General features: G+C 68.2%; 187 protein-coding genes, 4 tRNA genes and 1 pseudogene. 124 read left to right on the top strand and 68 right to left on the bottom strand.

The features are described from left to right. The 7 genes from ON20_RS16945 to truB form a co-directional block, all read left to right on the top strand. The coding region (locus ON20_RS16945; RefSeq protein WP_040836606.1) for a translation initiation factor IF-2 at window positions 1-709 on the top strand (709 nt) is incomplete at its 5' end. Window positions 710-825: 116 nt separating this feature from the next. Further along, a complete protein-coding gene (locus ON20_RS16940) occupies window positions 826-1116 on the top strand; it encodes a DUF503 domain-containing protein (RefSeq protein WP_040791209.1) in 291 nt (96 codons plus the stop codon). A 96-nt stretch (window positions 1117-1212) separates the two neighbouring features. After that, the gene (rbfA, locus tag ON20_RS16935; protein ID WP_040836605.1) at window positions 1213-1653 is read left to right on the top strand and encodes a 30S ribosome-binding factor RbfA; all 441 of its coding nucleotides are present in this window, start codon (window positions 1213-1215) and stop codon (window positions 1651-1653) included. Window positions 1654-1947: 294 nt separating this feature from the next. Beyond that, on the top strand, window positions 1948-3306 hold the full coding sequence (locus ON20_RS16930; RefSeq protein WP_040836704.1) for an MATE family efflux transporter: 1359 nt from the start codon (window positions 1948-1950) through the stop codon (window positions 3304-3306). A 43-nt stretch (window positions 3307-3349) separates the two neighbouring features. Then, complete coding sequence (locus ON20_RS16925; protein ID WP_040836694.1) at window positions 3350-4309, top strand: metallophosphoesterase family protein; 960 nt, start codon at window positions 3350-3352, stop codon at window positions 4307-4309. Window positions 4310-4331: 22 nt separating this feature from the next. Then, window positions 4332-5012, top strand: a complete 681-nt coding sequence (gene npt, locus ON20_RS16920; RefSeq protein WP_040836604.1) for a 4'-phosphopantetheinyl transferase Npt — start codon at window positions 4332-4334, stop codon at window positions 5010-5012. Beyond that, a complete protein-coding gene (gene truB, locus ON20_RS16915) occupies window positions 5012-5974 on the top strand; it encodes a tRNA pseudouridine(55) synthase TruB (protein WP_083864982.1) in 963 nt (320 codons plus the stop codon). The genes npt and truB overlap by 1 nt, the downstream gene beginning before the upstream one ends. 53 nt (window positions 5975-6027) lie before the next feature. On the opposite strand, the gene ON20_RS16910 is transcribed toward truB, so the two are convergent. Genes ON20_RS16910 through ON20_RS16900 form a run of 3 tightly spaced genes read right to left on the bottom strand, consistent with a single transcriptional unit; the run spans window position 6028 to window position 8301 of the window. Further along, complete coding sequence (locus tag ON20_RS16910) at window positions 6028-6705, bottom strand: GntR family transcriptional regulator (protein ID WP_040836603.1); 678 nt, start codon at window positions 6703-6705, stop codon at window positions 6028-6030. Further along, complete coding sequence (locus ON20_RS16905; protein WP_169332349.1) at window positions 6692-7552, bottom strand: maleate cis-trans isomerase family protein; 861 nt, start codon at window positions 7550-7552, stop codon at window positions 6692-6694. The genes ON20_RS16910 and ON20_RS16905 overlap by 14 nt, the downstream gene beginning before the upstream one ends. Before the next feature lie 29 nt (window positions 7553-7581). Continuing rightward, on the bottom strand, window positions 7582-8301 hold the full coding sequence (locus ON20_RS16900; protein ID WP_174361902.1) for a maleate cis-trans isomerase family protein: 720 nt from the start codon (window positions 8299-8301) through the stop codon (window positions 7582-7584). Between the two features lie 208 nt (window positions 8302-8509). Between ON20_RS16900 and ON20_RS16895 the strand changes: the two genes are divergently transcribed. Together ON20_RS16895 and ON20_RS16890 are read left to right on the top strand one after the other, a co-directional pair. Beyond that, a complete protein-coding gene (locus ON20_RS16895) occupies window positions 8510-9472 on the top strand; it encodes a D-2-hydroxyacid dehydrogenase (RefSeq protein ID WP_040836601.1) in 963 nt (320 codons plus the stop codon). A gap of 14 nt (window positions 9473-9486) precedes the next feature. Continuing rightward, window positions 9487-10893, top strand: coding sequence for an amidase (locus ON20_RS16890; protein WP_083864981.1), 1407 nt, complete (start codon window positions 9487-9489; stop codon window positions 10891-10893). Window positions 10894-11142: 249 nt separating this feature from the next. Here ON20_RS16890 and ON20_RS16885 read toward each other — a convergent pair whose 3' ends face one another. The 3 genes from ON20_RS16885 to ON20_RS16875 all read right to left on the bottom strand — a co-directional run bounded on the left by ON20_RS16885 (window position 11143) and on the right by ON20_RS16875 (window position 14336). Next, on the bottom strand, window positions 11143-11667 hold the full coding sequence (locus ON20_RS16885) for a DUF3830 family protein (RefSeq protein WP_051162633.1): 525 nt from the start codon (window positions 11665-11667) through the stop codon (window positions 11143-11145). A 69-nt stretch (window positions 11668-11736) separates the two neighbouring features. Beyond that, the gene (locus tag ON20_RS16880; RefSeq protein ID WP_040836599.1) at window positions 11737-12978 is read right to left on the bottom strand and encodes an aspartate aminotransferase family protein; all 1242 of its coding nucleotides are present in this window, start codon (window positions 12976-12978) and stop codon (window positions 11737-11739) included. Between the two features lie 674 nt (window positions 12979-13652). Continuing rightward, entirely contained in the window at window positions 13653-14336 is a 684-nt protein-coding gene (locus ON20_RS16875) for a metal-dependent transcriptional regulator (protein WP_040836598.1), read from the bottom strand. Window positions 14337-14543: 207 nt separating this feature from the next. On the opposite strand from ON20_RS16875, the gene ON20_RS16870 reads away from it, so the two are divergent. The 4 genes from ON20_RS16870 to ON20_RS16855 all read left to right on the top strand — a co-directional run bounded on the left by ON20_RS16870 (window position 14544) and on the right by ON20_RS16855 (window position 20295). Next, a complete protein-coding gene (locus ON20_RS16870) occupies window positions 14544-15506 on the top strand; it encodes a bifunctional riboflavin kinase/FAD synthetase (protein ID WP_051162631.1) in 963 nt (320 codons plus the stop codon). 168 nt (window positions 15507-15674) lie between these two features. Next, complete coding sequence (gene rpsO, locus ON20_RS16865) at window positions 15675-15944, top strand: 30S ribosomal protein S15 (protein ID WP_040836596.1); 270 nt, start codon at window positions 15675-15677, stop codon at window positions 15942-15944. 671 nt (window positions 15945-16615) lie between these two features. Then, the gene (locus tag ON20_RS16860; protein WP_040836595.1) at window positions 16616-18907 is read left to right on the top strand and encodes a polyribonucleotide nucleotidyltransferase; all 2292 of its coding nucleotides are present in this window, start codon (window positions 16616-16618) and stop codon (window positions 18905-18907) included. An 80-nt stretch (window positions 18908-18987) separates the two neighbouring features. Then, on the top strand, window positions 18988-20295 hold the full coding sequence (locus ON20_RS16855; RefSeq protein ID WP_040836685.1) for a M16 family metallopeptidase: 1308 nt from the start codon (window positions 18988-18990) through the stop codon (window positions 20293-20295). Between the two features lie 72 nt (window positions 20296-20367). On the opposite strand, the gene ON20_RS16850 is transcribed toward ON20_RS16855, so the two are convergent. After that, entirely contained in the window at window positions 20368-21312 is a 945-nt protein-coding gene (locus tag ON20_RS16850; RefSeq protein WP_040836594.1) for a glycoside hydrolase family 113 protein, read from the bottom strand. A gap of 75 nt (window positions 21313-21387) precedes the next feature. On the opposite strand from ON20_RS16850, the gene ON20_RS16845 reads away from it, so the two are divergent. Then, complete coding sequence (locus tag ON20_RS16845) at window positions 21388-21927, top strand: PadR family transcriptional regulator (protein WP_040836684.1); 540 nt, start codon at window positions 21388-21390, stop codon at window positions 21925-21927. A gap of 117 nt (window positions 21928-22044) precedes the next feature. On the opposite strand, the gene ON20_RS16840 is transcribed toward ON20_RS16845, so the two are convergent. Then, the gene (locus ON20_RS16840; protein WP_051162662.1) at window positions 22045-22413 is read right to left on the bottom strand and encodes an ArsR/SmtB family transcription factor; all 369 of its coding nucleotides are present in this window, start codon (window positions 22411-22413) and stop codon (window positions 22045-22047) included. Window positions 22414-22504: 91 nt separating this feature from the next. On the opposite strand from ON20_RS16840, the gene ON20_RS16835 reads away from it, so the two are divergent. Beyond that, window positions 22505-23725 carry an MFS transporter gene (locus tag ON20_RS16835; protein ID WP_040836682.1) on the top strand — a complete coding sequence of 407 codons (1221 nt, stop codon included), beginning with the start codon at window positions 22505-22507 and terminating at the stop codon, window positions 23723-23725. Between the two features lie 372 nt (window positions 23726-24097). Here the strand turns inward: ON20_RS16835 and ON20_RS34510 are convergent, their stop codons facing one another. Continuing rightward, the gene (locus ON20_RS34510) at window positions 24098-25291 is read right to left on the bottom strand and encodes a pyridoxal-phosphate dependent enzyme (protein WP_083864978.1); all 1194 of its coding nucleotides are present in this window, start codon (window positions 25289-25291) and stop codon (window positions 24098-24100) included. A gap of 491 nt (window positions 25292-25782) precedes the next feature. Here ON20_RS34510 and ON20_RS39925 point away from each other — a divergent pair, with 491 nt between their 5' ends. Then, entirely contained in the window at window positions 25783-25917 is a 135-nt protein-coding gene (locus ON20_RS39925; RefSeq protein WP_281032882.1) for a hypothetical protein, read from the top strand. A 185-nt stretch (window positions 25918-26102) separates the two neighbouring features. Here ON20_RS39925 and ON20_RS16820 read toward each other — a convergent pair whose 3' ends face one another. Next, window positions 26103-26498, bottom strand: a complete 396-nt coding sequence (locus ON20_RS16820) for a VOC family protein (protein WP_040836591.1) — start codon at window positions 26496-26498, stop codon at window positions 26103-26105. Window positions 26499-26708: 210 nt separating this feature from the next. On the opposite strand from ON20_RS16820, the gene ON20_RS16815 reads away from it, so the two are divergent. The 8 genes from ON20_RS16815 to ON20_RS16780 all read left to right on the top strand — a co-directional run bounded on the left by ON20_RS16815 (window position 26709) and on the right by ON20_RS16780 (window position 33471). Then, complete coding sequence (locus tag ON20_RS16815) at window positions 26709-27809, top strand: alcohol dehydrogenase catalytic domain-containing protein (RefSeq protein WP_040836681.1); 1101 nt, start codon at window positions 26709-26711, stop codon at window positions 27807-27809. Between the two features lie 121 nt (window positions 27810-27930). Beyond that, complete coding sequence (gene dapB, locus ON20_RS16810) at window positions 27931-28683, top strand: 4-hydroxy-tetrahydrodipicolinate reductase (RefSeq protein WP_174361901.1); 753 nt, start codon at window positions 27931-27933, stop codon at window positions 28681-28683. After that, window positions 28680-29192, top strand: a complete 513-nt coding sequence (locus ON20_RS16805) for a hypothetical protein (protein ID WP_051162624.1) — start codon at window positions 28680-28682, stop codon at window positions 29190-29192. The genes dapB and ON20_RS16805 overlap by 4 nt, the downstream gene beginning before the upstream one ends. Before the next feature lie 90 nt (window positions 29193-29282). Next, entirely contained in the window at window positions 29283-29582 is a 300-nt protein-coding gene (locus ON20_RS16800) for a DUF4168 domain-containing protein (RefSeq protein WP_040836589.1), read from the top strand. A 74-nt stretch (window positions 29583-29656) separates the two neighbouring features. After that, entirely contained in the window at window positions 29657-30109 is a 453-nt protein-coding gene (locus ON20_RS16795) for a flavodoxin family protein (RefSeq protein WP_040836588.1), read from the top strand. A 341-nt stretch (window positions 30110-30450) separates the two neighbouring features. Then, the gene (locus ON20_RS16790; protein WP_174361898.1) at window positions 30451-31149 is read left to right on the top strand and encodes a response regulator transcription factor; all 699 of its coding nucleotides are present in this window, start codon (window positions 30451-30453) and stop codon (window positions 31147-31149) included. Then, on the top strand, window positions 31146-32426 hold the full coding sequence (locus tag ON20_RS16785; RefSeq protein ID WP_051162622.1) for an ATP-binding protein: 1281 nt from the start codon (window positions 31146-31148) through the stop codon (window positions 32424-32426). The genes ON20_RS16790 and ON20_RS16785 overlap by 4 nt, the downstream gene beginning before the upstream one ends. After that, window positions 32419-33471, top strand: coding sequence for a DUF8320 family protein (locus ON20_RS16780; RefSeq protein WP_051162620.1), 1053 nt, complete (start codon window positions 32419-32421; stop codon window positions 33469-33471). The genes ON20_RS16785 and ON20_RS16780 overlap by 8 nt, the downstream gene beginning before the upstream one ends. A 19-nt stretch (window positions 33472-33490) precedes the next feature. Here the strand turns inward: ON20_RS16780 and ON20_RS16775 are convergent, their stop codons facing one another. Beyond that, window positions 33491-33979, bottom strand: a complete 489-nt coding sequence (locus tag ON20_RS16775) for a toxin-antitoxin system HicB family antitoxin (RefSeq protein ID WP_040836586.1) — start codon at window positions 33977-33979, stop codon at window positions 33491-33493. Between the two features lie 191 nt (window positions 33980-34170). Between ON20_RS16775 and dapA the strand changes: the two genes are divergently transcribed. Both dapA and ON20_RS16765 read left to right on the top strand, forming a co-directional pair. Further along, window positions 34171-35079 carry a 4-hydroxy-tetrahydrodipicolinate synthase gene (gene dapA, locus ON20_RS16770; RefSeq protein WP_040836585.1) on the top strand — a complete coding sequence of 303 codons (909 nt, stop codon included), beginning with the start codon at window positions 34171-34173 and terminating at the stop codon, window positions 35077-35079. Then, window positions 35076-37079 (top strand): ribonuclease J, encoded by a 2004-nt coding sequence (locus tag ON20_RS16765; protein WP_040836584.1) that lies wholly within the window; start codon window positions 35076-35078, stop codon window positions 37077-37079. The genes dapA and ON20_RS16765 overlap by 4 nt, the downstream gene beginning before the upstream one ends. Window positions 37080-37188: 109 nt before the next feature. On the opposite strand, the gene ON20_RS16760 is transcribed toward ON20_RS16765, so the two are convergent. Both ON20_RS16760 and ON20_RS16755 read right to left on the bottom strand, forming a co-directional pair. Further along, entirely contained in the window at window positions 37189-37749 is a 561-nt protein-coding gene (locus ON20_RS16760; RefSeq protein WP_040836583.1) for a WKL family lipoprotein, read from the bottom strand. A gap of 61 nt (window positions 37750-37810) precedes the next feature. Further along, on the bottom strand, window positions 37811-38206 hold the full coding sequence (locus tag ON20_RS16755) for a DUF4189 domain-containing protein (protein ID WP_040836582.1): 396 nt from the start codon (window positions 38204-38206) through the stop codon (window positions 37811-37813). Between the two features lie 134 nt (window positions 38207-38340). Between ON20_RS16755 and ON20_RS16750 the strand changes: the two genes are divergently transcribed. After that, window positions 38341-38964: a TIGR03085 family metal-binding protein gene (locus ON20_RS16750; protein WP_086009003.1), complete on the top strand. Its 624-nt coding sequence runs from the start codon at window positions 38341-38343 to the stop codon at window positions 38962-38964. Between the two features lie 139 nt (window positions 38965-39103). Here ON20_RS16750 and ON20_RS40285 read toward each other — a convergent pair whose 3' ends face one another. Further along, window positions 39104-39319: a hypothetical protein gene (locus tag ON20_RS40285; RefSeq protein ID WP_306306853.1), complete on the bottom strand. Its 216-nt coding sequence runs from the start codon at window positions 39317-39319 to the stop codon at window positions 39104-39106. Window positions 39320-39368: 49 nt separating this feature from the next. On the opposite strand from ON20_RS40285, the gene ON20_RS16740 reads away from it, so the two are divergent. Together ON20_RS16740 and ON20_RS16735 are read left to right on the top strand one after the other, a co-directional pair. Beyond that, the gene (locus ON20_RS16740) at window positions 39369-41768 is read left to right on the top strand and encodes a DNA translocase FtsK (protein ID WP_306306855.1); all 2400 of its coding nucleotides are present in this window, start codon (window positions 39369-39371) and stop codon (window positions 41766-41768) included. Window positions 41769-41917: 149 nt separating this feature from the next. Further along, window positions 41918-42937 carry a TerC family protein gene (locus ON20_RS16735; protein ID WP_040836579.1) on the top strand — a complete coding sequence of 340 codons (1020 nt, stop codon included), beginning with the start codon at window positions 41918-41920 and terminating at the stop codon, window positions 42935-42937. A gap of 55 nt (window positions 42938-42992) precedes the next feature. Here ON20_RS16735 and ON20_RS16730 read toward each other — a convergent pair whose 3' ends face one another. Continuing rightward, window positions 42993-43283 (bottom strand): YciI family protein, encoded by a 291-nt coding sequence (locus ON20_RS16730; protein ID WP_040836578.1) that lies wholly within the window; start codon window positions 43281-43283, stop codon window positions 42993-42995. Window positions 43284-43344: 61 nt separating this feature from the next. Then, complete coding sequence (locus tag ON20_RS16725) at window positions 43345-43887, bottom strand: amino-acid N-acetyltransferase (protein ID WP_051162661.1); 543 nt, start codon at window positions 43885-43887, stop codon at window positions 43345-43347. A 416-nt stretch (window positions 43888-44303) separates the two neighbouring features. On the opposite strand from ON20_RS16725, the gene pgsA (ON20_RS16720) reads away from it, so the two are divergent. The 14 genes from pgsA (ON20_RS16720) (at window position 44304) to recX (ending at window position 54546) form a co-directional block, all read left to right on the top strand. Next, window positions 44304-44960, top strand: a complete 657-nt coding sequence (pgsA, locus tag ON20_RS16720) for a CDP-diacylglycerol--glycerol-3-phosphate 3-phosphatidyltransferase (RefSeq protein WP_083864976.1) — start codon at window positions 44304-44306, stop codon at window positions 44958-44960. After that, window positions 44957-45487, top strand: coding sequence for a CinA family protein (locus ON20_RS16715; RefSeq protein WP_169332347.1), 531 nt, complete (start codon window positions 44957-44959; stop codon window positions 45485-45487). The genes pgsA (ON20_RS16720) and ON20_RS16715 overlap by 4 nt, the downstream gene beginning before the upstream one ends. 141 nt (window positions 45488-45628) lie before the next feature. Further along, entirely contained in the window at window positions 45629-46075 is a 447-nt protein-coding gene (locus tag ON20_RS16710) for a helix-turn-helix domain-containing protein (RefSeq protein ID WP_040836673.1), read from the top strand. Window positions 46076-46297: 222 nt separating this feature from the next. Then, the gene (pspA, locus tag ON20_RS16705) at window positions 46298-47131 is read left to right on the top strand and encodes a phage shock protein PspA (protein ID WP_040836576.1); all 834 of its coding nucleotides are present in this window, start codon (window positions 46298-46300) and stop codon (window positions 47129-47131) included. A gap of 31 nt (window positions 47132-47162) precedes the next feature. Further along, window positions 47163-48086, top strand: a complete 924-nt coding sequence (gene pspM / locus ON20_RS16700; RefSeq protein ID WP_174361897.1) for a phage shock envelope stress response protein PspM — start codon at window positions 47163-47165, stop codon at window positions 48084-48086. Between the two features lie 128 nt (window positions 48087-48214). Next, complete coding sequence (locus tag ON20_RS37390; RefSeq protein WP_040836574.1) at window positions 48215-48391, top strand: hypothetical protein; 177 nt, start codon at window positions 48215-48217, stop codon at window positions 48389-48391. Between the two features lie 67 nt (window positions 48392-48458). Continuing rightward, window positions 48459-49169 (top strand): PIG-L deacetylase family protein, encoded by a 711-nt coding sequence (locus tag ON20_RS16690; RefSeq protein ID WP_040836572.1) that lies wholly within the window; start codon window positions 48459-48461, stop codon window positions 49167-49169. Between the two features lie 30 nt (window positions 49170-49199). After that, window positions 49200-50363: a glycosyltransferase gene (locus ON20_RS16685; protein ID WP_040836569.1), complete on the top strand. Its 1164-nt coding sequence runs from the start codon at window positions 49200-49202 to the stop codon at window positions 50361-50363. Between the two features lie 94 nt (window positions 50364-50457). Beyond that, complete coding sequence (locus tag ON20_RS16680; protein ID WP_040836567.1) at window positions 50458-50652, top strand: DUF3046 domain-containing protein; 195 nt, start codon at window positions 50458-50460, stop codon at window positions 50650-50652. A gap of 120 nt (window positions 50653-50772) precedes the next feature. Continuing rightward, window positions 50773-51882: an RNA-guided endonuclease InsQ/TnpB family protein gene (locus tag ON20_RS16675; RefSeq protein ID WP_040836564.1), complete on the top strand. Its 1110-nt coding sequence runs from the start codon at window positions 50773-50775 to the stop codon at window positions 51880-51882. 115 nt (window positions 51883-51997) lie between these two features. Next, window positions 51998-52210: a hypothetical protein gene (locus ON20_RS16670; protein ID WP_051162619.1), complete on the top strand. Its 213-nt coding sequence runs from the start codon at window positions 51998-52000 to the stop codon at window positions 52208-52210. Between the two features lie 39 nt (window positions 52211-52249). Then, on the top strand, window positions 52250-52699 hold the full coding sequence (locus ON20_RS16665) for a nuclear transport factor 2 family protein (protein ID WP_040836562.1): 450 nt from the start codon (window positions 52250-52252) through the stop codon (window positions 52697-52699). A 130-nt stretch (window positions 52700-52829) separates the two neighbouring features. Beyond that, on the top strand, window positions 52830-53867 hold the full coding sequence (gene recA, locus ON20_RS16660; RefSeq protein WP_040836560.1) for a recombinase RecA: 1038 nt from the start codon (window positions 52830-52832) through the stop codon (window positions 53865-53867). A gap of 79 nt (window positions 53868-53946) precedes the next feature. Next, window positions 53947-54546 (top strand): recombination regulator RecX, encoded by a 600-nt coding sequence (gene recX, locus ON20_RS16655; RefSeq protein ID WP_083864983.1) that lies wholly within the window; start codon window positions 53947-53949, stop codon window positions 54544-54546. Window positions 54547-54570: 24 nt separating this feature from the next. Here recX and ON20_RS16650 read toward each other — a convergent pair whose 3' ends face one another. From ON20_RS16650 to ON20_RS16635, 4 genes are all read right to left on the bottom strand, one after another. Then, window positions 54571-55479, bottom strand: coding sequence for an amino acid ABC transporter permease (locus ON20_RS16650; protein WP_040836558.1), 909 nt, complete (start codon window positions 55477-55479; stop codon window positions 54571-54573). Continuing rightward, on the bottom strand, window positions 55476-56156 hold the full coding sequence (locus ON20_RS16645; RefSeq protein ID WP_040836668.1) for an amino acid ABC transporter permease: 681 nt from the start codon (window positions 56154-56156) through the stop codon (window positions 55476-55478). The genes ON20_RS16650 and ON20_RS16645 overlap by 4 nt, the downstream gene beginning before the upstream one ends. A gap of 88 nt (window positions 56157-56244) precedes the next feature. Next, window positions 56245-57081: a glutamate ABC transporter substrate-binding protein gene (locus ON20_RS16640; protein ID WP_040836556.1), complete on the bottom strand. Its 837-nt coding sequence runs from the start codon at window positions 57079-57081 to the stop codon at window positions 56245-56247. 48 nt (window positions 57082-57129) lie between these two features. Continuing rightward, entirely contained in the window at window positions 57130-57858 is a 729-nt protein-coding gene (locus ON20_RS16635; RefSeq protein ID WP_169332350.1) for an amino acid ABC transporter ATP-binding protein, read from the bottom strand. Window positions 57859-58190: 332 nt separating this feature from the next. On the opposite strand from ON20_RS16635, the gene miaB reads away from it, so the two are divergent. Next, entirely contained in the window at window positions 58191-59744 is a 1554-nt protein-coding gene (miaB, locus tag ON20_RS16630) for a tRNA (N6-isopentenyl adenosine(37)-C2)-methylthiotransferase MiaB (protein ID WP_051162655.1), read from the top strand. Further along, window positions 59741-60514, top strand: coding sequence for an Rv2732c family membrane protein (locus ON20_RS16625; RefSeq protein WP_438803418.1), 774 nt, complete (start codon window positions 59741-59743; stop codon window positions 60512-60514). Before miaB ends, ON20_RS16625 begins: the two co-directional genes overlap by 4 nt. 10 nt (window positions 60515-60524) lie before the next feature. Here ON20_RS16625 and ON20_RS16620 read toward each other — a convergent pair whose 3' ends face one another. Further along, complete coding sequence (locus ON20_RS16620) at window positions 60525-61952, bottom strand: DUF349 domain-containing protein (RefSeq protein ID WP_040836554.1); 1428 nt, start codon at window positions 61950-61952, stop codon at window positions 60525-60527. 371 nt (window positions 61953-62323) lie between these two features. On the opposite strand from ON20_RS16620, the gene ON20_RS16615 reads away from it, so the two are divergent. From ON20_RS16615 to ON20_RS16585, 7 genes are all read left to right on the top strand, one after another. Then, a complete protein-coding gene (locus ON20_RS16615; protein WP_438803417.1) occupies window positions 62324-63049 on the top strand; it encodes a class III extradiol ring-cleavage dioxygenase family protein in 726 nt (241 codons plus the stop codon). After that, entirely contained in the window at window positions 63046-64023 is a 978-nt protein-coding gene (gene miaA / locus ON20_RS16610) for a tRNA (adenosine(37)-N6)-dimethylallyltransferase MiaA (RefSeq protein ID WP_051162617.1), read from the top strand. Before ON20_RS16615 ends, miaA begins: the two co-directional genes overlap by 4 nt. Further along, window positions 64020-64853: a TrmH family RNA methyltransferase gene (locus ON20_RS16605; RefSeq protein WP_040836552.1), complete on the top strand. Its 834-nt coding sequence runs from the start codon at window positions 64020-64022 to the stop codon at window positions 64851-64853. The genes miaA and ON20_RS16605 overlap by 4 nt, the downstream gene beginning before the upstream one ends. 41 nt (window positions 64854-64894) lie before the next feature. After that, window positions 64895-65776 (top strand): diaminopimelate epimerase, encoded by an 882-nt coding sequence (gene dapF, locus ON20_RS16600; protein ID WP_040836661.1) that lies wholly within the window; start codon window positions 64895-64897, stop codon window positions 65774-65776. A gap of 111 nt (window positions 65777-65887) precedes the next feature. Next, window positions 65888-67369, top strand: a complete 1482-nt coding sequence (hflX, locus tag ON20_RS16595; RefSeq protein WP_040836551.1) for a GTPase HflX — start codon at window positions 65888-65890, stop codon at window positions 67367-67369. Window positions 67370-67480: 111 nt separating this feature from the next. Next, complete coding sequence (locus ON20_RS16590) at window positions 67481-68413, top strand: lysophospholipid acyltransferase family protein (protein ID WP_051162615.1); 933 nt, start codon at window positions 67481-67483, stop codon at window positions 68411-68413. Window positions 68414-68583: 170 nt separating this feature from the next. After that, window positions 68584-69729, top strand: coding sequence for an acyl-CoA dehydrogenase family protein (locus ON20_RS16585; RefSeq protein ID WP_040836550.1), 1146 nt, complete (start codon window positions 68584-68586; stop codon window positions 69727-69729). Between the two features lie 299 nt (window positions 69730-70028). Here the strand turns inward: ON20_RS16585 and ON20_RS16580 are convergent, their stop codons facing one another. Then, complete coding sequence (locus tag ON20_RS16580; protein WP_040836657.1) at window positions 70029-70466, bottom strand: NUDIX domain-containing protein; 438 nt, start codon at window positions 70464-70466, stop codon at window positions 70029-70031. A 458-nt stretch (window positions 70467-70924) separates the two neighbouring features. Here ON20_RS16580 and ON20_RS16575 point away from each other — a divergent pair, with 458 nt between their 5' ends. The 3 genes from ON20_RS16575 to ON20_RS38985 are packed head-to-tail and all read left to right on the top strand — an operon-like array spanning window position 70925 to window position 72502. Further along, the gene (locus ON20_RS16575; RefSeq protein ID WP_040836549.1) at window positions 70925-71317 is read left to right on the top strand and encodes a hypothetical protein; all 393 of its coding nucleotides are present in this window, start codon (window positions 70925-70927) and stop codon (window positions 71315-71317) included. Then, entirely contained in the window at window positions 71307-72107 is an 801-nt protein-coding gene (locus ON20_RS16570; protein ID WP_040836548.1) for a hypothetical protein, read from the top strand. Before ON20_RS16575 ends, ON20_RS16570 begins: the two co-directional genes overlap by 11 nt. Window positions 72108-72136: 29 nt before the next feature. Continuing rightward, window positions 72137-72502, top strand: a complete 366-nt coding sequence (locus tag ON20_RS38985) for a roadblock/LC7 domain-containing protein (protein ID WP_051162651.1) — start codon at window positions 72137-72139, stop codon at window positions 72500-72502. A 286-nt stretch (window positions 72503-72788) separates the two neighbouring features. On the opposite strand, the gene ON20_RS16560 is transcribed toward ON20_RS38985, so the two are convergent. Together ON20_RS16560 and ON20_RS16555 are read right to left on the bottom strand one after the other, a co-directional pair. Next, window positions 72789-73211 carry a hypothetical protein gene (locus ON20_RS16560; protein WP_040836547.1) on the bottom strand — a complete coding sequence of 141 codons (423 nt, stop codon included), beginning with the start codon at window positions 73209-73211 and terminating at the stop codon, window positions 72789-72791. Window positions 73212-73317: 106 nt separating this feature from the next. Beyond that, the gene (locus ON20_RS16555) at window positions 73318-74109 is read right to left on the bottom strand and encodes an SDR family oxidoreductase (protein ID WP_040836546.1); all 792 of its coding nucleotides are present in this window, start codon (window positions 74107-74109) and stop codon (window positions 73318-73320) included. Window positions 74110-74252: 143 nt separating this feature from the next. Here ON20_RS16555 and ON20_RS38975 point away from each other — a divergent pair, with 143 nt between their 5' ends. Further along, the gene (locus ON20_RS38975; protein ID WP_245547271.1) at window positions 74253-74555 is read left to right on the top strand and encodes a helix-turn-helix domain-containing protein; all 303 of its coding nucleotides are present in this window, start codon (window positions 74253-74255) and stop codon (window positions 74553-74555) included. Window positions 74556-74725: 170 nt separating this feature from the next. Continuing rightward, window positions 74726-75142 (top strand): hypothetical protein, encoded by a 417-nt coding sequence (locus ON20_RS38970; RefSeq protein ID WP_245547270.1) that lies wholly within the window; start codon window positions 74726-74728, stop codon window positions 75140-75142. Here the strand turns inward: ON20_RS38970 and ON20_RS16545 are convergent. Together ON20_RS16545 and lexA are read right to left on the bottom strand one after the other, a co-directional pair. Continuing rightward, window positions 75117-75797 carry a hypothetical protein gene (locus tag ON20_RS16545; RefSeq protein ID WP_051162613.1) on the bottom strand — a complete coding sequence of 227 codons (681 nt, stop codon included), beginning with the start codon at window positions 75795-75797 and terminating at the stop codon, window positions 75117-75119. The genes ON20_RS38970 and ON20_RS16545 overlap by 26 nt on opposite strands. A 14-nt stretch (window positions 75798-75811) precedes the next feature. Next, window positions 75812-76540 carry a transcriptional repressor LexA gene (lexA, locus tag ON20_RS16540; protein ID WP_245547269.1) on the bottom strand — a complete coding sequence of 243 codons (729 nt, stop codon included), beginning with the start codon at window positions 76538-76540 and terminating at the stop codon, window positions 75812-75814. Window positions 76541-77194: 654 nt separating this feature from the next. Here lexA and ON20_RS16535 point away from each other — a divergent pair. Together ON20_RS16535 and nrdR are read left to right on the top strand one after the other, a co-directional pair. Then, the gene (locus ON20_RS16535) at window positions 77195-77419 is read left to right on the top strand and encodes a hypothetical protein (RefSeq protein WP_040836544.1); all 225 of its coding nucleotides are present in this window, start codon (window positions 77195-77197) and stop codon (window positions 77417-77419) included. Window positions 77420-77682: 263 nt separating this feature from the next. Further along, window positions 77683-78153: a transcriptional regulator NrdR gene (gene nrdR / locus ON20_RS16530; protein WP_040836543.1), complete on the top strand. Its 471-nt coding sequence runs from the start codon at window positions 77683-77685 to the stop codon at window positions 78151-78153. 70 nt (window positions 78154-78223) lie between these two features. On the opposite strand, the gene hrpA is transcribed toward nrdR, so the two are convergent. Beyond that, window positions 78224-82459, bottom strand: a complete 4236-nt coding sequence (hrpA, locus tag ON20_RS16525) for an ATP-dependent RNA helicase HrpA (protein WP_040836542.1) — start codon at window positions 82457-82459, stop codon at window positions 78224-78226. 212 nt (window positions 82460-82671) lie between these two features. Between hrpA and ON20_RS16520 the strand changes: the two genes are divergently transcribed. Continuing rightward, window positions 82672-83337, top strand: coding sequence for a DUF5134 domain-containing protein (locus ON20_RS16520; RefSeq protein WP_157228869.1), 666 nt, complete (start codon window positions 82672-82674; stop codon window positions 83335-83337). A gap of 38 nt (window positions 83338-83375) precedes the next feature. Here ON20_RS16520 and ON20_RS16515 read toward each other — a convergent pair whose 3' ends face one another. Beyond that, on the bottom strand, window positions 83376-84050 hold the full coding sequence (locus ON20_RS16515; RefSeq protein ID WP_040836539.1) for a PhzF family phenazine biosynthesis protein: 675 nt from the start codon (window positions 84048-84050) through the stop codon (window positions 83376-83378). Between the two features lie 126 nt (window positions 84051-84176). Here ON20_RS16515 and ON20_RS16510 point away from each other — a divergent pair, with 126 nt between their 5' ends. Then, window positions 84177-85085 carry a hydrogen peroxide-inducible genes activator gene (locus ON20_RS16510; protein ID WP_040836538.1) on the top strand — a complete coding sequence of 303 codons (909 nt, stop codon included), beginning with the start codon at window positions 84177-84179 and terminating at the stop codon, window positions 85083-85085. On the opposite strand, the gene speD is transcribed toward ON20_RS16510, so the two are convergent. The 4 genes from speD to ON20_RS16490 form a co-directional block, all read right to left on the bottom strand. Further along, on the bottom strand, window positions 85082-86302 hold the full coding sequence (gene speD, locus ON20_RS16505; protein WP_040836652.1) for an adenosylmethionine decarboxylase: 1221 nt from the start codon (window positions 86300-86302) through the stop codon (window positions 85082-85084). The two genes, ON20_RS16510 and speD, sit on opposite strands and share 4 nt — an antisense overlap. Before the next feature lie 19 nt (window positions 86303-86321). Beyond that, window positions 86322-87425 carry a type III PLP-dependent enzyme gene (locus ON20_RS16500; RefSeq protein ID WP_040836537.1) on the bottom strand — a complete coding sequence of 368 codons (1104 nt, stop codon included), beginning with the start codon at window positions 87423-87425 and terminating at the stop codon, window positions 86322-86324. A 120-nt stretch (window positions 87426-87545) separates the two neighbouring features. Continuing rightward, window positions 87546-90020: a DEAD/DEAH box helicase gene (locus ON20_RS16495; protein ID WP_438803419.1), complete on the bottom strand. Its 2475-nt coding sequence runs from the start codon at window positions 90018-90020 to the stop codon at window positions 87546-87548. A gap of 156 nt (window positions 90021-90176) precedes the next feature. Beyond that, entirely contained in the window at window positions 90177-91142 is a 966-nt protein-coding gene (locus ON20_RS16490) for a PAC2 family protein (protein ID WP_040836535.1), read from the bottom strand. Between the two features lie 551 nt (window positions 91143-91693). Here ON20_RS16490 and ON20_RS16485 point away from each other — a divergent pair. Continuing rightward, window positions 91694-92920, top strand: a complete 1227-nt coding sequence (locus ON20_RS16485) for a DUF4192 domain-containing protein (RefSeq protein ID WP_157228868.1) — start codon at window positions 91694-91696, stop codon at window positions 92918-92920. 32 nt (window positions 92921-92952) lie between these two features. Here ON20_RS16485 and galE read toward each other — a convergent pair whose 3' ends face one another. Next, the gene (gene galE / locus ON20_RS16480) at window positions 92953-93933 is read right to left on the bottom strand and encodes a UDP-glucose 4-epimerase GalE (RefSeq protein ID WP_040836534.1); all 981 of its coding nucleotides are present in this window, start codon (window positions 93931-93933) and stop codon (window positions 92953-92955) included. A gap of 3 nt (window positions 93934-93936) precedes the next feature. Further along, the gene (locus ON20_RS16475) at window positions 93937-94623 is read right to left on the bottom strand and encodes an iron-dependent transcriptional repressor DtxR (RefSeq protein ID WP_040836533.1); all 687 of its coding nucleotides are present in this window, start codon (window positions 94621-94623) and stop codon (window positions 93937-93939) included. Between the two features lie 182 nt (window positions 94624-94805). On the opposite strand from ON20_RS16475, the gene ON20_RS16470 reads away from it, so the two are divergent. Continuing rightward, window positions 94806-96068 carry an acetoin utilization protein AcuC gene (locus ON20_RS16470; protein ID WP_051162610.1) on the top strand — a complete coding sequence of 421 codons (1263 nt, stop codon included), beginning with the start codon at window positions 94806-94808 and terminating at the stop codon, window positions 96066-96068. Then, the gene (locus ON20_RS16465) at window positions 96061-98736 is read left to right on the top strand and encodes a bifunctional acetate--CoA ligase family protein/GNAT family N-acetyltransferase (protein WP_040836532.1); all 2676 of its coding nucleotides are present in this window, start codon (window positions 96061-96063) and stop codon (window positions 98734-98736) included. Before ON20_RS16470 ends, ON20_RS16465 begins: the two co-directional genes overlap by 8 nt. Before the next feature lie 258 nt (window positions 98737-98994). Here the strand turns inward: ON20_RS16465 and ON20_RS16460 are convergent, their stop codons facing one another. The 5 genes and pseudogenes from ON20_RS16460 to ON20_RS16445 form a co-directional block, all read right to left on the bottom strand. Beyond that, window positions 98995-99963: a sigma-70 family RNA polymerase sigma factor gene (locus ON20_RS16460; RefSeq protein WP_040836531.1), complete on the bottom strand. Its 969-nt coding sequence runs from the start codon at window positions 99961-99963 to the stop codon at window positions 98995-98997. A 211-nt stretch (window positions 99964-100174) separates the two neighbouring features. Continuing rightward, window positions 100175-101686 (bottom strand): DUF7782 domain-containing protein, encoded by a 1512-nt coding sequence (locus ON20_RS16455; RefSeq protein ID WP_040836530.1) that lies wholly within the window; start codon window positions 101684-101686, stop codon window positions 100175-100177. 43 nt (window positions 101687-101729) lie between these two features. Then, window positions 101730-101927, bottom strand: coding sequence for a VOC family protein (locus tag ON20_RS38965; RefSeq protein ID WP_245547268.1), 198 nt, complete (start codon window positions 101925-101927; stop codon window positions 101730-101732). Between the two features lie 310 nt (window positions 101928-102237). Further along, window positions 102238-102321: pseudogene (locus tag ON20_RS38960) on the bottom strand (VOC family protein); the annotation flags it as partial. A gap of 275 nt (window positions 102322-102596) precedes the next feature. Then, complete coding sequence (locus tag ON20_RS16445) at window positions 102597-103040, bottom strand: DUF3099 domain-containing protein (RefSeq protein ID WP_083864972.1); 444 nt, start codon at window positions 103038-103040, stop codon at window positions 102597-102599. 80 nt (window positions 103041-103120) lie between these two features. On the opposite strand from ON20_RS16445, the gene ON20_RS16440 reads away from it, so the two are divergent. Further along, complete coding sequence (locus ON20_RS16440; protein WP_040836529.1) at window positions 103121-103354, top strand: DUF3039 domain-containing protein; 234 nt, start codon at window positions 103121-103123, stop codon at window positions 103352-103354. Window positions 103355-103482: 128 nt separating this feature from the next. On the opposite strand, the gene ON20_RS16435 is transcribed toward ON20_RS16440, so the two are convergent. Further along, window positions 103483-104673, bottom strand: a complete 1191-nt coding sequence (locus ON20_RS16435; RefSeq protein WP_083864970.1) for a YihY/virulence factor BrkB family protein — start codon at window positions 104671-104673, stop codon at window positions 103483-103485. 226 nt (window positions 104674-104899) lie between these two features. Between ON20_RS16435 and ON20_RS16430 the strand changes: the two genes are divergently transcribed. Further along, entirely contained in the window at window positions 104900-106594 is a 1695-nt protein-coding gene (locus ON20_RS16430) for a DEAD/DEAH box helicase (RefSeq protein WP_086009007.1), read from the top strand. A 337-nt stretch (window positions 106595-106931) separates the two neighbouring features. Here the strand turns inward: ON20_RS16430 and ON20_RS16425 are convergent, their stop codons facing one another. Beyond that, window positions 106932-107498, bottom strand: a complete 567-nt coding sequence (locus ON20_RS16425; protein ID WP_040836524.1) for an SWIM zinc finger-containing protein — start codon at window positions 107496-107498, stop codon at window positions 106932-106934. Further along, window positions 107498-109249 (bottom strand): DEAD/DEAH box helicase, encoded by a 1752-nt coding sequence (locus ON20_RS16420; protein WP_040836522.1) that lies wholly within the window; start codon window positions 109247-109249, stop codon window positions 107498-107500. Before ON20_RS16420 ends, ON20_RS16425 begins: the two co-directional genes overlap by 1 nt. Window positions 109250-109410: 161 nt before the next feature. On the opposite strand from ON20_RS16420, the gene ON20_RS16415 reads away from it, so the two are divergent. After that, window positions 109411-110151, top strand: a complete 741-nt coding sequence (locus tag ON20_RS16415) for a TetR/AcrR family transcriptional regulator (RefSeq protein WP_040836520.1) — start codon at window positions 109411-109413, stop codon at window positions 110149-110151. Window positions 110152-110246: 95 nt separating this feature from the next. Here ON20_RS16415 and ON20_RS38955 read toward each other — a convergent pair whose 3' ends face one another. Continuing rightward, complete coding sequence (locus ON20_RS38955; RefSeq protein WP_040791145.1) at window positions 110247-110441, bottom strand: DUF7455 domain-containing protein; 195 nt, start codon at window positions 110439-110441, stop codon at window positions 110247-110249. Between the two features lie 275 nt (window positions 110442-110716). Between ON20_RS38955 and ON20_RS16405 the strand changes: the two genes are divergently transcribed. The 3 genes from ON20_RS16405 (at window position 110717) to eutB (ending at window position 113137) form a co-directional block, all read left to right on the top strand. Beyond that, the gene (locus tag ON20_RS16405; protein WP_040836517.1) at window positions 110717-111076 is read left to right on the top strand and encodes a DUF952 domain-containing protein; all 360 of its coding nucleotides are present in this window, start codon (window positions 110717-110719) and stop codon (window positions 111074-111076) included. A 163-nt stretch (window positions 111077-111239) separates the two neighbouring features. Further along, window positions 111240-111713 (top strand): cation:proton antiporter regulatory subunit, encoded by a 474-nt coding sequence (locus ON20_RS16400; protein WP_040836516.1) that lies wholly within the window; start codon window positions 111240-111242, stop codon window positions 111711-111713. Between the two features lie 290 nt (window positions 111714-112003). Then, entirely contained in the window at window positions 112004-113137 is a 1134-nt protein-coding gene (eutB, locus tag ON20_RS16395; protein ID WP_083864968.1) for an ethanolamine ammonia-lyase subunit EutB, read from the top strand. Between the two features lie 90 nt (window positions 113138-113227). Here eutB and ON20_RS16390 read toward each other — a convergent pair whose 3' ends face one another. Together ON20_RS16390 and ppgK are read right to left on the bottom strand one after the other, a co-directional pair. Further along, a complete protein-coding gene (locus ON20_RS16390) occupies window positions 113228-114610 on the bottom strand; it encodes an RNA polymerase sigma factor (protein ID WP_040836644.1) in 1383 nt (460 codons plus the stop codon). Window positions 114611-114778: 168 nt separating this feature from the next. Then, window positions 114779-115537 (bottom strand): polyphosphate--glucose phosphotransferase, encoded by a 759-nt coding sequence (ppgK, locus tag ON20_RS16385; protein WP_040836515.1) that lies wholly within the window; start codon window positions 115535-115537, stop codon window positions 114779-114781. A 265-nt stretch (window positions 115538-115802) separates the two neighbouring features. Between ppgK and ON20_RS16380 the strand changes: the two genes are divergently transcribed. After that, on the top strand, window positions 115803-116702 hold the full coding sequence (locus tag ON20_RS16380) for an inositol monophosphatase family protein (RefSeq protein WP_086009006.1): 900 nt from the start codon (window positions 115803-115805) through the stop codon (window positions 116700-116702). 58 nt (window positions 116703-116760) lie between these two features. Here the strand turns inward: ON20_RS16380 and cei are convergent, their stop codons facing one another. After that, entirely contained in the window at window positions 116761-117441 is a 681-nt protein-coding gene (cei, locus tag ON20_RS16375) for an envelope integrity protein Cei (RefSeq protein WP_040836514.1), read from the bottom strand. Window positions 117442-117812: 371 nt separating this feature from the next. Between cei and ON20_RS16370 the strand changes: the two genes are divergently transcribed. Next, complete coding sequence (locus tag ON20_RS16370; protein ID WP_040836513.1) at window positions 117813-118115, top strand: DUF4193 domain-containing protein; 303 nt, start codon at window positions 117813-117815, stop codon at window positions 118113-118115. Window positions 118116-118127: 12 nt separating this feature from the next. Here ON20_RS16370 and ON20_RS16365 read toward each other — a convergent pair whose 3' ends face one another. Further along, window positions 118128-118643 carry a DUF3093 domain-containing protein gene (locus ON20_RS16365; protein WP_051162606.1) on the bottom strand — a complete coding sequence of 172 codons (516 nt, stop codon included), beginning with the start codon at window positions 118641-118643 and terminating at the stop codon, window positions 118128-118130. Window positions 118644-118695: 52 nt separating this feature from the next. Between ON20_RS16365 and dut the strand changes: the two genes are divergently transcribed. Together dut and ON20_RS16355 are read left to right on the top strand one after the other, a co-directional pair. Then, window positions 118696-119190 carry a dUTP diphosphatase gene (gene dut / locus ON20_RS16360; protein WP_040836512.1) on the top strand — a complete coding sequence of 165 codons (495 nt, stop codon included), beginning with the start codon at window positions 118696-118698 and terminating at the stop codon, window positions 119188-119190. A 4-nt stretch (window positions 119191-119194) separates the two neighbouring features. Continuing rightward, window positions 119195-120172 (top strand): DUF3710 domain-containing protein, encoded by a 978-nt coding sequence (locus ON20_RS16355; protein WP_040836511.1) that lies wholly within the window; start codon window positions 119195-119197, stop codon window positions 120170-120172. Window positions 120173-120214: 42 nt separating this feature from the next. Here the strand turns inward: ON20_RS16355 and ON20_RS16350 are convergent, their stop codons facing one another. Beyond that, complete coding sequence (locus tag ON20_RS16350) at window positions 120215-120979, bottom strand: alpha/beta fold hydrolase (protein WP_051162604.1); 765 nt, start codon at window positions 120977-120979, stop codon at window positions 120215-120217. 87 nt (window positions 120980-121066) lie between these two features. Here ON20_RS16350 and ON20_RS16345 point away from each other — a divergent pair, with 87 nt between their 5' ends. The 3 genes from ON20_RS16345 to shbA all read left to right on the top strand — a co-directional run bounded on the left by ON20_RS16345 (window position 121067) and on the right by shbA (window position 123195). After that, window positions 121067-121471, top strand: coding sequence for an OB-fold nucleic acid binding domain-containing protein (locus ON20_RS16345; protein ID WP_040836510.1), 405 nt, complete (start codon window positions 121067-121069; stop codon window positions 121469-121471). Between the two features lie 218 nt (window positions 121472-121689). After that, window positions 121690-122424: a DUF3159 domain-containing protein gene (locus tag ON20_RS16340; protein ID WP_040836509.1), complete on the top strand. Its 735-nt coding sequence runs from the start codon at window positions 121690-121692 to the stop codon at window positions 122422-122424. A gap of 120 nt (window positions 122425-122544) precedes the next feature. After that, a complete protein-coding gene (gene shbA, locus ON20_RS16335) occupies window positions 122545-123195 on the top strand; it encodes an RNA polymerase sigma factor ShbA (protein WP_083864966.1) in 651 nt (216 codons plus the stop codon). A gap of 35 nt (window positions 123196-123230) precedes the next feature. Here the strand turns inward: shbA and ON20_RS16330 are convergent, their stop codons facing one another. Beyond that, window positions 123231-123902, bottom strand: a complete 672-nt coding sequence (locus ON20_RS16330) for a potassium channel family protein (RefSeq protein ID WP_040836508.1) — start codon at window positions 123900-123902, stop codon at window positions 123231-123233. Then, window positions 123899-124570: a potassium channel family protein gene (locus ON20_RS16325; protein ID WP_040836507.1), complete on the bottom strand. Its 672-nt coding sequence runs from the start codon at window positions 124568-124570 to the stop codon at window positions 123899-123901. Before ON20_RS16325 ends, ON20_RS16330 begins: the two co-directional genes overlap by 4 nt. A 170-nt stretch (window positions 124571-124740) precedes the next feature. On the opposite strand from ON20_RS16325, the gene ON20_RS16320 reads away from it, so the two are divergent. Both ON20_RS16320 and ON20_RS16315 read left to right on the top strand, forming a co-directional pair. After that, complete coding sequence (locus ON20_RS16320) at window positions 124741-126738, top strand: APC family permease (RefSeq protein WP_040836506.1); 1998 nt, start codon at window positions 124741-124743, stop codon at window positions 126736-126738. Between the two features lie 25 nt (window positions 126739-126763). Beyond that, window positions 126764-128218, top strand: a complete 1455-nt coding sequence (locus tag ON20_RS16315) for a class I SAM-dependent RNA methyltransferase (protein WP_040836505.1) — start codon at window positions 126764-126766, stop codon at window positions 128216-128218. A 20-nt stretch (window positions 128219-128238) separates the two neighbouring features. On the opposite strand, the gene ON20_RS16310 is transcribed toward ON20_RS16315, so the two are convergent. Then, window positions 128239-128931, bottom strand: coding sequence for an SIMPL domain-containing protein (locus ON20_RS16310; RefSeq protein WP_040836503.1), 693 nt, complete (start codon window positions 128929-128931; stop codon window positions 128239-128241). A gap of 317 nt (window positions 128932-129248) precedes the next feature. Between ON20_RS16310 and dxs the strand changes: the two genes are divergently transcribed. Beyond that, window positions 129249-131153 carry a 1-deoxy-D-xylulose-5-phosphate synthase gene (gene dxs, locus ON20_RS16305; RefSeq protein ID WP_040836502.1) on the top strand — a complete coding sequence of 635 codons (1905 nt, stop codon included), beginning with the start codon at window positions 129249-129251 and terminating at the stop codon, window positions 131151-131153. 800 nt (window positions 131154-131953) lie between these two features. On the opposite strand, the gene ON20_RS16300 is transcribed toward dxs, so the two are convergent. Continuing rightward, window positions 131954-133264, bottom strand: a complete 1311-nt coding sequence (locus ON20_RS16300) for a ribonuclease D (RefSeq protein ID WP_040836501.1) — start codon at window positions 133262-133264, stop codon at window positions 131954-131956. Window positions 133265-133285: 21 nt separating this feature from the next. After that, window positions 133286-133924 (bottom strand): DUF3000 domain-containing protein, encoded by a 639-nt coding sequence (locus ON20_RS16295; RefSeq protein WP_040836636.1) that lies wholly within the window; start codon window positions 133922-133924, stop codon window positions 133286-133288. A 273-nt stretch (window positions 133925-134197) separates the two neighbouring features. Between ON20_RS16295 and hemE the strand changes: the two genes are divergently transcribed. The 3 genes from hemE to hemQ all read left to right on the top strand — a co-directional run bounded on the left by hemE (window position 134198) and on the right by hemQ (window position 137506). Then, window positions 134198-135253: a uroporphyrinogen decarboxylase gene (gene hemE, locus ON20_RS16290; RefSeq protein ID WP_040836500.1), complete on the top strand. Its 1056-nt coding sequence runs from the start codon at window positions 134198-134200 to the stop codon at window positions 135251-135253. A gap of 104 nt (window positions 135254-135357) precedes the next feature. Continuing rightward, complete coding sequence (locus tag ON20_RS16285; RefSeq protein WP_040836499.1) at window positions 135358-136707, top strand: protoporphyrinogen oxidase; 1350 nt, start codon at window positions 135358-135360, stop codon at window positions 136705-136707. Window positions 136708-136810: 103 nt separating this feature from the next. Continuing rightward, the gene (gene hemQ / locus ON20_RS16280) at window positions 136811-137506 is read left to right on the top strand and encodes a hydrogen peroxide-dependent heme synthase (protein WP_040836635.1); all 696 of its coding nucleotides are present in this window, start codon (window positions 136811-136813) and stop codon (window positions 137504-137506) included. 106 nt (window positions 137507-137612) lie between these two features. Here hemQ and msrB read toward each other — a convergent pair whose 3' ends face one another. The 4 genes from msrB to ON20_RS16260 all read right to left on the bottom strand — a co-directional run bounded on the left by msrB (window position 137613) and on the right by ON20_RS16260 (window position 141930). Continuing rightward, window positions 137613-138065: a peptide-methionine (R)-S-oxide reductase MsrB gene (gene msrB / locus ON20_RS16275; RefSeq protein WP_040836498.1), complete on the bottom strand. Its 453-nt coding sequence runs from the start codon at window positions 138063-138065 to the stop codon at window positions 137613-137615. Then, complete coding sequence (locus ON20_RS16270) at window positions 138062-139462, bottom strand: glycosyltransferase family 87 protein (protein WP_083864963.1); 1401 nt, start codon at window positions 139460-139462, stop codon at window positions 138062-138064. The genes msrB and ON20_RS16270 overlap by 4 nt, the downstream gene beginning before the upstream one ends. Window positions 139463-139561: 99 nt before the next feature. Further along, on the bottom strand, window positions 139562-141136 hold the full coding sequence (locus tag ON20_RS16265; RefSeq protein ID WP_051162603.1) for an alpha/beta hydrolase: 1575 nt from the start codon (window positions 141134-141136) through the stop codon (window positions 139562-139564). Window positions 141137-141168: 32 nt separating this feature from the next. Next, window positions 141169-141930, bottom strand: a complete 762-nt coding sequence (locus ON20_RS16260) for a pyrimidine reductase family protein (RefSeq protein ID WP_040836632.1) — start codon at window positions 141928-141930, stop codon at window positions 141169-141171. A 35-nt stretch (window positions 141931-141965) separates the two neighbouring features. Between ON20_RS16260 and zapE the strand changes: the two genes are divergently transcribed. Beyond that, window positions 141966-142982, top strand: a complete 1017-nt coding sequence (gene zapE, locus ON20_RS16255; RefSeq protein ID WP_040836497.1) for a cell division protein ZapE — start codon at window positions 141966-141968, stop codon at window positions 142980-142982. A 173-nt stretch (window positions 142983-143155) separates the two neighbouring features. Then, window positions 143156-143959 carry a tyrosine-protein phosphatase gene (locus ON20_RS16250; RefSeq protein ID WP_040836496.1) on the top strand — a complete coding sequence of 268 codons (804 nt, stop codon included), beginning with the start codon at window positions 143156-143158 and terminating at the stop codon, window positions 143957-143959. Window positions 143960-143977: 18 nt separating this feature from the next. Here ON20_RS16250 and ON20_RS16245 read toward each other — a convergent pair whose 3' ends face one another. Next, window positions 143978-144511, bottom strand: coding sequence for a GNAT family N-acetyltransferase (locus ON20_RS16245; RefSeq protein ID WP_040836495.1), 534 nt, complete (start codon window positions 144509-144511; stop codon window positions 143978-143980). 156 nt (window positions 144512-144667) lie between these two features. Between ON20_RS16245 and ON20_RS16240 the strand changes: the two genes are divergently transcribed. From ON20_RS16240 to ON20_RS16230, 3 genes are all read left to right on the top strand, one after another. Then, window positions 144668-146197 (top strand): flavin-containing monooxygenase, encoded by a 1530-nt coding sequence (locus ON20_RS16240; protein ID WP_040836494.1) that lies wholly within the window; start codon window positions 144668-144670, stop codon window positions 146195-146197. 7 nt (window positions 146198-146204) lie between these two features. Next, window positions 146205-147119 carry a LysR family transcriptional regulator gene (locus tag ON20_RS16235; protein ID WP_040836493.1) on the top strand — a complete coding sequence of 305 codons (915 nt, stop codon included), beginning with the start codon at window positions 146205-146207 and terminating at the stop codon, window positions 147117-147119. A gap of 185 nt (window positions 147120-147304) precedes the next feature. Then, entirely contained in the window at window positions 147305-148219 is a 915-nt protein-coding gene (locus ON20_RS16230; RefSeq protein ID WP_245547264.1) for a hypothetical protein, read from the top strand. On the opposite strand, the gene ON20_RS16225 is transcribed toward ON20_RS16230, so the two are convergent. The 4 genes from ON20_RS16225 to ON20_RS16210 form a co-directional block, all read right to left on the bottom strand. Beyond that, window positions 148191-149468 carry a sigma-70 family RNA polymerase sigma factor gene (locus ON20_RS16225; protein ID WP_245547263.1) on the bottom strand — a complete coding sequence of 426 codons (1278 nt, stop codon included), beginning with the start codon at window positions 149466-149468 and terminating at the stop codon, window positions 148191-148193. The genes ON20_RS16230 and ON20_RS16225 overlap by 29 nt on opposite strands. 324 nt (window positions 149469-149792) lie before the next feature. Beyond that, a tRNA-Val gene (locus tag ON20_RS16220) sits at window positions 149793-149867 on the bottom strand. Window position 149868: 1 nt separating this feature from the next. Continuing rightward, window positions 149869-149939, bottom strand: a tRNA-Cys gene (locus ON20_RS16215). Between the two features lie 43 nt (window positions 149940-149982). Then, window positions 149983-150055 (bottom strand) — tRNA-Gly (locus ON20_RS16210). A 353-nt stretch (window positions 150056-150408) separates the two neighbouring features. Here ON20_RS16210 and ON20_RS16205 point away from each other — a divergent pair. The 11 genes from ON20_RS16205 (at window position 150409) to pdxS (ending at window position 162861) form a co-directional block, all read left to right on the top strand. Next, window positions 150409-150480 (top strand) — tRNA-Val (locus ON20_RS16205). A 574-nt stretch (window positions 150481-151054) separates the two neighbouring features. After that, complete coding sequence (locus ON20_RS16200; protein ID WP_083864962.1) at window positions 151055-153334, top strand: SulP family inorganic anion transporter; 2280 nt, start codon at window positions 151055-151057, stop codon at window positions 153332-153334. A gap of 161 nt (window positions 153335-153495) precedes the next feature. Continuing rightward, window positions 153496-153936: a TIGR02611 family protein gene (locus ON20_RS16195; protein WP_040836492.1), complete on the top strand. Its 441-nt coding sequence runs from the start codon at window positions 153496-153498 to the stop codon at window positions 153934-153936. Next, window positions 153933-154595 (top strand): (2Fe-2S)-binding protein, encoded by a 663-nt coding sequence (locus ON20_RS16190; protein WP_051162601.1) that lies wholly within the window; start codon window positions 153933-153935, stop codon window positions 154593-154595. The genes ON20_RS16195 and ON20_RS16190 overlap by 4 nt, the downstream gene beginning before the upstream one ends. Before the next feature lie 277 nt (window positions 154596-154872). Beyond that, on the top strand, window positions 154873-156939 hold the full coding sequence (gene thrS, locus ON20_RS16185; protein ID WP_040836490.1) for a threonine--tRNA ligase: 2067 nt from the start codon (window positions 154873-154875) through the stop codon (window positions 156937-156939). A gap of 96 nt (window positions 156940-157035) precedes the next feature. Next, window positions 157036-157641: an ATP adenylyltransferase gene (locus ON20_RS16180; protein WP_086009002.1), complete on the top strand. Its 606-nt coding sequence runs from the start codon at window positions 157036-157038 to the stop codon at window positions 157639-157641. A 3-nt stretch (window positions 157642-157644) separates the two neighbouring features. Next, window positions 157645-158322 carry a phosphatidylinositol phosphate synthase gene (gene pgsA, locus ON20_RS16175; protein ID WP_040836489.1) on the top strand — a complete coding sequence of 226 codons (678 nt, stop codon included), beginning with the start codon at window positions 157645-157647 and terminating at the stop codon, window positions 158320-158322. Then, window positions 158319-159359 carry a phosphatidylinositol mannoside acyltransferase gene (locus ON20_RS16170; RefSeq protein WP_083864961.1) on the top strand — a complete coding sequence of 347 codons (1041 nt, stop codon included), beginning with the start codon at window positions 158319-158321 and terminating at the stop codon, window positions 159357-159359. The genes pgsA (ON20_RS16175) and ON20_RS16170 overlap by 4 nt, the downstream gene beginning before the upstream one ends. Beyond that, the gene (locus ON20_RS16165) at window positions 159356-160480 is read left to right on the top strand and encodes a glycosyltransferase family 4 protein (protein ID WP_040836488.1); all 1125 of its coding nucleotides are present in this window, start codon (window positions 159356-159358) and stop codon (window positions 160478-160480) included. The genes ON20_RS16170 and ON20_RS16165 overlap by 4 nt, the downstream gene beginning before the upstream one ends. Further along, window positions 160480-161523: an NUDIX hydrolase gene (locus ON20_RS16160; RefSeq protein WP_040836626.1), complete on the top strand. Its 1044-nt coding sequence runs from the start codon at window positions 160480-160482 to the stop codon at window positions 161521-161523. Before ON20_RS16165 ends, ON20_RS16160 begins: the two co-directional genes overlap by 1 nt. A gap of 417 nt (window positions 161524-161940) precedes the next feature. Continuing rightward, window positions 161941-162861, top strand: a complete 921-nt coding sequence (gene pdxS, locus ON20_RS16155; protein ID WP_040836486.1) for a pyridoxal 5'-phosphate synthase lyase subunit PdxS — start codon at window positions 161941-161943, stop codon at window positions 162859-162861. 90 nt (window positions 162862-162951) lie between these two features. Here pdxS and ON20_RS16150 read toward each other — a convergent pair whose 3' ends face one another. Beyond that, window positions 162952-163566 carry a nucleoside/nucleotide kinase family protein gene (locus ON20_RS16150; RefSeq protein WP_040836485.1) on the bottom strand — a complete coding sequence of 205 codons (615 nt, stop codon included), beginning with the start codon at window positions 163564-163566 and terminating at the stop codon, window positions 162952-162954. Between the two features lie 94 nt (window positions 163567-163660). Here ON20_RS16150 and ON20_RS16145 point away from each other — a divergent pair, with 94 nt between their 5' ends. The 3 genes from ON20_RS16145 (at window position 163661) to ON20_RS16135 (ending at window position 166029) form a co-directional block, all read left to right on the top strand. Continuing rightward, complete coding sequence (locus tag ON20_RS16145) at window positions 163661-164482, top strand: acyl-CoA thioesterase (protein ID WP_040836483.1); 822 nt, start codon at window positions 163661-163663, stop codon at window positions 164480-164482. A 149-nt stretch (window positions 164483-164631) separates the two neighbouring features. After that, window positions 164632-165234, top strand: a complete 603-nt coding sequence (gene pdxT, locus ON20_RS16140; RefSeq protein ID WP_040836625.1) for a pyridoxal 5'-phosphate synthase glutaminase subunit PdxT — start codon at window positions 164632-164634, stop codon at window positions 165232-165234. 42 nt (window positions 165235-165276) lie between these two features. Then, entirely contained in the window at window positions 165277-166029 is a 753-nt protein-coding gene (locus tag ON20_RS16135; RefSeq protein ID WP_040836482.1) for a YebC/PmpR family DNA-binding transcriptional regulator, read from the top strand. Between the two features lie 78 nt (window positions 166030-166107). Here the strand turns inward: ON20_RS16135 and ON20_RS16130 are convergent, their stop codons facing one another. The 3 genes from ON20_RS16130 to ON20_RS16120 all read right to left on the bottom strand — a co-directional run bounded on the left by ON20_RS16130 (window position 166108) and on the right by ON20_RS16120 (window position 167395). Next, on the bottom strand, window positions 166108-166608 hold the full coding sequence (locus tag ON20_RS16130; RefSeq protein ID WP_040836481.1) for an SRPBCC family protein: 501 nt from the start codon (window positions 166606-166608) through the stop codon (window positions 166108-166110). Further along, window positions 166605-167048 carry a metalloregulator ArsR/SmtB family transcription factor gene (locus tag ON20_RS16125; RefSeq protein WP_083864959.1) on the bottom strand — a complete coding sequence of 148 codons (444 nt, stop codon included), beginning with the start codon at window positions 167046-167048 and terminating at the stop codon, window positions 166605-166607. The genes ON20_RS16130 and ON20_RS16125 overlap by 4 nt, the downstream gene beginning before the upstream one ends. Before the next feature lie 140 nt (window positions 167049-167188). Continuing rightward, window positions 167189-167395 carry a DUF5988 family protein gene (locus ON20_RS16120; RefSeq protein ID WP_040836623.1) on the bottom strand — a complete coding sequence of 69 codons (207 nt, stop codon included), beginning with the start codon at window positions 167393-167395 and terminating at the stop codon, window positions 167189-167191. Between the two features lie 48 nt (window positions 167396-167443). Here ON20_RS16120 and ON20_RS16115 point away from each other — a divergent pair, with 48 nt between their 5' ends. The 4 genes from ON20_RS16115 to ruvB all read left to right on the top strand — a co-directional run bounded on the left by ON20_RS16115 (window position 167444) and on the right by ruvB (window position 170331). Then, window positions 167444-167956, top strand: coding sequence for an O-acetyl-ADP-ribose deacetylase (locus tag ON20_RS16115; RefSeq protein WP_174361895.1), 513 nt, complete (start codon window positions 167444-167446; stop codon window positions 167954-167956). Window positions 167957-168046: 90 nt separating this feature from the next. Further along, window positions 168047-168616 carry a crossover junction endodeoxyribonuclease RuvC gene (ruvC, locus tag ON20_RS16110; RefSeq protein WP_040836620.1) on the top strand — a complete coding sequence of 190 codons (570 nt, stop codon included), beginning with the start codon at window positions 168047-168049 and terminating at the stop codon, window positions 168614-168616. After that, the gene (gene ruvA, locus ON20_RS16105; RefSeq protein ID WP_040836480.1) at window positions 168613-169218 is read left to right on the top strand and encodes a Holliday junction branch migration protein RuvA; all 606 of its coding nucleotides are present in this window, start codon (window positions 168613-168615) and stop codon (window positions 169216-169218) included. Before ruvC ends, ruvA begins: the two co-directional genes overlap by 4 nt. A gap of 6 nt (window positions 169219-169224) precedes the next feature. Next, window positions 169225-170331 (top strand): Holliday junction branch migration DNA helicase RuvB, encoded by a 1107-nt coding sequence (ruvB, locus tag ON20_RS16100; protein ID WP_040836479.1) that lies wholly within the window; start codon window positions 169225-169227, stop codon window positions 170329-170331. A gap of 12 nt (window positions 170332-170343) precedes the next feature. Here the strand turns inward: ruvB and ON20_RS16095 are convergent, their stop codons facing one another. After that, window positions 170344-171009, bottom strand: coding sequence for a TetR/AcrR family transcriptional regulator (locus tag ON20_RS16095; protein WP_051162599.1), 666 nt, complete (start codon window positions 171007-171009; stop codon window positions 170344-170346). A 39-nt stretch (window positions 171010-171048) separates the two neighbouring features. On the opposite strand from ON20_RS16095, the gene ON20_RS16090 reads away from it, so the two are divergent. From ON20_RS16090 to ON20_RS16060, 8 genes are all read left to right on the top strand, one after another. Next, on the top strand, window positions 171049-172539 hold the full coding sequence (locus ON20_RS16090; protein ID WP_040836616.1) for a flavin-containing monooxygenase: 1491 nt from the start codon (window positions 171049-171051) through the stop codon (window positions 172537-172539). Window positions 172540-172761: 222 nt separating this feature from the next. After that, on the top strand, window positions 172762-173124 hold the full coding sequence (gene yajC, locus ON20_RS16085) for a preprotein translocase subunit YajC (RefSeq protein WP_040836478.1): 363 nt from the start codon (window positions 172762-172764) through the stop codon (window positions 173122-173124). Between the two features lie 5 nt (window positions 173125-173129). Further along, the gene (locus tag ON20_RS37960) at window positions 173130-173285 is read left to right on the top strand and encodes a hypothetical protein (protein ID WP_218002535.1); all 156 of its coding nucleotides are present in this window, start codon (window positions 173130-173132) and stop codon (window positions 173283-173285) included. Between the two features lie 13 nt (window positions 173286-173298). Beyond that, window positions 173299-175140, top strand: coding sequence for a protein translocase subunit SecD (secD, locus tag ON20_RS16080; protein ID WP_040836477.1), 1842 nt, complete (start codon window positions 173299-173301; stop codon window positions 175138-175140). Between the two features lie 5 nt (window positions 175141-175145). Further along, the gene (secF, locus tag ON20_RS16075) at window positions 175146-176360 is read left to right on the top strand and encodes a protein translocase subunit SecF (protein WP_040836476.1); all 1215 of its coding nucleotides are present in this window, start codon (window positions 175146-175148) and stop codon (window positions 176358-176360) included. Window positions 176361-176379: 19 nt separating this feature from the next. Continuing rightward, a complete protein-coding gene (locus tag ON20_RS16070; RefSeq protein ID WP_040836475.1) occupies window positions 176380-178092 on the top strand; it encodes an ABC transporter substrate-binding protein in 1713 nt (570 codons plus the stop codon). A gap of 36 nt (window positions 178093-178128) precedes the next feature. Then, window positions 178129-178701 carry an adenine phosphoribosyltransferase gene (locus tag ON20_RS16065; protein WP_051162637.1) on the top strand — a complete coding sequence of 191 codons (573 nt, stop codon included), beginning with the start codon at window positions 178129-178131 and terminating at the stop codon, window positions 178699-178701. 171 nt (window positions 178702-178872) lie between these two features. Then, on the top strand, window positions 178873-180510 hold the full coding sequence (locus ON20_RS16060) for an ABC-F family ATP-binding cassette domain-containing protein (protein ID WP_051162597.1): 1638 nt from the start codon (window positions 178873-178875) through the stop codon (window positions 180508-180510). A gap of 15 nt (window positions 180511-180525) precedes the next feature. Here ON20_RS16060 and ON20_RS16055 read toward each other — a convergent pair whose 3' ends face one another. Beyond that, window positions 180526-180891, bottom strand: coding sequence for an MmcQ/YjbR family DNA-binding protein (locus ON20_RS16055; RefSeq protein WP_040836473.1), 366 nt, complete (start codon window positions 180889-180891; stop codon window positions 180526-180528). Window positions 180892-181252: 361 nt separating this feature from the next. Here ON20_RS16055 and ON20_RS16050 point away from each other — a divergent pair, with 361 nt between their 5' ends. The 10 genes from ON20_RS16050 to ON20_RS16005 all read left to right on the top strand — a co-directional run. Next, window positions 181253-183658 carry a RelA/SpoT family protein gene (locus ON20_RS16050; RefSeq protein WP_040836471.1) on the top strand — a complete coding sequence of 802 codons (2406 nt, stop codon included), beginning with the start codon at window positions 181253-181255 and terminating at the stop codon, window positions 183656-183658. Between the two features lie 222 nt (window positions 183659-183880). Continuing rightward, entirely contained in the window at window positions 183881-185566 is a 1686-nt protein-coding gene (locus tag ON20_RS16045) for a cutinase family protein (protein WP_040836469.1), read from the top strand. A gap of 57 nt (window positions 185567-185623) precedes the next feature. Then, complete coding sequence (locus ON20_RS33180; protein ID WP_083864958.1) at window positions 185624-186568, top strand: DUF8176 domain-containing protein; 945 nt, start codon at window positions 185624-185626, stop codon at window positions 186566-186568. 14 nt (window positions 186569-186582) lie between these two features. Beyond that, entirely contained in the window at window positions 186583-187473 is an 891-nt protein-coding gene (locus ON20_RS16035; protein ID WP_040836467.1) for a MinD/ParA family ATP-binding protein, read from the top strand. Further along, on the top strand, window positions 187470-188126 hold the full coding sequence (locus tag ON20_RS16030) for a hypothetical protein (RefSeq protein WP_040836465.1): 657 nt from the start codon (window positions 187470-187472) through the stop codon (window positions 188124-188126). The genes ON20_RS16035 and ON20_RS16030 overlap by 4 nt, the downstream gene beginning before the upstream one ends. A gap of 168 nt (window positions 188127-188294) precedes the next feature. Then, the gene (locus ON20_RS16025) at window positions 188295-188591 is read left to right on the top strand and encodes a hypothetical protein (protein WP_040836463.1); all 297 of its coding nucleotides are present in this window, start codon (window positions 188295-188297) and stop codon (window positions 188589-188591) included. 7 nt (window positions 188592-188598) lie between these two features. Continuing rightward, window positions 188599-188868, top strand: a complete 270-nt coding sequence (locus ON20_RS16020) for a hypothetical protein (RefSeq protein WP_040836460.1) — start codon at window positions 188599-188601, stop codon at window positions 188866-188868. Window positions 188869-188974: 106 nt separating this feature from the next. After that, a complete protein-coding gene (locus tag ON20_RS16015) occupies window positions 188975-189616 on the top strand; it encodes a DUF8175 domain-containg protein (RefSeq protein WP_245547261.1) in 642 nt (213 codons plus the stop codon). Then, window positions 189613-190425, top strand: coding sequence for a DUF8175 domain-containg protein (locus ON20_RS16010; protein ID WP_040836458.1), 813 nt, complete (start codon window positions 189613-189615; stop codon window positions 190423-190425). The genes ON20_RS16015 and ON20_RS16010 overlap by 4 nt, the downstream gene beginning before the upstream one ends. Beyond that, window positions 190419-191798, top strand: a 1380-nt coding sequence (locus tag ON20_RS16005) for a hypothetical protein (RefSeq protein WP_245547260.1), incomplete at its 3' end; no start/stop codon positions are given. The genes ON20_RS16010 and ON20_RS16005, both read left to right, overlap by 7 nt.

Here is a 191798-nt window from a genome sequence, read left to right as displayed (position 1 = left end):
CGCCGACCGGCGCAACGCACGCAAGCGCAATGCCCTGGCCGCGCGCAGCCGCAAGCGGATCAGCCTCGAGGATCTGGATGCCGCGCTGAAGGAGACCAGCGAGCTGAACCTCATCCTCAAGGGCGACAACGCCGGTACCGTCGAGGCGCTGGAAGAGGCGCTGCTCGCCATCGAGGTCGACGACGAGGTGCGGCTGCGGGTCATCGACCGCGGCGTCGGTGGTGTCACGGAGACCAACGTCAACCTGGCGTCGGCATCGAACGCGATCATCATCGGGTTCAATGTCCGGGCCGAGGGCAAGGCCACCGAACTGGCCAACCGCGAAGGTGTGGACATCCGGTACTACTCGGTGATCTACCAGGCCATCGACGAGATCGAGAGCGCGCTCAAGGGCATGCTCAAGCCGATCTACGAAGAGGTCGAACTGGGTCGGGCCGAGATCCGGGCCATCTTCCGCTCGTCGAAGATCGGCAATATCGCCGGTTGCATGGTCACCTCGGGCACGGTCAAGCGCAACGCCAAGGCGCGCCTGCTCCGCGACAATGTGGTGGTAGCCGACTCGACGACGATCAACTCGCTGCGGCGAGAGAAGGACGATGTCACCGAAGTCCGCGAAGGCTTCGAATGCGGTATGACGCTGGCCTACTCCGATATCAAGGAGGGCGACGTCATCGAGGCCTACGAGTTGCGCGAGAAGCCGCGCGACTGAATCACGGCACGGCGGGGCCGGGCGGCGCGGTGGCGCGTCGTCCGGCCGCGGCATGCTCTTCGACCACGGTGCACGGGACGATGACGGATCCGTGCACCCACCGACCGGGAGGTTGTGTGTACCTCGGTGCACTCGAGTTCGACATTCTGCTCGGCGATGTGCACTCGCTGAAGGAGAAACGTTCGGTGATCCGGCCGGTATTGGCCGAACTCCAGCGTTTCGGTGTGAGCACCGCGGAAGCGGGCGAGCACGACCGCTACCGCCGCACCCTGCTGGCGGTGGCCATGGTCAGCGCCGGAATGGATCATCTGACCGCGGTGCTGGACAAATGTGAGCGGCATGTCGCCGCCCGTCCGGAGCTGGAATTGCTGGCGGTACGTCGCCGTGTCTTCGGCCCCGAGGACTGAGGCGCGGCGATCCGGTGCCCGCGCCGGTGACCCCGCGACGGGATCGTTCGCTCGGGCGAACCCGCCGCACGAACGAGAACTGAGGAAGGAGCGGCCATGGTTGACCAAGCCAGGGCACGCCGACTCGCCAAGCGGATCGCGTCCATCGTGGCAACCGCCATCGAGTACGAGGTGAAGGATCCGCGGCTGCGTTTCGTGACCGTCACCGACGCGAAGGTGACCGGTGACCTCCGGGAGGCCACCGTGTACTACACGGTGATGGGCGAAACCGTCGACGCCGAGCCCGATTACGACGGCGCCGCGGCCGGGCTGGCCAAGGCCAAGGGCGTGCTGCGGTCGAAGGTCGGCGCCGGCACCGGCGTCAAGTTCACCCCCACGCTGAGCTTCGTACTCGACACCGTGCCCGATGCCGCGCGTCAGATGGAGGATCTGCTGGCCAAGGCCAAAGCTGCCGACGACGCCGTCGCGCGGGTCGCTGCCAACGCCCGGTACGCGGGAGAGGCCGACCCGTACAAGAGCGACCACGAAGAGGAATAGAACCGACGCTACCGGCCGGCGCCCGGTAGCGTCGAATCCCCCCGACCGTATGATTTTCGGCCGGCGCCTACGTCGTTCACGGCCTGTGCGCCCCGGTCCGGCGGCCGAGCTCGGCCTCGAGGGGCTCGCGGGAACTCGGCATCGGGCATTCGCGTGACGGTGCCGTGAGGTCGAATCGTCGGCACCGGGGTGCGTGGGCTGTCGGCCGTGCGGGTCGGCGGTGGTGGAGGTTCGGTGAGCGAGTGCAAGATCGGCGGGCAGCCCGGTGCCCACCGCGACGACGACGATGTGGCGATGGTGACCGTACGGGGCACGCCCGCCGAAGGATCGCCGGTAATCGTCGACGCCGGCCCGCGGCGGATTCTCGAGTTGGCACTGCCGACCTTGGGCGTACTGGTGGCGGAGCCGATCTACCTGTTGTTCGATCTCGCGGTGGTCGGCCGTCTGGGTGCCCTGGCCTTGGCCGGGCTCGCCGTCGGCGGGTTGATCCTGGCACAGGTGAGTACGCAGCTGACCTTTCTGAGCTACGGCACCACCGCTCGTTCGGCGCGTCGGTACGGCGCCGGTGACCGTCCCGGCGCGGTAGCGGAGGGTGTGCAGGCGAGCTGGCTCGCGGTGGGGATCGGACTGGTGATCCTGATCGCGGTGCAACTCGCGGCGGCGCCACTGACCGGCGCTGTCGCCGGTGGGGGAGATATCGCGGCCGAGTCGTTGGGGTGGGTGCGGATCGCGTTGTTCGGGGTGCCGTTGATCCTGGTGTCGATGGCGGGCAACGGCTGGATGCGCGGTGTGCAGGAGGTGCGCCGTCCGCTGACGTACGCGGTGGCGGGCCTGCTGCTGTCGGCGCTGCTGTGTCCGACGCTGGTGCACGGATGGTTCGGGGCGCCGGCCATGGGGCTGCCGGGGTCGGCGGTGGCGAATCTCACCGGCCAGGCGGTGATGGCCGCGCTGTTCCTGGGCGCGTTGGCACGCGAGGGGGTGCCGTTCACGCCGCGCCCTTCGGTGATGCGTACACAGTTGGTGCTCGGCCGGGACCTGATCGTGCGCAATTTCACCTTCCAGGCCTGTTTCGTCTCCGCGGCGGCGGTCGCCGCTCGCTTCGGCGCCGCCTCGGTGGCGGCGCATCAGCTGGTTCTGCAGCTGTGGGACTTTCTCGCCCTGGCCCTGGACTCGCCGGCGATCGCGGCGCAGACCCTGGTCGGCGCCGCGTTGGGCGCGCGCGATGCCGCCGCGGCGCGGATGGTGGCCCTCCGGGTCACCGAATGGTCGCTGGCCTTCGCGCTGGTGCTGGCGGTGGTGTGCGCCGCGGGCACGGCGGTGATACCGCCGCTGTTCACCACCGACGCGGCGGTCCTGGACCGCATCGGGGCGGCGTGGTGGTTCTTCGTCGTCATGATCCCGGTGGTGGGGGTCGTCTTCGCCCTTGACGGAGTCCTGCTCGGTGCCGGTGACGCGGCCTATCTGCGCACCACCACCCTGGGGGCGGCGCTGCTCGGATTCCTGCCCGCCATCTGGCTGTCGCTGGTGTTCGAGTGGGGTATCGCAGGGATCTGGTGCGGGCTCATCGTCTTCATGCTGATGCGGCTGGCCGCGCTGTTCGGGCGGGCGCTGTCCGGGCGGTGGGCGCGGGTCGGTGCCGAGGTTCCGGCATGATGACTGTCGTGTACTGCCGAGTAGATCTACCGAGGTGGCCGTGGTGAGTCCCAAGCTGATGGCGGTGAGCGATATCCATGTCGGACATCAGGGAAATAAGCCGGTGGTCGAGGAGATCCGGCCGGATTCCCCGGAGGACTGGCTGATCGTGGCCGGTGATGTCGGCGAACGCAGCGACGATATCCGGTGGGCACTGGAACTGCTGCGCGGCCGGTTCGCCACCGTGATCTGGGTTCCCGGAAACCACGAACTGTGGACCACTTCCAAGGACCCGGTGCAGATGCGCGGCGCCGCCCGCTACGACTACCTGGTGTCGATGTGCCGGGATCTGGACGTGCTCACCCCGGAAGACCCGTTCCCGGTGTGGCGGGGCGCGGGTGCCGAACAATACGGTGGCGCCGTCACGCTGGCCCCGATGTTTTTGCTCTACGACTACACCTTCCGGCCCGAGGGCACCCGCACCAAGGCCGAAGCGCTGGCGCTGGCCCGGGAACGCAATGTGGTGGCCACCGACGAATTCCTGCTCTCACCCGACCCATACCTCACCCGCGACGCCTGGTGTGATGTCCGGCTGCAGGTGACCAAGCGCAAACTCGATGCCCTGGGGCCACAGACCCCGTTGGTGCTGATCAACCACTTCCCACTGATCCGCAAGCCCACCGATATGCTCTGGTATCCCGAGTTCGCGCTGTGGTGCGGGACGGAGCGCACCGCCGACTGGCATACCCGCTACAACGTGATCTGCGCGGTCTACGGCCATCTGCACATCCCGCGCACCACCTACTACGACGGTGTCCGCTTCGAGGAGGTCTCGCTCGGCTACCCCCGGGAATGGCAGCGTCGTGGCCTACCCGACAAACTGCTGCGCCAGATCCTGCCCGACCCCGACTACCGGCCGGGGGACCTCAACGACTGGGGCGGACATTTCAAGGTGACCCCGGAAATGGCGGCCGAGGCGGCCGAAATGCGGGCCAAGGCCCAGCGCAGGCGCGGTGCGCTGTGAAGGGCAGATAGGCTCGACGGCGATGATCGAGACAATCCTGCCCTCCGGCGTGGCCTCGGCCGAACTGCTCGACTACCCGGAGGATCTGAAGCCGCATCCCGCCGAGGAGCACCTGATCGCGAACTCGGTGGAGAAACGCCGCCGCGATTTCATCGGCGCCCGGTACTGTGCCCGGCAGGCGCTGGAACAGTTGGGGGAGCCGCAGGTCGCGATCGGCAAGGGGGAGCGCGGAGCACCCATCTGGCCGCGCGGTGTGGTCGGCAGTCTCACCCACTGCGACGGGTATCGGGCCGCGGCGCTGGCGCATCGGCTGCGCTATCGGTCGATCGGGATCGACGCCGAACCGCATGCCACACTGCCCGACGGAGTGCTCGACTCGGTGAGCCTGCCCGCGGAACGGGAATGGCTGTACGGCACCACTTCGACCGGTCTGCACCTGGACCGGTTGCTGTTCTGTGCCAAGGAGGCCACCTACAAGGCGTGGTTCCCGCTCACCGGCCGCTGGCTCGGTTTCGAGGACGCGCACATCACCTTCACCCTCGAAGCCGCCCCGTCCGGTGCGACCGCCGCCGGCTGTGGCATCTTCCGCTCGGAACTGTTGGTACCCGGGCAGACCACCGACGGAGGAACGCCGCTGACCTCGTTCGAGGGCCGTTGGCTGATCACCGACGGGCTCATCCTCACCGCGATCGTGCACGGCTGATGGGACAGTCGCGGATATCGCCCGCGGACACGTCGGCACGGGCGGCGCGTCCCCGCCCCCTCGGCCCGGACGGTTTGGGCGGTTTGCTCGTCATCGACAAGCCCGGCGGTATGACCAGCCACGATGTCGTTTCCCGGGCGCGGAAACTACTGCGCACCAAGAAAGTGGGCCATGCGGGCACCTTGGATCCGATGGCCACCGGCGTACTCGTGCTGGGCGTCGAACGTGCCACCAAGTTGCTCGGCCTGCTCACCCTCACCTCCAAGGCCTATACCGCCATCATCCGGCTGGGGCAGGCCACCACCACCGACGACGCCGAGGGCGAGATACTCGCCGAAGCATCGGCCGAGTCGGTGACCGATGCCGGTATCGCCACCGCGGTCGCGGCGCTCACCGGTGATATCCGGCAGGTGCCCGCCACCGTCAGCGCGATCAAGGTGGCCGGCGAACGCGCCTATGCCCGACACCGTGCCGGGGAGGAGGTGCGCCTGGAGGCGCGTCCGGTGACGGTCTCCCGATTCGACGTCCTCGCCCGACGCAATCCCCCCGATAACACCCTGGTGGATCTGGACGTGGTGGTCGAATGCTCCTCCGGCACCTACGTGCGCGCCCTGGCACGCGACCTCGGCGCCGCGCTGGGGGTCGGCGGTCATCTCACCGCGCTGCGCCGCACCCGGGTCGGTCCGTTCACCCTGGAACATGCCCGTACCCTCGACGAACTCGCCGAGGACCCGGCACTGAGCCTGGATATCGATACCGCGATACGGGTGGCCTTCGCACACCGGACGGTCGACGCCGCGGAGACCGAGTCGCTGCGCGACGGTCGGTGGTTGGAGCCGATCGGGATGGCGGGCGTCCATGCGGCGATCACCACCGACGGGCGGACCATCGCGCTTCTGGAGGAGAAGGGTTCCCGTGCCGCGCCGGTGATGGTGGTGCGTCCCCGGGGACTGGTCGACTGAGCCGGGGCAGCGGTCCGGCCTTCTCTGTCGGCGCCTGTCCCGTGCCGCTCGCCCTAATTGGTCTGGGCTTCGGCATAGCGGGAGCCGAGCCGCTGCACCGCATCGTCCATATGTTCTCGCAGCAGTGCGTGCGCCTGTTCGGCGCTGCCCGTGCCGATCGCCTCACGCAGTCGGACATGTTCCTGGGCCTGTTCGCTCAGGTCGTGGTAGGTGGTCTGGAGGGCGCCCAGGCACATCCGGGTCTCGATCAGCAGGGTGCGGGCCGCGCGCACGAGTCGCGGACTGCCCGCGCTCTGGACGAGCACCTCGTGGAACTGCTGATCGGCATCGGACACCCCGGCCGCGTCGCCGGCCTCGGCGCGGGCGAGCATCGCGGTGACGCTGGACGCCAGCGCCCGGTGGGCGATCTCTCGGCGGCCGTCCAGAATCAGGGCCAGGGCACCGCCCTCGATGGCGGTCCGTGCCCGGTAGATGTCGACGACATCGTCGGGGGCGAGGTCGATGACGAAGATGCCGCGATTGCGGATGGCGTGCAGCAGACCCTCGGAGACCAGCCGCTGCATGGCCTCTCGGACCGGTCCCCGCGAGACGCCGAAACGGGCCGCCAGATCCGCCTCACCCAGCTGCGTGCCAGGGGCGAGCGCGCCCCGCATGACCGCCTCACGCAGCCGGTCCGCGATCATCTCGGCGGTCGACTGCTGGTTGACCGGTTCGAAATCAATGACCGACATGGACATACCTTTCCGCGAACAGTGCGCCCAACGCCGGTGCGGTGCGCGCGATACCGGCCAGGCGCAATCCTTCCCAGATGGTCACCTGGTTGGCGGTGAGCACCGGTTTGCCCAACGCCTCCTCCAGGTCCGGGAGCACCGCGAGGGTGCGCATCGCAGTATCCGGGATCAACAGTGCCTCCGCGTCGGGGTGGTCGGCCGCGGCTGCCAAACCCAGCACCTGTTCCGGTAGCAGGGTTCCGACCTCGGCGGCGGTCGGGATACCCGAGCTCGACATCGAGACCACGGTGATCCCGGCGGCGGCGAGGAAATCGACGAACAGGCGCGCCACCTCGTCCGGGTAGCTGGCGGCCACGGCGACCTCGCGGACGCCGAGCGCGTGTGCGGCCGCGACGAATGCCCACGAGGTGCTGGACGCCGGCACGCCGGCCGCCGCCGCCAATCCCCCGACCTGAGCACGCGCGCCGTCCGGACCGTAGACGAAGCTGCCCGACGTGCACGCCCACACCACGGCCGCGGGCCGATGCGGGGTCAGCAGTTCGGCCCCTCGCCGCAGTTTTTCGGGACTGCCCAGGTCGAGCAGTTCCGCGACGGCGTGCAGATCCGTTCCGTAGATATGCGCCACCGGCAGTCGGATATCGAGGATCGCCTCCGCTCTCGGATAGTCGTCTTCGGCGGCGTGATCGGGGTAGACGAACCCGACTGTGTTCGATTGCGCCGCCTCCGGCGGCGCGGGTCGGTGCCCTTGTGGCCCCGGTTCTTCCCTTCCTCCGCGAATCCGCTGACGCGAATTCACTCCGGTCGGTCCAGAGCCGGGGCGGGCCCCGACGGGGTTCGGTTCGTCCATGGGACGGACTCCTTCCTCGAACCGACGGTTCAGAATACGTTGAGCAGCCATTTGCCGGGCCCCATCGTGGGCAGCTTCATCCGGCCGAGACAGGCCCACATGGTGAGTTGGTTGGCGGTGAGCACCGGTTTGCCCAGCGCCTGCTCGAGCGGTTCGATGATGTCGTAGGTGGGCAGATTGGTGCAGCTGACGAAGATGGCCTCGGCGGTGGGGTCATCGGCGGCGACGATGCGTTCGGCGATCGTCCGGTAGTTCACCTTCCAGATGCCTCCGCCCAGGCCCAGGTGATCGGAGCGCACCACCGTGCAACCGGCCTCGGCGAGGAAATCGTGCAGTTTGCCGGTGAGGATCTCGTCGTAGGGGGTGATGACCGAGATTCGGGTGAGGTTCAGATGCCGGACCACTTCGAGGAGGGCGCCGGATGTGGTTACCGCGTCCTGGGCCCCCACCCGGCAAATCGTCTCGCGCAGGGAACGCTCGTGCGCGATGCCCTTGATGAAACTGCCCGATGTGCACAGGTAGGCCACCACCTCGGGTTCGACATGCAGGACGTTGCGTGTGGCGGCGGTCAGATGTATCGGATCCGAGACCAGTTCGGCCATGGCCAGCGAGACCGGTACCGGCTCGTAGGGAGTGCGGGCCAGGTGCAGGCTCACCTCCAGTGGCGCCCACCGCCAGAGTTCACGCTCCAGCGCCAAGTCGAAGGGGGCGATGATGCCGATGCCCCGCTGCGCCACGGGGCCCTCCATATCGGGAAAGCTGAGATCCACTTCGGCCCCTCTCGCGCTCAGCCGGAAGACCTCCGAGTCGGTCGAGGCAGACGATCGGATTGTTGACAATCATATGATGTGATCTTACTGTGTCAATGTGAAAACGTCCGGCAAAGGTCACCGGTGAAACGGAGACCGGTGGAAACACGCGAAGAAGCCGGAAGTCACTAGGGAAACGAGCAACGCTGTGAAATCGGGCCCCATCGTCACCGTCGTCTACCGTGACCTGCCCGACCCCGCCCTGATGACCTCGGTGGAGGAGCGGGCCACGGTCCGCTACACCGAGGAGGACGGACTCGCCGAGGCGCTGCGCGGCGCGGATGTGCTGTTCGTGCATGACTTTCAGACCCGCGGCGTTCGCAACGCCTGGCCGTCCGCCGACCGGCTGCGCTGGTTGCATATGGCCGCCGCCGGCGTCGACACGGTGATGTTCCCGGAACTGCGGGACAGCGATGTGGTGGTCACCAACACCCGCGGTGTCTTCGACGGTGCCATCGCCGAATATGTGCTCGGGCAGATCCTCGTCTTCGCCAAGGACTTGGCCGAGTCGCTGCGGTTGCAGCAGCGGCACATCTGGCGGCACCGCGAATCCGAACGCGTCGCCGGCGCGACCGCGCTGATCGTCGGCACCGGATCCATCGGACGTACCATTGCCCGACTTCTGCGTGCCGCCGGTATGCAGATCCGCGCCGTCGGGCGCCGCCCCCGCGACAACGACCCCGATTTCGGTGTTGTGCGCACGGACCTGTACGCCGAGCTGCCCGCCGCCGATTATGTGATCGCCATCGCCCCGCTCACCGAATCGACCCGGCACATGTTCGACGCACGGGCCTTCGCCGCGATGAAACCGCATGCCCGGTTCGTCAATGTCGGTCGCGGTGAACTCGTGGTCACCGACGATCTGGTCGCGGCCCTGGGCAACGGAACGATCGCCGGCGCGGCGCTCGACGTGGCGGAGCCGGAACCACTACCGGCCGGGCATCCCCTGTGGGATCTGCCGAACGCGCATATCACACCCCATAACTCGGGCGATGCCTTCGGATGGCGCACCGAGATCGTCACCGCTTTCACCGCGAACTTCGACCGCTGGATGGCCGGTCTGCCGCTGGACAATGTCGTCGATAAGAAGCTGGGATATGTGCCCGGCTGAAGGAGGGCCCAGCCATGAGCCACCCCGTCCGCAATAGCCCCACCGACCCCGGCGCCATGACCGCTGTCGAACTGGTCTCGGCGTATGCGGCCGGTGCGCTTTCCCCTGTCGAGGCGACCGAAGCGGTGCTGTCGTCCATCGCGGAGCGCGACCCGGAACTCAACGCCTACTGTCTGGTCGACAACGAGCGGGCACTGGTGCAGGCCAAGGAATCCGAGGCCCGCTGGCAGTCCGGACACGCCCGTGGCCTGCTCGACGGGGTGCCGGTCTCCATCAAGGACGTCTTCCTGACCGAAGGCTGGCCTACCCGGCGCGGTTCCACCTGCATCGACCCGAGTGGTCCCTGGCAGGTGGACAGCCCTGTCGCAGCCCGGCTGCGAGAAGACGGAATGGTGCTGGTCGGCAAGACCACCACACCCGAGATCGCCTGGAAGGCGGTCACCGACAGCCCACTCACCGGGATAACCCGCAACCCCGCCGACCCGGCGACCACCGCTGGTGGTTCCTCCGGCGGCAGCGCCGCCGCGGTCGCCGCGGGGATGGGGCCGGTCTCGGTCGGCACCGACGGCGGGGGCAGCGTGCGTATACCGGCCGCGTTCTGCGGTGTCGTCGGATTCAAACCCACCCACGGGCGTATTCCCCTGTGGCCGGCCGGTCCGTTCGGCCCGCTCGCCCATGGGGGGCCGCTGACGCGCACGGTCGAGGACTCGGCCCTGCTGATGGATATCCTCGCGCTACCCGACCCACGCGACCCCACCACGCTCGCGCCCACGGTGGCCACCTTCCGCGGCCAGATCCAACGCGATGTGCGCGGCGTCACCGTCGCCTATTCACCGACCCTCGGCTATGCCGACGTCGATCCCGAGGTGGCGGAGGTCGTGGGCCGGGCGGTACGGGCACTGGACGACGCCGGCCTGCGAGTCGATTTCGCCGACCCCGGGTTCACCGATCCGCGCGTGGCCTTCGAGCTGTTGTGGGCGGCCGGCGCCGCGACCATGCTGGCGAAGTTTCCGCCCGATTCCCGCGACCGGGTCGATCCCGGACTGCGGCAGGTCTGGGAATACGGCGAAACCATCGGCGCCGTCGACTATCTCGATGCCCGCGCCGTCGCGACCGATCTCGGTATCACCATGGGTGCCTTCCATCTGGCGTTCGATCTGCTGATAACTCCCACCGTCCCCATCCCGGCCTTCGCCGCGGGCCACGACGTCCCCCCGGACAGCGGCCTGACCGGCTGGCCGCAGTGGACCCCCTTCACCTATCCCTTCAACCTCACCCAACAACCCGCCCTCGCCATCCCCGCCGGACGCACCTCCACCGGTATGCCGGTCGGCCTCCAGATCATCGGCCCCCGCCACTCCGACGACCTGGTCCTGGCCGTGGGCCGCTACGCCCAAACGGTCCTGGGCATCGACGCATAGCCCACAGCACCACCCGGAAGGACCGCCGAGAACCTTCCCGAACACCTCACAGTGGTAGTAAGAGCCCGGCATGCTCGCGCAGCAACGACGCGGAGGAAGGCAAAACCCGAGGTCATCAGAACCGCAAAGGGTTGCGGCCCGTCTCGCGTTTCAGTGCCCGAAGCGCATGTGCCGAAGGCGCGAGTCTCGGGCGCCGAAACGCGAGACCCGCCAGGGCCGCAACCCCGCCCGCGCGAACGCGCGGGCCATTCAACACAGCAACCCCGCGCCGCCGGAGGCGACGCCATTGGACACCGCGAGGGTTTCGCCCGCTACTCCGTGCAGCCACAGGGCGTTACACGCCGCCGCCATCTCCTCGAGTCCTTCCTCGATGGTGGCGAATACGCTGCCGGGAACCCAACCGAGGTCGCCGTTGATCAGCAGGTTGTTGCGGCCATAGAAGATCGCCAGGTCCGTGGCGCCCTGTTCGTGGTGGGCGGTGGATCCCGGTTCGTATCCGTAGGCAGGGTTGCCGATTTCCCAGGGCTCGAAATCGAACAGGCAGACATCCCCCGGGATCGGTGTGACGGTCGGGTTCTCCCGGCGCGGGGCGGCCCCGATGCGCGGGAGCAGTGTATACACCTCGTTGCGAGCGTATTTGGCGTGGAACGCGTCGCCTTCCAGGGGCAGCGCGTCCCATACCGCGTCGCAGGTGCGCGGCGCTTCGTCGTCGAGCAGTCGGGCCCGACAGCTCACCCCGGCCTTGGTGAGTGTGATCGTCATATAGCGAGCCATACTCCCTGCTTTCCGTTCGTATTCGACAGGTCGCGCGGCGACCGGCGAGGTCCTCGATGCCCGCTGTCGTCAGACATGGGCCAGGACATCTCTCCAGACGACCAGCGCGTCATCGATCTGTGCTTCGGACACGATCAGCGGCGGGATCATGCGGACCACGTTCATATACGCCCCGCAGGTCAACAGCAGGAGACCGTGTTCGGTCGCGCGCTGTTGGACGGCCGTGGCCGTCTCCTGGTCGGGTTCCCCGCCGGCCGTGCTGAATTCGGCGCCGACCAGCAGGCCGAGTCCACGGATATCGCCGATGGCCTTGTGGTCGATATTGCGCAGTCCGGCGAGTAGTTGGGCACCGCGTGCGGCGGCGTTCTCCACCAGCCGCTCCGATTCGATGACCTCGAGGGTAGCGATCGCCGCGGCGCAGGCCACGGGGTTTCCGCCGTAGGTGCCGCCCTGGGATCCGGGCCAGGCCTTGGCCATCAACTCGTGTGAGGCGGCGATACCGGACAGGGGGAATCCGCTGGCCAGTCCCTTGGCGATGGTGACGATATCGGGCCGGACGTCGAAATGCTGGTGGCCGAAGTACTTTCCCGTGCGGCCGAATCCGGTTTGGATCTCGTCGATCACCAGCAGGATGCCGTGACGGTCGGCGCGTTCCCGCAGACCTTGGAAGAACGTCCGGTTACCCGGTATGTAGCCGCCTTCACCGAGTACCGGTTCGACGATGAAGGCGGCCGTTTCCGCCGGGGAGGTGAGTGTGGCGAAGAGGTAGTCCAGTTCGCGCAGGGCGAAGGCGGTGGCCTCCTCTTCGGTCCAACCGTATCGATAGGCGGTGGGGAAGGGGGCCACATGTACACCGGCCATGAGCGGCGCGAAGCCGGCGGAGAACCGGGTGCCGGAGGTGGTCATGCTGGCGGCCGCGACGGTGCGACCGTGGAAGCCGCCGTGGAAGACGATGACATTGGGTCGTCCGGTGGCCTGGCGGGCGAGCCGCAGCGCCGCCTCCACCGCCTCGCTGCCCGAGTTGGCGAAGAACAGCGAGTTCAGGCCGGCGGGCAGCACCGTGCCCAAGCGCTCGGTGAGTTCGAGCAGCGGCCGATGTACGACCGTGGTGTACTGCCCGTGGATCAGGGCGGCGACCTGTGCTTGCGCGGCGGCTACCACGTGAGGATGGCAGTGGCCGGTGCCGGTCACCCCGATACCCGCGGTGAAGTCCAGGTATCGGCGGCCGTCGGTGCCGTACAGATAGCAGCCGGCGCCGTGGTCGACGGTTACCGGTGTGGCCTGTTTCAGAACCGGTGAAAGTTCGGTCATGGTGATCCGCCTCCCGACGCTCTGGTCGGTGATTGCCGTGGAATGCTGCCCGAATCTACCCCAGGCATTGTTTACTGTCGGATTGTTGACAATATGCATAGCACGGCGGACCTCTCGCGGGCAATGCCCGAGCACAGACCTGGGCGGAGCGGTAAGGTCCGCTTCGCTCCCGGCCATTCCCGCACGCCCCAGGATGGTCGGACTCGCGCGGGGATTGGACCGATCGAAGCGTTTCGCGGTGCGGGAAGAAACGACGAGGGCGAGAACAGGAGGCTGTGGGCTTCCACCTTTTCGGGCATCTCACCGCGGTGGTCGGGACCACCGCGTCTGGACCGCCCGCAGCGACGTCGTGCAACGCAGCGTGAAGGAAGGGAAGACCCCGGGTCACGAGGGCCCCGAAAGCGCCGCATCCGGCGGGCGCAATCGGACACAGCCCGCCCCGGGTTCGAACCGCCCGCAGCGACATCACGCAGCGGCAGCGCGCAGAAAGGCAAAACCCGGCTCACGAGACCACAAGGGTTGCGGCCCGTCTCGCGTTTCGGCGCCCGAAGCGCATGTGCCGAAGGCACGAGTCTCGGGCGCCGAAACGCGAGACCCGCCAGGGCCGCAACCCCGCCCGCGCGAACGCGCGGGCCATTCAACACAGCAACCCCGCGCCGCCGAAGGCGGCGCAATCAAACACGCAGCCAGATGGCTTCGGCGGCGATACTGCCCAGATCGGTAGGTGCCCTGTCGCGTCCGATACGCACGGCGATGGTGCCCGCGAAATCCCGGCGCTCCACCACCTCGATCGGGGTGTCCAACGCGATCCCCACAGAATCGAAGTAGCGCAGCATATCCGGATCGGCATCGGAGATCCGCGCGACCCGACCCGATTCCCCTGCGGCGAAATCGCTGAGCCGGCGGGCCGGTGGAGTGGGTACGGCGCCGTCGACGGAAGGGATGGGATCGCCGTGCGGGTCGCGATCGGGGAAACCGAGCTTGGCGTCGATCCGCGCCATCAACAGCTCGGAGACGGCGTGTTCGAGGATCTCCGCCTCGTCGTGGACCTCGTCCCAGCCGTAGCCGAGCTCGTTGACCAGAAATGTCTCCAACAGCCGATGCCGGCGCACCATGGCAACGGCGGCTCGCCGGCCGGCCTCGGTGAGCGTGATCGCCCCGTACCGGGCATGCTCCACCAGGCCCTGATCGGCCAGTTTGCGCACCGCCTCGGACACCGTGGACGCCGAGACGCCCATCCGCTCGGCCAACAGCTTGGTCGACACCTTCTCCTGCGACCACTCCTGGGCCGTCCAGATGATCTTCAGATAGTCCTGGACCACCGATGACAGCGGCGCGACCGCATTGGTGCCCGCCACGGGTTCTCCGGCATCGGCAAGTTCTCGTCGGGTGGCGATGTCTCGTTTACCGGGCACACTACGAGCTTAGGCAACCCGTACCCGTTTCACACATCCCACCGCCATGGCCCACCCTCCGGTTACCGGGGCGAAACCCAGTGCTCACCTCCGTCGTGCCGCTCGAGACCCGAATATTGTTCGAGCCCCGGTTTGCGTAGGCTTCGGTCCGTGCAGAGATGGCGAAGTCTCGACGATATGCCCGCGGACTGGGGTCGGTGTGTGCTCACGATCGGGGTGTTCGACGGTGTCCATCGGGGACATGCCCAACTGATCAGCCGGGCGGTGAAGTCCGCCGTCGCCCGTGGTGTTCCGGCGGTGCTGATGACCTTCGATCCGCATCCGATGGAGATGATCCGTCCCGGTTCGCATCCCGCGCAGCTGACCACCCTTACTCGGCGCGCGGAACTGGCCGAGGAACTCGGGATCGACGTGTTCTGCGTTATGCCGTTCACCCAGGAGTTCATGAAACTCACCCCCGCGAGCTATGTCCACGACCTGCTGGTGGAACGGCTGCACGTGGTCGAAGTGGTGGTGGGCGACAACTTCACCTTCGGCAAGAAGGCCGCCGGGACGGTGCAGACCATGCGGGAACTCGGCGCTCGCTTCGGTTTCGAGGTCGACTCGGTCACCCTGCTCGGCGAGCACGCGGTCACCTTCTCCTCCACCTATATCCGCGCCTGCGTGGACGCCGGTGACATGTCCGCGGCCGCCGAGGCACTCGGCCGTCCGCACCGGGTCGAAGGGGTGGTGGTGCGTGGCGACGGCCGCGGTCGAACCCTCGGCTACCCGACCGCCAATGTCGCCCCGCCGATGCATGCCGCCATTCCCGCCGACGGCGTGTACGCGGGCTGGTTCACCGTGCTCGACCCAGGCCCCATCATCGGTACCGTCACCCCGGGCGAGCCCGCCATGGCCGCGATCTCGGTGGGCACCAACCCGACCTTTTCCGGCCGGGCCCGGACGGTGGAGGCTTATGTCCTCGACGGGGAGGCCGACCTGTACGGCCAGCACGTCGCCGTGGATTTCGTCGAACGTCTGCGCGGGATGGACAAGTTCGATTCGTTGGATCAGCTCATCCAGGCCATGGACCGGGACGTGGTCGCGACCCGCCGGATCCTCGGCTCGTCCTGAGCTCCGCGGGGGTGTCGTTCGGTCCCCCGGCGCCGATCCGGTAAGGTGATCCGCCGGGTTTGCTGCGGTCCGCGGCGGCGGCCCACGGATCGACGTCGCGGGGTGCTATCGCCCGTCCACGCCGATCCGCACCAGGAGCGCGGAACTGGAAACAGGAGTGAATGCCCCATGGCGTTGACCACCGAGCAGAAGAAGACGATCCTCGCCGAATACGGTCTGCACGAGACGGACACCGGGTCCCCGGAGGCGCAGATCGCGCTGCTGTCCAAGCGGATCGCCGATATCACCGAACACCTCAAGAAGCACAAGCACGACCACCACACCCGCCACGGTCTGATGGCGCTGATCGGTCGTCGCAAGCGGCTCTCGAAGTACCTGCAGGAAAAGGACATCGAGCGCTACCGCTCCCTGATCGAACGCCTCGGGCTGCGTCGATAGGCCGCACCTCCGGCGCGGCGTGTTCGCGGCCCCCTTGTGTCTCGTGTTTCCGCCCCCGAGACTTGTGCCTTCGGCACGGCGCTTCGGGGGCGGAAACACGAGACGGGCCGCGAACGGGGTCGCGACGGCGCGACCCCCGACGGGGTGGGGGAGTGATCTTGCTTTTTGGGAGGCGGGGGAACAAGGGCCCGTGTGTCCGGGTCGGTGATTTCCGGCCGGGGTTGTAGGGGTCCCGGGGTGGGTAGAGCTTGGAGTGAGGCCGGTTCGGGGTGCCAGGTTTGTCGGGGAGGGGGCGGCGCCTACAATCGAGGCCGTCGACATTTTCGTGTGCGGGGGATGAGAACTCCGTATTCGTGAGATGTGACAACACAGCCGTAGGCACCCGCGCTCGTGGCGTCGGTCTTCGGTAGTGGCTTTTCGGCGAGACGGGACGTGCCGGAGAGCTTCGATCGATGACCGCCTCCGCGTCGCCGTATCCAAGGGGATGCGGCCGGGTGTGCGTATTGCGGCCGGACGGATATTCCGACGGCGGTGCTCGCGATCGTCGAGATCGCGCGATTTCCCCGGGTCCGTTGCCATGGCCGCGACACGTCCGTACCGGGTACGGCCGATGCAGCCGGACTGCGCCTGTCGGCGTGGGGTCCGGCGAGACGAGAGGTTGAGAGAAAGAAATGTCAGAGATCACTGAACGCCCGAAAACATCGGCCGTGGAGGTCGAGCCCGGTGTGTTCGAATCCGTCGCGCTGATCGACAACGGCAGCTTCGGGACACGTACCGTTCGCTTCGAGACCGGTCGACTGGCCCGCCAGGCCGCCGGGTCGGTCGTGGCCTACCTGGACGACGAAACCATGCTGCTGTCGGCGACCACCGCCGGTAAGCACCCCAAGGACCAGTTCGACTTCTTCCCGCTGACGGTCGACGTGGAGGAGCGGATGTACGCCGCGGGCCGGATTCCCGGCTCGTTCTTCCGCCGGGAGGGCCGTCCCTCCACCGACGCCATCCTCACCTGCCGGCTGATCGACCGCCCGCTGCGTCCGTCGTTCGTCGACGGCCTGCGCAACGAGGTCCAGGTCGTGGTGACCGTGCTGAGCCTGGATCCGAAAGACCTGTACGACGTTGTCGCGATCAACGCCGCCTCGGCGTCCACCCAGATCGCGGGCCTGCCGTTCTCCGGTCCGGTCGGCGGCGCGCGCGTCGCGCTGATCCACGACCCGGACACCGCGAGCGGCAACCAGTGGGTCGCCTTCCCGACCAGCGATCAGCTCGAGCGGGCCGTCTTCGACATGGTGGTGGCCGGCCGAGTGGTCGACAGCGGTGATGTCGCCATCATGATGGTCGAGGCCGAGGCCACCGAGCATGTCATCGAACTGGTCTCCGGTGGGGCCCAGGCGCCGACCGAGGCCGTGGTCGCCGAGGGGCTGGAGGCCGCCAAGCCGTTCATCGCCCGGCTGTGCAAGGCCCAGCAGGACCTGGCCGAACTGGCCGCCAAACCGACCGAGGAGTTCCCGCTCTTCCCGCCCTACGGCGACGACGTCTACCAGGCGGTGGAGGCCGCGGCCAAGGCCGAGTTGGGCGAGGCGCTGGGTATCGCCGGCAAACAGGAACGCGAGGAGAAGATCGACGAGGTCAAGCTCGCGGTGCTGGAGAAGCTCGCCGCGGACTTCGAGGGCCGGGAAAAGGAGCTCGGAGCGGCGTTCCGGTCGGTGACCAAGAAACTGGTGCGGCAGCGCATCCTCACCGACGGGTTCCGCATCGACGGTCGCGGTCTGGCCGATATCCGCGCGCTGTCGGCCGAGGTGGCCGTGGTGCCGCGGGCGCACGGTTCGGCGCTGTTCGAGCGCGGTGAAACCCAGATCCTGGGTGTCACCACTCTCGATATGGTCAAGATGGCCCAGCAGGTCGACTCGCTGAGCCCGGAGACCACCAAGCGCTATATGCATCACTACAACTTCCCGCCGTTCTCCACCGGCGAGACCGGCCGCGTCGGTTCGCCGAAGCGGCGGGAGATCGGGCACGGTGCGCTGGCCGAGCGGGCACTGATCCCGGTGCTGCCCAGCCAGGAGGAATTCCCGTACGCCATCCGGCAGGTTTCGGAGGCGCTCGGCTCCAACGGCTCCACCTCGATGGGGTCGGTCTGCGCCTCCACCCTGGCGCTGCTGAACGCCGGTGTGCCGCTGAAGGCGCCGGTCGCCGGTATCGCCATGGGCCTGGTGTCGGATACCGTCACCAATTCCGAGGGCGTGGAGGAGGTCCGCTACGTGGCGCTGACCGATATCCTCGGCGCCGAGGACGCCTTCGGTGATATGGACTTCAAGGTCGCCGGTACCCGCGAGTTCGTCACCGCTCTGCAGTTGGACACCAAACTCGACGGTATCCCCTCGAAGGTGCTGGCCGGCGCGCTGAGCCAGGCGCACGACGCCCGCACCACCATCCTGGATGTGATGGCCGAGGCCATCGCTTCCCCGGACGAGATGAGCCCGTACGCCCCGCGGGTCACCGCCATCAAGATTCCGGTCGACAAGATCGGTGAGGTGATCGGCCCCAAGGGCAAGGTGATCAACCAGATCACCGAGGAGACCGGCGCCAATATCTCCATCGAGGACGACGGCACCGTCTACATCGGCGCCACCGACGGCCCGTCCGCGCAGGCCGCGATCGACCAGGTCAACGCCATCGCCAACCCGCAGCTGCCCAAGGTGGGTGAACGTTTCCTGGGCACGGTCGTCAAGACCACCGCCTTCGGTGCGTTCGTCTCGCTGCTGCCGGGTCGCGACGGCCTGGTGCATATCTCCAAGCTGGGCAACGGCAAACGCGTCGCCAAGGTCGAGGACGTGGTGAACGTCGGCGACAAGCTGCGCGTGGAGATCGCCGATATCGACAACCGCGGCAAGATCTCGCTGGTGCCGATCGACGAAAACGCCGACGAGCCGGCCGCCGATGCGGACGCGGCCGGGACCGAGTAGTACTTGTTCGTGTGACCGAGCAGAACACGGCGGCCCCCCTGCGCCCCAGTGGTCAGGGGGGTTCGTCTTCCAAGTGGCGGATCAGCGAAACCGCCGGTATCGACACCGGAGTGCGGCGCACCGTCCTGCCCGGCGGTTTGCGGGTGGTGACCGAACATCTGCCGGGTGTGCGGTCGGCGTCCATCGGCGTCTGGGTCGGTGTCGGTTCCCGGGATGAGGGCCCGACCGTCGCGGGGGCGGCGCATTTCCTGGAACATCTGCTGTTCAAGGCCACTCCCACCCGTTCGGCATTGGATATCGCCGAGACGGTGGACGCGGTCGGTGGTGAGCTGAACGCCTTCACCGCCAAGGAGCAGACCTGCTACTACGCGCATGTCCTGGATGAGGATCTGCCGCTGGCGGTGGACCTGGTCAGCGATGTGGTGCTCAACGGCCTGTGCCGGCCCGCCGATGTGGACGTGGAACGGCAGGTGGTGTTGGAAGAGATCGCCATGCGCGACGACGATCCGGAAGACCTGGTCGGCGACTCGTTCCTGACCGCGTTGTTCGGTGACCATCCGATCGGTCGCCCGATCATCGGCTCTGTCGAATCTATCGAGGGAATGCGTGCCGGCCAGCTGCGCTCGTTCCACCAGCGCCGGTACACCCCCGAGCGGATGGTGGTCGCGGTGGCCGGAAATGTGGAGCACGACCACACCGTGGAACTGGTGCACCGCTCCTTCGCCGATCGGCTCGACCCGGTCGCCGAACCCGCGCCGCGCCGTGAGGGGCGATTCCGGCCGCGCACCCCGCCGCAGTTGACGTGGAGCCACCGCGACAGCGAACAGGCGCATCTGGTGTTCGGGGTGCGGGCGTTCGGCCGGCACGAGGGCGATCGCCGCTGGCCCCTGTCCGTGCTCAACACCGTGGTCGGCGGCGGGCTCAGCTCACGGCTGTTCCAGCGGGTGCGGGAAGAGCGCGGTCTCGCCTATTCGGTGTACTCCAGTGTGGACACCTTCGCCGACACCGGGGCGTTCTCGGTGTACATCGGCTGCCAGCCCGAGAATCTGGGCGAGGTGGCGGCGCTGGCCCGCGGGGTGTTGGAGGAAGTGGCCGCAGACGGTATCACCGACGCCGAATGCGCCCGTGCCAAGGGCTCGCTGCGCGGTGGCCTGGTGCTCGGGCTGGAGGATTCGGCGTCCCGGATGAACCGCATCGGCCGTAGCGAACTCAGCTACGGCAACCATCGCAGCGTCTCGGAGACCCTGGCCCGTATCGACGCGGTGAGCACCGACGAGGTCACCGCGACCGCCCGCACCCTGCTGACCCGGCCGTTCGCCGCCTCGGTGGCCGGCCCCTATCGCCGCACCCGCGACCTGCCCGCGGCGGTGCGGCGGTTGGTGAGCTGACCGGCTCGGTCCGGTGACGGCGCCCCATGGCGGAGTGCGGACGGGTTTCCGTGTGGGGACCGTATCCGGCGGTTATGGTGCGGAGCAGTCGGCGATGAGATCGCGGATGGCGTGAAATGCGGGTTTGGCGGTGTAGTCGTCGCGCAGGAGGCCGAAGCGGGCGGTCCATCCGGCGTCGCTGCGTCCGTCTCGCAGGCCGAAGAATTCATACGCCGATACCCCGACGCCGGTGTCGAGGGCCGCACGCGCCACGGTTTCCAGGACGATGCGCTGGGTCGCCTCGTTCCGTTCGGGGCCGGTCGGCCACCCGGTCTCGGTGATGTGAACGGGTGTGCTCTCGGGAACACCGACTTCCGTTGTGACCGCGCGGAAGCGCTCGAGCAGGAAAGCGACGGATCCGGCCAGTCGCTCGTGCGGGATGCGATGGAACACGTCGGGAAAGGCATCCAAGCCGATGTAGTCGAGGGTGGTGAGGAGTTCTGCACCCACAGCGTCGGCCATCCGCTCCCAGAAGGCCGGGTCGGCCATGCCTGCCGCGTTCACTCCGATTTCGATCTCGGTGCCGAGTCGCTCACGTTCGTCGATCGCGGCGGCAACGCCGGCCGCAACGGCGTCGAAACAACCCGGGCTGTCCCCGTCCTGTGGTGCCGGCATATCGAGTTCCTCGCCTACCTGGATTTTGCCGCCTCCCCATTCGGCGACGTCTCGTACGGCCTGCCGGACGAAATCGGCGAAACCGCTCGGGTCGGGCTTCGTGCTCTGATAGCAGACCACCAGGTCGATCAGACGTCCTTCTCCCGCATACAGCCCGGGATGGGTGGGGGTGGGTGAATTCCCCGGCCCCCGATGCACGCCCGGCCCGAAGTGCCGGTAACAGCGCACGTAGAACCGGGGCGCGTTGCCTTGGAGCTCACGGAGGGCGGCCACTGTGGCGGTGGGGTCTTCCGGTGGGCATTCGAGGGGTTGCAGGTCGACGAGGTCGGCGGCGACGACGCCAGGCCAAATCCCGAAAATCATGGCACCTTCCTGTGTAGCCGTATACGGCCAACCATACCCAATTGGCCGTATACGGCTACTGGGATAGGGTTGGGTGTGCCCAAGAACGCGCTCGACAACCCCTTGGTGCTGCCCATCCTCGGTCTCCTGGTCGAGCGGCCACGCCACGCGTATGCCGTGTTCAGTGAGCTCCGACGCCGTTATGACTACCTTCGGGTGCGCAATGCGACCGTCTATACGCTTCTCGACCGCTTAATGGGCGAACGATGGGTCGGCGCGGAGAATGACGACGATCGCGCCGCGCTCGCGGTAACCGACACGGGTGTGGCCGCGCTGGCCGAGCGGGTTCGTCGACAGCTCCGGAGCGCCGACCCGACGGGTGGTCCCGCATTCGTCACCGCGTTCGCGTACCTCGGCATCCTGCAGCCCACGGAAGCCGCCGCGGTCCTCGCGCAACGGGTTGCCCGTATCCGGGAAGAGATTCACCGACTCGAACACGTCATCGACGGGGTGGCCGAACCCGAGATTCATATGATCGAGGCCCATTACCTGCTGTCTCGTCTCCGCCACGATGTCGACTGGCTCGCGGGCGCGGTTCGCAGGATCGAGACGGGCGAACTCGGCTGGACTCGCTGATCGGGCGGTTCGGTTGCTTCGCCGTGGGCGGGGCGGTGAGGAACGCGGGTGATCGTCATTGCCGGCGCCGCGGGGCCGTGGTGTCATCGGCGTCATTGCCCGCGACGGTCGGTGGTATCACTCGCCGGGGGTGGGGAGATCGGCGGACGGGTCCGGTCGCCCTTTGTAGGCGCGGTTGGCCGCGGTGACCACGGAGCCCAGAAGTCCGGGCAGGGCCTGCTCGATATCGTCGGTACGCAGCCGCTGGCACGTCTGGCCATCGATAACGAGTCGCTCGATCACACCCGCCTCGCGCAGGATCTTGAAATGGTGGGTGGCCGTCGATTTGTTGATTGCGTCGTAGAGGGCCCCGCAGCGCACCGCGTCGCCCGCATTGCTCAGTCGGCGCACGATTTCCAGGCGCACCGGATCTTGGAGTGCGGCGAGCACGACCGGGAGCGCGGCCACCGGATGCTCGGTGTCCGAAGGCGTTGTAACTTGCGCCATGATCTGCCTCACTTGAGGTTTGATGGTCATCAAACCTGCGTTATGGTCGGTGCAGTTCGATCACTATCAAACCTACCTGATCGGGGTTTCGATGACGGCGACGGTGTACACCGCCGAACACAAGACTCAACCCTGGGCGTACGCGCTGGTGCTCGGGGCGACCGGCGTCGCGCTCGGGGTCTCCGGGGTCCCCGCTCCGCTGTACGGCCTCTACGAACAGGAATGGCATCTGTCGCCGTTGACCACCACGATCGTATTCGCGGTCTACGCCGTGGCCGCGCTGGGCGCGGTGCTGGTATCCGGCCGAATCTCCGATGTCGTCGGACGCAAACCGGTGCTGTTGGCCGCCTTCGGACTGATGATCGTCGGACTGGCGGTGTTCGTGCTGGCCGATACCGTGCCCATGCTGCTGGTCGCGCGAGCACTGCACGGTATGGCGGTGGGAGCCACCGTCGTCGCGGGCGCGGCGGCGCTGCTCGATCTGCGACCGCATGGCGGAGCGCGGTCGGGCCAGCTCAGTGGCGTCGCCTTCAATGTCGGAATGGCGGTGGCGATCGTGGGCTCGGCGCTGTTGGCGCAGTATGCGCCGCATCCGCTGCGCACGCCGTACGTGGTGATCAGCATCGTCTGCGTCCTGGTCACGGCCGGGGTGCTGGCGCTGCGCGAACCCCATGCGGCCCGGGTCGCCGGACGAATCCGGATCGCCAAACCGGCGGTTCCACATGAGATCCGGGCCGACTTCTGGTTCTCCGCCATCGGTGTGATGGCCGCCTGGTCGGTGCTCGGAGTACTCCTGTCGCTCTATCCCTCACTGGCCGCGCGGCAGACCGGTATCCACAACCTGGTCTTCGGCGGGGTGGTCGTCGCGACGACGGCATCGTCGGCGGCCTTGGCGCAGCTGTTCGCGACACGGATTCCGGCCCGGCGGGCCGCGGTGGTCGGCGATATCGGGATGGCGCTGGCCCTGGGCCTGACCGTGCCCGCGCTGGCCACGCACAACTGGCCCGCGGTGCTGCTCGTCGGTGTGCTGCTCGGGGCCACCTTCGGTCTCGGTTTCGGCGGTTCGCTGCGTCACCTGTCGGATGTCGTACCGCACGGGCGGCGCGGTGAGACCATGTCGGCGTACTACCTGCTCGCCTACACCTCGATGGCACTGCCCACCGTCCTGGCGGGCTGGGCCGCGACAACCTGGGGCCTCGGCACGGTCTTCCCCTGGTTCGTCGGCATCGTCGCCCTCGCCTGCCTCGCCGCCGCCGCCCTCGGTCTGCGCCGTCCGGCGGCACGGGGTGCCGAGCAGCGCACGGCGGCATGAACCCGACCGCCATGCGCCCTCGGTGAAACGGACCACTCCGGCCAACGCGCAAGTCTCGCGCCCGGAAGGCCTCACCACGCCTGCCCGGCCCCGACCACTACACAGCCGCGGCCGGAGGATCGGCGAAGCCGAAACGACGTTCTTCGTCGGTCTCTGCCCCATACGCACGGGTACATAGCCGAAAGCTCGACGGGGAGAGGTATTCCGCTCCCCGGCACGGGCCGGTGTGCCATTGGGACGCCGGCCCGTGCCGGCCGGCGCTTGACAGCCTGTCGGGCGGGCTCACATCTCAACGTCTCCGGCCACCACAAGGCGGCTGTTTCGAGTCCAGCTCACCACCGCTTCGCCGACCACGATCCTTGGACCTCGTCCTCATTTGTTTCCTCCTGTGATCAGTGTGGCCACATTGCTTCGCCTGAGATCGAATTCTCTACCGGTGATATCAGTGATGAGCCCACCGGAGCCGACCAGCGCCATGACGCCCATACCGCCTGCTCCTTCAACCGGCGTGCCCAGGTGCGCAGTGAGCAGCTCGGGACCGGCTCGTACACGTTCTTCGGGCACGAGTACCACACCGTCGACGTATTCTCGGATAACCGGCAGCAGATGTGGATCGACCTGGTCGACCCGCGCTCCGCCCGCGCTGGTTGTCGCCTTCACGAACACGGGCTCGTTACGTAACCACGACCGGGCAATTGTCGGAGCCTCTTCCGCACACGCCACGAGCACAGTCAGGTCTTTCTCCCGGATTGCTGCAGTCTCTTTCGCGAGGTGTGCAGCCGACGCTACTGTCCCTCCTGCGCCGTGGAGCAGAAGGGTGTCCGTATCCGGAGCCATTTCCAAGAGATCGTGAACCGCCGTGCCGAGCGCGGCCACCGAATCATAGTCCGATACATCCGCGATTAGTCCGCCCTCTTCCCGGGCCAGCCGAGTTCCGTACCCGAGCGCTTCGTTGTAGGTCTCTCCATATTCGACAATCCGAGCCCCTGTTGACTCGATTTTGGCGCGTTTTATCGCCTCCGCACTCTTTGGGATCACCACTACCAAAGGGACATCCAAACGCTTGCATTCGCGAGCGTAGGAGAGAGCGTGATTTCCGGACGATACGATGAAAGCTTTTTGACCGTCCAACAGTGACGCTTTTATTTCAGGAACTACGAGGAGCGCTGCGCGGTCTTTGATGGAATTAGAGCCCGGATGCAAGGATTCCAACCCGATATCCAATCGGCGAACTCCGGCCAGTTCATCCAGTTCGGATGAATGGAATACCGCAGGAATGAGTCTGCCGGGCTCGGTAGCGGCTGCTGCCCTTACTGCGCCCCACCGCTCCTCGGATGTCGGAGCGCGCAGCTTTTCCTCCGGAATCAAGGGCTTCCGAGGTCCGCGAGATTCGATGGGTTCCAAGAGGTTCCTGTGGCCTGCCCCGACGGCGGTGGTCCGATGGACCCCGTCGGAAACAGCGCGGATCTTCGCGTCGTAACCGTGTCTCACCCCCTCGACCATTCGCCGGAGACCCTTGCCCAGTTGTTCGGCAGCCTCGCAAAGCATCCTGATCGGATCGCTCATCCGAGCCCTGTCCCTGCCGGCGGTGCAGACCCGAGGTGAAGCGGCACGGTGTCGTGCTCGTGGCCGCTCCCTGGTGTTCGCGCTCCGGTTCCCCGAACCGGAACGGTCCCCAATGCATCCACCATCCTCGGCGATATGAGCCACCCGAAGTTCCGCAGTCTACGCAGTGCATAGGGGACCGTGCCGAAAACGCCTGTGTGGGCAATGGCCGCATATCGGCTCGGGGGCACCGAGATCCGGCGTGACCGGAACCGGCACCTACTCGGGGCGGTCGCGCGACTCGCAAAGCACCTGCTACAGCGCCTATGCCCACAGTGGCGCTTCCATACCCGGATCTCGGCGACCCGCGGCCGGATCAGCGCCGTGCCGGTGACCCGCGTCGGGAATCCGTTGCTCGATTGGCGGATCGTGTAGCGGTATGCCGGCGTGCTGGTTCGTCTTGGGCTGGTCACGCTGATGATTTCCGCCTTGGGCTGGTCACGCTGGTGATCATGGACGAGCGTGGACGTCCGAAGCGCTCGGCTGTGGTCACCGACGAAGGATACGAGGTTTTGGCAGGGTGGCGGCGGGAAACAGCGCAGGAATTGTCGAACGATCCGGCCGACGGCTTCGGCGAACGCCTGTAGCGTCTTCGGGATCACGACCCGGGCTCCAACCCGTTGCCATTGCCGGAACAACCCGTAGGTCGCCGGCCACGACCCCTACTGCGGCGGAATATCGCGCCAGGGGCGACCGACCCGGGTCCTCCATCCGATCGGGAGGCAACCGGGCCGTTCACGTTCGATGTCCGCTGGAAATACAGCGAAACGGACTACTCCGGCCAACCGCCGTAGGGGACGGTGATCAACTCCATGTAGTGGCCGCTGGGGTCGGGAAAGTAGACCCCTCGGCCACCGTCGTTGTGGTTGATCTCCCCCGGCCTTTGCCGGTGGGGATCGGCCCAATGGGCCAGTCCATCACGCCGGATCTTGGCGTAGGCCGCGTCGAATACGGCGTCCGAGACCAGGAAGGCGTAATGCTGGGGTTGGATTTCGGTGACATTCGGCGGCACCCTGGCGAAATCGAAGGTGACGCCGTTATCGGTGGCGACCGGGATGAAAGGACCCCATTCCGTTCCGACTCGTAGTCCGAGAATCTCCGCCCAGAATTCCGCGGACACCCGGTTTTCCCGACAGCCGACAATGGTGTGGTTGAACTGAACCGACAAAGGGATTTCTCCTCATATCGTGACGGTCCCGACCCCGGGCTCGGTACAAGGCGGCCAACGGGAGCACCGTTACGGATACCGAGGGTAACGGCCTCTGTACCGGCTGCCAACCCCCGTTTTCGCGACCCGGCGTTGGTGTCGACCATGTCCGGGAGGGGCCGCGAGCCCGGACCTCTGTCACCCGCCGCGGTCGCGGCCTACCGTGTGGGCATGAGAATTCGTGGTGCAGTCCTGGAACGGATCGCGGCGCCCGCGCCGTTCGCGGATTCGGAACCCATCACGGTCGGCGAGCTCGAACTCGCCGAACCCGGCCCGGGAGAACTGCTGATCCGGATCGAGGCGGCGGGAGTGTGCCATTCCGACCTGTCGGTGGTCGACGGTAACCGCGTCCGGCCGCTGCCCATGCTACTCGGCCACGAGGCCGCCGGACGGGTGGAACAGGTCGGCCCAGACACCGATCTGGCGGTCGGACAGCGGGTGGTGATGACCTTTCTGCCGCGCTGCGGGAACTGCGCGGGCTGCGCCTCGGACGGGCGGATGCCGTGTATCCCGGGCAGCGCCGCCAACAATGTCGGTGAGCTGATGGGCGGCGGTCGGCGGCTGCGGCGCGACGGTGTCGAGCTCCACCACCACCTGGGGGTATCGGCCTTCGCTACCCATGCGGTGGTGGACCGGCGCTCGGTGGTGCCGGTGGACGACGACGTGCCCCCGGAGGTCGCGGCCGTTCTCGGCTGCGCCGTCCTCACCGGCGGGGGAGCGCTGCTGAATTCGGCGAAACCCGCGAAAATGGACCGCGTCATGGTGGTCGGTCTGGGCGGGGTCGGGATGGCGGCGGTGCTGGTCGCGGTCGCACTCGGAGTGAAAGAGGTGATCGCCGTGGACATGGTGGCCGATAAGCTCGCCCTCGCCCGGGAACTCGGCGCCGACACCGCCTATACCCCGGCCGAACTCACCGAACAGGAAGTGCAGGCGGAGATCGTGGTCGAGGCGGCGGGGGCGGTGCGCGCCTTCGAGACCGCGGTCACCGCGACCGCACCCGGCGGTACCACCGTCACCGTGGGGCTACCGGCCCCCGACGCGCGGGCGAGTATCTCCCCCCTCGGGCTGGTCGCCCAGGGGCGCTCCATCATCGGCAGCTATCTGGGCTCGGCGGTCCCGTCGCGGGACATCCCCGAATACGTGCGGATGTGGCGCGCCGGCACGCTCCCGGTCGAGCGGCTGATCTCGGCGCATATCGGATTGGACGATATCAACGGGGCCATGGACGAACTCGCCGCCGGCCACGCACTCCGCCAGGTGATGTGCTTCTAGGTGCCGCCTGCCGGCGGTGCGAGATCATGCCGTTCGACCGGGAGTCGGTGCTCCGAGGCGAGATGGCCGAGCAGTAGGCTCGGGACGGTTGTCCGACGACGAGTAGGGAGTGGTGGACCAGGTGACGGCACCGATTCGGGTGGGTGTGCTGGGCGCGCGGGGGAAGGTCGGGACGGCGATCTGCGCGGCCGTCGACGCGGCAGACGATCTGGAGTTGGTCGCCGCCGTCGACAAGGGGGATCCGCTGAGCGGGTTCACCGAGACCGATACGCGGGTCGTGGTCGACTTCACCCACCCCGATGTGGTGATGGGCAATCTGAAGTTCCTGGTGGAACACGGTATTCACGCCGTGGTCGGCACCACCGGCTTCGACGCCGCCCGCCTCGACGAGGTACGCGGATGGCTGGCGGACAAACCCCAGGTCGGGGTGCTCATCGCGCCGAACTTCGCCATCGGCGCGGTGCTGTCCATGCGGTTCGCCCAACAGGCGGCGCGGTTCTTCGATTCGGTCGAGGTGATCGAACTGCACCACCCGAACAAGGCCGACGCCCCGTCGGGTACCGCCTACCGCACCGCCGGACTCGTCGCACAGGCCCGGGCACAGGCCGGGGTCGGGCGCAGCCCCGACGCCACCACCAGCGAATTGGACGGTGCCCGCGGCGCCGAGGTGGACGGGGTGCGAGTGCATTCCGTGCGGCTGGCCGGTCTGGTCGCGCACCAGGAGATCCTGTTCGGCACCCAAGGGGAAACCCTCACCATTCGGCACGACTCCATCGACCGCTCCTCCTTCGCGCCCGGTGTGCTGCTGGGGGTGCGGCAGATCGCGCGGCGGCCCGGGCTGACCGTCGGACTCGACCCGCTACTGGACCTGTGAGCACCCCCGCGCCCGACGGTTCCGCCTCCGGACCCGACCCGGGGGTCCTCCGGACTGTCGCCGTGATCGCGGTGCTGGTGCTGGTGCTGGTCTTCTACTTCCTGCTGCTCGGGCGCATCGCGATCGGTCTGCTCGTCTCCGGTGACGTGGCCGCGGTCGCCATCGGCGTCGGAGTGCTGATCCTGCCGCTGCTCGGCGTGTGGATGGTGACGGCCACCGTCCGCGCCGCCCTGGCACACCAACATCTGGCACGGCGTATCCACGCCGAAGGCCTGGAGTTGGATGTCTCGCCGCTGCCGCGCCGTCCGTCCGGGCGAATCGACCGCGCCGCCGCCGACGAGCTGTTTCTCACCGTGAAACAGGAATGGGAGGCCGACCCCGACAACTGGCGGGTCTCCTACCGGTTGGCCCGCGCCTACGACTACGCGGGCGACCGCGCCCGCGCCCGCGCGACCATGCGCCGAGCGGTGGAACTGGAAAAACGCGAGCGAGAGGGCGACCGTTCCTGACGGCTTCCCGGTCCGGCCCGACCGCCGTATCCGTTCCGTGGTCGGGATTGCCCACCGTGGCCTGCCGGGCAGGCCCTACAGTGATCCGGTATGACCGACTCGTTTACCGAAGCGCAGTTGATGCAATTCGTCCGGGCGACCCGTGGGATCACCGCCCTGGCACGGGAATACGATTCACGGATCGAGGCTGCCGCGGACGATCCGGACCGGTTGCGTCGCATCGGTGACGAATTCGCCGCCACTTCCGAGGGGATCATCCTGGCAGCCGGTCTCGACCAGCGAACCTACGACGAGATCGACGCCGAAACCCAACGCGACGGCGCGCTCTGGCAGCGCCTGCACGACCAGGTCACGGCGCCGGAGGATCCCGCCGTACCGGCCGACGGCTGACCCGCGGCACGGATACGTCGCCGCTGCGGTCCGCGACCGCCGCCCCGGCGGCCCCGCGGGTTACGCTCGTCGACGTGCCGCGACTGCTGATCGTCCATCACACGCCCTCTCCGCATATGCAGGAAATGTTCGAGGCGGTTCTCGCGGGCGCCACCGATCCCGAGATCGAGGGCATCGAAGTAGTGCGCCGGGCCGCGCTGGCGACGACGCCGAGCGATGCTCTCGACGCGGATGGGTTTCTGCTCGGGACGCCGGCGAATCTGGGGTACATGAGTGGGGCCCTGAAGGCGGCGTTCGACCTCCTGTATTACCCGTGCTTGGACTCGACACGTGGTCGACCGTATGGCCTCTACATTCACGGGAACGAGGGCACCGAGGGTGCGCAGCGCAGTGTCGAATCGGTGGTCACCGGGCTCGGCTGGGTCAAGGCGGCAGAACCGGTTGTGGTGATGGGCAAGCCGACGAAGGCCGACCTCGAGAGATGTTGGGAATTGGGGGCGACGGTGGCGGCCACGTTGATGCAGTGACCGGAACCGGCCGCCACCGTCGCGCCGCAACCGGTGGGCCGAGGAGTGTGCCCCGAATTTTGGTGGGTGGCCGCGGTATCGGTCGACAGGCATACTGCTTTGACGCCCTCCCTGGCCGGAAGACCAAGGATTCCTGCCGTGCCACTCACGCGGTACCTCGGTGGGTTCCTGCTCCGTGGTCTTGCCCGGCTTCCACGGGCGTTCGACGTCTCCGCCTACCCGGCGGCGACGCGTGCGGCGTCTCGAAGGTAGCCGGCTGCGCTAACCTCCGCCTGCGCGGAGGCTTGCGCGCTACGTTCGTTTGTCAACGCCGATGCGGGCGTGCGTAGAAGGGTGTCGAGGTGACAGATTGCGGCGAGAGCGTGGACAGGCCCCGGCGGATCGGGCTGATCGAGGACCACGAATCGGTCGCGATCGGATTGGCCGCCATGTTGGGGCCGCATTCGGATCTGGAGCTGGTGGCGACCGCGGGCACCGTCGCCGAACTGCTCGCCGATCCGGCCTGCCGCGGCGTCGACGGCGAACCGGATCTCGACCTGGCCGTACTCGACCTGCGGCTGTCCGACGGGTCCTCGCCCGAGGACAATGTGCGCACGCTGCGCGACAACGGCATCGAGGTGCTGGTCTTCACCGGAGCGGAGAACGCCTTCCTGGTGCGGTCGGCCGCACGGGCGGGGGTGCTCGGGGTGGTCCGCAAATCCGAGGACGTGCCCACGGTCGTGGCCGCGATGCGTCGGGCCGCCTCCGGCGAACAGGTGGTCACCACTGATTGGGCGGCCGCCATCGACGGTGATCCGCAACTGTCCAGCGTCGGCCTGAGCCCTCGGCAGGAAGAGGTGCTCACCCTGTACGCCTCCGGGGAGAAGGCGTCCCGGGTAGCGCGGCTGACCGGTCTGTCCGAACAGACCGTCAACGACTATCTGGGGCGGATCAGGCAGAAATACGCCGATGCCGGGCGTCCCGCGCCCACCAAGACCGATCTGTACAAACGGGCCGTGGAGGACGGTTGGCTACCGGTCCCCGAACACCGTCCGGAATGAGCGCGCCCACTGCCTCCGTCGTAGCGGTGGAGCCGGCGCCGACCCGGCCGGGTTCGCGGCGCCGGCGGTTCGGGCCGTTCGCATTGTCCGAGTCGTCCGACTACGGAAGCGCCGTCGATCGTATTCAGCGCCGCTTCGGTCTGGCCATCGGTGTGGGCGGATCGATCGCCGCCGTACTGGAGCTGCCCGAGATCCTGGCCCAGAGCAGTCGGGCGACCGTCGGCTGGTCCCTCGCCATCATGGTCCTGGCGTTCGGCCTGTTCCCGATACTCGCCGGGGTATCGGTGGTGGCGGGTCCCCGCGTGATCCGTGCGGTTTCGGGTACCGCGGCGGTCGGCTATCTGGCGTCCATGGCCCTGATCCTGATCGCCTATGCGCAGCCGTTGGCGGACCCTTCGGCGGTATGGGTGTACCGGCTGCTCGCCATCGGTGTCCTGGCGGCCGGTCTGTCCTGGCGGACCGCTCCCGCCATGGCCTATCTCGCCGCCGGCGCGATACTGGCCGCCATCGCGAATGTTCTCGTCGTGAACCGGTTGACGGTACCGGTCGTCACCGAGGGGTTCGCCCGGGCCGCCGGGCTGTGCGTGCTGTTTCTGTGGTGTCTGGTCTACGCCAAGGCGGCCGCGGTGCGGGTGGATCGGGAATCGGAGGTTGCGAGCAACCGGGCGGCCGCGGTGGCGGGTGCGGCGGCACGCGATCGCGAGCGGGCCCGGTTCGCGGCCCTGATCCACGACGGCGTGCTGTCGACACTGTTGGACGCCTCCCGGTCGGGCACCGAGTCACCGATTCTGCAGCGTCAGGCCGAACGCACCCTCGACCAGCTCGACGCCTGTCGGGACACCGAGGCCGGGCCCGACCGGTTGGATACCGAGGCGGTCGTGGGATTTCTGCGCTCGGCGGTGCACGAGGTGAACGGCGAGATAGGGTTCACCGCGTACCGGGCCGCCGGGAACGACGAGCTGCGGATGCCGGTGCGGGTGGCGAGCACTCTGGCGGCGGCGCTGGCCGAGGCCGCCCGTAACAGCGTGCGGCACGCCGACATTCCGGGTCGGACCGTATGTCGGACAGTGACCGTCACTGTCGGCGCGGGCGGTATCCGGGTGGTGTTCCGCGACGAGGGAGCGGGTTTCGACCAGAGCCGGGTACCGGCCGACCGGCTCGGTATCTCGGTGAGCATCCTCGGCCGGATGCGGCAGCTGTCCGGCGGTGCCGGCTTTGTGGAATCCACGCCGGGACAGGGCACCACGGTCACTCTGGTCTGGGGCAGCGATGGCTGAACGGGGCGAGGTCGCCGAGCGGCGGCGTGACGACGATATCGAGCTGCGAGACCTGTTCGGCCTGCGGGGACGGGCCGGATGGTTGTTCCTGGCGGTGCTGGAGCTGACCATCCTGCTGTATATGATCCGCAATTTCTCGGTGGGCGAGAATACTCCCTCGGCGGCGGCGGCGGTCGGGCTGGCGTTGCTGATGGTGGCCGGGGTGGTCGTCCTGCTGATACCGGGTGATCCGCTGCCGTGGCCCGCGACCTGCTATGTCGCCGGTGTCGGTCCGGTGGCGATAGCGTTGACCACCCCGGAGAAGGTGATCGGCGAGTCCGGGCAGACCTGGACGGTGTTCGCGGCCTCGTATGTGCTTGCCGTGCTGGTGCTGCGCAACCGGATGGGCGCCGCCTGGCTCGGGGTGGGCGGCGCCGCCACGGCGCTCGGGTTGCTCGCGACGTTCTCCACGGTGCCGGTCCGGTCGCTGGTCGCGTCCATCGTCCCGGTGGCCACGGTGGCCGGTGTCTCGGTGTGCGTGGTGATTCTGCGGCCCACCCAGCGGTCGCTGCGGCTGCTGCAGGAGGAAGCCGCACTGCGGGCCGCCGCCGAGGCCACCCTCGTGGCCGAGAGCGGGGAGCGCCTGCGCCAACTGGCCCGGCTGGACAAGGCCGCCCGGCCGATGCTCGAACGGATAGCCCGCGGTGCGGAGCTGGCCGCCGCCGAACGGGAGCAGTGTCGGCTGCTGGAGGCCGAACTGCGGGACGGGCTACGCGCGCCGCAACTGGTCACCGACCGGCTCAACGCCGCGGCCCGGTGCGCGCGGGCCCGTGGGGTGGAGGTGGTGCTGCTCGACGACGGCGGTTTCGCGGCGGTCTCGGACCAGGTGCGGCGGCGGGTGGTCGAGGCGGCCATCCGGGAACTGGACGCGGCCGAGGCGGGCTCGGTGACCGTACGGGTGTTGCCGGTGGGCCGGCGCATTGTGGCAACGGTACTGGCCGATACCGTCGATGCGGACCGCCGCACCGAGATCGACGCCACCGGGGCGGTGGTCGTCACCACGTGAGCGGCGGCCTCGGGCCGGGTTACGCCTGTTCGCCGTCGCGGAAGTCGTCCCGTGTGGGGGCCTGGTGGCTCTTGGACGCGCCGTAGCCGCGCATCTGTTCGCGCAATGCGCCCGAAACCGCCCCGGACAGCCAGGCGTTCAGCGACTGGCCGCTCTGCGCCGCGGCTTCTTCGGCGCGGGATTTCAGCTGTTCGACCAGTCGCAGCGTCACCCGGCTGATATCGCCGGTCATCTCCTCGAAGCTGGGCGGCTCGTCCGCACCGTGCGGATTCTTGTGCACATCGACGGTCGCCTCGGAGCCGGTGACCGAGACCCGCACCGTCCGGTCGCCGAGTTGTTCGGAAACCGTATCGGCCAGATCCGAGAGTGCCGACAGCAGGACCAGTCTGGCGGAGCTCTCCACCGCCGTGGCCAGTGCGGCCGCTGTCGCCTGGGTCTTCTCATCGCCCAGTGCGGCCGCCGCGATCAGGTCTTCGCGGAGGCGGGCGGTGTATCGAGTCAAATCCATGACATCAGTGTGACGTCATATATGGCGGCATGCAAGGATTGATTTGATGTCAGAAAGATGCCGTGGCTCCGGCCCGTCGGGGCCGCCATGGTGTCCCCGGGCGGTCCGAGACGAGAATTACCGGCTCCGGCGCGCCGGAACCCGGACGAGGGTGTCGATGGCGTGTCCCCGACCGGGTAGCCTTTTTGACCATGACGAACGGTGAATCGACGCCTCCGGTGTTGAGCGCGTCCGGCACGGTAGGTGTCGCGATGGTGACTCCCTTCGGGGTCGACGGGAAGCTCGACATCGATACCGGCGTCGCCCTGGCGAACCGTTTGGTCGACCGCGGTGTCGACCTGCTCGTGGTGTCCGGCACCACGGGTGAATCGCCGACCACCACCGAGTCGGAGAAGTCCGACCTGCTGCGCGCCCTGGTCTCCTCGGTGGGCACCCGGGCCACCGTGATCGCGGGCGCGGGCACCTACGACACCGCGCATTCCATCGAACTCGCGCGTAATGCCCAGCGTGCCGGCGCGCACGGTCTGTTGGTGGTGACGCCCTACTATTCGCGGCCGACCCAGGAGGGTCTGTTCGCGCATTTCACCGCGATCGCCGACGCCACCGACCTGCCGGTGACCCTCTACGACATCCCGCCGCGCTCGGTGGTGCCGATCGCCTTCGACACCATTCGCCGGCTCGCCGAACATCCGCGGATCGTCGCGGTTAAGGACGCCAAGGGCGATCTGAACGCCGGCGCCGCCCTGATCGATAGCACCGGCCTGGCCTTCTACTCGGGCGACGATATGTTGAACCTGCCCTGGCTCTCGGTCGGCGCGGTTGGGTTCATCAGTGTGATCGGGCATCTGGTGCCGGAGCGGCTGCGGGAACTGCTCGACGCCTACACCGCCGGCGAGGTGGTGCGCGCCCGAGAGATCAATGCCGGCCTGCTGCGGCTCAACGCCGCCATGGCCCGACTGGGGGGTGTGGCGATGACCAAGGGCGCACTGCGCCTGCTCGGTGTCGAGGTCGGCGAGCCTCGCCTTCCGCAGCTCATGCCGAGCACCGAACAGCTCGACGAACTGGCCGCGGATCTGGAAGCGGCCGGGGTGCTCGTATGACGGAACCAACCGGTCGTCGTCCCCGTCGCACCGCCCGCCGGGAAGCGGGGCCTGCCGCCCCCGCGCCGCAGCCGCCCGCCGCGGACCGAGAGCGGGCAGCGGTCGAAGCCGAGCCGACGGCACCCGCCGGCGGGGCGGAACCGCCCGCGGCGCAGTCGGTGTCCGCGGGTACGGAAGCGGCCGAGGCCCGACGCACGCAGGGACGTACCGCCAAACAGGAGAGCACCCGAGCGCAGTCGGACCGGGGCCGGCGCGGTCGCTCCCGGGCATCCGGGCGCGGCCGGTCCGAACAGGTCGTGGAAGAGAGCCCGGAGGCGGTCGCGCAGGATCGGCTCGGTATACCGCCGAAGGTGCCGCGCGGCGGCCTACGGGTATTCGCACTGGGCGGAATCGGCGAAATCGGTCGCAATATGACCGTTTTCGAGTACGACGGCAAACTGCTCATCGTCGACTGCGGGGTGCTCTTCCCGGAGGACCAGCAACCCGGTGTGGATCTGATCCTGCCCGATTTCCGGCCCATCGAGGACCGGATGGACGATGTCGCCGCCGTGGTGCTCACCCACGGGCACGAGGACCATATCGGCGCGGTGCCGTTCCTGCTGCGGCTGCGGCCGGATATCCCGGTGGTGGGCTCCAAGTTCACCCTCGCCCTGGTCGCCGCGAAATGCCGGGAGCACCGCCAGCATCCGAAACTGGTCCAAGTGGCCGAGGGACAGCGCACCGAGCACGGTCCGTTCGAGTGTGAGTACTTCGCCGTCAACCATTCGATCCCCGACGCCATCGCGGTCGCCATCCGCACTCGGGCCGGTCTGGTGCTGCACACCGGCGATATCAAACTCGATCAGCTGCCGCTGGACGGGCGACTCACCGACCTGGCCGGTTTCTCCCGGCTCGGCGACGAGGGTGTAGACCTGTTCCTGGTCGATTCCACCAATGCCGAGGTGCCCGGGTTCGTCACCCCGGAACGGGAGATCGGCGGGGTGCTCGACAGCGTGATCGGCAAGGCCCCCAACCGGGTGATCGTCGCGTCGTTCGCCAGTCATGTGCACCGCATCCAGCAGGTCGTGGACGTAGCGATGCGATACGGGCGGCGGGTGTGTTTCGTCGGCCGGTCGATGGTGCGGAATATGCAGATCGCGCAGGACCTGGGCTATCTGAGCGTGCCGGACGGTCTCGTCGTCGATCTGGACGTGGCCGCCACCCTGCCCGGGAACAAACTGGTGCTGATCTCCACCGGTTCCCAGGGCGAACCGCTGTCGGCGCTGTCGCGGATGTCGCGCGGCGATCACCGGCAGATCAATATCCGCCCCGACGATCTGGTGATCCTGGCCTCCTCGCTGATCCCGGGCAACGAGAACTTGGTCTTCGCGGTGGTCAACGGCCTGGCCCGGTTGGGTGCCACGGTGATCACGCAGCAGAGCGCCAAGGTGCACGTCTCCGGCCACGCCTCGGCAGGTGAGCTGCTGTACCTGTACAACGCCGTACGGCCCACCAACGCCATGCCCGTGCACGGGGAATGGCGGCATCTGCGTGCCAATGCGGCGCTCGCGGTGGCCACCGGCGTACCGGAGGAACGGGTGGTACTCGCCGAGGACGGCGTGGTGGTCGATCTGGTGGACGGAATCGCCACCATTGTGGGCCGGGTCCCCGTGGGGCACGTCTACGTCGACGGGCTGTCGGTCGGCGATGTGGGCGAGTCGACGCTATCGGATCGATTGGTATTGGGTGAGGGCGGTTTCATCGCCATCACCGTCGCCGTGGACGAGACCACCGGCAAGGCGGTGAGCGCTCCGGAGGTGAGCGGACGCGGTTTCTCCGACGACCCCACGGCGTTGGCCGAGGCCGCCGAACTGGTCGAGGCCGAACTGCTGCGGTTGGCCGGTGAGGGTGTCACCGAGACCCATCGCATTGCCCAGGGGGTGCGTCGTGTGGTGGGGCGGTGGGTGGCCGAGACCTATCGGCGTCGCCCGATGATCGTTCCGACCGTTATCGGTGTGTGATTCCTCGGGTCGGTCACCGGCCCCGAGGATCGGTCGTGGCCCCGTAGAACGACGAAACCGCCGGAAGGCTCGGTGCCCTCCGGCGGTTTCGTATCGGTTGCCCGTGATATTACTCGTCGGACTGGCAGGCGGCCGAGTCCAGCTGAGCGGACTTGACGATATTGCACGCGAACTTGTTCGCGATCTTCCACTGATCGCCCTCGGCGACGAAGTCGACGGAGGCGTTCTCCACCGGCTGACCGTCGATGGTGACCTCGGCGTCGGCCTTCAGCTTGCCGTCGGCGGGATCACCCACCTTGGTGATCTTCACCGTGACCTTGTTCTTCTTGGCGGCGTCGACGAGCTTGTCGACCAGCTGCGGATCCTGTTCGGCATCCTCGATCCAGGCCAGCTTCTCTTCTTCGCTGACCGATCCGTCGAGCGCCCGGTTGATCTTGTCGTTGAGCTCTTCCGGGCTGGGCTTGGGCAGGTTGGGCGGCGGGGTGGTGGACGGGGCGGCACCCTCTTCGGTGCCGTCGCTGCTCTTACCCGCTTCGAACCCACCGGCAGCCTGCGTCGCGGATGCGCCCGAATCGGACGAGCTGTCCTCCGAGGATGTGCACGCGGTGAAGGTGAGGGCGGCGGCGGCCATGGTTATGGCGGCCACGACCCGGAAAGGACGAATTTTCACGATTGTTCCCCTACGGAATAGTCACGGACCCGGCATCGGCCGGTCTGGTGGCGGAGCCTTCTTACAGCGAGTAGCCGGAGGTGCAGTTCCAGTGCTCGATGTAGGCGTCACCGTCCGGGTTGTTCGCCAGCGCCTCGGCCCGTGCGTCGGACCGGGTGGCGCCCGCGCCGTAGCTGTAGTAACGGGATGACACCGCCAGGGCGCCGCAGCCGTTGCGCCAGGAGACCTTGGCAATGCAGTCGTCGACACCGCATTCCGACACCGCGCGATCCTCGGCCGAGGAGTAGCTGGGGTAGTCATAGGAGTAGCCGTAACGCCCGGTCGACAGGGACACGGCGATGGCGCCGTAGTAGCTGCTCTGCGCATGCGCGGGTGTCACGGAGACTGCCAGCATCGAACCGATGGTGGCCACCAGAACGGCGGCAACGGTGAGAATCTTCTTCAATGGTGTTCCCATCTCTACTTTTTGGTCCACGACCCTATGGACCGCCTGACAAATTACAGAGCCGGCCACCGGAGAGCAACCGGTCGAATGCCCCGAAAGGTGCGGCCTACACCCCGCTGACCGGTTCCTCCGCTAGGTTCGGAGCGGTGAATATGGCCCAGCGTGAACGTCGCGCCCTTGTCGAGACGATGGAGACCGCCGGACCGGACGCGCCGACCCTATGCGGCGACTGGACGGTACGTGATCTCGCCGCGCATCTGGTGGTTCGGGAGCGCCGCCCCGACGCCGCTCCGGGAATTCTGTTGCGCCCGTTCGCCGGATATCTACGGCGGGTGCAGGACAAGACCGCACGGCGGCCGTTTGCCGAATTACTCGACCGGGTGCGCAACGGGCCACCCTGGTGGTCGCCGCTGCGTCCGGTGGACGCCGTCGTGAATCTGAGCGAGATGTTCGTCCATCACGAGGATGTGCGCCGCGCCCGACCGGAATGGGAGCCGCGGGAGCTGTCCGCCGAGGAGCAGCGGCGGCTGTGGCCGATGGTGCGTCGGGTGGCGTCGATGACCTACCGCAGATCCCCGGTACCGGTGGATCTGGTCACATCCGAGGGGGAGCGGACGCGCGTCGGCCCCAGGGCCGGGGACCCGGTGACCGTGACGGGGACACCCGCCGAACTGCTGTTGCACGCCTTCGGTCGGGACCGGGTCCGGATCGAGACAGCGGGTGATCCGGAGGCCGTGCGTGCGGTGCTGGGCCTGGACCGATCGGTGTGATCGGTCCGTCCGGCTCCGCTGCCGCGACCGCGATCCGGGCCGGATCGCGCCGGTATTCGATGACGGCGCATCGGATGTTCTCCGCCGGGTACGGCGGGCGGTACCAGTGTTGCGGATGGTCCCACCGAGGCAATTGCGGCTAGCCTGAGCCCATGGCAGGTAAGTCCCGCAGCACAACCACGACGGGTGCGCGGGCGGGATCGGCTCGGGGGCGCACGACCGCGGCACGTTCTCGTTCGGGCACCGCGCGCTCGGCCACTGCACGTTCGAATGCCTCCCGTTCGAATACTTCGCGTTCGAGTACTTCGCGTTCGGGCACCGCGCGCCCGGCCTCCGGCGCGCGTGGGCGGGCCACCGCACCGCGTCGGCCGGTCCGCCGGCAATCCGATACGGCGCCGGTGGCGGTGTTCGGCCGGGCGCTCGGCAGCGGTTGGACCGTGGTGGCGCGGGGGCTCGGCGCCACTGTCCGCGCCATCGGCAGAGCGGGCGAGATCGAACACGGCCACCGCCGTGACGGTATTGCGTTGGCGCTCATCGCGGCCGGCACCGTTATCGCGGCCGCGGTCTGGTTCTCGGCGGGCGGTCCGGTCGGGCGCTGGGTGGAGACCGCCATCCGCGCCATCACGGGTTCGGCCTCGGCGCTGCTGCCGTTCGTGCTGTCCGGAATCGCCGTGGTGCTCATGCGCACCGAACCCCGACCGGAGATCCGGCCCCGGCTGGTGCTGGGTGGTGTGCTGGTGGGACTGCCGCTGCTCGGACTGTGGCATATCGCCGACGGAGCGCCCAGCGACGCGGAAGGACGTTCGCAGGCCGCGGGTTTCGTGGGGTTCGTCATGGGCGGTCCCGTGACCGAGGGGCTCACCGCCTGGCTGTCCACCCCGATCCTGTTGTTGGCCACTCTTTTCGGCGCGCTGCTGCTCACCGGGACGACGGTCCGCGAGGTTCCACAGCGGCTGCGCGAATACTTCGGCACCGGCGGTGCGGATCCGGTGGACGGCGAATACGGCGATTACCGATCCGAATATGGTCCCCCCGACTATGGCCCGGATGGTTTCCCGGTGCACCGTCCGCGCTCGGGCCGTCGCGGTCGCAGCCCCGGTGAGAACTATCCGGCCGACGAATACGGTGGGGCCGATACCACGGGCGAGCCGCCGCTGCGCGACGCGAAACCGATTGCCGATGAATCCGTGCCGCCCATCGAGGCACCCCCCGAGCGGCCGAAGCGGGGGAAACGTGCGGCCGAGCCCGTCGATCAGACCCCGCTGCCGCTTCCGGAACCGGAGTTCGTCGCCGAGCGGGTCACCGAGGGCGGTTACACGCTGCCGCCGATGAAACTGCTCGTCGACGGAGACCCGCCCAAGAAGCGCAGTGCCGCGAACGAATCGATGATCGAGGCGATCACCGAGGTGTTGGTGCAGTTCAAGATCGACGCGGCGGTGACCGGATTCGTCCGGGGCCCGACGGTCACCCGATACGAGGTCGAACTCGGCCCCGGGGTGAAGGTCGAGAAGATCACCGCCCTGGCCCGCAATATCGCCTATGCCGTCGCCACCGAGAACGTGCGGCTGCTGGCCCCTATCCCTGGCAAGTCCGCGGTGGGTATCGAGGTGCCCAATTCCGATCGGGAACTGGTGCGCCTGGCGGATGTACTGAAGGCGCCCGCGACCCGCAACGACCACCATCCGCTGGTGATCGGGCTCGGCAAGAACATCGAGGGCGAGTTCGTCGCGGCCAATCTGGCGAAGATGCCGCATCTGTTGGTGGCCGGTTCCACTGGATCCGGTAAGTCGAGTTTCGTGAACTCGATGCTGGTTTCACTGCTGCAGCGGGCCACCCCGGACGAGGTCCGCATGATCCTGATCGATCCGAAGATGGTGGAACTGACCCCCTACGAGGGCATTCCGCATCTGATCACCCCCATCATCACCCAGCCGAAGAAGGCCGCGGCGGCGCTGGCCTGGCTGGTGGAGGAGATGGAGCAGCGCTATCAGGACATGCAGGCCACCCGGGTCCGGCATATCGACGACTTCAACCGGAAGGTCAAGTCCGGGGCCGTCACCACTCCGTTGGGCAGTGAACGGGTGTATCGCCCCTACCCGTACATTCTCGCCATCGTCGACGAACTGGCCGATCTGATGATGACCGCGCCGCGCGATGTCGAGGACGCCATCGTGCGGATCACCCAGAAGGCGCGAGCCGCGGGTATCCATCTGGTGCTGGCCACGCAGCGGCCGTCGGTGGACGTGGTCACCGGCCTGATCAAGACGAACGTCCCGTCTCGGTTGGCGTTCGCCACCTCCTCGCTCACCGATTCCCGTGTCATCCTGGACCAGCCCGGCGCCGAGAAGCTCATCGGCATGGGCGATGGTCTCTTCCTGCCCATGGGAGCGGGAAAGCCGACCCGGTTGCAGGGCGCGTTCATCAGCGACGAGGAGATCCAGGCCGTCGTCGAGTTCGCCAAGAACCAGGCCGAGCCCGAGTACACCGAAGGGGTCACGAGCGCCAAGGCGGGGGAGAAGAAGGACGTCGATCCCGATATCGGCGATGATCTGGACCTGTTCCTGCAGGCGGTGGAGCTGGTGGTCACCTCCCAGTTCGGGTCGACCTCGATGTTGCAGCGCAAACTGCGGGTCGGTTTCGCCAAGGCGGGTCGGTTGATGGATCTGATGGAGACCCGCGGGGTGGTGGGGCCCAGCGAGGGCTCGAAGGCCCGGGATGTATTGGTCAAACCGGACGAGCTCGACGGCCTGCTCTGGTCGATTCGCGGGGGCGGGGCCGACTCTCCGGAATCGGCCGAGGACTGATCGGTTTCCGAGCCGCTGGGGGTGGGGTTTGTCACACCGGTCCGCCCGCGGGTATGGAATCGTGACCGGCAAATGCCCCGCAATCCAATGGAAACAGACAAATCAGGCATGATGGCACCCATGACCGGTACTGCCGAACGGATCGCCGCATGCAGGTAACGACAGTGGTATGGGGGGTCACCATCCTGGTGATCCTCGGCTTGTTCGTCTTCGATTTCTTCGCCCATGTGCGCACCCCGCACGAACCGACCTTCCGGGAATCCGCGTTCTGGTCGGCGGTCTACATCGGGCTCGCCCTCGCCTTCGGTGGCCTGGTCGCCGTGAAGTGGGGCGGGGTCTACGCGGGGGAGTACTACGCGGGTTTCATCACCGAGAAAGCGCTCTCGGTCGACAACCTGTTCGTATTCCTGATCATTATGTCCACCTTCGCGGTGCCACGGGCATATCAGCAGAAAGTCCTGCTGATCGGCATCGTGATCGCACTGGTGATGCGCGGTGCGTTCATTGCCGTGGGCGCGGCCGCGATCAGCGCCTTCAGCTGGGTCTTCTACCTGTTCGGCATCTTCTTGATCTACACCGCCGCCAAACTCCTGAAAGAGAGCGGGCACGAGGTCGAACACGAACAGAAACGCGACAGCCGGATCGTCGCGCTGACCAAGCGCCTGGTACCGACCACCGAGCAGTTCCACGGCGACTCCCTCATCGCCCGGATCGGCGGTAAACGGGTGGTCACTCCCATGCTGTTGGCCCTGCTGGCGATCGGATTCACCGACCTGTTGTTCGCGCTGGACTCCATCCCGGCCATCTACGGTCTCACCGAACAGCCCTATCTGGTGTTCACCGCCAACGCCTTCGCGCTGATGGGCCTGCGCCAGCTGTACTTCCTCATCGGCGGCCTGCTCGACCGGTTGGTCTACCTGTCCTACGGGCTGGCCGCGATCCTCGCGTTCATCGGTGTGAAACTGATGCTGCACGCGCTGCACGAAAACAACCTGCCGTTCGTCAACGGTGGCGAACACGTGGCGGTACCGGAGATATCCACGGCCGTCTCGCTGTCGGTGATCGTCGGGATCCTGGTGGTCGCGACGGTGGCCAGCCTGTGGCGAACCGGCGGCAGGGCCCGACCGGTCGAGCCCGCGGATTCGGGGAGCGCGCCGCGCGAGCGGTGACCGGGATACGGCCGCTCCGGCCGGCGGGCCGTCGCGGCTCGCCGGCCGGGCATTCCTACCCGGCGTCGGTGAAGGCGCCGAGCGTCGGCTGCCATTCGACCACGCGGACCTCGTCGATCAGTTCGTGTCGTGCGAACGGATCCCGGGTCAGCAGCTCCTTCATCGCCGTATCATCGGCCGCGCGCAACAGCAGCAATGCGCCGGAACCGTCCGAATACGGGCCGCTGCTGAGCAGGACGCCGTCGGCGAGCAGGCCGGACAGCCAGCCGCGGTGGGCGGGGCGGTGGGTGTCGCGACCGGCGACGGTGGCGGCGGAATAGGTGTAGTGGACTGCGAAGATCGGCACGCGCCGAGCTTAACGATGCCGTCGGTCACACCGACACCCCCGGAATGGGTGCCGTCGAGCATTACAGGGTCAGCAGCATCCGGGTGTTGCCGAGGGTGTTCGGTTTCACATAACTCAGATCCAGGAATTCGGCGACGCCGGTGTCGTAGGAGCGACACATCTCCGCGTAGACCTCGGCGGTCACCGGAGTGCCGTCGAGCTCAACAAAACCGTGCCGGCCGAAGAACTCCACCTCGAAGGTGAGCACGAACAACCGCTGCAGCTCCAATTCCCGGGCCACTTCGACCAGCCGCCGCACGATGAGTTTGCCCACACCATGCCCCTTGACATCCGGATGGACAGCGACGGTGCGCACCTCGCCCAGATCGGCCCACAGCACGTGCAGGGCGCCGCAACCGACCACCCGCCCACCGTGTTCGGCGACCCAGAATTCCTGGACCGCCTCATACAGGTTGACCAGGTTCTTCTCCAGCAGGATCCGACCCGCGTAGATATCGACCAGCGCCTTGATCGAGGGGACGTCGGAGGTGCGCGCCCGCCGCACCGTTATATCGGTGCCCGGTGTCGCGGGCGCGTCGCCGAGCGAACCACTCCGTGGTCCCAGTGAGTTGACGTCCCCCCCGGCCTGAAGACCGGAGGTTCCTGCCGTGCCGCTCACGCGACACCTCGGTGGGCTCCTGTTTCACCGGCCGATGCCACAGTAGACCGTGGTCTTACCCAGCCTCCGCAGGCGTTTATCGTCTCCGCCCGCCCGGCGCCGACGAGGGCAGCGTACCCGAAGGTGGCCGGATGCGCTGACCCCCACGTGGACGTGGAGATCAGCGCGCTACATTCGCTGGTCATGGAGTGCACAGTAGTCTCACCTGCTACCGAGAGACGTACCCGCGCCTGCGTCGGCCGTACACGGACTGTCGGCGGTCGGGCTTCCGGCAGTGCCTATTAGGCTTGGGGTGTGCCGCACCCCCAGTCCTACCGCCCCATCCTCCGCGCAGGGCAGCGTGACTGGTCCGAGAGGCGGCCATGAGCGTGTACCCCGAGGAGATGGATCGCCGCCCGGCTCCCCCCGTGGCGGCGCGCCCCGGGCCGCTTCCGGCGCGGGCCGAGACCGCTGTTCCGCTGTGGAATATCGCGAATGTGCTGACCATGATGCGGATCGGCCTGGTGCCGTTGTTCGTATTCGCCTTGTTCGCCGGCGGCGGCCACCAGACCGGTTGGCGGATCACCGCCACCGTGCTGTTCGGACTCGCCGCCGTCACCGACCGTTTCGACGGGCAACTGGCGCGCAAGTACGGGCTGATCACCGATTTCGGCAAACTCGCCGATCCGATCGCGGACAAGGCGTTGATCGGGGCGGCGCTGATCGGACTGTCACTGCTGAGTGAGCTTCCCTGGTGGATGACCGTGGTGATCTGCGTCCGCGAGATCGGTGTGACGCTGCTGCGGCTGGCGGTGGCGCGCCACGGTGTGATCCCGGCCGGGCGCGGGGGGAAGCTGAAAACGCTGGTGCAGTCGCTGGCCATCGGGGTGCTGCTGCTCCCGCTCTCCGGGGGATTCCAGACAGCGGGAATGGCACTGATGTGGATCGCGTTGATACTCACGGCGGCCACCGGGTTGGACTATCTGGGCCAGGCCGCGCGGCTGTGGTCCGCCGGCTCCGGCCGATCGAGCGGCGCATGAGCGGTACCAGGGGGCCCACGACCGTGACCGATCCGCTGACCACCGACACCGACGCCGTCGCGCTGGTCGGTGCGCTGCGCGCGACGAACCAGACCGTCGCCACCGCGGAATCACTGACCGCCGGGCTCGTGGCCGCGACCATCGCGGGCGTGCCGGGCGCCAGCGCCGTGCTACGCGGTGGACTCGTGGTGTACGCCACGGACCTGAAACACAGCCTGGCCGGGGTGAGCGACGAGATACTCGCGGCCGAAGGACCGGTTGCAGCGAGTACCGCCGAACAGTTGGCAGTCGGGGCGCGTACCCGCTGCGCCGCGGACTGGGGACTCGCGCTGACCGGGGTGGCCGGACCGGACCCGCAGAACGGTATCGGCGCCGGCACGGTGTTCCTCGGGCTGGCCGGCCCGAGGCATACCGAGGTGATGCGGTTGAAACTGTCGGGCCACCGGTGGAATATCAGGTTCGACGCGACACGGACGGCGATACGGGAACTGTTGCGATGTGTACGCGGCGCCGCGGCCGCCGGGTGAACTTCCGGTGACCTCTCCTCCGCGCCCACACCACATATGGGAACCAACTCGCCCGATCCCACGTTGTGCCAGAAAGGACGGCGTGTGCCACGGCATGCTCCGCCGTACGGGCCGAGCGCCCACCGGGAGAAGGAGAACGCGATGACGCTGCTGCGAGAGGCCATCGGGGACAGTCTGCGGCGTGCTCGCCTCGCCCAGCGCCGGACCCTGCGGGAAGTGTCCACCTCGGCCCGGGTGAGCCTGGGGTATCTGTCGGAAGTGGAGCGGGGCCGCAAGGAGGCCTCCAGCGAACTGCTGGCGGCGATCTGCGAGGCATTGGATGTCCCGTTGTCCCGGGTGCTGTGGGATGTGAGCACGATCATCGCCGACAGCGGTACGCCCACGGCCGAGCGCGAGACCGTCGCGGCCCCCACGCCGGTTCCGGAGCCCGCCGCCAGGACCGGTCCCGATAGCGCCGCGTTGTCCGAGGCCGATACCGCATCCGCCGGGTCCGACGCACCCGTCGGCCGGCCGCAGATCGACGAGGACACCCGGATCGTCATCCCGGCGCCGAAGAACGAAACCCTGGTGCTGGTCAAGGTCGCCTAGGGGAAATCGGGGAAAGACCAGGGTCCGTGCCGATGCGCGCCGGGTGGGGGAACGGATAGATTCGTAGCGGGCGTCGGTTACGGGTTCACGATCCGGACGCGGTAACGCTCGGTCACCGGTACCGGGCGTCGAAATGGTGGAGGATAGGCATATACCGGGTGCGTGACGGTCGCGCACCGCACGTCGCGCAGGCGGCACAGCAGATGGAGGCGGGATCAACCGATGGCTAATCCGTTCGTCAAGGCCTGGAAATACCTGATGGCCCTTTTCGACGCCAAGGTCGAGGAGCACGCGGATCCGAAGGTCCAGATTCAGCAGGCTATCGAGGAAGCCCAACGCCAGCACCAGGCTCTGTCGCAGCAGGCGGCCTCGGTGATCGGCAACCAGCGTCAGCTGGAGATGAAACTGAACCGCCAGCTCGACGAGGTCGAGAAGCTCAACGCCAATGCCCGGCAGGCCGTACTGCTGGCCGATCAGGCCAACGCCGCGGGCGATGCCGAGAAGGCGATCCAGTACACCAACGCCGCCGAGGCGTTCGCCGCTCAGCTGGTCACGGCCGAGCAGGCCGTGGAGGACCTGAAGGTGCTGCACGACCAGTCGCTGCAGGCGGCCGCGCAGGCCAAGAAGGCGGTCGAACAGAACGCCATGCTGCTGCAGCAGAAGGTCGCCGAGCGCACCAAACTGCTCAGCCAGCTGGAGCAGGCCAAGATGCAGGAGCAGGTCAGCGCCTCGCTGCAGCAGATGGACAGCACCCTGTCCGCGCCGGGCAACGTGCCCAGCCTGGACGCGGTGCGGGACAAGATCGAGCGCCGCTACGCCAATGCGCTCGGCGCCGCCGAACTGGCGCAGAACTCGGTGCAGGGGCGGATGCTGGAAGTGCAGCAGGCCAGTGTTCAGATGGCCGGGCACAACCGGCTGGAGCAGATTCGGGCATCGATGCGCGGCGAGGCGCTGCCCGCCGGCGGCACCGGCCCCGCCCTCGATTCCGCCAAGGCCCAGGCCGAGCCGGCGCAGCCGCAGCCACAGATGAACAAGGGGCAGACCGCTCAGCAGTAGCGGTTCGGGGTTTCGGCAAGGAAGTACAGTCATGAGCGGTCGACGATCCCGCATCTCCCCGTCCGGGCCCCGCTATCCGATCCGACCCCGGCACGGGGTGGACCCGCAGCAGCCCGCCCTGCCGGATACCCTGCGCGAGGTGGGTGAGCACGCACTGGTGGCGGTCCGCCGCTGGGCCGATCCGCGGGAGCGTGAAATGCGGCGACGTCGCCGACTCCGCCGGCGCAGTGTGCGGCTCGGTACCGCCTCGGGTATCACCACCGTCGGCGCGGTCGGGTTGGCCGTCGTCTCCGCCCCCGCCTGGGTGGTCGTGCTTCTCGGCGGCGGTGCCGTCGCGCTGGTCACCGGCGCGGCGCTGAGCACCCGTCGATACCTGCGGATGCGCAGCATCCCACTGCCCCGTGCCGGATATATTCCGCGCAAACTGCCTCCGGGCCGGTCGGTCGCCCGCGCGCCGATGGAGCGGCTCGCGCGCGCCGAACGCGCGCTGCACGAGTTGGGCGGGCATATCGCGCGGTCCCGTCGGCTGCCGTCGGAGGAACTCGACGATATGTTGGCCACCGCGGGTTCCGGCGCCGCCGCGCTTCATGCGCTGGCCGCCGATATCGTGGCCATGGAACAGGCGGGTATCACCCTGGGTTCGATGGACTCGGAGACGGTCGGGGTGCTCGCCGAGCAGTTGCGGCACATCCTGTCCCGGTTGGAGGCCGGAATCGTCGAATACGAGCAGATTGTGGCCGCGGCCGGGCGGGTGCTCGCCATCCCGGAGATGACCGTGGTGCACCATGAATTCGACGTCGTCGTCGCCGATCTGCGCCACGCCGCCGACCGCATGGACGGCTGGGCCCAGGCGCTGACCGAGCTCGCCGACAAACCGTCGTATGCGGTGGGCGCTCCGCTGCCCTCGACGCTGCCGCTGCCGGAAAGCCCTCCGCGGTACGGACAGTTCCGCTGACCGTACCGGTCCTTCGTGGTTGTTCGGGGATAACCCTGATCTTCACCCCGATATTGGCTTTCACCTGGTGATTTCTCGGGCTCGGACTGTAATGCTCGAGGTGTAGCGCCACTTCTGGGAGGTACGAAATGCTGTGGAAGATCATCGGCGTGATCGCCGTGGTGTGGATCGCGCTGGCCGTCGTCGGCGCGCTGATCAAGGGACTGTTCCCGATCCTGGTGATCGGGGCGGTGGTGTTCGGGCTGTACCTGCTGTACAAGGCGGTGGCCGGTTCGGACAGTGACAGCACCGTGAGCAAACTCTGACCGCCCCGCGTCCCGAAACGGGTGGCGAAAAGACGTAATCGCTCGGGGCCCTGTGTTGAATGGCGATATGGAGCAGCTACCCGAGGACTGGTGGCGTGGTCTGGTGATCGTCGCGCACCCCGACGATATCGAGTACGGCGCGGCCGCGGCCGTCGCCCACTGGACGCGCCAGGGCAAGGACATCCGCTATGTGTTGGTGACCTCGGGTGAGGCCGGTATCGCGGGTATGGCACCCGCCGATGCCGGCCCGCTGCGGGAGGCCGAGGAAATCGCCGCGGCCGCGGTCGTCGGTGTCGCCGAGGTGGAATTCCTCGGCTACCCCGACGGGCGGGTGGAGGAAAGCCTGGCATTGCGCCGTGATCTGGCCGCGGCCATCCGCCGGCATCGCCCGGAGATGGTGGTGCTGTCCTATTTCGGTACCGCGTGGGCGAGCGGATTCGTCAACAGCGCCGATCACCGGGCGGTCGGCCGCGCGGGCCTGGACGCGGTATCGGATGCCGGCAATGAGTGGATCTTCCCGGAGATAGCCGATCTGCCGCCATGGACCGCGCGATGGGCGGCGGTGGTGGGCCCGACGGCCACGCACGCGGTGGATGTCACCGACACCATCGGACCGGCCGAGGCGTCCCTGGCCGAACACCGCCGCTATCTGGAGGCGTTGAGTCCGCGGCCGGCGGCCGAACAGGCGCGTGCCGTGGTGGAGATGACCACCGCCCCCAAGGACGGATTTCCCGCCGAACGCGCGGTGGGGTTCGAGCTGTTCCGGTTCCGCGGCTGAGTGCCGGGACGAGTGTGGCAGGCTGGGCGAATGCGAGTAGCCGTTGTCGCCGGTCCTGACCCGGGCCATGCGTTTCCCGCTATCGCGTTGTGCCTGCGCCTGCTGGCGGCGGGGGATGAGCCCGTACTGTTCACCGGACCCCGCTGGTTCGACGCCGCCCGCGCGGCCGGTATCGGGGTGCGCCGCCTCAAGGGTCTGGCGCCCCGTGCGGTCGATGACGATGCCGACGCCGGGCAGCGCATTCACGAACGCGCCGCTCATATCTCTACCGAGATTCTGCCCGAGTTGAGTGCCATGCTGCCGGAACTGGTGGTCTCGGATGTACTCACCGCGGGTGGGGGGATGGCGGCCGAACGGCTGGGCGTGCCCTGGGTGGAATTGTCGCCGCATCCGCTGTATCTGCCGTCGAAGGGGCTGCCGCCCATCGGAAGTGGTCTCGCGCCGGGGACCGGGCTGCGCGGCCGGTTACGCGACGGGGTACTGCGGGCCTTCACCGCCCGTGCCATCCGCGGGGGTGCCCGGCAACGTGAACGGGCCAGGCAGAGCGTGGGGTTGCCCGCGGCGGATCCCGGTCCGGCGGCCCGTTTGGTCGCCACACTGCCTGCCCTGGAGCTCCCGCGCCCGGACTGGCCGGGGGAGGCGCGTGTGGTGGGACCGCTGTTCTGGGAGCCCACCGACCGCGTCCTGGAACCGCCGCCCGGGGACGGGCCGCTGGTCATGGTGGCGCCGTCCACCGCGGACACCGGGGTGCGTGGAATGGTGGACACGGTGCTGACGGCACTCGACGGGGCCGGGGTGCGGGTGGTGATCTCCATGTTGGACGAGCCGCCTGCCGATCTGCCGCCGTGGGCGACGGCCGGCCTGGGCCGGCAGGACGAGTTGCTCCACCACGCCCGCGCGGTCGTCGGCGGTGGTGGCCACGGGCTGCTGGCGAAGGCCCTGTCGGCGGGTGTCCCGGTGGTGACCGTGCCCGGTGGCGGCGACCAGTGGGAACTGGCCAACCGTGCGGTGCGGCAGGGAAGCTCGCTGCTCGTGCGACCACTCGAGGCGGCGGCCCTGCGCGCCGCAGTGCTGCGGGTGGTGGCGGAGCCGGGGTTCACCGAGGCGGCGCGGCAGGCGGCCGCGGGGGCGCGGGAGGTCGCCGATCCCGTCGGGATCTGCCACCGGGTCCGTGGGACGGTTCGCACGCACTGAGGCCGGCCCAGGGTCCGTTTCGGTCACGCGGTCCTTCCGTCCCCGCCGGGCGGTACGTCCGGGCGGGCGTGAGCGGGGCGGGTATCGTGACACGGTGCGCTTGACCGAATTCCAGGAGCTGTTGCACACCGAGTTCGGGGTCGCCCGAGGCGACGCCCTGCTCACCGATCATGTCATCCAGTCGCTCGGCGGCAGAACGGGCGCCGCGGCGATCGAGGCGGGGGCGGATCCCCGCGATGTCTGGCGCGCGTTGTGCGCCGAATTCGACGTTCCGCGTTCGCGGTGGTGAACGTCGGCCGCCGCCGTGGCCGGTATCTCATCGGACGTTTGGCGTGGAGACCCGGCTGTTCACGGCCAGGAACAAACGCCATCCTCCCTCCTTACATATCGCAATGATATTGTGTGAGCCGTGGTAGGTAAGGTGGTGAAGCGGGCGTACAAGTTCCGCTGCTATCCGACCCTCGAACAGGCGGCGGAACTGAACCGCACGTTCGGATGTGTTCGCCTGGTGTGGAACAAGGCCTTGGATGAACGCACAAAGGCGTACATCACCGAGCAGCGCAAGACCACCTACGTGCAGGTGTCGGCCGCGCTGACCGCCTGGAAGAAGGCTGACGACCTGGCATTTCTGCGCGAGGTGTCGAGTGTCCCCCTTCAACAGACACTTCGACATCAGCAGGCTGCGTTCTCCAACTTCTTCGCCAAGCGTGCCCGCTACCCGAAATTCAAGTCGCGCAAGAAATCTCGCGCGAGCGCCGAGTACACGCGCTCCGGATTCTCCTGGCGCGATGGCAGACCGACGTTGGCGAAGATGTCCGAGCCGCTGGATATCCGCTGGTCTCGCCCCTTGCCCGACGGGGCCGAACCGTCGACGGTCACCGTGTCCCGTGATGCGGCCGGTCGCTGGTTCGTGTCCCTGCTCGTCGAGGAAACGATCCCCCCTGTGACCGAGACCGAGGCCGTGGTCGGTGTCGACGTCGGCCTGAGCGCCCTTGCCACCCTGTCGACCGGCGAGAAGGTCACCAACCCCCGCCACGAGCGCCGCGACCGGCGCAAACTGGCGAAGGCCCAGCGTGTTCTTTCCCGCAAGCAGAAGGGGTCGAACAATCGGGCCAAGGCCCGGCTCAGGGTGGCCCGTGTGTATGCGCGGATCACCGACCTGCGCACCGATTTCTTGCACAAGCTGTCCACGAGACTGATCCGCGAGAACCAAGCGATCGCCATCGAGGACCTCACGGTGGGCAACATGGTCACCAACCACTCGTTTGCCCGAGCGATCTCGGACGCGAGTTGGCGGCAGTTGCGCACCATGCTCGAATACAAGGCCGACTGGTACGGCCGTGAGCTGCTGGTGGTGGACCGATGGTTCCCCTCCAGCAAGATGTGCTCTGCCTGTGGGACGCTGCACGAGGCCCTGTCGTTGGGCGTTCGGCAGTGGCAGTGCCGGTGCGGCACGGTCCATGATCGTGACGTCAACGCCGCCGAAAACATCCTCGCTGCCGGGCTGGCAGAGAGGTAAAACGCCTGTGGAGTCGGCATAAGACCTCAAAGGAGTTCTCCTTTCGGGCGGCTGGCGATGAAGCAGGAATCCCGGTCCTTCAGGGCCTGGAGCAGTCAAGACCCTCGGCAACCTCGTGGTCCGGCCCCGATGTGGTCTGCTGATACCCGACTGGGCAACCGGCGGCAGCCTACAGCTGACCGGTTCGGCCACCGTCTCCTATACGGCCGAATCGTTCGGCGCGGGCGCGCAGGGCGGTGTGGAGTTCACCGTTGAACAGGTGGTCGAGCTGACCGCCGCTACCACGCTGCGGTGGGGGCCGCCGGAGCTGTCCCCCGCCAATCCCTGAGCCCGTGCCCTCGTATTCCGAACCGACAAGGAGTTTCCCATGCGACCGCCGCTACCCCCGTTCGACGCCGATACCGCGGCCGCCAAGGTACGTGCCGCGGAGAACGCCTGGAACACCCGTGATCCCGAACTGGTCGCCGCCGCCTATACGCCCGACTCGGTCTGGCGCAATCGCGGCGAGTTCTTCACCGGCCGGGCCGCGATCATCGACTTCCTCACTCGGAAATGGTCCGTCGAACTCGACTACGCCCTGCGCAAGGAGCTGTGGGCATTCTCCGGCAGTCGGATCGCCGTGCGTTTTCAGTACGAATGGCACGATGCCGCGGGGCAGTGGTGGCGCAGCTACGGCAACGAGCAGTGGGAGTTCGCGCCCGATGGGCTGATGGCGCGGCGAGAGGCCAGTATCGACGACGTCCGGATCGAGGCCGCGCAGCGTCGCATCTTCGGGGCGCGCGACGTCGCCGATACGACGGTGTTGCCGCAGTGGTAGCGGGCATCGGCGCGTCGCTTGACTCGAACACTTGTTCGTTTAGGCTTGGCCCGGAACTTGTCGGTGCCGCCCTCTAGTGTGGGCGCCAACCACAGCAGAGATGGACCACCCGGCGAAAAGGGGATCAGACATGGCACCACAGGCCTACGACCGCGACAAGGCGCTCGAACTCGCGCTTGCCCAGGTCGAGAAGAGTTTCGGCAAGGGCGCGGTGATGCGCCTGGGCGAGGAGGCCCGCCAGCCCGTCTCGGTCATTCCGACCGGTTCCATCGCGCTCGATGTGGCGCTGGGCATCGGCGGTCTGCCACGGGGCCGGGTCGTGGAGATCTACGGTCCGGAGTCCTCCGGTAAGACGACGGTCGCATTGCACGCGGTGGCCAATGCCCAGGCCGCAGGCGGAGTGGCCGCCTTCATCGATGCCGAGCACGCTCTCGACCCGGATTACGCCCGCAAACTCGGCGTCGACACCGACTCCCTGCTGGTCTCCCAGCCTGATACCGGCGAGCAGGCGCTGGAGATCGCGGATATGCTGGTCCGCTCCGGCGCCATCGACATCATCGTCATCGACTCTGTCGCAGCCCTGGTGCCTCGCGCCGAGATCGAGGGCGAGATGGGCGACAGCCACGTCGGTCTGCAGGCCCGCCTGATGAGTCAGGCCCTGCGCAAGATGACCAGCGCGCTGAACAATTCCGGTACCACCGCCATCTTCATCAACCAGTTGCGCGAGAAGATCGGGGTCATGTTCGGGTCTCCCGAGACGACCACCGGCGGTAAGGCGCTGAAGTTCTACGCGTCCGTCCGGCTCGATGTGCGGCGTATCGAGACACTGAAGGACGGCAGCGACGCGGTGGGCAACCGTACCCGGGTGAAGGTGGTGAAGAACAAGGTCAGCCCGCCGTTCAAGCAGGCCGAGTTCGATATCCTCTACGGTCACGGCATCTCCAAGGAGGGCTCGCTCATCGATATGGGTGTCGAGCACGGCTTCATTCGGAAATCCGGCTCCTGGTACACCTACGAGGGCGACCAGCTGGGGCAGGGTAAGGAGAATGCCCGCAAGTTCCTGCTGGAGAATGTCGACGTCCGCGACGAGATCGAGAAGAAGATCAAGGAGAAGCTGGGCATCGGCGCCGATGTGACCGCGACGGACGAGGTTCCCGCCGATTTCTGATCCGGTGAACGAGCGGCCGGTACCTCGGCCCGCCCGGTCCGATGCCGTGGCCGAGTTGCGGCGTCGGACGGCGGAAATCCTGGCGAGCACCGCCACCGACTCCCGGCCGGACGAGCCCGATCCGCAGCGGGCCCGTCCGGCCGGGGTTCCTTCGCCGACCGAGCCCGGGGGCGGGACCGTCGAACAGGCCAAGGAGGTCTGTCTGCGGTTGCTTGCCGTCCGCGCCCGCAGTCGCGCCGAACTGGCGCGGCGTTTGACGGACAAGGGGTTCGCGGCCGAGGTGAGCCAGCAGGCTCTCGACCGGCTCGGCGAGGTGGGGCTTGTCGACGACGCGGCGTTCGCCCGGCAGTGGGTGCGCTCCCGGCACGCCCATTCCGGCCGAGGGCGTCAGGCGCTCGCCCACGAGCTGCGGCGCAAGGGCGTATCCGCGGACGATGTGGTCCCCGCCCTCGACACCGTCACCGCCGAGGACGAACAGAGCCGGGCCGCTGAACTGGTCCGCCGCAAACTACGCACCATGGCGCCGGGGCTGGACCGGGACAAGAAGATACGTCGCCTGGTCGGCATGCTCGCCCGCCGCGGCTACGGACAGTCGGTGGCCTACGCGGTCGTCACGGCCGAGCTCGCCGCCACCGGTTTCGACGACTCCGTCCCGGAGGCCGGCCCCCCGCTCGATTGAACGTCTCGTATCGCGGGTCGGGCCTCAGGACTCGAGGACGATATCCACCCCGGGAGCTGCGTCGGTGATCACCGAGTCCGCGGCCACCACACCGGTGCCCTTGCGACGCCCGGTCCGCAGCCGGCGCTCCACCCGGGTGGCGATGCCGGACAGGGTGACGTTCAGGGTGATCATGATGACGGCGGCGACCATCAGCGCGGGAATGACATTGGGTTCACCGCCCACACCGAGGCCGCCCAACTGCAGGGCATTGCGGACCACCTCCTCGTAGGTGATCACATAGCCGAGCGCCGAGTCCTTCAGCGCGACCACCATCTGCGAGATGAGGGCCGGAAGCATGGCGGTGACCGCCTGCGGCAGCAGAATCAGCCGCATGAGCCGGCTCTTACGCATACCCAGCGCGGCCGCGGCCTCGGTCTGCCCTTTGGGCAGCGCCAGTATCCCGGCCCGTACGATTTCCGCGATCACCGAGCCGTTGTAGATCGTCAGCGCGGTCACCACCGCGCCCAACGCCAGATACTCCGATCGGAACACGTCGTATTCGGAATACAGCGCGAACAGGAAGAACATCAGGATCAGTACGGGAATGGCTCGGGCTATCTCCACGATCGTCCCGGCGAGCAACCGTACCCACCGATGATCCGACAGACGCGCGATACCGAAGACCGTGCCGAGCACCATTGCCAGCACAATGGACAGCGCCGCCGCCACGATGGTGCCGCGCAGACCCGGCAGCAGATAGGTCGTCCAGACGTCGCCATCGAGGAAGGGCTCCCATTTGGCGCGGGTGAACTGTCCCTGGTCGGAGAATCCGCGCACGATGTACCAGGCCGCGGCCGCGACCACCGCGATGACGATCAGCGAGTAGACGATATTGCGCACCCGGGCGATCGGCCCCGGCGCGTCGTAGAGAACCGAGGCCTTGCCGCTCACCGGGCCACCTCGAACCGTTTGGCGATATATCCGAACAGCAGACCGGTCGGCAGCGTCAGTACCACGAAGCCGAGCGCGAAGATGGCGCCGATGAGCAGCAGCGCGGCCTCGTTCTCGAGCATTTCGTTCATCAGGAACGACGCCTCGACGACGCCGATCGCCGAGGCGACGGTGGAGTTCTTCGTCAACGCGATGAGTACGCTGCCCAGCGGTGCGATCACTGCCCGGAATGCCTGCGGCAGCACGATCAGCCGCAGATTCTGGAGGAAACCCAACCCCAGGGAACGCCCGGCCTCGGACTGTCCCAGGGGCACGGTATTGATGCCCGCCCGCAGCGATTCGCACACGAACGCCGCCGTGTAGACGCTCAGCCCCACCGTGGCCCAACGGAAGTTGTTGTCCGCCAGCGAGTTCGGGCCTTCTGCCGCCAGGTTCAGGCGCAGGGTGGAATACAGGCCCAGTGAACAGAACACCAGGATGAGAGTGAGCGGGGTATTGCGGAACACCGCGACATAGGTGGCGCCCACCCAGCGTGCCACCGGCACGGGGGACACTCGCATACCGGCGACGACGGTGCCGATCACCAGGGCGCCGATCGCCGACAGCACGGTCAGTTGGATGGTCACCCAGAACGCCTCGCGCAGCTGGGTGTCGTACTCGGAGATCAAATCGAACACGGTGGGCGCACGCCTCCGTTCTGTGTGGTGGCCGGTACTCCGATCCGGGTGGTGACCGCACGGCACGGTCACCACCCGGTGCGTGGGATCAGTACCGGTCCACCTTCGGCGCCGGCGGGGTGGGGTAGTCCGCGGCCCGGCCGACCGACTCCTGGAATGCCTTCTCCCAGGCGCCTTCGTCGATCATTTCCTCGATCGCGTCGTTGATGCGGTCGCGGCTATCCCGATCGCCTTTCATCAGGCCGATCCCGTAGTTCTCGGTGGAGAAACGGTCACCGACCACCTTGTACTTGCCCGGTGACTGGGAGGCGTACCCGGCGAGGATGATGTCATCGGTGGTCACCGCGTCGACCGCGCCGCTGTTGAGGCCTTCCAGGCACAGCGAATAGGTGTCGTAGGCCTGCAGTTGGGTGTCGGGGAACTCCTTCTCGATCCGCTGCGCCGGAGTGGAGCCCTTCACCGAGCAGATGGTCTTGCCGGCGAGGGTGTTCGGTCCGGTGATATCGGTGTTTTCCGCTCGCACCAGCAGCTTCTGGCCCGCGACATAGTAGGGGCCGGCGAAGTCGACCTTCTCTTTGCGCTGATCGTTGATCGAATAGGTGGCGACGACGAAATCGACCTGACCGTTCTCGATCAGCGATTCGCGTTGTGCCGACGGGGCCTCCTTGAAGGTGATACCGTCCGGCTGCACGCCGAGCTTGGCCGCCACGTACTTGGCGACCTCGACATCGAAGCCGCTGAAGGAGCCGTTGGTATTGCGTTGTCCGAGACCGGGCTGATCGAATTTGATACCGATGGTGAGCCTGCCGTCCTGGGCGTGGTCCAAGGCGGACCGGTCATCCCCGCCACCGCAGGCCGCGGTGGCGGCGGCGACGCTCAGGGCCAGCGCCCCGATGGCGAGCCGGAGCGCGCGGTTGATCCTCATCGTGTTCCTTCCCTCATCTGTGATGGCGATATGCCATCGGCTGTGCCGTCAGTGGGCGAGTATCTTGCCGAGGAAGTCCTTGGCCCGCTCCGATGTCGGCGCAGTGAAGAACGTCTCCGGGTCGGTGTCCTCGACCACTCGGCCATCGGCCATGAACAGCACACGATTTCCGGCGCGCCGGGCGAAACCCATCTCGTGGGTGACCACCAGCATCGTCATCCCCTCCTTGGCCAGCGAGACCATGACGTCGAGCACTTCGTTGACCATTTCCGGGTCCAGTGCCGAGGTCGGCTCGTCGAACAACATCACCTTCGGATCCATCGCCAGCGCCCGTGCGATGGCGACGCGCTGCTGCTGACCGCCGGACAATTGTGCCGGGTACTTGTCCGCCTGGTCGGCGATACCGACACGTTCCAGCAGTTCCATCGCCCGGCGGCGCGCCTTGTCCTTTTTCGCCTTGCGGACCTTGATGGGGGCCAATGTGACATTGTCGACGATCGTCTTGTGCGCGAAGAGGTTGAACGACTGGAAAACCATGCCCACATCGGCGCGTAACGCGGCCAGCGCCCGCCCCTCGGCCGGCAGCGGCACCCCGTCGACACTGATCCGTCCGGAATCGATCGGTTCCAGCCGGTTGATGGTCCGGCACAGTGTCGATTTACCCGAGCCGGAGGGGCCGAGTACGATCACCACCTGACCACGCGGCACCGCGAGATCGATATCGCGCAGTACATGCAGTTTTCCGAAGTGTTTGTTCACGCCGCGCATCTCGATCATGGGCGGCGCAGCGGCGGCGCCGGGCGCGGCGCCCGTCTCGATGGCGTCGGTCATAAATGAGACCTTAGGCGGAAATCGTGGATTTTCTCGCCTTTCCGCGACACACCGAGGCACCGCGCCGAGATGACATATGCGCTTAACCTTATGATTATTTTCGCGTAACTCGATGACCGTTTTCGCGGGCGAGCGCTCGCCCCACGTCCATCGTTTGCCTGTTCCGCGGCGTGCGCACACACCCTGACGGGACACATCGGAGGCCGCCCATGGAGACCCGGCTCACGCGGACAGAACGCGCCGGAAAACGATTCGAGGGCGGCCCGTACCCTGGACGGGTGGATTCGATCGGACAGGTAACGCCCCCCACCTCCGCCGAAGGTGCCGGAGTGCGTAGTTACGAGGTCCGCACCTTCGGCTGCCAGATGAACGTGCACGATTCCGAACGCTTGTCCGGCCTGCTCGAGGATGCGGGCTATGTGAAGGCCGCGCCGGGCGCGACGGCCGATCTGGTGGTGTTCAACACCTGCGCGGTGCGGGAGAACGCCGACAACAAGCTCTACGGCACCCTCGGGCATCTCGCGCCGATCAAGGCGTCGAAACCCGGTATGCAGATCGCGGTCGGCGGATGCCTGGCCCAGAAAGATCGCGATGTCGTGGTCCGCAAGGCGCCGTGGGTCGATGTGGTGTTCGGCACCCACAACATCGGGTCGCTGCCCGTGCTGCTGGAACGCGCTCGCCACAACGACGAGGCACAGGTAGAGATCCTGGAGTCGCTGGAGGCGTTCCCATCGACACTGCCCGCCAAACGGGAGTCGGCCTATGCGGGCTGGGTCTCCATCTCCGTCGGCTGCAACAACACCTGCACCTTCTGCATCGTGCCGTCGCTGCGCGGCAAGGAAGTGGACCGGCGGCCCGGCGATGTGCTCGCCGAGGTCCAGGCGCTGGTCGACCAGGGAGTGCTCGAGGTGACCCTGCTCGGGCAGAACGTCAACTCCTACGGCGCCTCGTTCGTCGATCCGGACCAGCCGCGCGACCGCGGTGCCTTTGCCGAACTGCTGCGCGCGTGCGGGGGGATCGAGGGTTTGGAACGGGTGAGGTTCACCTCCCCGCATCCGGCCGAGTTCACCGATGATGTAATCGAGGCGATGGCCTGGACCCCCAATGTCTGCCCGCAGCTGCACATGCCGTTGCAGTCCGGTTCCGACCGAGTACTCAAGGCGATGCGCCGTTCTTACCGGCAAGCCCGCTACCTGCGCATTATCGAGAAGGTGCGGGCGGCGATGCCGCACGCGGCCATCACCACCGACATCATCGTCGGCTTCCCGGGCGAAACAGAGGAGGACTTCCGGCAAACCCTGGAGGTGGTGCGGCAGGCGCGGTTCACCAGCGCATTCACCTTCCAGTACTCGAAGCGCCCGGGTACCCCCGCCGCCGAGATGCCCGACCAGCTACCCAAAGAGGTGGTGCAGGAGCGCTTCGACCGGCTCATCGCGCTCCAGGAGGAGATCTCCCTCGACGCCAACCGCGCTCTGGTGGGGACCGAAGTGGAACTGCTGGTCACCGAGGGATCGGGCAGGAAGAACACCGCCACCGCCCGGATGAGCGGCCGGGCCCGCGACGGCCGACTGGTGCATTTCCGCCCCGATCCGACCATGAGGCCGATCCGTCCCGGCGATGTGGTGACCGTCGACGTCACCGCCGCCGCCCCGCATCACCTCATCGCCGACGCGCCGATTCGCACCCACCGGCGGACCCGAGCGGGCGACGCCCACGAACAGGGCATCACCCCCAGGACCGCGCCGATCGGTGTCGGTCTCGGACTGCCCCGAATCGGCCCCCCGGCTCCCGAGCCGGCCATCTCGGGATGTGCCTCCGGATGTGACGTATGAGCGAGCCGAACGACGGACCGGACCCGGCCGACCGCGGACCCGAGCCCGCCGACGAAGGACGCGGGATCGGCGACGAGGGCTCCCGGCGGGGTGAATCGGGAGACGAGGCGGCCGATGCCCGCGACACCGGCACGGACCCCGAGACGTCCACACCCGACAACGACTCAGCGGAAGGGAACGACGACGCCGTGAACCCCGTCGACACCACCGACGAATTCGAGCAGTTCCGTGACGATATCGATGCCGTCGAACGCCGGATCGCGGGCGAGATCGACCCCGGGGCGCGGGCACTGGTCGTGGCAGTGGCGGTTTTCGTCCTTCTGGTATCGCTGGTGCTGCCGCATTCGGGCAGTGCCCGCGGGTTCGATGTGCTGCTCGGTTCGACCGCCACCGCGACCGAGCACATCGGTCTGCCGTCGCGGATCTTCGTATGGTTCGTGGTGGTGTTCGGAATCGGCTTCTCGCTGCTGGCCCTGATGACCCGCCGCTGGGTCCTGGCCTGGATGGCGGTCGCCGGGTCGGCGATCGCCGGCGCGTTCGGGGTGTTCTCGATCTGGCATCGCCAGACACCGGGACTGGGCAACTATGTGGGCTCGGGCCCCGGTGTCGGTCTGGTGCTCGGCACTCTCGCCGTGATGGTGCTGACGTTCCACTGGGTGCGGGTCGTCTGGAGTCGTACCGCCCTCCAGCTCGCCGCCGAAGAGCAGCGGCGGATCGCCGCGGCCGAGGAAGAGGAACGTCAGCGGCGACGCCGGATGGGCGAGGACTGAACCGGCCGGCTCACCGGTTGCTGACCGCACCCTCGGCGGCCTCGGCCCATTCCCGCCACTGCCTGGCCTGCTCCCAGGCCTTCTCCGCGTCGCGGGTCCGGCCGGCGGCCTCGGCCTTGGCGGCCTGTTCCTCGAACTGGGTGACGCGCTCGCGGAACTGGGCCGCGCGGGCCAGTGCCTCCGGGTCGGTGCGTCGCCATTGCGCGTCCACCGCCTCACGCACCCGCTTCTCGATGGCGCGCAGCCTGCCTTCCAGATCGTGCATCCGCTCCCGCGGGACCTTGCCGATGGACTCCCAGTGTTCCTGAAGTTCACGCAGCAGGGTCCGGGCACCGTCCAGATCGGTGTCGGGATCGATATGCGGCGCGTACTGGCTCAGCAGCTCCTCCTTGGCGGCCGCGTTCTCCTCGAATTCGGCCTCGCGTTCCGACACCGCGGCATTGCGGGCGGCGAAGAACACGTCCTGGGCGCTCTTGAACCGACGCCACAACGCCTCGTCGGCCTCGCGCGGCGCGCGGCCGGCGTTCTTCCATTCGGTGAGCAGCTCACGGAATACCGCGGCCGTACCCGCCCAGTCGGTGGAATCGGACAGTTCCTCGGCGCGCAGGCACAGCTCTTCCTTGCGGGCCTTGGCCGCGGCGCGTTCCCGGTCGAGTTCGGCGAAGTGGGCACCGCGGCGCCGGTTGAACGCCTCCCGCGCCTTCGAGTAGCGCCGCCACAGGGCGTCGTCGACTTTGCGGTCCACCCCGCGGATGGTCTTCCACTCCTCGAGGATTTCCCGCAGTCGGTCGCCCGCGGCCTTCCATTGGGTGGATTCGGCGGCGATCTTCTCCGCCTCGGCCGCGAGCACCTCCTTGCGTTCGGTGTGTTCGTGGCGGGTGCGCTCTTTTTCCTCGCGCGCCTGGGCGGCGGCCTCGTCGGAGTGTTCGGCGATGGCGTGCAGGCGGGCGGCCAGGCCCTCGACATCGCCGACCACGGCGGCGGTGGGCAGCGATTCGGCGAGGGCGAGGGCGGCGGTCTTGGTCTTGCGCGCGTCGGTGCCGGCGGCCAGCCGGGCCTCGAGCAGGGCGACTTCGGTGGCCAGATCATCGAAGCGGCGTCCGAAATGGGCCAGCCCCTCGGCGGCGTCCCCGGCCTGCCAAGAGCCGACGACCCGCTCACCTTCGGAGGTCTTCAGCCATACCGTGCCGTCCTCGTCGACCCGGCCCCATCTGCTGGGGTCGGTGACGCTGGGCACGACCACGGCGTGCGGATGCTGGGCGGCCTGACCGGGGTTCACCGCGTGGGGCTTGGGGTGTGCGGCGCCGCTCTTTTTCGCGCTGCCGCGTTTCGTGGACCCACCGGGTTTGGTGTGGGCGGTTTCGCCGACCGGTTCGGTTCCGGACGGTCGCGGGGTGATGTCGGGGCCGGGTTTCGCGGTTCCGTTTCTGTCGCTCATTGCTCCTCGTCCCTGCCGCGCGTCACGGCTGCCTGGCTGCGCTGTAGCCCATTCCATTCAACCTGGTCCGGGCCCTGGAAACCACATTGTGCGCCCTGCTGCCGCGGGACCGTTCCCCGCGGATCCGGACCCACGATGACCTGGTCCGGATACTTCGAACACTAGCAATTGGGGTGCGGATTCCGGCAGAGACACTCGAAGGCCCAGGTACCGGTCGTGATACCGGGCGGGATAGCGCAGCGGTTACCGTTGACCTCGTGTTCTGTCTAGCGGCCCTGGTCCCCTCGCCGCCGATCCTGGTTTCCGAGCTGTGTGGCGGTTCTTCGCGTGCTCATGGTGAAGACCGGCAACCGGCATCGGACCGAACGTCGGTGCCGGATCCACGCGACGTGCAACTGGCGGAGTTGCGGACGGCGGTGTTGAGGGTCGGGCGGACGCTGGCGGCCGTGTCGTCGCGCTGGGCGGTCGTCGGCGTCGGGGATACGACTCGGATCATCGGTAGCGACGCGGTGGGCACGTTCCGCGGATTCGGTGTGGACGTACCCGTGGCGCTGTCGGGCCCGCGGCCCGTATCCGGCGGGGCGGGCATCCACGGCGCGACCCCGCCGGACCCCTGCCTGCCGTTGCCCGCGCTGATCGCCGGTTGGCTGCGTGGTGAGGTGGCGTCGGAGGCGGCCGCGCGGGTTCATCTCGTCGCGGCGGACACCCCCGCGGCCCGGTGCGCCGAACTCGGTGCCGAACTCCGGGCCGAACTCGACGCTCACGACGAGCAGTGTGCCGTGCTGGTGGTCGCCGACGGTGCCGCGACCCTGTCGACCGCCGCGCCCGGGTACTTCGATCCTGACGCGGGCCCGGTGCAGGACTGCCTCGACACCGCCCTGGCCACCGGTGACCGCACCGCGCTGATGGCGCTGGACCCGCGGCTGTGCGCCCGGCTCGCGGTATCCGGTCGCGCCGCCTACCAGGTGTTGGCCGGGCTGGTCGCCACCGATCCGGCCCCACCGGCGGTGGAGGGCCGATATCGGGGGGCGCCGTTCGGGGTCGGCTACCACGTGGGTATGTGGCGGCCCGCGACCGGCGGTGAGGTGGCCCGGTGAACGCACCCGTGCAGCCGGTCGCCGTCGTCGGCCCCACCGCCACCGGGAAATCGGAGCTGGCGCTGGACCTCGCCGAACGGCTCGGCGGAGAGATCGTGAATATCGACGCCATGCAGCTGTACCGCGGAATGGATATCGGCACCGCCAAACTGGCCCCGGCGCAGCGGCGCGGTATCCCGCACCATCAGCTGGACGTGCTCGAGGTCACCGATATGGCCACGGTGGCCGCCTATCAGGCCGCCGCCTCGGCGGATGTGGAGGCGATCATGGCCCGCGACCACGTCCCGGTGATTGTCGGCGGTTCGATGATGTACGTCCAGGCGCTGCTCGACCAGTGGGAGTTCCCGGCCACCGATCCACGGGTGCGGGCCCGCTGGGAGGCGGTGCTGGCCGAGCAGGGCGTCGCGGCGGTGCACGAGGCGCTGCGCCGCGCCGATCCCGCCGCCGCGGCGACCATCCTGCCCACCGATGGCCGGCGGATCGTGCGGGCGCTGGAAGTGGTGGAACTCACCGGGCGTCCGTTCGCGGCCTCGGCGCCCGTGATCGGCGAACCGCGCTGGGGAGCCGTCATCCTCGGCGTGGACCGGGAGACCGCCGAACTGGACGCGCGGATCGAGCGGCGGACCGCGGCCATGTTTGACAGCGGCCTGGTGGAGGAGGTGCGCGGCCTGGTCGAGCGGGGCCTGCGGGAGGGGCAGACCGCGCGTCGCGCCATCGGCTATGCCCAGGTCCTCGCCTACCTCGACGGTGAATACGACGTGGCCGAGGCCCGGGAGCGAACCCTGATCGGCACCCGCCGCTACGTGCGGCGGCAGCGCTCGTGGTTCCGCCGTGATCGACGGGTGCGCTGGCTCGACGGCGCCGACCCCGCGCTGACCGCGTCGGCGCTCGCCGTGCTCGACGACCCAGACCGGGACCGGACGGGCGCCGGTACCGGCCCGGCCCGCTCGGCGAACGAACGGACTCCGCGATGACCCGACAGATACGCTCCCGCACCGCCGCCTTCCAGGTCTGGCACGCCTACCGCGACAACCGCACCAAACGCCACCGCGACGGCCGATTCCTGATCCAGGGCGTGCGCCCGATCACCCAGACCCTCGCCCACGAGTGGCCGCTGGACACCCTGCTGTACCGGCTCGACGCTCCCGCACTGTCGAACTGGGCGCGCGACATCCTCGATACCTGCGATGTCCCGCGCGTGGGCCTGGCCCCGGAGTTGATGGCCGAGTTGGGGGAGAAGTCCGGCGGGGTGCCCGAACTGGTGGCCGTCGCCGTGACCCGATCGCTCGATCTCACCGAATTCGAGGCGGGCGAACCCGGTGAGCCTCCGCTGGTCGTGGTGTTCGATCGCCCCAATTCGCCGGGAAACCTCGGCACCGGAATCCGCTCCGCGGACGCCTTCGGAGCGGCCGCCGTGATCGTCACCGGGCACGGCGCCGACCACTACGATCCGCAGGCCGTCCGGGCCTCCACCGGTTCGCTGTTCGCGCTGCCGGTGTTGCGGACCGGGGGGCCGGCGCAGGTCTGCGAATTCCGTGATCGGCAGGTGCGCCGCGGTATCCCCACCCGCATCGTCGGCACCGATGAGCACGGCGCCCGCGCGATCTTCGATCACGATCTGACCGAGGCCACCATTCTGGTCATCGGCAACGAGACCAGCGGAATGAGCGCCGCCTGGACGGCGGCGTGCGACGATACCGTCCGCATCCCGATGGGCGGTACGGCGAGTTCGCTGGGCGCGCCGTCGGCGGCCGCCGTCGCCCTGTACGAAATTTCCCGGCAGCGTCGGACGTTCACCCGATAACCGACAGAGAGAGCGAGGACGTGCCCGAAACCGAGACGGCCATCGAATTCACCAAGGGCCACGGCACCCAGAACGATTTCGTGGTGCTCCCCGACCCCGAGGTCCGGTTGGAGTTGACCCCGGGGCGGATCGCCGCACTCTGCGATCGGCGCCGAGGGCTCGGCGCCGATGGTGTGCTGCGGGTCGCACGTGCCGGCGCGCTGCGCCGCGCGGGTGTGCTCACCGAGTACCCCGACGGGGTGGAGACGGACGACTGGTTCATGGACTACCGCAATGCCGACGGTTCGATCGCCGAGATGTGCGGTAACGGCGTGCGGGTGTTCGCGCACTACCTGGCGGCGAGCGGTATGGAAACCCGGGAGCGCTACCGCGTGGGCAGCCGGGCCGGCGCCCGCCCGGTCACCGTGCACTCGGGTGGCCCCGTGCACGGTGAGGTGACCGTCGACATGGGCCGGGTGCGGGTGCTCGGCGAGTCGACGGCCACGATCGCGGGCGGCAGCTATCCCGGTCTCGGTATCGACGTCGGCAACCCCCATCTGGCCTGCGTCGATGCCGGACTGTCGGCGGAGGCGCTGGGGAAACTCGATCTCACACGGGCGCCGGGCCATGATCTCGCCATGTTTCCGCGGGGCGTGAACGTCGAGATCGTTACCGCGCTCGACGACACCGGTGCGGTCGATATGCGGGTATTCGAGCGCGGCGTCGGAGAAACCCGGTCCTGCGGTACCGGAACCGTCGCCGCCGCGACCGCGGTGCTGGCCGCCGACGGCCTCGATACCGCGACGGGCTCCGGCGAGGTCACCGTGCGGGTGCCCGGTGGGCAGGTGCGCGTCGGCCTGGTCGGCGGCACGGCCTGGTTGCGCGGGCCGTCCGAGTTGGTCGCGGCCGGTCGGATCGCCGCCGACTGGTGGTCTTCGCACTGATTGTGACCATAAAACTCGGGTGCGGCGGCCAGGGTCGCGTGGCAGCATGGATGGTGTATGAGTAGATCCGAGAGCTTTACCTCGACCGGTTGGTCCGCCGAACCGGTCGAGATGACGCACGGCGTCGACGAGACGACCGAATTCGACGATACCGAGGCCGAGTACCAGGACCACCCCGGTATCCGCGACGACCGTTCGCCCACCACGGGCGAACTCCAGTTGGAGGACCGCAGCGCGCTGCGCCGTGTAGCCGGGCTCTCCACCGAACTCACCGATATCACCGAGGTCGAGTACCGGCAGCTGCGCCTGGAACGCGTCGTCCTGGTGGGGGTGTGGACCGAAGGCAGCGCCGCCCGCGCGGAGGCCAGTATGGTCGAGCTCGCGCGGCTGGCCGAAACCGCGGGCTCGGAGGTGCTCGAAGCGCTTATCCAGCGTCGCGACCGTCCGGACCCGGCCACCTATATCGGTTCCGGTAAGGCCGACGAACTGCGGGCGATGGTGTTGGCCTCCGGCGCGGATACCGTGATCTGTGACGGTGAGCTCACCCCCGCCCAGCTCACCGCGCTGGAGAAGGTCGTCAAGGTGAAGGTGATCGACCGCACCGCGTTGATCCTGGACATCTTCGCCCAGCACGCCACCTCCCGCGAGGGCAAGGCACAGGTCGCATTGGCGCAGATGGAATACATGCTGCCGCGGCTGCGCGGTTGGGGTGAGTCCATGTCCCGTCAGGCCGGTGGTCGGGCCGGCAGCAACGGTGGTGTGGGTCTGCGTGGCCCCGGTGAGACGAAGATCGAGACCGACCGCCGCCGCATCCGCGAGCGGATGGCCAAACTGCGCCGTGAGATCCGGGAGATGAAGACCGCCCGCGACACCATGCGGTCGCGCCGCACCTCGAGCGGGGTGCCCTCGGTTGCGATCGTGGGATACACCAACGCCGGCAAGTCGAGCCTCATGAACGTGCTCACCGGCTCCGGTGTGCTGGTGCAGGACGCCTTGTTCGCCACTCTGGACCCGACCACGCGGCGGGCCCGGCTCGAGGACGGGCGCGAGGTCGTGTTCACCGATACGGTCGGATTCGTGCGGCATCTGCCCACCCAATTGGTCGAGGCGTTCCGGTCTACCCTCGAGGAGGTCACCGACGCCGATCTGCTGCTGCATGTGGTCGATGGTTCCGACGCGCTGCCCACCGAACAGATCAAGGCGGTGCGCGAGGTGATCACCGATGTGATCCGGGAAGCGGGTGTGCCCGCGCCGCCGGAACTGCTGGTGGTCAATAAAACCGACGAGGTCACCCCGGTGGAGCTGACCCGGCTGCGGGCCCTGCTGCCCGACGCCGTGTTCGTCTCCGCGCACAAGTCCGTCGGTATCGACGAGCTGCGCGAGAGGTTGGACGAGGTCCTCGGCAAGCTGGATGTCGAAGTGAGTGTGCTGCTGCCCTATACCCGAGGCGATCTGCTGGCCCGTATCCACTCCGAAGGGCGGATTCTGAGTTCCGAACACGAGGAGAGCGGAACGCGAGTGCGAGCCCGGGTGCCGCATGCGCTTGCGGCGATCCTGGCCGAGTACGCGCACGCGGGCGTAGCGACATTGTAGTGACAACGTGACAGAGCGCGCATTGTAGCCTCTGTCACGTCGATCTGTCCGGTGTATCACTGTCGATTTTCATTCATTATGGACATAAATCGACAGCAGGAGGGATCTTTCATGGCGCACGACCGTCGCGATTCGGCCGACGCAGGGGTTCGGCAGCGCAACGACGTACCGGCAACCGGGGCCGGTGTCCTCACCGAGGAGCCTCCCACGGTGCTCAGCGATGGTGCGCCCCTGGACGTGACGCTCGACGAGAGCGATCTGCGGATCCTGGAGACGGTGCTGGCGCCGATCCGCGCCTGGACCAGCCCGCGTTTCTACGGACTGGAGAACATTCCCGACAGCGGCCCGGTGCTGTTGGTGGCGAACCACAATCTGCTGGGCGGCATCGACGCGCCGCTACTGCTGCCGGAGGTATACCGACAGCGGGGGAGGGTTATCCGGGGGCTGGCCGAACATGTGCTCATCGCCGTGCCGGGTGTGCGGCACGTATTGCACCGCTACGGCTCGGTGCGCGGCACCCGGGACAACTGCCGGGCGCTGCTGCGGCGCGGTGAGGCCGTGATCGTATTCCCCGGCGGCGGTCGGGAGGCGGTGCGCCGCAAGGGGGAGAAGTACCTGTTGCGCTGGGAAGGTCGTACCGGTTTCGCGCACATGGCGCTGGAGAGCGGAACCCCGATCGTGCCGGTGGCCATGATCGGTGTCGACGACGCCTACGACATCGTGCTGGACAAGGACGATATGGCCTGGCGTCCGCTGCGTCTGCTGGTCGAGGCGCTCGGAATCCCTCACGAACTCACGCCCCCGCTGGTGCGCGGTATCGGACCGACACCCATTCCGCGACCGGAACGGTTCTACTTCTCCGTGGGCCGGCCGATCGACCCCGAGCCGTGGCGGGATGCCGATATCGCGGAGGCGGCGGCCCAGCTCGCCGAGGTGGTGCGTAAATCGGTGGAGGAGGAGCTGCGGTTCCTGTTCGCCGAGCGGGACCGCGACCGGGGTCGGACCCTGATCGGGCGGCTGCGGGAACTGCTGCCTTTCCGGTGAGCCCATCCCACGTGGCAGGTGAATTGGCGCGGGTGCGCTCCGTAATGCCGATATGCCCGGAGAGCCTGCGGATTCCAGGAGTGAAGTAAACACAGATTCTCGTTCCGGGTACGGTGGATCACAACGACGGGCCGGTGTGGACCGGTTCGTGTGGTCACTAGGAGGTTGGTGTGGAGCGCACACTGTTCGAGCCCGAGCACGAGCTGTTCCGGGAGTCGTTCCGCAAGTTTCTCGATACGCACGTGGCGCCGAACCACGACCAGTGGGCCGAGCAGGGCATTGTCGACCGGGCCGCCTGGGTCGAAGCCGGTAAGCAGGGCTTCCTCGGCATGGCCGTACCCGAACAGTACGGCGGCGGCGGGGTGAAGGACTTCCGCTACAACGCGATTCTCACCGAGGAGACCGTGCGCGGCCGGTACTCCGGCCTCGGGTTCTCCCTGCACAACGATGTCATCGCTCCCTACCTGCTGGAACTGGCCAACGAGGAGCAGAAGCAGCGCTGGCTGCCCGAGTTCTGTTCCGGCGAGCTCATCACCGCCATCGCCATGACCGAACCCGGTACCGGTTCGGACCTGCAGGGCATCAAGACCCGCGCGGTGCGCGACGGTGACGACTGGGTGCTCAACGGGGCCAAGACCTTCATCACCAACGGGATCAACTCCGATATCGTCATCGTGGTCGCCCAGACCGATCCGGACGCCGGTGCGCTGGGCTTCAGCCTGCTCGTCGTCGAACGCGGTATGCCCGGTTTCGAACGGGGCCGCAACCTGGACAAGATCGGCCTCGAGGCGCAGGACACCGCCGAGCTCGGCTTCACCGACGTCCGGGTGCCCGCCGCCAACCTGTTGGGCGAAGAGGGCAAGGGCTTCATCCACCTGATGCAGAACCTGCCGCAGGAACGGCTGTCCATCGCGGTCATGGCCGCCGCGGCGATGGAGGGCTGCCTGGAGATGACCATCCAGTACGTTCGGGACCGCAAGGCCTTCGGCAAGCCGATCGGCGCCCAGCAGAACACCCGGTTCGTGCTGGCCGAACTGGCCACCAAGACCTCCGCGGTGCGGGTTTTCGTCGACCGCTGCATCAGCGAACTGAACGCCGGTACCCTCTCCGTCGAGGATGCCGCCATGGCCAAGTGGTGGAGCACCGAGGAGCAGCTCGACCTGATCAACCGCTGCCTGCAGCTGCACGGCGGCTACGGCTATATGCGGGAGTATCCAATCGCCCAGGCCTACCTGGACGCCCGGGTGCAGACCATCTACGGCGGCACTACCGAGATCATGAAGGAGATCATCGGGCGGTCGTTGAAACTGTCCTGATCAGCGGGGGTTTCGGGGTCCTGTGCAGGGCCCCTGTCCCGTCTGTGTCCCGTTCCGGGCGCGGGTTGGAAAATTGAAAGTACCCGTACCCCTTGGGATACGGGTACTTTCATTCCTCACTCTTCGGCTTCACCGGCGTGAGCGTGGGCCACAGCTTGGCGTGCGGTGTAGATCGCTGGATCGCGGGTGTAATCGGACCGCATCGCCGTGATCGCGTGCCCGAATTGCTCGATCGCACCGCCGTAGTCGCCCAGCGCGGCTCTGCCGTTGGTGTTGTTGCGGTCGCCACGGTTTCGAGTTCAATCGGCGCTTCGATAGACGCCGAATGTCTGTTTGACGGCTTCGGTGACCGGGGGTTCTTCGGTGAGGGCGGTCCAGGTATAGGAGTCGTGTTCGGTGAGCCGGATCGGTTCGGGAGCTGCGCATTCGACGGCGAAGTTGAATTGGCGGCTGTGTTTTCCGCTGCCGGAGCGGTAGTCGAAGCTGTCCAGGTAGCGGCCGATGCCGGTGACCTGGAGTCCGGTTTCTTCCTCGACCTCACGGGTGAGGGCTTGGTCGAGGTTTTCGCCGGGTTCGACTTTGCCGCTGGGAAGTTCCCAGATGCCGCCCATGAAGTCGTCTCCGGGACGGCGGAGGAGCAGGATGCGGCCGTCGTGTTCGACGACCGCGCCGACGACGAGTTGCTGGATGCCGTCACGTTCGGCTTCGGTGGTGAGGTCTTCGATAAGGGTCGGCATGCTGTTCATCCTTTCCGCTGGTGGCGTGGTGGATGACTTTTTCAATGGCCTTGGTTTTCTCGGTGATGCGGCGGGGAAGTTCGCGCGGATCGAGGTGGTCGGTGGGGTTGCAGTCGGCCAGGACCGGGATGACGCCCAGATGCAGGGGGGCGGACCGACCGATATGCGGGCACTGGGTGGGCTCGGCGGTGTGCCCGGGTGCCGGGCGGTGCGCCCCCGGCCGGAGGGGGCACCGAGCCGGCTCGACGTCCCAACTGTGCCATCGGTGACCGACAGTGAGAGGTCAACCGGTGCCGCAAATCGGTTGTGTCGCAATGGATCCTTCGGGTACCCGCCAGTAGGTTCCTTACAGGAACCGCCTGGGTAATCCACCTCCTCGTCCGTCCATTCGGCATTGATTGCCTCCTGCTAGTAGTGCCTCGGAAATCTGAAACACTCATAAACGAAACAGGGGCGCAGTGATCGGAATCGACGGATGTCTGGAACGCATCATGGGCATCCCGGGGGCGCGCAGCGTGACATTGGTGGACGGGGCCAGTGGGCTTGCGGTGGCCGGGGCGGGGCGACACGATCTGGTCGATCAGCATGAGGACGCGGCGACAACCACCGATGTGGTGCGGGCGGTGCTCGCCTGCCCGGCCCTGGCGACCGGCGGTGACAGTGACGACATCACCGAGATCATTGTCTGCGGCACCGGCGGATACCACCTGTTGAAGCTGGTCGACGGAGATTTCCACGGCCGCCTCTTCGTGCACGTGCTGTTCGACGAGGGCACCGGCAATCTGGCGATGGCGCGATTCCAGTTGCGCGGCATTCTCGGCGAACTGGCCGAGGACGGTTATGGGCGTTGAGCTCGCGGACGAACTGCGGCGGCTGGAGGACGAGAGAAGCACTGGCGTATTGCATGCGGGAGACGGGGTGTTTCACCTCGCCGAGGGTGTCATCGCATCCGCCGCCTGCCGGCGCACCCCCGGCCTCGACCGGCTGGTGGCCGAGGCCGGGGTCGTGAGCGCCGAGGACTGGCAGCGGGCCGGTTCCGGCGATCCGGCGCCGATACTGGAGCGGCCGCGGGTGGAAGCTCTGGCGCTGCTGTCGGTTTTCGACGCCGCCTACTTCCTGCTGGCCACCCCCGCGGTCCCGGAATTCCGGCCCGCGCCCCCACACTGGCTGGCCGCGGTGTGCCACGTCCGGCCCCGCGCGCTGATGCGTGAATGCGCGCGCCGCGGCGATCCTGAATCCGGGCCGTGGCCCGCGGAACTGGTCGACCGGGCCGCTGTCGTTCCGGTGCGCCGGGTCCGGCGGCGGCGTGTGGTGCTCACCGGAAGCCAGGCCGAAATACTGGCCGCGGCCGATACTCGCCGCAGTGTCAGCGGAATCGCCCGTGAGCTGGGCCGTACCGCTTACGGCTGCCTGGAGGCGGTACGGGATATGACCGTGGCCGGGCTGATCGAGCCGCCCACGGACGCGCCGGTGCCGGCCGTCGACACGTCGGTCACCGAACCGGAAGCGGTCGCCGAGTACGGCCTGCTACCGCAGCGGCGGGGCCGGCACGCCGCACCGGTTCCCGAGTCGGACGAGTGGGAGCCCGTGGACCGTGATCTGCTCGTTCGGCTCCGTGCGGCTCTGGAGGATCGCGAGTGACGGCGCGTAAGAATCTGTTCGGTGAATTGATGGGAAGGTTTACCAAGGTGCAGATGTCCGGACCCGAGCCGAACACGGTCGTGCTGGCAGAACTGAAAGGGCTGCGGGAACGCGTTCCGTGGTTGACCGGGACGCTGGTCGCGTCCAGTGACGGACTGCTCGTCGCGCATGACCTCCCCGCGCACATCGAGCCCACCGGTATGGCCGCCCTGGCCGCGGCTCAGCTGTCGCTGTCCCACCTCATCACACTCAGCGGCCAGTATCACCTCATCCGTCCCATGACCGGCCGCAAATCGAGGGGACTGTTCCTCTACCTCGCCCTCGACCGCGGCCGGGCAAACCTCGCGCTGGCCAGGCACCGCCTCCGCGGTATCGAGGAGGAACTCGAGTTCTGACCCTGACAGGTGGGTCCGCCCGGCGCGAGCCGCGGCGGACGTCCACCGATCCGGCGGCAGGCCCGCCCATCGGTACCGACAATCCCTGGACCACCACCTCTCGTCGCTCGCAGCCGGTCGCCCCGCTGTGCAAGACCGACCGCGAGGCCGAGCCAGGCCATCGCGGAGTGAGCATCCTGCTGGTGGAGTACGGGCCCGGTTCCATCGACGCGTGTTTGCTGTCGCCGGTCGCGTGGTCACATTCCTGTTCGGTACGGAGCGAGCCTCCTACCGGTCGGTCACCCGCTCATTCCGGCGGTTCCGGCTCTCGGATCTCGTCCGCCATGGACCCACCGGCGATATCCGCCTCGATACCCAACTCCTCTTCGTACTCGTCGGGAGCCGGGGGGATTTCGCCCGGACCGCCGGTGATCGATATGGCCTCGGATTCCGCCGCTCGGTGCTCCACCGCGGGATCCGGGATATCGGGTTGTTCCTCGTCCAGACGTTCCCCCAGCGGGCGGGGGTTGCGTTCCTCACGGGGGGTCATACCGTACTTGTCCACGCCGGACCAGTGTTCCGGCGGATCCATACCCTCATCGAGTGGATCGGTACGCAACCGATCCTCGTCCAGATCCTCGGCGCTGTTGAGGGCCGCCGCATCGGTTTCGGTGGTATCCGGCGCGCCGGTGTCCTGCGGCGGGTCCCACGTGTCCTGGGGCTCGGTCATGATGCTGCCTCCCTTCGCAGGGGTCGTTTTCCCGGGTTGGCCCGGCGCAAACAGCCCGTGCGCGGGTAGGCGGTCATATCGCCGTTCTCTTCCGCCGCCCGATGGCTCACAGATCGGGGATGGGGATATCGAGATTCGGGGCGATGAGACCACCGTCGGTTTCGATCACCTTGCCGGTGAGGTAGCCGCCCGCCGGAGAGGCGAGGAACACCGCGGTCGCGGCGATATCCTCCGGGTCACCGATCCGGCGCAGCGGTGTGGCCCGTTCCAACGTGGTGCGCATGGTGTCGTCGGCGGCCACCACTTCCAGCGAGGAGGTGAGGATGGAGCCCGGTGCGATGGCGTTCACCCGGATCCGCGGGCACAGGTCCATGGCGGCCAGCCGCGTGTAGTGGGCGAGCGCGGCCTTGGCCGTCCCGTAGGCGGCGAACGCGCGTCCGGGCAGGCGGCCCATCGTCGAGGTCACATTGATGACCGAACCGCCCCCGGCGGTCTCCAGCATCGTGGGGACGGCCGCCCGGACCAGGGCATGCGCATTGGCGACATTGAACGCGAAGGCGTGCGCCAGATCGTCCGGGGCGGTGTCCAGCAGGGGTTTCGGCAGGGCGCCGCCGACATTGTTCACCACGATGTCCAACCGGCCGAACTGTTCGGCCGCCGTCGCGGCCAGGGCGGCGGTGGCCTCGACATCGGCGAGATCCGCGACGACGATATGGGCGCGGCGGCCCGTCTCCCGTACTTGTTCGGCCACTTTCCGCAAATCCGCCTCTGTGCGGGCCGCGATGACGACATCGGCGCCCGCCTCGGCGAAACCCGTGGCGATGGCCGCGCCGAGACCGCGGCCGGCGCCCGTCACGATCGCGACCCGGTCGTCGAGCCGGAACCGGTCCAGAATCATGCGCACTCCTGCCGTTGTGACGACACGGCCGGCGCGAGCGGTCCCATCGCCCCTGCCATCGGTGTCGAATATTCGACTATCTTGCGACGAATAGTCGATGCAGTGTAGGACCGTCCCGGTCCGTCTTCAAGGGTGGAGGGCAGATGGCGCCTCCCTGGTCACCGCCCACCCGACGCGTGGTCGCGGTGGTCGAACTGATCGCGGAATCGGAACGTCCGCTGAGCGTTTCGGTGATCGCCGAACGTCTCTCGTTGGCCCGGGCGACCGTGACAGCCGTGCTCGGCGAACTGCGTGCGGCGCAGTGGGTGACCCGCGACGACCGATTGTGCTATCGCCCCGGGCCGGCGCTGACCCGGCTTTCCGCCCGGGGACCACCGGCCCCGGCGCGGCGGTTCGCGCCGAGCCGGCCGCCCTGGCGGAGGCCGCCGGTTGCGGGGCCACACTGAGTCGGATCGACCAGGGCCGGTTGACCGTTGTCGCCGAACACTATGCAAATGAACGGATCGTGCCCGGGCCGGCCGTGGGACAGACGATCCCACTGGCCTACCCGGCGGGTGCCGCCGTCATGCCGTAGCGCGGATCCGACGAGCGGACGCGGTGGCCGGCCTCGACGGATATGGACCGCCGCGCCGAGGAGTTGCTGAGATTCGTCACCGACCACGGTTTCGCCATGTTCCGCCCGGAAACCGACGATGCCGGACTCGTCGAACTGCTGACCGAACTGCTCGGTGCGGTGGGCGCCGAACTGCTACAGCCCGAACTCCGGGCGAGGGCGCTGCGACAGCCGGCCCGGCTCACCGCGCGGCCGTACACCGAAGCCGAGCTGAGCGCGGAGGCCGCGCTGCCCATCGCCTATATCTCCGCACCGCTCTTCGCCGATGGCGACGCGCCCTACGAAGTGCAGCTCGGGCTGCTGCGTTCGGCTGTCGGTCCCGCGGAGCGCGCGCGGTACATCGATACGGTACGCACAGGGGCGCAGGCGCTTTCGGTGGCCTTGCGAGCGTCGACTAGTGGTCGCGGAGGAGGTCGGTGACCGTGTTCGGGGTCCAGCGCCGGTCGGCGCCGGGGCGGGTGGCCAGATGGCCGGCGGTCTCGGGGACCGACCAGTGGTGGGTGTCCAGGAGTCCGGTCGCGATATGGCGCAGATAGGCGGGCGCCGGTGCGTTGCCCGGGAGATCGCGCCATCGCCAGGGGGCGGTGAAGGTGAGTACCGGTAGCCCGTCGCAGATGGCGGGGCATACCAGGGTTTCGTAGCGTCCGGGACCGAGCCGGGACCGGCCGGTGCGGATCGCCTCGGCGGGGTCGAGGTCGGTACCGGGATGTCGGTACATCTCTTGGGCGGCGATATCACTGAACTGGGCCAGGGTCAGCAGATAGGCTCGGACCCAGGTGGTGGCGGGGACATCCGGATCGTAGAAGGCCCGACCGCCGGTCCATACCGCGGATTCGGTGGCGAAATACAGCAGCCCGGGCAGTGCCAGGGGTATCGACCGCAGCGGGGTGGTGCCATCCCGACATCCGGGCGGCGGTCCCGGCCCATGACCGGCGGGCGTATTCGTTCCGCCGTCCGGCGCGCCGCCGAGGAGATAGCAGCGCAGCCGGTCCGGGTTCATATTCGAGCCGTAGGCGGCATACCAGACATGGTCGGATACCGCCGACGGTCGGGACGAGATCGCGATCGTCTCCATCGATCGCCCCCCGCTCAGACCTTGCGGATAACCGTGACGACCTTGCCGAGAATCCGCGCGTCGTTGCCCGGGATCGGTTCGAACAGCGGATTGTGCGGCATCAGCCAGATGTTCTTGCCACTGCGCTTGAACGTCTTCACAGTGGCCTCGCCGTCGAGCATGGCGGCGACGATATCGCCGTTGTCGGCGACGTTCTGCTGCCGGACCACGACCCAGTCGCCGTCGCAGATGGCGGCGTCCACCATGGATTCGCCGACGACCTTGAGCAGGAACAGCGAACCGTCACCGACCAGTGCCCGGGGCAGCGGGAACACGTCCTCCACGGCCTGTTCGGCCAGGATCGGGCCACCGGCGGCGATCCGCCCCAGGACCGGGACGAAGGTAGGGGTGGGGCGGGCGCCGTCGGTATCGGTGGTTCGTGCGGTATCGCCCCGTTCCTCGGCGGAGACCGCCGTCAGGGTGGTGACCGAGCGGACCGCCTCGTCCAGGCCGCGCACGTCGACCGCCCGGGGACGGTTGGGGTCACGGCGTAGATAGCCCTTGCGTTCCAGGGTGCGTAGTTGATGGGCGACCGAGGAGGTGGAGGTCAAACCCACGGCGTCGCCGATTTCCCGGATGCTCGGCGGGTAGCCTCGCACGCTCACAGAGGTGCGGATCACCTCGAGCACCTTGCGCTGACGCACGGTGAGATCGGGTTCGGTACCCGGCCCGCTCTCGTTACCCGTGTCGTCTGTTCGGCTCACCACAACCGCCTTTCTCATCGGTCTTCGGCTCGATAACACCGTGCCGCAGTGGATATCGTGCACCGAATCTAGCCGTCCGATGTCGAACTATCAAACACCTGTTCGAGATTCGCTCGGCGTTTCTACTGACATTGTCGCGCATGCGTGGTAGAAATCGAACACCAGTTCGTCGAACATGTGAGCGAATATCGGCGGCGGTGTGTCTCACCGGCACGGTGGGCGGCGGATGGACGGCCGCGGGACACATGTGACGGTGGGTGCGGACGGTAGTGGACGGTCGGTGCGGGACAACCACGGAGGTCTATCCGAATGAGCACGGCGATCAACGACAACAGCACCGGTACGAGGGAAGCCGTATCCGAATCCGGGCGACTCGGCGTGGTGCCGCCTGGGGATGCGGGTACCGGTCGCCGATTGTCGTCGCCGGCGTGCGACGCGGTACCGGGACGTGGGGTCTACCACCGACTCCACCACCCGGGCCCGACGGGTCGGACGGATCCCGGGGCGGCATATCCCGGCGTGGTGGCGGTGCGACGCACCGAATGCCGCCGGGGCGGTGTACCGCCGCACTCGGCGGTACACCGCCGTCGAGCCGCGTCACCCGCATCTTTACCGGGTCGGGCTGTCCTCCGGCGTTGTCCAGCGGCACGGGGGTTGCGTGGCACGACTCCGCGGCCTCCGCATCCGGCCGAGTACGTCGAGCGGGCGCAGGTCGGGTTCGCGGCACTGACGCTGACGGCGGTGTCGACCGCGCTGGCGGTGATCGCGTTGATCGCCATCGCGCATCTGCGCGCGGGACCTGTTGCCCCGCCGGCTCCGGAAACCGTGTCCACGGTGACCGAGACGTATTCGGAACCGGCGGGCAACGCGCAGCGCTAGCCCGGGAATACGGTCTCCCGTCGTGTCGGATCCGGGATGGCTCCGTGCGGTCGGCGACGGCCGATGCCGGACGCGGTCGGTGGAGTCGGGGTGAGTGTGCCCCTCGGCGAGGGTGCACCGGTATCCTCGAAGTGCTGACCACAGTGGCCGGTGGACCCACCGGCCGACCCGGTACCGGGTAGCATCCGGTACCCGCGCTCGCCGGACCCGCGCGACCGGCAACGGTCCGGCCGCGAGCGTTCGCATCGACGAAGGACCCCCGGATGCACTGCCCGTACTGCCGACACCCCGACTCCCGGGTCGTCGACTCGCGTGAGGCCGATGAGGGAGCGGCCATCCGCCGCAGACGCGCCTGCCCGGAATGTGGTCGTCGTTTCACCACGGTCGAGACCGCCATCCTCTCGGTGGTCAAACGCAGTGGGGTCACCGAACCGTTCAGCCGGGAGAAGGTCATCCGTGGGGTGCGCCGTGCCTGCCAGGGGCGCGAGGTCGACGACGACGCCCTGAACCTGCTCGCCCAGCAGGTCGAGGACACGGTGCGGGCGAAAGGATCGCCGGAAGTCCCCAGCCATGAGGTCGGGCTGGCCATTCTCGGCCCCCTGCGCGCCCTCGACGAGGTCGCCTACCTGCGTTTCGCCTCGGTGTATCGCTCGTTCACCTCGGCCGAGGATTTCGAACGCGAGATCCGGGACATGCGCCGGGCCCGTGCCGCCGCGGTGGGCGCCGGCGACTGAGTCCGGTATCGGGCCCGGTGGTCCATCCGCTCGTTCGGCGCTCCTGTCCGGGTTCGGCGCGGTCACCGCGCTAGCGGCGGATGGCGGCGATGGCCTTCTGAATCCGCTTGAGCGATATCGGATACGGAGTACCGAGTTGTTGGGCGAACAGGCCGACGCGCAGTTCCTCGATCATCCACCAGATCTCGGTCACCTCGCGGGCGTCGCGTCGCCGCTCGGGCAGTCGGGACAGCAACTGCTCGTAGGCGGCGAAGGCGGCATCGACCTCGGCCATGCCCTGCCGGTCCCGGTCCGCCGAACCCGGCAACGACTCCAGCCGGACCGCGGCGGCACGGAGATACCGGGGCAGTTCGCGCAGTCGCGTGTCACCCCATTCGGAGATGAAACCGGGGAACACCAGCTCGGCGAGCTGGGCGCGGACATCCTCGGCGATATCCCGCTCCCGGGTGTTCGACAGCATGGAGGTGACCCGATGCGCCTCGGCGAGAACCGGTACCGTCGCGCGCACCAGCCGGGTGACCGAGGTGGTGAGCTTCGGCCGCAGCGCCTCGACCAGTGCTGCGAACCGTTGTGGGCTGCGCACCGGCCCGCCCGCCGCGGCGACGAGTTCGTCGACGGCGGCGGCCCGGCAATCCTCCACCAGGGCCTCGAGCGAACCATACGGGTTCTGGCTCAACACCAGCCGGTCCGCCGGCGACAGCCCGGCCGTCACCGCCCGCACCGAGGTGGGAACTGCCCGCAGCACCAGAGCACGGGTCCCTGCCCGCATAGCGCGCGCCTGTTCGTTCGGTGAACTGAGCACCCGCACCGCCACCCCGTCGGCCTCCGGTACCAACGCCGGATACCCGGTGACGGTCTGGTCGCCGACCCGGCTGCGCACGGTTGGCTCCAGGGTGCCCAGCGATTCGCTGGTCCACAGCGGCGCAGGCGGGCGCTCGGCGCTCGCCGTCGCCCGCGACACCGACTGCGCGACCTCGGCGGACAGCCGGGTCCGCAATCGGGACAGGTCCTTGGCGGTGGCCACCACCTGTCCATCGGCACCGGTGGCGGCGAAGGTCATCCGCAGATGGTCGGGGAGAGCGGCCGGATCGAAATCACCCACAGCGATCGGCGCGGCACCCAGCCGGGTCAGTTCCCGGGCCAATCCGGTGCGCAGCGGTTCGGCACGCGGGGTGAGCGCGGCCAGCGCCGCGGCCGCGAAGTCCGGGGCCGGGACCACGGTGCGACGCAACTGCTTGGGTAGCGTTTTGATGAGCGCGGTCACCAACTCGTCCCGCATGCCGGGCACCAGCCAGTCGAACCCGACCGCACGGACATGCGATAGCTGCGCCACCGGGATGTGAACCGTCACACCGTCGTCGGCCTGCCCCGGTTCGAACTGGTAGGTCAGCGGGAAGGACAGTTCTCCCTGCCGCCAGGTGTCGGGGAAATCCGCCGGGTTCAGCCGGTCGGTGCCCGCGTTCACCACCGTCTCGGTGGTGAAGTCGAGCAGGGTGGGATCGGCTTGTTTCGCGGTCCGCCACCAGCTGTCGAAATGGCGGACGGAGACGATATCGGCGGGGATGCGGCGGTCGTAGAACTCGAACAGCACCTCGTCGTCGACGAGGATATCCCGTCGGCGGGCCCGGTGTTCCAGATCGGCGATATCGTCGAGCAGCGCGCGGTTGCGGTGGAAGAACTCGTGTCGCGTACGCCATTCACCCTGTACCAGGGCGTGCCGCAGGAACAGTTCCCGCGAGGTCTGCGGGTCGATCCGCCCGTAGTCGACGAGCCGCCCGGTCACCAGCGGAACGCCGTAGAGGGTGACCCGCTCATAGGCCCGGGCCGCGCCGCGTTTGGCCGACCAGTGCGGTTCGGAGTAGGTGCGCTTCACCAGGTCACCGGCGAGCCGTTCGGCCCATTCCGGTTCCACCCGGGCCGCGATCCGACCCCACAGCCGGGACGTCTCGACCAGTTCGGCCGCCATCACCCACCGAGGAGGCCTCTTCGCCAACGCCGATCCGGGGAAGACCATGAACTTGGCGTTGCGTGCCCCCAGGAATTCCCGGGATTCCGCCTCCCGGACCCCGATATGCGACAGCATCCCGGCCAGCAGTGATTGGTGGATGGCGGTGGCGTCCCACGGATCGGTCTCGACGCTCATCTCCTCGAGCGGGCGCGGTGCCGACCGCCGCGCACGGGTCCGTCCGTCGGTCGCCTCCACCCGTTCGGCTCGACTGTTTCGTCCGCGGCGGGATTTCTTGCCGGGGTCCGCGACGCCGGTCTCCTGTCCGTGAGCCGGCTCGTCGCGGCCGGGCTCGTCGCGGGCCGACCAGCCCATGCCTTTGGCTATGGTGCGCAGCTGACCGTGCAGGTCCTGCCATTCCCGAATCCTCAGATAGTGCAGGAATTCCTCGCGGCACATCCGCCGGAAACGGTTGGCCGACAGGGTGCGGCGCTGCCCGTTCAGGTACTCCCACAGCCGCAGATAGGCCAGGAAATCGGAGTTCTCGACCGCGAACCGGGCGTGTGCGGTGTCGGCGGCCTGCTGCTGGTCGGCGGGGCGTTCGCGCACATCCTGGATGGACAGCGCGGCCACGATGACCAGCACATCGGCCAGGCATCCGTTGCGGTGCGCCTCCACCAGCATCCGGGCCATCCGCGGGTCGACCGGCAGCCGGGCCATCTCGCGGCCGGTGGGGGTGAGTACCAGCCCGGTTTCAGCGTCGCGGCGCCGTCGCCGGGAGCCGGGCGTCGGGCCCGTGGGTTCGGTCCCGGCCGGTGTGCCGGTGTCCGCGGTGGATCCGATCTCGGCTCCCGGGGTGGCGGAGGAGGCGACCGCGTCGTGGCCGGACACGGCGGGTTGCTCGGTTGCCCGTCGGGCCAGTGCCCCCAGCTCCTCCAGCAGGGCGACACCGTCGCGAATCGCGCGCTGGTCGGGGGCCTCGACGAACGGGAAACTCTCGATATCGCCCAGGCCGAGCGCGGTCATCTGCAGGATGACCGCGGCCAGATTGGTGCGCAGGATCTCCGGATCGGTGAACACCGGACGCGATTCGAAATCGTCCTCCGAGTACAGCCGGATGCAGATACCGTCCGCGACGCGCCCGCAGCGTCCGGCCCGTTGCCGGGCCGAGGCCTGCGAAATCGGTTCGATGGGCAGCCGCTGCACCTTGGTGCGCATCGAGTATCGGGAGAGCCGGGCAGTTCCGGGATCGATCACATAGCGGATGCCCGGCACGGTGAGCGAGGTTTCGGCCACATTGGTTGCCAGAACCACCCGGCGTCCGGTGTGCGGGGTGAACACTCGGTGCTGTTCGGCCGCCGACAATCGCGCGTACAGCGGCAGGATCTCGGTGCGCGGCAGTTTCAGATCGGCGAGTGCGTCGGCGGTGTCGCGGATCTCGCGTTCCCCGGACAGGAATACCAGCACATCACCGTCGCCCTCGGTGAACAGTTCGACCACGGCGTCGCAGATGGCGTCCACCGGGTCGCGGTCCACCACCCGCTCCTCCTCGTCCTCCGAGTCGGCGGGTGGCAGCGGCAGCGCCAGCGGGCGGTAGCGGATCTCCACCGGATACGACCGGCCGGACACCTCGACGATCGGCGCCGGTGCGCCGGAGGCGTCGGCGAAATGCCGAGCGAACAGTTCCGGGTCGATGGTGGCCGAGGTGATGATCACCTTCAGATCGGGACGGCGCGGCAGCAACTGTTTCAGATAGCCGAGCAGGAAATCGATATTGAGACTGCGCTCATGGGCCTCGTCGATGATGATCGTGTCGTAGGCGCGCAGCAGCCGATCGCGTTGGATCTCGGCGAGCAGGATTCCATCGGTCATCAGCTTGACCAGGGTATGCTCGGCCGCCTGGTCGGTGAACCGCACGGTGTATCCGACGGCATCGCCCAGTTCGGTGCCGAGTTCTTCGGCGATCCGCTCGGCCACGGTTCGGGCGGCGAGCCGGCGCGGCTGGGTGTGGCCGATCATGCCACGGATACCGCGCCCCAGCTCCAGGCAGATCTTCGGGATCTGGGTGGTTTTGCCCGAACCCGTCTCGCCGGCCACGATCACCACCTGGTGCGCGGCGATGGTTTTGGCGATATCCGCGCGGCGTGCGGTGACCGGCAGGTGCTCGGGGTAGCCGATCTTCGGTACGGTCGCGCGGCGGTTGGCGATCCGTTGTTCGGCCGCCGCGATCTCGCTGTCGAGGCGTTCGTAGTCGCCGTCGCGGACCCGATCCAATTGCCGGCGCAGCCGGTGTTCGTCGCGGAGGGTGAGCGAGGCCAGTCGGGTGCGAAGCTCGCGCGAGCCGGCTGCTGTCCTGGTCATTGCGTCGACCAGCCTAGCGAAAGTGCTCATCCGGCCGGCGCGGTGGTAGGTGAGGCCACACCGTGGATCCGCCCGATCCGCTCGCCGAGCGCGGGTTGCGCGTGGGGTGGTCGGAAGTGCGGGACGCCGTGGAACCGAAACCGAGGCATCGGCCCCGGCCGGATGCGAGCATGGAGGACGGATCGCGGTGCTGTGGCGAGAGGTGTTGGGGCATGGTCGGATTCGTGGTGGGGCATGCGGTGCTGCGGTGGCTGGTCGCGGGAGCCTTCGTCGGTACGGCGGGGGTGGTGCTCATCGGGTTGCTGAATCCGCGGCCGGTGTCGGTCGACGACGGTGGGCCGTCCGACGGCCCGGTCGAGATCGAGACCGGGGTGGTCGGGTCCGCCGCGGCGGATCACGAATCCGATGCCGCCCACCTCCTCATGTGCGCCGTCATGCTCGCCATGGTGCTGTTTCCGACCCGGGTGAGCCCGCATGCGCTGCACGGTGTCCTACTCGCCATGACGGTGGTGTTCGGACTGCTGTTCGCGGACCGGATACTGCGGTGGTACCGCGAGGGCCGAGTGCGGTCCGTGGGATGGACGGCGGTGTTCGGCTATCACTTCGTGGGCGCGGCGGTGATGCTCTATGCGATGTCGGGGCATTCCGCGGCCGGGCATGCCGGGGGGCCGCCGGCCGGTGTGATGCTCGGGCTCGCGACGCTGTTCCTGGTCGACGCCGTCGTGGTAGTGGCCCCGATACCGGAGGGCGGTGTCCGGTGGCATCTGTCCGCGCATAGGGGAGACGGATCCGCGGTGGGGTGGCGCGCGGCTCGGCTACCCCATGTGGTGATGGACCTGGGCATGGCGTATATGCTGGTCGGGGCCGTATACGGCTGAGTATCGCGACAGGACCGTCACTGCCGGGTGTCGACGACTCATACGGTGACGGGCGATTCGGCCACGACGCGTCCCGCGAGGCGAACCCATCCGTCGGAGTTCCATTCGGTGAAGATCTGCGACCCCTGCCCCTGGGTGATCACCAGCCCCTGACGTAGCCGGGCGGTGAGCGCCACGGCGGCCGCGCCGGTCGCCTCGTCCTCGGCGATACCCATTGCGGGGGCGAACATCCGAGAGCGCAGAGCGCCGCGGTGTTCGTCGGCCCAGGTCCACACATAGTGCGCGCCTTCGTCGAAATCGTCCGGCGTGAACGCGGCCAACTCATCGGTGTCCGCGAGCTGGTGGAAGGTGAAATCAGGGGTCCAGGACGCCTGGGCGCCGATGCTGACGAGCCCGTGGGCGCTCTCCACCCGAACGAGTCCGGCGGGAAGATCCAGGGTCTGTACCGGTGATCCGCGTTCGGCCAGCCACCATGCCGTCCCCACGGAGGGGTGGCCGGCGAACGGCAGTTCGACGGTGGGGGTGTAGATCCGCACCCGGGCGGCGCCGTCGACGGGATCGTCTACGAAAACCGTTTCGCTGAAGCCGAGCCGGGTCGCCACGGCCTGTCGGTCGGGCACGGCCACCTCCTCGGCTCGGACGACTCCGAGTTCGTTGCCGAACCGGCCCGTGGCATCGGTGAAAACGCGCAACACTTCGGCCTGTGTGCCCATACCTGCCGAGAGTACCGGGCGGTGGTGCCGGGCCGGTGTGCCCCGGAACTGTCGCGTCGGTCCCATCCGGGTACGGATTCACACATCCCAAAAGTAAAAGTGATAAATATCACTATAGTGATAGGGGTGCCCGATCCGAATTATCAGCCCACCCTCTCGCAGCTGCGTGCTTTCGTAGCCATCGCCGAATACCGCCATTTCGGCACGGCCGCGGCACGCCTGCGTGTGAGCCAACCCACGCTATCGCAGGCGCTCGCGGCGTTGGAGAACGGGCTCGGGCTACAGCTGATCGAACGCAGTACCCGCCGCGTCCTGGTCACCGCCACCGGACGCCGGCTGCTACCCCAGGCGGTTTCCACCCTCGAGGCGGCCGATCGGTTCCTGGCCTCGGCCAACGGTGACGGTCTCGGCGCCGCCCTGCGGATGGGCATCATCCCGACCGTGGCTCCCTATGTGCTGCCGACGCTGTTGCCCGCCCTGCGGCGTCGGGTGCCCACACTGGTCCCGCAGATCGTCGAGGGTCGGACCGACCACCTGGTCGACGCCTTACGCACCGGCCTTCTGGACGTCGCTCTGGCGGCGCTGCCCATCGAAACCACGGGACTGATCGAAATCCCGCTCTACACCGAGGAATTCGTCCTGGTCACCCCCTCCGAACACGAGCTGGCCGGACGTGACGACATCAAACCCGCCGACCTGGATTCGTTGCCGTTGCTTCTCCTGGACGAGGGGCACTGCCTGCGCGAACAGGCCCTGGATATGTGCCGTGCCGCCGATGTACAGGCCGGGCCGGTCGGCGACACCCGGGCCGCCTCGCTGACCACGGTCGTGCAATGCGTGGCCGGCGGCCTGGGAGTCACGCTGATCCCGCAGATGGCCGTCGCGGTGGAGACCGGGCGGGCCGGCCTGGCCACCGCGCGGTTCGCCGACCCGGCACCGGGCCGCACCATCGGCCTGGCCTTCCGCGCCTCCACCGCGCGGGGCGACGACTACCGCTACCTCGCGGAGCTCATTCGCGCCCAGCAGCCGCTCTAGGACGGGGTCCGTGCCTCGGCGCGCAACGCGTAGGGCTCGATCGAGCCCCGGCGCAGAGCGGGGCCATCGATGGTTCGCGGCCGGTAGGGGAGGGTGGCGAGTCGGTCGACCATACCGGCCACCGGCTCGTCGATCCGCTCGACGAGCCCGAACAGGAACGACCATTCGTGCTCGTCACTGCCGTAGTGGACCACCGTCTCGAACTGCTCGTGGAAACGCTGCCAGGACCGCCGCAGTGTCTCGTTGCGCCACATGGTGGCGCATCCGGCCTGCGCGGCGAGCACGCCGCCCGGGGCGAGCAGGTCACGGCATCGCTGCAGGAACTCGGTTTCGTAGAGGCGGTTGTGCTGGGCTTGCTCGGGCCGTTCGTCGGGCAGGTCGATCACGATGACGTCATAGCGGTCGCCGTTCGAGGCGGCCCGGGCCAGAAAATCCCAACCATCGGCGAAATGCACCCGGATCGGGCCCGTGCCGGTGCTCGCCTCGGCGAGTTCGGCGGGAGTGTAGCCATAGGGCAGGTGCTCGGCGCACAGTTCGACCGCCGTGCGATCGATATCGACATGGTCGACCCGGTTGGCGCCCGCGGTGACCGCCATCCGGCTCGCCACCCCCTCGCCGGAGCCGATGATGAGCACATTGTCCAGCTTCTCGGCCAGGACGAACGCCGGCACCATCAAGGCTTCGTGATAGGTGAGCTGGGAGAACTCGGTGGATTGGCGGTCGTCGTCGGAGAACAGGGAAATGCCCTGGTCGGTGCGGCCGATCAGCAGATGCTGGTATTCGGTGCGAGTGTCGACCAACACCTCGGAGAGCTCCCAGGTACGTGTCAGCCCCGGACCGACCGGTTCCACCACTCGGTGTCCGGCCTTGCCGCGGCACACGGTGGAGATACGCACCCGCTCCGGCGCCAGTGCCGCGCGCAGGAATTCCGCCGCCTTGTCGGCGCCGTCACCCCTGGTGCCGCAGGTGAACACGTCGACGAAGATATCCCCGCTCTCGGGGTAGGTGTGGATCGAGGCATGTGATTCCGACAGCAGCGCGAGAATGGTCACGCCCTGCGGCTCGAACTGTTTGTGCACCATATCGCAGATCGTGACCCCGGCCGCGTCCAGTGACTCACGCAATGCGGTCTCGAGACGGGTGACATCGTTGCAGAGATCTGCGTCGACACCACCGAATTCGGCCAGTACATGCCGGCCGGTGAATTCCGCCGTCACTTCGCATACCTCCTCTCGCTCAGTGCCCCGGGACATGCACGGCCAGGGGCGGGAAACCGTTGAAGGACACCGACGAATAACTCGCCGTATACGCGCCGGTGTCGAGAATGCGGATCCGGTCGCCGGACCGCAGGGTGGTGGGCAGCAGAATGCGGGTGCGCTGGTAGAGCACATCGTCGCCGTCGCAGGTCGGCCCGGCCAGTACCACCTCGCCGACCGGGTCGCCGTCGCGGTCGGTGGCGAAACGGTAGGCGATGTATTCGTTCTCGGTTTCGGCCAGCCCGTTGTAGCGGCCGATATCGAGATATACCCAGCGTCGTCCGTCCGGCGCGGTCCGCACTCCGACGACCTCGGCATGGATGGTGCCGGCGGTGGCGACCAGCGCCCGTCCCGGCTCCAGCACCAGACCGGTCGTCGGGGGCAGGAATTCGTCCGCCGCGGCGGAGACCACCGCGGCGATCCGCTCCGTCGACGGCGCCGGATCGGCGTAGCCGATCGGCAGACCGCCGCCGATGTTGACGCATTCGACGCCGATTCCCTTGTCGTCCAGCGCCGCGACGATCTGCCCGGCCTGTTCGATCCCGGCTCGCCAGGCCCGCGGATCCAGCTGTTGGGAACCCACATGGAAATATGGCCCCACTACGGCCAGACCCAGATCCGCGGCACGGGCCAACAGCCGTGTCGACTCCTCGGGGGCGCAGCCGAACTTGCTGCCGAACGGCGTCCGCGACTGCGGCGCGTCGGCCAGGAACCGGCACTCCACCCGGGCTCCGGGCGCATGCTCGGCGATCCGCAGCAGATCGGCTTCGGTGTCGAACGCGAAACGGCGCACCCCCAGCGCGGCAGCACGGGCGATATCGGCGGCCTTCTTGATCGGGTTGCCGTAGCAGAGCCGCCGGGCGGACACTCCCGCCGCCAGGCACAGCTCGATCTCACCGACGGAGGCGATATCGAATTCCGCGCCTTCGGTATCCAGGGCGGTGACGACCTGGGGCAGCGGGCATGCCTTGACCGCGTACCGGACGACCGCCGGTCGACCCGTCGACAACAGGTCGGACGTGAGGGCGCGGTAGTTCGCGCGGACGCGTTCCGGGTCGATAACCAGATAGGGGGAATCGGGCATGGGCAGGTCTTTCCGTCGGGCAGCGGGGGAGAGAGTATCAGCGGCCCGACCTCGGAACCGAATCCGTGCCGGGCCCGCGGGACCGCCCCGCCATCCGTTCACCTCACCACCACCGGTGCTTCACCCGCCCACAACCGTGACCTCGTCGAACACGACCTCACCGGCCGCATCGGAGGCCGCGAGGTCGACGGTCGCCAGCAGCGCCCAACCGCGATCGCCCGCCAGGTCCTCGAGTGTCTGGCGCACTTCCCAGAAACCGGGTCTGGTCCGCACCTGGAACAAGTGCGGACCCCGGGCGTCCGGACCGGTTCCGATACTGCCGTACTCGGCGAAATAGGGGGCCAGATCGTGCTCCCAGTCCGGTCCCGGCCCCAGGTCGTCGAGTGCGTCCCACTGCCTGCGCGCGGCCAGTTCGATCCGGCGGAACATGGCGTTGCGCACCAGCACCCGAAAGGCGCGTTCATTGGCCGTGATCGGCCGGATGGTCTCCGCGCCGAAGGCGACCTGCTCGGCGTCGGTTTCCGCCCCCGCGCCGGTCAGCTGCTCCCATTCGTCGAGCAGGCTCGAATCCACCTGGCGTACCAGTTCCCCCAGCCATTCGGTGATGTCGTCGAGTTCTTCGGTGCGCGCCGACTCGGGCACGGTGCGTTTCAGCGCGCGGTAGGCGTCGGCGAGGTAGCGCAGCACCACGCCTTCCGAGCGGGCCAGCTCGTAATAGGAGACCAGCTCCGTGAACGTCATCGACCGCTCGATCATGTCGCGGACCACCGATTTCGGGGACGGAACGAACTCCGACAGCCACGGATGGCCGGTGCGGTAGGTCTCGTAGGCGCCCTCGATGAGTTCCGCCAGCGGTTTCGGCCAGGTGACCTCCTCCAGCAGCTCCATGCGTTCGTCGTAATCGATACCCTCGGCCTTCATCTCGGCCACGGCCTCGCCGCGCGCCTTGTGCTGCTGGGCCAGTAGCAGCTGTCGCGGATCCTCCAGCGTCGACTCGATGAGCGACACCACATCCAGGGCGTAGGCGGGGGATTCGCGGTCGAGCAGTTCCAACGCGGCCAGGGCGAACGGCGACAGCGGCTGGTCCAGCGCGAAATCCCGCTGCAGGTCGACGGTGAGCCGGGCCCGGCGGCCCTGGGCGTCCGGTTTCGGCAGCTGCTGTACCACACCGGAATCACGCAGCGCGCGGTAGAGGCGGACGGCGCGGAGAATATGCCGCCGCTGCGCCGGGCGCGGTTCGTGATTGTCCTCGAGCAGGTGCCGCATGGCGTCGAAACAGTTGCCGGGCCGGGCGATCACATTGAGCAGCATCGAGTTGGTCACCCGGAACCGCGACACCATCGGCTCCGGCGGCGCCGCCACCAACCGCTGGAAGGTCTCCTCGCTCCAGGACACGAAACCCTCGGGCGGTTTGCGCCGCTGGACCTTCTTGCGCTTCTTCGGGTCGTCGCCGGCCTTGGCCAGTAGTCGGGTGTTCTCCACCTCGTGTTCGGGCGCCTGCACCACCACCGTGCCCATGGTGTCGAAACCGGCACGCCCGGCACGGCCGGCGATCTGGTGGAATTCGCGTGCTTTGAGCCGGCGGGTGCGTACCCCGTCGAATTTGGTCAAACCGGTCAACAACACCGTGCGGATCGGGACGTTGATCCCGACGCCGAGGGTGTCGGTTCCGCAGACCACCTTCAGCAGGCCCTCTTGGGCGAGCCGTTCCACCAGACGCCGATACTTCGGCAGCATGCCCGCGTGGTGCACTCCGATACCGTGCCGAATCAGCCGAGACAGTGTTTTGCCGAAACCGGAAGAGAATCGGAACTCGCCCAAGGCCTCGGCAATGGCGTCCTTTTCGGCACGTCCGGCGAAATTGAGGCTGGTCAGTGCCTGCGCCCGTTCCAGGGCGGCGGCCTGGGTGAAATGCACGACATAGACCGGTGCCTGGTGGGTGGTCAGCAGTTCTTCGATGGTTTCGGTGATAGGGGTGCGGGCGTAGGAGAAGTTCAGCGGTACCGGACGCTGCGCGCCCGCCACCACCGCGGTGGTGCGGCCGGTACGTCGGCGCAGGTCCTCGGCGAAGAAATCGACCTCGCCGAGCGTGGCCGACATGAGCAGGAACTGGGCGCGCGGCAACTCCAACAGCGGTACCTGCCAGGCCCAGCCGCGGTCCGGGTCGGCGTAGAAGTGGAATTCGTCCATCACCACCTGGCCCACATCGGCGTCCGCGCCTTCGCGCAGCGCCACGTTGGCCAGGATCTCGGCGGTGGCGCAGATGATGGGGGCCTCGGGGTTGACGGCCGCGTCACCGGTCACCATTCCCACGCGTTCGGCACCGAACAGTTCGCACAGGGCGAAGAACTTCTCGCTCACCAGCGCCTTGATCGGCGCGGTGTAGTAGCTGCGCAGGCCCCGGGTCAGCGCGAACAGGTGCGCACCCACGGCGACCAGTGATTTCCCGGAGCCGGTCGGGGTGGCGAGGATGACATTGGAGTCCGACGCCAGCTCCAGCAGCGCCTCGTCCTGCGCGGGGTAGAGCGGCGTACCCTGACCGGTCGCCCATACCCCGAACGACTCGTACAGAGCATCGGCGTCGGTTCCCGGTATCTCGAGCAGCTCGGTCAGATCCACTCGACTCACCCTACGTCCTGGCCCCGCCGGGCCGCGGGCGCCTCGGCGCGTGCCGGATATCGCGTCGCCGGTCCGCACCACGACGCGGTCCCGGACGGTGGGAGCGCCCGGGGCCGAGAGGTCCTCGCCGCCTCAGCGCGGGTCGTCGTCACCCCGGAATCCGCCGGAATGGTCGTCGCCCTGGTAGCCGCCCTGTTCGGCCAGGAAGCGTTCGAATTCCGCCCCCAGTTCCTCGCCGCTGGGCAGATCGGCCTCGCCGACCAACAGGCCGGCCCGACGTTCCTGCGCCGAGACGAAGGTGTCGTACTGGCGTTCCAATGCCTGCACCACCGTCTCCACCTCGGGATTGCCCGCGATATGTTCGTTGACCTGTTCGCGTACCCGCGCCGCGGCCTCGCCGAGCGCGTTGAGCGGCAGCTGTAGCCCGGCGTTCTCGCCGACATGTTCGAGTAGCGTCTGCGCCGCCTCCGGATACGAGGTCTGGGCCAGGTAATGCGGGACATGCACGGAGAATCCGACGGATTCGTGTCCGTGCTGGGCCATCCGGTATTCCAGCAGCGTGGACGCACTGCCCGGCACCTGCAGTTCACCCGGCCAGGTCTGGCCGAACGGGATCAGATCCCGATTCGAGGAGTGGGCCGTCACCCCCAGCGGCCGGGTATGCGGGATCGCCATCGGTATGGCGCTGAGGCCGATACTGCGCCGCACTCCGAGCTGCTCGGCCAGCAATCGCACCGCGGTGGTGAACTTCTCCCAGCGCAGGTCCGGTTCGATACCGGCCAGCAGCAGGAACGGGGTTCCCGCGGTATCGCGCAACGCCCACAGATTCAGCTCGGGTTCGGCGTAATCGGAGAAATGATCGGTTTTGAACGTTATCAGCGGACGCCGCGAGCGATAGTCGAGCAGTTCGTCGACGTCGAACGAAGCGACCAGTTCGCTTTCCAGGCTCTCGCGCAGGTGGGTGGTGGCCAGTCGTACGGCGTGACCGGCATCGGTGTAGCCCTCCAGCCCGTGCACCAGGACCGGACCCGAGCCATCGGCGGACGACAGCTGCGGAGCGGGGAACTCCAGTTCGTACATTCGCGACTCGTAGTCCATCGCGTACTCCTTCCTACGCGGTTCGTCGGCCCGTCGGCGGCGGTCGGGTGGTGTCGGCACCCGCGGCCGCGCCTGAGCACGACGAACCAGAGTCCATTGTCCCCTATGCCGATGAACGGCCACGGTATGGTACGGACATCGGCCTTGTGTATTGGCAACAGCCGTCAGGGTTCCCGAATTCCCCTAGCGTAACCGGATGGTTGCCGATATGGTCGGCCGGTTTCCCGATGCCAGCGAGCGTGGGTTGTTTCTGCGGAGACTCCGTGCAGGTGGGGAGCCGGTAGCCGGCGTGGCGGCGGGGAAACGTCCCGGGGTTCGGCACAGTGGCGGGGTGGATGCAGCGGATTCCGGTCCACGGTTCCGGTCGGTGTGTTCGACCTCGCGGTGGAAGGGGCGGCTCTCCGCCGCTCACCCGCGATGGACCCGCTGTGGCCCGTTTCGCGGTGGTGCCCCCGGGCGGGTATCCACAGGCCGTGTGGATACTCCACAGCTTTTATTGCCCCCCAGGTCGTGATGGTTCGGTCCGTACTCCCCGCGCGCACGCTGGGTGCATGACTTCTTCCGTGCCCCGCGCTCGCTTCCACGATCCGTACCCCCGTCCCGGGGGTTCCGGGACCGTTCCGCGTATCCACCGACAGGCCGGGATCATCCGGTGCGCGGAGGACGGTAGCGACCTTCCCGAAACCTGGGCCACCCGGGCGGGGCCGATGCGGATCGGTGAACCGGGTGAGCTCATCGCCGCGATCCCGGCGATGCTGGGGTTCCGGCCGGAGCGGTCACTGGTACTCGCGGTGCTCTGCGCGGAGAACGGGGAACCCGGCGGCGCGGTGATCGATCTCGTGGTCCGATTCGATCTGGCGGAACAGGCACTCGGACGGCCCATCGATACGGCGACCACCGCGACGGCGGCAGCACGGGTATGCGCCCGCCCCGATGTGGTGGGGGTGCTGGCGGTGATCGTCGACGATCGTCCCCACGCCGCCGGACCGTCGGGTCGGGTGCCGCATCCGGTGCTCGCCGAATTGGAACGGCGGCTGGCGGTCCGTGGAGTGCCGGTACACGGTGCCTGGGCGGTCTCGGCCATCGAACCCGGTCGGTCCTGGCGCAGCGTAAAGGGCCCGAGGTGCCGAGGATCGGTACCGGATCCGGCGGCCTCGCCGGTGGCGCTGAGCCACGTTCTCGGCGGTCGCCCGATCCGGCGGGGCCGTACCGAACTGACCGCCCTGGTCGCCGTGGATGCCGAGCTGAGGGAGCGGGTGAGCGCGGAAATCTCCGGCGCCGCGGAGCGGGCGCGTGATCACTATGCCGCCGCGGCCCGCGGGGGCGACGCCCTCGGTTACAGCCGGCGCGCTCTGGAACAGGTGCTCTGGCAGGTCGCGAACGTGGACTCGGGAGCCCGGCTGTCGGCCCGGGAACTGGCGGATATCGCGGTGGCGCTGCGGGACCGGCGGGTACGCGACACCATGTTCGCGCTGGCCTCGACCGTGTACGCCGATGCCGCCGAGCGGCTGTGGATACACCTCACCCGGGCCGCATCCGATGGTGATCGGGCCGAATCCGCGGCACTGCTCGGCTATTTCGCCTATATCCGCGGCGACGGCCCGTTCGCGGGCATTGCCTTGGATATCGCCCTGGAGGCGGACTCCGACCATCCGATGGCGGTACTCCTACACACCGCGCTGGCCTCCGGTATGCGCCCGGAACGGCTGCGGGAACTGGTCCGCTGCGGCCGGGAGACCGCGGCCGATCTGGGAATCGAACTGGGGCCCGAACAATGATCCTTCGGTCGCGGTGGAGCGGAGCGGCGGTACTACCGGGCGCTGTGGGCGCGCGCGCCGAGACCTGTCAGGTATTGCCAGGCGTCGGCGACGATCTCGTCGAGATCGTTGTGCTTCGGCCGCCAGCCGAGTTCGGCGACGGCGCGGTCGCTCGACGCGATGAGCACCGCCGGATCGCCGGCTCGCCGCGGCGCGTCCACGGCATTGATGGGACGGCCGGTCACCCGCGCGCAGGCCGAGATCACCTCGCGCACCGAGAAACCCGTACCACTACCGAGATTGAACACACGGTGGACACCCGATTCGGCGCTGTCCAGGGCCAACAGATGCGCCTGGGCCAGATCCAGGATGTGGATGTAGTCGCGGATCGCCGTGCCGTCCGGGGTCGGCCAGTCGGTGCCGAAAACCGAGATGGCGCCCCGGTGCCCGGCGGCGACCTGCAGCACCAGCGGAATGAGATGGGTTTCCACCACTCGGTTCTCGCCGAGGCCGGCGTAGGCGCCGGCGACGTTGAAATAGCGCAGGCTGGTCGATGCCACACCGTATGCGACCGAATACGAGGTGATCGCATGGTCGATCGCCAACTTCGAGGCGCCGTACGGATTGGTCGGTCGGGTCGGCGCGTCCTCGGGAATGGGAACCTGCTCGGGTTCGCCGTATACCGCCGCGGTCGAGGAGAACACCAGGCGTCGGGTGTCCGTTTCCCGCATGGCGTCCAGCAGTTCGAGGGTCTTCACCACATTGCCGTGCCAGTACTTCTCCGGCTTTTGCACCGATTCGCCGACCAGCGACTGCGCCGCGAAATGCAGTACCCCGTCGTAGCGCTCGGCGCGCAGCAGCGCGGCCCCCTCCCGCGCCACATCACCCTCGATGAATCTCGCGCCCTCGGGCACACCGTCGGCATTGCCCGTCGACAGATCGTCGACGACCACCACCTCGTGCCCCTGCTCCAACAGCACATGCGCGCAGACTCCACCAACATAACCGGCTCCGCCGGTGACCAGAAGTTTCATCTGTCAGACCATCTTCACTTGGACGGCGTGGGCCATTTCCAGGGGCAGTTCGAAGCCCTCGTGGCCCGGGACCGTGATCACAACCGCCCCCGGCCTGCTCTCCACCGTAACCCTGGCATCGGGAACCACTCCCGCCTCGCGCAGCCGGCCGATGACCGCCGGATCGGTCTGGATGTGCTCCGCCAACCGGCGCACCACCACCGCGTTCGGCTGCCCCTGCGGCAACTCGGACAGGCGGACGAGCTTCTCCTCCTGCGGCGTGGGCGGCCTGATGCCCAATTCGTCCAGACCGGGAATGGGGTTGCCGTACGGGGAAGTGGTGGGGTGGTTGAGCACTTCGACGAGCCGGCGTTCGACTTCTTCGCTCATCACATGCTCCCACCGACACGCCTCGGCATGGACGTTCTGCCAGTCCAGGCCGATGATGTCGACGAGCAGGCGCTCGGCGAGCCGATGCTTGCGCATGACGGCCACGGCCATACTGCGGCCCTTATCGGTCAGTTCGAGATGCCGGTCGCCGGCGACCAGCAGCAGTCCGTCGCGCTCCATCCGTGCCACCGTCTGGCTCACGGTCGGCCCGCTCTGCTCGAGCCGCTCCGCGATCCGGGCGCGCAGGGGCACCACGCCCTCTTCTTCGAGGTCGTAGATGGTTCGGAGATACATCTCCGTGGTGTCGACCAGGTCCTTCACTATTACCCCTTCGTTGGCACGAATTCTACCCACGCGGCACCCTCTCCGGTTCGCGGAGCGTGTCGCGTTACACGTGGGAAATCTTGTCGGCGCGCGGCCTGCCGCCGCGTTCGCGTATATCTGTATTTCTACTGCATGACAACGTGCGACGGGGTCCCCACCTTCCCGCTAGCGTTGCGAGCATGGCCACCGCAGCATCCGACGCGATCCCTGCTTCCGAGCCCGGGAGCACTGTCGTGTGGACCGACCGCTTCCTGTCCTACACGTGGACGCCGGAGCATCCGATGAAACCGGCCCGGCTGCGGTACACGATGGAGCTGGCCCGCGACCTGGGCGTGCTGGACGGAGTCGAACTGCTGTCGGCCGGACCGGCCGGTACCGCCGACCTGCTGCGCATCCATACCGCCGACTACATCGACGCGGTACGGCATGTGACCGACGTACCCGACGTGGAGCCCCTCGCGGTCCCGCGATACGGGCTGGGCTCGGCGGACAATCCGGTCTTTCCCGGGATGCACGAGGCGGCCTCGGTGATCGTCGGCGGTACTCTCGCGGCGGCCGCGGCGATCGCCGAGGGGCGCAGCCGTCGAGCGGTGAGTATCGGCGGTGGTATGCATCACGCCATGCCGGGGTCGGCGTCGGGGTTCTGCGTGTACAACGACGTGGCGGTGGCCATATCGTGGCTGCTCGAGCAGGGATTCGATCGGATCGCCTACCTCGATGTCGACGTTCACCACGGTGACGGTGTGCAATACGCCTTCTACGACGATCCCCGTGTGCTGACGGTCTCGATTCACCAGCATCCGGCGACCCTGTGGCCCAATACCGGCTGGCCGGAGGAAACAGGCAGCGGTGCGGGGGTTGGGACCGCGATCAATCTGCCGGTGCTGCCCGGAACCGGGGATGCCCAGTGGCTGCGTGGTTTTCACGCGGTGGTGCCGAGCGCGGTCGCGGCGTTCCGGCCGCAGATAGTGATCAGCCAGTGCGGTGTGGACACCCACCGGGAGGATCCGCTGGCCGACCTGGAACTCAGCGTCGACTGTCAGCGGGCGGCATTCGTGGCCATGCGGGATCTCGCCGACCGGTATGCCGAGGGACGGTGGCTCGCGGTCGGCGGCGGTGGTTACGGCCTGGTACGCGTGGTACCGCGGGCCTGGACACATCTGCTGGCCACCGCCCTGGACCGTACGGTGGATCCGGCGACACCGATACCGCGGGCCTGGATCGATCTGGTGAGCGCGGAGATGCCACGGGCGCGTCCGCCGGAGACGATGGGGGACGGTGCCGATATCGTGTTCCGCCGATGGGACGGGCCCGGTGGTGCCGTCGACACCGGGAACGCACACTTCGATCGGGCCCAGCACGCCATCGACCGAGCGGTGCTGGCCACCCGTCGAGCCTGTTTCGGCGCGCTCGGCCTGGACCCGGAGGATCCCCGTGACTGATCTCGAGGACTCGGACACCGTCGTGCCGCCGCCTCCCCAGCACTGGTTCGCCGATGTGCTGGCCGCCGATGGCGGTGTGGTGCGGTTGCGGCCGATAACCCCCGACGACGCCGACGAACTGCAACGATTCCACACCGCGCTTTCCGAGCGTTCCCGCTACCTGCGCTACTTCGGACCGTATCCGCGGATCTTGCCCAAGGATCTGCACCACTCCACCCATGTCGACCATCGCGATCGGGTGGGGTTGGTGATCGTGCTGGGCGAGGCGATCATCGCCGTCGGCCGATACGAACTGATCGACCGTCCCGGGCCCCGGGCCGCCGAGGTGGCGTTCGTGGTGGCCGATGAACACCAGGGGCGGGGACTGGGGTCGATTCTGCTCGAACACCTGGCCGGCGCAGCCGCGGAGAACCTGATCGAGAAATTCGTCGCCGAGGTGCTGGCGGAGAACATGGTCATGGTCACCGTGTTCCGCGACGCCGGCTATCAGGTCGAGCGCAGCCGGGACGGCTCGGTCCTGCATCTGGAGTTCGCGATCGACCCCACCGAGGCCCTGTTGTCGGTGCGGGACGCGCGGGAACGCGCCTCGGAGGCGCGCAGTGTCGGAAACCTGCTCGCTCCCGGTTCGGTAGCGGTGATCGGGGCGACACCTGATGCGAGCCGGGTGGGCGGCGCGGTATTGGCCAATCTGCTGTCCGGGGTGTACTGCGGGCCGGTGTTCCCGGTGAATCCGAACCGACGCTCGGTGCGCGGTGTGCGTGCCTACGCGACGGTTCGCGAGATACCGGACGAGGTGGATCTGGCCGTGGTCGCGGTCCCCGCCGAGGCCATCGGCGCGGTCCTCGACGACTGTATGGCCAAGGGAGTCAAGGGATTGGTCGTGCTGACGGCCGGATTCGCCGAGTCCGGGGCGGCGGGTCGGGCGGCCGAAGCCGAATTGGTGGCCGCCGCCCGGGGCCACGGCATGCGGGTTGTGGGGCCCAGCGCGCTGGGTATAGCGAACACCGATCCGGTGGTGGGTCTGAACGCGACACTGGCGCCCGTGCTGCCGGGGCGCGGTCGGATCGGATTCTTCTGCCAGTCCGGACCGTTGGGGGTGGCGATTCTCGCGGAGGCGGCCGCGCGGAACCTGGGGCTGTCCACTTTTGTCTCTGCCGGCAACCGTGCCGATGTCTCCGGTAACGACCTGCTGCAGTACTGGGATACCGACCCGGATACGGACGTAATCCTGCTGTATCTGGAAAGTTTCGGAAATCCGCGCAAATTCTCCCGAATAGCGCGACGAGTGGCCCGGTCCAAACCCATTGTGGCAGTGAGTACCGGCCGGCTCACCGCGCGTGCCCAACCGGCCGGCGACCTGGACCGCTCGATCATGCGGGACCTGTTCGCCCAGGCCGGCATCGTGCAGGTGGACACCATCTCCGAGATGTTCGACTGCGCCGCCCTGCTGGGCTATCAGCCGCTACCGCGCGGGCCCCGGCCGGCGGTGGTGGGCAACAGCGCGGCATTGAACTGGTTGGCGGTCGACGCTGCCCGGAGCGAGGGACTGGTCGTGGAGGAGCCCGTGGACCTGGGTCCGGAGGCGACCCCGTCGGCCTACCGCGAAGCGGTGACCACGGCCCTGCGGGCCGACGATGTGGACGCGGTGATCGTGGTGTTCGCACCGCCGGTGCCGGTCCCGTCGACCGGATTCGCCGAAGCCATCCGCGCCGCGGAGGCGGCGGGCCCCGCCGCGGACAAACCGATATTGACGACGTTCGTCGCCGAAGAGGGCATCCCCGACCTGCTGACCGCGCGGGAAGCGCAGGGCTCGGCGGGCCGCAGGTCGATCCCCTCCTATCCCGATCCGGAACGGGCGGTACGGGCCCTGGCCCGGGTGTACCGCTACGCCGCATGGCGAAAGAAGCCGATGTCGCCGGTCACGGTGCGTCCCGAGGGTATCGACGCCGAGCACGCCGGGAAACTGGTGGCGCGGTGGATGGCCGGTGCGCCGGAGGGCCGGCGGCTTACGGATACGGAGACCGTGACCCTGCTCGACTGCTACGGCATATCGGTGGTGGAATTCCGGGCGGTGTGCGATGCCGAGGAGGCGGTGGCGGCCGCCGAGGAACTCGGATATCCGGTCGCGGCCAAGGCGGCCAGCGACAGCTGGCGGCGCCGGCCGGACCTGAGCTGGGTGCGGCTGGATCTGTGGCGGCCGGAAGCCGTCCGTCAGGCCTATCGTGATCTGACCGAACTGTGCGGGGATCCGCTGCTGCACATCCAACGGATGGCGACCAAGGGGGTCGGCTGTGTACTGAAGGTGCAGGACGACCCGGCCTTCGGTTCGGTGATCGAATTCGGTCTGTCCGGGTTGATCATCGAGTTACTCGGCGACCGTGCCTACCGCGCGCTTCCGCTGTCCCCGGACGAGGCCGCCGCTCTGATCGATGCGCCGCGTGCCGCGCCGCTGCTCAATGGGACTCCCGCTAGTCCGCGGGTCGACAAGAACGCCCTTATCGAGCTGGCGCAGCGGATATCGGCCATGTTCGACGATCTGCCGGAATTGCGGGAGCTGTCCTGCGAACCGGTCCTGGCCGCCCCGGACACCGCAGCGATCCTGTATGCGCGAGCCCGGATCGGCCCTCAGCCGAGTCGGTTCGACAACGGCCCGCGCCGTCTCGGGTAGCGGTCGGCATGCCATGTCTCGGAGAGCGCGTCGCCGCCCGGCTCGGACAGGAGTCGCTACGCCGCACGTCCACCTCGGAGAAGGGGCCGCGATCTGCCCGGACGGAGGCTGTCCGCCTCCGACCGGCTCGCCAGGACGGCCGTATCGTCGGAAAAACGCCGACCGGAACCGTGCGGTGATGAGGGGAGAACCGCACGGTTCCGGTCGGAGCGCAGTGACCCCGAGGGGCCACCGCGGTCGAGGTGGGTTCCGGATTGGTCAGCCGGCGTAGGCGCGCAGCCGGTCGGCGCGCTCACCCTTGCGGAGTTTGGCCATGACCTCACGTTCGATCTGACGCACCCGCTCGCGGGAGAGGCCGAAGAGTTTGCCGATCTGGTCGAGGGTGCGCGGCTGGCCATCATCGAGGCCGTAGCGCAGCCGGATGACCTGCTGTTCACGCTCGTCGAGGGTATTGAGCACGCTGCGCACATCGCGGTGCAGCAGGCCGGCGATGACGGCGCTCTCGGCCGAGGTGGCCTCGGAGTCCTCGATGAAATCGCCCAGCGGTGCCTCTTCGTCGTTGCCGACCGGCATATCCAGGCTCACCGGATCGCGGCTGTGGTCGAGCAGATCGGCGATCTTCTCCACCGGGATCCCCGATTCGGCGGCCAGTTCCTCGTCGGTGGCCTCGCGCCCGAGCTGCTGATGCAGTTCGCGCTTGATCCGCGCCAGCTTGTTGACCTGCTCCACCAGATGTACCGGGAGCCGGATGGTGCGGCTCTGATCGGCCATACCACGGGTGATGGCCTGGCGGATCCACCAGGTGGCATAGGTGGAGAACTTGAAGCCCTTGGTGTAGTCGAACTTCTCCATCGCGCGGATCAGACCCAGGTTGCCCTCCTGGATCAGGTCCAGCAGCGGCATACCGCGCCCGGTGTAGCGCTTGGCCAGTGAGACGACCAGACGCAGGTTGGCCTCCAGTAGATGCGAGCGCGCGATCTGGCCGTCCCGAACGACGGCGGCGAGATCACGCTTACGCACGGCCGACAGGCGCTTGCCGGTTTCCAACAGGTGCTGCGCGTAGAGGCCCGCCTCGATGCGCTTGGCCAGCTCTACCTCGTCGGCGGCCGTGAGCAGCGCGGTGCGGCCGATCCCATTGAGGTACACACGTACCAGATCGGCTGCGGGGCTCTGGGCGTCGAGGTCCGAATCGCTGGGGCGCACACGAGTTGTGGCGGGGCTTGTCATGACTTGCCTCCTGTCGGTGGTGTCTCACTCCGAACAACGGACCCGACATAGGGAAAGTTCCCTCAGCGGGCGCGGGTAAACCGCTCTGAGCTGCGGTTTTTACCGGCAGGTTCTGAGAAGTTCCTGAGAACGACGTTGTGGGGAGCCGGCGTTACCCGAACGTGACACCCGTCGGTCGGCGGCCAGGCCCCGAATCGTGTGGTCGGTGAGGTTATGCGGGCCGGATCAACCCGTGCCGTACCAACCCGGTAACCACCATGAGCGCATCGGTCGCGAAATCCTGCGGCACACTGTCCGATCCGTGGGCGAGCATCAGCAATTCGAGCAGTTCGTACAACGTCATCCCGTCCGGACGCATTCCTGCCAGCAGTGAGACCGTGGTCTCATCCACCTCGTGCCGCCAGCGCGGTCCATCGCCGCGATGCAGCCGCGTAACCTGCTGTGACCAGCCGTCGGGGCCGGGCAGATATACCCGTTCCAGGGCCGTCGCCGGTTCGACGCGATACCGGGCCGACCAGGCCAGGCCAGGGTCGGCGGTAACGGCCCGCAGCCAGGCCGACCGCTCGAAATAGGCGATCGCCTCGTCGCCGAGTGGATCGTCGAATCCGTGGGTGAGATCCTCGGCCAGTAGTTCGGTGGGGCCATCGATGACGCGTAGATAGACGAACCCGAATCCCACGCCGTCGACTCCGGCCTGTTCGAAGGCCGTCAGCCACTCGTCGGCGCGCCGGCCGGCGGCCTCGGTGCGCGGGTCCATTCCCGCATCGCGCAGCCAGGTGCCCACGTAGAGTGCCGGATCGGCGACATCACGCTGCACCACCCATGCGTCGATACCGCGGGCGGGTAGCCAGCTCGATACCCGTGCCCGCCAGTCCTCGCCGTTCCGATACACCCAGGACGCCAGCAGGGCCGCGGTTCCGCCGGGCGCGAGAAGCTCGGGCGCCCGGGAGATCACCAGCCCGCTCGCCCCGTCGAGCGCCAGACCCGAGTCCCGGTAGGTGTGCTCCACCCGGGCCGGGCCGACGACGAACGGCGGGTTGGCCACCAGTTGGTCGAAACGACGCCCGGCGACCGGTTCGAACCAAGAACCCGCCACCAGTTCCGGTTCGATCTCGTTGAGTGCGGCGGTCGCCTCCGCCAGCCACAGCGCCCGTGGATTGATATCGGTGGCGGTGATCCGATCGGCATAGGAGGCGGCGTGCACCGCCTGCACACCGCATCCGGTGCCCAGATCGAGCACCGAGCCCACCGGCCGTGTCGGTGTGGCGCGCAACAGCGACAGCGAGGCGTGCCCGACGCCGAGCACATGGTCGGTGGTCAGGGTTCGGCGGCGCATCGAATCGTCGAGGTCGGACAGGATCCAGCGGGTACCCGCGCCGACATCCAGCGGTCGCAGGTCCAGGGCCGCGCGGATATCCGTTCCGTCCCGCTCCAGCAGGTCCGCCGCGACCGCCGTGTCGAGATCGACCGGGGCCAGGGCCGCCGCGACCTGGTGGTCGGGCAGCGCGTCGCCGAGCAGCAGCAGCCGGATCAGCGTGCCCAGCTCACCCGCGGCCCGCGCGGCCCGCCGAACCGGTACGGGCTCCGATCGTCTCAGCGCGGCGTGGACCTCCGGCCCCAACGCCTCCAGTAGGGTGTCGGCGTCGTATCCCACCCGGGTGAGCGCGGCCCGCAGGTCCGGGCACAGGGCGGTGAGCAGGGAGCCGGTCGTGGTTCGGTTCATGGGCACGCGGCTACTCTGCCACCGCGACCGAGAAGACCCGGATTCAGCTCCCGCGCGGATCCCGGCCGGTCACGCAGTAGACGACAGCGGCCGGATCACGCATCACAATCCACCGCCCGAACCGTTGCACCACCGTCGCGCCGAGTGTTTCGTGCCAGGCCGCCGTGGCCCGCATATCGGACGAGGCGAAATCGACATGAGCGCCGGTGGGGCGGTCCGAACCGAGGCGCTGCAGCAGCAACTGGATCGACGTCCGGCGCGCGGAACGCGGGGGCCGGGTGAGTGGGGTCGGAGACCGCCGGTGTGAAACGGAAGGGCTGACCGGAGGGAGACCGCAGCACCGTGTGGTCGTCGTGGTCGACCCACGGTTCGGCGCCCAGGCCGAACGCCCGGCGTATGGCGGCGCCGATATCGTCCGCCTCGAAGCCGAGGTGGACACCACCCTGCCCGGCGACCGATCGCATCGTGACGGCCGGCACCGCGGACGAGGCCCCGGCGGGGAGCAGGGGGAGGAATCCGTCGCTCGCGCCGTGTTGCGGGGACGGGTGGGTTCCGGTGATCGCGGACCAGAACGCGACGCAGCGGTCGAACTGCTGTGCGGGGCGCTCGAGAAATGCCCAGAGTCGGCGAATCATCGTGTCTCCTCGGGCTCTGTCATAGGTGTGTTCGGCCGCCGCCGCACGCGACCGGTCCGACGACCCTCATCACCCGGCCGATCGAGCCGAATCGACGTATCACCGGATCATATGTGGCGGTCCGCCCCCATGAGGGAATGTATGAAGGCTTATACCCGCCGGTCGGAACATAAGTGGATTACTCGTACCCGGCCGGAACGTCCGCGAGGTATTCGTGCTCGGCCGGCACGGAACACCAGGGCATACGCAGGGCCGAAGCGGAGACGCGGGTACTCCTATTCGGACCGGCCCGGTCTCTTGGTCCCCTCGATGACATGGTGCGGGGTGGCTTCGATGGCGCGGCGCGGACGGTCCCAGCGGCTGGGTTCGTCCTTGCGACGCGGCGGCCGGTCGTTGGCGATGAGAACAGCGATCCAGGGCAGCGGGATGGACGCGAGGATGATCAGGATGGACAGTAGCGCGCTGCCGAACGCGCTGTAGGCGATCGCGGCGAGGACCAGGCACGGAATGCGAAAGGCCATGATGATGGTGTAGCGACGTACCCGAGCGCGGCGCTGGTCCTCCAGCGACGGCTCCGCTTCGGTGATCAGCACCGGATGTTTGTCGTCGTTGCCGGGGAAGTAGCCGCGTGACCGGCGCTGCCGGGAGGTTGCTGTCACATCCGGGCGTACATCGTCGGAGCTGTCGTCGGCGTTCGGAGCGTCGCCGTGCTGTTGCATACCTCGAGTCTCCCACTCTTGGGACCCGAGTGCATCCACCGAGGTCGGTTGTCGGTCGCTGATGCGGCATCATGGGAAGGGTGAGCACTGATACCCTTGTTCGCCCGGATACGACCACCGACGAGACGACGGGCGACGACACGCCGAAGTTCTTCCACTATGTGAAGAAGGACAAGATCGCGGAGAGCGCCGTCATGGGTACCCATGTGGTCGCGCTGTGTGGCGAGGTTTTCCCGGTGACGCGTTCGCCGAAGCCGGGTTCGCCGGTCTGCCCGGAGTGCAAGAAAGTCTACGAACAGCTGCGTAAGGACTGAGACCGCCGAAACGCCGGCTCCGCTGGTTGCCGCGGGCCGTGCCGCGCGGTGTCGCGGTGGACCGCCCGTGACCGGCGGGCAGTGAAGTATCGCCGCGGTCTCCGCTCGACCGCCCGTCTGTTACCGCGCTATCTCCGCGCCCGACCGCCCTCTCGGAGGACAGGGCGGATATCCTTCGGTTCGATCTCGTGATTTTCGGACCTCGTCGATCCTTCTTCGGTCGAAGTCCGTGCCGAGGCGGCCGACCGGGACGGATGAATGGGATGGTCCCGTCTGCCGGTGTCGCTGTTTTTCCGAAGTGCCGGGGGTGTCCGGTCTTCGTCGGTGTGCTCGGTATCGCCGGTGGCCGTGCCATCCTTACGGGCTTGCCGCTCGGCCCACCAGGTCTTCAGCTGTTCCATCCGGGTCGCCCGGGCGGGCCAGAACTCCTGGACGGCGGCATTGAACTCCGCGCCCAGGATAACGGCGAAGCCCAAGAAGAACGTGAACAGCAGGAAGGCGATCGGGGTCGCGAGCGCGCCGTAGCTGATACCGGTGCGGGTGACCCAGCCGAGATAACGCCGCAGCCCCTCGCTGGCCGCCAGGAAGAACACTGCCGCCAGCAACGCACCGCCGAACAGTCGGTGATAGGGCAGCGAACGGTGCAGGGCCAGTTTGTACAGCGCGGTCAGGCCCACGATCAGCAGCAGTCCCACCCCCGGGTAGTAGAACGCATCGATCAGCCGCAGCCCTGGTTCCCGCCAGCTGTCCGGCAGCACGTGGCCCACGAGCACCGGTCCCAGCGCGATGATCGGCAGGATGAACACCGCGGCCACCACGAACAGCACATACAGCAGCAGTGCGAAGATGCGCTGCCAGACCGGATGCCGAGCGTCCTGCTGTCCGTGCGCTTCCACTATGGCGTCGACGAAGGTGGCCATGGCCGACGATCCGGCCCACAGCGACATGACGAAACCGACCGAGACAAAGGCGGCCCGCCCGCGACCGAGCACATCGCGCACGGTCGGTTCGATGAGATCGGTGACGACGCTCCGACTGAACAGGTCACGGCTGAAGGTGATGATCTTCGATTCCACGATCTCCACCGTGTCCGGCCCGAACAGTCCACCGACGTAACCGAGGCTGCCGAGGACGCCGAGCAGTAGCGGGGCCAGTGACATCGTCTGCCAGAACGCGGCCGCCGCGGATTGGGCGAAGATCGAATCATTCCAGGATTTGACGGCAACGCGGGCGACGAGGCGAGCGCTTTGGATATAGAGACGCGCGCCCCGCGAGAGACCCCGCGGGGTCGTATCGGTATCGGGCCGTTTGCTGCACATGATGCCTCAAGCATCGCGCACTCGGATGGCCGATGTGGGACGGACTCGGTATCGGGGCGTGAACCACAGGTCGCCGCCCGGTTGTGACGCAGATCGCGTGCCACGAGTCGATGTGGCACCACACCGAAGCCGGCGGCTAGTGTTCTCTTCCGTGACTGTGTCGGACGGTGCCACTGCGAGAGAGGGAGTTTCGGGGGGAACGGCAGCGGGAGCGTCGGGCGCTCAACTGCGCGCCTGGCAGCGCCGAGCGCTCACGAAGTACCTGGCCACCAAGCCGCGCGACTTCCTGGCCGTGGCCACCCCGGGCGCGGGTAAGACCACCTTCGCGCTGCGGGTCGCCGCGGAATTGCTGGCCGACCGTACCGTGGACCAGGTCACCGTGGTCGCCCCCACCGAACATCTCAAACACCAGTGGGCACAGTCCGCGGCCCGAGTGGGGATCGCCCTCGATTCCCGCTTCTCCAACAGCACCGGCGGTACCTCGGGTGACTACCACGGCGTCGTGGTCACCTACGCGCAGGTCGCCGCCCACCCGTTCCGGCACCGGGTACGCACCGAGAACCGGCGCACCCTGGTGATCCTGGACGAGATCCACCACGCCGGCGACGCGAAGAGCTGGGGAGACGCCGCGGCCGAGGCGTTCGGCGACGCCACTCGCCGGCTGGCGCTGACCGGTACCCCCTTCCGCAGCGACGACAGCCAGATCCCCTTCATCACCTACGAACCGGACGAGGCCGGGCTCCCCCGCTCCCGCGCCGACCACACCTACGGCTATGCCGAGGCGCTCGCCGACGGGGTGGTGCGGCCGGTGGTGTTTCTCGCCTACTCCGGGGAGGCGCACTGGCGGGACAGCGCGGGCGAGGAATATTCGGCCCGCCTGGGCGAGCCGTTGAACGCGGAACAGACCGCGCGGGCCTGGCGGACGGCGCTCGACCCGAACGGCGACTGGATGTCGGCGGTGCTGCGGGCTGCCGATACCCGACTCGGGCAGCTGCGCACCGCCGGTATGCCCGACGCCGGCGGCCTGGTGATCGCCACCGATCAGGAACGTGCCCGCGCCTACGCCGAACTGCTGGAACACCTCACCGGCACCCCACCTGTGCTGGTGTTGTCCGACGATCCGACCTCGTCGAGCCGGATCGCCGAGTTCAGCGCCGGCACCCAGCCGTGGATGGTCGCGGTGCGCATGGTGTCCGAAGGCGTCGACGTGCCGCGCCTCGCGGTCGGCGTCTACGCCACCAGCGCCGCCACCCCGCTGTACTTCGCCCAGGCCATCGGTCGTTTCGTCCGCACCCGCCGACCCGGTGAGACCGCGAGTGTGTTCCTGCCGTCGGTGCCGGTGTTGCTCGATCTGGCCGCCCAGCTCGAGGTGCAGCGCGACCATGTCATCGGCAAACCGCACCGGGAGAAGAACGGCCTCGACGACGATCTGCTCACCCAGGCGAACAAACAGCAGGACGAACCGGGCCAGGACGACAAACCGTTCGTGGCACTGGCCGCCGACGCCGAACTCGACCGGGTGATCTACGACGGTTCCTCCTTCGGCACCGCGACCTTCGCCGGCAGCGAAGAGGAAGCCGACTACCTCGGCATCCCCGGCCTGCTCGACGCCGAGCAGATGCGCGCGCTGCTGCGCGAGCGCCAGGCCCGCCAGATCGCCGAACGCTCCAAGGCCGAGACCGCGGCGCCGGCCGATCCCGGATCGCGGATCGCGGCCTCGGCCGAACGCGTAGCCTCGGCGGATCGGCTGGGGGAGCTGCGCCGCGAACTCAACAGTCTGGTCGCCATGCATCACCACCGCACGGGGAAACCACACGGGGTGATCCATGGCGAACTGCGGCGTCAGTGCGGCGGCCCGCCGACCGCACTGGCCACGGCCGACCAACTGGGGGAGAGGATCGCCGCGTTGCGGCGAATGTAGCCCCGAGGGCGGCGGGTGCAGTCCCGCTGCCGCGAATACCGCGATGGACCCGGTCTGTTCCCATCGGCCATGTTCACCCGCTCCGGAAATGCCGGAGCGTTGGGAAGGCCGACTCCGTTGAGCCGAGAAGTGGTCGGTTCGCCGCGGGCGGTCCACCTGGCGCGATACGGGTCGTCCGGCCTTGCCGCCGTGTTCCCGTCGACGGCTCGGACCGCGGGGCCGGCGAAGCCAAGCGTTCCGGCCCCGCCGTCGACAGCGAAGCGAAGGGCCACCGGGCAGTTTCTCGCGGTGGCCCTGGTGCGCGCACACGGTCGATAGGCGCGGTGATGCGGCGCAATCACCGCGGCGGCAGGTCGAAGAAACCCGCGGGGTCGAGAGTGTTGACGGGCAGCCGATGGGAGACTTCGCCGGGGGTCGCCGCCGCGGCGGCGACCTCGGCCGGGGCGACGCCGTATCCCTGAACCTCCAGGGATATACGCGGGTTCTCGTCGACGCGCCGCGCCATCTCGTAGAAGGTGGCCAGGACGTGGACACAGCGCGGAGTGCGCGCCGAACAGGAACAGTCGGTGGCCGCGGGGACCGGAGTAGGATGCGCCCCCGCGGCGACGGCCGCGCGGTGCATATCGTCGGTGAGCACGATCGGCTTGGGCGGGAGGATCCCGGCCAGGGCCGTGAGCGCGTCCCGTGACAGCGGTGCGAACTCGATATGAGTGACCGAGGCCTGCCCGCCGCGGTGGATATGCGCGCGTACGATACGACCCTCGATATCCGCCCGAACCCCGTTGTTGCGGGCGATACTGCGTGCCCGCGGCAGGAGAGGGTCGGGGCGGTTCTGCCGTAGCGGCTCGGCCAGCCGCACCCAGTCCATGCCCCACGGCGTATAGCCGAATTCGTTGTCTGCCATCAGCCTTCCCGTTTGCGGCGCAGGATTTCGAGGAGCTGTTCGTCGTCGAGCCGGGCGAGTTCGGCGATACCGCCGGCATCGCCGAGATCGGTGAGCGCCGATTTGCGCCGCTGCATGGTCGCGATGTGCTCTTCGACCGTGGTGGCCGAGGTGAGCGTGGTGACGGTGACCGTACGGGTCTGTCCGATCCGGTGCGCCCGGTCGGTGGCCTGTGCCTCCACGGCGGGGTTCCACCAGCGGTCGAAGTGGATGACGTCGGCCGCGCGGGTGAGGGTGAGTCCGGTGCCGCCGGCGCGCAGGCTCAGGATCAGCACCGGTGGTCCGTTCTGGGCCTGGAACGATCGGATGATCTCGGCTCGTTCGGCCTGGGAGAGCCCGCCGTGGAAAAACGGCGCGGTAACGGCGAACTGTTCGGCCAGATACCGGACCAGTAGCTCGCCGGTACCGCGATATTGGGTGAAGACGAGCGTTGGTGCACTGGTTTCCAGATTGTTCGCGAGGATATCGGCGCACAGGTCGAACTTGCCCGACCGGCCGGCCAGGTCCGTCAGGTCGCCGGTGACGAGCCCGGGATGGTTGCATACCTGTTTGAGCACGGTGAGCGCCGCCAGCACCCGGGACTGCCGCTGCGCTCCCTCGCCGAAACCCTCGTCGGCGGCCCGCTCGAGTAGTTCGTCGTAGAGCCGCTGCTGCTCCGGGGTGAGATCGCAGAGCAGGTCGGTGTGGATCTTCGGCGGCAGCGAGGCGGCCACATGCGCCTTGCGGCGCGCCAACACCACCGGTTCGATGGCGTCACGCAGGCGCGCGGCCGCGGGAGCGGATCCCTCCTGGATGGGCCGGGCATAGCGGCGGCGGAACTGGGCACGGTGGCCGAACAGCCGGGGGGCGACCAGGTTGAGCAGTGCCCACAGTTCTTCGAGATGGTTCTCCACGGGGGTCCCGGTAAGCGCCACGGTCGCCGTCGCCCCGACCGCCCGGGCCGCCTTGGACACCTGGGTGCGCGGATTCTTCAATGCCTGCGCCTCGTCGAAGACGGCGGTGGCCCAGTCGGCCTCGGTGAGGTGTCCACCGTGCAGGCGCAGGACCGGGTATCCGGTGACGATCACGGTCCCCTTCTCCGCGGTGAGGTCGCCGCCACGCCAGGCGTGCGGCCGCAGGCCGGGAGCGAACCGCTCGATCTCGTGCACCCAGTTGCCGACCAGTGAGGTGGGGCACACCACCAGCTGCGGGCCGGTGTCCGCGCGGCCCAGGAGGAATCCGATGGCCTGGACGGTTTTGCCCAGTCCCATTTCGTCGGCGAGGATCGCGCCGCTGTGACGCGCTGTGGTCTCGCGTAGCCAGCCGATACCGCGCGCCTGGTAGGGGCGCAGTTCTGTCGTCAGGGTGTCACGGAGTTCGGTGGTGACGGCCGCGGTGTCGTGTAGGACGGCCATCGCGTGCGGGCCCGCGAGGATCGAGGTTCCGGCGGCGTCGGGTACCGCGTGCGCGGCGAGCGGTAGTGGCGCCCGTTCGCCGTCGAGGGCGCGGCGCCAGGCGTGGACCGAGGGGCCGGGGTCGTCGAGGGGAGCGACGGCGAATTCGGCGGGTTCCAGCAGGGCGCATTCGATATCGGTGACGGCGATGGTCGGCCCGTTCGCGGTGTCGGGACCGGAGCCGTGGGTCGGTATCGCCAGCTCGATGGTGGTGTCGACCCCGGTCGTGCGCGGTGGGCGCCCGGGGGCGAGGCCGGTCCATGTCCACAGCGCGAACATGTGCCGGTCCGGAAGGTAGGTGGCCTGGGTGGTGGGCAGCGTGCACCCCTAGAATCGTCGTGTAGCGTACGTAGTATCGGAACAACGTACACCGTACCGTCTTTGTTCCCCAGGGCCGGCGCATGACCGGCCCGATACCTCGCACAGCCGAAGGACTCCCGATGACCGACCCGACCGCCGAACGGGCGCACACCCTGTTACACCTGCTGTGGCGGCATGAACTACCGCCCCGCACCGGTGGTCGCGGGCCCAAACAGACGGTCAGCGTGGACGAGGTGGTGGCCGCCGCGATCGGATTGGCCGACCGCGACGGCTATGACAAGGTCTCGGTGCGCATGGTCGCGGCCGAACTCGGCCTGCGGCCGATGAGCCTGTACACCTATGTTCCGAGCAAGGACGCGCTCGCCGTACTCATGGTCGACGCCGTCGCCGACGAGGACGTGCCGATTCCGCCCGAACTGCCCGCCCGTGCCCGGCTGGCCGCGGTCGCGCGTCAGATCAGGGACGAACTGCTCGCCCACCCCTGGCTGCTCGAGATATCGCCGTGGCGGCTGGTGCTCGGACCGGGACGGATGCGGCGCTACGAGCGCCACCTGGCGGCCGTGGACGGGCTGGGGCTCAGCGATGTGCATATGGACCGGGTGATCGCGGTGCTGTCGGAATTCGCCACCGGCAATACCCGGATGGCTCTCGCCGCGGCGCGCGATGCCCGGGAGATATCGGATGCCCGCTGGTGGGAAGCGCACGGGCCGTTGCTGACCCGGCTCATGCCCGCCGACGAGTTTCCCCTGGCGGCCCGTGTCGGTGCCGCGGTCGGCGAGTTGTATCGGGCGCCCGGCGACCCGGACGGTGAGTTCGAGTACGGCCTGGACCGTCTGCTGGACGGCATCCTGGACGAATAAAGCCCGTGGCGGACGACCTGGAGGTCGTCCGCCACGGGCTTTATTCGGCTGTCTGTTCTGTTGTGCGATGTTGTTGTGTCGGACGCGAGGACGGGTCAGATCGCGGGAGCGGATTCCGTGTCGATCACGGCATCGAGCTCACGGAGCCGATCCATATGTTCGTTCGCGTGGTGCTGGCAGAAGAGCAACTCGCCACCTGCGGGCAGAACGGCACGCACACGAGCAGCCGCGCCGCAACGATCACAACGATCAACCGCGGTCAGTGGGGTGCTGGTCAGGGTTCCTGGCATGACTCCTCCGTCCTGGCTCCCGGCACACAAACCGTTCACCTGGTGTGGGGCCCGTGGTCACTCCGCGGGCTCGCTTCCGCTGCTTCCCAGCAGGGGTATGACTACTCTGTCAGACGTTCGGGACGGGGGCTTTGTTCCCCTCGGGGAAACAATGTGTTTTCCCTTACACGACCAGCGGTTTTCGCTTTCGGCGAAAACCTCCGGTCGGCTCGGGAAAACCGCTCGCAACACCCATACGAACAGGCCGATCCAAGTTGTCTACCGGGAGACTACCCGTGACCCCCGACACTCACACCCTGGTTCATCTGTGTACGGCCACAGAATGGCGAACCGCACAGGAGACCGGCGCGCATCGGCCGCCTTCCCTGACCACCGAGGGTTTCGTCCACCTGTCCGCGCCCTGGCAGCTTCACCTGCCCGCCAATCGGTTGTTCGCCGGTCGCCGCGATCTGGTGCTGCTGCGTCTGGACCCCACCCGCCTGGACGCCGCGGTGCGCTGGGAGCCGGGCGCACCGGGTGACGACCCGCACATGCGCTTCCCGCATCTGTACGGACCGTTGCCGGCCGCCGCGGTGATCGCGGTCGAGGACTATCGTCCCGGCCCGGACGGTGCGTTCGCGCCCCTATCCGACTGACCGTTGAAGGAGCCGGTGCCGCGGCCGTACCGGATCCTGCGAGGTCCAACCCGGACCACGGGGATCGCGGCCGGGTCGCGCTCGGCGAAATCCCCCGCTCACCACCGGAAATGTGTCGATCGGCCATACGGCGGAGGTGTTTGCCGGAGGCTAGGCTGGAGGCGTGAACGTCGATGTCACAGCACTACCCGGCATCGGGGTGCGGAAGGATTTCGAGATCCGCTCGGGTCGCCGAATCGGGGTCGTCGCGCATAGGGACGGCGATATCGACCTGATCGTCTCCAAGTCCGACGATCAGGATGCCTGCGCGGCGCAGATTCCCCTGGACAGTGACGAAGCCTCGGTCCTGGCGAACCTGCTGGGCGCGCCGCAATTGATCGCCCACCGGGAGGGTGATCTGCCCGGCATCGTCACCCGCCAGCTGCCCCTCGTCGACACCTCGCCCTACAGCGGCCGCACGCTGGGCGAGACCGCCATGCGAACGCGGACCTCGGCCTCCATCGTCGCGGTCATGCGGGCCGGTCAGGTGCATCCGTCGCCGGGCCCCGACTTCACCTTCGCCGCCGGTGATCTGCTCGTGGTGATCGGCACACCCGATGGATTGGATGCCGCGGTGAAGATCCTCGCGCACGGCTGACCCGGTGGCCGCGACCGCGCTCGCTCTCATGGAGCTGGGCGCGATCCTGTTCGTACCGGGTTTTCTCGCACGGGCCGCCGGCCGGACCGCCAGACCGGCGGACCATCGTGGCTGCCGTTCGGGTGCTCGGCATCCGGGCGCCCTTCCCGTTCGCCATCTGGTTCTTCTGCGCCTTCAGGCTGTACTTCGGTCGCTACAACCGCATGCGCCCGGTGGCCGGGTCGCGGACGAGGAGTCCGTGGTCCTCGCCCGAAGGCCGCGGTCCTCGCCCGAGCGGAAAGGGGTCTGGAATGACTCGTTACACCCAGCGGCTGGATGGTTCCGGCTACCGGTTCGACGGCCTGGTCGAACTGCCGGCCAAGGCCACCCCACGGCGTAGCGCTGACGAACTCGCCGGCTGCGCGGCGGCCACCGACGCCGAACGGGCGGCGGCGCAGTGGGCGCCGGCCGATGTGCCGCTGACGGAGTTTCTGGACGACCCCGTGGTTCCGTACGAAACCGACGAGATCACCCGGTTGATCATCGACACCCATGACCGAGCCGCGCTCGCGCGGACAGCCCACCTCACAGTGGGCGGACTGCGGGATTGGCTGCTCTCGGTCGCCGCCGGCGAGGATGGCACCGATCCCGCCGACACGCTCGGTGCCGTGGCCCCGGGGCTCACTCCGGAGATGGTCGCCGCCGTCGGCGAGATCATGCGCGACCCGGACCTCATCGCCGTCGCCCGGGCCACGCGTGTGCACGCGGCATTCCGCACCACCATCGGCACACCGGGAACGCTCGCCACCCGGCTGCAGCCCAACCATCCGACCGACGATCCGCGCGGAATCGCCGCGGCGGTGCCGGACGGGCTGCTGTTGGGCTGCGGTGACGCGGTTATCGGCATCAACCCGGTGACCGACTCCTCCCGGGCCACCGCCGATCTGCTCGAACTGCTCGACGAGGTCCGCACCCGCTTCGACATCCCGGCGCAGTCGTGTGTGCTGTCCCATGTGACCACCCTCGGTCTCATCGAGGCGGGTGCCCCGGTGGATGTGGTATTCCAGCCCGTCGCGGGGACCGAGAGCGCGAACGCGTCGTTCGGCGTGAACCTGGTGCTGGTGCTGATCGGGGAACGTCCGGGCCTCTCGGTGGCCGACAGCCTCGGTATCTATCTCACCCACCGTCCCCGGCCGGGACGCACCGATGCCGAGCGCAACTGCGTGTCCAATATCCATCCGCCCGACGGGCTCGGCTACGTATACGCCGCGGTGGTGGTGGCGGGCCTGATCGCCGGCGCCCGCCGGCTCGGGCGTTCCGGTGTGGACCTGAAGGACACCTCCCGCGACTCCCTACCGGAGCCGAACGTGATGCCGAAGCCCGTGTCCGGCAGTGCGGACCCGGAGCAGGGCCGGTCGGCTGCCGCCGAGTCGGACCGGCCGTAGTCGAGCCGGGTGCGAGCGCTTGCCGGAACGTCTCGGCCCCCGGAGGGTATCCGGGGGCCGAGACGGTGACGATATGCAATGACTGTGCCGTCAGTCCAGGTAGTCGCGCAGCACTTGTGAGCGGCTGGGGTGACGCAGCTTGCTCATGGTCTTGGACTCGATCTGGCGGATACGTTCGCGGGTGACGCCGTACACCTGACCGATCTCGTCGAGGGTGCGCGGCTGGCCGTCGGTGAGCCCGAACCGCAGCCGCACCACGCCCGCCTCACGCTCGGACAGCGTCTCCAACACCGACTGTAGCTGGTCCTGCAGCAGGGTGAAGCTCACCGCGTCGACCGCGACCACGGCCTCCGAATCCTCGATGAAATCGCCGAGCTGGCTGTCGCCCTCGTCGCCGATGGTCTGATCGAGGGAGATCGGCTCGCGCGCGTACTGCTGGATCTCGAGGACCTTCTCCGGCGTGATGTCCATTTCCTTGGCCAACTCCTCCGGGGTGGGCTCGCGGCCCAGGTCCTGGAGCAGCTCACGCTGGATACGGCCGAGCTTGTTGATCACCTCGACCATATGCACCGGGATGCGGATGGTGCGCGCCTGATCGGCCATGGCGCGGGTGATGGCCTGCCGGATCCACCAGGTGGCATAGGTGGAGAACTTGTAGCCCTTGGTGTAGTCGAACTTCTCCACCGCGCGGATCAGACCCAGGTTGCCCTCCTGGATGAGGTCCAGGAACGCCATACCGCGGCCGGTGTAGCGCTTGGCGAGGGAGACCACCAGGCGCAGGTTCGCCTCCAGCAGATGGTTCTTGGCGCGGTTGCCGTCGCGGATGATCCAGTTGTAGTCGCGGCGCACGGTCACCGGCAGCTTCTCGCCGGACTCGGTGAACTCGCGCATCTTCTCCGCCGCGTACAGGCCGGCCTCGATCCGTTTGGCGAGTTCCACCTCCTCCTCGGCGTTGAGCAGCGCGACCTTGCCGATCTGCTTGAGGTAGGCGCGCACCGAGTCGGCGGAGGCGGTGAGTTCGGCGTCCTTGCGTGCCTGCCGCAGCGCTTCGGACTCCTCCTCGTCCCAGACGAAATCACCGGAGGCCTTGTCCGCCGCGCTGGGCTCCGCGGCCGCCTCGTCGGCTTCTTCCTCGGCCTCCTCGGCGACATCCTCGACGAGGTCCTCGCCCTCGGCCGTGAGGTCGTCCTCGGACACCTCCAGATCGCCGAGATCCTCGAGGTCCAGCGACTCGTCGTCGAGTGGCTCATCGGTGGGTTCGCTGCCCGCCGCCTTCTTGGTGGTCGCCTTCTTCGCCGGGACCTTCTTGGCGGGGGCCTTCTTGGCGGCAGCCTTCTTCGCCGTCGCCTTCTTCGCCGCGGCCTTCTTGGCCGGCGCCTTCTTGGCGACGGTCTTGCGGGCCGGACGCGCGGGGACTTCTGTGGTGTCGGCGTCGGCCGATTCGGCTGTCTGACGGGTATTCGTGGCTACCACGTACGCCCTTTCGTGACGGTCTCGTGCGGCGTCACGCCAGAGTAGGTTTCCGGCGGAGCGGTCTGTCGGGTTACACCGGCCCTGCGCCGGTCGGGTCTCCGGCTCACCGCCGGGCAATTCCATTGTAACGATCCAATCAGTGTGCCTTTGTCCGCGTGGCGTGCAACTTCAGGGTGCGATTCCGGCGTCGATGGCCATGGCCGCGCCAACGATGCCTGCGGTGTTCCTCAGGACGGCGGGGATAACCGGTGTCCGGTTGGTCAGCCGAGGTATCCACTGGTCGGCGTCGCGACTGATTCCACCACCCGCGACGAAGACCGCCGGCCAGAACAGGTTTTCCAAGCCGATCAGCACGGTACTCACCCGCTGCGCCCATTCCGGGTAGGACAGGCCGTCGCGGTCCTTGATCGAGGCCGCGGCCCGGTGTTCGATCTCCGTTCCGCCCACCTCCAGGTGGCCGAGTTCGCTGTTGGGGACCAACGTGCCATTGTGCAGCAGCGCCGAACCGATTCCGGTCCCGAAGGTCAACAACAGCACCAGGCCGTCGAATTCCCGGGCCGCGCCATACCGGTCCTCGGCCAGGCCCGCGGCGTCGGCGTCGTTGAGTACGGTCACCCGGCGGTCGTCGAGGGCCTTGGTGAACAGGGTGCGGGCGTCGGTGCCGATCCAGGCCGGGTCCACATTGGCCGCGGTCCGCGCGGTTCCGTCGAGCACGACACACGGCAGGGTGATCCCGACCGGTCCATCCCAGCCCGCCCGGGCCACCAGCCGCGCCACCGTATCGGCCACCGCGTCGGGGGTCGCGGGCCGGGGGGTGGCGATCTTGATGCGTTCGTGCAGGAGTTCGCCCGTGGCCAGGTCCACCGCGGCGCCTTTGACGCCGCTCCCTCCGATATCGATACCGAATGCGTGCCCCCGACCGGACATGACGGTTCCCTCGTTCCCTGTGCAGGCTGATCTGGCTGGTATCCGCACGCCGCACCGGGCTCCGCGACGGCCGCCGGGCGCGAAGGGATGTCCGATCACGGCTGTACCCGCTCCGTGGCCTCGCTGCCCTGCACCGACCCGCCGTGATGCCGCCTTCGAGGGGCGGGCGCTCGGCCGCTGTGTGTCGTGCACGACAAGACTAATGTGCGCGCGCCGTGGCCCGGGCCGCAGGATCTGTGCTGCGATGGAATGCGTGTCGGAATCGATGACCCGTGCCAGTACCCGCGAGCCCGCTGCCGAACCCGTCCCCGCCGACGCGGTCGAACTGCGCCGGATCGCGGTGCGGCTGGCCGAAACCGCCGCCGCCCATGTACGGGCCCGCCGTCCCGAGGTGTTCGGGGAACCGGGTTCCGTCGCCGATGCGGTCCGCGCCAAGAGCACCCCGACCGACCCGGTGACCGTCGTGGATACCGAGACCGAGCAGCTCATCCGCGACGGACTGGCCCGACTGCGGCCGGCCGACCACATTCTCGGCGAGGAGGGCGGCGGGGACCTGGGCGCCGCCGGAGACGACGCGGTGGTCTGGGTGGTGGACCCGATCGATGGGACGGTGAACTTCCTCTACGGCATCCCCGCCTACGCGGTATCGGTCGCCGCCCTGCGCGGCGGACGGTCGGTGGCGGGCGCGGTCGTGGATGTCGCCGCGGCCGTGACCTACCGAGCGGCCCGCGGACTGGGCGCCCAACGGGTCGAACCGGATGGGAGTCTTGTCCCGCTGCGTTGCACCTCGGTGCGGTCGGTACGGATGGCCCTGGTTGCCACCGGTTTCGGTTACGGCGCCGGGCGCCGGGCCCGGCAGGCCGCCCTGGCCGCCGAACTGATGCCGCATATCCGCGATATCCGGCGGATCGGCGCCGCGGCGCTGGATCTGTGCATGGTCGCCGAGGGCCGGGTCGACGCCCACTACGAGCACGGCCTGAATCCGTGGGATTGGGCGGCGGGAGCGCTGATCGCCGCCGAAGCGGGGGCAATGCTGCGGCTGCCGCCCGCGGCCACTCCCGGCTCGACCGGCGCGTTGGTGGTGGCCGCGGCACCGGGTATCGGCACCGAACTGCTCGAAGTGTTCGACCGTCTGGGACTGAGCGAGCCGATCCCGGAGTCCTGAGGCCGGGATCGGCGGGCGCTGCCGCCCCGGCCGTCGGTGTCCGCCCCGGTCGTCGGAGTCAGCAGCGCGCGTGTCGCGCGGCGGCGAGCAGATCGGGATCGATCGCCGGGTTGGTGCCGGTCACCGGGTTCTTCAGCGACCGCAGCACCTCCGCGGCGTCGTTGTTCGGCCGCACGTCACCGCCGAACAGCGAGCCGAGGACGAGATCCACCGTGGTGTCCTCACGTTTGTCCTCGATCAGCTCTGCGCACGGCGCGGCCAGCTGCACGGCTGCGGCGGCCGGGCGGCCGTTCACTCCGTACCGGATCTGACCGGTGCACTCCAGATCGCCGTTGGCGTATATCGGATCGTTGCCGTACGGATCGCCGGGCACACTGCCGAAACCGAGGTCACCGAGCTGGGCGGCGACATGGGCGGCCTGGCCGCGCTGGTTGTTGGCGTTGAGCACGCGCACCTTCGTCTCGGCCAACGGGGCGGGTTCCACATCCTGGAGCCGGCTCGTGCCCACTCGCTGGCCGAGCAGGGGTTGGGGTTGGGCATCCGGGCCGGTCGCCGGGCTGGGCGAATTACAGCTCATCGCGGTATAGCTCTCGTCCGCGGTGGTGAGCGCCTTGACCCAGACGATGCCGCAGACCAGGACGAGTACCGCGAGCAAGATCAGCCACGGCCGCATTCGCCGGCGGATGAAGGGACGGCCCTGCTCGTCCGTCGCGCTGCCTTCGGTGATCAGTGAAACCACTCGCTCACTCTACGTAAATGTGTCCGTCGCGCATGCGATGCCCGCCCGGTGTATCGGAGCGTGCCGGTAACGGTGTCGATTGACCGTCGGTTACGACACTTCTGGGTTTCGGTTGCCCTTTTTGTCCCGCCGTCCGCTATTGTCTGGCCGCCCAGATCGAAACATCGGCGAGTAATACGGTGCTCGGTCGCGGGAACAAGCAGGGCATGTCGTGCGTTGACCGAACGCTATCGGGTACGGGATAGATGAATCCGTGCTGATAGAGGACCGGTGCGCGTGTGATGTGCACCACCGGCGGGGCGGCACGCGCGGTCGATGTCGGCGGCGCGGCCGATCCGGGATATACGGAGTAAGGACGAGGGGAATACGACATGGCAACCGACTATGACGCACCACGGCGGACCGACACCGACGATGTCTCGGAGGATTCGCTCGAAGAGTTGAAGGCTCGGCGTAACGAGGCCCAGTCCGCCGTCGTGGACGTCGACGAATCCGATACCGCGGAGTCGTTCGAACTCCCCGGTGCGGACCTGTCCGAAGAGGTCCTGACGGTCCGGGTGATCCCGAAGCAGGCGGATGAGTTCACCTGTTCCAGCTGCTTTCTGGTTCATCACCGCAGCAGGCTGGCCAGCGACAAGGGCGGGCAGATGATCTGCATGGACTGTGCGGCCTGAGCGGCCGGCAGGTTATTCCGCGCTCGGCAGACCGAGCGCGGCCAGGACCCGTGCGGGTCGGCGCGTACTGACCAACCAGTACGGCGTCGGGTCGTCGGGGTCGTCGAGTACCAACAGCACCATGGTGCCGACCCACGGCCGATGCTGCACGTACGCGGCGGGATCGAGTTGGCGGCCCAATGCCGCGCTCTTGGCCGTCGGCGCCACCGTGGTCGCTCGGGATACGAAGGTAACCGGCAGATGCGCCCGGTCCACTCGTAGCTCCGGCGTACCGGACGCATCCGGCGCCACTTCGACCCGGTGCCGGCTCAACCACAACAGCACCCAGACCGGGACCGGGAGCAGCAGGACATACGGCAGCCAGGCACGCAGACCAGGCGCCCCCATATGGATCTCGGCGGCGAGTAGACCGGTGACCGCGAAGGCCAACGGCCACCACCACCACGGCACCCACAGACGCTCGCTGTAGTGGGGTGTTTCCGGCTGGGCGCGGTGTTCGGCATCGGTGGGTCGAGGCTGGTCGGACACGACTCAACACTAAGCGACGAACGCCCGGTCGCTGCGCGTAGGCTGATCGGACGTGAGCGCACTTTCCCCCATTCCCCTGCTGCGGCTGGATCCCGGCATACCGATGCCGACGCGCGCCCATGACGGCGACGCGGGCGTGGATCTGTGCACCACCGAAGATGTCATCCTGGAACCGGGGGAGCGGGTGCTGGTCGGTACCGGTGTCGCCATCGCGCTGCCTATCGGCACCGTCGGGCTGGTGCATCCACGTTCGGGCCTGGCCGCCAAGACCGGTTTGTCGGTGGTGAACACGCCGGGAACCATCGATGCGGGGTATCGCGGTGAGATCAAGGTGTGCCTGATCAATCACGATCCACGCTCGCCGATCGAGTTGCGCCGCGGAGACCGTATTGCGCAGCTGCTGGTACAGCGGGTGGAGTTGGTGGATTTCGTCGAGGTCGACCGGCTCGACGAGTCCGCCCGAGGCGCCGGCGGATACGGCTCCAGCGGAGGCCACGCGAGTCTGGCCCACGGCGGCGCGGCGGATCCGCGTGGCAAGGAGGTATGACGGGATGTTCGGGCGACGCAAATCCGGCGGCAGACGCGGATCCGAGGCCGACTCCCGGTACGGGTCGGACGAGTACGCCGAGTACGAGGCGGGCTACGACGAGTACGACACCGGCGGATATCACCGGCGCGACTACGACGACGCGGGCGATTACACCGAAGGTTACGACGACACCGGGTACGTCGAGGCAGGCTATGGCGACCACGACCGGCCGCTGTACAACTACGACGACTACGACGACATCGACGAGGACGACGTCTACGATCCCGACACCGAACCACAGCGGCGCGGGCCCTACGACTACGACGATGTGGCCGATGTACTCGAGAAGATCGCCGATCAGCGCCTCGATCTGGGCTCGGTGATCCTTCCGGTGCCGCCGGGCGGACAGCTGCAGGTCGAGATGACCCCTCAGGGCACCCCACAGGCGGTACATCTGGCCACCGAACACGGCCGTATCACCGTGGCCGCCTACGCCGCGCCGAAATCCGGAGGGCAGTGGCGGACGGTGGCCGCCGACCTGGCGGAATCCCTGCGCAAGGAGGGGTCACGGGTATCCGTCGAGAAGGGGCCGTGGGGCCGGGAACTGTTCGCGAGCACCAATGACGCCGATCTGCGGTTCATCGGGGTCGACGGCTCCCGGTGGATGCTTCGCCTGGTGGCCGCCGGCCCGGCCGGTGCCGTCGATGCAGGCAGCCCATTGGTCGCGGCGGCGCGCGCCGTCCTGAACGAAACCGTCGTCCGGCGCGGCACCGATGCGCTTCCGGTCCGCGAACCGCTGCCGGTGGTGTTGCCGCAGGATCTCGCCGAGCAGTTGGCCGCCGCCCACCAGCAGCAGGTGCTGGCGGCGGCGCAGGCCGCGGCGGCGCAGGCCGCGGCAGCCCGGACGGTACCGCCGGGAGCGGTGCTGCCATCCCCGCAGTCCCAGCAACCGCGCCGCGGTGCCGAGGGCTCGGCGATGCAGCAGCTCCGCCGGAACTGAACCGAGCGATCGGTCGGAGCCGCGGTGCACCGGCACCTGGTGTCAGTGGCCGTCGGCACCGCCGGGGCCGAAGCTCCGCCGGTCGAAGGCGGCCAGCCCGGTGTGCCCCAGTACGGCCGGATCGGCGCCCAGCTCGTCGAGCGTGATTTCGATCAGTGTCGAGCGGGGCGCGCGGCGGGCCCATTCCCGGGCCACCGCGGCCGGATGCACCGGATCGTCGACGGCTGTGATCACCGCCATGGGAACGGGCAGCGTCTCCAGCTGTTCGGCATCCGGCCATTTGTACTGCGCCGCCTCCTCCAAGGCGGCGGGCAACAGCGGCCAGTGCGCCCGCCACGAACGGGTGAGCGCCTCGGCCAGCCAGCGCGGGCTGCCTGCCCGCATCCGTTCGACCACGGGTTCCAGGCCCTCGGCCCGCAGTTGCGCCGCGGTGGTGGCGGCACTGAGCGCGGCAGGGCAGTCGGCGGTATCCGGACCGGTCCACGCCGGGAGTGCGGCGATCACCCCGGTGGCGGCGTCGGGTCGGCGACCCGACCAGTCCAGCGCCACCGCGGCGCCCAGGGAGACACCCGCCGCCAGGACCGGTCCCCGCTCGGCGGCGGTGTCGAGAGCCGCGAGATAGCTGTCGACGACGGCGGACGAATCGGGCTCGACGGCGATGAATTCGATTCCGCGCGCTGCGCAGGCCGCCGCGAAGGACTGTCGGGCGAAATACGCGTCGGAGCCGCTGCCGGGCAGGGCGACGAGGACCGCCGGGAGTGGGGAATCGAACACCGGAGTGAGCGTAGCGGTGTCGGCCGGGCCCATCTACAGTGGCGGGTGCGGCCACAGCCGGGCCGTGGCAGGAAACCAGATGACGTGCGATCCACGCCATCGCTCACAGGAGAGCTAGCCATGTCTTCCTCGGCAGGAAGAAAAGCGGGCGGCAGTACCGCCTCCGGATATTTTCGCAGGCTCGGTCGCCGATTGACCGAGGATATCGATAGGCTCGACGCCGAGGAGTTGGCGGAAAAGGCCGATGCCTCGGGAGCATGCCGGGCCTCGGAATGCCGACGCGGTGAGGAGGCGACGATGCTGGGCAGGTTGCGCAGTGTCGAGGCCTGCTCCCGGTCCGCCGGTGCGAGCGTGCAGGCCGAGTTCTTCGACGGCACCGACGCCATCACCCTGGTGTGGATCGGTCGCAAACGTATACCCGGTATCGAAACGGGACGACGCATCCTCGTGCGCGGACGCGTGGGCGACCAAGACGGCCGTAAGGTGATCTACAACCCCTACTACGAACTGCGCGGAAACATCTGACCCGGCGAATGTAGCGCGCAAATCTCCGCGTTCGGACGGGAGGTCAGCGCATCTGGTACAGTCCAGGGCTGTCGCCGCCGGGCCGGCGGAGACGAAAAACGCCTGCGGAGCGGACGTAAGACTGTACAAGGCCAGCCCTTCCGGCTGACTGCGGTGAAACAGGAAACCCAACTCGCGAGGGTTGGAATCCCCTCTTCAAGGAGGGGAGGAGGTCAAATATGCCGGCGACCGATGAGAACGCCCCCACCCGCCCGCGGCACCGCCGGGCTGCGGACATTCCCTATTCCATATCTGATCGCGGCGCCGACGAGACCGGCGCGGGCGGGAGGCCGACCCTGCTGGAACAGCTGGGCGGTATCGCCGGCCTGATCTATTCGACGCTGCCGGTGGTGGTGTTCGTCCCGGTGAACGCCCTGGCCGGACTCACCGCGGCGCTCTGGTCGGCGCTGGGTGTGGCCGCCGTGGTCCTGGTGTGGCGGCTGCTGCGCCGCGAACCGGTGCAGCCGGCGATATCCGGTTTCTTCGGGGTCGGCATCTGTGCGTTCATCGCCTGGCGGATGGGGGAGGCCAAGGGGTTCTTCCTGTTCGGCATCTACACCAGTCTTGTATACGCCGCCGCCTTCGGGGTCTCGATTCTGGTGCGGTGGCCGCTGGTCGGGGTGGTGTGGGGGGTACTCAACGGGCACGGCACCGAATGGCGCGCCGAGCGGCGCGTGGTGCGGCTCTACGATGTCGCGACCCTGACCTGGGTGCTCGTCTTCGCTGCGCGCTACCTGGTACAGAACCATTTCTACGACACCGACAACACCGGTCTGCTGGCCGTGGCCCGAATCGCCATGGGTTGGCCGCTCACCGCGGTCGCGCTGGTGGTGACGGTATGGGCGGTTCGCCGTGCGGGGCATCTGCCCGCCCGGTCCGACCGTTCCGCACGCCCGGACATCAAGACCGCCTGACCGCCTCCGCAATCGGAGCGGGAGGGGTGTGGACGAACCCACCCTGAGGTACCTATTACGCGTCCCGCGTTCATCGGACGATCGGTAGTGCACGACGATCCGCCGAGAGGACGAGGGCCTGTGATTACCGAACGCCGACACGCGCCGCATCAGCCCACGGTCCCGGGTGCGCGCCGAGGACACGATGACACGGCCCGATCGGAGAGCCGGCGCATCTCGGTCGAACTGGAATCCCGGATCGATGCCGCCGCCGCGGGCGACGCGGCCGCGACCGGGGAGATCGTGTGCCTGATCAATCCGTTGGTGCAGCGCTACTGTCGCGCCCGAATGAGCAATACCGCCCATCTGCAGGTAACCGTCGACGATGTGGCGCAGGAGATTCTGTTGGCCACCGTGCAGGCCATTCCGCGCTACCGGGACCAGGGCAAATCATTTCTGGCCTTCGTGTACGGGATATCGGCCAACAAGGTCGCCGACGCCTTCCGCCACTCCCAGCAGAACCGGGTGTACCCCACTGCGAACGTGCCCGATATGCCGTCGCCGGCCGCCGGGCCCGAGGAGTGGACACTGGCCGCCGAACGCAGCAGTATCGCCGGAGAACTTCTGCGGACGTTGGCCCCGGCGCATCGCGAAGTGCTGGTGATGCGCCTCATCCTGGGCTGGACGGCGGCGCAGACCGCCGAGGCGATCGGCACCAGCCCCGGCGTGGTGCGGGTGATGCAGCACCGGGCCCTGAACAAACTGCGGGCCCGCGTGCGGGAGATCTCCTGAGCGGGTCTCCTCCGGTGCTCCCGGCCACATGCCGATCAGGGAGTGACGCCGTGCGGCGCGAGTGCCGACCGCAGCTCCTCCTCGGCCTCGGCCGAGGCGACGAAAAGTAGTTCGTCGTCGCCCTCGAACGGATCGTCGGGCTGCGGCACGATCACCCGCCCACCGCGCAGGATCGTCACCAGCGCGGTATCGCGGGGCAGCCGCAGACTGCGCACCGGTTTACCCGCCAGCACGGTATCCGGCGGGAGGGTGAGCTCGACCAGATTCGCCTGACCCTGCCGCAGTGTCATCAGCCGGACCAGATCGCCCACCGAGACCGCTTCCTCCACCAGCGAGGCCAGCAGCCGCGGCGTGGACACGGCGACATCCACACCCCAGGCGGAGTCGAACAGCCATTCGTTGCGCGGATCGTTGACCCGGGCCACCACCCGCCGCACCCCGAACTCGGTCTTGGCCAACAGGCTGTGCACCAGGTTGGCCTTGTCGTCACCGGTCGCCGCGATGACCACCTCGTAGTCCTGCAGGCCCGCGCCCTCGAGCAGTTCCAGTTCGCAGGCGTCGGCGTGTACCCAGATCGCTTCCGGGGCGGCCTCGGTGTCGATATGGTCGAGTCGCCGCTCCAGCAACATCACGCTGTGCCCCGCGCGCAGTAGTTCCCGGGCGATGGAGCGGCCGACCGCTCCGGCTCCGGCAATGGCCACCTTCATGTCCAGTCCTTGTCCGCAGGGGGGTTACCGGCCAGTGCGACCGCCTCGCCGACCGTGCCGGAGGCCGCGGCCACATAGACGGTGTCGTCGGCCTGGACGATGGTCTTGCCGTCGGGCAGCACACCCTGGCCGAACCGGATGATGAACGCCACCCGGGCGCCTGTGACGCGCTCGAGATCCTGCACGGTGCGGCCGTACCACTCCTCGTGCAGAACCAGTTGGGCGACCGCGACGGTCCCGGTGGGATCGCGCCAGGTGGTGGTACCCGCATCACCGAGCAGGGTGTGCAGGAAACGGTCGGTGGTCCAGGGCACGGTGGCGATGGTGGGGATACCGAGGCGTTCGTAGACCGCGGCACGTTTGGCGTCGTAGATACGTGCGACCACCCGCTGCACACCGAACGTCTCCCGCGCCACCCGTGCGGAGATGATGTTGGAGTTGTCACCGGAGGACACCGCCGCGAACGCGTCCGCCCGTTCGATACCGGCCCGGACCAGCACATCGCGGTCGAACCCCACGCCCAGTATCCGATGGCCGGAGAACTCCGAGCCCAGGCGGCGGAAGGCATCCCCGTCACGGTCGATCACGGCGACATCGTGACCCAGTCGGACCAGCGTGCGAGCCAGTGACGCTCCCACGCGCCCGCACCCCATGATCACTATGTGCACCGCGGATCCTCGCTCCTTCGACTCCGTGCGGCCGACCGGTTCGTCCGTCCGGGATCGAACCGTACCCGCAAACTCGCCCACCCCCGCGTTCCCCCTGTGATATGTGAGCAAACCCGGGAACCGGAGATGTCGCCGAACGGACGCCGACGACTCCGCCTATGCTCCCTCCAGTGTCGAAGTTGACGACCGCCACCAAGCGTCTGCTCTTGGGACGGCCATTCCGAAGTGACTCACTGGGCCACACTCTGTTGCCCAAGCGGATCGCGCTGCCGGTTTTCGCGTCCGATGCCATGTCGTCGGTCGCGTACGCCCCGGAGGAAATCTTCCTTGTCCTGTCGATGGCGGGCCTGGCCGGATACTCCTTCTCGCCGTGGATCGGCCTGATGGTGGCCGGGGTGCTCACCATCGTGGTGGCCAGCTATCGACAGAATGTGCACGCCTACCCGTCCGGCGGCGGCGATTTCGAGGTGGTCACCACCAATCTCGGCGGGAATGCCGGGCTGGTGGTGGGTAGTGCCCTTCTGGTGGACTATGTGCTGACCGTCGCGGTGTCCATCGCCTCGGCCGCCTCCACCATCGGCTCGGCGATACCCTTCGTCGCCGCGCACAAAGTGTTGTTCGCCGTGAGCGCCATCGCCGTGGTCACCGCCATGAACCTGCGCGGTATCCGGGAATCGGGCCGGACATTCGCTCTGCTGTCCTATGCGTTCATCACCGGTATGTTCGGCATGCTGATCTGGGGCCTGTTCCGGATTTTCGTACTGGGTCATGAGGTGCGCGCCGAATCCGCGGCGTTCGAACTGCGGGCACAGGAGGAACATCTGGCCGGCCTGGCCCTGATCTTCCTGCTGGCACGGGCGTTCTCCTCGGGATGCGCGGCGCTCACCGGCGTGGAGGCGATCAGCAACGGTGTGCCGGCATTCCGCAAACCCAAATCGCGCAATGCCGCGACCACGCTGCTGATGCTCGGCCTCATCGCCATCACGCTGTTTCTCGGCATGATCGTGCTGGCGCGGGAGATCCACGCGGTGATCGCCGAGCACCCGGAAACCCAATTGGTGGGTGCCCCCGAGGGATATCAGCAGAAAACCTTGATCGCCCAGATCGCGTACGCGGTATTCAGCGGCTTCCCGATCGGTTTCTATTTCGTGGCCGGGGTGACCGCGCTGATTCTGGTATTGGCCGCGAATACCGCGTTCAACGGTTTTCCGGTGCTCGGCTCGGTGCTGGCGCAGAGCCGGTTCCTGCCGCGTCAGCTGCACACCCGCGGCGACCGGCTCGCCTTCAGCAACGGCATCCTCTTCCTGGCCGCCGCCGCGATGGGGTTCGTGGTGGCCTTCGGCGCCGAGGTCACCCGGCTGATCCAGCTCTACATCATCGGTGTGTTCGTCTCGTTCACTCTCAGCCAGACCGGCATGCTGCGGCACTGGACCCGGCTGTTGCGCACCGAGAACGATCCCGCACAGCGCATGCACATGCTGCGCTCGCGGGTCATCAACGCGCTCGGCCTGCTGGCCACCGGAACCGTGCTGGTGATTGTGCTCGCGACGAAATTCTTCGCGGGCGCCTGGATCGCGATCCTCACCATGGCGGTGATTTTCGTGGTGATGAAAATGATCCACCACCACTACAATTCGGTGACCCGAGAACTGGACGAACACGAATGGGACGGGGTGCTGCCCAGCCGGACCCATTCCATTGTGCTGGTATCGCGGCTGCATCTGCCCACCCGTCGCGCCCTCGCCTACGCCCGGGCCACCCGCCCGGACACGTTGGAGGCGATTACGGTGAATGTCGACGAGGACGACACCAGGAAGCTGGTACGCGAATGGGAACGCAGCGATATCACTGTGCCGCTGAAAGTTGTCGAATCGCCGTACCGGGAGATCACCAAACCGGTACTGGACTATGTGAAACGGGTGCGCAAGAACGCCCCGCGCGATGTGGTGACCGTATTCATCCCCGAATACGTGGTCGGACACTGGTGGGAGCAGCTGCTGCACAACCAGAGCGCGCTGCGGTTGAAGGGCAGGCTGCTGTTCGAACCCGGGGTCATGGTAACCAGCGTGCCCTGGCAGCTGAGCTCCTCTACACGGGCCAGAGCCTATGGCGAGGGCGAGCCCAGCGCGCCCGGTGCGGTGCGCCGCGGATACGGGGACGGAGCATGACACGTCTCCGGATCGGAGGCGGTCGGTGAGCGACTGGCGCGGCCGGCTCCTGCCCGTGCGGCTCGGACCGCCCGGACACGGGGGATTCTGCGTTGCCCGGTACGAGGGCAGGGTGGTGTTCGTGCGGCACGGGTTACCCGGCGAACGGGTGCTGGCGCGGGTCACCGAGGACACCGGAGGCGCCTTCTGCCGCGCCGACGCCGTCGACATCCTCGACCCGTCCGCGGATCGAGTGCCCGCCACCTGCCCCGTGGCAGGGCCGGGTGGCGCCGGTTGTTGTGATTTCTCCCATGCCACACCCGCGGCCCAGCGCGCGCTGAAGGCATCGGTGGTGGCCGAGCAGCTCCGCCGAATCGCCGGGATCGACCGTGAGATCGACGTGGAGCCGATCACCGGCTTCGGTGACCGCACCGGCGGTTGGCGCACTCGTATCCGGCTCCCGGTGGATGCCGCCGGTCGCGCCGGAACGCACCGTTACCGCAGTACCGAGGTGATCGCCGACCTCCGCTGCCCCCAACCGGTACCCGGTGCGCTGGACGGTATCGCCGAGCGGCGGTGGACCCCCGGCGCCGACCTGGTGGTGGCGGTGGACGCCGAGGGGATCCGGCATATCGTCGAACTCGCCCCGGCGGATATCGATACCGGCGTACGACGGGGCCGGCGCGGTCACCGGGCGGATAGCACGGCCACCGTGCGGCGTCCGGGCGGCCGGACTTTCTCGGGTCCGCCGTCCGGCAAACGCACCGATGTTCCCCATACCCGAGCATCCGACGACCACCGGAGCGATCACGGCGGCGAGCCCCGCCCGTCGGATATCGCGGGATCCGATCGGCGCGGTGCGGAGCGCCGACGTGCCATGGCCCGCCGCGCCGCCACCCATACCCACCGGGAGGAATGGGTGCTCGGCGGCAGCGGCCGGGCGGTCGAATACGTCGCGGGGCGCCGCTGGGAGGTCTCGGCCACCGGTTTCTGGCAGGCGCATCGCGACGCGGCGCAATGCTATTCGGATGTGGTGGCCCAGTGGTCCGATCTCGCCGCCGGGGATCGGGCGTGGGATCTTTACAGCGGTGCCGGCGTATTCGCCGCCCGCCTGGCCGAACAGGTGGGACCGACCGGGTCGGTGCTGGCGGTCGAATCGGCTCCATCGGCTGTCGCCGACGGCGCCGCGGCCCTGCGCGACCTGCCCTGGCTGGACCTGCGCGCCCAACGTGTCGAACGCTGGGTAACCGAGCACACCGCCGGCCCGGCGCCTCGGGTGGTCGTTCTGGACCCACCCCGGGCGGGCGCCGGTAAAACGGTTGTCGGACCGCTCACCGCCGCCGGACCCGCCCGCATCGTCCATATCGGATGCGACCCCGCCGCCTTCGCCCGTGATCTGAGCCTCTACCGTGCCGCGGGCTATCACCCGACCGAACTACGCGCCTTCGACGCCTTCCCGGCCACCCACCACGTCGAATGCCTGGCGCTCCTGGAGCGTTGACGCCTCGAATCCGGCGCGCGTCAATCCAGTTGCCATGTGACGCGGACCGTGGCGGACAGTTCCCCCTCTCCCGGTTCCACCGGAACCGATGCGGACCCGCCGGGGGGCGCCGGGGCCGACAGGGCCCGGGCGACCGGGGTCACGGTCGGTGGGACGGAGGAGGTGTTCTCGGTGATCTCCAGCACGGGACCGAGCCGGCGGCCCGCGCGGTGGGCGTACTGCTCGGCCTTGGCGCGGGCGGTGTCCCAGGCGGCATCGCGGGCCCGGGCCAGCAGCGCCTCCTCGTCGGCGAAGGTGAAGGTGAGACCGCCGAGACGGACGTCGTCGCCGCCCGCGTCGACGCAGTGGGCGATGATCGCGGCCGGGCCGGGACGGGTGTCCTCGCTCCGTTCGCGCAGCGTGACGGTGAGCGCCGAACTCGCCACATACCCGGTGATCTTCGCCCCGCCGTCCTGCGACCACACCGTCTCCGTGCGCACCGACAGACCGGTGGTGCCGATATCGGCATCGGGTACGCCGTCGGAGCGCAATGCCGCGGTCACCGCCGCCGCGCGCTGCCCGGCCCGCTCGTAGGCGAGCGCGACCTTGCTCGCCCGGGTCTCCACCGAGACGACGAACCGCAGTAGATCGGGGGTCTGGCGGGCGCTGCCGTGCCCGAAGACGGTGACGGTGCCGGTTCGGGCAGCGGCCGTATCCCGCTGGTATTCGCTCACGGTGTCTCCTCGCTCTCGGCCTCGACGACCGGTGACGTTCGCCGCACGGCGACCCGGACGCGGCTCGGCGTATCCACCTGTGAGCCCTGCCGAGTCCGCGCGGGCACTGTCGGCCACTCTAGGCGTATCTTCGCCCTTGTTCCGACCGGTCGCGGGGTCCACGGTCGGGCTCGTGCTCCGACGGTGTCCATTAGGCTGGGCGGGTATGCCGCGGCCCGATATCGTCGGCCGCGGCGGGCCGTTGTCGGTGCCGAGCCGGTGGGCGTGGCTTCTAGACTGGTCGGATCAGATGCGCTATCCGGAGGGAGCGAGTTCAGGTGGGAGTGCTTTCCCGGGTCGACACACCCGAAGACGTGCGTCGGCTGACCGTATCGCAACTGGATGAGCTCGCGGCCGAGATCCGCGAGTTCCTGGTGCAGAAGGTCGCCGTCACCGGCGGACATCTCGGCCCCAACCTCGGCGTGGTCGAGCTCACCATAGCGCTGCACCGGGTATTCGACTCTCCCGCCGACCCACTGATCTTCGATACCGGGCACCAGGCCTATGTGCACAAGATCCTCACCGGCCGCAAGGACCGGTTCGATACTCTCCGCCGTGGCGGTGGGCTGTCCGGGTACCCGTCCCGCGCGGAGAGCGAGCACGACTGGGTGGAGTCCTCGCACGCCTCTGCGTCGCTGTCGTATGCCGACGGATTGGCCAAGGCGTTCGCGCTGAGCGGCCGGCGGCGGCATGTGGTGGCGGTGGTCGGGGACGGCGCCCTCACCGGCGGGATGTGCTGGGAGGCGCTCAACAATATCGCCGCGGCGCGGGATCGGCCGGTGGTCGTGGTCGTCAACGACAACGGCCGCTCGTATGCGCCGACCATCGGCGGACTGGCCGAACGGTTGACCGCATTGCGCACCCAGCCCGTCTACGAACATATGCTCGACACCGGGAAACGCCTGCTCAAGAGCATCCCGCGGGTCGGCGATTCGGCGTACTCGATGATGCACGCCGTAAAGGCCGGTATCAAGGACGCGGTGAGCCCGCAGGAGCTGTTCAGCGATCTCGGGATCAAGTACGTCGGGCCGGTGAACGGCCACGATGTGATGGCGTTGGAGGCCGCGTTGCGGCATGCCAAGGACTTCGGTGGCCCGGTGGTGGTGCACGCGGTCACCCAGAAGGGCCACGGCTACGAACCGGCCGAGAATCATGTGGCCGATCAGATGCACGCCTGCGGCCCGATCGACCCACTCACCGGGAGCCCGGTGAGTAAGGGGAAAACGGAGAGCTGGACCTCGGTGTTCTCCGCGGAGCTGATCGAGCACGCGCAGCGGCGTGACGACATCGTTGCCATCACCGCCGCGATGCCCGGCCCCACCGGACTGTCGGCGTTCGGGGAACGGTTCCCGGAGCGGCTGTTCGACGTCGGTATCGCCGAACAGCACGCGGTGGCGTCGGCGGCCGGGCTCGCGCTCGGCGGGATGCACCCGGTGGTGGCCGTCTACTCGACCTTCCTCAACCGGGCCTTCGACCAGCTGCTGATGGATGTGGCGCTGCTGAAACAACCGGTCACCCTGGTGCTCGACCGTGCCGGCATCACCGGTGAGGACGGCGCCAGCCACAACGGCATGTGGGATCTGTCACTGCTGGGCATCGTGCCCGGTATGCGGGTCGCGGCCCCGCGTGACGCCGCGACACTGCGGGAAGAGTTGGGAGAGGCACTGGCGGTGGGCGACGGTCCGACGACGCTGCGTTTCCCGAAAGGCAGTGTGGTCGCCGAGATCCCGGCCGTGGAACGGCTCGACGGGGTGGATGTGCTGTGGGTGCCGGACCGGGAGGGCCCGTCCGCGCGGACCCAGCACGGTGACGTGCTGCTCGTCGCCATCGGCTCGCTGGTACCCGCCGCCCTGCAGGCCGCCGAACTGCTGGAGCCGGAGCGGATCACCGTCACCGTGGTCGACCCGCGCTGGGTGCTGCCGGTCTCCGACACCATCGTCAAACTCGCCGAGAACCACCGTATGGTGGTGACCCTCGAGGACAGCGGCCTGCACGGCGGTATCGGTTCCGGTATCTCCGCGCGGCTGCGTTCGGCCGGGCTCGACGTGCCCGCCCGTGACCTCGGTATCCCCCAGCAGTTCCTGGATCACGGCAGCGTCTCCCAGGTGCGGCAGGAGCTGGGGCTCACCGCTCCGGATATCGCCCGTCGGATCAGTGGCTGGTTGACCGCCGGGATGCGCTGATCTCGCATCGCCGCCGCGATGATCGGTACGCCCGTGAGCAGGCGGCCCGGGTCCGCGCGAGCCTCTGCCGGTCGGCCGGCGGTCCGTATCGGGGCCGTATCGCCGCGCTTTCGGGCCACGATCGCTCAGCAGACGCCAATACGGTATCGGAGCGGCCGTGTGCCGAGGTCCGGCAGAGCGGTCCGCCTTCTCGGCTCATCCGGGATCGGTAACGCAGAGACGACGCCGCAGAGTAGGCGGCGCGCTTACCGGGACGAACCCCGAGAATCGGATGGTCGCGAGGAGTATGTCGATAATTCCGTGATTTTCTCTCGCCCGATTCGAGCCGGAACGTGACCAAATTATCCCCAGCCATCTATTGTGCAACGATTGCGTATGCACTCGGTAGACCGACTCGAGATTTATGGATTGTGATATCGAAGGTGTATTCCCCGGTCGGCCGCTGCGTCGTATAGTCATGAAAAGAGAGCCGGAATTATTGGACTATCCGAACCGAGGTACGCAAAATGGCAACCAAAATGACCAAGGCCGTCGCTGCGCTCGTCATGGCCTTGTTCCTGTGTGTTATAGCAGCTCCCGCGGCTTTGGCCAGTACGGCTTCCGCGCCGTCGGCCCCCACTCCTGTGAGCGGATCAGTCGTATTGTGCATACCTTTCGGCAGTGTCACCTTCTGCTTCTGAGTTCCTCGACTCAGAAGCCTGCCGGTTAGGTCCGCGTGCAACCCGGACCTATCTGTCCGGAAAGATTTCCGGAATTCCGTCGGTATATCCAGATCAATCCCTATCGCCTTCGGGAATGGGTTATCCCGGTAAATCCCGAGGCGGTCGGCCGGTCAGCGCGGCGGCGAGCCGAGCGACAGCGAGGTCACGCTGCCACGGCCGGGCGCCGTGGGATTTCAGGAAACCATCGATAGCGGGCATCAACTCGGGCAGTGATTCCGGTCCGTGATCGTAGCGGGGCAACCCGTTCCAGCACAGACGACGGACCAGATCCGGGGCGAGCAGATTCTCCACCGGTACCGACACCTCTTCCGAGAGGGCGGCCATGGCCGCGCGGGCGCGCGCCAGGCGGGCGGCGGCGGCCGGGTCGCGGCGTTCCCAACGGTTGGGCGGTGGCGGGCCGTCGTAGGGCTGGCTCAGGGGCGGCAGTTCGTTGTCCGGCAGGGCGCGGGCCCGTTCCACTGCGGCCAGCCATTCCCGCGAATACCGGCGTTGGCGCGGGCCGCCGAAAACCGGCAGCGCCCGCAGTTGGACGATGGTCTTCGGATCGGCGCCCGCCGCGGCGATAATGGCCGCGTCGGGCAGGACGCGTGACGGCGCCACATCCCGGCTGCGCGCCAGGGTGTCCCGGGCGGTCCACAGCTCCCGCACGATGGCCAGTTGCCGGGCCCGGCGCAGGGCGTGGATGCCGGAGGTGCGCCGCCAGCGGTCCGCCTTCGGGGCCGGGGGTTCAACCAGTCGGATGTGCTCGAATTCCTGGTCGGCCCAATCCGTTTTGCCCTGTTCGGCCAGTGTCGCTGCGACCGCGTCACGCAACTCCAGCAGTAGTTCGACATCCAGTGCGGCATAGTTGAGCCACTCCGCCGGCAAGGGGCGACTGGACCAGTCGGCCGCGCCGTGGCCCTTGCGCAGTGCCCGCCCGAGCAGCCGTTCCACCATGGCCGCCAATCCCACTCGTTCGAAACCGGCCAGCCGGCCACCGAGTTCGGTATCGAACAGCCGGGCCGGCCGTAAACCCAGTTCGGCCAGACCGGGCAGATCCTGGTCGGCCGAATGCAGCACCCATTCCAGGCCGTTGATCGCGGCGGCCAAGGGGTCGAGCGCATCGGTCACCGGAATCGGGTCGATCAGCACCGTGCCCGCCCCGGCCCGCCGCAACTGGATCAGATACGCACGCGCCGAATAGCGGAACCCGGACGCGCGTTCGGCATCCACCGCGAGCAGTCCGGTGCCCGCAGCCAAGCGGTTGGCGGCGATGGCGACCGCTTCCGCGGTGGACAGCACCGGAGGGACGCCGTCGGCCGGGGCGAGCAGCGGGACCGCCGCGGAGTCTGCTGTCCCGCCCGAAGGGTCACCGGAAGGGTGACGGGCGGGCTCCTCTGCTACCGGCATAGAGCAAGACTTTACGTCCCCTCACCGCCGGTCGATATCGGTGTGTGATTGTGGCCGCAAATCGGTGATACCGGCCGGAGGTAGGCCCGCCGCGTAGGCGAGCACTTCGCCGAAGGCCTCCACATGCGGTCGCATCTCGGTCGTACGCGCCGTCCAGGATGCCCGCAATTCCAGCTGATAGGCCCGCGGTGGACCCGCGATATCGCCGTAGCGGACCGAACTCGTCGAGGTTACCGTGCCGCCGAGGGCGGTGAACGGTTCGTCACGCGATTCCAGGGCGTCGATCAGCCAGCTCCAGGCGACCTCGGGCAGCAGCGGGTCGGCGGCCAGCGAGCCATCGATATCGGCCTGGATATAGGCGACAAGCCGGAACGTGCCGTGCCAGGCCTCGGCGCCGTTCGGATCGTGGAGCAGGATGAGCCTGCCGAAGGCATCGCCCTCGGAATCGACCGGCACCGCCGACGTCTCGTCGTGGGTGACCTCGGCGCCGAGGGCGTAGGAGTACGGCGCGAGGCGCTGTGGAGGGCGGATCGGGGCCAGCTCGATCCGGGGATGCACGGTTGCGGTACCCATGGCCGCGATCGCGGCGCGAAATGAAGCGGGTTCGTCGTCGGGGCCCTCGGTCGGTGCAGCGCCGTCGCGGAAGTCGAGCGGTGTCACGGTGAACGACGGTAGACCCCGAGTACCCGGCGCAGTCGGAGGCGCGCCGGGCCGGCCGGTGCCGACGTGCACCGGGCGCATCTCATGGTAAACGCACCTCGCCGCGTTCGGGTGCTGCTGCCGGTTCTCCGTCCCGCCGTGTCGGATGTGGTCTCCGCGGGCTGTCCGAGGGCAGGCGCGGGTTTGTTCCACGGTCGGATCCGACGCCGGCGGCGCCCCTGCTTCCGCGTGCGAATCCCCCGCTGCGCCGGCGCCCGCCTACGATAAGCGGTGATGAGCACTCATATCCGCCGCCGGTTGACCGATGCCCCGTTCCTGGCCGCCGCCACCGGCGCCGTCCCCAGTCGCCGACCGGTGTGGTTCATGCGCCAGGCCGGTCGGTCGCTACCCGAATACCGTGAAGTCCGTGCCGGTATCGGCATGCTCGAATCCTGTTTCGACCCCGACCTGGTCTGCGAGATCACCATGCAGCCGATCCGCCGGCACGGGGTCGACGCGGCCATCCTGTTCTCCGATATCGTGGTCCCGCTCAAGGCGGCCGGTATCGATCTCGATATCGTCCCGGGCGTCGGCCCGGTGGTCACCTCACCTGTCCGCACCGCCGCGGACGTGCGCGCGCTGCCGCGGCTGCGGCCCGAGGAGGTCGGCGCGATCGCCGACGGGGTGCGGCTGCTGGTCGACGCACTCGGCGACACCCCGCTGATCGGATTCGCGGGCGCGCCGTTCACACTCGCCTCCTATCTGGTCGAGGGCGGCCCGAGTAAAAACCACGAGCGCACCAAGGCGATGATGCACGCCGATCCGGCGACCTGGCACGAACTGCTCGGCGTGCTCACCGATATCACCATCGTGTTCCTCCAGGAACAGCTGGCGGCCGGAGTGGACGCGATCCAGCTGTTCGACTCTTGGGCCGGGGTGCTGTCGCAGGCCGACTATCGCGCCCATGTGCTGCCGCATTCGGAGCGGGTCTTCGCCGAGATCGCCGATGCCGGGGTGCCGCGCATCCACTTCGGGGTAGGCACCGGGGAACTGCTCGGCGCGATGGGGGAGGCGGGCGCCGATGTGGTCGGCGTGGACTGGCGGCTCCCGCTGACCGAGGCCGTGCGCCGGGTCGGCCCCGGAAAGGCCCTGCAGGGCAACCTCGATCCCGCGGTGCTGTTCGGCGGGTGGCCCGTGGTGGAGGCACAGGCCCGCCGGATCATCGACGAGGCCGACTCCGCGCTGACGATGGGCGCCATCGGACATATCTTCAACCTGGGCCACGGTGTACTGCCGGACACCGATCCCGGTGTGCTGACCGCCCTCGTGCAGCTGGTCCACGAACTCTGACCCGGCGACCGGGGTACGCGGGCGGCCGGGCCCGGTATCGGGCGGCGGCAGCGGCTCCCGCCCCGGGAAGCGGGTCGCGGCGGGAGCACCGATACGGTCGGGGCATGAGAATTGCGGTGGTCGGTGGGGGAATCAGCGGACTCGTCGCGGCCTACCGGTTGCGGGGACTGCTGGGGGAGTCGGCCGAGATCGTGGTGGTGGAGTGCCGGGAGCGGGTCGGCGGGATCCTCCACACCGGTGAGCTCGCGGGCGAGCCGTTCGACCTGGGTGCCGAAGCCTTTGTGGGTCGGCGGCCCGAGGTCCCCGAACTCCTGTGTGAGCTGGGACTGGAATCGCAGCTGGTGACACCCGTCGGGCTGCGCCCGGTGATCTGGTGCGGGGGGGAAAGGCATCCGCTCCCGGAGCGCACGTTGATGGGTATCCCGGCCGGCCCGGAGTCGGTGCGGGGATTGGTCGATGCGGAAACGCTGGCGCGCATAGCCGCGGAACCGGACCGGCCGCTGGACTGGCGACCCGGCGGCGATACCGACGTCTTCGGTCTCGTCGCCGACCGGTTCGGCGTCCGGACCGTCGAACGCAGCGTCGACCCGCTGCTCGGCGGGGTGTACGCGGGGATCTCGAGTTCGATCGGTGTCCGGGCCGCGCTGCCCACCTTGGCCGCCGCGCTGGATCGGGGTGCTCCCAGTCTCACTGCGGCGGTGGCCGCGGTGTTGCCGCCGCTGTCGACGGCTCCGGTGTTCGGTGGTATCCGCGACGGTTACCGAGTGCTTCTGGACGCGTTGGCCGACCGGGCGGCGGCCACGGTCGTCCGGTCCACGGTCGTCACCGGGCCGGCCCGAGTGGGCCATGGCTGGAACATGGACCCGGTCGGCACGGTGGACTCGGTGGTGCTCGCCACGCCCGCACCCGTGACCGCTCGGCTGCTCCGCGATATCGCTCCCGCCGCTGCTGTCGCCGCCGCCGGGATCGAGCTGTCCTCCTCGGTGGTCGTGGCGCTCGCACTTCCCCGCGAGACCCCCCTCCCGGACAATTCCGGCATTCTGGTGGCCACGGGAGAACCGTTGCGCGCCAAGGCGTTCACCCTGTCCAGCCGCAAATGGTCGCATCTGGCCGCCCGGGACACCGCCCTGGTGCGCGCCTCGTTCGGCAAATTCGGGGACAACACACCGTTGTCCTGGTCCGATACGGACCTTGTCGATGCCGCCGCCGCGGATCTGGCGACGGTCACCGGGATCCCGATCACTGTGCTGTCGGCCGTCGTGCAACGGTGGCCGGGCGGTCTTGCCCAGTACGCGCCGGGACATACCGAGCGGGTGGCCGAGATCGAGTCGGCGGTCGCGGATGTCGACGGGCTCGCCGTCGCCGGAGCCTATCTGCACGGTGTCGGCGTACCCGCTTGTATCGCCTCGGCGACCGCCGCGGCCCACCGGATAGCGGCGGGTCTCACCGGATGATCCGCCGCCGCCGATATCCGTTTCGGGGGGCCGCCGGGGAACAGACCCCGCGGACGTGACCGCCGACGGGCCGGCCGCGGGCCTCGAGTGGCACGATGGGGGTATGGCGAGACTCGATTACCAGGCCCTCAACTCCACCATCCGCTACCTGATGTTCTCGGTGTACCAGGTACGACCCGGCGCACTGGGCGACGACCGGGAGGCGGCGACCAAAGAGGCCCGCGCGTTCTTCGACGGTCTCGCCGACCGGGATGTAGTGGTGCGCGGAATCTACGATATCGCCGGTATGCGGGCCGATGCCGATTTCATGGTGTGGACCCACGCCGAGCGGATCGAAGACCTGCAGGCGGCGTACGCCGATTTCCGCCGGACCACCGAACTGGGCCGAGCCACCACCCCGGTGTGGAGCAATACCGCGCTGCACCGGCCCGCCGAGTTCAACAAGAGCCATATCCCCGCCTTCCTCGCGGGCGAGGACCCCGGCAACTACATCTGTGTCTATCCGTTCGTCCGGTCCTACGAGTGGTATCTGCTGCCCGAGGAGGAACGGCGCAAGATGCTCGCCGACCACGGCAGGGAAGCGCGGGGATACCCGGATGTGCGGGCCAATACGGTGAGTGCGTTCGCGCTCGGTGACTACGAGTGGATTCTCGCCTTCGAGGCCCCGGAACTGCACCGGATCGTCGACCTCATGCGTGATCTGCGGGCCACCGAGGCCCGCCTGCACGTACGGAAGGAAACCCCGTTCTTCACCGGCCCGCGGGTCGAGATCGAACAGCTCATGGCCGCGCTGCCCTGATCTGCGGCGAGCGGGGCGGGCGGCCCCGCGTGGACCCCGGAATTCGGGGCCGGCGCGACGGGCCCGTCGTACCGTACAGTTCCGCTGGGCACTACAACGGATTCGGCTATTGCGTTGCGCTGTTCGAGGGGTGCAGTCGCAGTGCGATCGAGTTGATGCAGTAGCGCTTGTCCGTGGGTGTCGGGTACCCCTCACCTTCGAAGACGTGGCCGAGGTGGCTGTGGCAGTTCGCGCACAGCACTTCGACCCGGCGCATGCCCAGGGAGTCGTCCGGGCGCAGCAGCACCGCGTCGGACTCGGCCGGGTCGAAGAACGAGGGCCACCCGCAGTGCGAGGCGAATTTCTCCGTGCTGCGGAAGAGTTCCGTGCCGCACGCCCGGCAGACGTAGACACCTTCGGTGGTGGTGTCGGTGTACTCGCCGGTGAACGGCCGCTCGGTGGCGGCCTCGCGCAGCACCGCGTATTCCGTCGGGTCCAGTTTCGCCCGCCACTGCTGGGGGGTCAGTCGGATCCGCGGCTCGGGGAGGGAGGTATCGGTCGCATCCTTGTCGGAGCTCATCCCTCCACGCTAATACGGTTCTCCCCGGCCGTCGTGGTTCCGTGGCGCACCACACCGGACCGGGGCGACTGTCCCGCCACCCGGGTGGATTCCGTCTTTCCGGTCACCGGTTCGTTTTCCGGCCGCCGAGGTGGCGCACCGGCCTCGGACTCGGGCCCCCGTGGATCCGCGGCCGTTGCCATCCAGGGCTGGTCGAGCCGCGGCAGCCGTCCATCCCGGCGGGCGGCCAGATAGCGGTCGGCCAGGACGCAGAACACCACGATCAGCATCAGTCCCCAGCCGAAGGTGATCCGCAGGTACTCCAGATTGCGGCCGATATCCGGCCACCGGTCCGACAGCCATTTGTCGTAGGACATGAAACCGAAGACCGCCAGCCAGGCCGGCCAGTTGCGCAGCACCGAATTACGCAGCACCACCGACATGAGGAACGGGAACAGCAGCATCGAGTAGTACATCTGGCCCAGCGACGCCAGCAGCCAGGACGCGATGAGCAGCACCCCGGAGGAGGTGGTGACGAAGAAGAGTTCGTCGTGCCGGTAGTAGCGGTAGAGCAACCACAGCGTGACCACGACCATGGCGGCCATCACCAGGCGGATTCCCCAGGTGAGCCAGGATGGCAGACCGTAGTACTCGGCGTTGCCGACGATGGCGCTGTTGAAATAGTCCCGCGATTCGAACAGATACGGCAGTGTACGGGTGAAGAACTGTTCCGGGTCCTTCGACAGCGGCCAGGCGATCACGTTCAGGGCGACCGGCACCCCGATCGCCGTGACGAACACCCCCCATTGTCTGCGTGCCACCACGATCAGCAGCAGTGGCGCCAGGGTGGGTTTCACTGCGATGGTCAATCCGAGAATCGCTCCCGCCCACAGGTCACGCCGTCGCAGCAGCAGGATCAGGAAGATCATCTCGGCCAGCAGCAGGCAGCCGTTGACATTGGTGAACACCAGTGTGTTGATGACCGTTTCGGACATGAACATCGCCAGTAGCAACGCGGGCGCGGCGACCGAGCGCACCGTGTAGTTGAACAGCCGCAGCAGCAGATACCATGCGATCAGAATGGCGACCGCGTTGAGCAGAATGAACAGCCACCGCGACTTCTCATAGTCGATCACGGCGATCGGCGCGATCAGCAGGGTGCCGCTCGGCGGATACAGGTAGTGCGGATCGACCGAGTCGAAGTTCGCGGTGTACACCGGACGACCGTTGAGGAACTCGAACGACGCCGCGTAGACGGGCTTGTAGTCGTCGGTGATGAAGCCGTTGACAGCCTTGATGAAAACACGGTTCAGCACGGTCATGACCGCCAGCGGCCAGAGCGCGAACCTGAGCACGTCGGCGGTCGTACGAGCTGTCCGGGGCTCGAGCTGTCTTAGGAACACTGGGGCACGGTACACCGAAACGTGCCCGAGTGTTGCCGGGACCCCACCCGACTCGCCCGCTCGAGCGCGGCTTCGCTACCGCTGCGGCCTGCGGACTCGTCCGGATCCGTGCTATCAGGCGGGGCAGGCGGTTCCGTCGCCGGGCAGCCGAGCGCCGTTCAGGTAGTCGACAACGGCCCGCTGCGCGCACCCGGAATGGGTGCTGACCGGATGCCCCCAGCCCTGCCAGGTCATGGTCGCGTGCCGTGCCCCCGCGGTACCGAGCCGTCCGGTCACCGAGGCCTGGCCCGCTCCGCTCACCGGATCGGCGACGCCGGCCAATACCAGAACGGGCAGCTCCAATTTCTCCGGGGCGGGCGGCGGTTCACTGGCCGGCCAGGCCGCGCAGGTCAGCAGCGACAGCGCGGTGGCCCGACCGAACGCCGGATACTTTTCTCCCCAGGTGTCGGCCAGCTGGGCGGCCTGGGTGGGTGTCGGCGGCCGGGAAGTGTCGGTGCAGCGGTTGACGAACTGGCCGTCGGAGGCGCGGGCGGTGGTCTCCCGCTCGATCAGCGCGGTGAGCGGGCCACGGTCACCGCGGTCGGCGGCCGACAGGGCGTCGGCCGGCTCGGTGGTCCGGGTCGCCTGATCGGCCCGCGGGTTTCCGAGGAATCCGGTCACCGCGGTCACCACCGCGTTTGCCGAGATGTCGCCGAGCTGTCCGGCCTCCGCCTTGCGCACCAGCGCGATCACCGCGCCACGCGGATCGGGACCGAGTGAACAGCCCATGCCCACGCACCGTTGTGCGAAGGCGGTCAACGCGGCCTCCGCTCCCTGAACCTGCTGTTCGGCCCGGGTCACCGCGTCGGCGGCGACCGGGGTGGGGGAGTCGAGGACGAGCCGGGCCAGGTGGTCACCGTATTTGCGTGCGTACTCGAGCGCGATGAGGCCGCCGTCACCGGTGCCGAGCAGCGCGATGTGCTCGACCTCCCACTGTTTGCGCAGCTGCTCGATATCGTCGGCGGCGTGGGCGGCGTCGAAGGCGCCGTCGTAGGGCTGTAGGAAATCCCGGCAGGCGATGGTGCCGGTCTGGCTGAGTTCGGTCAATGCTCCCGCCGGATTGCCGCCGGGCGCGAACTGCGCATTGTCCTGCATTCCGCGGCGGATATCCGGCGGCAGGCAGTCGATGGCCTGGGAGCCGCCGATACCCCGGCGGTCCACGGCGACGATGGGTCGCGTCGCCAGAATCTGATTCACCTGCCCCCCGCCGGTCGCGGCCAGCCCGGCCAGGGTCGTGGTGGAGGAGAGGTCGGTGCCGGAGGTCAGGATCAGCGGGGCGGCGTCGTGCGGGGTCTGGGGCAGCCGAGCACGGACCGCGCCGGTGCGGAAGGAGCCGAGTACCGTGCCGGCGGTATCGATCGGGGTCGGATACTCCGCGCAGTCCAGCACCACTGCCTGCGGGGCCGGGCCGATCCCGAGCCGGTCGAAGGTCTGCTGGGTGCATTCGCGCCAGGCGAGGTCCTTTTGCGGCACTTCCGGCGCGGGCGGTGGCGGCGGAGCCTGTTCCGTACGGGTGGACCCGCCGGGTACCGGCGGATGTTCGACGGCGACATGGGGCCGGTCGGAGGGACCGGCGCCGCATCCGGCGATGACAATCGACAGTGCCAGGGCGAATACCGACGGTGACACCACGGTCCGAGTCCAGCGCATGCGCTACAGCCTGCCAGGTCCGCTCTCGTCCTTCACGAACGGACCCAACGGGCGAGCACTGTACCGTCGGAGTCGTAGATCAGATCGTCGAGCTTCATCGGCATGCGGAACTCCGTCTGCGAGACCGAGATTCGCATCGAAGTACCGCCGGCCAGCAGCGGAGCGGTGGTCAGGCACAGTTCGTCGACGAGATCGGCGGTGAGCAGTTCGCCGAACAGTCGCGGCCCGCCTTCGCACAGCACCCGTCGCAGTCCGCGCGCGGCGAGCAGTTCGATGACCGAATGCGGCGTGATCTCCCGTTCGCCGGCGACGATCACCTCGGCACCGGCGGCGATGAACTCTTTGCGGCGTTCCTCGGGGGCCGCGGCGGTGGTCAGGATCAGCGGCGGGGTCGGTGCGTCGGTGAACAGCCGGCTTCCGGGGTCCAGTGCACCGAACGAGGTCACCACCGCGATCGGCGGCGGTGCGCCCGCGGGATGCCCGCCGATGCCCTGTTCGAACAGTCCGCGGCGGAAGGCCGCGTCGGTGCGCGCGCCGCCGTAGTTCTCCGCCCGAACCGTGCCTGCCCCTACCAGCACCACATCGGCCAGTTCGCGCAATAACCGGAACACCCGTTTGTCCGCCGAGGTGCCGAACCCACCCGTACGGCCCTCGCTGGTGGCGGCCCCATCGATACTGGACACGAAATTGACTCGCACCCACGGCTGCCCGAGATGTCCGGGGTAGGCGTAACGCGCGGCGAGCTCGTCGTCGTCGAGTTCTGTGAGCTGAATCGCATTGGGCATACGCTGCATGGGGACAGCACACACCACATCTCTAGGCTACGTCCATGCACGAACGTCTCGTCGATCGCCATCCCGAGGTGCCGGCCGACCGGTTGGTCGCCCAGATGGTGCCGCCGCCCATGTTCGACGAGGTCAGTTTCGACTCCTATATCCCCGACCCGAACGAACCGAGCCAGGCCGCCGCCGTGGCCGCCGGGCGCACGTTCTCCGAGAAGGTCGCCGCCATCCACCGGGCCGCGCACAAGAAAACTTTCTTCGGCAAGAAGAAGCAGGTCACCGGCGCGGGTCTGTATCTGGACGGCGGGTTCGGCGTGGGCAAGACGCACCTGTTGGCGTCGATCTTCCACAGCGCCCCCGCCCCGAAATCCTTCGGTACCTTCGGTGAGCTCACCAATCTCGTCGGCGCGCTCGGGTTCGGCAACGCGGTGCAGCGGTTGTCCGCCAACAGCGTGCTGTGCATCGACGAATTCGAACTGGACGATCCAGGCGACACCATGCTGGTGTCGCGGCTGCTGACCGAACTGTCCGCGGATGGGGTCTCCATCGCCGCCACCTCCAATACCCTGCCCGGGCAGTTGGGGGAGGGCCGGTTCGCCGCCCAGGACTTCATGCGCGAGATCAAGAAACTGGGGTCGATCTTCGAAACCGTCCGCGTGGACGGTCCCGACTACCGGCACCGCGATCTGCCGCCGGCCCCCGAGCCGAGCACTCCGGAGCAGCTCACCGAACGTGCCGCGGCCACCCCCGCCGCCACCCTGGACGATTTCGACGAACTGCTGCGCCATCTGAGCACCCTGCACCCGTCCAAGTACGGCGCCCTGATCGAGGGGGTCTCGGCGGTATTCGTCTCCGGCGTGCACCCGGTGGCCGATCAGGCGGTGGCGCTGCGGATCGTGGTGTTGGCCGACCGGCTCTACGACGCGGGGGTGCCGGTCACGGTGTCCGGGGCCAAGCTCGACGAGGTCTTCTCCCAGGAGATGCTCGACGGCGGCTATCGGAAGAAGTATCTACGCGCCATCTCCCGGTTGCTGGCCCTGTCGCGTTTCGAGGTCGTGGCCTGATCCGCTCGGATTCGAGCTCCCTGCGCGGCTCCCGGAACATCGATGAGCCGCGGCGCGACACCGGACGATGCCGAGCGACGCGCCGCGTTCGAGTTGACCGTACCGCCTGCCCTTGATTTGCTGGGTCCGGTGCCCATGGGCACCGGCCGGTCCTGTCGAGGGGAGCTTCCGCCATGGTCCATCGTTCGGCACGTATCCCGATCGCCGTGCTTGCCGGGGCGATGCTCGTATTCGCTCCGGTGACTGTCCCCGGGCAGGCCGAACCGTCTACCGTGTCGAGCCCGCTCGCGTTCGACCGGTCGCTGCATCTGGCCGGTGCCGTCAATGCCCGCGATATCGGTGGCTACCGCACCGTCGACGGCCGCACCGTGCGCACCGGAATGGTGTACCGAACCGATCAGCTGAACAACCTCACCCCCGCCGACCTGGCCGAACTGTCCCGCCGACAGGTGCGCGAGATCGACGATCTGCGCACCGTCTACGAGCGCGCGCTCGCTCCGGACCGGATTCCCGCCGGCGCCCACGACAACTGGTACGACGTGGTCGGCGAGACTCCGCTGCCGGATCTGATGTCCAGCCTGGCCGGCGGGCCCGAGATGTATCGGGCCTTCATCACCGCTCCCGGTGCCAACCGGGCCGTGGCGGCGGTGCTGCGCGACGTCATCGACAACGGTCGAAGCGGTGGCGCGGTGCTGTTCCATTGCACTGCGGGTAAGGACCGCACAGGCTGGGTGGCCGCAGTGCTGCTGACCCTGCTCGGCGTCGACCGGGACACGGTCACCGAGGACTATCTACTGTCCGATCACTACCGTGGCGCCGAACCGGGTGATCTGCTGGGCGGTGTCGACGCGTCCTGGCTGGACGCCGCGTTCGATCAGGCCACCGCGAGCTACGGCGGCTTCGATCGGTACGTGAGCCACGCCCTGGGCCTGTCGGCCGCCGATATCGCGGTGTTGCGTGAGCTCATGCTGGTCTGAGCGGTCCTGTTCGGCCGTTCAGAACACCGCCCGCAGCACGTAGTCGTGGTGCACTTGGCGGCCGATCGTGAACGTCCGGGTGCCCACCCGATCGAACCCGTATTTGGCGTAGAAGTGCTGGGCGCGCACATTCGACTGGTTCACCCCCAGCCAGGCTCCCGCGTACCCGTCCGCACGCGCCCGGTCCAGGGCGGCGTGCATGAGCGCGGTGGACACCCCGGTGCCGTGATGTCCGGGCAGTACGTACATCTTGCTGATCTCCACGACCGGGTCCAGATTCATGGCGGCGGCCAACTCCGGGTCGTCGGGGGGTCCGCCGTGCAGCATGGTGTAGCCGACGATCTCCTCGTCGTCGATCGCCTTGAGCACGGTCCACGCCGGATCGGACAGATACTCGCCGAACCGCTCGGCCGACAGTGCCTCCGCGACGAAGATCCCGATATCGTCCGAGGTGGCATCGGGTGGGCATGCCAGTGGGAAAGTAGCGGCGGCGATATCGCTGAGCTCCTCGGCATCCCAGAGCCCGGCGCGATCGACGGTTACGGTCGCCATACGTCCATGAGACCACATCGCCGCTCACGGCCGTGGGACACGTACGGTCCGGGTCGGGACCACGGTCCCGCCGGCGCCGGTCGGGACGACCCGCGCGATGACCGGATCGAGACGCCGGCTTTGCTGCCGGGCTCGAGGGACGTAATCTCTCGTCGCATGAGGAGCGGGAACCGCATCGTAATCGTCGGTGCGGGTATCGCGGGTCTGGCCTGCGCTAAAGTCCTGAGTGAGGACGGATTTCCGGTCGAGGTGTTCGAACGGGCACCCGATATCGGCGGCGTGTGGAGCGAGACCCGCCGTTACCCGGGCCTGCGGGCGCAGAGCAGCAAGCACACCTATCGCTTCTCCGACCATCCGATGCCCGCCGACTGTCCGGTGGTGCCGGATGGCCGGCAGATGCAGGAATATCTACGCGGTTACGCGCACCGGTTCGGGATAGCCGACCGGGTGCGCCTGCGCACCGAGGTGGTCGCCGCCGATCCGGTGGACGGCGGATGGCTGCTCGAGATCCGCGACGCGACCGGTGTGCACCGCACTTCCTGCGACCATCTGGTGATCGCCAACGGCGTGTTCAACGATCCGGCGATGCCCGATTTCGATAGTGAGGCGGAATACGCGCGGGCCGGGGGCCAGGTGGGACACTCCTCGCAGTTCCTGGATATCGAGGCGGTGCGCAGTCGGTCGGTGGTGGTCGTCGGCTACGGCGCGGCGGCCTGTGAACTGGCCGAAGCGATCGGCCCCGTTGCGGCATCGACCACGGTGGTGGCGCGGCGGCTGCGGTGGAAGATGCCCCGTCGACCGACCCGCGGCTTCGATTTCGAGCGGCTGCTGCTGACCAGGACGGGCGAGGCGCATTTCCGGCACCCCGAACCCGGTCGTTTCCAGCGGTTCCTGCACGGGCCGGGGAACTCGTTCCGGGTGAGCAATCTGGACCTGGTCGAGGCACTGATGGCCGACCGCTCCGGTGCGGCCCGGCTCGGGCTGGTGCCGTCGCAGCGGTTCGAGGAGGCCGTCGCCGAGGCCGGTTTCGGCCTGGCCTCCGTGGGCTTCGCCGAGCAGGTCGCGGCGGGCCGGATCCGGGTGCTCGGCGGTACCACCGTCACCGACCTGGGCGCGGGCTCCGACGGACCTGTTGCCCGGCTGTCGACCGGGGAGCGGATACCCGCCGATATCGTCGTCTGTGCCACCGGTTTCCGGCAGCGGGTGCCGTTTCTGACCCCATATGTGCAGCGGCAGCTGACCGACGAGCACGGCAACTTCCGCCTGTACCGTCAGATCCTGCCGCTGGACGTGCCGCATCTGACCTTCGTGGGGTACAGCTCCTCCCTGCTGAGCGCCGTGACCGCGGAGATCGGCGCACACTGGACCGCGGCCCTGCTCACCGGCGACCTGCGGTTGCCGTCCGTGGACGCCATGCGTGAGCAGGTCGACCGGCGGCTGCGGTGGATGGAGGAACACACCGGCGGCCGGCATGCCCACGGCACCTCGGTGGCGCCGTACGCGATCCGCGATATCGACGACCTGCTGGCCGACCTCGGGGTCGGGCTCCCGTTCTCCGCTCGTTTCGCCCAATGGTTCCGCCCGGTCCGCCCGGCGGCCTATCAGGTCGTCGGCGGGCGTCGCCGTACTCGGGTGGGCCCGGTCCCGGTAGCGGATCCGGTGGCGGAGCCCGCGCCGCGCATGTGATCCCGGCGTGCCCGATCCGGACCTGAACCTCCTGGTGGCGCTGCACGCCCTGTTGGAGACCAACAGCGTCACCCGTGCCGCCGAACGGCTGGATACCTCACCACCGGCCATGAGCCGCACCCTGGCCCGGTTGCGCCGAGTGTACGGCGATCCGCTGCTGGTGCGGGCGGGTAGGCAACTGGTGCCGACCCCGCGCGCACTGGAACTGCGCACCGAGGTGAGCGCTCTGGTCGAACAGGGACGTGCCCTGCTAGCGCCCCCGGATGCCGTCGACCCCAGGGCACTCACGCGAGGTTTCGCGCTGCACGTGGGTGATGCGGTGCTGCCCGAACTGGTCGCGCCGTTGCTGGCCGCTGTGCGGGATCGGGCGCCCGGGGTGACCCTGCGGTTCGTGCCGGACGGCGCGGTCGGGCCGGGGGCCCTTCGGGACGGTCGCGTCGACGTGGAGGTCGGGGTGATCGAACGCGCCGATCCGCAGACCCGGATCGAACGGGTGCGCGGAGACCGGCTGATCGGTGTCGCCGCACCCGATCACCCACTGGTCACCGGCCGAGTTACGGTGGCCGCGTATGCGGCCGCCGCGCATATCAGTGTGTCCCGTCGCGGAATCGCCCGCGGCCCCATCGACGACCGGCTGGCACTGCACGGCCGTACCCGCCGCGTGGTGGCCACGGTGCCCGATCTGACCACGGCCCTGTTCGCCGTCCGTTCCGGGACGGTCGTCTGCCCGGCCCCCGCCTCGGCGGCGACCACGACGCTGCCCGCATTCGGCTTGTGTCCCTTCGAAATTCCGCTGCCGCTTCCGGAGACCGCCATCTCCCTGGCCTGGCACCCCCGTAACACTCCCGATCCGGCGCATGCCTGGCTGCGCACGCTGATCCGCTCGATTCTCGCCCCCGGTGTGGAAACGGCCGAATCGTGACCCGATATGGGTTCCCGACACATCCCATATGGGTAACTCCCTGGACGGAAGGGTAGCGAGGTCCCGATGGTTTGGCGCACTCTGGAGTGCGGGTTGTGGCATGCCGTTCGGCAGTAGGTATGGGTTAGGTGGGTGGTCGCGTGCAGACGACGCAGCGGACAGAGGTTTCATGCGGACGTCGGAGCATGTTGGCCGATCTGGGGATCTCCGAACGCCAGGCGCACGGGAGACCGACCGAGGACGTGCAGCCCGGCTATGGCTGCCACTGCACCGGATGTGTTGCCGCGCAATGGGATGTGCAGCGGCTCAAGTTCTGGCTGGCGGGCCGGCTGCTCGCCTTCGGCGCCGACGAGGCGGTGGTGGACCGGGATATCGGTTCGGTGACCGTCGACGTCTACTGGCGAAAAGACGAGAGCGAGTATGCGATCGAGGTCCGTGGCGGGCCCGTGGCCCACCAGTCGGCGGCCGAGCATACCGAGCGGTTGCGGGACCTCGGCGTCGCCGGTGTGCTGTGGCTGTGCGCTCCGGGCTTCTGGGCGGCGCGGTTACCGGCGCTCGGCGTCGGCGATCTGGCACCGGACTCCTGTGATTACCGGGCGGTGAGCGGAATGCTGGAGATCGGTCCCGGCGGGGTGGTGGTGCCCCGGACGGAACCCTATGAGTTGCGCGAGTTCCTGCGTGAATGGGTGGCCGGTGAAATCGCCTGGGGACACTGCGACGAGTCGAGAAAGGGATGGGCGAGCGTGACCGACTGGGAGCAGCACACCGGAACCCAGGCGCGGATGTTGGCGCGGCAGCGCCAGGAACTTCTGAACCAGCGGATGGCCTTGGCCGTGGTCCGCACAACATTGCGGGAGCGGACGAAACAGGTGTCGACGCTGCAGGCCCGGCTGGAGCACACCCGGCAGTTTGCCCAGGAGCAGGCGGACAAACTGGCCCTGGTGAATCGGAAACTCGCCGATCACCACCGGGTTGACAACGCGTATCGGGCGACCATCCGGCGGCTGCACCGCACGATCGACAACTGGCAGTTGATCACCATCTGCGCCTTGCTGCTGGTGCTGGTGTTCGTCACGGCGGCGGTGGTGCTGCAGCGCTGAAGCCGGGGGTCGCGCCGCCGGTTCCGTCCGTTGCCGCGCTCAGGCGGAACGGACCACGGTCCCAACGCCATTGGTGCCGCAGCACGAGCGCGGCGAGGTCGAGCAGTTCGAGTCCGGTTTCCTCGCGCACCCGGCGCAGCGCTGACCACCGCAGCGGCCCTTCGGCGAGCAGTTCGACCAGTCGGGATTCGGTGTCGGCGGCGACAGGGCGGGTGCGGAGTTCGGTGACGCCGAGGGTGCTGCCGGTCCAGACCAACCAGCCCCATCCGTTGTCGTGGGCATAGGCGCGGGCCGCCGCGGAACGGGCCCGGTTCAGCTGGAAGGCGATATGGCCGAGCGGCTGGATATCGATCAGCACCCGCCGGCCGTCGCCGAGTTCGGCGACGAGGGTGGGGAAGTGGATTCGCTCGGCACCGTCGAGGCGATAGAGGACGGCCTCGGGATACTCCTGGAAGGTGCGTACCCGCTCGTCGGTATTGAGCGTGCGTAGCAGCCGAGCTTCCAGACCCGAGTCGAAACCGACGTCGCGGCCGAGTTTGACCAGGTAGAAGTGGCCACGGCCATCGTCGTCGAGATCGAGGGTGCGGGCCGGGCCGGTGGGCAGCGGGGCGGGTGTGTCGGCGTTGTCGGGCCAGTCGACGCGCTCCGACCACGGGTCCGGTGGGCCGGTGGGTTCCGAGAGGTCGTGCAGTCGGGTCAGCCGGTGGTTGGTTTTCATCCGCCAGGCCGCGATGCGCTGGGTGACGTAGCCGGCCACCCGTTTCGCGTCGGCGGCCGTATGCCCGGCCAGCCGCAGTTTCAGATACGAGAGGTCGTTGACCGCGATATCGGTGTCGGTGGCGTAGGTTTCCGCGAGCAGGGCCCGGGTCAGCCGGGAATCCCGGGCGGTGACCGGATAGCGCCGCGCGTACTCCGGTACCGGCAGCCTGCCCGTGTGGCCGGCATACCGGAGGAGTTCCCCGACCGCCTTGGTATGCAGTTGTCGGGCCCGGTCGCGGGAGAAATCGAAGCGGGCGCCGATCCGGGTGAGGGTTTCCGGACGGTCCCCGGAGATACCGAGCCGCAGGTCGAGGATGATGGCGGCGCGTTCGCGTTCCATGCCGTATTCGGCGACGAGTTCGGCCAGCCGTTCCACACAGTCCTCCGGGCCGAATGAGATATCCGCGCGCAGATCGTCGACCAGGCCCGCGGCCGAATCCTCTGCCGCCTCGTCGGGCGTCTCGGCGCGAGGGCCGGTCGTTTCCGCCACCACCACAGACTTCCTGTCGGGACCGAGCGCCCCCGGTCGACTCACTGCTGTCCGGTGTCAGCCTAATCGGCGTGGCCGGACGTCGGCCCGTCGACAAACCGCGCGCGGTCGGAGCGTGGATGGGAGGTATGCCCCTCGGGCCGGCCCGGGCCCGTCGACCGACCGCGCGTAACCGGAGCGTGGACGCGGGCGTGCGCTACGGCCGATATCGGCACGGGGCCCGTATTCGAATCCGGCGCGGACGGGTGAGGAGCTGCAGGACGGACATGCAGCGGTGAAAAGCGGATCGGCCCCGGATTACCCGGGGCCGATCCGCGAAGATTCTGGTGCGCGATACTGGGATTGAACCAGTGACCTCTTCCGTGTCAGGGAAGCGCTCTCCCGCTGAGCTAATCGCGCGAGGTGGAGACGGGAATCGAACCCGTGTGCACGGCTTTGCAGGCCGTTGCCTCACCACTCGGCCACTCCACCGCGCAAAGGGGAAAGGCTGCCAAGCGCCTGGCCCTACCTCTCGAGCGGATGACGGGATTCGAACCCGCGACCCTCACCTTGGCAAGGTGATGCGCTACCAGCTGCGCTACATCCGCATATGCTCCCGGCGGCTTCGGTGTGCCTCCGTGGTGCGAGACAGAACATTAGCCGACGTCCCGGGTAACCTACAAATCGGCTGGTAGAAGCGGTTGAATGACATCACTGGGATTTGTTCGAAGGCGGCCGCGGCGTACCCGACCCGCGGCATCGGTTCTTCCGCAGGGGCGGTCGAGCCGGTAGCGCCGCGGGGCGGGCCCGGTATTCACGAGACCGCACGGAGGTTCGGGAGACCGTCCGGCCCGAGTGGCCACCCGGCGATTTGGTAGCGAACGGGTGGTGCGTGTTAAGGTTCGTACTCGTTCGGGCGGTGCGATACGGCACCGACGGACAACTGCTCGACGAAGTCTCCGGTCTCATAGCTCAGCGGGAGAGCGTCCGCCTCACACGCGGAAGGTCGCTGGTTCGATCCCAGCTGGGACCACCCACACCCCTCGACATGATCGCGTCGGGGGGTTTGTCGTATCTGCTTCTTTCGTCCGCGTCCGGCGTGCGGTGCTCGTCTCGTTTACCCGGTTGTCACAGTTCGGCAGCGATTGTCATTATCAGATCTCCGTTCTTTCTCTATACTTTAGTAAGTCTTTACCCTTGATTCCAGGTGGACGCGGTTGACCGGGGTGGTGCGGTATCCCTCGATCCGGAGGTGTGGCGCACTCTGCGGGTATCTCGGGCCGGTCGCCCGGAGTTGAGGCGGAACCCGCTGCACTGCAGGGCCTTTGCTGGTGGAGGGTTGGCGGAGAGGAGGTGCGGCCCATCACGTTCGCCATATTGGTGTGGTTCGGCTCCTGCTGTCCTCCGGCTGTGTTGCCACTCACGAGAACAGCGCATTCTTAAGCTTTGCTTAGTCTTTACCAATAGCCTGTAGAGGGTTTACTTCTCGGCCCGTTGCCGTGCCGGGAGCTGCTTCACCGCGAGATGCCGGTTCGCGGTCTGTGCCCGATTGGACATGTCGATCGTCAACCGACGTCGGTACCTGCCGACTCGGCGAAGGAGAAGAAATGGCAACCAAGACGCGCCCGACCCCCCACCTGTCGCCGCCGCCTGGGCCGGACCCGGCCGCGGCATCGTCGGCCGGGTCCATCGCAACCACCCGTCTGACCTCGATCCTGCGCTACGACCTGCCCGCCTCGATCGTCGTCTTCCTGGTCGCGCTACCGCTCTCGCTCGGTATCGCCATCGCCTCCGGTGCTCCGGTCGCCGCGGGCCTCGTCGCCGCCGTGGTCGGCGGTATCGTCGCCGGCGCGGTCGGCGGCTCGGCCCTTCAGGTGAGCGGCCCCGCCGCGGGCCTCACCGTCGTCGTCGCCGAATCCATTCATCAATTCGGTTGGCGGACAACCTGCTTCATCGTCGTAGCGGCAGGCGTCCTGCAGATCCTGTTCGGTCTGAGCCGGATCGCCCGCGCGGCCCTTGCCGTTGCGCCGGTGGTGGTGCACGCCATGCTCGCCGGTATCGGCGTCACCATTGCGCTCCAGCAGGTCCACGTGCTGCTCGGCGGCGACTCGAACAGTTCCGCCTGGGCCAATATCACCCAGTTGCCCGCCGGACTCGGCTCGATGGACCTCGGGGGCGTCTTCATCGGTCTTCTCGTCATCGCCGTCATGCTGGGCTGGAAATACGTCCCCGAACGCATCCGGGTCGTGCCCGGGCCGCTGGTCGCCGTCGTCCTCGCCACCGCGCTCTCGCTGGCCCTGCCGCTCGATATCGAGCGGATCGCCTTGAACGGCTCGCTGTTCGACGCTATCGGCCTGCCCGAGATCCCCAGCGGCAACTGGAGCGCCATCGCGATCACCATCCTGACGTTCGCGCTCATCGCCAGCGTGGAGAGCCTGCTGTCGGCCGTCGCCATCGACAAGATGCACACCGGTCCCCGTGCCGACTTCGACCGCGAGCTGATCGGCCAGGGCTCGGCCAATGTGCTGTCCGGACTGCTCGGCGGCCTGCCGGTCACCGGTGTCATCGTGCGCAGCTCCACCAATGTGGCCGCCGGTGCGCGCAGCCGCGCTTCCGCGGTGATGCACGGTTTCTGGGTGCTGCTGTTCTCGGTGGCGCTGGCCGGACTGGTCCAGCAGATCCCGCTGGCCGCATTGGCCGGTCTGCTGATCGTGATCGGTGCACAGCTGGTCAAGCTCGCGCATATCCGGATGGCGCATCGCACCGGTGACCTGCTGATCTACGCGGCCACCATCGCGGGCGTGGTGTTCCTGAACCTCCTCGAAGGGGTGCTGATCGGTTTGGCACTGGCCTTCGCGCTGTTGATCTGGCGGGTGGTCCGGGTGCACGTGGAAGCCAAACCGCTCGTCGGTGCCGACCGCTGGCTGGTCACCATCGACGGCTCGTGCACCTTCCTGGCCCTGCCGAAACTGTCGACCACCTTCGCCAAGGTGCCCGAAAGTGTGAACGTCACCGTGGAGATGACCGTCGACTTCCTCGACCACGCCGCCTACGAGGCGATCATCGACTGGGCGCGCCAGCATGAGGCCGGGGGCGCAACGGTGGAATTCGCGGAAATCGGTGTGGCCCGGATGGCGGACGCCACCAAGGCCCCGCCGTCGCGCAGCCTCGGACGGGTCGTCCTCGACGATGCCCTCGGCCCCTGGCGAGCCGGCCGGGAAGCGAAGGACACCGACAAGGTCGACGACCCGCTGGTCGCCGGTATCGCCGCCTACCACCGCAGCCACCTCCATCTGGTGCGACCGCACCTGGACGAGCTGCGCGACCGGCAGGACCCGGACTCGTTCTTCCTGACCTGCTCGGACTCCCGGATCGTGCCCAATGTCATCACCAACAGCGGGCCCGGCGACCTGTTCACCGTACGCAATGTGGGCAATCTGGTACCCGAGCGGGGCGACGTCTCGGTGGAGGCGGCGCTGGTATTCGCCGTCGAGCGGCTCAATATCCGCTCGGTAGTGGTGTGCGGGCACTCGTCGTGCGGCGCCATGCAGTCGCTGTACTCGGGCGAACCGGCCGGGCCGGGTATCGATGAGTGGCTGGAGTACGCGCAGGACAGCCTCGACCGGTTCCGTGCCGGTCATCCGGTTCGCCAGGCGGCCGAGGAGGCCGGTTTCGGCGTGGTCGACCAGTTGAGCATGGTGAATATCGCGGTGCAGCTCGAGCGGCTGCACCGGCATCCGGTGGTGAGCCGGGCCATGGCCGAACGCGGGCTGACGATTTCCGGCCTCTTCTTCGATATCGCCAGTGCACGCGTTATCGAGGTCGGGGCGGACGGACTGGCCTATATAGACGAAACCGGCAAGCGAGTGGCGGCTCTGCCCGCCTGACCGCCGACCGGTGGCGCGAATACCGCACGGGCCCGTTCGGACTGCACGCTCCGAACGGGCCCGTCGCGGGCGTATGTGCCCGCCCGGCTGCTGTCTCGTAGGCTTGTCGCGTGGATGCCGAGTCCGAGAGATCCTCGCCGACAACAGGGCCCCGGACGGGGGTGACACAGCCGCACTCCGACGAGGAGCAGACGCCGCGGCGGGAGCCGAATGCCTGGCGCGCTTTCCGCGATCGGATCGCCGCCCGGCCTGCGGTTGATCTCGTCTACCGGACCGGGGTGGCGATCGTCGGCACCACGGTGCTCGTCGTGGGGATTCTGGCCATCCCCTATCCCGGGCCGGGATGGGCGATGGTATTCGCCGGACTGGGCATCCTCGCCACCGAATTCGCCGCCGCGCGCCGGGTACTGACCTGGGTGCGGGACAAGTATCGGCGCGGTATGGCCTGGTACATCGCGCGCGGACCGCTCACGCAGGCGGTGGCCCTGCTGGCCACCGGCATGCTGGTCGTCGTGACGCTGTGGATATTGGGAACGTTCGGATTGATCGGTGGTTGGATCGGAATCGAATGGCAATGGCTGCGCAGTCCCCTGATGTCGTGAACACCGTCCCGGGCCGGATGCTCACCGACGAGCGGTGGCTGGCCGAGCGGATCACGGAGATGGGGGCCTCCTGGGGGACGGATTCGGCCCGGGTGGGCGGCACCCTGTGGTGGTGTATGGCGGCCTCGGCGCTGGTCGAGGACATTGTGACCGCCCGCGCCCGCGGTGTGTCCGGACCGGTGCCCACACTGGACGGACTCGTCTGCGCGATGCGCCGCGACGGTGGTGTCGAACGGGTTCGGATCGTCGACACCGACACCGGCGCCGTCCTCGACCGCCGGGACCCGGACGGAGCCGACACCGGTACCGGGGCGGCGCTGCTGACGGTCCTGACCGCCGTGATCGCCCGGGTGTCGGCGGTGACCGGCGTGCGGGCGCCCGCGCTGTGGGCCATAGCCACCGATGCGATCGCCAACCGGGCGATCGATGCCGGTGCGCCGGAGGTCGGGGCGCCGGAGGTCGGGGCACGGTTGGCCGCCGAACTCGGAGACTCCCTGCCGGCCCCGAGGTACGTCGAGATCGGCGCCCGCACCTTCGTTCGCCGCACCTCCTGCTGCCTGGTCTACGAGGTGCCCGACTGTGAGAAGTGCATCAGTTGTCCGAAACGCCCGGTCCGCGAACGGGAAGCGCTGCTCGCCGATTACGCGGCGAGGAACTAGGCGATACCTCCGCCTCCGCTCCGGCCTGCGCATCCGCGATACCTCCGCCTCCGCTCCGGTTGGGGCCGGCCCCGGTTTCCGGCGGTGGCCACGGGCCGGCACGGTCACTCGCCGTCTCGCCCTCGGTCGGCGATATCGGCGCCGGCGCCGTGGCCCCGGTCCATCGACACACGGTCGTACGTCTGCCGATAGCATGGTCCGCGGCCGGGGCGTATACCGCTGGGCCGTGACCGGGGGACCGCCCCGGCACCGGAGACAACCCCAAGGAGAGCTCACCGTGACCACCACAGCCCCCCGCAGTCCAGCCGCCCTCGTCCGGGTGCCGGCCGGGACCACGGCGGGCGCCGCGGTGCGTGAGGCGGGGCTGCCCACCAAGGGGCCGCAGACCGTTGTCGTCGTCCGGGACGCTGCCGGTGAGCTGAAGGATCTGTCCTGGGCGCCGGAGGTCGATACCGAGGTCGTCCCCGTCGCAGCCGATACCGAGGACGGGCGCAGTGTTATTCGGCATTCGGCGGCCCATGTGCTGGCACAGGCTGTGCAGCAGGAGTTCCCCGAGGCCGAACTCGGTATCGGTCCGCCCATCAAGGACGGCTTCTACTACGACTTCCGGGTGGATCGCCCGTTCACCCCGGACGATCTGGCCAAGCTGGAATCCCGGATGAAGAAGATCATCAAGGGTGCGCAGCGGTTCTCGCGCCGGGTGGTCGAAGTGACCGATGCCCGTGCCGAACTGGCCTCCGAGCCGTTCAAACTGGAACTCATCTCCGACAAGTCGGGTATCGACGATCCGGAGGTCATGGAGGTCGGCGGCAAGGAGTTGACCATCTACGACAACCTGGACCCGCGTACCGGTGAACGGGTCTGGGGCGATCTGTGCCGCGGGCCGCATATCCCGACCACCAAATACATTCCGGCATTCAAACTGACCCGTTCCTCGGCCGCCTACTGGCGTGGTGACCAGAGCCGCGAGGATCTGCAGCGCATCTACGGCACCGCCTGGGAGTCGTCGGAGGCGCTGGAGGCGCACCTGACCATGCTCGCCGAGGCCGAGCGGCGCGACCACCGCAAGCTCGGCGCGGAACTGGACCTGTTCTCCTTCCCCGACGAACTGGGTTCCGGCCTGCCGGTGTTCCATCCCAAGGGCGGCATCATCCGCATGGAGATGGAGGACTATTCGCGGCGCAAGCACGTGGCGGCGGGCTACGAGTTCGTCAACACCCCGCATCTGACCAAAGCGCACCTGTTCGAGACCTCCAAGCACCTGGAGTGGTACGCCGACGGCATGTTCCCGCCCATGCACCTGGACGCGGAGTACAACGAGGACGGCACCGTCCGCAAACCCGGCCAGGACTACTACGTCAAGCCGATGAACTGCCCCATGCACAACCTGATCTACCGGTCGCGCGGCCGGTCGTATCGGGAACTGCCGCTGCGGTTGTTCGAATTCGGTTCGGTGTACCGCTACGAGAAGTCCGGGGTGGTCCACGGACTGACCCGGGCCCGCGGTTTCACCCAGGACGACGCGCATATCTACTGCACTCAGGAACAGGTCGCCGAGGAACTCACCACCATCCTGCGGTTCGTGCTCGACCTGCTGAAGGACTACGGCCTGGAAGACTTCTACCTGGAACTGTCCACCAAGGACCCGCAGAAGTACGTCGGTTCGGACGAGGTGTGGGAAGAGGCCACCGAAACCCTGCGCAAGGTCGGTGAGGCCTCCGGACTGGAGCTCGTCCCGGATCCGGGCGGCGCCGCCTTCTACGGGCCGAAGATCTCCGTACAGACCAAAGACGCGCTCGGCCGTACCTGGCAGATGTCCACCATCCAGCTGGACTTCTTCGAGCCGGAGCTGTTCGAGCTGGAATACACCGCCCCCGACGGCACCAAGAAACGGCCGGTCATGGTGCACCGCGCCCTGTTCGGTTCCATCGAGCGCTTCTTCGGCGTCCTCACCGAACACTACGCGGGCGCGTTCCCCGTATGGCTGGCGCCGATGCAGGTGGTCGGCATCCCGGTCGCCGACACCTTCGCTGCGCACCTGGACGAGGTGGTCGGACGGTTGCGGGCCGCCGGCGTGCGTGCCGAAGTGGACCGCAGCGACGACCGCATGCAGAAGAAGATCTTCAACCACACCGCGCAGAAGATCCCGTTCATGCTGTTGGCCGGTGAGCGGGATGTGAACGCGGGCGCGGTGAGTTTCCGGTTCCGGGATGGCACCCAGGTCAATGGGGTACCGGTCGTCGCGGCGGTGCGGGCGATCGTCGACTGGATCTCCCGCCGGGAGAACGCCTCCCCGACCGCGGAGTCGGTCCGCGCGGCCGTCGAGGCGGGCGAGAGCGCCTGATCATGCGGGAAGCACACACCATGAGCGGTCGGCGCCCGGAGAAGGTGGCCCGGGTGATTACGTGGGGCGCCCGCTCATGTGCGGAAAGGATGCGGCATGAGTGAGCGTACGGCGCCGGAGGGTTTGGCCGGGCGCGACGACACCGACCCCGAGAACACCCGAGAGGCCGATATCGTGGATCGCGGGGCGGGCGAACCCGACCGGCTGCAGCGATTGTGGACCCCGTACCGGATGTCCTACATCGCCGAGGCGGCCACCTCGCCGCCCAAGGACGCCACCGGACACCCCTTCACCGATATCCCCAAGATGTCCGATGAGGAGGGGTTGGTGATCGCCCGCGGGGAGCTGGTGTACGCGGTGCTCAACCTGTACCCGTACAACCCCGGGCACATGATGGTGGTGCCGTATCGCCGGGTCGCCAACCTCGAGGATCTCACCGAGGCCGAGAGCATCGAACTGATGGTCTTCACCCAGCGCGCCATCCGCGTGATGAAGAAGGTGTCGCGCCCGCACGGTTTCAATGTCGGGCTCAACCTCGGCGGGGTGGCGGGTGGATCGCTGGCCGACCACCTGCACCAGCACATCGTGCCGCGCTGGGGCGGCGACGCGAACTTCATCACCGTCGTGGGCGGGGTGAAGGTCATGCCGCAGCTACTCCGCGAGACCAGGGCCCTGCTGGCGGCGGCCTGGGAGGAGGCGTAGCGGGTGCTCAGCTTTTTCGGTCGCGACACGTTCGCCAAGGCGACCGCGCCGCTGGGACGGGCACTGGTCCGCACCGGGCTCACCCCGGACGCGGTGACTCTCATCGGTACCGCGGCATCGATCGCGGCCGCGGTCACCCTGTTCCCCACCGGACATCTGTTCTGGGGGACGATGGTGATCTGGCTGTTCGTCATGTTCGACATGCTCGACGGCGCCATGGCTCGGGCCCGCGGCGGCGGCACCCGCTACGGGGCGGTGCTCGACGCCACCTGTGACCGGGTCGCCGACGGCGCCATCTTCGGCGGTCTGGCCTGGTGGGCGGTGTATCACGAGAACAGCAAACCGCTGTTGTTCGCGACGCTGGTGGTATTGGTGACCTCGCAGGTGATCTCATATGCCAAGGCGCGGGCGGAGGCCAGCGGGCTGTCCGCCGACGGCGGCCTGATCGAGCGCCCGGACCGACTGGTGATCGTGCTGGTGGGCGCGGGACTGACCGGTGTGGGCGGTTACTGGGGGCTCGAGTGGCTGACCTGGGCCGTGCACATAGCCATGTGGGTGCTGGCGGTGCTCAGTATCGTGACGGTCTTCCAGCGGGTGCTGGAGGTCCGCAATTCGGCGGGCGCCCGCAATGTCCTCCCGAGAGCCGCGGAACGCCCGACCACCGATACGGGGCTGTCGTGACCACATCACCGCGGGAGGGTCTCGCAGCACGGGTCAAGGCGGGACTGAGCGATCGCGCCTATGCCGCGGGGTGGCGGCTGGTGCGGGCGCTACCGGAGAGCACCGCGCGCCGGCTGTTCGACCGGGGCGGCACCTGGGCGGCCCGGAAGGGCGGACCGGTGCAGTTGCGGCGCAATCTGGCCCGCGTACTCGGCACCGAACCGGACGAGGTACCCGACGACCTGGTGCGCGCCAGTATGCGCTCCTACGCCCGATACTGGCGGGAGGCGTTCCGGCTGCCGTCCATGGACCACGCCGAACTGGCCACGTCGGGGCGGGTCGTGGTGGAGGGGCGCGAACATCTCGACGCCGCCCTGACGCGGGGCCGCGGGGTGGTCCTGGTCCTGCCGCATTCGGGCAACTGGGATATCGCCGGCACCTGGCTGGTCCAGCACTACGGATCATTCGCCACCGTCGTCGAACGGCTGAAACCGGAGTCGTTGTTCGAACGGTTCGTCGCCTATCGGAAAAGCCTCGGGTTCGAGGTGTTCCCACTGACCGGCGGACAGCGACCGCCGTACGAGGCGCTGGCGCAGCGATTGCGCGCCAACAAGATCGTCTGCCTGATGGGGGAGCGCGATCTGACCGGGCGCGGGGTGCCGGTGATGTTCTTCGGGGAACGCACATGGATGCCGGCCGGTGCGGCAAAACTGGCGATCGATACCGGCGCGGCACTGATGCCCGTCCATGTGTGGTTCACCGAGGATGACAACGGGCAGGAGAGCTGGGCGCTGAAAACCACGGCACCACTGGATGTCTCCGGTGGTGCCGAGGCGGCCACCCAGCAGGTGGCGGACTGGTTCGCCGCGCATATCGCCGAGCATCCGGCCGACTGGCATATGCTGCAGCCACTGTGGGAGACCGATCTGTCCGAGCGGCAGCTGGACCGTATCGCCGCCGCCCGGGCCCCTCGTGGCGGACGAGCCGTCGCCTCGTCCGGGGGCGCGCGGTCCGAGCATTCGGAGATCCCCACGGCCGAAGGGGATCCGACGCCATGAGGATCGGCATGGTCTGCCCCTACTCGTTCGATGTTCCCGGCGGTGTGCAGGCCCATGTCGTCGATCTGGCGCGGGTGCTGATCGAACGTGGACACAAGGTGAGCGTGCTCGCCCCCGCTTCCGACGACACCCCGCTACCGGATTTCGTGGTCTCCGCGGGGCGCGCCGTGGCCATCCCGTACAACGGTTCGGTGGCCCGGCTGTCGTTCGGACCGACGGCCTACACCCGGATCCGACGCTGGATCGACGGCAACGATTTCGATGTCCTGCACATCCACGAGCCGAACGCGCCCAGCCTGTCCATGCTGGCGTTGAAGATCGCCGAAGGACCGATCGTGGCCACCTTCCACACCTCCACCACCCGGTCGCTGGTGCTCAGCACCTTCCAGGGGGTGCTGCGGCCCTACCACGAGAAGATCAGCGGCCGGATCGCGGTATCGGAGCTGGCGCGGCGCTGGCAGGTGGAGGCACTGGGATCGGACGCGGTGGAGATTCCCAACGGGGTCGATGTCCCCGCGTTCGCGCGGGCACCCATGGTGCCCGGCTATCCCCGGGAGGGCGGCACCGTGTTGTTCCTGGGCCGCTATGACGAACCGCGTAAGGGGATGGAGGTGCTGCTGGGCGCGCTGCCGGCGCTGGCGCACCGCCATCCGGAGGTGGAGATTCTCATCGTGGGCCGTGGCGACGAGGACCGGTTGCGCCGCCTGGCCGGCCCCCACGCCCGTCATCTGCGGTTCCTGGGACAGGTTTCCGATGAGGAGAAGGCGTCGGCGATGCGCAGCGCGGATGTGTATGTGGCGCCGAACCTGGGCGGGGAGAGTTTCGGCATCATCCTGATCGAGGCCATGGCCGCGGGCACCGCCGTGGTGGCGAGCGAACTCGACGCCTTCCGCCGGGTATTGCGCGACGGCACCGCCGGGATCCTGGTGCCGGTCGGTAACTCGGCGGCCCTGGCGGAGGCGCTGGACATGGTGCTCACCGACGAGGTGCGCCGCGAGTCGCTGGTGCGGGCCGCGAACCAGGTGGTCGGCGACTACGACTGGCCGGTGGTGGCCGAACAGATTCTGCGGGTGTACGAAACGGTCACCGTCGGTGATCTGCGGGTGCGGGCAGCCGGGTGATCACCTTCTCGGCGACCGCGGTTCTGGTCCTTGCGCTCGTCGCGGCGATCGTGCTGGCGCTGGGTGTCTGGGCCTATTCGACGGCCAACCGGCTCGACCGACTGCATGTGCGAACCGATCTGTCCTGGCAGGCCCTGGAATCAGCGCTGGCGCGGCGTGCGGTCGTGGCCAGATCGGTGGCCATGTCCCTTACCGGGCCGGTAGCGGAGTCGGGGCGCTGTGAGCAGGCGAAACGGCTGGTCACCTTGGCCGATCGATCCGAACGGGTCGGCCGACAGGAACGGGAGGCGGTCGAGAACCAGCTGTCGGCGGCACTGTCGGTGGTGGATGTCTCGCTGCTGCGTCCGCAGCTGGCGGCCGAACTGGCCGACGCCGAGGCCCGGGTGCTCATCGCCCGCCGCTTCCACAACGACGCCGTTCGCGACACCCTGGCGCTGCGCACCCGGCGTCCCGTGTGGCTGCTGCACCTGGGTGGTACCGCACCCATGCCGACGTATTTCGAGATCGCCGAGCGCACCGGACCGGCCGCGGCGATCGGATTGGACGTGGACAGTATGCGCACCTCCGCGCGGATCGTATTGCTCGACGAGCGGAACCGGATACTGCTGCTGCGCGGGCATGATCCGATGGTCCCGGAGGTGTCCTTCTGGTTCACCGTCGGCGGCGGGGTGGAGGCCGGGGAGAGCCTGCGCGCCGCCGCGGTGCGGGAACTGCACGAGGAGACCGGGTATACCGCCGACCCGGCGGATCTGCGCGGGCCGATCTGGCGGCGGGTGGCGGTGTTTCCGTTCAACGGTGACCTGATCCGTTCCGAGGAGTTGTTCTTCGTGCTGCGGGTGCCGGTTTTCGAACTGTGTCCGGCCGACCTCACCTCGGTGGAGCGGCGCTCCATCACCGACCACCGCTGGTGCGCACCGGCCGATATCGTGGCGCTGGACGCCTCGGGGGAGACCGTGTACCCCTACCACCTGGACGAACTATTGGCCGAGGCGGCGCGGGCGGCGGACTCGGCGACCGATCTCGAGGTCCGGTCCATCCGCTGAGCGTCGCGGAGTGTGACGGGTATCACGCTGTGATACTCTCGCCGTCGGTTTGGTGCACCGGCCTTTGTGTCTATTCGGTGTGCGGAGGTGAACACGTGTCCTACATTCTCTACGATTTTCTTCTGCCGCTTATCGGCCCGAGCGCCGCGAAATACTGGGCGACCCTGCTCATGGTGAATCCCATCTGAGCGTGTCCCCGATGGTGTTCGCGGTATCGCCGGACCAGGTTGCCTCGCACCGGTCCGGCGATAGTCGTTTCAGTGCCCGAAAACCGGTCCGGTCTCGGGTAGTTCGACGTATTCCCTGGTCGCGGCAAGGCCAGTGGCCTCCGACTGGCTATGAAGCCGGTCTGGGACCGCACCTAGAATCGTGGTGTCCTACCGACGATCCCACTGGTGCAGACCACAGGAGTATGCCGTGACAACGCCCGAGACCACCCAGACCACCGAAGCGATCCGCGAGGCCGGTACGGCCCGGGTGAAGCGCGGTATGGCCGAGATGCTCAAGGGCGGCGTGATCATGGACGTCGTCACCCCGGAGCAGGCCAAGATCGCCGAGGACGCGGGTGCCGTCGCCGTGATGGCCCTGGAACGGGTGCCCGCCGATATCCGCGCCCAGGGCGGGGTCTCCCGGATGAGCGACCCGGACATGATCGACGGCATCATCTCCGCGGTATCGATCCCGGTGATGGCCAAGGCCCGGATCGGGCATTTCGTGGAGGCCCAGATCCTGCAGAGCCTCGGCGTCGACTACATCGACGAATCCGAGGTGCTCACCCCCGCCGACTACGCCAACCACATCGACAAGTGGAACTTCACCGTGCCGTTCGTTTGCGGCGCCACCAACCTCGGCGAGGCGCTGCGCCGGATCACGGAGGGCGCGGCCATGATCCGCTCCAAGGGGGAGGCAGGCACCGGCGACGTCTCCAATGCCACCACCCATATGCGCAAGATTCGGCAGGAGATCACCCGGCTGTCCGCGCTGCCTGCCGATGAGCTGTATGTCGCCGCCAAGGAACTGCAGGCGCCGTACGAGCTGGTGCGTGAGGTCGCCGAAACCGGGAAGCTCCCGGTGGTGCTGTTCACCGCGGGCGGTATCGCCACCCCGGCCGACGCGGCCATGATGATGCAGCTCGGCGCGGAGGGTGTGTTCGTCGGGTCCGGCATCTTCAAGTCCGGCAATCCCGCGCAGCGCGCGAGCGCCATCGTCAAGGCGACCACCTTCTACGACGACCCCGATGTGCTGGCGAAGGTGTCGCGCGGGCTGGGTGAGGCGATGGTGGGAATCAGTGTCGACGAGATCCCGCAGCCGCATCGGCTGGCCGAGCGCGGCTGGTGATACTCGCGGCGGGTTCCGTCGCTGCGCCGGGGGCGCCGGAGCGATCCGGCCCGGCGGGCAACGCCCGGTCCGAGCCGGACCGATCGGACGTCAGGGAGCGTCGACCCGCAGGGCGGGGCGGTCGGGATGGTCCCAGCGCACGAAGTACGTGGGTGTTTCGCTGCTGTCGCGTGCGTGCGCCTGCAGCGCGGGTACGGTCCAGGCCTCCTCGTCCGGGGTGCCGCGGGTCAGCGCGGCCGGGCTCAGGTCGAGCCGAACGCTGAGATCGAAGGGCAGGGCGCGGCCCAGCAGCATCGGGCCCGCCACGAACAACACTGTCCCGGGAAGCGCCTCGCGGCGGCGGGCGCGTGGCGACCTGTCGGTGGTCTCGTCCCAGAGTGCGGGCAGCCAGGTTCCGGTCGATCTGAGGGGGTCGAGCACTTCGCGGCGCAGTGCCGCATAGTCGAACCAGCCGGTGCGATAGGAGGTTTCGTCACGCCCGAACTCCAATCGCACGGATGCGGGGCGCACGAAGTCGTGCAGGCGAACCAACTCGGCCGGACGGCCGTCGGCGCGGACCCGGTCGGCGGCACGCAGGGCGAAGTCGACCGGGCGTGCCGCGTCGGCGCCGTCCACGGCGACCACCCGGTGGCCGTCCAGTGCGCGCAGCCGCCGGGCCGGCAGTTCGGTGAGAGCGTCCGGGGTGATCGGGGTGAAACGCGGCATCGCATCATCACAGCAGGCTCGGCATACCGGTCAGTGGCGGGGATTACCTGCCGCGGATCATGGGGACACCGGCTGGTCGGGATAACCTCAGCGCATGGCGACTATCGAAGAGGCACTGGAGATCGAACGCCTCGAGCGCGATATCTTCCGCGGCGCGTCCACCAAGACCCAGCTGCCTCGTACGTTCGGCGGGCAGGTTGCGGGCCAGGCCCTGGTTTCGGCGGTGCGGACCGTGGAGCCGCGGTTCCAGGTGCATTCGCTGCACGGTTACTTCCTGCGGCCCGGCAACCCCTCGGAGCCGACGGTCTATCTGGTCGACCGGATCCGCGACGGACGGTCGTTCTGCACCCGACGGGTCACCGGGGTGCAGGACGGCGCCGCGATATTCACCATGTCTGCCTCCTTCCACGTGGGTGACGAGGGTCCGACGCATCAGGACGAGATGCCGGCGGTGCTGCCGCCCAAGGGGCTGTCCGACGCCAAGACCAGCATGGACCCGGAGCGGTTGTGGGCCATGCGGGAATGGGAGCACTGGGATATCCGTCCGGTGCCCCAGGACGCGGTGACGCAGCGGCCCGGCGTGGTGTCACCGCAGCAGGTGTGGTTCCGCTACCGGCACCCACTGCCCGACGATCCGCTGTTCCACGTGTGCACGCTGGCCTATATGAGTGATATGACGCTGCTCGGCTCGTCCAAGGTGACCCATCCCGACGAGCCCACCCAGAATGCCTCGCTCGATCACGCCATGTGGTTCCTGCGCCCCTTCCGCACCGACGAATGGCTGCTCTACGACCAGTCCTCGCCGTCGGCCGGTTTCGGCCGAGCGCTCACCAGCGGCAAGATCTTCGACGGCGAGGGCAGACTGGTCGCCGCGGTGGTGCAGGAAGGGCTGATCCGGACCCCGCGGACGAGTTGACGTACCATATCGCCTGTGAGCCCGCCCACACGCGGTCCGCTCGTAAGCTCACTGTCGTGAACGAAGCAGCGGTATCCCCCCTCACCGCCGGTGCCGGGAGCGCAGCGGTCGTCCCCGTCCCGGCGCAGGTCGCCGATGACCGCCCCACCATCGGTGTGCTGGCCTTGCAGGGTGACGCCCGCGAACACGTCGCGGTACTGCGGGAGTGCGGGGCCGATCCGGTGCTGGTGCGTCGTCCGGACGAACTGGCCGCCGTGGACGCGCTGGTACTGCCGGGTGGCGAGTCCACCACCATCAGCAAACTGCTGCAGGTGTTCGATCTGTTGGAGCCGCTGCGGGCCCGCTTGCGCGACGGGATGCCCGCCTACGGCTCCTGCGCCGGGATGATCCTGCTGGCCGACGAGGTGCTCGATACCCGTCCCGACGCGCGGCATCTGTCCGGAATCGATATGACGGTGCGGCGCAACGCCTTCGGCCGTCAGGTGGACTCCTTCGAAACCGATCTGGATTTCGCCGGACTCGAGGGCGGTCCGGTCCGGGCGGTGTTCATTCGGGCGCCGTGGGTCGAGCGGGTCGGGGACGGAGTTCAGGTACTGGCGCGGGTGCCGAGCGGTCCGGCCGCGGGTCGTATCGTGGCCGTGCGGCAGGGGCGGGTGCTGGCCACTTCCTTTCACCCCGAGGTCACCGGCGACCACCGGGTACACCGGATGTTCGTCGACCTGGTGCGTGAGGGTTCCGACGCCTGCCGGTAATTTGGAATACCACACATGCCATCGACCTGAAGGAAGTAGTGAATGAGCGGCCACTCCAAATGGGCCACCACCAAACACAAGAAGGCTGTGATCGATGCGAAGCGCGGCAAACTGTTCGCCAAGCTGATCAAGAACATCGAGGTGGCGGCCCGGACCGGTGGCGGCGATCCGGAGGGCAACCCGACGCTCTACGACGCCATCCAGAAGGCGAAGAAATCGTCGGTCCCCAACGACAATATCGAGCGTGCCCGCAAACGCGGTGGCGGTGAGGAAGCCGGGGGCGCCGACTGGCAGACCATCATGTACGAGGGCTACGGGCCCAACGGTGTCGCCGTCCTCATCGAATGTCTGACCGACAACCGCAACCGCGCCGCGAGCGAGGTGCGGGTCGCCATGACCCGGAACGGCGGCAATATGGCCGACCCGGGCTCGGTGTCCTACCTGTTCCACCGCAAGGGCATTGTCACCCTGGAGAAGAACGGCCTGGCCGAAGACGACGTGCTCGCCGCAGTCCTCGACGCCGGCGCCGAGGAGGTCAATGACCTCGGGGAGTCATTCGAGGTCATCAGTGAGCCGGGTGACCTGGTCGCGGTGCGGTCGGCACTGCAGGCCGCGGGTATCGACTACGACTCCGCCGAATCCGGTTTCCAGTCGTCGGTGAACGTGGCGGTCGACGTGGAGGGCGCCCGTAAGGTGTTCAAACTGGTCGACGCGCTCGAGGACAGCGACGACGTGCAGAACGTCTACACCAATGTCGATGTTTCCGACGAGGTTCTCGCCGAGCTCGAGGACTGAGCGGGGCCCAGGGTCGTCACGGGGCGGTTCGCCGGTGTGCGGACCGCCGCGCCCTGTTGTAGGGCGACCGTATCCGGGTCAGGATTCGAGTCCCTCGTAGTAGGACTTCATGGCGGGGAAATAGTCGTCGAAATCCGGGCGGGGCGCGCCCGTCCGGGAGGCGCCCAGCGCGTCCAGGTAGTACTCCCATCCCGGGCCGACCTCGGCGATATTCGCCTCCGAATCCAGGTGGTGGGTGAATACCAGTTCGGTGGTTCCGTCGCGTTCGGACAGTACCGCCTCCAGATGCCAGCTGCCATGGTCGTCGATGGTTCGGATGACGAGGCGCCGCGGTGGTTCGCAGATATCGATGGTGGCGTCGAACCAAAGCTGTTCTTCTTCGAACACCATCTGCAGGCGGACGGTCTTCCCGGGACCCGCCTCGCCTTCCCACGGCCCTATCCAACGAGCGGTGCGCTCGGGCTCGGTGATACTGGCCCAGATGTCGTCGATCGGGGCCCGGTAGGTGCGGGTGAGCACCAGATCGCGGCCGGTGGCGGTGTGTCGCAGCCGTCCGTTCGGGTCGGGGGTTGTGGTCATGCCGTGTCCTTTCGTGTTCGATCGGGATGGTCCGCGTGGTCGGATACGCGGGCTCCTTCGGGCGCCGTCCGTTCGTCTCGGTGGGGTGTGGCCGTTTCGGGGTGGTGTGTCGCCTCGGTACGCCGTTCGCGTCGGGTGCGGTAGACCTCGGTTTCCAGGGCGTCGAGACGGTGCTCCCATTCCGTGGGACGGTCGAGGCGGGCGATCCAGTCGGACAGGGCACGCAGCGGTTCGCTGTCGAGCGTGTAGTACCGCTGCCTGCCGATCAGTTCGTCGTGGACCAGTCCGGCGGCCCGCAGAACCCGCAGGTGGCGGCTGATAGCGGGCCGGCTTATCGAGAAGCGTTCGGCGATGGCGCCCGCGGTGAGCCGCGTCCGGCGCAGCATCTCCAGGATTTCGCGTCGTATCGGATCGGCGATCGCCCCGGCCACCTCGTCCACGGAAAAAGAGTAACCACTTAGTTACGCTTTTGTCCAGGGTTCGTCCGAAGTCCGATCGGAATCCATCGGATGGTGCGCGAAAGGCCGCGACCCCGCCGGCCGTGGTGGCAGACGGGGTCGCGTTCGAGTGAACAGCCGGGTCATTCCGCGATGCTGGTGTGATAGCTCCATTCGTAGATGGGCAGATCCCCATTCGGGGTGTCCTTGTGCCGAGGGGTGGGAGTGAAATGCTCGTAGCCGCCCCGGAACGGAATCCTGACGTTCGAATCCGGCGACTCGACGGGGACGATGCGGTCGGGCAGGTCCTTGGGCCCGCCCTCGAGGACAGCCATACCTGCGGTACTCATACCTCAGATGGTAAGAGCGAGTCCCGGGTCGGTGGAAGAATCCCGGGCATGGTCTCGCTGATGCTGGTTCGCGGTGATATCACCGAGCAGAACGTGGACGCGGTGGTCAACGCCGCCAACTCCTCACTACTCGGCGGCGGGGGAGTCGACGGAGCCATCCACCGCCGTGGCGGTCCCGAGATCCTCGCCGAATGCCGGCGGCTGCGCGAAACGCGATACCCCGACGGGCTGCCCACCGGCCGGGCCGTGGCCACGACGGCCGGCAGGCTGCCCGCCCGCTGGGTCGTCCACACCGTCGGTCCGGTCTGGTCCGCCGGCGAGGACCGTTCGGCACTGCTGGCATCCTGCTATCGCGAATCCCTGCGGGTGGCCGACGAACTGGGCGCGCGGACGGTGGCGTTCCCCGCCGTCTCGACCGGTATCTACGGCTGGCCCATGGACGACGGGGCGCGTATCGCCGTGGATACCGTGCGCGCGACCCCGACCGCGGTGGCCGAAGCGCGGTTCGTGGTCTTCCACGAGACCGCCTATGCCGCGTTCACCGCGATCCTGGCGGGTTGAATCCGCCGACCGAGCGGGTGTCGCCGGCGGCGACGAGCCGAGGGCTGCACTAGACTTCGAACAACTGTTCGTGTTTCGGAAGGGGTGTCCGTGCGGGTGATGGGCGTCGATCCCGGGCTCACCCGGTGCGGTCTGAGCATGGTCGAGGGCGGAGCGGGCCGTACGGTTCGGGCTCGCGACGTGGCCGTGGTGCGGACCCCCGCGGAACTGGATCTCGCGCAGCGACTGCTGCGCATCGCCGATGCCGCCGAACAGTGGATGGACACCCACCGGCCCGACGTGGTGGCGATCGAGCGGGTATTCGCCCAGCACAATGTGCGCACCGCCATGGGAACCGCGCAGGCCGGGGGGATTATCGCGCTGGCGGCCGCGCGACGTGGTATTCCGGTGGCGTTCCACACCCCGAGCGAGGTGAAAGCCGCCGTCACCGGATCGGGTTCGGCGGACAAGGCCCAGGTGACCGCCATGGTGACCCGTATCCTCGGGCTCGCGGAGGCGCCGAAGCCGGCCGATGCCGCCGACGCGCTCGCGCTCGCCATCTGCCATTGCTGGCGGGCGCCGCTCATGGCCCGGATGGCCGAGGCCGAGGCGCGGGCCGAGCAGGCACGCAAACAGTACGTCGAACGGCTCGACCGACAACGAAAGGCGGTGCGCGGGTGATCGCGTCGGTCCACGGAGAGGTACTCGAGCTCGCGCTCGACCATGTAGTACTCGAGGCGGCGGGAGTCGGTTACCGGCTCAACGCCACTCCCGCGACCCTGGCCGGGCTCGGCCGGGGCGAGCAGGCCCGCCTGTACACCGCGCTGGTCGTGCGGGAGGACTCGATGACCCTGTACGGGTTCGCCGATACCGAGGCCCGGGATCTGTTCGGGCTGCTGCAGACGGTGTCCGGTGTGGGTCCGCGGCTGGCCATGGCGGTACTGGCGGTGCTGGAACCGGAAGCGCTGCGCAAGGCTCTGGCGGCGGGGGATATCGCCGCCCTCACCCGTGTTCCGGGAATCGGCAAACGCGGTGCCGAGCGAATGGTGGTGGAGTTGCGCGACAAGGTGAGCCGGGTTCCGGTGCCCGCGAACCCGGCCGGTGCCGTCCCGGCGCCGGTGCTCGCGCCGGTCCGCGATCAGGTCACCGAGGCGCTCACCGGGCTCGGTTTCCCACTCCAACAGGCCGAGAAGGCCGTCGACATGGTCCTCGCCGACCGGCCGGACGCGGACAACTCCACTGTGCTGCGCGCTGCGCTCGGCCTGCTGGGGAAGAACCGGTAGCACGCCATGAACTACGACGAGCCCTACGCCCCCGATACCGCCGCCGACCCCGCGGATTCCCCGGTCCATCCCGACTACCTGCACTCCGACGGCGATATCGAAACCGGCCTGCGCCCCAGCTCACTGGACGATTTCATCGGACAGCCCCGGGTCCGGGAACAGCTCACGCTGGTGCTGCGCGGCGCTCGCGGGCGCGGCGGCACTCCCGACCACATCCTGTTGTCCGGCCCACCCGGTCTCGGCAAGACCAGCCTGGCCATGATCATCGCCGGCGAACTCGGCACCGCCCTGCGCATCACCTCCGGCCCTGCCCTGGAACGTGCCGGTGATCTGGCGGCCATGCTCAGCAATCTGGTCGAAGGCGATGTGCTGTTCATCGACGAGATCCACCGCATGGCCCGACCCGCCGAGGAAATGCTGTATCTGGCGATGGAGGACTTCCGGGTGGATGTGGTGGTCGGCAAGGGACCGGGCGCGACCTCCATCCCGCTGGATATCGCCCCGTTCACTCTCGTCGGCGCCACCACCCGTTCCGGGGCGCTCACCGGTCCGCTGCGCGACCGATTCGGCTTCACCGGGCATATGGACTTCTACGAACCCGAGGAGCTGCTGCGCATCCTGCAGCGTTCGGCGCGGATTCTCGGTGTCGCCATCGACGATGATGCCGCCGCCGAGATCGCCGGCCGCTCCCGCGGCACCCCCCGGATCGCCAACCGGCTGCTGCGCCGGGTCCGCGACTATGCCGAGGTCCGCGCCGACGGCCGGATCACCGTTCCGGTCGTCCGCGCCGCCCTGGAGGTCTACGACGTCGACCCGCTCGGACTGGACCGTCTCGACCGGGCCGTGCTCGGCGCGCTGGTGCGCGGTTTCGGCGGCGGTCCGGTGGGGGTGTCCACCCTCGCGGTGGCGGTGGGGGAGGAGGCGGCGACCGTCGAGGAGGTCTGCGAACCGTTCCTGGTGCGGGCCGGGATGGTGGCCCGTACGCCGCGCGGTCGTGTCGCCACCGCCGCCGCCTGGGAACATCTCGGTATGGTCCCGCCCCCGGATCTGGTCTTCGGGTCGATCGAGGTGCGCGGTCGCGAACCGCACCCGACACTGGACCTGTTCGACTGAACGGGCGGCGGTTCAGTCCTTGCGCACGCCGTCGATCAGCAGTCGCCGGATCGCCTGGTTCGATTCCGCGATGGCGGTCGCGTCCGGGTCGCGTAACCCGTGCAGGAGCCCGGCCAGCAACATGCCGGTGACGGCGCGGGCGGTGTTCATCGTGTCCAGGTCCGCACGCAGGTAGCCGAGCTCGACCCCGTGTTCCAGGTATCCGGCGGTCAGTGCGTCGGCGGTGTCGAGCAGGCCGTAGAGCCGGTGGGTGAGCTCGTCATCGATACCCGTGGCATGGAACAGCAGCAGCTGCGCCACCCCGCGGTCCGCCAGCAGGATCCGGGTCAGCGCGGCGCCGATGCGGTCGAGCTGTGCCCGGTACTCGTCGAGGGTGGCGGCGGCCTCCGGGGCGTTCTCGGTGCCGAGGGCGTCGGTGATCCGGGCGGCCAGGTCGTCGATGACGTGGTCGATGATGTCGCGTTTGTTGCTGAAGTACCGGTAGAACGTCCCATGCCCGATGCCCAGCTCGCGAGCGATATCGGCGATGCCGGTCGCGTGGTAGCCCTTCTCGGCGAAGCAGGCGAAGGCGGTATCGATGATCTCCCGACGCAGTTCGGCCCTGCGTCGTTCGGCCCGAGAGTATGGCTTCGTCACGTCCCCGATGATACGGTCGTCACAAACGGAATGATGTGTCATTCCGTGATAAGTCGTTCTGTGGATGTGGGAGGTTTCGACGTGGCACCTCGATACGACACCGTCGTGGTGGGGGCGGGATTCGGTGGAATGGGCGCGGGAATCCAGCTCGACCGGCTGGGACTGGGCGATTTCGTCATCCTCGAGCGCGAGGACGATCTCGGCGGGACCTGGCATGTCAACCGGTATCCGGGGCTGGCCGTGGACATCGCCTCGGTCACCTACTCGTATTCGTTCGAACCCAACCCGTACTGGACCCGGCTGTTCGCGCCGGGAGCCGAGCTCAAGGAATACGCCGAGCACATCGCCGACAAATACGATCTGCGCCGCCGGATGCGCTTCGGCGCGACGGTCGACGGGGCGCGCTGGGACGCCGAGGACCAGCAGTGGGTGGTCTCGCTCGCCGGTGGCGAAACGCTCACCGCCCGGTACCTGGTGACCGCCACCGGCTTCCTGTCCCAGCCCTATACGCCACCGTTTCCCGGTATCGAATCCTTCGCGGGCAAAATCATCCACACCACCGCGTGGGACGACGGTTACGACCTCACCGACCGCCGGGCGGCGATCATCGGCACCGGCGCCACCTCGGTGCAACTGGTTCCCGAAGTCGCAGCCGAGGTGCGCGAGCTCACCGTCTTCCAACGCACCCCCATCTGGGTGGTGCCCAAGATCGACGCCCCCATCCCGGCGCCCGTACAGCAGCTGTTCGCGCGTGTTCCCGTGACCCAGCAGGCCGCCCGGCTGGTGAACACCGCCATGCTGGAGGCCTTGATGGTGATCGGTGTGCTGCACTTCCGGCAGGCGAAACTGCTGAACAAGGGCGCCGGGCTACTGGCGAGGGCGCACCTGCGCGCCCAGGTCCGCGATGGGCGGACCCGCGCGCAGCTCACCCCGCACTACGATTTCGGCTGCAAACGCCCCACATTCTCCAACCAGTACTTCAAAACGTTCAACGAGCCACACGTCCGCCTCGAGACCAACCCGATCGAGCGCGTCGAACCGGACGGCATCGTCACCGCCGACGGCCACAAGACCGAGGTCGACACCCTGCTGCTGGCCACCGGCTTCAACCTCTGGGACGTGAACTTCCCCGCCTTCGAGATCATCGGCCGCGACGGGGTGAATCTCGGGAAGTTCTGGCGCGAGAACCGTTTCCAGGCCTACGAGGGCATCACCGTGCCCAAGTTCCCGAACTTCCTCAGCCTCAACAGCCCCTATTCCTACAGCGGCCTGTCCTACTTCACCACCATCGAGGCGCAGATGAAGCACATGGGCCGCCTCTTCGGCGAGCTGTCCCGTCGCGGGGAGACGACATTCGAGGTCACCGAGCGTGCCAATACCGAGTTCCTGGACCGTGTCACCGCCCGGCTCGGCTCCTCGGTGTTCTACGGCGGCGACTGCTCGACCGCCCGCAGCTACTACTTCAACCAGCACGGCGAGGCCGCCCTGCTGCGCCCCACCAGCACGGTCGACGCGCACCGGGAGGCGGTGAACTTCCCGCTCGACGACTACGTCTACGGCCGTACCGCCTGATCGCCCGGCCCTCGGGAACGGTTCGAGACGTCGCCGCGGCAGGGCACCGGGACCGGGGCGATTCATCGCGCCTCCGACGGCCGGCGTGCTCTCCGACGGGCCCGAGCCGGAGGGCGTCGAACAGGGGGTTGTGGGTGTGCGGATGTGGCGCCCGTCGTGGAAGCCGGCAGACTGTGTGGGTACCCGTGCCCACAACACCCGGATCAGGAACTGACTTCGACCATGGACCTGTTGTTCCCGCTGCTGTTGGTAGCCCTGCTCGTGCCGATGTTCCTCGGTATCCGCCGTCAGAAGCGGGAGGCCGAGAAGATCTCCGATATGCAGGACACCCTGAAGGTCGGCGACCGGGTCACCACCACCTCGGGCCTGTACGGCACCGTGGTCGAGGTCGATGACACCACCGTCGATCTGGAGATCGCCGAGGACGTGGTCACCACCTGGCTGCGCCAAGCGATCCGCGAGGTGCGCACCGACGACGAGCCGTCGACCGATGAGGCGAGTACCGGCGAGGACACCGCGGCGACCGACAGCGACGCCGTCGAGGAAACCGCCGAGCAGACCGAAACCCGGCTGTCCAAGGACTGAGTCCGGTGTTGTTCGGCGCATGGGCGGGCGCCCTGCGCGGTTACCCCGCGCTGCCGCCTCCGGGCGCCGACCGCCCACGCGCGCAGTTCACCTTCCGGATACCGTCGGTGTCCGGTGAGGGTCGGCGCGTACCCCGACTGTTCCACCCGACTTCCGCCTAGGAGATGACGACCCGTGCCACCGTCCCAGGGATCGGCGCACCACCTCCGCTGGCTCGCTCTGTTCGGCGTGCTGGTGGCCGCGATCTATGCACTGGTGTTCTTCACCGGTGACAAATCCCCGACGCCCAAACTCGGTATCGACCTGCAGGGCGGCACCCGCGTCACCCTGACCGCCCGCACCCCGGACGGGAATCGGCCGAGCCAGGACAGCCTGCGGAAGGCGCAGGAGATCATCGAGAACCGGGTGAACGGGCTCGGTGTGGGCGGCTCCGAGGTCATCATCGACGGAGACAACCTGGTGATCACCGTGCCCGGTGACGACAGCCAGCAGGCGCGCACCCTGGCCACCACCGCCAAGCTGTACATCCGCCCGGTCCTGGACGCCAGGGCCCCCGGCCAGGCAGTGCCGGCCCCCGGTGGGACTCCGACGGCTCCATCCGCGCCGGAGGCCCCGCAGGCTCCCGCCCCCGCCGAGGGTGATTCCGCTGCGGGCGAGGGGATGCCCGGAACGGTCGGCGACAGCGGCTCCGCGGAGAACGGCGCCGGATCCACCGAAGGCACCGGCACCGAGGGCACCAGCGGATCCGCGGCCGATGCCCCGGCGGCCGAGCCGGAGACGCAGGGTTCCGCCCCGCAGCAGCGGGTGTTCCCGGCGCAGGCTCCCACCACCCCGTCGCCCGAGCCGTCGGCGCCGCCGACTCCCGCTCCGGCCGAGCAACCCGACGACACGTCGCTGAGTCCGCAGCAGCGGGTACAACGCGATATCGCGGAGGCCAAGGCCGTCCGGCAGAGCGCCGATCCGACCATCCAGCAGGCCGCGATGGCCGCCATGGACTGCACCGCCCCCGACCCGCTGGCGGGCAACGACGATCCGAACCTGCCGTTGGTCACCTGCTCCACCGACGGCACCGAGGTGTTCCTGCTCGACAAGAGCCGTATCGACGGCCAGGAGATCGCCGACGCCACCTCGGGGCTGAACACCCAGCAGGCACGACACGAGGTCAACCTGGAGTTCAAGGGCAGCGGCAGTGACGCCTGGGCCACACTCACCGGCGAATACCTCTACAAGCGGGTCGCCTTCGTGCTCGACTCGGAAGTGGTGAGCGCGCCGGTCGTGCAGCAGGGCCCGCAGCAGGGCGGCCGCACCCAGATCTCCGGCAACTTCACCGCCACCAGTGCCAAGGAACTGGCCAATACCCTCAAATACGGTTCGCTGCCGCTGTCGTTCCAGACCTCCGAGGCCGAAACCGTCTCGGCGACGCTCGGCCTGTCGTCGCTGAAGGCCGGTCTGATCGCCGGCGCCGTCGGCCTGGCCGTGGTGCTGTTGTACTGCCTGGTCTACTACCGGATGCTCGGCTTCCTCACCGCGCTGTCGCTGGTCGGCTCCGGGCTCGCGGTCTACGGGATCATGGTGCTGCTCGGCCGCTGGATCGGGTTCACCCTGGATCTGGCCGGTATCGCCGGTCTCATCATCGGTATCGGTATGACCGCCGACTCGTTCGTGGTGTTCTTCGAACGTATCAAGGACGAAATGCGCGAAGGACGCAGCTTCCGCTCGGCGGTACCCCGCGGTTGGGCGCGGGCACGCCGCACCATCCTGTCGGGTAATGCGGTGAGTTTCATCGCCGCGGCCGTACTGTACGTACTGGCTGTCGGGCAGGTGCGTGGTTTCGCCTTCACCCTCGGACTCACCACCATCCTCGACGTGGTGGTGGTGTTCCTGGTGACGGCCCCGCTGGTGCAACTGGCCGCCCGTTCCCCCTTCTGGGCGAAACCGTCGGTGAACGGGCTCGGCGCGATCCAGCAGTTGGCTCGTGAGCGCAAGGCGGCCGAGGCCGCGGTCGGGAAGGCGTGAGGACGATGAACAGCCCCGTAACGCACGCGATGGAGCACCAGGCTCCCCAGGACGACGGTTCGACCCTGCCGCGGCACGGTTGGATGAACCGCCTCTACACCGGGACCGGTGTCATCGACGTCGTCGGCAAACGCCGGATGTGGTACGCGATCACCGCGGTGATCGTGCTCGTCTGCCTGGCCGGGATCCTGCTGCGCGGATTCACCCTCGGGATCGATTTCGTCGGCGGCACGCGAATCCAGTTCCCGGCCGGCTCGGCGGATACCGCCGCGGTCGAGCAGGTGTATCACGAGGTCGTCGGCGGCGAGCCCGAGTCGGTGCAGACCGTGGGAAGCGGCGACGCGAAGACCGTCCTCATCCGGTCGGCCGCTCTGGAATCGGACCAGGCCAGCGCCCTGCAGGCCGCGCTGTTCGACCGGTTCCACCCCACCGACGACGCCGGCAATCCGAGTCGTAACGCGATCAGTGTCTCCGATGTCAGCGAGACCTGGGGCGGTCAGATCACCCGGCAGGCGCTGATCGCGCTGGTGGTGTTCCTGGCGCTGGTCACCGTGTACATCACCATTCGCTACGAACGCGATATGGCCCTCGCCGCCCTCGCCGCCCTCGGATTCGACATGCTGGTCACGGCGGGTGTGTACGCGCTCGTCGGCTTCGAGGTCACGCCGGCGACCGTGATCGGCATGCTGACCATTCTGGGCTTCTCGCTGTACGACTCGGTGGTCGTCTTCGACAAGATCGAGGAGAATACCCGCGGTATCCTGCATCTCAACCGGCGTACCTATGCCGAACAGGCCAATCTGGCGGTCAACCAGACGCTGATGCGGTCGATCAACACCGCGGTCATCGGTGCGCTGCCGATCATCGGGCTCATGGTGATCGCGGTGTGGATGCTCGGTGTCGGCACCCTGCAGGATCTGGCGCTGATCCAGTTGGTGGGTCTGGTGGTCGGCGCCTACTCGTCGATCTTCTTCGCCACGCCGGTACTGGTGTCGCTGAAGGAGCGCTGGGGTCCGACCGCCGCGCACACCAAGAAGGTTATGGCGAAACGAGCCGGTGGCGCCGACCGCGCCGGCACGCCGGCCGGCCGACCCGGCCCCCGCGGCGAACGACGGCCGGTCGCCGGTGGACCGCACCCTGACGCGCCGCGGCGGGCCGCGCAACCCGGTCCCCATCCCGGTGCCAGACCGAGTGGGAAACGGCAGAAGAAGCCGTACTGACCAGCGAGGGGGTTCGTCGATGCGACAGTCCGTGCGCCGGGTGATCGCGACACTGGCCGCCGCCGTGGTGAGCGCCGGTCTCGCGGCCGGCTGTTCCGGCAAGGACCAGGTGCCGTCGATCGGTTACGCCGTCGACGCCGCGGTCACCAGCTACAACGCCGGCAGTACGCGCGGCGCGGCAGGCGGGACGGCGGCCGTGTTCGGTCGGGTGCTGACCGGCTTCTTCTACACCGGCCCGGACGGGCAGCAGGTCGCCGATACGGACGCGGGAACCGCCAAGGAAGTGCCCGGCGAAGCCCAGACCATCCAGTATCGGCTCAACCCCGACGGCGTCTACTCCGACGGGGTGCCCACCTCCTGCGACGATCTGGTGCTCACCTGGGCCGCGCGCAGCGGACGGTTCACCAGACCCGGGCCCGGCGGCCAGGTTCCGTTGTTCGACACCGCGAGCACGGCCGGCTATTCGGCCATCGAACGAGTGGAATGCCAACCGGGGTCCAAGGACGCGACCGTGGTGTTCCGTCCGGATCGGCGCTATCTGCCCTGGCGCACCCTGTTCGCCGCGGGCGAGCTGATGCCCGCGCACGTGGCCGCGCAGGCGGCAGGGGTGCCGGACGTGGTGTCCGCGGTCCAGTCCGGTGATATGGCGGCGCTGGGCAAACTGGCCGATTTCTGGAACACCGGTTGGAATATGACACCCGGCGAACTCGACCTGACCCGTTTTCCGTCCTCCGGACCGTACCGGATCGAATCGTTCACCGCCGAGGACGGCCTGGTCCTGGTCGCCAATGAGCAGTGGTGGGGGGATCGCCCCGCGACCGGGCGGATCGTGATCTGGCCGAAACCGGCCGATCTCGCCACCAAGATCTCCGACGGTTCGGTGGCCGTGGTCGATATCGGCGCGGGGTCGATTCCGGATTCGAGCCTGGACGGGTTCGAGGTGCACCCGGTGGCGAGCCGGGGTGCCGAACAACTGATCCTGAGCACCGACGGCGTCTTCCGCTCCAGCGATGTCCGGCGGGCGTTGGCATTGTGTGTGCCGCGCCAGGCGCTGTTCGACGAACTCGGCCGGATCGCGGACGCCCCGGATGCCGGTCCCGGTTCCGCGCTGCTGAATACCCATATCGTGCAGCAGGATTCGATCTTCTACCCGGCGGTCGCCAAAGCGGGTGAATCGTTCGACGGCGCTGATGTGAAGGGCGCCTCCGCCGCCCTGGCCGCCTCCGGTGTGGACGATCCCACCGTGCGAATCGGCTATCTGGCCCCGGATGCGCGGCGTGCCCGCACGGTGGAGTTGATCGCGGAGGCCTGCAAACCCGCGGGTATCACGGTGGAGGACGCCGGTACTCCCGATTTCACCCCCGATCGGCTCGCAGAGGACCGAGTGGACGCCGTGCTCGGCGGCCCTGCGGCCGCGCCCGGCCCGGCCGGTTCGCTGACCGGGGTAACCGCGACCGGTGCGTTGCGGACCGGTAGCGGACTGAATTTCGGTCACTTCCGTAACGGCCGCTACGATGCGATAACGGAACAGCTTGCCGCCGATGATGATTCGGGGCTGCAGCTGGGTCTGCTCGCCGAAGCGGAGAATCTCTTGTGGGCGGAATTGCCGAGCATTCCGTTGTTCGCCACCCCGCGCACCATCGCCTTCGGCGGCGGTTTGCAGAACGGCATCGCAGGACCCACCCGGGCAGGGACCGGATGGAATATGGACCGGTGGGTGCTCCAGCGATGAGTGGTGTTGTGGGTTGTGGAGAATGGAGTGGTGTCGATGAGCAAGCATGCGGCGATCGAGTCCGACAGCACGGTCGCCGAACGGACGGCCAAGGCAGCCGAACTGGTCCGGCGCCACACCCGCTGGGTTGACGACTTCCCTTCGCCCGGTATCCGATTCGCCGATCTCACTCCCGTTTTCGCCGACCCCGAGGGGTTCCGCACCGTTATCGATTGTCTGGCGGCCCTCGTCCCCGATGTGGACCTGGTCGCCGGTATCGATGCCCGTGGTTTCATCCTCGGCGCCGGCGTGGCCACCGCGCTGGGCACCGGGGTACTGGCCGTTCGCAAGCGTGGCAAGCTGCCGCCGCCGGTCGTCACGCGGGAATACGAGCTCGAATACGGTTCCGCCGCCCTGGAGATTCCGGGTGAGGGCGTGGATCTGACGGGCCGCCGCGTTCTGCTGCTCGACGACGTGCTCGCCACGGGCGGCACCCTCGCCGCGGCCGCGGACCTCTTCACATCCGCCGGTGCCCGTGTCGTCGCCGCGGCGGTCGTTCTGGAACTCGGGTTCCTGGGCGGACGCGCCCGTCAGGGCGACTATCCGCTCACCTCCATCGTCACCGTGTGACCCGGAGCATACGCCGGTGGGGAAAACCACTGGCGCGGCGTGACCGGTGTGGTTAACCTGGTCGAGTTCTGTCCCCGCTGATCGGAGTTCGCCGTTGCTCTCATGAGGTAGTCGTTCGGGCGGCCCGCACACCGCGCGCCGCGTTCGGTTCGAAACCTCTGTGGGGCGGCAATGGCCAATATCGCTCTTTCCGATCTCTCTTTCTCCTGGCCCGACGGCACATCGGTGTTCGAAGGACTCGACGCCGTCATCGGCCCCGGACATGTGGGGCTCGTCGGGAGCAACGGGGCCGGCAAATCCACCCTGCTCCGGCTGATGGCCGGTGAGCTGACCCCCGCGCGCGGTTCGATCACGGTCGGCGGCCTGCTCGGATACCTGCGGCAGGACCTCGGTCTCGCGGTGGGAGAGCGAGTCGACGCCGTCCTCGGGATCGCCGAGGCGCGGCGGGCGCTGCACCGGATCGAATCCGGGACCGGCACCGAGGCCGACTTCGAGACCGTCGGGGGGCAGTGGGACGTCGAGGAACGCGCCATCGCGCTGCTCGGCCGGCTCGGTCTCGACTATCCGGCGGATTCGGTGGACCGACTCGACCGGCGGCTGGAAACCCTGTCCGGTGGGGAAACCGTGTTGCTCGGGCTGGTCGCCGAACTGCTGCGCGAACCCGATGTGCTGTTGCTGGACGAGCCCACCAACAACCTCGACCAGGCTGCGCGGGGAAGGCTGTACGAGGTCGTCGCGCAGTTCTCCGGCACCGTGCTGGTGGTCAGCCATGATCGAGAGCTGCTGGAACGCATGGCGACCACCGCCGAATTGCGGGCGGGTGAGCTGCGGTTGTTCGGCGGCAACTACAGCGAATACGAACGCATCGTCGATACCGAACAGCAGGCCGCCCGGGCCGCGATCCGCGATGCCCGCAGCGATGTCCGCACACAGGCGAAGGAGCTGGTGGAGGCCCGGATCAAACTGGACCGCCGGCAGCGCTACGGCCGCAAGATGTACGAAAACAAACGCGAGCCGAAGATCGTCATGGGGATGCGCAAACGCCAGGCGCAGGTCGCCGCCGGGAAACTGCGCAACAACCACATCGAGAAACTGGATGCCGCCAAGGACCAGTTGCAGCAGGCCGAGGAACTGCTGCGCGACGAGCGGGAGATCCGCGTCGACCTTCCGGACACCCGGCTGTACCCGGGACAGGAGGTGATCGCGCTCGATGAGGTGCGGTTGGCCAACGGCCCGGTCGTCACCCTCGGGGTGTCCGGACCCGAACGCCTGGCGATCACCGGCCGCAACGGCGCGGGTAAGACGACGCTGCTGCGCCGGATCGCTGCCGAACCACCCAAGGTGCCCTGGCGAATGCTCCCGCAACGGCTGGACATCTTCGACGAACGGCTCTCGGTTTTCGAGAATGTGGCGGCCGCGGCCCCACACGCCGATGCCGAACGTATCCGCGCCCGGTTGGCCCGCTTCCTGTTCCGCGGCGCCGAGGCCGATATTCCGGCCTCGGCCCTGTCCGGTGGGGAGCGATTGCGCGCCGCCCTGGCGATGTTGCTGCTCGCGGAGCCCGCGCCGCGACTGCTGCTGCTCGACGAGCCCACCAACAACCTCGATCTGCCGAGCCTCGATCACCTCGCCCAGGCATTGGCGGTGTTCCAGGGTGCCCTGATCGTAGTGAGCCACGACCCGCGGTTCCTGGACGAGATCGGTGCGACCCGGCGACTCGCACTCACAGCCGAAGGGTTGACGGACGAGTCCGCCATGCCGCCGGCCGGCGATACGGAGTCCGACAAACCCACGGACCGGGCCGGGTGACCCCGATTCGGCGGGTTAGGCCCCGTCGGGTGAATCCAACGGCGCCGAAAGTTTTTTCGGCGCCACCTTCCGGTAGGCGTCGCGGACGATCTCGCGGATCTCGTCCCAGTCGGGATCGATATCGAGCCGCACCCCGATCCACCCGCCGTGGCCCACATACGGGGGAACGAAGAACCGTTCGGGTTCGGCGTCCACCACCTCGGCCTGGACGCCGTCGGGCGCCGGGCACCAGATGGCCTGTCCGGGCCCGTGGTGATCGTCGGCGAGGAACACGGTGAACGATTTCGACCGTACGGCGAACGCGGGCGAACCGTGGTTGAGGCGTTCGCTCGCTTCGGGTAGCTCGAGGCAGATGGCCCGCAGCCGCTCCAACGGATCCATGGTCGCAGGGTAGGGGTAGGGAGCGGTAGGCCGAGGTGGGTCGGCTCACACGGGCGCGGCCATCGACGAGGGGCGGTTCACGAACCGGTCCGAACCGCCGACGCCGCGTCGAGGCCGCCGGCCGGGCCTTCCCTACGGCGAGCAGGCGTTCGCGTACCTTCGATGTGAGGCGTCCGGGAACGTTCGGCGAGCCGTAGGTGTTGTCTTGAAGGCCGCTGTTTCGAAGGGCCGAGTTACCGTGACGGGGGAGTTCGGCATCGGTAGGGGGTTTGCGATACCGGCGTGGCAGCTAGAGTTGGTATTCCGGGAGGAAGTTGCGGGTTCGGAGCCGGTCCGGACCGCGGCGTGGAGAGGTGGTGGCATGGCTCAGCATCTGGGCGAAGCGAATGTCGAGCAATCGACGTCCGCCCAGCGATCCGGCGGTGTCCCGACCATTCCTCCCGGCGCGGCCCCCACACCCCGGCCGCGTGCCAACCCCGATCCGACTCGACAGGGCGGGACGGCCGCGGTGCCCACCTCGGCCTCGCGGCGGGTGCGTGCCCGGCTGGCTCGGCGGATGACCGGTCAGCGCGGGATCGCGGCGGTCAAGCCGGTCCTGGAACCCTTGGCCACGGTGCACCGCGAACTGTATCCGAAGGCCAACCTCACCCTGCTGCAGCGCGCCTTCGACGTGGCCGACGAACGGCACAAGCACCAGTTCCGCAAATCGGGCGACCCGTACATCACCCATCCGCTGGCGGTCGCCAATATCCTCGCCGAACTGGGCATGGACACCACCACCCTGGTCGCCGCCCTGCTGCACGACACCGTCGAGGACACCGGGTACTCGGTGGAACAGCTCACCGCCGACTTCGGCGCCGAGGTCGCGCACCTGGTCGACGGTGTCACCAAACTGGACAAGGTCAATCTCGGTGCGGCGGCCGAGGCGGAGACCATTCGCAAGATGATCATCGCCATGGCCCGCGATCCGCGTGTCCTGGTGATCAAGGTGGCCGACCGGTTGCACAATATGCGCACCATGCGCTTCCTGCCCCCGGAAAAGCAGGCGAAGAAGGCCCGCGAAACCCTCGAGGTGATCGCGCCGTTGGCGCACCGGCTGGGTATGGCCACCGTCAAATGGGAGCTGGAGGACCTGGCCTTCGCCATCCTGCACCCCAAGAAGTACGACGAGATCGTGCGATTGGTCGCCGATCGGGCACCCTCCCGTGACACCTATCTGGCGAAGGTGCGCGCCGAGATCGTCAACACCCTCGCCGCCTCCCGGATCAATGCCATCGTGGAGGGTAGGCCCAAGCACTACTGGTCGATCTACCAGAAGATGATCGTCAAGGGTAAGGACTTCGACGATATCCACGATCTGGTGGGTATCCGCATTCTGTGCGAGGAGGTCCGCGACTGCTACGCCGCGGTCGGCGTGGTGCACTCGTTGTGGCAGCCGATGGCCGGCCGCTTCAAGGACTACATCGCCCAACCCCGCTACGGTGTCTACCAGTCGCTGCACACCACCGTCGTCGGTCCCGACGGTAAACCCCTGGAAGTGCAGATCCGCACCCATGACATGCACCGGACCGCCGAGTTCGGTATCGCGGCGCACTGGCGCTACAAGGAGACCCGCGGCAAACACTCCGGTGACACCACCGAGGTCGACGATATGGCCTGGATGCGCCAGCTGCTGGACTGGCAGCGGGAGGCCGCCGATCCGGCCGAGTTCCTGGAGTCGCTGCGCTTCGACCTCAAGGCGCCGGAGATCTTCGTCTTCACCCCCAAGGGCGATGTGATCACGCTGCCGCAGAAGTCCACGCCCGTCGACTTCGCCTACGCGGTGCACACCGAGGTCGGGCACCGCTGTATCGGCGCCCGGGTGAACGGCCGGTTGGTCGCGCTGGAACGGCAGTTGGAGAACGGTGAGGTCGTCGAGGTCTTCACCTCGAAGGCGCAGAACGCCGGCCCCAGCCGCGACTGGCAGACCTTCGTGGTCTCCCCGCGTGCCAAGGCCAAGATCCGTCAGTGGTTCGCCAAGGAACGCCGCGAAGAGGCGCTGGAGAACGGCAAGGAGCAGATCAACAAGGAGGTCCGTCGGGTCGGACTGCCGCTGCAGCGGCTGATGAGCGTCGACGCCATGACCGCCGTCGCGCACGAACTGCACTACAGCGATATCTCCATGCTCTACACGGCCGTGGGCGAGAACCAGGTGTCCGCGCACCATGTGGTGCAGCGGTTGATGGCCCAGTTGGGCGGTATCGGCGATGTGGAGAACGAACTCGCCGAACGCTCCACCCCGTCGACGACCCCGGCCCGGCAGCGGGTCACCGGCGATGCCGGGGTGTTGATTCCCGGCGCCCCGGGCACCGTGGCCAAACTGGCCAAATGCTGTACACCCGTTCCCGGTGACGAGATCATGGGCTTCGTCACCCGCGGTGGTTCGGTGAGCGTGCACCGTGTCGACTGCACCAACGCCGATTCGCTGCGCGCGCAGTCCGAGCGCATCATCGAGGTGGAGTGGGCGCCGTCGCCGTCCTCGGTGTTCCTGGTCGCCATCCAGATCGAGGCCCTGGACCGCACCCGGCTGCTGTCCGATGTCACCAAGGTGCTGGCCGACGAGAAGGTCAACATCCTCTCGGCTTCGGTGACCACACACGGCGATCGGGTGGCGATCAGCAAGTTCACTTTCGAGATGGGCGATCCCAAACATCTGGGGCATCTGCTGAACGTCGTCCGCAATGTCGAGGGCGTGTACGACGTCTACCGCGTGACCTCCGCGGCCTGAGCGGGGGTTCCGTGTCGGCCCCGCGTCATGGGGGCTTGGCGGGTGATCCGACAAGATCGGAAACTTATAACGTTCAGGCCTCGGACCGCCGTGGTGCATCCTGAGGTAACCGGCAGGTCACGTAAACTTTCCGCCGCCGCAGCGGTGATAGCCGAAATCTGTTACGGTCAATTGCGTTTCATTGCGCTCGGATAACTGTGACAAGACGGATTGCGGGTCGCTATGGCTGGATGCACGGCAAGAATCTCGGGGGTGCTGATCGCACTCGCCGTGACTGTGGCGACCGCGACGGCGGGTACCGTCGCCACCGTGGCTCCGGCTCGCGCGCAGGCGCCGAATCCCGCGGGCCCGTCCACCGCTCTGCCCATCGAGACCTGTCCGGCGTTGTACGCGTTGGGGATTCAGGGCACCGGTGAGTCCTCTCCGGATGCCGCACCGACCACCGATACCGGCATGCTGTCCACGGTCTTCAGTCCCCTGATGGCCAACGCCGCCGAACCCGGCCTGGTCGAACGCGCCTATGTCCCCTACGAAGCCGGTTTCGGCGGTATCGACGGCCGCAGTGCCACACCGTATTCCGAATCGGTCTCTGGTGGCCTGGTGCGCCTGCGTTCGATGGCGAACTCGGTGGCCGAACGCTGCCCCGATACTCGGTTCGCGATCATCGGCTATTCCCAGGGCGCGCATGTGGCCTCGGTGTTCGCCCAGGAGATCGGTCGCGGCGAGGGCACCATCCCGGCCGAGAAGATCGCCGCCGTGGCCCTGATCGGCGATCCCACCCGCACACCGGGCGCGCCACTGTTCCCCGGCGCGCCGGGGAAGGCGACCCCCGATGCCGCACCGGGCACCGAGGGCGCACAGGTGACGCAGATCGCCGCGCTGCCACAGGCTCCCGCGGCCGGTGGCGGTATCGCCCCGGATCGCGATACCGCCAAGAATTTCGGGGCCCTCACCGGTCGCGTGGCCAGTTTCTGTGCCGCCGGGGACCTGGCCTGCGACGCACCCGAGGGCGCGCCGATCCTCAAGGCGGTGGCCAGTATCGTCGGCCAGGCGAAACTCAGCGGCGGCGATCCGATCGCCTCGCTGACCTCGGTCGCGCAAGCGCTGGCGTTCACCTCCATCAAGACCGCGACCAAGGTGGTCAACGAGGATATCCAGGGCACCTCGCTGGCGAATCTGTCGATCTCACCGAAGAAGTCGATCTCCGAGCGGCTGGCCGACGCCGCAGATCCGCGCACCCCGCTCGATATCCCGGGCGCCATGCGGGCCCTGCTGAAGGTCGGCTTGATCGGTTTGAACGCGGTGGTCACCGTGGTACGCACCGTGCTGAACCCGACCGCGATCGCTGAACTCGCCACCGCGGGACTGGCGAATCCCCCGGCGGCACTGCTGCTGCTGGGCACCAAACTACTCGGTGCGATACCGCAGCTCATCCCGCCGACCACCGGTATCCGGTTGGTGAGCCAGGCATTCGACGCGGTGGTGGACAATATCACCGACAACAGCGAGTTGCTCAACACCACCACCTGGGTGCGCTACTGGGATACCATCCAGCGGCATCAGGCCTATGGCAACGCTGCCATCTCGGCCACCGGCGAGGCGCCCACCAAGTTCATCGCGGACTGGCTCGCCGCGGCGGCCCGCGATATCGACGCGGCCGTCGGCAGCGGCGAGGCCCCGCGGACGGCGGACGCACCGCCGGTCGGGTTGCCGCGGGCCGAGGAACCGGGGTCCATGCCCGGATTCTTCGAGTCCGGCTCCGGCGCGTCGCCGGCCCCGGTCTCGCCCGGTACGGGACAATTCCCATTTGGGACAGGGGTCGATGGTGCCTCCTTCGGCGGAGCCGTGGTGACTCCACCTGTCGCACGACCCGGTACCCCCGAGACCGGTCCGTTCTCCACCCACTGATCGCCGAGAGGGTTCGACGATGCGATACCACGCGCCCCGGCCTGCGGGAATGGGGGAATGTTGAAGTCGTACAAAAAGCTCGACCGCTGGTACGGACCGCTCGAGCCGCAAGGGGCGAACTCCTCGCCCGAATGGGCGGACGGCAGCGCGGAGAGTATCCCGGCATCGGTAGGCGGTGACGGGCCCGCTCGCTACCCGGACTATATTCCTGCCGACGAGATCGATCCCGAGGACATGGTGTCCCCGCGGGTTCGCACCCGGCCGGCGGAATCGGTCGCCGAACCCACCGAACTTTCCGGGCGCCGTAGCGGGTTCACCGGCGGCTGGTCCGACTGGGTCACCGACCCCGAATCGGGCTCCGCGGACGACGGCGACCTGGTGCCGTTCCCCTGGCCCGACTCCGCCGAGCCGCCCGCCCGAATCGGCCGCGGCGTCGGACGTTCGGACGGGGCGGACGCGAAGGCCCGGCAGCGCCGGACGGTCGCTGTCCTGGTGGCCGCCGTACTCCTGCTCGCCGCCGCGGCGGCGGTGGTGTTCTACTTGCTCGCTCCGGGCGCGCCGCGCAGCGCGGCCCCGGACGACGGTGCCGCGCTGCGGTTCATCGCCGAGGGGGCCGATACGGGCGCCGGGGCGAATCGCTGTGCTACCGAACGATCCGACACCGCGGTGCGCGGCGCGGAACCTGGCAACACCACCTCGGGGCCCGAGGTGATCATGCGCTTCCAATACGCCTACTACGTGGAGCGTTCCGGTGTCGTCGCCAGATCGGTGGTCGCGCCCGATGCGCAGGTATCGTCCGCCGAGCGGATCCAGGCCGGCATCGACAGCGTCGCACCCGGTACCGAATACTGTCTGCGCATCGTAACCGTGGCGGCCGGTCGGTATTCGGTCGATGTCACCGAATACGGGCCCGGCGGTGCACCGGCCACCTATAGCAAGCAGATGGTCACCACCGCGGTGATCGACGGCCGCACCTTGATCACAGGTATCACGGCCGGATAGAGGAGAGTGCAGCGATGGGAGACGACTGGAGCAGTTGGCTCGACGACGCACCCGCCGTCGCCGACGAGGACGACCTGCCCGCCGAATCGGCGGACGCGAAGGCTCCGGTGGTGCGGTTGCGACGGTCGGAGGACGCGGGGGATACCCCGCACACCGCCCGCAGGGCCCGGCCGATCCTGGTGGTCGGTGGATGCGGCGGCGCCGGAACCACCACAACGACACTGGGGCTGGCCGGCGAGCTGGGCCTGTCCGGCACGCCGACCATCGCCGTGGACGCCACCCTGGCCGGCGGTGACCTGGCACTGCGCGGCGCCGACGAGCACCTGCATCCGATCAGCCTGCAGTCGTGGCTCTACGGCCGAGGCGATGACGACCCCGCACCGCTGAAGGAATGCATGTCACGGGCGACCTCGGGCATCGGTCTGCTCTGGCGGGATGCGGCGCCGCTGCGCCGCCGTGCGAGTTATCTCACGGTGGCGCGCGCGGTGGACCAGGCCGGATATACCGCGATCTACGACGGTGGCAGCCCGATTGCCGGACGCCAGCTGCGTCCGCTGCTCGACGACGCGGAGGTAGCGCTGATACTGGCGATTCCGGCGCGCACCGATGCCGCGAACCGGCTCCGGGTCACTCTGGAATGGCTGGACGACGAGTTCGGCGAGGCCGCCGACGGCATGGGCGGTGGAATCGTCGGGGATACCACGATCGTCATCTCGCATCAGCATCCCGGTGACGATTCCCGCGTTGCCGACCATTTGCGCGAGCATCTTTCCGGCTGGGTTCGCGATATCGCCGAGGTCCCTTACGACCCGCATCTGGCCCGTGGCGAACTCGTCCGGCATATCGCGCTGGCCGACGAGACCCGCCGCGCCTATGGGCAGCTACTCGCCGGGGTGGCATCATGACCGCCGCCATGAATCTTCCTTCTCGACCCGAACATCCCAGGGCCGGTGTGGTTCCCCCACCGGAGTCCCGCCGCGCCGCTATCTGGGACCGTCCCATCCCCGGCGCCGGGCGGGCCCCGCTGGTCTGGCTGCTGGGTGTGCACGGCGGCGCCGGAGCCAGTACTCTCGCGCATGTGCTTGCGCCCGCGGCGGATTCGGGCCGCCGCTGGCCCGGCGTCTTCGACCGCGAATCACCCTTTGTCGTCCTGGTGGCCCGGGAAACCATCACCGGGCTGACCCGTGCGCACGATCTGCTGCGCCAGCACCACTCCGGCTTCGCCGGTCCCGCCCAGGTACTCGGACTGATCACGGTGGCGGCGCGACCCGGCCGGATGGCTCCCGAGATCCGCCGCTACCGAGATGTGGTCGGCGCGCTGGCGGGCCAGATCTGGCAGGTGCCGTGGTACGAGGAGTGGACGCTGGTAGAACCGGAGAAGCTGCCGGTGTGGACACCGGGAGTGGCGGTGATACCGCAGCGCCGGCGCCGGATCGATCCGCTCGACGAGGTGCCGCAGGGGATTCGGGAACTCGGCTGGGAGATCGTCTCCGCGGCCCGCGCCGCCTTGGCGGAGTCCCGGCCCGAACAGGACCGATCGAGACCGCCGGAGGAGTGATGCCGTGGCCGTCGCCGAGCACGCACCCGTAGCACAGTTCATTCGGCACGCTCCGGCGCCCTTCGCGGTGACGCTGCGCCGCCTTCCCCAGGCGCCGACCACTCGTGCCGGGCTCCCCGCGTTCGCGGGGACCGAACGTTTCCCGTCCCTTTTCGAGAAAGGCACCCGATGAGTACCATCCTCCTCGCCGTGCACGAGAGTTACGGCACTCTCCTTGCCCAAGTGGGCAATCCGACCCCGGAGGCACCCCCCGGATCGGAGAAGATCCTGCAACTGGTGCGGTACCTCACCTGGTTCGTGTTGTTGTCGGGCGTCTGCGGAATCATCTATGCCGGTGGAAAATTCGCCTGGGAGAAATGGACCGGCGGGGGGCTGGAATCACCGAAGATGGTGGCCGGCGCCATGATCGGCGGTGTGGTCGCCACCAGCGCGGGCACCATCATGAACGCCGTCATCGGGACGTGAGGTCGTGATGTCTGGAATACGGGCAGTCGAGGTGTTCGCCTACAAGCAGATGCCGGCCGAGGTGCTGGAACCGCTCACGCAACTGTTGAACTGGTTGTTGTGGTTCGCGCTGCTGGTGTGCCTGGCGTGGATGATCGTCTCGGCGGGCAAGCTGTGGCTGGTGTTCCGCAGTGACCTGGCGATGAACGACGCCTCGCACGGTGTGCTCATGAGCCTGCTCGGCGCCACGGTCGCCAGCACCGCCTCGGGCATCGCGCTGGCATTTCTGCCGGCATGAGCGGTCAGCGCCCGGAGGAGGTAGCCGTGCGTGACCACGGAGAACACCCGCTCACGGCGGGGCCATACGGTATGAGCGCGCGGTGCGGGATGGGAACGACCTGCGCATGAATTCCATAGTGAAGACGGCCGCCGGACCCGGTGGCCGTGGGCGGGCGCTGTGCGCGTCGGCCGCCGCGCTTCTGGTCGCCGTCGCGGGTTGCGGCGGTGGTGCGGATACGTCCGGGCCGGACCTGTCCGCGCCGCCCACCACTGTGCGGTGGCAGCCGTTCCAGGGTGTGCCCCTGCCATATACCGACCAGGGGCCCTCATCGGATTCCGACGGTACGGCAACGGGTTTCGAGCATTCTCCGCCGGGCGCGGCGGTGGCCGCGATCACCCATACGGTGCGGCTGTCGGTGGCCACCGACAGCCAGTGGTCGAATGTGGTGGCCCGGGAGCTGGTGCCGGGTGCGGCGCGTGACGAATGGTCGGTGAATCGGGTGCAGCTGTCCATCACCGGTGCGGCCTCACCCGAGTACCTGCCCCGGGTGCTCGGCTACCGGATCACCGCCTATACCGACGAACGCGCCGGCGTCGATATCTACACCGAGTATTCGGACGGTTCGAAAGCGGTGAATCACACCACCGTGGAGTGGTTCACCGAGGATTGGAGGTTACGGCTACCGGACCCGGGGTCGACCGAGCGGCCCATCGACGCGATCAGTGAACTACCCGGCGATATCGTCGCATTGGAGGCACCGAAGTGAGCGAGAAGGAGCCGTACGCGCGTGACCGCGTCTCCTTCGGCGTGGTGGTGTCCGCGGCGGTGTTGACGCTGATCGTGATCGTCGGCGTGTTCATGTATGTGGGACGCGACGACTCGCCGGCCGCCGAGGGGCCGTCGGTGGTGGACGGGCCGATCGCCGAGGGGTTCGCGGCCCCGGAGGTCGATCTGTTCGGCCGGCGCGTCGACATCCCGAACAATCCGGCCGGTCAACCGCTTCCGCAGGATCCCTCGGGGCAGCGCAAACCGTCCGATTCGGATTGGCTGACCGCTGCGCCCAAGGGCACCAACGGTCCGCGGGGATGGCAGCGGGTCTACGGTGCCTCGGTGCCGTTCTCGACCTCCGACGGCCCGAGTCGGATCGAGGACGGGCTGGCGGTCGGCTATTCGCATACCCCGCAGGGTGCTGCGCTGGCGGCGGCGCAGATCACCTATCGGCTCAATGCTCGTCCCGCGCACCGCGACCTGTATGTGCGGCAGGTGCGGGTGACGGCCCAGCAGATCGCCGCCTATGACCGGGCGTTGAAGTCGGATCGGCTGCCCGCACAGCAGCCGGAGTCGGTCACCCGTTATCTGGTGGCCCCGGACGCGTTCAAGATCGACGACTATGCCGATGACATGGCGATCGTCCGCCTGGCGACTCGCGGACCTCAGGTCGACGGTAAACGGCTGTGGGTGGCACTGCGGCTGATCATGGTGTGGGACGCGGGTGACTGGCGGCTCAAGCCGACCACCTCGGCCTCCACACAGACCGAATATGTCGAATCGCTGGAGGGGTGGACCTCGTGGTGATCGGAGATGTGGGGCGGAAAGTGCAAGCGAAAACTGTTGACGACAGTGACCGGCATCCGACGGGCCGGGACCGGGCCCCCGCGCGGAACGGGGGCTCGGATCTGGTGAGAAAACTGCTCACCATCCTCGCGGTGGTCTTCACCGTGATGGTCGCGACCCCTACGGTGGCCTACGGTCAGACCTACGGTTTCGACGAGACCTGTGACGAGATCCACGACGCGCTCGACGGTCTCGGCATCCCTGGGATCTCGCTGGGTGACGCGGCCTCGGCGGTGTGCAAGGCGGGCAATGCCGCCTCGCATCCGGGGGAGGCGGCCACCGCGGTCAAGGACAAGGCGTGGGACTCCACCTTCGGCAAGGTGGTGGATTCGCTGATGAACGGTCTCGGTGAGGCGATCATCCTGGCGTTGACGTTCTGGATGAAGGTGCCCAACGAGGCGGTCAGCGATTCGGGCGCGCTGTTCACCAAGATCAACGACTACACCTATCAGGCGCAGATATTGCTGTTGATCGCCTCGGTAATCCTGTCCGGCGCCAGATTGGCCGAGGCCAGACGCGGGGCGGCGTTGAACGAGGCGGCCGAATCCTTCCGCATGTTCACCCGGGTGGTGTTCAGCTCCTGGATGCTGGGCGCGGTGATCGTGGCCGGTACCCAGGCCTCGGATCGGTTCGCCGAGTGGATCATCACCGACTCCACCGACGGCAATGCCCGCAACATGGCCGAGCTCATGGTGAAAACCAGTAAGCTGCAGGCGTTTTCGCCCGGTCTGGTGCTCATCATCGCCATCGTCGGCCTGCTCGGTGCGCTGGCGCAGATCGTATTGGCCATCGTTCGCCAGGGCCTGTTGGTGATCGCGGCCGGTGTGCTTCCGCTGGCGGCGGCGTCGTCCGGGATGAGTATCGGCAAACAGTCGTATCAGAAACTGGTCGGCTGGATCATCGCGTTCATGCTATGGAAACCGGTGGCCGCGATCGTGTACATGATCGCCTTCACCACGGCGGGCCATGTGAACGAGCTGACCCCCACGGCGGGTCTGCCCGAAGGCGAAGAGGCCCAACGCATGCTGGTGGCCGTGGTACTGCTGTGCAGTGTCGCCTTCGTCCTGCCCGCGCTGATGCGTCTGGTGACCCCGGCGGTGGCCATCGTCGGCAGCGGCGGGTCCGGTCTCACCGCCACGGGCGGCACCCTCATCGCGGCGGCCGGTCTGGGGGCCATGGGCACCAAGGCGGTCGGGGTGAAGGGTACGGCGGCACCGGGTGCGGCCGGTTATGTCACCGGGTCGGGCCGTACGCCCCCGCCCTCCGGCAGCGGCCGCGGCGGCGGCGCCCCCCGCCCCACCCCGCCCCGCGGCGGCGGAGGCGGCGGCGCGTCA

Origin of the sequence: Nocardia brevicatena NBRC 12119 (assembly GCF_000308495.1) — a bacterium.
Classification (GTDB): domain Bacteria; phylum Actinomycetota; class Actinomycetes; order Mycobacteriales; family Mycobacteriaceae; genus Nocardia; species Nocardia brevicatena.
The sequence above is the reverse complement of the archived record's forward strand: the minus strand, read 5'-3'. Positions and strand labels throughout refer to the sequence as shown.

Bases quoted from the DNA above. Each gene is read 5' to 3' on its own strand.
- rbfA (WP_040836605.1), top strand. From the start codon at position 1,213: ATGGTTGACCAAGCCAGGGCACGCCGACTCGCCAAGCGGATCGCGTCC.
- ON20_RS16930 (WP_040836704.1), top strand. From the start codon at position 1,948: ATGGTGACCGTACGGGGCACGCCCGCCGAAGGATCGCCGGTAATCGTC.
- npt (WP_040836604.1), top strand. From the start codon at position 4,332: ATGATCGAGACAATCCTGCCCTCCGGCGTGGCCTCGGCCGAACTGCTC.
- truB (WP_083864982.1), top strand. From the start codon at position 5,012: ATGGGACAGTCGCGGATATCGCCCGCGGACACGTCGGCACGGGCGGCG.
- ON20_RS16910 (WP_040836603.1), bottom strand. From the start codon at position 6,705: ATGTCGGTCATTGATTTCGAACCGGTCAACCAGCAGTCGACCGCCGAG.
- ON20_RS16905 (WP_169332349.1), bottom strand. From the start codon at position 7,552: ATGGACGAACCGAACCCCGTCGGGGCCCGCCCCGGCTCTGGACCGACC.
- ON20_RS16900 (WP_174361902.1), bottom strand. From the start codon at position 8,301: ATGGAGGGCCCCGTGGCGCAGCGGGGCATCGGCATCATCGCCCCCTTC.
- ON20_RS16890 (WP_083864981.1), top strand. From the start codon at position 9,487: ATGAGCCACCCCGTCCGCAATAGCCCCACCGACCCCGGCGCCATGACC.
- ON20_RS16885 (WP_051162633.1), bottom strand. From the start codon at position 11,667: ATGGCTCGCTATATGACGATCACACTCACCAAGGCCGGGGTGAGCTGT.
- ON20_RS16880 (WP_040836599.1), bottom strand. From the start codon at position 12,978: ATGACCGAACTTTCACCGGTTCTGAAACAGGCCACACCGGTAACCGTC.
- rpsO (WP_040836596.1), top strand. From the start codon at position 15,675: ATGGCGTTGACCACCGAGCAGAAGAAGACGATCCTCGCCGAATACGGT.
- ON20_RS16860 (WP_040836595.1), top strand. From the start codon at position 16,616: ATGTCAGAGATCACTGAACGCCCGAAAACATCGGCCGTGGAGGTCGAG.
- ON20_RS16850 (WP_040836594.1), bottom strand. From the start codon at position 21,312: ATGATTTTCGGGATTTGGCCTGGCGTCGTCGCCGCCGACCTCGTCGAC.
- ON20_RS16840 (WP_051162662.1), bottom strand. From the start codon at position 22,413: ATGGCGCAAGTTACAACGCCTTCGGACACCGAGCATCCGGTGGCCGCG.
- ON20_RS16835 (WP_040836682.1), top strand. From the start codon at position 22,505: ATGACGGCGACGGTGTACACCGCCGAACACAAGACTCAACCCTGGGCG.
- ON20_RS34510 (WP_083864978.1), bottom strand. From the start codon at position 25,291: ATGAGCGATCCGATCAGGATGCTTTGCGAGGCTGCCGAACAACTGGGC.
- ON20_RS39925 (WP_281032882.1), top strand. From the start codon at position 25,783: ATGGACGAGCGTGGACGTCCGAAGCGCTCGGCTGTGGTCACCGACGAA.
- ON20_RS16815 (WP_040836681.1), top strand. From the start codon at position 26,709: ATGAGAATTCGTGGTGCAGTCCTGGAACGGATCGCGGCGCCCGCGCCG.
- ON20_RS16800 (WP_040836589.1), top strand. From the start codon at position 29,283: ATGACCGACTCGTTTACCGAAGCGCAGTTGATGCAATTCGTCCGGGCG.
- ON20_RS16785 (WP_051162622.1), top strand. From the start codon at position 31,146: ATGAGCGCGCCCACTGCCTCCGTCGTAGCGGTGGAGCCGGCGCCGACC.
- ON20_RS16780 (WP_051162620.1), top strand. From the start codon at position 32,419: ATGGCTGAACGGGGCGAGGTCGCCGAGCGGCGGCGTGACGACGATATC.
- ON20_RS16775 (WP_040836586.1), bottom strand. From the start codon at position 33,979: ATGGATTTGACTCGATACACCGCCCGCCTCCGCGAAGACCTGATCGCG.
- dapA (WP_040836585.1), top strand. From the start codon at position 34,171: ATGACGAACGGTGAATCGACGCCTCCGGTGTTGAGCGCGTCCGGCACG.
- ON20_RS16765 (WP_040836584.1), top strand. From the start codon at position 35,076: ATGACGGAACCAACCGGTCGTCGTCCCCGTCGCACCGCCCGCCGGGAA.
- ON20_RS16755 (WP_040836582.1), bottom strand. From the start codon at position 38,206: ATGGGAACACCATTGAAGAAGATTCTCACCGTTGCCGCCGTTCTGGTG.
- ON20_RS16735 (WP_040836579.1), top strand. From the start codon at position 41,918: ATGCAGGTAACGACAGTGGTATGGGGGGTCACCATCCTGGTGATCCTC.
- pgsA (WP_083864976.1), top strand. From the start codon at position 44,304: ATGAGCGTGTACCCCGAGGAGATGGATCGCCGCCCGGCTCCCCCCGTG.
- ON20_RS16715 (WP_169332347.1), top strand. From the start codon at position 44,957: ATGAGCGGTACCAGGGGGCCCACGACCGTGACCGATCCGCTGACCACC.
- ON20_RS16710 (WP_040836673.1), top strand. From the start codon at position 45,629: ATGACGCTGCTGCGAGAGGCCATCGGGGACAGTCTGCGGCGTGCTCGC.
- pspA (WP_040836576.1), top strand. From the start codon at position 46,298: ATGGCTAATCCGTTCGTCAAGGCCTGGAAATACCTGATGGCCCTTTTC.
- pspM (WP_174361897.1), top strand. From the start codon at position 47,163: ATGAGCGGTCGACGATCCCGCATCTCCCCGTCCGGGCCCCGCTATCCG.
- ON20_RS37390 (WP_040836574.1), top strand. From the start codon at position 48,215: ATGCTGTGGAAGATCATCGGCGTGATCGCCGTGGTGTGGATCGCGCTG.
- ON20_RS16690 (WP_040836572.1), top strand. From the start codon at position 48,459: ATGGAGCAGCTACCCGAGGACTGGTGGCGTGGTCTGGTGATCGTCGCG.
- ON20_RS16685 (WP_040836569.1), top strand. From the start codon at position 49,200: ATGCGAGTAGCCGTTGTCGCCGGTCCTGACCCGGGCCATGCGTTTCCC.
- ON20_RS16665 (WP_040836562.1), top strand. From the start codon at position 52,250: ATGCGACCGCCGCTACCCCCGTTCGACGCCGATACCGCGGCCGCCAAG.
- recA (WP_040836560.1), top strand. From the start codon at position 52,830: ATGGCACCACAGGCCTACGACCGCGACAAGGCGCTCGAACTCGCGCTT.
- ON20_RS16640 (WP_040836556.1), bottom strand. From the start codon at position 57,081: ATGAGGATCAACCGCGCGCTCCGGCTCGCCATCGGGGCGCTGGCCCTG.
- ON20_RS16635 (WP_169332350.1), bottom strand. From the start codon at position 57,858: ATGATCGAGATGCGCGGCGTGAACAAACACTTCGGAAAACTGCATGTA.
- ON20_RS16625 (WP_438803418.1), top strand. From the start codon at position 59,741: ATGAGCGAGCCGAACGACGGACCGGACCCGGCCGACCGCGGACCCGAG.
- ON20_RS16620 (WP_040836554.1), bottom strand. From the start codon at position 61,952: ATGAGCGACAGAAACGGAACCGCGAAACCCGGCCCCGACATCACCCCG.
- ON20_RS16605 (WP_040836552.1), top strand. From the start codon at position 64,020: ATGACCCGACAGATACGCTCCCGCACCGCCGCCTTCCAGGTCTGGCAC.
- hflX (WP_040836551.1), top strand. From the start codon at position 65,888: ATGACGCACGGCGTCGACGAGACGACCGAATTCGACGATACCGAGGCC.
- ON20_RS16590 (WP_051162615.1), top strand. From the start codon at position 67,481: ATGGCGCACGACCGTCGCGATTCGGCCGACGCAGGGGTTCGGCAGCGC.
- ON20_RS16580 (WP_040836657.1), bottom strand. From the start codon at position 70,466: ATGCCGACCCTTATCGAAGACCTCACCACCGAAGCCGAACGTGACGGC.
- ON20_RS16570 (WP_040836548.1), top strand. From the start codon at position 71,307: ATGGGCGTTGAGCTCGCGGACGAACTGCGGCGGCTGGAGGACGAGAGA.
- ON20_RS38985 (WP_051162651.1), top strand. From the start codon at position 72,137: ATGGGAAGGTTTACCAAGGTGCAGATGTCCGGACCCGAGCCGAACACG.
- ON20_RS16560 (WP_040836547.1), bottom strand. From the start codon at position 73,211: ATGACCGAGCCCCAGGACACGTGGGACCCGCCGCAGGACACCGGCGCG.
- ON20_RS16555 (WP_040836546.1), bottom strand. From the start codon at position 74,109: ATGATTCTGGACCGGTTCCGGCTCGACGACCGGGTCGCGATCGTGACG.
- ON20_RS38975 (WP_245547271.1), top strand. From the start codon at position 74,253: ATGGCGCCTCCCTGGTCACCGCCCACCCGACGCGTGGTCGCGGTGGTC.
- ON20_RS38970 (WP_245547270.1), top strand. From the start codon at position 74,726: ATGGACCGCCGCGCCGAGGAGTTGCTGAGATTCGTCACCGACCACGGT.
- ON20_RS16545 (WP_051162613.1), bottom strand. From the start codon at position 75,797: ATGGAGACGATCGCGATCTCGTCCCGACCGTCGGCGGTATCCGACCAT.
- nrdR (WP_040836543.1), top strand. From the start codon at position 77,683: ATGCACTGCCCGTACTGCCGACACCCCGACTCCCGGGTCGTCGACTCG.
- hrpA (WP_040836542.1), bottom strand. From the start codon at position 82,459: ATGACCAGGACAGCAGCCGGCTCGCGCGAGCTTCGCACCCGACTGGCC.
- ON20_RS16520 (WP_157228869.1), top strand. From the start codon at position 82,672: ATGGTCGGATTCGTGGTGGGGCATGCGGTGCTGCGGTGGCTGGTCGCG.
- ON20_RS16515 (WP_040836539.1), bottom strand. From the start codon at position 84,050: ATGGGCACACAGGCCGAAGTGTTGCGCGTTTTCACCGATGCCACGGGC.
- ON20_RS16500 (WP_040836537.1), bottom strand. From the start codon at position 87,425: ATGCCCGATTCCCCCTATCTGGTTATCGACCCGGAACGCGTCCGCGCG.
- ON20_RS16490 (WP_040836535.1), bottom strand. From the start codon at position 91,142: ATGGACTACGAGTCGCGAATGTACGAACTGGAGTTCCCCGCTCCGCAG.
- ON20_RS16485 (WP_157228868.1), top strand. From the start codon at position 91,694: ATGACTTCTTCCGTGCCCCGCGCTCGCTTCCACGATCCGTACCCCCGT.
- galE (WP_040836534.1), bottom strand. From the start codon at position 93,933: ATGAAACTTCTGGTCACCGGCGGAGCCGGTTATGTTGGTGGAGTCTGC.
- ON20_RS16470 (WP_051162610.1), top strand. From the start codon at position 94,806: ATGGCCACCGCAGCATCCGACGCGATCCCTGCTTCCGAGCCCGGGAGC.
- ON20_RS16460 (WP_040836531.1), bottom strand. From the start codon at position 99,963: ATGACAAGCCCCGCCACAACTCGTGTGCGCCCCAGCGATTCGGACCTC.
- ON20_RS16455 (WP_040836530.1), bottom strand. From the start codon at position 101,686: ATGAACCGAACCACGACCGGCTCCCTGCTCACCGCCCTGTGCCCGGAC.
- ON20_RS16445 (WP_083864972.1), bottom strand. From the start codon at position 103,040: ATGCAACAGCACGGCGACGCTCCGAACGCCGACGACAGCTCCGACGAT.
- ON20_RS16435 (WP_083864970.1), bottom strand. From the start codon at position 104,673: ATGTGCAGCAAACGGCCCGATACCGATACGACCCCGCGGGGTCTCTCG.
- ON20_RS16425 (WP_040836524.1), bottom strand. From the start codon at position 107,498: ATGGCAGACAACGAATTCGGCTATACGCCGTGGGGCATGGACTGGGTG.
- ON20_RS16420 (WP_040836522.1), bottom strand. From the start codon at position 109,249: ATGTTCGCGCTGTGGACATGGACCGGCCTCGCCCCCGGGCGCCCACCG.
- ON20_RS16415 (WP_040836520.1), top strand. From the start codon at position 109,411: ATGACCGACCCGACCGCCGAACGGGCGCACACCCTGTTACACCTGCTG.
- ON20_RS38955 (WP_040791145.1), bottom strand. From the start codon at position 110,441: ATGCCAGGAACCCTGACCAGCACCCCACTGACCGCGGTTGATCGTTGT.
- eutB (WP_083864968.1), top strand. From the start codon at position 112,004: ATGACTCGTTACACCCAGCGGCTGGATGGTTCCGGCTACCGGTTCGAC.
- ppgK (WP_040836515.1), bottom strand. From the start codon at position 115,537: ATGTCCGGTCGGGGGCACGCATTCGGTATCGATATCGGAGGGAGCGGC.
- ON20_RS16380 (WP_086009006.1), top strand. From the start codon at position 115,803: ATGACCCGTGCCAGTACCCGCGAGCCCGCTGCCGAACCCGTCCCCGCC.
- ON20_RS16370 (WP_040836513.1), top strand. From the start codon at position 117,813: ATGGCAACCGACTATGACGCACCACGGCGGACCGACACCGACGATGTC.
- ON20_RS16355 (WP_040836511.1), top strand. From the start codon at position 119,195: ATGTTCGGGCGACGCAAATCCGGCGGCAGACGCGGATCCGAGGCCGAC.
- ON20_RS16350 (WP_051162604.1), bottom strand. From the start codon at position 120,979: ATGGGCCCGGCCGACACCGCTACGCTCACTCCGGTGTTCGATTCCCCA.
- ON20_RS16345 (WP_040836510.1), top strand. From the start codon at position 121,067: ATGTCTTCCTCGGCAGGAAGAAAAGCGGGCGGCAGTACCGCCTCCGGA.
- ON20_RS16340 (WP_040836509.1), top strand. From the start codon at position 121,690: ATGCCGGCGACCGATGAGAACGCCCCCACCCGCCCGCGGCACCGCCGG.
- ON20_RS16330 (WP_040836508.1), bottom strand. From the start codon at position 123,902: ATGAAGGTGGCCATTGCCGGAGCCGGAGCGGTCGGCCGCTCCATCGCC.
- ON20_RS16300 (WP_040836501.1), bottom strand. From the start codon at position 133,264: ATGCCGGTAGCAGAGGAGCCCGCCCGTCACCCTTCCGGTGACCCTTCG.
- hemE (WP_040836500.1), top strand. From the start codon at position 134,198: ATGAGCACTCATATCCGCCGCCGGTTGACCGATGCCCCGTTCCTGGCC.
- ON20_RS16285 (WP_040836499.1), top strand. From the start codon at position 135,358: ATGAGAATTGCGGTGGTCGGTGGGGGAATCAGCGGACTCGTCGCGGCC.
- hemQ (WP_040836635.1), top strand. From the start codon at position 136,811: ATGGCGAGACTCGATTACCAGGCCCTCAACTCCACCATCCGCTACCTG.
- msrB (WP_040836498.1), bottom strand. From the start codon at position 138,065: ATGAGCTCCGACAAGGATGCGACCGATACCTCCCTCCCCGAGCCGCGG.
- ON20_RS16265 (WP_051162603.1), bottom strand. From the start codon at position 141,136: ATGCGCTGGACTCGGACCGTGGTGTCACCGTCGGTATTCGCCCTGGCA.
- ON20_RS16260 (WP_040836632.1), bottom strand. From the start codon at position 141,930: ATGCAGCGTATGCCCAATGCGATTCAGCTCACAGAACTCGACGACGAC.
- zapE (WP_040836497.1), top strand. From the start codon at position 141,966: ATGCACGAACGTCTCGTCGATCGCCATCCCGAGGTGCCGGCCGACCGG.
- ON20_RS16250 (WP_040836496.1), top strand. From the start codon at position 143,156: ATGGTCCATCGTTCGGCACGTATCCCGATCGCCGTGCTTGCCGGGGCG.
- ON20_RS16245 (WP_040836495.1), bottom strand. From the start codon at position 144,511: ATGGCGACCGTAACCGTCGATCGCGCCGGGCTCTGGGATGCCGAGGAG.
- ON20_RS16240 (WP_040836494.1), top strand. From the start codon at position 144,668: ATGAGGAGCGGGAACCGCATCGTAATCGTCGGTGCGGGTATCGCGGGT.
- ON20_RS16230 (WP_245547264.1), top strand. From the start codon at position 147,305: ATGTTGGCCGATCTGGGGATCTCCGAACGCCAGGCGCACGGGAGACCG.
- ON20_RS16200 (WP_083864962.1), top strand. From the start codon at position 151,055: ATGGCAACCAAGACGCGCCCGACCCCCCACCTGTCGCCGCCGCCTGGG.
- ON20_RS16180 (WP_086009002.1), top strand. From the start codon at position 157,036: ATGAGTGAGCGTACGGCGCCGGAGGGTTTGGCCGGGCGCGACGACACC.
- ON20_RS16165 (WP_040836488.1), top strand. From the start codon at position 159,356: ATGAGGATCGGCATGGTCTGCCCCTACTCGTTCGATGTTCCCGGCGGT.
- ON20_RS16150 (WP_040836485.1), bottom strand. From the start codon at position 163,566: ATGCCGCGTTTCACCCCGATCACCCCGGACGCTCTCACCGAACTGCCG.
- ON20_RS16145 (WP_040836483.1), top strand. From the start codon at position 163,661: ATGGCGACTATCGAAGAGGCACTGGAGATCGAACGCCTCGAGCGCGAT.
- ON20_RS16135 (WP_040836482.1), top strand. From the start codon at position 165,277: ATGAGCGGCCACTCCAAATGGGCCACCACCAAACACAAGAAGGCTGTG.
- ON20_RS16130 (WP_040836481.1), bottom strand. From the start codon at position 166,608: ATGACCACAACCCCCGACCCGAACGGACGGCTGCGACACACCGCCACC.
- ON20_RS16120 (WP_040836623.1), bottom strand. From the start codon at position 167,395: ATGAGTACCGCAGGTATGGCTGTCCTCGAGGGCGGGCCCAAGGACCTG.
- ON20_RS16115 (WP_174361895.1), top strand. From the start codon at position 167,444: ATGGTCTCGCTGATGCTGGTTCGCGGTGATATCACCGAGCAGAACGTG.
- ruvB (WP_040836479.1), top strand. From the start codon at position 169,225: ATGAACTACGACGAGCCCTACGCCCCCGATACCGCCGCCGACCCCGCG.
- ON20_RS16095 (WP_051162599.1), bottom strand. From the start codon at position 171,009: ATGACACATCATTCCGTTTGTGACGACCGTATCATCGGGGACGTGACG.
- yajC (WP_040836478.1), top strand. From the start codon at position 172,762: ATGGACCTGTTGTTCCCGCTGCTGTTGGTAGCCCTGCTCGTGCCGATG.
- secF (WP_040836476.1), top strand. From the start codon at position 175,146: ATGAACAGCCCCGTAACGCACGCGATGGAGCACCAGGCTCCCCAGGAC.
- ON20_RS16070 (WP_040836475.1), top strand. From the start codon at position 176,380: ATGCGACAGTCCGTGCGCCGGGTGATCGCGACACTGGCCGCCGCCGTG.
- ON20_RS16065 (WP_051162637.1), top strand. From the start codon at position 178,129: ATGAGCAAGCATGCGGCGATCGAGTCCGACAGCACGGTCGCCGAACGG.
- ON20_RS16060 (WP_051162597.1), top strand. From the start codon at position 178,873: ATGGCCAATATCGCTCTTTCCGATCTCTCTTTCTCCTGGCCCGACGGC.
- ON20_RS16055 (WP_040836473.1), bottom strand. From the start codon at position 180,891: ATGGATCCGTTGGAGCGGCTGCGGGCCATCTGCCTCGAGCTACCCGAA.
- ON20_RS16050 (WP_040836471.1), top strand. From the start codon at position 181,253: ATGGCTCAGCATCTGGGCGAAGCGAATGTCGAGCAATCGACGTCCGCC.
- ON20_RS16045 (WP_040836469.1), top strand. From the start codon at position 183,881: ATGGCTGGATGCACGGCAAGAATCTCGGGGGTGCTGATCGCACTCGCC.
- ON20_RS33180 (WP_083864958.1), top strand. From the start codon at position 185,624: ATGTTGAAGTCGTACAAAAAGCTCGACCGCTGGTACGGACCGCTCGAG.
- ON20_RS16035 (WP_040836467.1), top strand. From the start codon at position 186,583: ATGGGAGACGACTGGAGCAGTTGGCTCGACGACGCACCCGCCGTCGCC.
- ON20_RS16030 (WP_040836465.1), top strand. From the start codon at position 187,470: ATGACCGCCGCCATGAATCTTCCTTCTCGACCCGAACATCCCAGGGCC.
- ON20_RS16025 (WP_040836463.1), top strand. From the start codon at position 188,295: ATGAGTACCATCCTCCTCGCCGTGCACGAGAGTTACGGCACTCTCCTT.
- ON20_RS16020 (WP_040836460.1), top strand. From the start codon at position 188,599: ATGTCTGGAATACGGGCAGTCGAGGTGTTCGCCTACAAGCAGATGCCG.
- ON20_RS16015 (WP_245547261.1), top strand. From the start codon at position 188,975: ATGAATTCCATAGTGAAGACGGCCGCCGGACCCGGTGGCCGTGGGCGG.